This window comes from Dermacoccus sp. PAMC28757 (assembly GCF_014302635.1).
Classification (GTDB): Bacteria; Actinomycetota; Actinomycetes; order Actinomycetales; family Dermatophilaceae; genus Dermacoccus; species Dermacoccus abyssi.
Genome location: NZ_CP060292.1, coordinates 171,193 through 395,574 on the forward strand (window position 1 = coordinate 171,193; position 224,382 = coordinate 395,574).

General features: G+C 69.3%; 218 protein-coding genes, 5 tRNA genes, 4 pseudogenes and 1 riboswitch (1 of these 228 only partly in view). Of the genes and pseudogenes, 116 read left to right on the forward strand and 111 right to left on the reverse strand.

The genetic code is table 11. From position 1 onward, the window contains the following. A riboswitch (TPP riboswitch) is annotated at window positions 1-52 on the reverse strand (it extends 58 nt beyond the left edge of the window). 105 nt (window positions 53-157) lie between these two features. Beyond that, entirely contained in the window at window positions 158-493 is a 336-nt protein-coding gene (locus H7F30_RS00770; RefSeq protein WP_129663999.1) for a DUF4235 domain-containing protein, read from the forward strand. Between the two features lie 206 nt (window positions 494-699). Here the strand turns inward: H7F30_RS00770 and H7F30_RS00775 are convergent, their stop codons facing one another. Next, on the reverse strand, window positions 700-1,842 hold the full coding sequence (locus H7F30_RS00775) for an IS30 family transposase (RefSeq protein WP_187036129.1): 1,143 nt from the start codon (window positions 1,840-1,842) through the stop codon (window positions 700-702). A gap of 102 nt (window positions 1,843-1,944) precedes the next feature. Here H7F30_RS00775 and H7F30_RS00780 point away from each other — a divergent pair, with 102 nt between their 5' ends. Genes H7F30_RS00780 through H7F30_RS00790 form a run of 3 tightly spaced genes read left to right on the forward strand, consistent with a single transcriptional unit; the run spans window position 1,945 to window position 6,604 of the window. Further along, window positions 1,945-3,471 carry a circularly permuted type 2 ATP-grasp protein gene (locus H7F30_RS00780; protein WP_187036131.1) on the forward strand — a complete coding sequence of 509 codons (1,527 nt, stop codon included), beginning with the start codon at window positions 1,945-1,947 and terminating at the stop codon, window positions 3,469-3,471. Further along, on the forward strand, window positions 3,468-5,432 hold the full coding sequence (locus tag H7F30_RS00785) for an alpha/beta fold hydrolase (RefSeq protein ID WP_222617823.1): 1,965 nt from the start codon (window positions 3,468-3,470) through the stop codon (window positions 5,430-5,432). Before H7F30_RS00780 ends, H7F30_RS00785 begins: the two co-directional genes overlap by 4 nt. Then, window positions 5,432-6,604 (forward strand): amidohydrolase, encoded by a 1,173-nt coding sequence (locus tag H7F30_RS00790; protein WP_187036133.1) that lies wholly within the window; start codon window positions 5,432-5,434, stop codon window positions 6,602-6,604. Before H7F30_RS00785 ends, H7F30_RS00790 begins: the two co-directional genes overlap by 1 nt. Before the next feature lie 94 nt (window positions 6,605-6,698). On the opposite strand, the gene H7F30_RS00795 is transcribed toward H7F30_RS00790, so the two are convergent. Then, a complete protein-coding gene (locus H7F30_RS00795; RefSeq protein ID WP_187036135.1) occupies window positions 6,699-7,634 on the reverse strand; it encodes a DUF559 domain-containing protein in 936 nt (311 codons plus the stop codon). 149 nt (window positions 7,635-7,783) lie between these two features. Further along, window positions 7,784-8,218 (reverse strand): nucleoside deaminase, encoded by a 435-nt coding sequence (locus H7F30_RS00800; protein WP_129664367.1) that lies wholly within the window; start codon window positions 8,216-8,218, stop codon window positions 7,784-7,786. 64 nt (window positions 8,219-8,282) lie between these two features. Here H7F30_RS00800 and upp point away from each other — a divergent pair, with 64 nt between their 5' ends. After that, on the forward strand, window positions 8,283-8,933 hold the full coding sequence (upp, locus tag H7F30_RS00805) for a uracil phosphoribosyltransferase (protein ID WP_129663991.1): 651 nt from the start codon (window positions 8,283-8,285) through the stop codon (window positions 8,931-8,933). A 28-nt stretch (window positions 8,934-8,961) separates the two neighbouring features. Here the strand turns inward: upp and H7F30_RS00810 are convergent, their stop codons facing one another. Further along, on the reverse strand, window positions 8,962-10,035 hold the full coding sequence (locus H7F30_RS00810; protein ID WP_255464907.1) for a small ribosomal subunit Rsm22 family protein: 1,074 nt from the start codon (window positions 10,033-10,035) through the stop codon (window positions 8,962-8,964). A 125-nt stretch (window positions 10,036-10,160) separates the two neighbouring features. Between H7F30_RS00810 and H7F30_RS00815 the strand changes: the two genes are divergently transcribed. The 8 genes from H7F30_RS00815 (at window position 10,161) to H7F30_RS00850 (ending at window position 16,166) form a co-directional block, all read left to right on the forward strand. Continuing rightward, window positions 10,161-10,337, forward strand: a complete 177-nt coding sequence (locus H7F30_RS00815) for a hypothetical protein (RefSeq protein ID WP_165357884.1) — start codon at window positions 10,161-10,163, stop codon at window positions 10,335-10,337. A 4-nt stretch (window positions 10,338-10,341) separates the two neighbouring features. Further along, window positions 10,342-11,232 carry a PH domain-containing protein gene (locus tag H7F30_RS00820; protein ID WP_187036137.1) on the forward strand — a complete coding sequence of 297 codons (891 nt, stop codon included), beginning with the start codon at window positions 10,342-10,344 and terminating at the stop codon, window positions 11,230-11,232. 39 nt (window positions 11,233-11,271) lie between these two features. After that, window positions 11,272-12,846, forward strand: a complete 1,575-nt coding sequence (locus H7F30_RS00825; protein ID WP_187036139.1) for an APC family permease — start codon at window positions 11,272-11,274, stop codon at window positions 12,844-12,846. Window positions 12,847-13,001: 155 nt separating this feature from the next. Continuing rightward, window positions 13,002-13,577, forward strand: coding sequence for a peptide deformylase (gene def / locus H7F30_RS00830; protein ID WP_187036141.1), 576 nt, complete (start codon window positions 13,002-13,004; stop codon window positions 13,575-13,577). 52 nt (window positions 13,578-13,629) lie between these two features. After that, the gene (locus H7F30_RS00835) at window positions 13,630-14,505 is read left to right on the forward strand and encodes an SMP-30/gluconolactonase/LRE family protein (protein WP_187036143.1); all 876 of its coding nucleotides are present in this window, start codon (window positions 13,630-13,632) and stop codon (window positions 14,503-14,505) included. 98 nt (window positions 14,506-14,603) lie between these two features. Continuing rightward, a tRNA-Arg gene (locus tag H7F30_RS00840) sits at window positions 14,604-14,676 on the forward strand. Between the two features lie 271 nt (window positions 14,677-14,947). Beyond that, on the forward strand, window positions 14,948-15,427 hold the full coding sequence (locus tag H7F30_RS00845) for a lamin tail domain-containing protein (protein ID WP_187036145.1): 480 nt from the start codon (window positions 14,948-14,950) through the stop codon (window positions 15,425-15,427). Window positions 15,428-15,440: 13 nt separating this feature from the next. Continuing rightward, window positions 15,441-16,166 carry a sulfite exporter TauE/SafE family protein gene (locus tag H7F30_RS00850; RefSeq protein WP_187036147.1) on the forward strand — a complete coding sequence of 242 codons (726 nt, stop codon included), beginning with the start codon at window positions 15,441-15,443 and terminating at the stop codon, window positions 16,164-16,166. A gap of 3 nt (window positions 16,167-16,169) precedes the next feature. Here H7F30_RS00850 and selB read toward each other — a convergent pair whose 3' ends face one another. The 3 genes from selB to H7F30_RS00865 all read right to left on the reverse strand — a co-directional run bounded on the left by selB (window position 16,170) and on the right by H7F30_RS00865 (window position 19,488). Further along, complete coding sequence (gene selB, locus H7F30_RS00855; RefSeq protein WP_187036149.1) at window positions 16,170-17,963, reverse strand: selenocysteine-specific translation elongation factor; 1,794 nt, start codon at window positions 17,961-17,963, stop codon at window positions 16,170-16,172. Window positions 17,964-17,965: 2 nt separating this feature from the next. Next, window positions 17,966-19,255, reverse strand: coding sequence for an L-seryl-tRNA(Sec) selenium transferase (selA, locus tag H7F30_RS00860; protein WP_187036151.1), 1,290 nt, complete (start codon window positions 19,253-19,255; stop codon window positions 17,966-17,968). Window positions 19,256-19,392: 137 nt separating this feature from the next. Continuing rightward, window positions 19,393-19,488: transfer RNA gene (locus H7F30_RS00865), tRNA-Sec, on the reverse strand. A gap of 160 nt (window positions 19,489-19,648) precedes the next feature. Between H7F30_RS00865 and selD the strand changes: the two genes are divergently transcribed. Then, window positions 19,649-20,623: a selenide, water dikinase SelD gene (gene selD, locus H7F30_RS00870; protein ID WP_187036153.1), complete on the forward strand. Its 975-nt coding sequence runs from the start codon at window positions 19,649-19,651 to the stop codon at window positions 20,621-20,623. A gap of 62 nt (window positions 20,624-20,685) precedes the next feature. Here selD and nrfD read toward each other — a convergent pair whose 3' ends face one another. The 5 genes from nrfD to H7F30_RS00895 all read right to left on the reverse strand — a co-directional run bounded on the left by nrfD (window position 20,686) and on the right by H7F30_RS00895 (window position 28,703). Beyond that, window positions 20,686-21,933 carry an NrfD/PsrC family molybdoenzyme membrane anchor subunit gene (nrfD, locus tag H7F30_RS00875; protein WP_187036156.1) on the reverse strand — a complete coding sequence of 416 codons (1,248 nt, stop codon included), beginning with the start codon at window positions 21,931-21,933 and terminating at the stop codon, window positions 20,686-20,688. Continuing rightward, window positions 21,930-23,015: a 4Fe-4S dicluster domain-containing protein gene (locus tag H7F30_RS00880; RefSeq protein ID WP_187036157.1), complete on the reverse strand. Its 1,086-nt coding sequence runs from the start codon at window positions 23,013-23,015 to the stop codon at window positions 21,930-21,932. Before H7F30_RS00880 ends, nrfD begins: the two co-directional genes overlap by 4 nt. Beyond that, window positions 23,012-26,296: a formate dehydrogenase gene (fdh, locus tag H7F30_RS00885; RefSeq protein ID WP_370563159.1), complete on the reverse strand. Its 3,285-nt coding sequence runs from the start codon at window positions 26,294-26,296 to the stop codon at window positions 23,012-23,014. The genes H7F30_RS00880 and fdh overlap by 4 nt, the downstream gene beginning before the upstream one ends. 74 nt (window positions 26,297-26,370) lie before the next feature. Further along, on the reverse strand, window positions 26,371-27,711 hold the full coding sequence (locus H7F30_RS00890) for a cytochrome P450 (RefSeq protein WP_187036161.1): 1,341 nt from the start codon (window positions 27,709-27,711) through the stop codon (window positions 26,371-26,373). An 89-nt stretch (window positions 27,712-27,800) separates the two neighbouring features. Then, on the reverse strand, window positions 27,801-28,703 hold the full coding sequence (locus tag H7F30_RS00895) for a hypothetical protein (RefSeq protein WP_187036163.1): 903 nt from the start codon (window positions 28,701-28,703) through the stop codon (window positions 27,801-27,803). A 93-nt stretch (window positions 28,704-28,796) separates the two neighbouring features. On the opposite strand from H7F30_RS00895, the gene H7F30_RS00900 reads away from it, so the two are divergent. Continuing rightward, window positions 28,797-29,453 carry a histidine phosphatase family protein gene (locus tag H7F30_RS00900; protein ID WP_187036166.1) on the forward strand — a complete coding sequence of 219 codons (657 nt, stop codon included), beginning with the start codon at window positions 28,797-28,799 and terminating at the stop codon, window positions 29,451-29,453. A gap of 73 nt (window positions 29,454-29,526) precedes the next feature. Here H7F30_RS00900 and H7F30_RS00905 read toward each other — a convergent pair whose 3' ends face one another. Next, the gene (locus H7F30_RS00905; RefSeq protein WP_187036167.1) at window positions 29,527-30,264 is read right to left on the reverse strand and encodes a hypothetical protein; all 738 of its coding nucleotides are present in this window, start codon (window positions 30,262-30,264) and stop codon (window positions 29,527-29,529) included. A gap of 148 nt (window positions 30,265-30,412) precedes the next feature. Between H7F30_RS00905 and H7F30_RS00910 the strand changes: the two genes are divergently transcribed. The 7 genes from H7F30_RS00910 to H7F30_RS00935 all read left to right on the forward strand — a co-directional run bounded on the left by H7F30_RS00910 (window position 30,413) and on the right by H7F30_RS00935 (window position 37,241). Beyond that, window positions 30,413-31,237 (forward strand): rhodanese-like domain-containing protein, encoded by an 825-nt coding sequence (locus H7F30_RS00910; RefSeq protein WP_255464909.1) that lies wholly within the window; start codon window positions 30,413-30,415, stop codon window positions 31,235-31,237. An 81-nt stretch (window positions 31,238-31,318) separates the two neighbouring features. Then, complete coding sequence (locus H7F30_RS00915; protein WP_255464910.1) at window positions 31,319-32,632, forward strand: ATP-binding cassette domain-containing protein; 1,314 nt, start codon at window positions 31,319-31,321, stop codon at window positions 32,630-32,632. Continuing rightward, window positions 32,629-33,012: an ATP-binding cassette domain-containing protein gene (locus tag H7F30_RS14820; RefSeq protein WP_255464911.1), complete on the forward strand. Its 384-nt coding sequence runs from the start codon at window positions 32,629-32,631 to the stop codon at window positions 33,010-33,012. The genes H7F30_RS00915 and H7F30_RS14820 overlap by 4 nt, the downstream gene beginning before the upstream one ends. Before the next feature lie 79 nt (window positions 33,013-33,091). Continuing rightward, window positions 33,092-33,265, forward strand: coding sequence for a CsbD family protein (locus H7F30_RS00920; RefSeq protein WP_047310571.1), 174 nt, complete (start codon window positions 33,092-33,094; stop codon window positions 33,263-33,265). Between the two features lie 362 nt (window positions 33,266-33,627). After that, window positions 33,628-35,127 (forward strand): amino acid permease, encoded by a 1,500-nt coding sequence (locus H7F30_RS00925; RefSeq protein ID WP_187036168.1) that lies wholly within the window; start codon window positions 33,628-33,630, stop codon window positions 35,125-35,127. A gap of 84 nt (window positions 35,128-35,211) precedes the next feature. Next, entirely contained in the window at window positions 35,212-36,264 is a 1,053-nt protein-coding gene (locus tag H7F30_RS00930; protein ID WP_255464912.1) for an SAM-dependent methyltransferase, read from the forward strand. Window positions 36,265-36,335: 71 nt separating this feature from the next. Continuing rightward, complete coding sequence (locus H7F30_RS00935; protein ID WP_255464913.1) at window positions 36,336-37,241, forward strand: phosphotransferase; 906 nt, start codon at window positions 36,336-36,338, stop codon at window positions 37,239-37,241. Window positions 37,242-37,313: 72 nt separating this feature from the next. Here the strand turns inward: H7F30_RS00935 and H7F30_RS00940 are convergent, their stop codons facing one another. Beyond that, window positions 37,314-37,703 (reverse strand): endonuclease domain-containing protein, encoded by a 390-nt coding sequence (locus H7F30_RS00940; RefSeq protein ID WP_187036170.1) that lies wholly within the window; start codon window positions 37,701-37,703, stop codon window positions 37,314-37,316. 1,117 nt (window positions 37,704-38,820) lie between these two features. Between H7F30_RS00940 and H7F30_RS00945 the strand changes: the two genes are divergently transcribed. Then, window positions 38,821-40,644, forward strand: coding sequence for a phosphoenolpyruvate carboxykinase (GTP) (locus H7F30_RS00945; RefSeq protein WP_156170128.1), 1,824 nt, complete (start codon window positions 38,821-38,823; stop codon window positions 40,642-40,644). A gap of 91 nt (window positions 40,645-40,735) precedes the next feature. On the opposite strand, the gene H7F30_RS00950 is transcribed toward H7F30_RS00945, so the two are convergent. After that, a complete protein-coding gene (locus H7F30_RS00950; protein WP_165357876.1) occupies window positions 40,736-41,224 on the reverse strand; it encodes a hypothetical protein in 489 nt (162 codons plus the stop codon). Between the two features lie 61 nt (window positions 41,225-41,285). Here H7F30_RS00950 and H7F30_RS00955 point away from each other — a divergent pair, with 61 nt between their 5' ends. From H7F30_RS00955 to H7F30_RS00965, 3 genes are all read left to right on the forward strand, one after another. Then, a complete protein-coding gene (locus tag H7F30_RS00955; RefSeq protein WP_187036172.1) occupies window positions 41,286-41,612 on the forward strand; it encodes a hypothetical protein in 327 nt (108 codons plus the stop codon). A gap of 38 nt (window positions 41,613-41,650) precedes the next feature. Continuing rightward, on the forward strand, window positions 41,651-42,259 hold the full coding sequence (locus H7F30_RS00960; RefSeq protein WP_255464993.1) for a nucleoside/nucleotide kinase family protein: 609 nt from the start codon (window positions 41,651-41,653) through the stop codon (window positions 42,257-42,259). Between the two features lie 112 nt (window positions 42,260-42,371). Further along, window positions 42,372-42,932, forward strand: a complete 561-nt coding sequence (locus tag H7F30_RS00965; protein ID WP_187036174.1) for a hypothetical protein — start codon at window positions 42,372-42,374, stop codon at window positions 42,930-42,932. 375 nt (window positions 42,933-43,307) lie between these two features. Here H7F30_RS00965 and H7F30_RS00970 read toward each other — a convergent pair whose 3' ends face one another. From H7F30_RS00970 to H7F30_RS00985, 4 genes are all read right to left on the reverse strand, one after another. Further along, window positions 43,308-43,949, reverse strand: a complete 642-nt coding sequence (locus tag H7F30_RS00970; RefSeq protein WP_082128628.1) for an RNA polymerase sigma factor — start codon at window positions 43,947-43,949, stop codon at window positions 43,308-43,310. Window positions 43,950-44,181: 232 nt separating this feature from the next. Then, window positions 44,182-44,964: a ParA family protein gene (locus tag H7F30_RS00975; protein WP_187036175.1), complete on the reverse strand. Its 783-nt coding sequence runs from the start codon at window positions 44,962-44,964 to the stop codon at window positions 44,182-44,184. 59 nt (window positions 44,965-45,023) lie between these two features. Beyond that, window positions 45,024-46,532: a glycerol kinase GlpK gene (gene glpK / locus H7F30_RS00980; protein WP_047310579.1), complete on the reverse strand. Its 1,509-nt coding sequence runs from the start codon at window positions 46,530-46,532 to the stop codon at window positions 45,024-45,026. Between the two features lie 61 nt (window positions 46,533-46,593). Next, complete coding sequence (locus tag H7F30_RS00985) at window positions 46,594-47,319, reverse strand: MIP/aquaporin family protein (protein WP_047310580.1); 726 nt, start codon at window positions 47,317-47,319, stop codon at window positions 46,594-46,596. Between the two features lie 251 nt (window positions 47,320-47,570). Here H7F30_RS00985 and H7F30_RS00990 point away from each other — a divergent pair, with 251 nt between their 5' ends. The 7 genes from H7F30_RS00990 (at window position 47,571) to H7F30_RS01020 (ending at window position 55,645) form a co-directional block, all read left to right on the forward strand. After that, window positions 47,571-49,298, forward strand: a complete 1,728-nt coding sequence (locus H7F30_RS00990; protein ID WP_129663942.1) for a glycerol-3-phosphate dehydrogenase/oxidase — start codon at window positions 47,571-47,573, stop codon at window positions 49,296-49,298. 97 nt (window positions 49,299-49,395) lie between these two features. Beyond that, window positions 49,396-50,919, forward strand: coding sequence for a hypothetical protein (locus H7F30_RS00995; RefSeq protein ID WP_129663940.1), 1,524 nt, complete (start codon window positions 49,396-49,398; stop codon window positions 50,917-50,919). 1 nt (window position 50,920) lies between these two features. Further along, window positions 50,921-51,646 (forward strand): response regulator transcription factor, encoded by a 726-nt coding sequence (locus tag H7F30_RS01000; protein WP_129663938.1) that lies wholly within the window; start codon window positions 50,921-50,923, stop codon window positions 51,644-51,646. Window positions 51,647-51,657: 11 nt separating this feature from the next. Continuing rightward, the gene (locus H7F30_RS01005) at window positions 51,658-53,157 is read left to right on the forward strand and encodes a cell wall metabolism sensor histidine kinase WalK (RefSeq protein WP_129663936.1); all 1,500 of its coding nucleotides are present in this window, start codon (window positions 51,658-51,660) and stop codon (window positions 53,155-53,157) included. Window positions 53,158-53,182: 25 nt separating this feature from the next. Continuing rightward, entirely contained in the window at window positions 53,183-53,638 is a 456-nt protein-coding gene (locus H7F30_RS01010) for a GtrA family protein (protein ID WP_129663934.1), read from the forward strand. 89 nt (window positions 53,639-53,727) lie between these two features. Further along, window positions 53,728-53,822 (forward strand) — tRNA-Ser (locus tag H7F30_RS01015). Window positions 53,823-54,145: 323 nt separating this feature from the next. Further along, the gene (locus H7F30_RS01020; protein WP_052946789.1) at window positions 54,146-55,645 is read left to right on the forward strand and encodes an LCP family protein; all 1,500 of its coding nucleotides are present in this window, start codon (window positions 54,146-54,148) and stop codon (window positions 55,643-55,645) included. Between the two features lie 111 nt (window positions 55,646-55,756). Here H7F30_RS01020 and H7F30_RS01025 read toward each other — a convergent pair whose 3' ends face one another. Beyond that, on the reverse strand, window positions 55,757-55,960 hold the full coding sequence (locus tag H7F30_RS01025) for a cold-shock protein (protein WP_047310585.1): 204 nt from the start codon (window positions 55,958-55,960) through the stop codon (window positions 55,757-55,759). Between the two features lie 222 nt (window positions 55,961-56,182). Next, window positions 56,183-57,973, reverse strand: a complete 1,791-nt coding sequence (locus H7F30_RS01030; protein WP_129664358.1) for an ABC transporter ATP-binding protein — start codon at window positions 57,971-57,973, stop codon at window positions 56,183-56,185. Window positions 57,974-58,097: 124 nt separating this feature from the next. On the opposite strand from H7F30_RS01030, the gene H7F30_RS01035 reads away from it, so the two are divergent. Further along, the gene (locus H7F30_RS01035; RefSeq protein WP_129663932.1) at window positions 58,098-58,538 is read left to right on the forward strand and encodes a MarR family winged helix-turn-helix transcriptional regulator; all 441 of its coding nucleotides are present in this window, start codon (window positions 58,098-58,100) and stop codon (window positions 58,536-58,538) included. On the opposite strand, the gene H7F30_RS01040 is transcribed toward H7F30_RS01035, so the two are convergent. Continuing rightward, window positions 58,480-58,806, reverse strand: coding sequence for a hypothetical protein (locus H7F30_RS01040; protein WP_129663930.1), 327 nt, complete (start codon window positions 58,804-58,806; stop codon window positions 58,480-58,482). The genes H7F30_RS01035 and H7F30_RS01040 overlap by 59 nt on opposite strands. 50 nt (window positions 58,807-58,856) lie before the next feature. Between H7F30_RS01040 and H7F30_RS01045 the strand changes: the two genes are divergently transcribed. From H7F30_RS01045 to H7F30_RS01055, 3 genes and pseudogenes are all read left to right on the forward strand, one after another. After that, a complete protein-coding gene (locus H7F30_RS01045) occupies window positions 58,857-59,093 on the forward strand; it encodes an FAD-binding oxidoreductase (RefSeq protein ID WP_129663928.1) in 237 nt (78 codons plus the stop codon). 15 nt (window positions 59,094-59,108) lie between these two features. Next, a pseudogene (locus H7F30_RS01050) lies at window positions 59,109-59,900 on the forward strand (FAD-linked oxidase C-terminal domain-containing protein); the annotation flags it as partial. Next, a complete protein-coding gene (locus H7F30_RS01055) occupies window positions 59,897-60,793 on the forward strand; it encodes a diacylglycerol kinase family protein (RefSeq protein WP_129663924.1) in 897 nt (298 codons plus the stop codon). The pseudogene H7F30_RS01050 and the gene H7F30_RS01055, both read left to right, overlap by 4 nt. Before the next feature lie 20 nt (window positions 60,794-60,813). Here the strand turns inward: H7F30_RS01055 and crtI are convergent, their stop codons facing one another. From crtI to H7F30_RS01095, 8 genes are all read right to left on the reverse strand, one after another. Further along, window positions 60,814-62,295: a phytoene desaturase family protein gene (gene crtI / locus H7F30_RS01060; protein WP_187036177.1), complete on the reverse strand. Its 1,482-nt coding sequence runs from the start codon at window positions 62,293-62,295 to the stop codon at window positions 60,814-60,816. Next, window positions 62,292-63,011, reverse strand: a complete 720-nt coding sequence (gene idi / locus H7F30_RS01065; protein WP_225910977.1) for an isopentenyl-diphosphate Delta-isomerase — start codon at window positions 63,009-63,011, stop codon at window positions 62,292-62,294. The genes crtI and idi overlap by 4 nt, the downstream gene beginning before the upstream one ends. Window positions 63,012-63,066: 55 nt before the next feature. Further along, window positions 63,067-64,275: a polyprenyl synthetase family protein gene (locus H7F30_RS01070; protein ID WP_187036179.1), complete on the reverse strand. Its 1,209-nt coding sequence runs from the start codon at window positions 64,273-64,275 to the stop codon at window positions 63,067-63,069. Further along, window positions 64,272-66,011 carry an FAD-dependent oxidoreductase gene (locus H7F30_RS01075; RefSeq protein ID WP_187036181.1) on the reverse strand — a complete coding sequence of 580 codons (1,740 nt, stop codon included), beginning with the start codon at window positions 66,009-66,011 and terminating at the stop codon, window positions 64,272-64,274. The genes H7F30_RS01070 and H7F30_RS01075 overlap by 4 nt, the downstream gene beginning before the upstream one ends. Then, window positions 66,008-66,325 carry a lycopene cyclase domain-containing protein gene (locus H7F30_RS01080; protein ID WP_006946675.1) on the reverse strand — a complete coding sequence of 106 codons (318 nt, stop codon included), beginning with the start codon at window positions 66,323-66,325 and terminating at the stop codon, window positions 66,008-66,010. Before H7F30_RS01080 ends, H7F30_RS01075 begins: the two co-directional genes overlap by 4 nt. 1 nt (window position 66,326) lies before the next feature. Then, window positions 66,327-66,797, reverse strand: coding sequence for a lycopene cyclase domain-containing protein (locus H7F30_RS01085; protein ID WP_187036183.1), 471 nt, complete (start codon window positions 66,795-66,797; stop codon window positions 66,327-66,329). A gap of 31 nt (window positions 66,798-66,828) precedes the next feature. Further along, complete coding sequence (locus H7F30_RS01090) at window positions 66,829-67,854, reverse strand: DUF5914 domain-containing protein (protein ID WP_187036185.1); 1,026 nt, start codon at window positions 67,852-67,854, stop codon at window positions 66,829-66,831. Window positions 67,855-67,933: 79 nt separating this feature from the next. Continuing rightward, window positions 67,934-68,893, reverse strand: coding sequence for a phytoene/squalene synthase family protein (locus H7F30_RS01095; RefSeq protein ID WP_187036187.1), 960 nt, complete (start codon window positions 68,891-68,893; stop codon window positions 67,934-67,936). Between the two features lie 327 nt (window positions 68,894-69,220). Here H7F30_RS01095 and H7F30_RS01100 point away from each other — a divergent pair, with 327 nt between their 5' ends. Next, a complete protein-coding gene (locus H7F30_RS01100) occupies window positions 69,221-70,435 on the forward strand; it encodes a glycosyltransferase (protein WP_187036189.1) in 1,215 nt (404 codons plus the stop codon). Window positions 70,436-70,472: 37 nt separating this feature from the next. Next, entirely contained in the window at window positions 70,473-72,101 is a 1,629-nt protein-coding gene (locus tag H7F30_RS01105) for a glycosyltransferase family 39 protein (RefSeq protein WP_187036192.1), read from the forward strand. 115 nt (window positions 72,102-72,216) lie between these two features. Here the strand turns inward: H7F30_RS01105 and H7F30_RS01110 are convergent, their stop codons facing one another. Continuing rightward, window positions 72,217-72,939 carry a DUF998 domain-containing protein gene (locus tag H7F30_RS01110; protein ID WP_187036194.1) on the reverse strand — a complete coding sequence of 241 codons (723 nt, stop codon included), beginning with the start codon at window positions 72,937-72,939 and terminating at the stop codon, window positions 72,217-72,219. A gap of 235 nt (window positions 72,940-73,174) precedes the next feature. On the opposite strand from H7F30_RS01110, the gene H7F30_RS01115 reads away from it, so the two are divergent. Together H7F30_RS01115 and H7F30_RS01120 are read left to right on the forward strand one after the other, a co-directional pair. Next, entirely contained in the window at window positions 73,175-74,590 is a 1,416-nt protein-coding gene (locus tag H7F30_RS01115; protein WP_187036196.1) for a tryptophan-rich sensory protein, read from the forward strand. Further along, window positions 74,590-75,312 carry a CPBP family intramembrane glutamic endopeptidase gene (locus H7F30_RS01120; RefSeq protein ID WP_187036197.1) on the forward strand — a complete coding sequence of 241 codons (723 nt, stop codon included), beginning with the start codon at window positions 74,590-74,592 and terminating at the stop codon, window positions 75,310-75,312. Before H7F30_RS01115 ends, H7F30_RS01120 begins: the two co-directional genes overlap by 1 nt. A gap of 205 nt (window positions 75,313-75,517) precedes the next feature. On the opposite strand, the gene H7F30_RS01125 is transcribed toward H7F30_RS01120, so the two are convergent. From H7F30_RS01125 to H7F30_RS01180, 12 genes are all read right to left on the reverse strand, one after another. After that, window positions 75,518-76,159 carry a DUF3253 domain-containing protein gene (locus H7F30_RS01125; RefSeq protein WP_255464914.1) on the reverse strand — a complete coding sequence of 214 codons (642 nt, stop codon included), beginning with the start codon at window positions 76,157-76,159 and terminating at the stop codon, window positions 75,518-75,520. A gap of 496 nt (window positions 76,160-76,655) precedes the next feature. Beyond that, complete coding sequence (locus H7F30_RS01130; RefSeq protein WP_187036199.1) at window positions 76,656-76,907, reverse strand: hypothetical protein; 252 nt, start codon at window positions 76,905-76,907, stop codon at window positions 76,656-76,658. Window positions 76,908-76,925: 18 nt separating this feature from the next. Further along, on the reverse strand, window positions 76,926-77,798 hold the full coding sequence (locus H7F30_RS01135) for a glycosyltransferase family 2 protein (RefSeq protein WP_187036200.1): 873 nt from the start codon (window positions 77,796-77,798) through the stop codon (window positions 76,926-76,928). Then, a complete protein-coding gene (locus H7F30_RS14825) occupies window positions 77,798-79,324 on the reverse strand; it encodes a glycosyltransferase (protein ID WP_255464994.1) in 1,527 nt (508 codons plus the stop codon). The genes H7F30_RS01135 and H7F30_RS14825 overlap by 1 nt, the downstream gene beginning before the upstream one ends. After that, window positions 79,324-80,718 carry a glycosyltransferase gene (locus H7F30_RS01145; RefSeq protein ID WP_187036201.1) on the reverse strand — a complete coding sequence of 465 codons (1,395 nt, stop codon included), beginning with the start codon at window positions 80,716-80,718 and terminating at the stop codon, window positions 79,324-79,326. The genes H7F30_RS14825 and H7F30_RS01145 overlap by 1 nt, the downstream gene beginning before the upstream one ends. Continuing rightward, window positions 80,715-81,518 (reverse strand): glycosyltransferase family 2 protein, encoded by an 804-nt coding sequence (locus tag H7F30_RS01150; protein WP_047311137.1) that lies wholly within the window; start codon window positions 81,516-81,518, stop codon window positions 80,715-80,717. The genes H7F30_RS01145 and H7F30_RS01150 overlap by 4 nt, the downstream gene beginning before the upstream one ends. Beyond that, entirely contained in the window at window positions 81,515-82,777 is a 1,263-nt protein-coding gene (locus H7F30_RS01155; RefSeq protein ID WP_187036202.1) for a glycosyltransferase family 2 protein, read from the reverse strand. Before H7F30_RS01155 ends, H7F30_RS01150 begins: the two co-directional genes overlap by 4 nt. 41 nt (window positions 82,778-82,818) lie before the next feature. Next, complete coding sequence (locus H7F30_RS01160) at window positions 82,819-84,000, reverse strand: hypothetical protein (protein ID WP_187036203.1); 1,182 nt, start codon at window positions 83,998-84,000, stop codon at window positions 82,819-82,821. 83 nt (window positions 84,001-84,083) lie between these two features. Next, window positions 84,084-85,055: a WcbI family polysaccharide biosynthesis putative acetyltransferase gene (locus tag H7F30_RS01165; RefSeq protein ID WP_187036204.1), complete on the reverse strand. Its 972-nt coding sequence runs from the start codon at window positions 85,053-85,055 to the stop codon at window positions 84,084-84,086. Next, complete coding sequence (locus H7F30_RS01170) at window positions 85,052-86,761, reverse strand: PIG-L family deacetylase (RefSeq protein ID WP_187036205.1); 1,710 nt, start codon at window positions 86,759-86,761, stop codon at window positions 85,052-85,054. Before H7F30_RS01170 ends, H7F30_RS01165 begins: the two co-directional genes overlap by 4 nt. Next, window positions 86,761-87,747: an acyl-CoA dehydrogenase family protein gene (locus H7F30_RS01175; RefSeq protein ID WP_255464915.1), complete on the reverse strand. Its 987-nt coding sequence runs from the start codon at window positions 87,745-87,747 to the stop codon at window positions 86,761-86,763. The genes H7F30_RS01170 and H7F30_RS01175 overlap by 1 nt, the downstream gene beginning before the upstream one ends. Then, window positions 87,744-89,825, reverse strand: a complete 2,082-nt coding sequence (locus tag H7F30_RS01180; RefSeq protein WP_187036207.1) for a catalase — start codon at window positions 89,823-89,825, stop codon at window positions 87,744-87,746. The genes H7F30_RS01175 and H7F30_RS01180 overlap by 4 nt, the downstream gene beginning before the upstream one ends. A 244-nt stretch (window positions 89,826-90,069) precedes the next feature. Between H7F30_RS01180 and H7F30_RS01185 the strand changes: the two genes are divergently transcribed. The 4 genes from H7F30_RS01185 to H7F30_RS01200 all read left to right on the forward strand — a co-directional run bounded on the left by H7F30_RS01185 (window position 90,070) and on the right by H7F30_RS01200 (window position 93,813). Beyond that, window positions 90,070-91,080, forward strand: coding sequence for an SDR family oxidoreductase (locus H7F30_RS01185; protein WP_187036208.1), 1,011 nt, complete (start codon window positions 90,070-90,072; stop codon window positions 91,078-91,080). Between the two features lie 78 nt (window positions 91,081-91,158). After that, window positions 91,159-91,653, forward strand: coding sequence for a pyridoxamine 5'-phosphate oxidase family protein (locus H7F30_RS01190; RefSeq protein ID WP_187036209.1), 495 nt, complete (start codon window positions 91,159-91,161; stop codon window positions 91,651-91,653). A gap of 112 nt (window positions 91,654-91,765) precedes the next feature. Then, window positions 91,766-92,962 (forward strand): zinc-dependent alcohol dehydrogenase, encoded by a 1,197-nt coding sequence (locus tag H7F30_RS01195; protein WP_129666514.1) that lies wholly within the window; start codon window positions 91,766-91,768, stop codon window positions 92,960-92,962. A gap of 209 nt (window positions 92,963-93,171) precedes the next feature. Continuing rightward, entirely contained in the window at window positions 93,172-93,813 is a 642-nt protein-coding gene (locus H7F30_RS01200; RefSeq protein WP_255464995.1) for a HEAT repeat domain-containing protein, read from the forward strand. 489 nt (window positions 93,814-94,302) lie between these two features. Here H7F30_RS01200 and H7F30_RS01205 read toward each other — a convergent pair whose 3' ends face one another. Further along, complete coding sequence (locus tag H7F30_RS01205; protein WP_047310604.1) at window positions 94,303-94,785, reverse strand: hypothetical protein; 483 nt, start codon at window positions 94,783-94,785, stop codon at window positions 94,303-94,305. 325 nt (window positions 94,786-95,110) lie between these two features. On the opposite strand from H7F30_RS01205, the gene H7F30_RS01210 reads away from it, so the two are divergent. From H7F30_RS01210 to H7F30_RS01220, 3 genes are all read left to right on the forward strand, one after another. After that, window positions 95,111-95,629, forward strand: coding sequence for a response regulator transcription factor (locus H7F30_RS01210; protein ID WP_187036211.1), 519 nt, complete (start codon window positions 95,111-95,113; stop codon window positions 95,627-95,629). A gap of 163 nt (window positions 95,630-95,792) precedes the next feature. Then, on the forward strand, window positions 95,793-97,223 hold the full coding sequence (gene gntA / locus H7F30_RS01215; protein ID WP_187036213.1) for a guanitoxin biosynthesis heme-dependent pre-guanitoxin N-hydroxylase GntA: 1,431 nt from the start codon (window positions 95,793-95,795) through the stop codon (window positions 97,221-97,223). Beyond that, complete coding sequence (locus H7F30_RS01220) at window positions 97,216-97,884, forward strand: DUF1989 domain-containing protein (RefSeq protein ID WP_129666504.1); 669 nt, start codon at window positions 97,216-97,218, stop codon at window positions 97,882-97,884. The genes gntA and H7F30_RS01220 overlap by 8 nt, the downstream gene beginning before the upstream one ends. A 283-nt stretch (window positions 97,885-98,167) precedes the next feature. Here H7F30_RS01220 and H7F30_RS01225 read toward each other — a convergent pair whose 3' ends face one another. From H7F30_RS01225 to H7F30_RS01240, 5 genes and pseudogenes are all read right to left on the reverse strand, one after another. Continuing rightward, on the reverse strand, window positions 98,168-98,563 hold the full coding sequence (locus H7F30_RS01225) for a hypothetical protein (RefSeq protein ID WP_187036215.1): 396 nt from the start codon (window positions 98,561-98,563) through the stop codon (window positions 98,168-98,170). A 143-nt stretch (window positions 98,564-98,706) separates the two neighbouring features. Then, complete coding sequence (locus tag H7F30_RS15020) at window positions 98,707-99,000, reverse strand: hypothetical protein (protein WP_370562776.1); 294 nt, start codon at window positions 98,998-99,000, stop codon at window positions 98,707-98,709. A 48-nt stretch (window positions 99,001-99,048) separates the two neighbouring features. Next, on the reverse strand, window positions 99,049-99,246 hold the full coding sequence (locus tag H7F30_RS15025; RefSeq protein ID WP_370562778.1) for a hypothetical protein: 198 nt from the start codon (window positions 99,244-99,246) through the stop codon (window positions 99,049-99,051). 109 nt (window positions 99,247-99,355) lie between these two features. Then, window positions 99,356-100,056: pseudogene (locus H7F30_RS01235) on the reverse strand (pirin family protein); the annotation flags it as partial. A 288-nt stretch (window positions 100,057-100,344) separates the two neighbouring features. Further along, window positions 100,345-100,429 (reverse strand) — tRNA-Ser (locus H7F30_RS01240). Between the two features lie 195 nt (window positions 100,430-100,624). On the opposite strand from H7F30_RS01240, the gene H7F30_RS01245 reads away from it, so the two are divergent. Further along, window positions 100,625-100,999: a YtxH domain-containing protein gene (locus H7F30_RS01245; RefSeq protein ID WP_052946805.1), complete on the forward strand. Its 375-nt coding sequence runs from the start codon at window positions 100,625-100,627 to the stop codon at window positions 100,997-100,999. A gap of 182 nt (window positions 101,000-101,181) precedes the next feature. Beyond that, entirely contained in the window at window positions 101,182-101,457 is a 276-nt protein-coding gene (locus H7F30_RS01250) for an HU family DNA-binding protein (RefSeq protein WP_047310606.1), read from the forward strand. An 87-nt stretch (window positions 101,458-101,544) separates the two neighbouring features. Here H7F30_RS01250 and H7F30_RS01255 read toward each other — a convergent pair whose 3' ends face one another. The 3 genes from H7F30_RS01255 to cysK all read right to left on the reverse strand — a co-directional run bounded on the left by H7F30_RS01255 (window position 101,545) and on the right by cysK (window position 104,586). Next, a complete protein-coding gene (locus tag H7F30_RS01255) occupies window positions 101,545-102,906 on the reverse strand; it encodes an FAD-dependent oxidoreductase (RefSeq protein WP_187036217.1) in 1,362 nt (453 codons plus the stop codon). Window positions 102,907-102,969: 63 nt separating this feature from the next. Further along, window positions 102,970-103,521: a serine O-acetyltransferase EpsC gene (epsC, locus tag H7F30_RS01260; RefSeq protein ID WP_187037782.1), complete on the reverse strand. Its 552-nt coding sequence runs from the start codon at window positions 103,519-103,521 to the stop codon at window positions 102,970-102,972. Window positions 103,522-103,656: 135 nt separating this feature from the next. Further along, on the reverse strand, window positions 103,657-104,586 hold the full coding sequence (gene cysK / locus H7F30_RS01265; RefSeq protein WP_047310608.1) for a cysteine synthase A: 930 nt from the start codon (window positions 104,584-104,586) through the stop codon (window positions 103,657-103,659). A 196-nt stretch (window positions 104,587-104,782) separates the two neighbouring features. Here cysK and H7F30_RS01270 point away from each other — a divergent pair, with 196 nt between their 5' ends. The 4 genes from H7F30_RS01270 to H7F30_RS01285 all read left to right on the forward strand — a co-directional run bounded on the left by H7F30_RS01270 (window position 104,783) and on the right by H7F30_RS01285 (window position 109,495). Continuing rightward, window positions 104,783-107,107 carry a (Fe-S)-binding protein gene (locus H7F30_RS01270; RefSeq protein ID WP_187036219.1) on the forward strand — a complete coding sequence of 775 codons (2,325 nt, stop codon included), beginning with the start codon at window positions 104,783-104,785 and terminating at the stop codon, window positions 107,105-107,107. A 188-nt stretch (window positions 107,108-107,295) separates the two neighbouring features. Then, window positions 107,296-107,658, forward strand: coding sequence for a hypothetical protein (locus H7F30_RS01275; RefSeq protein ID WP_047310610.1), 363 nt, complete (start codon window positions 107,296-107,298; stop codon window positions 107,656-107,658). Beyond that, a complete protein-coding gene (locus H7F30_RS01280; RefSeq protein WP_187036220.1) occupies window positions 107,655-108,041 on the forward strand; it encodes a hypothetical protein in 387 nt (128 codons plus the stop codon). The genes H7F30_RS01275 and H7F30_RS01280 overlap by 4 nt, the downstream gene beginning before the upstream one ends. Then, window positions 108,038-109,495, forward strand: coding sequence for a hypothetical protein (locus tag H7F30_RS01285; protein ID WP_187036221.1), 1,458 nt, complete (start codon window positions 108,038-108,040; stop codon window positions 109,493-109,495). Before H7F30_RS01280 ends, H7F30_RS01285 begins: the two co-directional genes overlap by 4 nt. Here H7F30_RS01285 and H7F30_RS01290 read toward each other — a convergent pair. Then, window positions 109,453-110,364: a dienelactone hydrolase family protein gene (locus H7F30_RS01290; protein ID WP_129666494.1), complete on the reverse strand. Its 912-nt coding sequence runs from the start codon at window positions 110,362-110,364 to the stop codon at window positions 109,453-109,455. The genes H7F30_RS01285 and H7F30_RS01290 overlap by 43 nt on opposite strands. 3 nt (window positions 110,365-110,367) lie before the next feature. Continuing rightward, window positions 110,368-110,943 carry a dCTP deaminase gene (gene dcd, locus H7F30_RS01295; RefSeq protein WP_047310613.1) on the reverse strand — a complete coding sequence of 192 codons (576 nt, stop codon included), beginning with the start codon at window positions 110,941-110,943 and terminating at the stop codon, window positions 110,368-110,370. Between the two features lie 150 nt (window positions 110,944-111,093). Here dcd and H7F30_RS01300 point away from each other — a divergent pair. Next, a tRNA-Gly gene (locus tag H7F30_RS01300) sits at window positions 111,094-111,167 on the forward strand. Here the strand turns inward: H7F30_RS01300 and H7F30_RS01305 are convergent. Continuing rightward, window positions 111,168-111,686 carry a Fur family transcriptional regulator gene (locus H7F30_RS01305; protein ID WP_255464916.1) on the reverse strand — a complete coding sequence of 173 codons (519 nt, stop codon included), beginning with the start codon at window positions 111,684-111,686 and terminating at the stop codon, window positions 111,168-111,170. A gap of 110 nt (window positions 111,687-111,796) precedes the next feature. On the opposite strand from H7F30_RS01305, the gene H7F30_RS01310 reads away from it, so the two are divergent. After that, window positions 111,797-113,644: an acyl-CoA dehydrogenase gene (locus tag H7F30_RS01310; RefSeq protein ID WP_187036223.1), complete on the forward strand. Its 1,848-nt coding sequence runs from the start codon at window positions 111,797-111,799 to the stop codon at window positions 113,642-113,644. 68 nt (window positions 113,645-113,712) lie between these two features. Here the strand turns inward: H7F30_RS01310 and H7F30_RS01315 are convergent, their stop codons facing one another. Next, window positions 113,713-114,258: a GNAT family N-acetyltransferase gene (locus tag H7F30_RS01315; protein WP_129666490.1), complete on the reverse strand. Its 546-nt coding sequence runs from the start codon at window positions 114,256-114,258 to the stop codon at window positions 113,713-113,715. Window positions 114,259-114,286: 28 nt separating this feature from the next. After that, the gene (locus H7F30_RS01320; protein WP_187036224.1) at window positions 114,287-114,541 is read right to left on the reverse strand and encodes a D-alanyl-D-alanine carboxypeptidase family protein; all 255 of its coding nucleotides are present in this window, start codon (window positions 114,539-114,541) and stop codon (window positions 114,287-114,289) included. Window positions 114,542-115,265: 724 nt separating this feature from the next. On the opposite strand from H7F30_RS01320, the gene H7F30_RS01325 reads away from it, so the two are divergent. Continuing rightward, a complete protein-coding gene (locus H7F30_RS01325; RefSeq protein ID WP_052946808.1) occupies window positions 115,266-115,643 on the forward strand; it encodes a hypothetical protein in 378 nt (125 codons plus the stop codon). Window positions 115,644-115,713: 70 nt separating this feature from the next. Here the strand turns inward: H7F30_RS01325 and H7F30_RS01330 are convergent, their stop codons facing one another. Genes H7F30_RS01330 through aroQ form a run of 3 tightly spaced genes read right to left on the reverse strand, consistent with a single transcriptional unit; the run spans window position 115,714 to window position 119,477 of the window. Then, on the reverse strand, window positions 115,714-116,913 hold the full coding sequence (locus H7F30_RS01330) for an acetate/propionate family kinase (protein ID WP_187036226.1): 1,200 nt from the start codon (window positions 116,911-116,913) through the stop codon (window positions 115,714-115,716). Beyond that, entirely contained in the window at window positions 116,910-118,985 is a 2,076-nt protein-coding gene (pta, locus tag H7F30_RS01335; RefSeq protein WP_187036227.1) for a phosphate acetyltransferase, read from the reverse strand. Before pta ends, H7F30_RS01330 begins: the two co-directional genes overlap by 4 nt. A 27-nt stretch (window positions 118,986-119,012) precedes the next feature. Further along, the gene (gene aroQ / locus H7F30_RS01340; RefSeq protein ID WP_129666479.1) at window positions 119,013-119,477 is read right to left on the reverse strand and encodes a type II 3-dehydroquinate dehydratase; all 465 of its coding nucleotides are present in this window, start codon (window positions 119,475-119,477) and stop codon (window positions 119,013-119,015) included. 104 nt (window positions 119,478-119,581) lie between these two features. Here aroQ and H7F30_RS14830 point away from each other — a divergent pair, with 104 nt between their 5' ends. After that, entirely contained in the window at window positions 119,582-119,743 is a 162-nt protein-coding gene (locus H7F30_RS14830; protein ID WP_255464917.1) for a hypothetical protein, read from the forward strand. Beyond that, window positions 119,706-119,939, forward strand: a complete 234-nt coding sequence (locus H7F30_RS01345; RefSeq protein ID WP_255464918.1) for a nuclear transport factor 2 family protein — start codon at window positions 119,706-119,708, stop codon at window positions 119,937-119,939. The genes H7F30_RS14830 and H7F30_RS01345 overlap by 38 nt, the downstream gene beginning before the upstream one ends. A gap of 36 nt (window positions 119,940-119,975) precedes the next feature. Here H7F30_RS01345 and H7F30_RS01350 read toward each other — a convergent pair whose 3' ends face one another. Then, the gene (locus H7F30_RS01350; RefSeq protein ID WP_129666475.1) at window positions 119,976-121,802 is read right to left on the reverse strand and encodes an NHL domain-containing thioredoxin family protein; all 1,827 of its coding nucleotides are present in this window, start codon (window positions 121,800-121,802) and stop codon (window positions 119,976-119,978) included. Between the two features lie 215 nt (window positions 121,803-122,017). Here H7F30_RS01350 and H7F30_RS01355 point away from each other — a divergent pair, with 215 nt between their 5' ends. Continuing rightward, complete coding sequence (locus tag H7F30_RS01355; protein WP_165357972.1) at window positions 122,018-122,851, forward strand: DUF559 domain-containing protein; 834 nt, start codon at window positions 122,018-122,020, stop codon at window positions 122,849-122,851. 28 nt (window positions 122,852-122,879) lie between these two features. On the opposite strand, the gene H7F30_RS01360 is transcribed toward H7F30_RS01355, so the two are convergent. Both H7F30_RS01360 and H7F30_RS01365 read right to left on the reverse strand, forming a co-directional pair. Further along, the gene (locus H7F30_RS01360) at window positions 122,880-123,701 is read right to left on the reverse strand and encodes a carbon-nitrogen family hydrolase (protein WP_187036229.1); all 822 of its coding nucleotides are present in this window, start codon (window positions 123,699-123,701) and stop codon (window positions 122,880-122,882) included. Between the two features lie 4 nt (window positions 123,702-123,705). Further along, on the reverse strand, window positions 123,706-125,817 hold the full coding sequence (locus H7F30_RS01365) for a cytochrome c oxidase assembly protein (RefSeq protein WP_187036231.1): 2,112 nt from the start codon (window positions 125,815-125,817) through the stop codon (window positions 123,706-123,708). Window positions 125,818-125,966: 149 nt separating this feature from the next. Here H7F30_RS01365 and H7F30_RS01370 point away from each other — a divergent pair, with 149 nt between their 5' ends. The 4 genes from H7F30_RS01370 to H7F30_RS01385 all read left to right on the forward strand — a co-directional run bounded on the left by H7F30_RS01370 (window position 125,967) and on the right by H7F30_RS01385 (window position 129,488). Next, window positions 125,967-126,464, forward strand: coding sequence for a MarR family winged helix-turn-helix transcriptional regulator (locus tag H7F30_RS01370; protein ID WP_047310625.1), 498 nt, complete (start codon window positions 125,967-125,969; stop codon window positions 126,462-126,464). After that, window positions 126,461-128,434: an MDR family MFS transporter gene (locus tag H7F30_RS01375; RefSeq protein ID WP_304511093.1), complete on the forward strand. Its 1,974-nt coding sequence runs from the start codon at window positions 126,461-126,463 to the stop codon at window positions 128,432-128,434. The genes H7F30_RS01370 and H7F30_RS01375 overlap by 4 nt, the downstream gene beginning before the upstream one ends. Before the next feature lie 105 nt (window positions 128,435-128,539). Next, on the forward strand, window positions 128,540-128,785 hold the full coding sequence (locus tag H7F30_RS01380) for a hypothetical protein (protein ID WP_187036232.1): 246 nt from the start codon (window positions 128,540-128,542) through the stop codon (window positions 128,783-128,785). A 49-nt stretch (window positions 128,786-128,834) separates the two neighbouring features. Continuing rightward, window positions 128,835-129,488, forward strand: coding sequence for a hypothetical protein (locus tag H7F30_RS01385; protein ID WP_187036234.1), 654 nt, complete (start codon window positions 128,835-128,837; stop codon window positions 129,486-129,488). A 19-nt stretch (window positions 129,489-129,507) separates the two neighbouring features. Here H7F30_RS01385 and H7F30_RS01390 read toward each other — a convergent pair whose 3' ends face one another. The 5 genes from H7F30_RS01390 to hisC all read right to left on the reverse strand — a co-directional run bounded on the left by H7F30_RS01390 (window position 129,508) and on the right by hisC (window position 135,965). Further along, window positions 129,508-130,854: a TrkH family potassium uptake protein gene (locus H7F30_RS01390; protein WP_187036237.1), complete on the reverse strand. Its 1,347-nt coding sequence runs from the start codon at window positions 130,852-130,854 to the stop codon at window positions 129,508-129,510. Between the two features lie 80 nt (window positions 130,855-130,934). Beyond that, window positions 130,935-132,416, reverse strand: coding sequence for a dihydrolipoamide acetyltransferase family protein (locus H7F30_RS01395; protein WP_187036239.1), 1,482 nt, complete (start codon window positions 132,414-132,416; stop codon window positions 130,935-130,937). A gap of 11 nt (window positions 132,417-132,427) precedes the next feature. Next, on the reverse strand, window positions 132,428-133,456 hold the full coding sequence (locus tag H7F30_RS01400) for an alpha-ketoacid dehydrogenase subunit beta (protein WP_187036241.1): 1,029 nt from the start codon (window positions 133,454-133,456) through the stop codon (window positions 132,428-132,430). Continuing rightward, entirely contained in the window at window positions 133,453-134,655 is a 1,203-nt protein-coding gene (locus tag H7F30_RS01405; RefSeq protein ID WP_187036242.1) for a thiamine pyrophosphate-dependent dehydrogenase E1 component subunit alpha, read from the reverse strand. The genes H7F30_RS01400 and H7F30_RS01405 overlap by 4 nt, the downstream gene beginning before the upstream one ends. Window positions 134,656-134,870: 215 nt before the next feature. Next, window positions 134,871-135,965 carry a histidinol-phosphate transaminase gene (gene hisC / locus H7F30_RS01410; protein ID WP_187036244.1) on the reverse strand — a complete coding sequence of 365 codons (1,095 nt, stop codon included), beginning with the start codon at window positions 135,963-135,965 and terminating at the stop codon, window positions 134,871-134,873. 747 nt (window positions 135,966-136,712) lie between these two features. Here hisC and H7F30_RS01415 point away from each other — a divergent pair. Further along, on the forward strand, window positions 136,713-137,174 hold the full coding sequence (locus H7F30_RS01415; RefSeq protein WP_129666457.1) for a phage holin family protein: 462 nt from the start codon (window positions 136,713-136,715) through the stop codon (window positions 137,172-137,174). 7 nt (window positions 137,175-137,181) lie between these two features. Here H7F30_RS01415 and H7F30_RS01420 read toward each other — a convergent pair whose 3' ends face one another. Genes H7F30_RS01420 through H7F30_RS01435 form a run of 4 tightly spaced genes read right to left on the reverse strand, consistent with a single transcriptional unit; the run spans window position 137,182 to window position 140,047 of the window. Next, the gene (locus tag H7F30_RS01420) at window positions 137,182-137,781 is read right to left on the reverse strand and encodes an NUDIX hydrolase (protein WP_187036246.1); all 600 of its coding nucleotides are present in this window, start codon (window positions 137,779-137,781) and stop codon (window positions 137,182-137,184) included. Continuing rightward, window positions 137,781-138,362, reverse strand: coding sequence for a DivIVA domain-containing protein (locus tag H7F30_RS01425; protein WP_129666453.1), 582 nt, complete (start codon window positions 138,360-138,362; stop codon window positions 137,781-137,783). Before H7F30_RS01425 ends, H7F30_RS01420 begins: the two co-directional genes overlap by 1 nt. Window positions 138,363-138,399: 37 nt before the next feature. Continuing rightward, window positions 138,400-139,365: an NADPH:quinone oxidoreductase family protein gene (locus tag H7F30_RS01430; RefSeq protein ID WP_129666451.1), complete on the reverse strand. Its 966-nt coding sequence runs from the start codon at window positions 139,363-139,365 to the stop codon at window positions 138,400-138,402. A gap of 40 nt (window positions 139,366-139,405) precedes the next feature. Continuing rightward, the gene (locus tag H7F30_RS01435) at window positions 139,406-140,047 is read right to left on the reverse strand and encodes a TetR/AcrR family transcriptional regulator (protein WP_222617826.1); all 642 of its coding nucleotides are present in this window, start codon (window positions 140,045-140,047) and stop codon (window positions 139,406-139,408) included. A gap of 40 nt (window positions 140,048-140,087) precedes the next feature. On the opposite strand from H7F30_RS01435, the gene H7F30_RS01440 reads away from it, so the two are divergent. From H7F30_RS01440 to H7F30_RS01485, 10 genes are all read left to right on the forward strand, one after another. Next, on the forward strand, window positions 140,088-141,365 hold the full coding sequence (locus tag H7F30_RS01440) for an acyl-CoA dehydrogenase family protein (RefSeq protein WP_187036248.1): 1,278 nt from the start codon (window positions 140,088-140,090) through the stop codon (window positions 141,363-141,365). After that, window positions 141,362-142,495 (forward strand): phosphotransferase family protein, encoded by a 1,134-nt coding sequence (locus H7F30_RS01445; protein ID WP_187036249.1) that lies wholly within the window; start codon window positions 141,362-141,364, stop codon window positions 142,493-142,495. The genes H7F30_RS01440 and H7F30_RS01445 overlap by 4 nt, the downstream gene beginning before the upstream one ends. Then, on the forward strand, window positions 142,492-143,229 hold the full coding sequence (locus H7F30_RS01450; RefSeq protein WP_187036251.1) for a histidine phosphatase family protein: 738 nt from the start codon (window positions 142,492-142,494) through the stop codon (window positions 143,227-143,229). Before H7F30_RS01445 ends, H7F30_RS01450 begins: the two co-directional genes overlap by 4 nt. 99 nt (window positions 143,230-143,328) lie before the next feature. Next, window positions 143,329-144,144: an alpha/beta fold hydrolase gene (locus tag H7F30_RS01455; protein ID WP_187036253.1), complete on the forward strand. Its 816-nt coding sequence runs from the start codon at window positions 143,329-143,331 to the stop codon at window positions 144,142-144,144. A 45-nt stretch (window positions 144,145-144,189) separates the two neighbouring features. Next, the gene (galE, locus tag H7F30_RS01460) at window positions 144,190-145,209 is read left to right on the forward strand and encodes a UDP-glucose 4-epimerase GalE (protein ID WP_187036256.1); all 1,020 of its coding nucleotides are present in this window, start codon (window positions 144,190-144,192) and stop codon (window positions 145,207-145,209) included. Between the two features lie 7 nt (window positions 145,210-145,216). After that, the gene (locus H7F30_RS01465) at window positions 145,217-145,819 is read left to right on the forward strand and encodes a bifunctional 2-polyprenyl-6-hydroxyphenol methylase/3-demethylubiquinol 3-O-methyltransferase UbiG (protein WP_187036258.1); all 603 of its coding nucleotides are present in this window, start codon (window positions 145,217-145,219) and stop codon (window positions 145,817-145,819) included. Further along, window positions 145,819-146,337: a hypothetical protein gene (locus H7F30_RS01470; protein ID WP_187036260.1), complete on the forward strand. Its 519-nt coding sequence runs from the start codon at window positions 145,819-145,821 to the stop codon at window positions 146,335-146,337. Before H7F30_RS01465 ends, H7F30_RS01470 begins: the two co-directional genes overlap by 1 nt. A gap of 43 nt (window positions 146,338-146,380) precedes the next feature. Further along, on the forward strand, window positions 146,381-146,545 hold the full coding sequence (locus H7F30_RS01475; protein ID WP_182434668.1) for a hypothetical protein: 165 nt from the start codon (window positions 146,381-146,383) through the stop codon (window positions 146,543-146,545). After that, on the forward strand, window positions 146,527-146,979 hold the full coding sequence (locus H7F30_RS01480) for a GNAT family N-acetyltransferase (RefSeq protein WP_187036262.1): 453 nt from the start codon (window positions 146,527-146,529) through the stop codon (window positions 146,977-146,979). The genes H7F30_RS01475 and H7F30_RS01480 overlap by 19 nt, the downstream gene beginning before the upstream one ends. Window positions 146,980-147,099: 120 nt before the next feature. Beyond that, window positions 147,100-147,909 carry a class I SAM-dependent methyltransferase gene (locus H7F30_RS01485; protein ID WP_118912944.1) on the forward strand — a complete coding sequence of 270 codons (810 nt, stop codon included), beginning with the start codon at window positions 147,100-147,102 and terminating at the stop codon, window positions 147,907-147,909. Between the two features lie 246 nt (window positions 147,910-148,155). Here H7F30_RS01485 and H7F30_RS01490 read toward each other — a convergent pair whose 3' ends face one another. Beyond that, on the reverse strand, window positions 148,156-149,859 hold the full coding sequence (locus H7F30_RS01490) for an HNH endonuclease signature motif containing protein (protein WP_187036264.1): 1,704 nt from the start codon (window positions 149,857-149,859) through the stop codon (window positions 148,156-148,158). Window positions 149,860-150,058: 199 nt separating this feature from the next. After that, window positions 150,059-151,846, reverse strand: a complete 1,788-nt coding sequence (argS, locus tag H7F30_RS01495; RefSeq protein ID WP_187036266.1) for an arginine--tRNA ligase — start codon at window positions 151,844-151,846, stop codon at window positions 150,059-150,061. Window positions 151,847-152,011: 165 nt separating this feature from the next. On the opposite strand from argS, the gene H7F30_RS01500 reads away from it, so the two are divergent. From H7F30_RS01500 to H7F30_RS01530, 7 genes are all read left to right on the forward strand, one after another. Continuing rightward, window positions 152,012-152,743, forward strand: coding sequence for a hypothetical protein (locus tag H7F30_RS01500; protein WP_187036268.1), 732 nt, complete (start codon window positions 152,012-152,014; stop codon window positions 152,741-152,743). 7 nt (window positions 152,744-152,750) lie between these two features. Continuing rightward, entirely contained in the window at window positions 152,751-153,587 is an 837-nt protein-coding gene (locus H7F30_RS01505; protein ID WP_187036271.1) for a hypothetical protein, read from the forward strand. Between the two features lie 89 nt (window positions 153,588-153,676). Then, on the forward strand, window positions 153,677-154,495 hold the full coding sequence (locus tag H7F30_RS01510; protein ID WP_129666433.1) for a hypothetical protein: 819 nt from the start codon (window positions 153,677-153,679) through the stop codon (window positions 154,493-154,495). Window positions 154,496-154,595: 100 nt separating this feature from the next. Continuing rightward, window positions 154,596-155,336, forward strand: a complete 741-nt coding sequence (locus tag H7F30_RS01515; protein WP_187036273.1) for a hypothetical protein — start codon at window positions 154,596-154,598, stop codon at window positions 155,334-155,336. 114 nt (window positions 155,337-155,450) lie between these two features. Beyond that, window positions 155,451-156,959, forward strand: coding sequence for a cytochrome ubiquinol oxidase subunit I (locus H7F30_RS01520; protein WP_047310644.1), 1,509 nt, complete (start codon window positions 155,451-155,453; stop codon window positions 156,957-156,959). Window positions 156,960-156,974: 15 nt separating this feature from the next. Next, window positions 156,975-158,090, forward strand: coding sequence for a cytochrome d ubiquinol oxidase subunit II (gene cydB / locus H7F30_RS01525; RefSeq protein WP_187036274.1), 1,116 nt, complete (start codon window positions 156,975-156,977; stop codon window positions 158,088-158,090). A gap of 693 nt (window positions 158,091-158,783) precedes the next feature. Further along, window positions 158,784-160,445 carry a dihydroxyacetone kinase family protein gene (locus H7F30_RS01530; protein ID WP_187036276.1) on the forward strand — a complete coding sequence of 554 codons (1,662 nt, stop codon included), beginning with the start codon at window positions 158,784-158,786 and terminating at the stop codon, window positions 160,443-160,445. Between the two features lie 63 nt (window positions 160,446-160,508). Here the strand turns inward: H7F30_RS01530 and H7F30_RS01535 are convergent, their stop codons facing one another. The 5 genes from H7F30_RS01535 to H7F30_RS01555 form a co-directional block, all read right to left on the reverse strand. Beyond that, complete coding sequence (locus tag H7F30_RS01535; protein WP_047310648.1) at window positions 160,509-161,132, reverse strand: hypothetical protein; 624 nt, start codon at window positions 161,130-161,132, stop codon at window positions 160,509-160,511. Window positions 161,133-161,600: 468 nt separating this feature from the next. After that, window positions 161,601-162,284 (reverse strand): type 1 glutamine amidotransferase domain-containing protein, encoded by a 684-nt coding sequence (locus tag H7F30_RS01540; protein ID WP_187036278.1) that lies wholly within the window; start codon window positions 162,282-162,284, stop codon window positions 161,601-161,603. A gap of 107 nt (window positions 162,285-162,391) precedes the next feature. Beyond that, the gene (locus H7F30_RS01545; RefSeq protein ID WP_187036279.1) at window positions 162,392-162,850 is read right to left on the reverse strand and encodes a hypothetical protein; all 459 of its coding nucleotides are present in this window, start codon (window positions 162,848-162,850) and stop codon (window positions 162,392-162,394) included. 39 nt (window positions 162,851-162,889) lie between these two features. Then, window positions 162,890-164,260 (reverse strand): NAD-dependent succinate-semialdehyde dehydrogenase, encoded by a 1,371-nt coding sequence (locus H7F30_RS01550; RefSeq protein ID WP_187036281.1) that lies wholly within the window; start codon window positions 164,258-164,260, stop codon window positions 162,890-162,892. 173 nt (window positions 164,261-164,433) lie between these two features. Next, window positions 164,434-165,756, reverse strand: coding sequence for a sodium:proton antiporter (locus H7F30_RS01555; protein ID WP_222617827.1), 1,323 nt, complete (start codon window positions 165,754-165,756; stop codon window positions 164,434-164,436). Between the two features lie 120 nt (window positions 165,757-165,876). Between H7F30_RS01555 and cydD the strand changes: the two genes are divergently transcribed. Together cydD and cydC are read left to right on the forward strand one after the other, a co-directional pair. After that, window positions 165,877-167,472: a thiol reductant ABC exporter subunit CydD gene (gene cydD, locus H7F30_RS01560; RefSeq protein WP_187036284.1), complete on the forward strand. Its 1,596-nt coding sequence runs from the start codon at window positions 165,877-165,879 to the stop codon at window positions 167,470-167,472. Then, a complete protein-coding gene (cydC, locus tag H7F30_RS01565) occupies window positions 167,469-169,160 on the forward strand; it encodes a thiol reductant ABC exporter subunit CydC (RefSeq protein WP_187036286.1) in 1,692 nt (563 codons plus the stop codon). The genes cydD and cydC overlap by 4 nt, the downstream gene beginning before the upstream one ends. A 91-nt stretch (window positions 169,161-169,251) precedes the next feature. On the opposite strand, the gene H7F30_RS01570 is transcribed toward cydC, so the two are convergent. Together H7F30_RS01570 and H7F30_RS01575 are read right to left on the reverse strand one after the other, a co-directional pair. Further along, the gene (locus H7F30_RS01570) at window positions 169,252-169,653 is read right to left on the reverse strand and encodes a DivIVA domain-containing protein (RefSeq protein ID WP_052946812.1); all 402 of its coding nucleotides are present in this window, start codon (window positions 169,651-169,653) and stop codon (window positions 169,252-169,254) included. A gap of 1 nt (window position 169,654) precedes the next feature. Then, entirely contained in the window at window positions 169,655-172,381 is a 2,727-nt protein-coding gene (locus H7F30_RS01575) for a DivIVA domain-containing protein (RefSeq protein ID WP_222617828.1), read from the reverse strand. Between the two features lie 232 nt (window positions 172,382-172,613). On the opposite strand from H7F30_RS01575, the gene H7F30_RS01580 reads away from it, so the two are divergent. Next, window positions 172,614-173,225, forward strand: a complete 612-nt coding sequence (locus tag H7F30_RS01580) for a TetR/AcrR family transcriptional regulator (protein ID WP_187037787.1) — start codon at window positions 172,614-172,616, stop codon at window positions 173,223-173,225. 46 nt (window positions 173,226-173,271) lie between these two features. After that, window positions 173,272-175,725 (forward strand): MMPL family transporter, encoded by a 2,454-nt coding sequence (locus tag H7F30_RS01585; RefSeq protein ID WP_255464996.1) that lies wholly within the window; start codon window positions 173,272-173,274, stop codon window positions 175,723-175,725. Window positions 175,726-175,788: 63 nt separating this feature from the next. Here H7F30_RS01585 and rpsN read toward each other — a convergent pair whose 3' ends face one another. From rpsN to rpmB, 3 genes are read right to left on the reverse strand one after another with little or no spacing between them, the layout of a single operon-like run. Further along, window positions 175,789-176,088 (reverse strand): 30S ribosomal protein S14, encoded by a 300-nt coding sequence (gene rpsN, locus H7F30_RS01590; RefSeq protein ID WP_187036290.1) that lies wholly within the window; start codon window positions 176,086-176,088, stop codon window positions 175,789-175,791. Continuing rightward, window positions 176,088-176,258, reverse strand: a complete 171-nt coding sequence (rpmG, locus tag H7F30_RS01595) for a 50S ribosomal protein L33 (RefSeq protein ID WP_129666252.1) — start codon at window positions 176,256-176,258, stop codon at window positions 176,088-176,090. The genes rpsN and rpmG overlap by 1 nt, the downstream gene beginning before the upstream one ends. Continuing rightward, on the reverse strand, window positions 176,258-176,494 hold the full coding sequence (gene rpmB, locus H7F30_RS01600) for a 50S ribosomal protein L28 (RefSeq protein ID WP_187036292.1): 237 nt from the start codon (window positions 176,492-176,494) through the stop codon (window positions 176,258-176,260). Before rpmB ends, rpmG begins: the two co-directional genes overlap by 1 nt. Window positions 176,495-176,560: 66 nt before the next feature. Between rpmB and H7F30_RS01605 the strand changes: the two genes are divergently transcribed. The 7 genes and pseudogenes from H7F30_RS01605 to H7F30_RS01635 all read left to right on the forward strand — a co-directional run bounded on the left by H7F30_RS01605 (window position 176,561) and on the right by H7F30_RS01635 (window position 180,819). Next, on the forward strand, window positions 176,561-176,812 hold the full coding sequence (locus H7F30_RS01605) for a type B 50S ribosomal protein L31 (RefSeq protein WP_187036294.1): 252 nt from the start codon (window positions 176,561-176,563) through the stop codon (window positions 176,810-176,812). Continuing rightward, window positions 176,809-177,915, forward strand: coding sequence for a GTP-binding protein (locus H7F30_RS01610; protein WP_187036297.1), 1,107 nt, complete (start codon window positions 176,809-176,811; stop codon window positions 177,913-177,915). Before H7F30_RS01605 ends, H7F30_RS01610 begins: the two co-directional genes overlap by 4 nt. Continuing rightward, window positions 177,915-178,115, forward strand: coding sequence for a 50S ribosomal protein L32 (rpmF, locus tag H7F30_RS01615; RefSeq protein WP_187036299.1), 201 nt, complete (start codon window positions 177,915-177,917; stop codon window positions 178,113-178,115). The genes H7F30_RS01610 and rpmF overlap by 1 nt, the downstream gene beginning before the upstream one ends. After that, a pseudogene (locus H7F30_RS01620) lies at window positions 178,112-178,234 on the forward strand (ribosomal protein bL36). The gene rpmF and the pseudogene H7F30_RS01620 overlap by 4 nt, the downstream one beginning before the upstream one ends. 150 nt (window positions 178,235-178,384) lie before the next feature. Beyond that, window positions 178,385-179,422 (forward strand): biotin synthase BioB, encoded by a 1,038-nt coding sequence (bioB, locus tag H7F30_RS01625; RefSeq protein WP_047310664.1) that lies wholly within the window; start codon window positions 178,385-178,387, stop codon window positions 179,420-179,422. A gap of 85 nt (window positions 179,423-179,507) precedes the next feature. Further along, window positions 179,508-179,741: a hypothetical protein gene (locus tag H7F30_RS01630; RefSeq protein WP_047310665.1), complete on the forward strand. Its 234-nt coding sequence runs from the start codon at window positions 179,508-179,510 to the stop codon at window positions 179,739-179,741. A gap of 178 nt (window positions 179,742-179,919) precedes the next feature. Next, window positions 179,920-180,819, forward strand: coding sequence for a type IV toxin-antitoxin system AbiEi family antitoxin domain-containing protein (locus H7F30_RS01635; RefSeq protein ID WP_187036301.1), 900 nt, complete (start codon window positions 179,920-179,922; stop codon window positions 180,817-180,819). 62 nt (window positions 180,820-180,881) lie between these two features. Here H7F30_RS01635 and H7F30_RS01640 read toward each other — a convergent pair whose 3' ends face one another. Then, complete coding sequence (locus H7F30_RS01640) at window positions 180,882-181,250, reverse strand: hypothetical protein (RefSeq protein ID WP_187036303.1); 369 nt, start codon at window positions 181,248-181,250, stop codon at window positions 180,882-180,884. Window positions 181,251-181,557: 307 nt separating this feature from the next. Here H7F30_RS01640 and H7F30_RS01645 point away from each other — a divergent pair, with 307 nt between their 5' ends. Genes H7F30_RS01645 through galK form a run of 5 tightly spaced genes read left to right on the forward strand, consistent with a single transcriptional unit; the run spans window position 181,558 to window position 187,034 of the window. Then, the gene (locus H7F30_RS01645) at window positions 181,558-182,898 is read left to right on the forward strand and encodes an adenosylmethionine--8-amino-7-oxononanoate transaminase (RefSeq protein WP_129666236.1); all 1,341 of its coding nucleotides are present in this window, start codon (window positions 181,558-181,560) and stop codon (window positions 182,896-182,898) included. Further along, window positions 182,895-184,040: an aminotransferase class I/II-fold pyridoxal phosphate-dependent enzyme gene (locus tag H7F30_RS01650; RefSeq protein WP_255464919.1), complete on the forward strand. Its 1,146-nt coding sequence runs from the start codon at window positions 182,895-182,897 to the stop codon at window positions 184,038-184,040. The genes H7F30_RS01645 and H7F30_RS01650 overlap by 4 nt, the downstream gene beginning before the upstream one ends. After that, on the forward strand, window positions 184,040-184,738 hold the full coding sequence (gene bioD, locus H7F30_RS01655) for a dethiobiotin synthase (RefSeq protein ID WP_129666232.1): 699 nt from the start codon (window positions 184,040-184,042) through the stop codon (window positions 184,736-184,738). Before H7F30_RS01650 ends, bioD begins: the two co-directional genes overlap by 1 nt. Further along, window positions 184,738-185,829, forward strand: a complete 1,092-nt coding sequence (gene galT / locus H7F30_RS01660) for a galactose-1-phosphate uridylyltransferase (RefSeq protein WP_129666230.1) — start codon at window positions 184,738-184,740, stop codon at window positions 185,827-185,829. The genes bioD and galT overlap by 1 nt, the downstream gene beginning before the upstream one ends. Next, on the forward strand, window positions 185,826-187,034 hold the full coding sequence (galK, locus tag H7F30_RS01665; protein ID WP_129666228.1) for a galactokinase: 1,209 nt from the start codon (window positions 185,826-185,828) through the stop codon (window positions 187,032-187,034). Before galT ends, galK begins: the two co-directional genes overlap by 4 nt. A 2-nt stretch (window positions 187,035-187,036) precedes the next feature. Here the strand turns inward: galK and H7F30_RS01670 are convergent, their stop codons facing one another. Then, complete coding sequence (locus tag H7F30_RS01670) at window positions 187,037-187,459, reverse strand: hypothetical protein (RefSeq protein WP_129666226.1); 423 nt, start codon at window positions 187,457-187,459, stop codon at window positions 187,037-187,039. Window positions 187,460-187,635: 176 nt separating this feature from the next. Between H7F30_RS01670 and H7F30_RS01675 the strand changes: the two genes are divergently transcribed. The 8 genes from H7F30_RS01675 to H7F30_RS01710 all read left to right on the forward strand — a co-directional run bounded on the left by H7F30_RS01675 (window position 187,636) and on the right by H7F30_RS01710 (window position 193,967). Beyond that, window positions 187,636-188,436: a VOC family protein gene (locus H7F30_RS01675; protein WP_129666224.1), complete on the forward strand. Its 801-nt coding sequence runs from the start codon at window positions 187,636-187,638 to the stop codon at window positions 188,434-188,436. 139 nt (window positions 188,437-188,575) lie between these two features. Then, on the forward strand, window positions 188,576-189,007 hold the full coding sequence (locus H7F30_RS01680) for a hypothetical protein (protein ID WP_129666223.1): 432 nt from the start codon (window positions 188,576-188,578) through the stop codon (window positions 189,005-189,007). 56 nt (window positions 189,008-189,063) lie between these two features. After that, on the forward strand, window positions 189,064-190,485 hold the full coding sequence (purB, locus tag H7F30_RS01685) for an adenylosuccinate lyase (protein ID WP_129666221.1): 1,422 nt from the start codon (window positions 189,064-189,066) through the stop codon (window positions 190,483-190,485). Between the two features lie 272 nt (window positions 190,486-190,757). After that, entirely contained in the window at window positions 190,758-191,186 is a 429-nt protein-coding gene (locus tag H7F30_RS01690; protein ID WP_129666219.1) for a DUF350 domain-containing protein, read from the forward strand. 11 nt (window positions 191,187-191,197) lie between these two features. Then, complete coding sequence (locus H7F30_RS01695; RefSeq protein ID WP_052946813.1) at window positions 191,198-191,653, forward strand: DUF4178 domain-containing protein; 456 nt, start codon at window positions 191,198-191,200, stop codon at window positions 191,651-191,653. Beyond that, complete coding sequence (locus tag H7F30_RS01700; protein WP_165357963.1) at window positions 191,650-192,150, forward strand: DUF2617 family protein; 501 nt, start codon at window positions 191,650-191,652, stop codon at window positions 192,148-192,150. The genes H7F30_RS01695 and H7F30_RS01700 overlap by 4 nt, the downstream gene beginning before the upstream one ends. Next, entirely contained in the window at window positions 192,147-192,383 is a 237-nt protein-coding gene (locus tag H7F30_RS01705) for a hypothetical protein (RefSeq protein ID WP_187036309.1), read from the forward strand. Before H7F30_RS01700 ends, H7F30_RS01705 begins: the two co-directional genes overlap by 4 nt. A gap of 39 nt (window positions 192,384-192,422) precedes the next feature. Then, window positions 192,423-193,967: a polyamine aminopropyltransferase gene (locus H7F30_RS01710; RefSeq protein ID WP_129666213.1), complete on the forward strand. Its 1,545-nt coding sequence runs from the start codon at window positions 192,423-192,425 to the stop codon at window positions 193,965-193,967. Window positions 193,968-193,977: 10 nt separating this feature from the next. On the opposite strand, the gene H7F30_RS01715 is transcribed toward H7F30_RS01710, so the two are convergent. From H7F30_RS01715 to H7F30_RS01725, 4 genes are all read right to left on the reverse strand, one after another. After that, window positions 193,978-194,724 carry a tryptophan-rich sensory protein gene (locus H7F30_RS01715; protein WP_370563163.1) on the reverse strand — a complete coding sequence of 249 codons (747 nt, stop codon included), beginning with the start codon at window positions 194,722-194,724 and terminating at the stop codon, window positions 193,978-193,980. Continuing rightward, on the reverse strand, window positions 194,721-195,524 hold the full coding sequence (locus H7F30_RS14835) for a CPBP family intramembrane glutamic endopeptidase (protein WP_255464920.1): 804 nt from the start codon (window positions 195,522-195,524) through the stop codon (window positions 194,721-194,723). Before H7F30_RS14835 ends, H7F30_RS01715 begins: the two co-directional genes overlap by 4 nt. Before the next feature lie 118 nt (window positions 195,525-195,642). Continuing rightward, window positions 195,643-196,296, reverse strand: a complete 654-nt coding sequence (locus H7F30_RS01720) for a VOC family protein (protein WP_047311164.1) — start codon at window positions 196,294-196,296, stop codon at window positions 195,643-195,645. Window positions 196,297-196,367: 71 nt separating this feature from the next. Further along, window positions 196,368-197,180, reverse strand: coding sequence for an RNA methyltransferase (locus tag H7F30_RS01725; protein WP_047310679.1), 813 nt, complete (start codon window positions 197,178-197,180; stop codon window positions 196,368-196,370). A gap of 65 nt (window positions 197,181-197,245) precedes the next feature. On the opposite strand from H7F30_RS01725, the gene H7F30_RS01730 reads away from it, so the two are divergent. After that, window positions 197,246-197,806, forward strand: coding sequence for a DUF1990 family protein (locus H7F30_RS01730; RefSeq protein ID WP_222617830.1), 561 nt, complete (start codon window positions 197,246-197,248; stop codon window positions 197,804-197,806). Between the two features lie 12 nt (window positions 197,807-197,818). Here the strand turns inward: H7F30_RS01730 and H7F30_RS01735 are convergent, their stop codons facing one another. From H7F30_RS01735 to H7F30_RS01775, 9 genes are all read right to left on the reverse strand, one after another. Continuing rightward, window positions 197,819-198,085: a DUF2283 domain-containing protein gene (locus tag H7F30_RS01735; protein WP_255464921.1), complete on the reverse strand. Its 267-nt coding sequence runs from the start codon at window positions 198,083-198,085 to the stop codon at window positions 197,819-197,821. Continuing rightward, window positions 198,082-198,960, reverse strand: coding sequence for an HAD family hydrolase (locus H7F30_RS01740; RefSeq protein ID WP_370562810.1), 879 nt, complete (start codon window positions 198,958-198,960; stop codon window positions 198,082-198,084). The genes H7F30_RS01735 and H7F30_RS01740 overlap by 4 nt, the downstream gene beginning before the upstream one ends. Window positions 198,961-199,092: 132 nt before the next feature. After that, window positions 199,093-200,472, reverse strand: a complete 1,380-nt coding sequence (locus H7F30_RS01745; protein ID WP_187036314.1) for a hypothetical protein — start codon at window positions 200,470-200,472, stop codon at window positions 199,093-199,095. A gap of 59 nt (window positions 200,473-200,531) precedes the next feature. After that, window positions 200,532-201,740, reverse strand: coding sequence for an ABC transporter permease (locus H7F30_RS01750; RefSeq protein WP_187036316.1), 1,209 nt, complete (start codon window positions 201,738-201,740; stop codon window positions 200,532-200,534). A 3-nt stretch (window positions 201,741-201,743) separates the two neighbouring features. Further along, entirely contained in the window at window positions 201,744-202,640 is an 897-nt protein-coding gene (locus H7F30_RS01755) for an ABC transporter ATP-binding protein (RefSeq protein ID WP_187036318.1), read from the reverse strand. An 89-nt stretch (window positions 202,641-202,729) separates the two neighbouring features. Further along, window positions 202,730-203,401, reverse strand: a complete 672-nt coding sequence (locus tag H7F30_RS01760; protein WP_187036321.1) for a response regulator transcription factor — start codon at window positions 203,399-203,401, stop codon at window positions 202,730-202,732. Continuing rightward, entirely contained in the window at window positions 203,398-204,744 is a 1,347-nt protein-coding gene (locus tag H7F30_RS01765; protein ID WP_255464922.1) for a sensor histidine kinase, read from the reverse strand. Before H7F30_RS01765 ends, H7F30_RS01760 begins: the two co-directional genes overlap by 4 nt. Before the next feature lie 79 nt (window positions 204,745-204,823). Continuing rightward, the gene (locus H7F30_RS01770; RefSeq protein WP_187036323.1) at window positions 204,824-205,867 is read right to left on the reverse strand and encodes an aldo/keto reductase; all 1,044 of its coding nucleotides are present in this window, start codon (window positions 205,865-205,867) and stop codon (window positions 204,824-204,826) included. After that, window positions 205,864-206,343: a MerR family transcriptional regulator gene (locus H7F30_RS01775; protein ID WP_187036325.1), complete on the reverse strand. Its 480-nt coding sequence runs from the start codon at window positions 206,341-206,343 to the stop codon at window positions 205,864-205,866. The genes H7F30_RS01770 and H7F30_RS01775 overlap by 4 nt, the downstream gene beginning before the upstream one ends. A 404-nt stretch (window positions 206,344-206,747) precedes the next feature. On the opposite strand from H7F30_RS01775, the gene H7F30_RS01780 reads away from it, so the two are divergent. From H7F30_RS01780 to H7F30_RS01790, 3 genes are all read left to right on the forward strand, one after another. After that, entirely contained in the window at window positions 206,748-206,930 is a 183-nt protein-coding gene (locus tag H7F30_RS01780) for a hypothetical protein (protein ID WP_187036327.1), read from the forward strand. A 46-nt stretch (window positions 206,931-206,976) separates the two neighbouring features. Continuing rightward, window positions 206,977-207,231, forward strand: coding sequence for a hypothetical protein (locus H7F30_RS01785; RefSeq protein ID WP_047310684.1), 255 nt, complete (start codon window positions 206,977-206,979; stop codon window positions 207,229-207,231). A gap of 209 nt (window positions 207,232-207,440) precedes the next feature. Next, entirely contained in the window at window positions 207,441-207,599 is a 159-nt protein-coding gene (locus tag H7F30_RS01790; protein WP_187036329.1) for a hypothetical protein, read from the forward strand. Window positions 207,600-207,608: 9 nt separating this feature from the next. Here the strand turns inward: H7F30_RS01790 and H7F30_RS01795 are convergent, their stop codons facing one another. Then, window positions 207,609-208,268 (reverse strand): DUF1345 domain-containing protein, encoded by a 660-nt coding sequence (locus H7F30_RS01795; protein WP_187036331.1) that lies wholly within the window; start codon window positions 208,266-208,268, stop codon window positions 207,609-207,611. A gap of 140 nt (window positions 208,269-208,408) precedes the next feature. Then, window positions 208,409-208,888 carry a hypothetical protein gene (locus H7F30_RS01800; RefSeq protein WP_187036333.1) on the reverse strand — a complete coding sequence of 160 codons (480 nt, stop codon included), beginning with the start codon at window positions 208,886-208,888 and terminating at the stop codon, window positions 208,409-208,411. Window positions 208,889-209,057: 169 nt separating this feature from the next. Here H7F30_RS01800 and H7F30_RS01805 point away from each other — a divergent pair, with 169 nt between their 5' ends. After that, window positions 209,058-209,375 carry a hypothetical protein gene (locus H7F30_RS01805; RefSeq protein WP_187036335.1) on the forward strand — a complete coding sequence of 106 codons (318 nt, stop codon included), beginning with the start codon at window positions 209,058-209,060 and terminating at the stop codon, window positions 209,373-209,375. A gap of 140 nt (window positions 209,376-209,515) precedes the next feature. Here H7F30_RS01805 and serS read toward each other — a convergent pair whose 3' ends face one another. The 5 genes from serS to H7F30_RS01830 all read right to left on the reverse strand — a co-directional run bounded on the left by serS (window position 209,516) and on the right by H7F30_RS01830 (window position 212,812). Further along, complete coding sequence (gene serS, locus H7F30_RS01810) at window positions 209,516-210,832, reverse strand: serine--tRNA ligase (RefSeq protein WP_187036337.1); 1,317 nt, start codon at window positions 210,830-210,832, stop codon at window positions 209,516-209,518. 135 nt (window positions 210,833-210,967) lie between these two features. Beyond that, entirely contained in the window at window positions 210,968-211,825 is an 858-nt protein-coding gene (locus H7F30_RS01815; RefSeq protein ID WP_129666183.1) for a hypothetical protein, read from the reverse strand. Window positions 211,826-211,894: 69 nt separating this feature from the next. Beyond that, window positions 211,895-212,155, reverse strand: a complete 261-nt coding sequence (locus tag H7F30_RS01820) for a hypothetical protein (RefSeq protein WP_047310689.1) — start codon at window positions 212,153-212,155, stop codon at window positions 211,895-211,897. A 94-nt stretch (window positions 212,156-212,249) separates the two neighbouring features. After that, the gene (locus H7F30_RS01825; RefSeq protein WP_052946817.1) at window positions 212,250-212,549 is read right to left on the reverse strand and encodes a ribbon-helix-helix protein, CopG family; all 300 of its coding nucleotides are present in this window, start codon (window positions 212,547-212,549) and stop codon (window positions 212,250-212,252) included. Then, window positions 212,546-212,812: a hypothetical protein gene (locus H7F30_RS01830; RefSeq protein ID WP_047310690.1), complete on the reverse strand. Its 267-nt coding sequence runs from the start codon at window positions 212,810-212,812 to the stop codon at window positions 212,546-212,548. Before H7F30_RS01830 ends, H7F30_RS01825 begins: the two co-directional genes overlap by 4 nt. 171 nt (window positions 212,813-212,983) lie before the next feature. On the opposite strand from H7F30_RS01830, the gene H7F30_RS01835 reads away from it, so the two are divergent. After that, window positions 212,984-214,030: a diacylglycerol kinase family protein gene (locus H7F30_RS01835; protein WP_165357959.1), complete on the forward strand. Its 1,047-nt coding sequence runs from the start codon at window positions 212,984-212,986 to the stop codon at window positions 214,028-214,030. A gap of 11 nt (window positions 214,031-214,041) precedes the next feature. Here the strand turns inward: H7F30_RS01835 and hutI are convergent, their stop codons facing one another. The 5 genes from hutI to hutH are packed head-to-tail and all read right to left on the reverse strand — an operon-like array spanning window position 214,042 to window position 221,121. Next, complete coding sequence (gene hutI / locus H7F30_RS01840) at window positions 214,042-215,220, reverse strand: imidazolonepropionase (RefSeq protein ID WP_129666179.1); 1,179 nt, start codon at window positions 215,218-215,220, stop codon at window positions 214,042-214,044. Then, complete coding sequence (locus tag H7F30_RS01845; RefSeq protein ID WP_129666177.1) at window positions 215,217-216,536, reverse strand: formimidoylglutamate deiminase; 1,320 nt, start codon at window positions 216,534-216,536, stop codon at window positions 215,217-215,219. The genes hutI and H7F30_RS01845 overlap by 4 nt, the downstream gene beginning before the upstream one ends. After that, window positions 216,533-217,762, reverse strand: a complete 1,230-nt coding sequence (locus tag H7F30_RS01850) for an allantoate amidohydrolase (protein ID WP_240730225.1) — start codon at window positions 217,760-217,762, stop codon at window positions 216,533-216,535. Before H7F30_RS01850 ends, H7F30_RS01845 begins: the two co-directional genes overlap by 4 nt. 19 nt (window positions 217,763-217,781) lie before the next feature. Further along, the gene (gene hutU / locus H7F30_RS01855; RefSeq protein ID WP_129666175.1) at window positions 217,782-219,533 is read right to left on the reverse strand and encodes a urocanate hydratase; all 1,752 of its coding nucleotides are present in this window, start codon (window positions 219,531-219,533) and stop codon (window positions 217,782-217,784) included. A 28-nt stretch (window positions 219,534-219,561) separates the two neighbouring features. Then, on the reverse strand, window positions 219,562-221,121 hold the full coding sequence (gene hutH / locus H7F30_RS01860; RefSeq protein WP_129666173.1) for a histidine ammonia-lyase: 1,560 nt from the start codon (window positions 221,119-221,121) through the stop codon (window positions 219,562-219,564). Window positions 221,122-221,220: 99 nt separating this feature from the next. On the opposite strand from hutH, the gene H7F30_RS01865 reads away from it, so the two are divergent. The 4 genes and pseudogenes from H7F30_RS01865 (at window position 221,221) to H7F30_RS01880 (ending at window position 224,352) form a co-directional block, all read left to right on the forward strand. Next, window positions 221,221-221,976: an IclR family transcriptional regulator gene (locus H7F30_RS01865; RefSeq protein WP_129666171.1), complete on the forward strand. Its 756-nt coding sequence runs from the start codon at window positions 221,221-221,223 to the stop codon at window positions 221,974-221,976. A gap of 232 nt (window positions 221,977-222,208) precedes the next feature. Then, window positions 222,209-223,150, forward strand: a pseudogene (locus H7F30_RS01870) (SDR family NAD(P)-dependent oxidoreductase). 118 nt (window positions 223,151-223,268) lie between these two features. Beyond that, the gene (locus tag H7F30_RS01875; protein WP_129666169.1) at window positions 223,269-223,745 is read left to right on the forward strand and encodes a pyridoxamine 5'-phosphate oxidase family protein; all 477 of its coding nucleotides are present in this window, start codon (window positions 223,269-223,271) and stop codon (window positions 223,743-223,745) included. A gap of 271 nt (window positions 223,746-224,016) precedes the next feature. Then, window positions 224,017-224,352 (forward strand): hypothetical protein, encoded by a 336-nt coding sequence (locus H7F30_RS01880; protein WP_187036339.1) that lies wholly within the window; start codon window positions 224,017-224,019, stop codon window positions 224,350-224,352. Window positions 224,353-224,382: the final 30 nt, after the last annotated feature.

Below are 224,382 nucleotides of genomic sequence, written 5' to 3' on the forward strand. Positions count from 1 at the left end.
TGCCCTACCTCGGCACGATCTCAGCGCAACGTGCGCTCCCCTGTCGTTCGCAGGCGACATTACACGTCGACCAATCGGCCCGCACGACTGGCGAACACACAACACCGCCTGCGAATATGGGCACAAGACATTGACCACCCTTGGAAGGGGAGACAACATGGGCAACCTCGTCTGGAAGGTACTCAGCCTCGGCGCCGGAATCGTCGCCAGCAAGGCAGCCACCACCGTCGCGACCAAGGGCTGGAAGGCCGCCACCGGCAAGAGCCCGCGCAGCGCCAAGGACCCGAACGCCGGCATCCTAGAAGCCGCCATCTACGCCGCCATCTCCACCGGCGCCCTCGCCGCCGCCAAGATGTACGCCGAGCGTCGCGCAGCCGACTACTACACCAAGTCCGCCGGCCACCCGCCGCAGGCGCTCGTCAAGCGCGCCGAGGAAGAGGCCAAGGAAGCCAAGAAGGGCAAGAGCCAGGCGCCTGTCGTCGTCATGAAGTGATTCCCTTCGTGCTGTCGCACCGAGCGTGGCGGCCGAGCCTGCGAGGCCGCCACGCTCGGTGCGACAGCACTCGGGGGAGTCCGCTTCCAGCGGGGTCGCGCACTCAAGGAGTGTTGCGGCCCCGTTGCCGTACCCGGCGCTTATGCCGCGGGTCTTTTCTCCCCCTTTGGGGTGAAGTGTTACGACGCGTCATAACGGGGGCGAGTTCAACCGGTCAACGCACCATTGATGGTGTTCAGGCTATCGGTGAAGGCGTCGTGGGATGAGGCCCAGCCGAGGACCTTGCGGGGCCGTTCGTTGATGCGCGTCGCGATGGTGTCGAGGTCGGTCTGGGTGAAGGAGCGTAGGTCGGCGTTCTTCGCGAGGTACTGACGCAGCAGGCGGTTCGTGTTTTCGTTCGTGCCGCGCTGCCATGGCGAACGGGCGTCACAGAAGAACACTTGCATGCCCAGGGCGTGCGTCACCTGGTCGTGGAAGGCCATTTCCCTGCCGCGATCCCACGTCAACGACCGACGAAACTGCGGCGGCATGTCGGCGAGATTCTCGATGAGAGCGTCCCTGACGGCGTCAGCCTTGTACCCGTTTGGCAGGGCGACGACGCGCACCAGGCGGGTGGAGCGTTCGACGAGGGTGGCCACGGCTGATGGGCGCTGGCCCATGATGAGGTCACCTTCCCAATGGCCGACTTCGGCCCGGTCTTCGACGCTGGCGGGTCGATCGTGGATGGAGGTCATGTTCCGCAACACGCCGCGGCGTTGTCGGGGTTTCGCGACGCGCGCATGGCGCAGGGATCGCCCTGATCGCAGGAGGCTTCCCTGTCGTGGCGCACGGATCTGGCCGGTGTACAGGGCGTGGTAGATCGACTCGTGCGACAACGAATCCTGCTGTTCGCGCCGTAGCCAGTGGGCGATCTGGGTGGGTGACCACCCTCGTTCCAGCTTCGCCGCGACTAGGCTCGACAGCGCCGGGTCGCGGTGAAGACGTGAGGGTTTCGGGCGGCGCGCGTTGCGCCACGCGCCCGCGTCAGCGCTGGCCGCGCGATAGGTGCCGGGGCCGCCGTGGCGGGCGACTTCGCGGCTGATGCTCGTGTGATGCCGTCCCAGCCGAGCGGCGATGACACGGCACGACAAGCCGGCGGCGAGGCCGCGGGAGATCTCTTCACGTTCACTCAGCGACAGGTGCCGCCGGTTCCGGGCGCGCGGCGGCGGTTTCACTCCGCCATGGCGGCGCAGCAGCGTCCGGACTGGGGTTTGGCTGACGCCGATCGTGCGGGCGATGAGCCTGATCGACTCACCCTTCGCCCACAACGCCCAGACGTTCTCCTGCTGCTCGTTCGACAACCCGGCCATGACACCCACGATCCCCTATCGGTGGTGGTGCGTTGACCGGTTGAACTCGCCGGAGTTTTCGCGTTCCTTCCGCCGCACCGCGACGCGCTGTAGCGTCATCGCATGACGACGACGTCCGCGGGTGAAAACCCCACCAACAGCGGCCCCCACGAGGGCGTTCCCGGCGCGTTCTCCGCGTACCGCGACTACATCCCCGCCACCGAGGGTGTGCACGATGAATCCGTCACCGACGACGCCAAGATGCGACCCGACTACTGCACCGTCCTCGGCCGCATCGAAGCCCTCGGCTCCGAACGCCTCACCGCGCGCCTCCGGGAAACCGCCGATGACCTCGAAGAACTGGGCGTCACGATCAACTCCAAGGACGGCAACCGCCCCTACCCCATCGACATCGCGCCCCGCATCATCACCGCCGAACGCTGGGCGGAGATCAGCGCAGGCCTCGAACAGCGCGTGCGCGCGCACGAGCTGTTCCTGCGTGACGTCTACGGTCCCGGCGAAATCCTCAAAGCCGGCCGCATCGACCGCGAAGTCCTGCGCCGCGCGCCCGGCTACTCCAAGGACGGCCACAAGGTGCCCGAAGGGTTCGTCCGCGCCGGCCTCTGCGGGCTCGACCTCGTCTCCCCCTCCGCCGGCGAATGGATCGTCCTGGAGGACAACCTGCGGATGCCCGGCGGGCTCGGCATGAGCCACATCAACCGGCGCATCCTCGAAGACCATTTCGCCGAGATCCTGCCCACGCCCGGCAAACTGCGTCACCCCCGCGAGGCCTACCCCATCCTGCGCGAAGCCTTCCTCGCGGCAGCAGCTCTCGTCGAGGGCGCAGACGCCGACGACGAACTCGGCCTGTGCATGGTCTCCCCCGGTGAAACCGACACCACGTGGTACGAGCAGAACCTCGTCAGTGGCGAAATCGGCGCGACCCTCGTCACCGCCGGCAAACTGCTCGTCGACGACGGCATCCTCTACCGCCTCGACGGTGACGATCGCCACCGCGTCCACCTCCTCAACCCGCGGATGGGCGAGGAGGAACTGTTCGGCTCCGAGGGCGCCGACGGGCGCAAGCTCGGCGAGACACTGCGCGACGTCATGGCTGCCGGTGCCGTCACCATCATCAACGCCCCCGGCAACGGTCTCGCCGACGACAAGGCCGTCTACGCACTCGTGCCCGACATGATCGATTTCTACCTCGGCGAGGAACCCCTCATCGGCCAGGTGCCGACGTTGCTGTGCTCCGACGAGAAGCAGCGCGAGGAGGTCCTCGACCGGCTCGACGAGCTCGTCGTCAAGCCCATCGACGGTTACGGCGGCACCGGCATCACCGTCGGTCCCGAGTGCTCCGAGGACGAACTCGAGGAGCGACGCAGCGAAATCCGAGAGACGCCGGAGCGGTTCGTCGCGCAGGACATCATCCCGCTCTCCACACTGCCGACCCTCTCCGACGGAGCATTCGAGCCCAGTCACGTCGATCTTCGAGCCTTCGTCATGCAACGCCCCGACCCGAACGACCCCTCGCGCACGATCGCCCAGACGGCGCCCACCGCGATGACGCGAGTCGCTCCGGTGGGCACGATGATCGTCAACGTCTCCGCGGGTGGAGGCGGGAAGGACACCTGGATCAAGTCGTGAGCTTCAACCCCCGAACGAGCGAGACCTCGCCCGCCCGGCCGTCGGTCCGCCACTCACTTCACCCGTGCCTGTCCCCCGACGGCAAGCTGCTCGCCGCCGTCGTCATCGACGAGGACGGCTACCCGCACGCCGTGCAGCGTCCGCTCGCCACACCCGACGGCGTCGGTGCCGGCCCCGAACGCACCGTGCCCATCCCGACGCCGGGCCCGGTGCGCAACGTCGCGTACTCCCACGACGGTCACTGGATCGCCTGCGAGGTCGGCCCCGACGGTGGTGAGCGCGAGGAGATCTGGCTGTTCACCACCGACCCGGACGACCAGAGCGCGGTCAACCCGTTCGAGTTCACCGACGCGACCGTGCAGATCGTCTGCTGGGACGGCGTCGAACTCGCCCTCACCGCCATCGACGACTCGGGTCTGGCCGAAGGTCGCGTCCTGTCCGCCGTCACCCAGGACGTGCGCGTCGTCGACCGGCGGGTCGGCGGCGAACTCGTCCACGTCCGCGACGGCGTGGCGCTGTTCCGCGTCGGTTCGCGTGGCCACCGCGAGTTGCTGCGCGTCGACGTCGGCGGCGCCTGGTGGCCGCTTCTGCCGCCCGACCCCGGGTCGACGACCGACGCCGGCGTCGTGCTCGACGCAGGGCACGAGAGCGGCGTCATGCGAGCCCTCGTGCGCAGCGACCACCACGGCGAACGCTTCCGCCTGCTCGACGTGCGCGTCGGCCCCGACGGCACCGACGTCCGTGAACTCGCCGCGCGGGCCGACGCCGATCTCGACGAGTTCTCCGTCAGCCGTGACGGGTCCACCGCCACGCTGCTGTGGAACCACGACGGTCGCAGCCGCATCCAGATCCTCGACCTGCGCTACGGCGAACCCCGCGAACTCCCCGCGCCGCGCTTGCCGAAGGTCGTCGTCACCTCGCCGTCCCTCACCGCGGACGGACGGCTGCTCACGTTCTGTGTGCAGGGCCCCGAGTTCCCACCGCGCGTCGTGCTCTGGGACGTCGCGCACGGCACGTGGACCGGCGACGAGCCCGGCGCGAACCTGTCGCCCGAGGATCCTAGGCCACCCATCGGTGCGCCCGGCCCGCTCGCGCGCTACAGCGCGGAGCCGAAGGGCGAAACGGCAGCGCCCGACCCCGAGGCCGACGAGGCTGACTCACGTCCCCTCACCGTGCTCGTCGACGCCGGCAGCGCGACGTTCGTCCCCGAACTCGTGCGCTACCCCGCACGCGACGGCCTCGAGCTCACGGCGTGGGTCTACCGCTGCGGTGACGAGCCCGCGCCGACGATGGTCTACTTCCACGGTGGCCCCGAGGGGCAGTCGCGGCCGAGCTACAACAACGTGCTGCGTCAGGCCGTCGACGCGGGCTACACCGTCGTCGCGCCGAACGTGCGCGGCTCGTCCGGCCAGGGGCGTGCGTTCAGCCACGCCGACGAGCGCTACTCGCGCCTGTCAGCCATCGACGACGTCGCCGACACCGTCGCCTACCTCGTGAAGACAGGCATCTCCGACCCCGAGAAGATGGTGGTCAGCGGACGCTCGTACGGCGGCTACCTCACCCTCGCGACGCTCGTGCGTCACCCCGAGCTGTGGCGTGGCGCCATCGCAGCCTGCGGCATGAGCGACCTCGAAACGTTCTACCGCGACACCGAGCCGTGGATCGCCGTCGCCGCTCTGCCGAAGTACGGCCACCCCCTGCAGGAGCGCGAACTGCTGCAGGAGTTGTCGCCGATCCACGGGCTGGGAGAGGTCATCGTTCCCGTGCTCTTCGTCCACGGCGCGCACGACACCAACGTGCCCGTCAACGAGACACGTCAGGCCATCGCCGTCCTGGAGTCGAACGGGGTGGGCACCGACCTGCTCCTGTTCGAGGACGAAGGCCACGAGTTCGTCAAGAGAGCCAACCGGCACCGCCTCGGTGACCGGGTCGTCGCATTTCTCGAGGAGGTACTGGGCTGATGTTCGGTCGAGGCAAAGGTTCCAAGGCGTCGGAGGGCGACCTCGCCGCGCAGGTCGTCGAGTGGCGGCGGTGGCTTCACGAGAACGCCGAGCGTTCGTACGAGGAGCACGAGACGACGGATTACGTCGCCTCAGTGCTCGAGGACATGGGCCTCAAGGTTCACCGCTTCGACATGGGCACCGGTCTGTGGTGTGACGTTCCCGCCGCCGACGGAGCCTCGTCGAAGGACGTCGTGGGGCTGCGCGCCGACATCGACGCCCTGCCCATGGCGGAGGACACGGGGCTCGACTTCGCGAGCGCCAACGAGGGCGTCAGCCACGCGTGCGGGCACGACGCGCACACGGCCATGCTGCTCGGCGCCGCGTCGCTGCTCGTGGCCGACCCGCCCCCGCAGCCCGTGCGCCTCATCTTCCAGCCGGCCGAGGAGACACAGCCCGGCGGTGCGAAGAAGTGCGTCGAGGAGGGCGTCACCGACGGTCTGACGCAGCTCATGGGGTTGCACTGTGACCCACACCGTCCCACCGGTGAGGTCGGGGTCATCGCCGGCCCCATCACCTCCTCGAACGCCAACTTCGGCATCACCGTGACGTCGTCGGGCGGTCACACGGCCCGTCCGCACGAGACGGGCGACACGATCTTCGCCGCTGCGCAGATCGTCACCGGGCTGACGGCGGCGCTCGACCGCCGCGTCGACCCGCGCGCCGGCGCGGTGCTGACGTTCGGTTCGATCAACGGCGGCAGTGCGGTCAACGTCATCCCCGCGAAGGTGGAGATGTGGGGCACGCTGCGCAGCGCGAAGCGTGACGTGTGGGAGATCGGCGAGGAACTCGTCACGACGTCCGTCGCGTCGATCGCGGCCACGTTCGGTGTGGAGGCTGAGGTCACGTACACCCAGGGGCCTCCGCCGGTCATCAACGACGAGGAGTGCGCCGAGCGGGCGCGCGCGGCCGTCGTCTCGGTGTTCGGTGAGGAGGGTGTCGGCACAGCGGAGCAGTCCTCCGGCGGCGACGACTTCTCCTGGTACCTCGACTCCGTGCCCGGCGTCTACCTACGCTTCGGCGTCCACTCCGGCAAGGGCGAGGAGACCGACCTGCACCACCCGGGGTTCCTGCTCGACGAGGACGCCCTCGCCGACGGCGCCCGCCTCTTCGACGCCTTCGCCCGCGGCTGACACCACGCTCCGGCCCACATGGTGACAGTTGGGGTACTTGGTGACGTTCAACCGTCACCAAGTACCCCAACTGTCACCAACTTCTCCGGGGGCTTCACGCCGCTCGCGTGACAGCCATCGCCTCGCGGATCGTTCGAACCACCCGAACCGGCGCCGACAGGTCGCTCCAGGTGAAGCGCACCACGACGTAGCCAAGTCGCCGCAGTCGCATTTCGCGTCGCTTCTCGGCACGCAGCGCCTCGGGGTGCGTGTACTTCACCATGCCGTCGAACTCGAGGACGACACGAGTCCCTTCGACGAGGAAGTCAACGCGGGCGAACGGGAGCGACTCGTCGTCCCAGATCTCCACCTGCGGAATCACTGCGATTCCGACATCCCGGCAGATCAACCGCAGGAGTGATTCGCCGGCGGATTCGATCGCTCCGTCGGCGAGCTCGACCGCTGCACGAGCCTGCCCGACACCGGCCTTGCGACCGTAGGCGACCAGTGCTGATTCGAGCTCCCCCGGGGTTCCGCCCTCGAACAGGTAGGAGTCGGCACTCACGATACCCGCCCGCAGACCTTCGTGTGCGGCAACCTCGATGGCGGCCTCAGCGGCAGCCTGCACACCCAGCCCATCGACCTGCTCCGGCGCCTCGCCCCAGGCCCGACGGCACACGAAGTCGTCGCGCCTCGATTGCACCCGTGGGTGGCGCGCCACTTCGATGCGATCAGGGAAGCGCAGGACCGCGAGCCGGTGAACCACGAGGGCGGATCCGCCGATGAGGTGCGCCCCCGGGAGCGTCTGCAGGAGGGCCTCACAGCGGCGCACATGGTGAAGTCGACGAGCGGCGAAGTGGTCCATGTCCGCGGCGCACGGATCTACGATGCCGTACGCCCCGTAGCTGTACGGCGTCACGAAGCCTGCGCGACGCCACGCCCTTAGCGTTGAGACGTCGATCCCTGCGGAGGCGAGATCACGTCGGGTGACGTAGGTGAGGCCGTCTGCCAGACGGCGGGCGAGATACGGCGGTAAGGGAGCGGCGGGCATGTCTCAAGGCTGGATCGACTCGGCAACGTTGTCACGCATGGCCATCTCGACCCTGTGGATAACTCGGAGTTGGTGGCAGTTGGGGTACCTGGTGACGGTTGAACGTCACCAGGTACCCCAACTGTCACCAACTTCTGGCGCCTCCTGCGTCAGGCGCGGCGGCGGTGGAAGAAGTCGGTGAGCACCTCGGCACACTCGGCTTCGCGGATGCCGCCGACCACCTCGATGCGGTGCGTGGAGCGGGAGTCACGCACGACGTCCCACAGCCCACCGCACGCGCCGGCCTTGCGGTCCCACGCGCCGAGCACGATGCGCGGCAGCCTCGCCTGGACGGCGGCACCGGCGCACATGAGGCACGGTTCGAGCGTGACGACGAGCGTGCAGCCGTCGAGGCGCCAACTCCCGCGGGACGTCGCGGCCCGCCGCATCGCGACGATCTCCGCGTGCCCGGTCGGATCGCCGTCCGCCTCACGCAAGTTCGCGCCGACACCGGTGACGGCGCCGCCCTCGTCGACGACGAGCGCCCCCACCGGAACGTCCCCCGCAGCCGCCGCCTCGCGCGCTCGGGCGAGGGCGTCCGCCATCCACGTCGCATACGTCGTCTCGACGGCAGGTGCTGCAGGCAGGTCCACGGGTTAAGTTTGTCCCATGCGTGTCATCGTCGCCGACCACCCGCTCATCTCGCACAAGCTCACGACGCTGCGGGACAAGCGCACCGACTCCCCCACGTTCCGCCGTCTCGCGGACGAACTCGTCACGCTGCTCGCGTACGAGGCCACGCGCGACGTGCGCGTCGAAGAGGTCGACGTCGAGACCCCGGTGACGAAGGCGCGCGGCATCAAGCTCGCCACGCCGCGTCCTCTCATCGTGCCGATCCTGCGCGCCGGGCTCGGCATGCTCGACGGCATGGTGCGGCTGTTGCCGACGGCGGAGGTCGGCTTCCTCGGCTTGGTGCGCAACGAGGAGACCCTCGAGGCCACGACGTACGCCAACCGTCTGCCCGACGACCTCTCGAGCCGCCAGGTCTACGTCGTCGACCCGATGCTCGCCACGGGTGGCACGCTGGCCGCGACGATCGACTACCTCGTCGAGCGCGGCGCCGACGACATCACCGCCGTCGTCCTCATCGCGGCGCCCGAAGGCGTCGAGAAGCTGCGCGAGCTCACGGCGCACATCAACGTTCCGATCACCGTCGTCACCGGCGCGATGGACGAAAAACTCAACGAAAACGGCTACATCGTGCCCGGCCTCGGCGACGCGGGTGACCGCCTCTACGGCATCGCGAAGAACGACGCCTGAGATTCGCCGTCACTGGCGGCGCGACGGCTCACCCCAGGTCGATCGTGTCGCCCCAGCCGATGTCGCGTGCCTGCTTGTAGAGCGCGCCCTGCTTCTTGCTCACGACGGCGCGGCGCACCTGTCCACTGGCGTTCGAAGCATCGCTCGACTCGCACACCTGCAGTTCGACGAACCCCTTGTTCTTGCGCGGGTGCCGAATGACGCGCGTCGGCTGCTCACTGGCTGACGCGTCGGCGGTCGGAGCCGCGAAGCCCTGCGCGAGATGCGCCGGTCGTCGCACCATCGCGACGTAGCTGAACTTCTCGTCCTCGTGCGACAATTCGCCGCCCTTGATCTGCCGGTGCACCGACGAGCGATTCACCCGGGCCGCGAAGTGACACCAGTCGGGCTCGTCCCTCGCCAGCAGGGGGCACTCGCCTTGGTGCGGGCACGGCGCCGCCACCTGCCAGGTCTCCGCGAGCAACTGATCGCGTGCTCGCAGGATGCGGCGGTAGCCGTCCGGCGTCCCGGGTTCGACGATGACGATGGCGCGCGTCGCCGCAGCAGCCGCCTCGGCGACGATCTTGTCGGCCTGCTCGCTCGTCAGTTCACTGAGCACGTACGAGACGGTGACGAGGTCAGCCCCACCCGCGGACGGCGACCCGACGGAGACGTTCCACGACCCGACGCGCCCTTCCTGCCATACGGTGCGCGCGAGCGCGGACACCCCGCTGGCCTTCGCCAAGCGCTGCCCCAGGTCGAGTGCTTCGGGCACCTGATCGAGAACGCTCACCTCCTCGAGCGAGTCGAAGACGTCAGCGGCCGCCCAGGCCGCGGCCCCCGTCCCGCCGCCGAGGTCGGCGAGCGAACGCACGGAGCCCGCCTCGAACGCCCCCGATGCCGCGAGCGCCCGCAGCGCGGCGCGCACCGCGCCGAACGTCGCCGGCATCCGGTAGTGGGCATAGGCCAGGACGTCGACCGGCTTGGCGAGGATGGGGTCGGACGCCGCAGCGACCGCGCGGTAACGCGTCGACAGCCGCTCGACGGCCGTCGTCAACTGCTTGAGCGCCGTGCCCGAGGCCTCGCGCTCGAGGGCTTCACGCAACGTCATCGACAGATCCACAGGCGCGAGCCTACTGATCCGTGCCCCGGCGCGCCTTCTTCGCTCATACCCCAGGCGCTGGAAGAATGCACGAGTTGCCCGTCCCTCTTTGGGCGCGTCGCCCACCCGAGAGAGAAGACATCGAAATGGACAAGATCAACTTCAAATCGATCCTGAAGTTCTTGTTGTTCGCGTTCCTCATCTACGCCATCTTCAGCTCGCCCGGTCAGTCGGCGGACGTCGTCCGCTCCATCGGCAACGTCCTGCGCAACGCGGTCACCAACCTGGGCGAGTTCTTCGACGCGTTGCTCGGCAAGAGCTGACGCCATGGGCCCGCTGCGCCCGACCCGCCCGTCCGAGAGCGTCGCCGGGTACCTCGCCAGGAACGAGCACGTCGTTCTCGAGATGAAGCAGCACTGGGCGCAGCTCCTGCCCGCCCTCAGCTCCTGTCTGCTCGGCTTCGTCCTCGTCGTCGTCGCGGGCCTCAGCGCCCCCGCCTGGATGGGCCCGGTGACCAATGCGGCCTGGTGGATCTGGCTCGTCCTCCTCCTTCACTTCGTCTGGCGCCTCTTCGAGTGGTGGGACAAGACCTTCGTCATCACGAACAAGCGCCTCATCCTCCTGCACGGCCTTTTCTTCAAGAAGGTCGCGATGATGCCGCTGTCCAAGGTGACCGACATGTCGTACAACCGCTCCCCTGCGGCGCGCATCCTCGGTTACGGCACGTTCGTCATCGAGTCGGCCGGCCAGGAACAGGCGCTCAACGTCATCGACTACGTGAGCGAGCCCGACTCGAAGTACCGCGAGATCTGCGGTCTCATCTTCGGCGTCGGTGACGACGAGGACCACCCCTCGCGGCATCCGCATCATTCGGACGAGGTGTTCGACCCGTACCGCCACGAAAACAAGACACTCCCGGTCCGCGTTCGCACGCGCGACACGCAATTCGGGACAGACGAACGTCCCGGTCGCACCCGCGGACCGGTTCCGCGCTCCAGCGATGAGACCGATCCTTACGGAATGGTCACATTCAGCCGTCCGCCCTGGGCCGACGAGTGTGACCGTGCTTACGGTGAATTTCGTGACGTGGGCGAGGAATCGGACGACACGGACGATGACTCGGCTTGGTCGGTGAGCCGCGAACACGCGACCGCCCCACAGACCATCCGGCGCTCTCGATATGCGGACACACCCTCCACATGGCGAGACGGCGAGTAATCTCACACGGTTAAAACTCACCTGTGGAAGGTCGCTCCTATGAGCCTTTTGCGTACCAAGTCGATCGAGGCTTCGATCGCTGACTCGGAGGCGTCCGAGTTCCAGCTGAAGAAGAATCTCTCGGCTCTCGACCTCACCGTTTTCGGTATCGGCGTCATCATCGGCGCCGGTATCTTCACGGTGACCGGCAGCGCCGCCGCCACGATGGCTGGCCCCGCCATCGTCCTGTCGTTCCTGCTCGGCGCCGTCTGCTGTGGCCTCGCCGCGCTGTGCTACGCCGAGCTCTCCTCGACCGTGCCTGTCTCGGGTTCGGCCTACACGTTCTCGTACGCGACGATGGGTGAACTCATCGCCTGGATCGTCGGTTGGGATCTGCTCCTCGAGCTGATCCTCGCCGCCGGCGTCGTCGCTCAGGGCTGGAGCGCGTACTTCAACATCCTGTTCGGCGAGTGGGGCCTCAAGCTGCCCGAGAAGCTGCAGGGAGGCACCGGCTGGTTCGACCACTTCGACCTCGCCGCCTTCGGTCTCGTCGCCGCGCTGACCTGCCTCATCGCCGTCGGCATCAAGGAGTCGCTGCGCATCAACTTCGCGCTCGTGGCTGTCAAGGTCTTCATCGTGCTGTTCATCATCGTGATGGGTATCCAGTACATCGACGCGAAGAACTACACCCCTTTCATCCCGCCGGCTCAGCCGCTCGAGGGTGAGTCGCAGACGATGCACCGCCCGCTGTGGGAGATCCTCACCGGCATGGAGCCGCAGGCCTTCGGCGTCATGGGCGTCATCTCAGGTGCCGCCCTCGTGTTCTTCGCCTACATCGGCTTCGACGTCGTCGCGACGACGGCCGAGGAGACCCGCAACCCGAAGCGCGACCTGCCGATCGGCATCATCGGCTCCCTCGTCGTCTGCACCATCCTTTACGTGTCCGTCTGCCTCGTCATCACCGGCATGGTGAAGTACGACAAGATCGACCCGAAGGGAGCGCTCGCAGCAGCCTTCCGAGACGCGGGGCACCCCGGTTATGCGCAGATCATCTCCGCAGGTGCTGTGGCCGGTCTGGCCACCGTCGTCATGACCCTCATGATCGGCGCCACCCGCGTCATGTACGCGATGTCGCGTGACGGCCTCCTGCCGCGCGGCATGGCCAAGACGAACCCCAAGACGGGTACGCCGGTGCCGATGACGCTCGTCATGGGCTTCCTCATCGCGGTGGCCGCGGCCACCATCCCGATCGGCGAGTTCGAAGAGATGGTGAACATCGGTACCCTCTCGGCGTTCTTCCTCGTCTCGCTGGCCGTGCCGATCATGCGTAAGGCCCGCCCCGATCTCGAGCGTCCGTTCAAGGTGCCGGGCAGCCCGGTTCTGCCGTGGCTGTCGGCGGCGATCTGCCTCTACCTCATGCTCAACCTGCCGGTGGAGACGTGGCTGCGATTCGCCGTCTGGCTCCTCATCGGCTTCATCATTTACTTCGCATACGGTCAGCGCCACTCGCGCGTCGGTCGCAACCCGCAGTTGCAGGGCGGCGTCGGTGACGGCGTGTACGCCACCGACCTCGACTCCTCGGTGGGCGAAGGATTCACGAAGGACGAGCGCTACTCGTCCGACGAGCGTCACTGACGCTCACCTTCGGGTCACGAGGGCCTCGCTCCGGCAATCTGCTGGGGCGGGGCCTTCGTCGTGCCCGGCTCGGACACCTGAACGGCCGCGTAAACTTGGCTGGTCGCCCCGAGCCCGGAGCGGCCACCCGCCCACGTCACACCAGAGGTTCGTTCATGGCCATCCGCCCCATCACCATCGTCGGCCACAAGGCTCTGCACTCCCCGACGAAGCGGGTCAAGGAGATCACGGACGACATCCGCACCCTCGTCGACGACATGTTCGAGACGATGGAGGCCTCGAACGGCGTCGGCCTCGCGGCGAACCAGGTGGGCGTCAAGCAGCGCATCTTCGTCTACGACTGCCCCGACGACGACCTCGGCGAGAACCGCAAGGGCGTCGTCATCAACCCGAAGCTCGAGAAGGGCCGCGTGCCCGCCGGCGAGGCCGACGAGGAGAACGACAACGAGGGCTGCCTCTCGGTGCCGGGTGAGCACTTCCCGACGGCGCGCGCCGACTGGGCGAAGGTGACGGGTACCGACCTCGACGGCAACGAGGTCGTCCTCGAGGGGCACGGCTTCTTCGCCCGCATGCTCCAGCACGAGACCGACCACCTGGACGGCTACCTCTACCTCGACCGCCTCACCCCGACGGTGCGCCTCGAGTCGCGTGAGGCCGTCAAGGACCGCGGCTGGCAGTACGACGGCCTGACGAAGTGGGACCCGGCCACCACGAAGGCCGAGGACGTCTGAGCCTAGTCCGGCACTCGAACCCACCATCTTCGCGGGAGGCTAGCCTGGGGCCATGAACGCCGAGGCAGTCTCCACACCGCACACGTACCACGGCGAGGGTGTCATCTGGCACAACGACTGGGGCAACGGGCACGCGGCCCTGCGCTACGTCGACATGCTTGCCGGCGACGTGCTCGAACTGCAGGACGACGGCGACGTGCGTCGCTTCCACGTCGGTGACGTCGCGGCAGCGCTGCGCCCCCGCCTCGGCGGCGGCGCGATCGTCGCCACGGAGCGCGGCTTCGCGCTCACACGCTCCGCCGACTTCGACGACATCGAGCGCATCGACGACCTGTGGCCCGCCGATCACGAGCCGCGCACCCGTTTCAACGACGGCGGATGCTCCCCCGACGGTTCCTTCTACATGGGCTCCATGGCCTACGACCAGAGCGAAGGCGCCGCGTCGATGTGGCGTCTCGACCCCAACCACATGCCGTCGCACGTCTTCGGCGACGTGACGATCTCGAACGGCCTGTGCTGGTCGCCGGACGGCTCCCTCGCCTACTACAACGACACCCCGACGCGCACGATCCAGGTCTTCGACTGGAACCCCGAGGACGGCCTCGTGAACCCGCGCCCCTTCGTCCGCCTCGAGGACGGCATCGGCTACCCCGACGGCCTCACGGTCGACGCCGAGGGCGGCGTGTGGACGGCACTGTTCGGCGGGTCCGCGGTGCGCCGCTACGACGCCGCCGGCGAGCTCTCCGAGATCGTCGAGGTCGGCCCGTCGCAGGTGACCTGCCCCGCCTTCGGGGGCATCAACCTCGACACCCTCTACATCACGACGTCACGCGAGAACCTGCCCGACGACGCGGAACCCGAGGCGGGCGCGCTCTTCGCCTGCACGCCCGGTGTCATCGGTCTGCCGACGCTCCCCTACGGCGGCTGAGCAGGCCGTCAGCCCGTGGCAGGAGCCGATTCGCGTTTCGGCCTGCAGATGTGTAAAGTTCTATCTCGTTGCAACGCGCGATAAGCGCCTCGCAGCCCGCACCCGTAGCTCAACGGATAGAGCATCTGACTACGGATCAGAAGGTTTGGGGTTCGAATCCCTACGGGTGCACTCTGTGTTGAGACAGATGGAAGAGGCCCTCACTTCGGTGAGGGTCTCTTGCTTTGTTCCCGAAACCTCCTACGCCCGGATGTCACACCTCTCCCGGCGAACGGCTCACCTCCGGCGGTAGTTGAACGTAGAATCACCCTGGCTGTCATCGCAGCCACGAAGCGCCTCCCCTCGAGCACCTGCAACGGCCCGCCCCACAAGGCGCGGTCCACGTCAGGATGACGCGTCAGGGTCGGGTGCACGACCACGCCTGATCCTGAAGGACATTTCCATGCGCACGATGCCCGTACTCGCCACTGCCACGATGATGCTCGCCGCCCCGATGCTGGCACCGGCCGCTCAGGCGGCACCCGCCGTGAAGTTCTCGCGCTGGGTCGTCGACCTGCCGGGCAACGACAAGGTGACGGCTGCCAACCTCAACAAGGAGTACATCACCCTCACCAACACGACCGCGAAGACGATCACCATCGGCGGCTACCGCGTTTCGGACAGGGGCTCCAAGCACGTCTACGTCATCCCGACGGGCTTCAAGCTCGGGGCCAAGAAGTCGGTCGTCATTCGCTCCGGCCAGGGCAAGAACTCCTCGACGACGCTCTACTGGGGTCAGGCCGTCAAGGGCCTCAAGCCGGTGAGCCGCAACAGCTTCGTGTGGAACAACAGCGGTGAAACCGCCACCCTGCGCAACGCCGCCGGCAAGGCCGTCCACGTCTGCACGTACAAGAAGAACAAGAGCGGCTCGACATCCTGCTGACCGGAGCTGTGACGTGGGCCTGAGCGGGACGACGTTCGTCCTGCTCGGGTTCCTCGTCTGCGCCGGTGCCTTCGTCCAGCGCATTGCCGGGTTCGGCCTGGCCGTCGTCGCGGCGCCATTCGTCGTGACGTTCGCGCCGCAGGTCATGCCGGCGGCGCTTCTGCTCGTCGTCCTGCCCCTGCCTGTCGTCGAGATCCTGCGCAACGGGCGAGACATCCTGTGGCGCCCGTTCGGCTGGGCCATCGGCTTCCGTGCGCTCACCATGCCGCTCGGCGTCTGGGTCGTGGCGCACGCCTCTGGCGACGCCATATCCCTCGGGGTGGCCTTCATGGTGCTCGTCGCAGTGGCCGGGTCCCTCGCCCGCGTGCGGGTACGCGCCGGGGCCGTGACGTCGTCCGTCGCCGGCGCCCTCACCGGCGTCTCGGCGACGGCTGCGTCGATCGGCGGCCCCTTCTTCAGCCTCGCGCTTCAGGAGGAGCAGCCACAACGCGCACGCTCCACGCTCGCGCCGTTCTTCCTCGTCGGTTCGCTACTGTCACTCACCGGTCTCGTCGTCGGGGGTCAGCTACCTCGCGACGCCTGGACGGCCGGCCTCGGGTGGCTGCCGTTCATGGCCGTCGGCGCGCTGCTGGCCCAGCCGTTGCGTCACCGTATCGATCAGGTTCGCTTCAAGCGGGTCGTTTTCGCCCTCGCGACGACGAGCGCGTTGGGCGTCATCGCCCGCGTTGCACTGACGTAGCGCTCACCGCACAACCGTCCGGGTATTGCCGTCGCGCCGGGTCCAGCCGCGAGCGTCGAGGTGCTCGAGAAGCGGGATGACGACACGGCGGGTCGTGCCGAGAGCCTGACGCGCATCGCTCGTCGTGAACGGCTGCGGGAGCGCCGCGAGCTCACGCATGGCCCGCGCCGGCGCATCCGGCAGCAGGACGATGTCCGCCGGCTGCGCTCGCAGGCGCAGCACGAGTCCCCGCTCGGCCGCGGCAGCGATCTCCCGGGAGCCGAGTTTCCAAGCGGTGAGGTCGTCGGCCTCAGGAGCATCGAAGGGGCTCGCCTGCAGGCGTTCACGGAGCTGGGCCAGGGCGGTGTCCGCTCCGCCCAGGTCACGTCGGTGTTCGGCGCCCCGCACGCGTCCGGCGTCCACGTCGAGGCCGGAGGCCGCGGCCAGCAGATGGACGACGGCGGGGGACGTGTCGAGTTCGCGCGCGAGCGCTGCAACAGCGACACCAGGGCTCAGCGGGTCACGGGCGTCGTTGCCCACGTGTTCGTCGAGTTGCTGCGACCACGCGGTCACCTGCGCGGCCGACACAGCCACGCGGTCGACGATCCCGAAACCGTCTCCGTTCGGCAGAGCCAGTGGCCAGTCGCCCCAACCCGTCGCTCCGGCGCCTTCGAGCCAGGCGACCGAAACGTGCCCCCGGTCGACGACGAGATCGGACGCGCGGCCGCTCTCCCACCCCGCCAACGTCGCGGCGCGGGCGGCTCCAGCACCGCGCCGCTCGAGCGGTGGCGGGTCGAGATCGAGCACGGTGGCGCCTGCGTGGATGCGCGCGGCCGAGTCGTCGCGCACGATGACGCGATCCCCCAGCCGCAGCGGCAGCGGTGATTCGAGCCGCAGTCGGGCGGTCTCGTCGTCGAACGGCCGCACACGGGCAGGCACATCCGCGGTGCCGACGTGCACGGAGACCTCACGCGAGGACTCCGACCACGCGCAACCCGTCTCACGGCGCACGTCGATCGTCGTGGACTCCAGACCCCCGGCGGGACGAAGCAGCGCGCTGCCGCGGGGAGCGGCGTCCCGGGTGATCCCGCGCAACCCCACAGCGCAACGCGAGACGGGGCCGACCTCGTCACGCGATTCTCCGAGCACCTGGATAGAGCGGATCGTCGCGCGCTCGCCCGCGACGCTCACCTCGTCCCCCACGCGCAACGTGCCGTGGGCGAGTGTGCCGGTGACGACGGTGCCCGCACCCTTGACCGAGAAGGAGCGATCGAGCCACATCCGTACCGAGCCTTCACCGTCGAGCGGTGGCATGCCCGCCACGAGGTCGTCGAGGGCCGAACGGAGTTCACCGATGCCGTCGCCCTGCACGGCGTCCGTCTCGACGACGCGCACGGCGCCGAGGGAGGTCTGCGCGATGTGCTCGAGAGCAGAGCGGCGCACTTCGGCGACGCGGTCGGCGTCGGCGAGGCCGCACCGGGTGAGGACGAGCAGACCCGTCTCGAGCCCGAGCGCGTCGATGGCGTCGAGGTGTTCGCTCGACTGCGCCTGCCACCCCTGATCGGCTGCGACCACGAGCATGACGGCGGGAGCGGGCCCGAGACCGGCCAGCATGTTGCCGATGAACCTTCGGTGGCCCGGCACGTCGACGAAGGCGACGTGCTCACCGCTTGGCAACTCCAGACCCGCGAATCCGAGGTCGATCGTGAGGCCGCGGCGCTTCTCCTCGGCCCACCGGTCGGGGTCGGTGCCGGTGAGCGCCTGAACGAGTGTGCTCTTGCCGTGGTCGACGTGCCCGGCCGTGGCGATGACCCGCATGGTCAGTGGCCCACGGCAGCAGCGACGGCGAGAATGGCCTCCCCCACTTCGTCATCGGATTCGCTTGGCACACAGCGAAGGTCGACCAGGGTGCGCCCGCCGTTTGTCCGTGCGACCACGCACGGCTCGCCGAGCCGCAAGGGCTCCGCGAAGCTGTCGGGGAGGGCAACCGCGAGACTCGGCAACGGCACACCGGGGGCCCCACCACCACCGACGCGGGCGTCCACTTCGACGACGTCGCCGCCGACCCGGCGAGCGAGTCGTTCCGTGCGCTCGCGAAGGGTCTCCGGCGTTTCCCGAAGGGCTGTGAGGACCGGCGGGACGGGGCCTCGCAGGGTTGCTTCGAGGGCTGCGAGCGTCAGCTTGTCGGTGCGCACAGCACGAGCGAGAGGATGACGTCGGATGCGCTCGAGCGCGTCGGCGTCGCCGAGCACGAGGCCGGCCTGCGGGCCGCCGAGGAGCTTGTCGCCGCTCGCCGTGACGACGGTGGCCCCCTCGTCGAGCCACGTCGCGGCGTCGGGCTCGTCGGGCAGGACCCGTTCGGGCGCGAGGAGACCGCTGCCGACGTCCGCGACGACGGGCAGGCCCAGTGTCGCGAGTTCAGCAACGCGCGGCACACCGGCGAAACCCTCGACGCGATAGTTGCTCGTGTGCACCTTGAGGATGACCCCTGCGTCCCCCGACGCAGCCTCGTAGTCGCGAAGGTGCGTTCGGTTGGTCGTCCCGACCTCGCGCAGACGGATTCCTGCGGACTGGAGGAGGTCGGGCAGACGGAAACCGTCGCCGATCTCGACGAGTTCGCCGCGGCTGACGATGACCTCGCGCCCCTCGGCGAGTGTCAGGCAGGCCAGGAGCAACGCGGCGGCCCCATTGTTGACGACGAGGGCGCCCCTCGCTGCGGGGACGCGTTCGCGAAGAGCTTCGAGGGCGCCGCGGCCACGCGGTGCCCGACGTGCTGTGGTGGGGTCGAACTCCACATCGACGTGACCTGCCGCGGCGAGCAGCGCCTCGCGGGCAGCATCGCCGAGGGGCGCGCGACCGATGTTGGTGTGCACGACGACTCCGGTTGCGTTGATGACCCGGCGCAACGTCGTCGCCGATCCGGGAAGTGCTTCGAGGGCGACGGTCGCCACGGCGTCGGGCGCGAGTTCGCCTGAGCGAGCGCGGCGTTGGGCTTCGACAACAGACGCCTTGACGACGTCGACGCCGAGTCGGCGGACAGCCGAAGCGAAGCGCGCATCGGCGAGCAGTGCGTCGGTACGCGGGATGCTGCGGCGCGGGTCGTCACTCACCCGGCCATCCTCTCAGGCGAGCCTGCGAGGAAGCTCGCCGTGTCGCACCGAGCCAGAGGCCGAGCCTGCGAGGCCGCTGGCCGGAAGACGCGGCAAAAGACACAGGCCACTTGCTTCTGAGCTTGCGAAGAATCACATGGCGGAGGTGGACAGGAATCGAACCTGCCAAACCGAGATACTCGGTTTCACCGGTTTTGAGGACCGGGGGGCCCACCAGGAACCCTGACACCTCCGTGCTCAACGGTAGTGAATGTTGGTCCATTCACCAAGCGAACACGCTTTCGCGGATGGCGCGATTCGATCGTGCACGACCTGCGGCAGGCGCATCTCAGGCCGCCAGGTTCGCACCGGCCCCGATCACATCCCAGTGAGAGCCGTGCGTAGGGTCGGACCATGGAGCCGATTCGATTGACGCAGTTCGCCTCCGGTGGCGGGTGCGCGTGCAAGATCCCGCCCGGCGAGTTGGAGGAGGCGGTCAAGGGCCTCGTCGGTGAGCCGAACCCGAGCGTCCTCGTCGGGCTCGACGATGGTGATGACGCCGCAGCGGTCCGTGTCGGCAGCCAGGCCGTCCTGTCGACCGCGGATTTCTTCACCCCGGTCGTCGACGACCCGTACGACTTCGGGCGCATCGCCGCCACGAATGCGCTGTCGGACATCTACGCCATGGGCGGCACCCCTGTCGTCGCGATCAACCTCGTCGGGTGGCCGCGTGAACGGATCGGCCTCGACGTCATGGCCGAGGTGCTCCGCGGCGGCGCGGACATCGGTCGCGCCGCGAACTGCCCCGTCATCGGTGGGCATTCGATCGACGACCCGGAGCCCAAGTTCGGCATGGCCGTCACCGGCATTGCCGATCCGGCCAAGCTGCTGCGCAACGACGCCGCCGAGGCGGGCCTGCCGATCTCGCTGACGAAACCGCTCGGCTCGGGCGTGCTCAACAACCGACACAAGCGCACGGGTGAGGTCTTCGCCCAGGCCGTCGACGTGATGACGACGCTCAATCGGGACGCCTCCATCGCCGCGGTCGACGTCGGCGCCAAGGCCGCCACGGACGTCACGGGGTTCGGCCTGCTCGGCCACCTGTGGAAGATGATGCGCGCTTCGGGCGTGGCGGCGGAGATCGACGCCGCAGCCGTTCCCTACATCGACGGCGCCCGCGAGGCGGCACGTGACGGCTACGTCTCCGGCGGCACACGCCGCAACCTCGATTGGGTGGCCCCGCACATCGAGTCCGAGGTCGACGAGAACGAACTGCTTCTGCTCGCCGACGCCCAGACCTCCGGCGGGCTCCTCGTCATCGGCGAGGTGCCGGGCGCGCCGATCATCGGCCGCACCGTGACGGGTGAACCCGGCATTCGGGTGCGCTAGAGATTGAGCGCGAAAGTGCTGGTTGTGCACGAAATATCGTGCACAACCAGCGCTTTTCTCCATCAGTCCCGAAGGACCGGGTGACCGTCCGGCCCTGGCAGCGGACGACGTCCGTCGGCCGTGCGCGGACCTGTCGTGATGTTGCCGGTCCCGCCGCGCTCGTCGAGGCGGCGCCGCTGCGGCGCCATCGTGTACTTCGGGTCCTTCGCCGACTCCATTCCCGCTTCGAACACGGCAAAACGGGTACACACCGAACCGGCGACGAAGCACGCTCCCGAAAGCACCGACGCCACCCGCGAGCGCCGCGCGAACAGCGCCGTCCCGACGAAGCCCGCCACGTTGAGCGCCAGACTCGCCTTGTTAAGCTTTCCGGCCGTTCCGTGGTGCAAGGGTTCGCCGACGCCGTGGGCGTCGAGGTGCTTCTCGAGCCGGTTGAGAGCCACGAGGTCGACGGACGACCCGATGAGCGCGAGTGCACGGGCCGGCCCCGCGTGCGCCACCGGCGTCCACACCATCGCGTTTCCGCTCGCCGCGGCCGACGCCGAGCCGGCGAACACGAACGGCAGGTGGTGACGCGACTCGGCCCACGTCGGCGTTGCCGTGTTCGACAGCAGCACAGCGGTGTACGTCGCGAGCGGGCCGGCAGCCAGCGCACCCAGCGCAGCGCTCGGCGCCTCCACGAGTTCGAGTGCGTCCTCGATGAATCCGAGAACGCCGGCGCGCCGAGGTGCCACCGCCCCGCGGCGCACACCACCGACCCGGGCGGCGGCCTCTTCCGCGCGCCCCATGAGCGAGGCCAACGAACCGCTGTTCTTGCGCGGCAGCAGACGCAGCGTCTCCAACCCGGCGAGCGGTACTGCGCCCCCGGCGAACGCGGAGAAGATCCACGTACCCACCGACATCGGGGAGCTCAGTTTCGCCACCCGCAGCATGTTGTAGAACCGTTCGGGTCGCCCGAGGTCCACGACGAGCGCAGCGCCGCTGACCGCCGTTGCCACTCCGGACGTCAGGCGCGTGACGCGTCGCAAGGGCGCGTTCCCCGTCACGTACGCGCCAGCCGCGAGCAGCTGCGATCCTGCCGCCAGCCCACCGGTGAAGAGGTAGATCGGAATCGGCGCCTCCCACGGCACCGGCTTGACCACGTTGTGCCCGTAGTACGAGTCGAACTCCACGTCCGGCACGAGAGCGCGCTCGCCGCGTCCCTCGCGGCGGTCGTTCAACCAGTCCGTCGGACGGCGACGCTTGTCACCGCCACCACGGCGGCGGCGTGGGCCCTCGGGGTCACGGTAGGAATCGAGCGGGTTGGTCACACGCCACCTCCGACGAATGCGATGGCTGCCGCAGCCGCCATGCCGCCGGCCGCGGCGAGCATCCGCTTGTACGACGACGCGAGGTGTCGCGACGGCGCCACCGGGTCGGGCGGCAACCCGTACACCTCCGGGTCGTCGAGGAGCAGGAACACCGAGCCGGTGCCGCCCACACCGTCGTCACTGCCCGCGCCGTACAGGCGCGCCTCCGTCATGCCGCGGGCGTGAAGCTCGGCCACGCGCTCCTCGGCGAGGCGCGTCATTTCCGACAGCGGCCCGAACTTGATCGATGTCGTGGGGCACGTCTGCGCGCACGCGGGCGTCTGCCCCTCGGTGAGCCGGTCGTAGCAGAGCGTGCACTTCTGTGCGTTGCCGTGGTTGATGACGGCGTCCTTCTCACGACGCTCGACCACGCCGAACGGGCACCCGCCGACGCAGTACCCACAGCCGTTGCACACGTCGGCCTGGATGACGACGGTGCCGAACTCACTGCGGAAGATCGCTCCCGTGGGGCAGTTGTCGAGGCACCCCGCGTGGGTGCAGTGCTTGCAGACGTCCGACGACATGAGCCAGCGGAAATCGGGCACGTCGCTACCGGCGGTCGGCGTCAGGCCCTCCGGCGACGACGCCAGAGCGAACACGTCGACGTCGAGCGAGGATTCAGGCTGCACGCCGACCGCGCCACTGGGCGTCTCGGTCGACTCAGCCCTGCGCACACTCGGCATACCGAGGTCGACCAGCTTGCGCCCCGACTTCCGGGCCGCCGCGATGCGCTCCCCCGACTGCTCGACGAACGCGACGTGACGCCACGTGTCGGAGCCGAGCTCACCCGTGTTGTCGTACGAGTGGCCCGTGAGCCCGTACCCGTCCTCCGGGTTGCGGTTCCACTCCTTGCAGGCCACCTCGCACGCCTTGCAGCCGATGCAGATGGACGTGTCGGTGAAGAAGCCGACCCGCTCCGCGAGCGGCTCGTTCGGGGCCCCGCCCGTGCGTTCCGTCGCCGCACGAGTACCCCACGCGGCCTCCTCGGCCGGGTCGCCCGCGCCGCCGAACTGGCGCGCCACGTAACTCGTCAGTGCGCTCATGCGTCGTCTTCACTCTCCTCGACGTCACCCTGGGCGAGGTCGTTGCCCGTCTGGACGGTCGTGCCCGCGCGGCTCTGGTACTCGGCGACGAACCGTTCCAACGCCTCACCCTCGGGGCGCCGGCCGGCACGGATGTCGCACATGCCGATCTTGCCCTCCTGGATCTGCGTGTTGCGATCGAGGACGACGCCGAACAGGTCGTTCGCGGAATCGCCTGCCACCTGGGCGAACCCACTCGAGCCCCAGTGATACGGCATACCGATCGTGTGCACCGTGCGTCCGCCGATGCGCAGCGGTCGTGCTCGCTCCGTGACGAGGACGCGCGCCTCGATCGCGGCACGGGCCGAGACGACGGTGGCCCATCCGCCGTTCTCGAGCCCACGCTCCTGCGCCAGCTGAGGCGAGACCTCGACGAACATCTCCGGCTGCAGTTCCGCGAGGTACGGCAGCCACCGGCTCATGCCGCCGGCGGTGTGGTGCTCGGTCAACCGGTTCACGGTGAACATGAACGGGTAGACGTCGCCGCCGGGCGTGCCGAAACTCGGCGCGTTGAGGTTGTCCTTGCGTTCGAAGACGACGCGCGTCGGGTTGGCCTGCTGTCGGTACAGCGGGTTCGCCAGGGGTGACTCGGCCGGCTCGTAGTGCGCCGGCAGTGGGCCGTCGACGAGGCCGAGCGGCGCATACAACCAGGCCTTGCCGTCGGCCATCATGATGAACGGGTCGTCGCCGGCGAGGCCGTCAGGCCCGCCGACTCCCTTGTCCGGCCGGTAGGAGGGCGCCGTAGTCGCCGGGAAGTCGGGGATGTCTCGGCCCGTCCAGCGACCGGCCTCCTCGTCCCACCACACGAGCTTCTTGCGCTCGCTCCACGGCTTGCCGTCGCGGTCGGCGGACGCGCGGTTGTAGAGCGTGCGCCTGTTCGCCGGCCACGCCCACGCCCATTCGGCGGCCGTCTCGTCCTGCTCGTCACCGGGCTTGCGTCGCGCTGCTTGGTTGACGCCGTCGGCGTAGACGCCCGCGTACAGCCAGCAGCCGGACGACGTCGAGCCGTCGGCCGCGAGATCGACGTACGTCGAAAGCGGCTTGCCCTCGGCGTCGGTGCCGTTGATCTCCGCAATGACGGATTCCGGCACCACTTCGCCGTGCTCGTCCTTCGCGTAGTCCCACGTCATGGCCTGCAGCGGCAGGTCGCGCGGGTCATCGGAATCAGCCAGGCGGGCCCGGATGCGCACGCCCACCTCGTGGAAGAAGTCGAGTTCGCTCTGCGCGTCACCCGGCGGGTTGACGGCCTTGTGGCGCCACTGCACGAGGCGCTGCGTCTGGGTGAACGAGCCGGCTTTCTCGACGTGCGTGGCTGCCGGAAAGAAGAACACCTCGGTGTCGATGTCCTCGGTCTTCCACTCGCCGGACGCGATCTCCGGCGCGTCCTTCCAGAACGTGGCCGTTTCGATGAGCTGGAAGTCGCGCACGACGAGCCACTTGAGGTGACGCAACCCGTTGCGCTGCAGCTTGCCGTTCGCCGACCCGACGGCCGGGTTCTGGCCGAGGACGAAGAAGCCCTCGACGTCGCCGTCGATCATGCCCATCATCGACTGGTAGGTGCCGTGGGCACCCGTCAGACGCGGCATGAGGTCGAGTCCGAAGTTGTTCTCGGGCGTCGCGTGCTCGCCGAACCAGGCCTTGAACAGCGAGACGGCGTACGCGTCCGCGTTGGCCCAGTAGCCCTTCGCGTCCTTCGACACGATGGAGTCGACGTAGTCCTCAATCGTCTCGTGTTCCGCGACGCGCGGCATCGGCAGGTAACCCGGCAGCAGGTTGAACAGCGTCGGGATGTCGGTGGACCCCTGGATCGTCGCGTGCCCGCGCAGCGCCATGATGCCCGCGCCGGGGCGTCCGACGTTGCCCATGAGCAGCTGCAGGATGGCCGCCGAGCGGATCATCTGCGCGCCCGAGACGTGCTGGGTCCAGCCGACGGCGTAGGCGAACATCGTGGTGCGTTCGCGCCCGGAGTTCGCGACGAGGGCATCGGCGACGTAGCGGAAGTCCTCCGGCGAGACGCCGCAGACCTTCTCGACGAGCTCGGGTGTGTAGCGCGCGTAGTGACGCTTGAGGATCTGGAAGACCGTGCGGGGATCGGTCAGCGTCTCGTCGCGCAGCACCTCGGCGTGGGCGAGCGAGGGCCCGCCGGAACCGTGCGACTCCGCACCACCCGACGCGTGATGCCCGGACGAACCACTCTTCTCGTCGCTCGACGTGCCCTGCTCGCCGGAGGGGTCGGCGTACTGCCATGAGCTCTGGTCGTACTGACCCGTCTCGGGGTCGTAGCCGGAGAACAGCCCGTCGAGGTCTTCGGTGTCGACGAAGTCCTCACTGACGAGCGTCGCGGCGTTCGTGTACGCGACGACGTAGTCGTGGAAGTACGCGTTCGTCGACAGGACGTGGTTGATGAGCGCACCGAGGAAGACGATGTCGGAGCCACCACGGATGGTGACGTGCTTGTCGGCCACCGCCGAGGTGCGCGTGAAGCGCGGGTCGATGTGGATGACCTTGGCGCCGCGCGCCTTGGCTTCGGTCACCCACTGGAAACCGACGGGGTGACACTCGGCCATGTTCGACCCCTCGATGATGATGAGGTCTGCATTCGCCATGTCCTGCAGTGGATTAGTGGCTCCACCACGCCCAAATGAGGCCCCCAGACCGGGAACCGTGGCGCTGTGTCAAATACGCGCCTGGTTCTCGATCTGTATGGCCCCGGCTGCGGTGAACAGCTTCTTGATGAGGTAGTTCTCCTCGTTGTCGAGCGTCGCTCCGCCCAACGAGGCGATACCCATCGTTCGCCTCAGGAAGTTGCCCCTCTCGTCGCGCTCCTGCCAGGTGCGTCGACGCGTGTCGAGGAACCGCTCGACCACCATGTCGATGGCCCTGTCGCGCTCGATCGGCTCGAAGTCGGTGCCGCCGGGCTTGCGGTAGAGCACCTGCTTGATCCGCGAGGGGTTGTTGACGAGCTGCTCGCTCGCCGCACCCTTGGGGCACAGGCGGCCACGCGAGATGGGGCTGTCCTTGTCGCCCTCGATGGCGACGACCTTCTCGTCCTTGACGAAGACGCGCTGGCCGCAGCCGACGGCGCAGTAGGGGCACACCGACTGGACGCTGCGGTCGGCCGTCGTCGTGCGCGGCTCGAGCGTGCGCGTCTTCTCGCTCGTCACAGCCGGGCCGCGGCCGAGGAAGTCGCCCGAGCGCACCTGACGCAGGACAGGCCATTCAAGTGGTGACAGACCCATGATGCCGGCCTCTCTGCGCGTCGGTTACTTCCTCAATTCAACCCTACCCGGCGGCTGCGACAACGCCTCGGAACCACTCAGTTCGAGCGCTGCACGAGGCGGGCGGGAAGCGTCTCGTACCCGCGCAGAATGCGTGTCGGTCGGCGGCCCGCCCCGGGAAGCAACTCGACGTCGAAGCGGTCGAAGAAGGCACGCAGGCCCACCTCCCCCTCCATGCGCGCGAGCGCCGCTCCGAGGCAGAAGTGCCTGCCCGCGGAGAAGGACAGGTGGTCGCGGGCGTTCTCGCGCGCGACGTCGAAGGCGTCGGGGTTGTCGAAGACCTGCGGGTCGCGGTTCGCGCCGGCGAGCACGAGCGTCGTCATCGAGCCCTCACCCACGTGCTGTCCGGCCACCTCGGTGTCTTCGGCCGCCGAGCGGCCGGTGAGCAGTACGGGCGGGTCGTAGCGCAGTGCCTCGTCGACGGCGTTGCCCCAACCGGACGGGTCGGCTCGCAGGCCCGCCAACTGCTCGGGGTGCTCGACGAGCAGCCGGATGGCGTTGCTCAGCAGGTTGACGGTGGTCTCGAACCCGGCGGCGAGCACGAGGCCGGCGGTGGCCTTGAGCTCACGCTCGCTGAGGCGCCCCTCGTCGTCCGTGGCGTGCAGCAGCGTCGAGAACAGGTCGTCACCGGGGTTGGCGCGCAGGTGGTCGAAGTGCTTTCCGAGCCATTCGTCGAACTCGTCGAGGGCGCCGTCGACGGTGCGGAACGTCGACCAGTCGATGCCGAGGTCCAGGCTCGCTGCGGCATGTCCGCCCATGCGCAGGACGTTGGCCCGCTCGCTCTCGGGAACGCCGAGGATCTCCGAGATGACGGCGACCGGCAGCTTCTCGCAGTAGGCGGCGACGAGGTCGACCGGCCCGCCCCTGGCCGCGAGTTCGTCGAGCAGGTCGGCAGCGATTGCCTCCGTCCGCTCGCGCAACCCCTCGACGGCGCGCGCGGTGAACACCCGCGAGACGAGCTTGCGGTAGCGCGTGTGGTCGTCGCCGTCGGTGACGAGCATCGACGGCGGCTCCACGGGGTGCAGGCCCTCGCGCCGTGCCCACTGCACGAGGCGCGAAATCGCCGGGCGGTCGTCACCGGGGAAGCCGGTGCGGAACTGGGTGGAGCTGAGCACCTCCTTGACGACGGCGTAGTCAACGCTGACGTAGGAAAACTTGCTGCGCACGAGCGGACCCTGCGCGCGGATCTGGCTGAACAGCTCGGCGATCTCCTCGGGCGAGAGGTTCTGGGCCTCGACCGTGAGGCGCGCCTGGAGGTCACCCTTGTCGGCTCCGTCCTTGAGGACGCGGCTCGGCACCGCATGCGTCAGGCCCCAGCGCACCAGGGGCTTCACCCTGTTCGTCACCACGCCACTGACGAGCTCCGCAGTCGTCGTCATCACCGTCACCACCAGATCTCGGAAGTTGTGCCGCAGATCACACTACCGACGTAGTGAGTGGCGCGCAGCCAACTCCCCTTTCGGATGGCTCAGGGTTTGCGACCGCTCTCGTACAGCTCGACCGCCTCCTTGTCGCCGGCCCAGAACGCCACGGCGTCCCCCTTGACCGACGGCAGTTTCGGCCGGTTCGCCGGCGACGGCTTCTTGCCCCACGCCGAGCCGACGACGGTGCTCGGGTTCGCCGGGCGCCCCTGGGGGAACGCGACGGCCAGGGCGTTGGCGTACATCGCGGCACGGTAGCGCGAGCCGAGACGGTCGTCGTGGATCCGATCCCCCTCAACCCACTCCTCCTCGCGCTCGGCTCGCCAGTCGTAGAGACGCAGATTGGGGTAGCGTTTCGTCGCGTCGCGCAGTTGAGCATCCATGTCGCGCATGTACGCGTCGTTGTACGACCCGCTCGTCGCGATCGTCGCCGGCAGGGGCCACAACACGGGCCGCCCCTTCGTCGCCTTCATGACGGTGTCGATGCGCTGGCGGATCTTCATGTTGCTGCCGGTGTGGTCGTTCGCCGCGTCGTTCGTGCCGGTGGCGATGACGTAGCAGCCCTTGAACGTCGAGGTGAGCTTCGGCGTCAGCACGTCCATGACGTTGGGCCGGTTCATGAAGCGCTCGAAGACAGACCGGCCGCCGGAGGCGTTGACGTACAGGTTCTTGACGCCGACGTTCGCGAAGCGCGCCTCGAGCCGCTCCGCCCGGTTCGGAATCTGGTCCTTGCTCACCATGCCGACACTCACCGAGTCACCGACGTAGACGACGTCCGTGCACGAGGTCTTTCCGTTGAACGGCTGCGGCGAGGAGTTCGCCGACGTTCCTGAGTTCGATGTCGATGCCTTCGACTCGCCGTTCCTCGAACCGTCCGATCCACCGTCGCCGCTGCAGGCACTCAGCCCGAGGACGGAGACGAGGCACAAGACGGCGGGGGAAGGCTTCATCGCTTCATCATGGCGAAGGTCGGGCGTCACCGCACCTTCTCGACCGCGAGACACGCTCCCGGCGGGTGCCGGCTGCGGTGATTCAATCGGGGCATGACCACGCTGCACCTCATTCGGCACGGACAGACTCCGAACAACGTCGCAGGTGCCCTCGACACCGCACTGCCCGGCGCCGGCCTCACCGATCTCGGCATGCGCCAGGCCGAGGATCTCGTGCGCCGCTTCGACGGCACACCCCTCGATCGCGTCGTCTCCTCAGCGCACCGCCGCGCCGTTCTGACGGCCGCGCCACTCACTCGCGCACGGGCGCTCGAGCCTCTGCAGGACGAGGGCTTCGGCGAAGTGGGGGCCGGCGATCTCGAGATGATGACGACGCACGAGTCACACATGACCTACCTGACGACCGTCTTCGACTGGTCCGAGGGCGAGCTCGACGAGCGGATGCCCGGCGGCCCGGACGGCCACTCGGTTCTCGAACGCTACGAGGCAGCCATCGCGCGCGCCGTCGAAGGGCTCGCGGACGACGCAGCGGTCGCCGTCGTCAGCCACGGCGCCGTCATCCGCCTCTGGGCGACGTCGCAGGCGTCCGGCATCACGCCCAAGGACGCCGAGCACAAGCGCCTGCTCAACACCGCGGTCGTGACGCTCGAGGGACGCCCGGGTGACTGGCGCTTCGTCGGGTGGGACGACCCGAACATCGTCGACGCGGGTGCCTCCGACCCCACGGCGGACGCCGAGGACGACGACTGAGGGCTCCCACGCATTCGGGGCCGAGCCACGCGTGAGGCGCTGCTCGGCCCCGAAGCCGATGGATGCCGCGAAATCAGGAGTTGACGGCGCCCGTCGAGGCCGAGGAGGAAGCCGAACCCTGGCCCGCCGACGGTGACTGCTGCGTCGACCCGCCCTGACCGCGCTCGCCGTGCGGGCTGTGGCCTCCACGCGGACCGTGGGGGTCGAGCGTGACAGTCTTGAAGTCCGCGCTCACCGCGTAGGCAACGCGCTGGCCCGACTTCGTGCCGAGCGCGACGTAGCCACCCTGGGGCGTCTTGAACGCGTGCTCGACGGTGACCGCAGCATCCTTCGCCTTCACGGCGCTCTTGACGCTCGTCAGGGTCGAGCCGGTGACGTCGGCGGGGCGTTGCTTGCCGTCGTGACCACCGGGCCCGCCGCGCCCATCACGCCCACTGGGGCCGCCCGGACCGCCGGTGCGCACCTCGACCGTCTTGAGGTCCTTGCTCACCTCGACCATGACCTTCGCACCGCTCTTCGTGCCCAGCACGTCGTACGAGCCGTCCGGATCAGCCATGACGCGCTCGATCGAGACCGCGGCATCCTTGGCCTTGACGGCGTTGACGACGCTCGTCTTCGTCGCTCCGGTCACCTCGGTGTGCTGGTGACCGCCGGGGCCACCCTTGCCCGCGTCCCCGGACTGAGCCTGCGTGCTCGAGGAACTGGACGGCGTGGGAGCCGGCGACTGCGAGTTCGCCAGCGCGGCTCCGGAAACGGCCAGCGTGCCCGCCGCGCCGAGGCCGGCCACGATCTTCATCGTGTTGTTCAACATTTTCTTCCCTTCTCTCATGAGGAGTTGAGGGGCAGCTCGCACAACGCAGGCTGCCCCCACCGCCCGAGAGAACGGCCCGAGGCTGTGACGAGGCTGTCAAACGTCCCGTCACCGCGCTGTGAGCGCGCCGTACGCGACAATGGTCGACATGAGCAGCACGCGTGATCGCCGTCCCGACCCGACGACGTTGAGCGCCCTGCCCACTCGCGGCGACCACATCGCGTTCTACCGGTTCGCCGCCTTCGACGACGTCGACGCCGCCGTGGCGCGTCTGCGCGAACTCACCCACGGGCTCAGCGGTTCGGTGCTCGTCGCGTCCGAAGGCGTCAACGGGATGCTGGCCGGCACGCCGCAGCAGATCGATGCCTTCCTCGAGACCGCGAGCGCCGACGCGACGGTCGCTCACGCTTTCGACGGCATCGTCGTCAAGCGCACGGCGTTCGAGCGCCCGCCGTTTCGTCGCATGCTCGTCAAGGCGAAGAAGGAGATCGTGTCCCTCGGCGTCGACGGCCTCGACATGCCGAACCGCATGGACGACGTGCACGCGACTGACGTGCCGCCCGAGCAGTGGCGTGAACTCATCCGCCGCGACGACGTCGTCGTCCTCGACAACCGCAACAGCTTCGAATACGGCGTCGGCCGCTTCCGTGACGCCGTCGATCCGGGCGTCGTGAACTTCCGCGACTTCGCCGACTACGTCGAAGACCACGCTGACGAGTGGCGCGAGAACGGCACGAAGATCGCGATGTACTGCACGGGCGGCATCCGCTGTGAGAAGTCGAGCCCCTGGATGCAGGATCTGGGGCTCGAGGTCTTCCAGTTGCAGGGCGGCATCCTCAACTACTTCCAGCAGATGCCGGACGCCGAGCAGGACTGGGACGGTGAGTGTTTCATCTTCGACGAGCGCGTCAGCCTCGACACGAAGCTGCGCGACACCGGCCGCACCCGCGAGGAGATCGACGAGCCGCGCTGACCGGTTGAGCCCGGCGAAAAATCGGGTGCCGACGACGGCGCCCCACCCGTACGGTGGGAGCTTCCGGACCCGAGGGGGCCCATGCATCCGAACCCACCCCGCGGCACACACCTTCGTCTCGACGGCATCTCGAAGAGCTACCCCGACCGCCGCGTCCTGACCGACATCTCGTTCGCCGTCGCCGCGGGCGAACGGGCCGCGCTCATCGGGGAGAACGGCACCGGCAAGTCGACGCTCCTGCGCATCGTCGCGGGCCTCGAGGACGCCGACGTGGGGACGGTGAGCGCGCCCGACGAGGTCGGCCTGTTCCACCAGGAGCCGCCGTTCTCACTCGATCTCACCGCCGATGAGGTGCTCCGGGACGCCGCCGCGCCCCTGCGCGCTCTGGGCGACGAGGTGACGTCGGCCGGTGAGCACCTGGCCGCGCACCCCGACGACCCCGGAGCGGGTACTCGACTCGAGCTCGCCCTCGCCGAGGCCGAACGCCGCGGCGTGTGGGAGCTCGACCACACGATCGACGAGTTGGTCGAGGGCCTCGGCATCGCCGACATCCCCCGCGAGCGCCCTGTACGAGAGGTCTCCGGGGGCCAACTCGCCCGCTTCTCCCTCGCGTGGATGCTCGTGCGCCGACCGGAGACGCTCCTGCTCGACGAGCCGACGAACCACCTCGACGACCGCGGCGCCGAGTTGCTCGCGCGCATGCTCCACACATGGCCGGGGCCGGTGCTCATGGCGAGCCACGACCGCGCCTTCCTCGACGAGTCGGTGAGCCACCTGCTCGACCTCGACCCGCGGCCCATGCCGCACCGTCAGGTCGATCGCGTCGCCGACGCCTCCGACGCAGGCGCCGCCCACGGCGTCACCCGGTTCACCGGCACCTACTCGCAGTACGTCGTCGCCCGGGCCGACGAACTGACGCGCTGGCAGGAGCAGTACGAGCGCGAGCAGGACGAACTGAACCGGCTGCGTGGGCGCCTGCACGACGATCACCGCGTCGGGCACCCCGAGCGCGGGCCGCGCACCGAGGCGCGCGGCGCGAAGAAGTTCTACTCCGACCGCAATGCCACCGTCGTCGCTCGCCGGGTCAACGATGCCCGCACCGCCCTCGAGCGCCTCGAGAACGAGCAGGTGCGCAAACCGCCGAAGCACCTGCGGTTCAACGCGGATCGGTCGTTCGCCGCAGCCCGCCGCGCCGGCGAATTGCCGAGCGGGGCGCTCGTCACGGCGTCGAACGTCGCCGTCCGAGATCGGTTACGACCGACGAGTCTCGCGCTCGCAGCCAGAGAGCGTCTGCTCGTCGAGGGCCCGAACGGATGCGGCAAGTCGACACTGCTCGAGGCTCTTGCGGGCGCATCGCTCCCGACGGCGGCAGCGTCACCGTCGCCCCGCGCGTGAGCGCCGCCCTGCTCGGCCAGGACGCCGAAGTGAGCGGTGACGAAAGCGTCCGCGACACGTACGAGCAACTCGTCGGCGCCGAACTCGTTGCCAGGCGTCCGCTGGCCACCTTCGGTTTGATCGCCGGGCGCGACGAGACCCGGCCGGTGAACAGCCTGAGCGTCGGGCAACGGCGTCGGCTGGACCTCGCCGTCCTGTTGGCGCTGCCGCCCGACGTCCTGCTGCTCGACGAGCCGACCAACCACTTCTCCCTGCTCCTGTCCGAAGACATCGAGCGTGCCCTGGCGGACTACCCCGGGGCGGTCGTCGTCGCGAGCCATGACCGGATATTGCGCCGACGCTGGACCGGTCAGCGCTTGGAGCTCCACCCACCCGGGTGAGCCGGTGAAAACCTCTGGCCAGGGCGAAGGGCCCGGAGTAGGGTCGAAGCAACTGTCATCGAGTGAAAGGAGTTCAGCAATGGGTTTCGACGACAAGCTGGACAACGCCAAGGACGAGAAGTTCGGCCAGGCCAAGGAGGCCTACGGCAAGGCGACCGACAACGAGCAGCTCGAGGCCGAGGGTAAGGGCGACCAGGGCGTCGCCAACCTCAAGCAGGCCGGCGAGAAGATCAAGGACGCTTTCAAGAACTGATCGTTCTCGGTGTCTGACACCGCTTGTACGAGAGGCGCATCTCCCGATTCGGGAGGTGCGCCTCTTGCCGTGTCCGGTTCACGTGATCCGCGAAGGAGCATCGAATTGTGACCTGCACTACCTGACGGTAGTCATCTACCAAGCGCTCAACAGGTCACAGATCGATTTCATCTTGCTGTGAGCCACACCTCTGGTTAGGTCGAATACCGCTGCAGCGCAGTCCGTCTCACAGGTTGGTCGCGGCGACGCAGCATCGTCTCGTTTTTCGGGAGTTGAGCGAGCCCTACAGTGACGCACGGCACTTTTCCGCCCACTCGAGTCACGGGGTCAGCGGGAAGGCCCTTCCCCTTGAAAGGCTCCGCATGTCCTCGACTCTCGACGCGCCGCCGGCCGCACCTCGCGGATCCGGCGACTCCGGTGACGCCGGCTACGCCCAGCACCTGAAGAACCGCCACATCCAGATGATCGGCATCGGTGGCGCCATCGGCTCCGGCCTCTTCATGGGATCGGCCGGGCGTCTGCACTCCGCAGGCCCGTCGCTCATCTTCGCCTACGCCATCTGTGGCGCCGTCGCCATGATCGTGGTGCGCGCGCTCGGTGAGATGGTGCTCTACCGCCCCTCCTCGGGTGCCTTCGTGTCCTACAGCCGCGAGTTCATCGGCGAGAAGGGCGCGTACGCCGCCGGCTGGTTCCACTTCACCAACTGGGCGTTCACGCTCATCGCCGACTCCACAGTCATCGCGAGCTTCCTCATCTTCTGGAGCCCGCTCAAGGACGCCCTTCCGCAGGGAGGCTGGGCCGCCATCGCTCTCGTGACCGCCCTGGCCATCAACCTCATCGGCGTCAAGCTGTTCGGCGAGATGGAGTTCTGGTTCTCGGCCATCAAGGTCGCCACGATCATCCTGTTCATGCTCGCCTCGATCTACTTCATCATCGTGGGCCAGGACCTCTCGGGCGGCGGCAAGCCCGCCAGCGCCGGCGTTCACAACATCACCGACTCGGGCTTCTTCCCCAACGGTGTCTCGCCGATGTTCACACTGCTGACCGGCGTCATCTTCGCCTACGCCGCCATGGAGCTCATCGGCGTCGCCGCCGGTGAGACCGAGAACCCGCGTGAGGTCATGCCGAAGGCCGTCCGCTCGGTGCTGTGGCGCATCCTCATCTTCTACGTGGGCACCATCACGCTTCTGTGCTTCCTCCTGCCGACCGCGCAGTACAAGCAGGGCGAGTCGCCCTTCGTCACTGTGCTCGACCGCGTGGGCTTCCACGTCGGTGGCGTGCGCATGGCAGACATCATGAACGTCGTCCTCATCTCGGCCGTCGCGTCGTCGATGAACTCGGGCCTGTACTCGACCGGCCGCGTGTTGCGCTCGATGGCCGTGGCCGGTACGGCGCCGCGCATCCTCGGCAAGATGAGCCGCACCCAGGTTCCCTACGCCGCCATCCTGGCGACGGCCGCCTTCGGTGCGATCGGCGTCGTCATCAACTTCAAGTGGCCGTCGCACGCCTTCGAGATCGCTCTCGAGGTCGCCACCGTCGGCATCATCGGCGTCTGGTCGATGATCCTCATCTCGCACATGATGATGGTCCGCAAGGCCGCGCGCGGCGAGCTGGAGCGTCCGGACTTCCGCCTCAAGGGTGCGCCGGTGCTCAACATCATCGCGCTCGTGTTCCTCGCTGCGGTTCTCGTGCTCATCGCGATCGACCCGACGGACAGCAGCCCCGAGTCGGCCGCTGCCGTTCGCTTCGGCGGCCCGATCCTCGTACTCCTGCTCGTCGGCGGCTGGTTCCTCGTGCGCAACTGCATCGACGCCGCGGTCTTCGACGACATCGACGACGGTGACGAGTACGTCACGAGCTGATCGCTCACCCGTTCCACGCGCTGCGGCTGCCGTCCCCTTCCCGGGGCGGCGGCCGTACGCGTCCTCACGCCTAGACTGACTGACGTGATCGACCTTCCCGTCCTGTTCTCCACGACCGCCGACTACTACCGCTTCGCCGTCGTCGAACTACGCCGCGAGGCCGACGTGGAGAAGGTGACGCGCGTGGGTGAGGACGCGGGCTTCGTCCAGTTGAAGAACGGCGGCATCGAGCGACTTCACGAACTCGCCTCGTCCGGCTACCTGCGCTTCTGCAAGCACTTCGCCGCCGTCGAGAAGCACGCGACGACGAAGTCCCTTGAGCACGAGGACGCCGAGGAGATCGCCGAGTGGGCCTTCGACGGCATCGCCACGCGCCTCGAGGCACTGGCCGACTCCGGCGAGTACACGCCCGGTTCGGCCATCTCCCTGCACACATGGGATTCGGGGCAGGGCCCGTGGGCGCCCGGCAAGGTGCGTCGGCCCCTCCTCGAGATGCTCATGGACGAGGGCGTCCGGGTCGTGCCCGGCGGCGCCGACCTCGCGTTGTCGGTCTGCCTCGGTGAGGACCGGGTGACGACGGGTGTCACGCCCTCGCGCTACGCCCTGTCCGACTGGGCGGGTGGACGCATCCGTCTTGCCTCGCGCAAGGAGCAGGTCAGCCGCGCGGAGTTCAAGCTCGAGGAGCTGTTCACCCACATCGACCCGCCCGAGGGGGACGTGGCCGTCGACCTCGGCGCCAGCCCTGGCGGGTGGACACGCATCCTGCGTTCGCGCGGGTACGGCCACGTGCACGCCGTCGACCCGGCCGGTCTCGACCAGCGCGTGCTCGACCTGGGCGGCGTGGAACACCACCGGACGACGGCCGGGGAGTTCGTCGCTACCTTCCCGCGTCGGGTCGACCTCATCGTCAACGACATGCGGATGCCCCCGCAGCTGTCGGCCCACACGATGCTCGAGGCGTCCGACATGCTGAACCCGGGCGCAACGGCGATCGTCACGCTGAAGTTGGGCACGAACAACCCGGTCAAGCAGGCCGACGAGGCGATGAACATGCTGAGCGAGGCGTACGACATCACCTTCGCCCGACAGCTGCAGCACAACCGGCACGAGATCACCGTCGTCGCATTGCGCGCCTGACGCTGCGTTTCGCCCGACGCTGGGGAAAATCGGTCGCCGCGCGAGGATCCGGCTGTAAAACTCCCGACACCATGAGTTCTGCACCCGACGCCGCGCTGGCCACTCAGCTCCTGCGCGAGCAGGCACCGCACCTCGCCCAGCTTGCCGTGCGCCCGAGCCCGGCCTCCGGCAGCAGCAACTGGGTGTTTCGCGTTGGAGGTCACCTCGCACTTCGCCTCCCACGCTCCGACGACTACGCCACGGATCTGGGCAACGAGATCACCTGGCTGCCGACGCTCGGAGCCGGCGTGAGGACGCCGATCCCGCGCGTCGAGTTCGTCGGAACGCCGAGCGAGACATTCCCTCGACACTGGGCCGTCGTCACCTGGATCGAGGGTCGAACTCCGACGAACCTCGACGCTTCGGCGCAGCGGTCGCTCGCGTCGTCACTCGGGGAGTTCGTCACCGAGCTTCACGCCGTCGACACGGACGGCGAGATCGGCGGCGCCGAGCGTTGGGGTTACCGGTGCGGCGATCCGGTGACCGACGCCACCGACGCGTGGGTCGACGAGGCCGCCGCCACGCTGAGCGACCTCTTCGACCCGACGCAGGTGCGCCTGGCCTGGGCAAGCCTGCGGGAAGTGGAGGCCGCGACCGGCTCCCGGACCTGGGTGCACACCGACCTTTCGGCTGAGAACGTCCTCGTCAGGGACGGCGGCACCCTGGCCGGCGTCATCGACTTCGGCGCACTCGGCGTGGGCGACCCTGCCGTCGATCTGGTCTACGCGTGGGATCTGTTCGACGCTCCAGCACGCGCCGTGTTCGCCCGTGCCGCCGCAGCCGACGAAGCCACGACGGCGCGCGCCCGCGCGTGGGCCTTCCCGGGCCCGGGCCTCGTGACGCTCGCGGAGTACCGCGATTCGATGCCCGAACGCACGGTCCGCCTCACCCGCATGGTCGAGGCCGTCGCGGCCGACGTCGGGGTCCGCCTGCGCTGAGATCGCCCAACGTTGGGAGTTTTAGGGCCACGCAGCATCCCTTCGGCTGCAAAACCCCCAAGGTCGGGGGTTTTACGCGAGCTGTCGGAAGTGGGGGCGCCAACCGTCCGACAGCCATACCGAACGGCCGCGGCGCTCCAGGGCCGCGGCGACTGCCTTCACCGTTCCGGCCGGGTCGCGGTAGATGCCGTGGGACACAACGCGGATGACCTCCCACCCCTCGGTGCGCAGGGACATTTCGCGCTCGATGTCCGCATGCTTCTGAGCCTCAGTGACGTAGTGGTGGTCCCCGTCGTACTCGATCGCGATCTTGAGATCCGGGTACGCGAGATCCAGCCTTCGACGACGCCCGCAAGCCACCACCTCGAACTGCGCGACCGGCTGGGGTAACCCCGCCAACACGAGCAGGACCCGTAGCCGCGACTCCATGGCCGACTCGGCACCGGCATCCACGAGCCTCACCAGGTCTCGTGCGCGCCCTGGCCCCGCACCACTGGACGACCACGACGCACGCGCCGACTCCGGGTTCCACCCCGGGCAGCCTGAGAACGGCGTCCGCGAGCACGACGACGTCGACGAGCGACAGCCGGGGCAAACACTCACGCACGAGGTCGACCGGCGCCGTAGTCGGCAGCCGCAACCGCACCGAGGGAACCCAAATGCTCGACGTCTTCGAGTTTCGGAGGTGACGGTGCACGACGAGTCCCGCACCGCGCACGTCCCGGCTCGCCGGGATGCTCACCGACACGCCCTCGGACCACGGCACCGGCAGACCCCACAGGAGCGCCGCATCGAGTCGCGAGATCCGCGCGCCCTCACCACACCGTCGGACCGCTGCGACGCAGCGGAGCCCGTGCCCCACCTGCACTCGGGCATCGACGAAGACACCCCGGAACAGACGGCGTACGTCCGCGCTGTCGAGGTCGCTCCGACTCAGCCCTGCTGCGAGAGCCTCGTCCGAGGTGAACGGGAGCGCGCCGAACCTGTCCAGGGCAGCACGTCGACGAGCTGCCACGCTCTGGCGCGAGGGACGCGCCCCGGACGAGGGGAAAGAGGCGGAAGCAGAAGGGGCCATACCTCCAGCGTCGCGATTTCGCGCCGACCACCGCGAAAGTTATCCACAGCCCACGAGGATGCCGACAAGACCGGCTCTCAGGGCGAATCACCCAACGTTGTGAGTTTCGCAGCCAACACCACACCGTTCGGCTGCAAAACCCCCAAGGTCGGGGGTTCGTCGCCCGACCCCATCCCAGGACCCGTCGTCGCGCCTCGGCACCCCGTGCCGCACGTCACGTTGATGGCGGTAAATGTTCGATTCTCGAACCGTTAATGAACATTTCCGACATTGGTGGCAGAAACCCAACAGCGCACCATGCGTTTGTGAGCCACGTCACAACTTGGAACCCTCGGCCACGTATATTTCGACGTCGAGATACCCGTACGTTCGAGGAGTCCCACCGGGCGCTCCCCTTCGACTCCTCGAACTCGGTTGCTCGCCGGGACGACCGACGACAGCGATGACTCGGGTGACGAACGGAGATCCCGTTCGGGCCCGCTCGCACAAAGGATGGCCGATCCAATGACTACGACTGACATCGAGACGATCGGCGGCACGACGCACAAGGGCCTTGCCGCCTGGGTTGCCGAGGTCGCCGAGATGACCACCCCCGACCGCATCCAGTGGGTGACGGGTTCGGACGAGGAGTGGAAGCAGATCACGGACAAGCTCGTCGAGACGGGCACGTTCACGCGCCTCAACGAGGACATCAAGCCGAACTCGTTCTACGCCGCCAGCTCCCCGCAGGACGTCGCGCGTGTCGAGGACCGCACCTACATCTGCAGTGTCGACGAGAAGGACGCCGGGCCCACCAACAACTGGATGGACCCGAACGAGATGAAGGACATCATGCGTGGCCTCTACAAGGGCTGCATGAAGGGTCGCACGATGTACGTGATCCCCTTCGTCATGGGTCACCTGGAGGCCGAGCACCCGATGTTCGGTGTCGAGATCACCGACTCCGAGTACGTCGTCGCGTCGATGCGCGTCATGGCCCGCTGTGGCACGAAGATCCTCGACCGCATCGAGGAGCTCGGTGACGACGCCCGCTACGTCCCGGCCCTGCACTCGGTCGGCGCCCCGCTCGCCGACGGCGAGAAGGACGTCGCGTGGCCGTGCAACGACGAGAAGTACATCGTGCAGTTCCCCGAGGAGCGCACGATCTGGAGCTTCGGCTCCGGCTACGGCGGCAACGCCCTGCTCGGCAAGAAGTGCTACTCGCTGCGCATCGCCTCGGTCATGGCACGTGACGAGGGCTGGCTGGCCGAGCACATGCTCATCCTGAAGCTCATCTCCCCGGAGAACCAGGTCTACTACATCGCTGCGGCCTTCCCGAGCGCCTGCGGCAAGACCAACCTCGCCATGCTCAAGCCGACCGTTCCGGGCTGGAAGGTCGAGACCCTCGGCGACGACATCGCCTGGATGCGCTTCGGCAAGGACGGCCGCCTGTACGCCGTCAACCCGGAGTTCGGCTTCTTCGGCGTCGCGCCGGGCACGAACGAGCACACCAACCCGAACGCCATGAAGACGATCAACAAGGGCAACTCCGTCTTCACGAACGTCGCGCTCACCGAGGACGGCGACGTCTGGTGGGAGGGTCTCGAGAACCCGCCGGCCAAGGCCACGGACTGGAAGGGCAACCCCTGGACGCCCGACAGCGACGAGCTGTCCAGCCACCCGAACAGCCGCTACTGCACTCCGATCGAGCAGTGCGACATCCTGGCCGACGAGTACAACGACCCGCAGGGTGTGCCGATCTCGGCGATCCTCTTCGGTGGCCGCCGCAAGACGACGGTTCCGCTCGTCACCGAGGCTCGCGACTGGCTGCACGGCACCTTCATGGGGGCGACGCTCTCGTCCGAGACGACGGCCGCCGCGACCGGCCAGGTCGGCGTCGTGCGCCGCGACCCGATGGCCATGCTGCCCTTCATCGGCTACAACGCCGGCGACTACTTCCAGCACTGGGTGAACGTCGGCAAGGACGCCGACGCGAGCAAGCTGCCCGCGATCTTCTACGTCAACTGGTTCCGCCGTGACGACAACGGTGACTTCCTGTGGCCCGGCTTCTCCGAGAACAGCCGCGTCCTCAAGTGGATCATCGAGCGCATCGAGGGCAAGGCCGCTGCGGTCGAGACGCCCATCGGTCACGTTCCGACGCCGGAGTCGCTCGACGTCGAGGGCCTCGACATGACGGACGCCGAGCTCGAGGCCGCCCTCGCGGTCGACGTCGAGGAGTGGAAGGCCGAGATCCCGCAGATCGAGGAGTGGTTCGCCAAGTTCGGCGACCAGCTCCCGGTTCAGCTTCAGGTCGAGCTCGACGGCCTCAAGGAGCGCCTCGGCGCCTGAGCCCATCAGACGTGGCGGTCCCGGCCGACCGTCACTTGACCGTCGTCGGTCACGCAACCTCCCGTTCGCTGCTCGCGAGCGGGAGGTTGCGTCATCTCCGCCGTCCGCCCACCGAGCGTCCTACGGACAGTTCGCAGGTACGCCCCGTACGCTCGAAGTCAACCGCACGTCCCCGTTCCCCGAGGAAACCGATGTCACGCTCGTTCGCCCTGACCGCCGCCGCCCTCGCGCTGCCGCTCGCTCTCGCGGCCTGCGGCAATTCCTCACCCGACGCCGAGGGGCAGTCCTCCGCGACCTCGACGTCCGTTTCGACCTCGAGCGCCACCTCGGGGGCCGGGCAGTCGTCCTCGACGAGCAGTTCCACCGGCACGAGCACCAACTCATCGGGCTCGACGCAGTCGTCCGCCGCGGCGAGCTCCACCTCGGGCGAGAGCACGGCCACCCCATCGAGCTCCTCGCAGCCCTCCGCCGTGGGACACGTGTCCGTCTCGCCGTCCACAGCACAGGGGAAGGCGCCCACCCCGACGCAGGTGAAGAAGTCCGCACTGGAGAACACCCCCGTGTCGTCTGTACACGTCACCACTCCTGACGGGGGCCCTCAGACGGGCGCAGCCGTCGCCACCCAGAGTCTCGTGACGTCGGTGAACGGTCGTACCCTCTCCTACACGTACAGCGCGTCGGGCAAGCAGCACCTCTACCGTTCGCAGCTCAACAACGCGGTCATCGCGGCGCCGAACAGCCGTGGCGTCACGATCGACTTCGGTGACGGCAGCGACATGGACGGCGCCGACCTCGGCGCGCTCCAGTGCGCACCGAAGTCGCCCCTCGCTGCATTCGCCGACAAGTTGCCGACGCAGAGCCACACCTACGCGACCGCGGGGACGTACACCGTCACGACCACCACGTACTTCTGCGGCGACTCGGGCCCGGTGAGCAAGTCCTCGACGCAGAAGGTGACGATCAACTGATCCCGTTCGCCGAGGCCCGCGAAGGGCTCTTCTCGGCGCTGCACACGTCACCGCACGACCGGGTCGTCCTCGCTGTGGCAGGCGCACCCGGCGCAGGCAAGTCCACCGTCTGCGAGCTCCTGCTCGCGGAAGCGCAGAACCGCGACGTGTCGGCGATCGTCGTCCCGATGGACGGCTGGCATCTCGCGCACCGAACACTGGAACGACTCGGCCTCGCGCAGGTCAAGGGAGCACCCCAGACGTTCGACGCCGAAGGCTTCGTCGCCCTGGTGGCCCGTATCGCGGGGCAGCGGCCCGGGGATCCGTCCGTTTGGGCGCCCGAGTTCAGGCGCGAGATCGAGGACGCCGTCACCGGCGCCGTCGAGATTCGCCCCGAACACCGTCTCGTCGTCGTCGAGGGCAACTACCTGCTGCTCGACGAGCACCCGTGGCGCAACCTCGCCGACTTCTTCGACACCGCATGGGTCCTGACGCCCGACGAATCGACTCGCCGTACCCGACTCGTGGAACGTCACGAGCGCTACGGGCGCAGCACGGAGGACGCTCGAGCGCACGCTCTCGGCTCGGACGAGACGAACGCCCGCCGCATCGAGCACAACATGGTCGCGCGGGCGGGGCTCACCGTCCTGGAGGTCGACCCGGGCTGATCACCCCTTGGAACACCACAGGTGCCAGCGGATCCCGAGCAGATCCGTCCACCACACCGAGTGCCCGTTCTTCGGGTCACCCAGCAGGTCACGCAAGCCAAAGGGCACGCATGTGCTGGGCCAGGACGTCGTCGGCGGGGTCGGTGTGGTCGTCGGCGACGTGGGTGACGGTGTCGGCTGCGTCGGCTCACTCGTCGGAGTCGACGGCGAGGGGCTCGTCGGTTCCGACGGACGCGTCGGCTCGGTGGTCGGCGTGGTCGGGTTCGACGTCGTCGGCTGCGACGGTTCGCTCGTCGGGTTCGACGTGGGTTCGGTGGTCGGCGACGTCGGTTGCGTCGTGCTCGGTCCGCTCCTCGACGAATCCGAGGGTGCGGGAGCGGTCGACGTGGGAGCCTGCGACGTCGAAGTGCCCGGTGCGGGAGCCGTCGCCGAACCGGACGGCACCGGCGGCAGCGCGGACGTCGGCACGGTGGCCGAACCCGTCGGCGTTGCGGCGCCCGGCATCGTTGTGCGCAACGGGGATCCGCCTGCCGACGGCAAGCCTGGCAGGCGCGGCAGGGTGACCGCGGAGGAGCCCGACGGAACGACTGGGCCGTTGTTCCCTCGCTCGGAGGCGGCGCGCTCGTTCGCGCGGGGGGCGCTCGTCGCCCAGGTGGACGTCGAGGTCGGCTGACTCGTCGCGGACGCCGTCGACGACGCGGTGGGAGTGTCCGTGGAGGACGACGACGGATCGGCCGGCGCACTCGAGGAGGAGTTCGGTCCACGGGAACTCGAGGCGGCACCGTCGTCCAGCAGGACGACGCCGGCCGCCACGGTCGCGGCAAGGCCCACGAGCGCGGCGCCGGCGGCCCAAGTGCTCACCGTTCCGCCGGCGCCCGGCGCTCCGGCCGCACCGGATCCGGCGGCGGCCCCGGACGGGTCGTTCAGCGCCTCGCGCAAAGCCTCGGCCTTACCGGCGTCGAGGGCGGACGGAGTGACGGTTGCGGCCCGAGCGGACAGCGCATCACGCAACTGTTGCTCGAGGGCGGCGAACTCGTCGGGTCGAAGATCAGCCATCGGCGTCTCGCATCGCTTGGGCGAGCTTGGCCATGGCGCGTGAGGCTTGCGACTTCACCGTGCCCTGGCTGATCCCGAGGGTCGACGCGATCTCGACCTCGCTCAGCCCCTCCCAGTACCGCAGCACGAGAACCTCGCGCATGCGGGTGGGCAACGCGTCGAGGTGGCCGAGCACCTGCTGGTGCTCGTCGGCCAGAAGAACGGGCTCGTCGGAGCCGGGCCCGGCCTCGGGTTCGGCAGCAGCGGCGTACTCGCGGGCGGTGCGGCGACGCCGTAGCGCCGAGCGGGCGTGGTTGAGCACGGACGCACGCAGGTACGCGCGGGCGTTCGCGGGCGATTCGAGGGAGTCGACGTTGCGGTGCAGACCGAGGAAGGCGTCGTGCACGACGTCCTGCGCCGACTCGATGTCGTCGACCAGCTGACGAGCCAGACGCACCATGTCGTGGTACGAACTGACGTACAGGGCGTCGAGGTCGACCTCGTCCGGGGGAGAGCCCTGCGAGGACGTGTTCGCCCCCGAGGTCGCGTCGTCACCGGTCGACGCAGCGCGCTCCGAACGAGCGCTTCGCGCCCCTTCCGAGATGGCCCACCAGGGCGCCGGGGGAATCGGAAGCGCTGCATGGACGAAAGTCATGCACCCGCTCCCCTCATCACACGGCAGATGCCGACGCCGATGTTCTGCAGGGCGATTCGGACGATGCCCCATCATCCAGTGTCGGCGAGGAACGCGGGCCGGGGCAAGCCGATCGACCCAAGTGTCCGCGCAAGCGGGTGCCTGGCCCGCGCGGTCGATCGTCCTCATGACAGAAAGACGCACACCCGACCGACAGGTTGCATGTCACCTGACGAAATGCGCCCGAGGTGGCTCAGGACGTGCGCCGGCGAAGGGCCTTGGCCGTGCGTCCGATGCGTGACAGCAGCGCAGCGTAAGCGTCCGTCATCGGAGCCGATCCGGCGATGGCGCTGAGAGGCTGGCGTGCTCCCTGAGCCCGCTGAACCACAGCCCGATCCGCCAGGACAGGTGAGAGGACGAGTGGCCCGAAGGTCCGCTCCAGTACCTTCACCTGTTCGGCGTGTTCGCGGACCGATGGACGGAACCGGTTGACGACGATGCCGAGCGGTTGCAGCCCGCCCGCCTCACGTCGACGCAGGTCGTCGATCGCGGCGAAGAGTCGGTTCGCAGCATTGACGGCGAACGCCCCCGGTTCGGCGACAACGATGGCGCGGTCGCTCGCGACGAGCGCGCTGCGCGTCAGGCCGGACAGCGACGGCGGTGCATCGATGAGGACGAGATCGTAGTCGAGCTTGCCGAGCGCCTTGCGCAGCGTGTGGAGGCTCTCCCCTTGGGCGTCCGGGCGATCGAGCGCTGCGGTCGACGGGGCACCGGGCAGGACGTGAAGCTCCCCCGCACCCTCCCAGCCCGAGGCGACGATCGTCTGCTCGAGCACCTTGCGCTTCGGGCTTTCCAGCACGTCACCACTCGCACTGCCGGTGGCCTTGGCACCGAGGGCATAGGTGGCGTCACCCTGCGGGTCGAGGTCGACGACGAGCGTCGCGAGCCCCTTGCGCATCGCGGCGTCGGCGAGCCCGAGGACGACGGAGGTCTTACCCACCCCGCCCTTGAGGCTGCACACGCTGATGACGACCATGGCTCAACCCTAGGCGGGCGCGGCGCAGCGGTGCCCCGACACGCCGCGCCGCCGACAGGTCACTCCGCCCAGTCGAGGGTGCGCTCGACGGCCTGGCTCCAGCGCCCCAGCAGGCGCTGACGCTCGTCGTCCTCCATCGAGGGCTTCCAACGCTTGTCCTCGGCCCACTGACGACGCAGGTCGTCGAGGTCCTTCCAGAACCCTACGGCGAGGCCGGCCGCGTAGGCGGCACCGAGGGCCGTCGTCTCGTTGACCTTCGGGCGGATGACCTCGACGTCGAGGATGTCGCTCTGGAACTGCATGAGCGTCTCGTTGACGACCATGCCGCCGTCGACCTTGAGCTCGGTCATCTCGACGTCGGAGTCGGCGTTCATCGCCTTGACGACCTCCTGGCTCTGGTACGCCACGGCCTCGAGGGCCGCGCGGCACAGGTGCCCGCGGTTGGCGAAGCGGGTGAGGCCGACCACGACGCCGCGAGCGTCGCTGCGCCAGTGCGGCGCGAAGAGGCCGGAGAAGGCCGGGACGACGTAGACGTCACCGTTGTCGTCGACCTCCTTGGCGTACTTCTCGACCTCCTTCGCGTCCTTGATGAGCTTGAGGTTGTCGCGCAGCCACTGCACGAGCGAACCGGTGACGGCGATCGAGCCCTCGAGCGCGTAGACCGGCTTCTGGTCACCGATGCGGTAGCAGACGGTGGTGAGCAGTCCGTTCTTGCTCATCACCTTCTCCTCACCGGTGTTGAGGATGAGGAAGTTGCCGGTGCCGTAGGTGTTCTTGGCCGTACCCGGCTCGAAGCAGACCTGACCGAACGTGGCGGCCTGCTGGTCGCCGAGCGCGCCCGCGATCGGCACACCGCGCAGGACGCCGCGGTGACGCACCTTGCCGTACTCCTCGGACGAACTGCGGATCTCCGGGAGCATCGACATCGGGATGCCCATGTCCTTCGCGATGGACTCGTCCCACTCGAGCGTGTCGAGGTTCATGAGCATGGTGCGGGAGGCGTTCGTGACGTCGGTGACGTGGACGCCGCCGTTCGTGCCACCCGTCATGTTCCAGATGACCCACGTGTCCATCGTGCCGAACAGCAGGTCACCGGCCTCGGCCTTCTCGCGAGCGCCGTCGACGTTCTCGAGGATCCACATGACCTTCGGGCCGGCGAAGTACGTGGCGAGCGGCAGGCCGACGACGTCCTTGTACTTGTCGGCGCCGTCGTCACCGGCGAGCTTCTTGCAGATCGCGTCGGTGCGCGTGTCCTGCCAGACGATGGCGTTGTAGACCGGCTTGCCCGTCTTCTTGTCCCACACGACGGCCGTCTCGCGCTGGTTGGTGATACCCACGGCGGCGATGTCGTCGGAGTCGAGGTCCTTCTTGGCGAGCGCCTCGGCACAGACCTTGCGCGTGTTGTCCCAGATCTCGGCCGCGTCGTGTTCGACCCAGCCGGCCTTGGGGAAGATCTGCTCGTGTTCCATCTGGCCGACGGCGACGACGTTGCCGTCGTGGTCGAAGATCATGCAGCGCGTGCTCGTCGTGCCCTGGTCGATGGATGCGACGTACTTCTTCTCAGCCATGTTCTGCTCCTCGTGCGTCGAGTTGGCGTTGGCGGTTGATGTCGAGTCTGCCCCGAACGGGTCAGCCGATGTAGAGATTGGCGGCGAAGCCTGCGATGAGGCCTCCGATGACGGGGCCGACGACCGGCACCCATGCGTAACTCCAGTTGGAGTCGTCCTTGTTGGGGATGGGAAGGAGGAAGTGCGCAAGGCGCGGCGCCAGGTCGCGTGCCGGGTTGATGGCGTAGCCCGTCGGACCACCGAGCGAGACGCCGATGGCGACGACGAGGAAAGCAACGTTGAGCGGTCCGGCCTGGCTCGGCGTCTTGGCGAACACGAGGATCGTGAAGACGAGGACGAACGTTCCGACGACCTCCGTCATGACGTTCCAGAACGGCGATCGGACGGTGGCCGAGGTGGAGAAGACGTTCGTCGGCGCGTCCTCGTGCTCGTCGAACTGCTTCTTGTAGGCCATCCACACGACGACGGCGCCGATGAAGCCGCCGACGAACTGGGCGGCGACGTAGGTGAGTGTCGAGGCGGCCGTGATGTCGACGCCCTTGGCGTAGGTGTCGGCGCCACTCGCCCACATGCCGAGGGTCACCGCGGGGTTGAGGTGGGCACCTGACTTGTAGGCGGCGAACACTCCGGAGAAGACGGCGAAGCCCCACCCGATGTTGATCATGAGAGGGCCGCCGCCGAAGCCGCCGTTCTTCGGCAGCAGGACGTTGGCCACGACACCCACACCGAGGACGATGAGGATCGCCGTTCCGAGGACTTCGCTCAAGAAGACTTGTCCGAGTGACATGCGTTCTCCGTTCCTGAAGGATCCCGTGACGGGCGCGCCCCGGGGATGCTCGTTTCGTACCCTACGCGGTGGGCTGAGGTCGCCGGGGGTTCCGCAGCGGGCGCGACGAAGGCTTCGCTCTCCGTTCGTCGTGTGACGAAAGGCCCACGCTCCGGATTCGGGAAACGTCCATTCGAGCGGTCTAAGGTGGAGGGGAAGCCGCGTTCCGCGCGGCGCCCGTGAGACCCGTCGCTCCCCTTTCGGAGGTACCCATGACGATGCACCCCTACAGCGCGAAGATGAGCCCGCAGGCCCGCGAGGAATCGTGGCGCGAGCTCGGCGAGCGCGAACTCGACGTCCTCGTCATCGGCGGTGGTGTCACGGGCGCGGGCGTCGCGCTGGACGCCGTCACGCGCGGCCTGCGTACCGGCCTCGTCGAGGCCCGCGACTTCGCGAGCGGCACCTCGAGCCGCTCGTCGAAGCTCTTCCACGGCGGCCTGCGCTACCTCGAGCAGCTCAACTTCGCTCTCGTTGCCGAGGCGCTCAAGGAACGCGAGCTCATGCTGACGCGCATCGCTCCGCACCTCGTGCACCCGGTGGCGTTCCTCTACCCGCTGAGCCACCGCGCCTGGGAGCGCCCGTACGTCGCGAGCGGTATCGCGATGTACGACCAGATGGGCGGCGCCCGCTCGGTGCCGCGCCAGAAGCACCTCACCCGCGGCGGCACGATGAAGCTGTTCCCGGGTCTCAAGCCGGACGCGATGGTCGGCTCGATCCGCTACTTCGACGCGCAGGCCGACGACGCGCGTCACACGATGACAGTGGCGCGCACCGCCGCGCAGTACGGCGCCATCGTGCGCAACTCCACCGAGGTCGTCGAACTCGTCACCGAGGCCGACCGTGTCGTCGGTGCCGTCGTGCGTGACGTCGAGACGGGCGAGAAGCTCGAGGTCCGCGCCAAGGTCGTCATCAACTGCACCGGTGTGTGGACCGACGACATCCAGAAGATGACGGGTGGGCGTGGCCGTTTCCGCGTGCGCGCGTCGAAGGGCGTGCACATCCTCGTGCCGCGCGACCGTATCGCCGGCGAGGTGGGCCTCATCCTGCGCACCGAGAAGTCGGTGCTGTTCGTCATCCCGTGGGGTCAGCAGTGGCTCATCGGCACCACCGACACCGACTGGGCCCTCGACGTCGCCCACCCCGCGGCGACGAGCAAGGACATCGACTACATCCTCGAGCACGTCAACACGGTGCTCGCCTCGCCGCTCACGCGTGACGACATCCTCGGCGTGTACGCCGGCCTGCGTCCGCTGCTCGCGGGCGAGAGCGAGGACACCTCGGCGCTCTCGCGTGAGCACGCCGTCGCGCGCCCGCAGCCGGGCCTCATCTCGATCGCCGGCGGCAAGTACACGACCTACCGTGTCATGGCGGAGGACGCCGTCAACGCGACCGCCGAGGACCTGGGCCCGATCAAAAACTCGGTCACGGAGGTGACGCCGCTCGTCGGCGCCGACGGGTACGCCGCGATGCTCAACCTCAAGCACGAGCTGGCCGCCGAGTCCGGCCTGCCGGAGTGGCGCATCGAGCACCTGCTCGGCCGCTACGGCTCGCGTCTGTACGAGGTGCTCGAGCTGGCACAGGACGACGCGTCGCTGCTCAAGCCCGTCGGGGCCGCCGACGAGTACCTGCGCTGCGAGATCGCGTACGCCGTGACGAACGAGGGCGCGCTGCACCTCGAGGACGTCCTCGCCCGCCGCACGCGCATGTCGATCGAGACCAAGCACCGCGGCGCCGACGCGGCGCAGGAGGTCGCCGACATCATCGCGCCGCTGCTCGGCTGGTCGGACGAGACGAAGAACGCCGAGATCACGTCGTACGTCGAGCGCGTCGAGGCCGAGCGCAAGTCGCAGGAGCTCGAGACCGACGAGGCCTCCGACGCCGCGCGCCTCGAGGCTCCCGACCCGCGCCCGAGTCTGCGCAAGGTGCTCGCCACCCGCTGACCCGCGCTGGTCCTCGCCGCCCCCTCCCGCCTGCCGCGGGTGGGGGCGGTGGCGTGTAGAGGCCGGTCTCCGGGGCGAGTCGGCCGTACAATGCATCGTGCCCCTCGATGTCATCGCTTTCCTGGCCGGGTTCCTCGCAGCTCTCATCGTCACGCTGCTCCTGGGACGCGCGGCCCTGCGTCGGTACGACATCGACTTCTCCGGCTGCGAAAGTGGCGGGTGCAGCGCGTTGGTCAGCCGGCTCGACGGTTATCCCCCGAGGGCTGTGCGGGCGATCGCCCACAAGGGAGGAGTCGTCCTGTGGCAGCCCCGACGGCGACTCGTCATCGCCACACCACCTGCCGCCACCGACACGGCCACACGTCGCGCAACTGCACAACCGGACGATGCCCCGTGGGGCTGGAACCTCGAAGGCCGTGACGACGGTCCGGAACTGTTCGGCGGCGAGGGCCTCGCCACGGTCGTTCGACGAGCCTCACGAACGGCGCAGCGAGCTCCCCTCACGACCTGGGCGTGGCTGCTGTTCCCCCGATTCTGGGGTGCACTAGCCGGCGCCTTCGTGCTGACTGCGCTGGGGATGGCAGGCGTTGTCGCTCTCGGTCACACAGAAACCGTGACGGTGACCAAGACCGTCGCCGACCCGGAGATCGACGAAACCTTGTGCACCTTCGTTCTCAGCGACGCGGCCGGCAAGGCGGCCGGCGAGCAGGTGTCGTCGTGCGTCATGGTCGACGAGCCTCGAGTGGGCGCGCGGGTGGAAGCCGTCGCGCTGCTGGCGAGCGACTACGCCATCGTCCTCGACGACTTGGGCTTGTCGGAGCCGACACTCGGCAGTCTCTTCATGGCAGCCGGAGCCGGCGGTGTCGCAGTGGTCTCCGGCCTCTGGCGCGCCGTCCTACCGCGCCGTCGAACGAGCCTCATCCCCTTCCCGATCGCCTCGGACGACGCCGAGGGCGCGGACATCGCGGCCATGGAGCACTTGACGCTGGCCGAACTCGCCGACCTCGAGGAGAGCATCGCCCCGCAGCCCTCGACGACCCCCTCGCACGCCGGTACTGGGGTTCGGGGGCTGATCAACCGGATGAGGCTCTATCCGATTCCTGCGGGATCTTTCGCGACGTTGGCCCTGTGCTGGCACCACTACGACGAGCATCGAAACATCGCCCTCGTGGTCGGGCTCGTGGCGCTCATGGTGTTCGTTCGAGGACTCGTGCTGAGCCTGACGCAGTTCGTCGAGGTGCGCTCCCTCACGCACCAGGCCTGGCAGGGTCCGCTCGCGTACTCACGCGTGCCGGGCGTTGCCAACGCTGTGCTGCTCTTCCTGCGCCCCGGCCGTGCGCTGTGGCTCGATCTCGATGGCAGCGTGCCGCCCCGCGGCACCGCGCAATACCGCGGTGATCTCACCGAGGACCCCTCATCGGTCCAACTGCTCGTGGACGGAGTCCTCCTGCGCGCCGATCGTCGCCACCCCGAGTTGGGCCCAGCGGAACTGGACCAGCTTCGCGAGGACGTTCTCGACGACCTCACCATGCTCATCGCCCGGGCCGACCCACCGTCCACGCACAGGAACGTCACAGAAACGACCTTGGAACTGCATAGCCGCCGGGGCGACACTGAGTGACATGAGCCCCGCTGCCCCCGCTTTGAAGCGCCCCGACGGCACGAACGTCCGGGTCCTCGTCGTCGACGACGAGTCGAACCTCACCGAACTGCTGTCGATGGCCCTTCGCTACGAGGGCTGGGACATCAAGAGCGCCGCCACCGGCAACGCGGCCGTCAAGACGGCCAAGGAGTTCAAGCCCGACGCCGTCGTGCTCGACATGATGCTGCCCGACTTCGACGGCCTCGAGGTGCTCCGGCGTATGCGCGACGAGGACCCGACGCTGCCGGTCCTTTTCCTCACCGCGCGCGATGCCGTTGAGGACAGGGTGGCCGGTCTGACGGCCGGAGGCGACGACTACGTCACGAAGCCCTTCAGTCTCGAGGAGGTCGTGGCCCGCGTGCGCGCGTTGCTGCGCCGCTCGGTCCAGTTGCAGGAGGAGGAGAGCTCGCTGCTGCGCGTCGGCGACCTCACCCTCGACGAGGACAGCCACGAAGTGATGCGCGGCGGCGACGAGATCACCCTCACCGCAACGGAGTTCGAACTCCTGCGCTTCCTCATGCGCAACCCCAAGCGCGTACTGAGCAAGGCTCAGATCCTCGACCGGGTGTGGCACTACGACTTCGGCGGCCAGGCCAACGTCGTCGAGCTCTACATCAGCTACCTGCGCAAGAAGATCGACGCCGGCCGCGCACCGATGATCCACACGATGCGCGGCGCCGGCTACGTGCTCAAGCCCGCTTCCTGAGCCGCCGCCCCGTGTTCAATCCCGCCCGGTGGCCGCTGCGCACGAAGCTGCTCACCTCGATCGTCACCCTCTTCGTCGTCATCATCGCGATCATCGGCGCGGCGACCGTCCTCACCACCCGCAACTCGCTCATGACGCAGGTGGACGCCCAACTCGCCGACGCACAGCGCTCCCTCGACGGCCCCGGTGAGGGCGACGCCCCCGGTCACACCGACGGCTACCACCGCGCCGCGCCCGGGCTCGGCGGCAGCATGCTGCGCCTGACGATCGACGCCTCCTCCACCGCGAACACGATCCGCACGAGCGAGAACGTCGTCCTGACGCCCGGCTCGATCTCGACGCTGTCGAAGGCCCAGGTTCTGACGCTGTGGAACAGTTCGCTCGGCACCGCCCCTCAGACCGTCGACGTCGGCGGCGGCCTCGACACCTACCGCCTCGTCGCCGTCTCGCGCTCGAACGGCGACGTCACCATCGTCGGCATGCCGCTCGAACCCATCGACCGGAACGTCGGTGAACTCGCCCGGAACATCGCGCTCATGGGTCTGCTCGGCCTCGTCGCCGTGGGCGGCGCGAGCTTCCTGCTCGTGCGCAGCAACCTGCGTCCGTTGCGCCGGGTCGCGGCCACCGCCGAACGAGTCTCGGAGATGCCCCTCGGACGCGGCGACGCACGCACCGACGAGCGCGTGCCGACGGTCGACACCGACCCGCGCACCGAGGTCGGCACCGTCGGCCTGGCGCTCAACAACCTGCTCGACCACGTCGACTCCGCCCTCGACGCTCGCGAGGGGAGCGAGATGCAGGTGCGCCAGTTCGTGGCCGACGCGAGCCATGAGCTGCGCACTCCCCTCGCCTCGATCTGTGGCTACGCCGAGTTGTCGCGCCGCGAGACCGAGCCTGTCCCGCCGTCCGTGACCCACGCTCTCGGGCGCATCGAATCCGAAGCCGGGCGGATGACGACGCTCGTCGAGGACCTGCTCCTGCTGGCCCGTCTCGACGCCGGCCGCGAACTCGAGCGCGAACCTGTCGACCTCACCCGCATCGTCGTCGAGAGCCTGAGCGACCTCCACGCGGCCGGGCCCGACCACGTCTGGCACCTCGACCTCCCGGAGGACCTCGACGAGGTGCCCGAAGTCGTCGGCGACGAGGCGCGTCTGCGTCAGGTCGTCATCAACCTGCTCGCCAACGCGCGCCGTCACACGCCGCCGGGGACGGTCGTGACGGCCGGGCTCGCGCGCGAGGGCGACGACGTGATCGTCAGCGTCACCGACAACGGCCCCGGAATCCCCGCCGAGTTCACGCCGCACCTCTTCGAACGCTTCACCCGCGGGGACGTCGCGCGCACGCGCACCGAGGGCTCGACTGGTCTGGGCCTGTCGATCGTGCACGCCGTCGTCACCGCGCACCACGGCACGGTGAGCGTCGAGAGCGAACCCGGGAACACCCGGTTCACCGTGCGTCTGCCCATCGAACCGAGGGGCCGACTCGCGTCACCCGAGGCAGCCGGAGCATGATGTCGGACGACACCCGGAGGTGACGATGAACGAGAACGAGGCGCTCGCCGCCGCGACGAACCCGTCTGCGGCGCCGGAAACCCAAGCCGGCGAACGGGGCACCGTGTCGCACGCCATGCGCTTCGCGCTCGTCGGCGTGGGCTCGACGGTTCTCTACACGCTGCTCTTCATGCTCCTCGACATGCGCATGAACCACCACCTCGCGAACGTGACGGCGCTGCTCGTGTGCACGGTCCTCAACACGTGGGTGAACCAGCGATTCACGTTCGACGCGGCGGGGCACTCGGGCGGCAAGGCCGCCCACGTCCAGAGCCTCGCGATCCTCGCGGTCACGCTCGCGGTGACAACGGGCGCGCTCGCGCTGGAGCACCACCTGTGGCCGAACGCGGGCACCTTCTGGGACACGGTGACGGTGACGATCGGCAACGCGATCGCGACGGTCGTGCGCTTCGTCGTCTTCCGCCGAATCTTCACGCGCTGAGCGACCGAAGCCCCCTGTGACGGCGCGGTTTGGTGTGCGCCGGGCTGTCCGATACCCTTTCAGGGCTTGCAGTGCTTACTGCTCGTGGAGGAGGCGTCGCCTAGTCCGGTCTATGGCGCCCGCCTGCTAAGCGGGTTTGGGGTTTATAGCCCCATCGAGGGTTCAAATCCCTCCGCCTCCGCCAGCGAATGTGAAGGGCCCCTCCCCAGGGCGACGAAGTCGCCCTGGGGAGGGGCCCTTCACATTCGCTGATGAAAGCACGGGGATTTGGGAGGAGTCCGGGCGCCCGCGAGCGAAGCGAGCCCGCGCCCGGACGATGGCTCCCTCCGCCTCAGGGAACGAGACCGAGGCGCGACACACCAGCGCAGCACCTCCAGCGAACTCTCAGAACCTGATCGTCACCGGATTGAGACTTTCCCAGGTTCGTCCTTCATCATGGTGAGCAGCACTTTTCAAGTTCGCCGGGCCGGTGGCTCCGACGGGCGGTCAGCTATTGGGGATCTTCACATGACGCACGACTCGTACGCGAGCCATTCGGGGCCGGAGGGGCTCCGTGAGGCAACTCGCTCGGGTGAGCGTCAGCGCCGTCGGGCGTCGTTGCGCCGCAGCTTGTCGTTGACCTTCCTGAGCACGCTGTTGCCGGGGCTGGGGCTGGTGTGGACGCGCCGCCGCCGCCTGGGCATTCTGCTGGCGGCGTTCACGTTGCTCGCACTCCTCACGTTGGCCGTCGTGCTCGTCGGTGGTGGGCTCATCACCGGTGCGGCGAACGTGCTCACGGCGAAGGGCCTCAAGATCGCCCTCGCCGTCACGATCGGCGCGATCCTGCTGTGGCTGTTCTCGATCGTGCTCACGGCGCGCACGACACACATGACGGCGTGGTCGCGCCGCGGCGAGACCGTCTTCAAGGGCTTCACCGCGCTCATGTGCCTCGCGGTCACGCTCCCTGCCGCTGAGGCAGTCCGGTACGTCACGGTGACGCAGGACGCCTTCGGTTCGATCTTCATCAAGAACGGCGGCGGCCAGAGCGCGAAGGAGAACGCGTTCAAGCGGCACGAACGTGTCAATTTCCTCCTCGTCGGTTCGGATGCGGGCAAGGATCGCTTCGAGGTGCGTACCGACTCCGTCATGGTCGCCTCCGTCGACACGAAGACCGGCGACACGACCCTCATCAGCATCCCGCGCAACTGGCAGAAGGTGCCGTTCCCCACGTCCAACCCGCTGCACGACCTCTACCCGGACGGATTCACCTGCCCGGACCGTGGCGCGAGCGAGCAGTGCATCATGGATGCCGTGTGGACCGAGGCCACCGTGCAGCACCCCGAGCTGTTCAAGGGTCAGCAGTACGCCGGCCTCAACTCGACACGCGATGTCGTCACGGAGATCACCGGCCTCGAGATCGACTACTCCACCGTCATCAACCTCGAGGGTTTCCAGGATCTCGTCGATGCCATGGGCGGCGTGGACATGACGATTCCGCCCGGCGGGATCGCCATCGGCGGCAAGATCGTCAACGGCGTGAAGACGGGGATCACCGGGCGCATCCCCGAGGGTGAGCAGCACCTCGACGGTCAGCAGGCCCTCTGGTACGCGCGCAGCCGGGTCGAGACGGGCGACGGTGACCGCATGCGCCGTCAGCGCTGCATGGTCAACGCTCTGGTCAGCCAGACCAACCCGTTCCAGATGGTCCAGCGCTTCCCCGACATCATGAAGGTGGCCAAGGAGAACATCCTCCTCGACCTCCCCCAGGACCAGCTCCCCGACCTCGCTGATCTGGCCAACACGATGAAGAAGGGCCAGATGAAGAGCGTCAATCTGGCCTACCCGATCATCAGCGACAGCAACCCGGACTACGACAAGGTGCGCTCGCTCGTGAAGAAGGGCTTGGAGCGTCCGAAGGCCACGAAGAAGCCCGCACCGAAGAAGACGTCGACGTCCAGCTCGACCACGCCCTCGACGAGCACCTCGACCACCGAGGAGCCTGTGAGCGACACGACCTCCACCTGCTGATCGCACGACCTCGACGAGGACGCTCCACAGCTGATCCCGAAGTGACGAGATATCCGGCACGACGAAGGCCCCAGCCGAACCGGCTGGGGCCTTCGTGAGGTCTACCTGATATCAGGCAGAGGTGACGTTCGAGGCCTGCGGGCCCTTGTCGCCCTGCGTGATCTCGAACTCGACGCGCTGACCCTCGTCGAGCGAGCGGTAGCCGTTGGTCTGGATGGCCGAGTAGTGAACGAAGACGTCAGCGCCGCCGCCGTCCTGCTCGATGAAGCCGAAGCCCTTTTCAGCGTTGAACCACTTCACAGTGCCCTGTGCCATGGGAAATCCCTCTATCTATCGTGTTGCGTTGAGCTTCAACTTTTGAAACTCAGGCTGATGTGCATGCCATAGGCGCCTGAGGTTGAAACAACAGGAAAAACCGAGGTACTGCAAAGCAACCACCATCACGCTAACACGCGCCGCCTCCCCGAGGCTCATGCGCGACGCCCGCAAACGTGAACAGTGCATGACCGCACAGCGACGGGCGGCACCCGTTCGGCCTCAGGCTGCCAGCTCCTCGTGGTCGGCTGCCGCAACGAGTTCCGCGTAGCGCCCACCACGGGCGAGAAGTTCGGCATGCGTGCCGGCCTCGACGATCCGTCCCGCGTCCATGACGACGATGCGGTCGGCATCGCGGACGGTGGAGAGACGGTGGGCGATCGTCAGGGTCGTGCGGCCCGCGCTCAGGCGCTCCAGAGCGTCCTGGACGGAGCGTTCCGTACGGGTGTCGAGCGCACTCGTCGCCTCGTCGAGGACGAGGATCGGCGGGTTGCGCAGCAGAGTGCGCGCCAGCGCCAGGCGTTGCTTCTCGCCGCCGGAGAAACGGTGTCCGCGAGCGCCGACGACGGTGTCGTACCCGCCGGGCAGACCGGCGACGACGTCGTGGATGGCGGCGGCTTTCGCGGCGGCGACGATCTCGTCGTCCGTGGCGTCGGGCTTGGCGTAGTGCAGGTTCTCGGCGATGGTCGCGTGGAGCAGGTAGGGCTCCTGGACGACGACACCGACGAGGTCGCTCACGTCGGCGAGCGTCATGTCGCGCAGGTCGACGCCGTCGATCCGCACGCTGCCCGCGTCGGGGTCGTGCAACCGGCTGACGAGTGCCGCCAGCGTGGACTTGCCCGAGCCGGTGGCGCCGACGACGGCCACGTTGGAGCCGGCAGGCACGGTGAGGTCGACGTCGTCGAGCGCGGGTCGGTCAGCGCCGGGGTAGCGCAGAGTGACGTGGTCGAAGCGCACCTCGCCGCGCACGGCGTCAGGCTCGAGGCGAACCGGCTCGGCCGGGTCGGCGATGGCCACGGGCATGTCGAGGTACTCGAAGATGCGGCTGAACAGCGCCTTGCTCGTCGTCAGCTGGATGCCGACGTTGAGCACGCCCATGAGCGGGCGGAAGAGCGCGGACTGCAGACCGGTGAAGGCCACGAGCGTTCCGATCGTCATGCCACCACCCGTGGCGGGGAGGCCGGCCGCGAGGTAGATGAGTGCAGGGATGACGGCGAAGATGATCGACATCGTGCCCATGCGCCAGCGTCCGGCCATCTGGGCCTGGAGTTCGAGTTCGGTGAGCGTCGCGGACGAGCGCGTGAAGCGGGTGCTGAGCTGCGGGCCCGCGCCCATCGTCTTGGCGAGCACGACACCGCTGATGGACAGGCCCTCCTCGATCTGGGTCTGCATGTCGGCGAGCGTTCCCTGCGCCTTCGACTGAACCGCGCGTCGCAGACGCGCGACGCGGCGCGTCAGCCAGATGGCCGGCGGCAGGACGACGAGGCTGATGAGCGAAAACCTCCAGCTGAGCACGGCCATCGCGATCGCGGTGCCGATGACGGTCGTCACGTTGCTCGCGATCGACGTGGCGGCGTCCGTGACGACGCCCTGCATGCCGTTGATGTCGTTGGTCAGGCGGCTCTGCAGCTCGCCGCCGCGCGTGCGGGTGAAGAACCCGAGGGGCTGGCGCTGCAGGTGGGAGAACAGGTCGGTGCGCAGCGTGTGCATGACGCGCTGGCCGGTGCGCGTGGCGAGCCAGGTCTGCACGACGCCGAGAAGCTGCGTGACGATCGTGACGGCCAGGATGCCGCCGACGAGCGTGAGCAACAGCGGCACGTCCTGGTGCGGAATGGCGTCGTCGATGAGGTGCTTGGTGAGGAACGGCGGCGCGAGCGCGATGACGGCGCTGACGACGATGATCGCGAGCACGACGGCCATGGACACGCGGTGCGGCGCGAAGAGCCGCGTGATGCGGCGCATGGAGACGGGGTGGGCGTCGAGCTGGGCGATGTCAGCCTTGCTCACGCGCATGCCGGAGCGGCCGGCGCCGTGGCCGGGGCCCGGGCCGTGGGGGTTCGGTTGGCTGGTCGTGGTGATCACGTCCTTTCGGCTTTAGTGAGGTTGCCTCACTATCCGGGGATGTAACAATCGTGCCATGGCGATTCATTCCCGGCCGACGCACGAGTCGGACCTCGCGAGCCTTCTGGCTCTCACGGCCCGCCGGATGCGCCGAGCCCATCTCGACTCGCTCGAGCCGTATGGCATCACGCCCCAGCTGTCGCGAGCGCTCGCCATGATCGAGCGGCTTTCCGGCGACGGCGAGGTGCGCCCCTCGTCGATCGCGGCACGACTCGACATCTCGGCACGCTCGGCGACGGAGGTCGTCGACGCCCTCGAGGAGCGCGGGCTCGTCGAACGTCACCCCTCCCCCAGCGACCGGCGCGCCACGGCGTTGACGCTGACGGACGCCGGGCGCGCGCTACGCCAGGAGATCGGCGCGGTCCGCGCGGAGCAGACCCACGAGCTCACTCGCCACCTCACGGGTGATGAGCAGGAACTCCTGCGTGCTCTGCTGACGAAGATGCTCGACGCCTGACGTCGCTCTCCAGGCCGACGGCGGTGGCCATCGCGCCCAGCAGGACCGAGCCGACACACCACCACATGGCGGTGCCGAACGCCTCGGCCACGCTTTCGCCGTCCTGATAGGCGCTGCCGACGAGACCGACGAGCATCGGCAGGGCCGCGACGGCGACGAGGCCGGCCGTACGCGAGACGGCGTTGTTGATGCCGCTCGCCAGGCCGGAGCGTCCGGACGGCGCGGCGGCGAGGACGGTGCCCGTCAGGGGCGAGACGAGCATCGACATGCCGACACTTCCCGCAGAGCTACGAGCAGGCAACGCTCGGCGGATATCTCGTGACGCGCAGCTCCGGGCAAGCGTCCTCCGGGTACGGACGGTTCGAGCAGAACGTCGTCGCCGTCACCCTCGCCACGCCCGAGGGCGAGCTGACGCTCGGCGGGCGCACTCCCAGCTCGGCGACGGCCGCCGGGCCGAAGCTCATCGACGTACTCATCGGCAGCGAGGGCACGCTCGGCGTCATCACCGAGATGACGCTGCAGCTGCACGAGGGACCGACCGAGTTCGCTTACTAGACCTGGGCGTTCGACTCGTTCACCGACGGGTTCGACGCGTTCCGGGCGCTCGCGCAGGATCTCGGCCACGGCGTCATGCCGGACGTCAGCCGCCTCTCCGACGGTGAGGAATCACGCACGATCCTGGCCCAGTCGGCGCAAGGGCTCGCGGCGATGGCGACCTTCGCCGCGCGCGGCGCCCGCGAGCCGTCGTTCGGGGTGCTGCGCTGGGAGGACACCGACCGCACCACCCTGCGTCGGCGCCGGCGACAGGCGCACCGCGTGCTGCGCGCGTCGGGTGCGCGACGTGCGCCCGCGGCGATCGCCGAGCACTGGATCAGCCACCGCTTCCGCGGGCCCTACCAGCGCGACCACCTCATGGATCGCGGCATCTTCGTCGAGACGCTCGAGACGGCGACGACGTGGGCGAACCTGCCGACGCTCTACCGCGCGGTGCGCGATGCGATCAGTAGTGCCGAGGTCGGCCCGCACGCCGTCGTCCAGTGCCACGTCTCGCACCTCTACGACGGCGGCGCCTCGCTCTACTACACGTTCTTCTGCCGCGAGGAGAGCGACCCGCTCGCCCAGTGGCGCCGCGTCAAGACGGCCGCGAGCGACGTCATCGCGGCGCACGGTGGCACGATCACGCACCATCACGCCGTCGGCACCGACCACCGCGCCTGGGCCGCTGACGAGATGGGCGAGCTCGGCGCGCGCATCCTGCGCGCGGTGAAGAACAAGCTCGACCCGGTCGGAATCCTCAACCCCGGCAAGCTCGTTCCGCCGGTCGACGACGCCCCCGACGCGTGCGAGGCCGGGGCCTCATGACGCGGCCCGTCACCTTGGTCGTCAACCCGGCTGCGCGCAAGGGTGCAACTCTGCGCATGATCGATCCGGTGACGGACATCCTGCGCGCGCACGGTTGGCGCGTCGACGTCGTGGTCACGCGGTCGGCGGACCACGCGTCGCAGGTCGCCGCCGACGCGAGCGTCGACGACCTGCTCGTCACGCTCGGCGGCGACGGGCTCTACGGGCGGGTGGCCGCGGGCGCCGTCGTCAGCGGCTGCCTCATGGCGCCGTTGCCCGCGGGGCGTGGGCACGACCTCGTCCGCGCGCTCGCGGGCCCGGGCGACGTGCGACGCGTCGCGCAGCTGCTCGCCGTCGCGCGCGAACGCCGCCTCGACGTCGGACTGGCCGGCGACGGCGGCCCGTCGACCGCCACGGTCTTCCTCGGCGTGGCGACGCTCGGCTACGACTCGATGGCGAACACGTACGCCAACGACGCTCCGCGCGCGGTGCCGAGTTCGCTCGTCTACGCCTACGGCGGCGCTCGAACGCTCGTGCACGCGCTGCCGCGACCGTTGACGCTCGTCGTCGACGGGGTGACGCACGAGTTCACCGGGTGGAACGTCGCGATCGGCAACTCGGGGCGATTCGGCGCCGGGATGCGCGTCAACCCCGACGCGTCGATGAGCGACGGGTTGCTCGACGTCACCGTCGTCACCGACATCCCACGCTGGCGCTACCCGGCGATGCTGCCGCGCCTGTTTCGCGGCACCCATGTCGACGGGGTACGTGTTCGAGCGCTGCGCGGACGCGACATCCGCGTCATCACGCCCCACGTCGGGGATGTCTATGCCGACGGCGACCTGCTCGAGGCGTCGCCGACGACGTTCCTTGCGCTGCCCGACGCCCTGCGCGTCATCGTGCCAGCGCCCTGAGACGCCTGAGCGTCGAACCGTCAGCGCCCGACGTAGGCCTCGACGCGCGCCGCGGCGAGTTTGCCGCTGACGAGCACCATCGGCACGCCGACACCCGGCACGGTGCCGGAACCGGCGAAGAATACGCCGGGGCGGCGGCGTTCGACGTTCGGCGGGCGGAACGGGCCGGTCTGCAGGAACGTGTGGCTGAGCGCGAACGGCGTTCCCGCGGCCATACCCTGCGCCTGCCAGCCGGTGGGATCGACGAACTCGTCGGTGACGATCGTCGTCGGGTAGCCGGCGTCATCGAGGAAAGCGAGCAGCTCCTCCTTCATGCGCGGCCGCTCGGCCGCCCAGTCGACACGCCCGACGGCGAGGTTGGGTGCGGGCTCGAGGACGTACAACGTCGAACAACCCTCCGGCGCGGCGGTGGCGTCGTCACGAGACGGAATGGTGACGAGCCGCGACGGATCCTGCATCCGCGTGCCGCGCACGAGCAGATCGTCGAACGACTCCTCCCACGCCGTGCCGAAGTGGATGTTGTGGTGCGCGACGTCGCTCGGCACACCCTCGACCCCGAGGTGCCAGACGACCGCGGACGGCGAGTACGTCGCACGCTTCAGGACGGCCGGCGGTTCGAGGTCGTCGAGCAGCGTCCGGTAGGCGATGGGCAGGTCGGTCGTGCAGACGATCGCGTCACACGGCAGGCGCTCGTCACCACTCGGGCCGGACATCTCGACCCCGGCGACGGCGCCGTCAGCGCGGGTGAGGATGCGCGTCACCGTCGTGTCGTAGCGCTGTTCGACGCCTGTGCGCCCGAGCGCACGCGCCATCGCCTCGGGCACCTCGCGCATGCCGCCGGCCGGGAACCAGACACCCTCGATCGAGTCCATGTACGTGATGACGGCGTACAGCGCGAGCGCCTTCTCCGGCGCGAGACCTGCATACATCGCCTGGAACGAGAAGATGCGGTGCAGGCGTTCGTCGTCGAAGCGCTCGCGGATGACGGGCCCGAGGTGACGGAACCCGCCGAGCCTCACGAGCCGCGCGGCTGCAGCCGGGTTGCGCAGCAGGTCGAGCGGTGAGTCGAAGTTCGCGTCGATGAAGTGCGGCATCTCGACCTCGTACAGCCGCCGCAGCCACGCGACGAAGTCGTCGAACGCCGCCGCGTCCTTCGCGCCGCACTCGCGCGCGATCTCCTCGCGCATCGCCTCGTGGCCGTGGCGGACGAAGATCGTCGAACCGTCCGCGTAGCAGGCGCGGTAGGCGGGGTCGAGCAGCGTCAGGTCGAGCACATCGTGCACGCCCACGCCGATCTGCGCGAGGGCTTCGTCGACGAGGTCGATCATCGTCAGGACGGTCGGGCCGGTGTCGAACGTGAACCCGTCCCGCTCGAGGCGGATACCGCGCCCACCCGCCTGCGTCTGCTTCTCGACGATGACGACGTCGTGCCCGGCGCCGCGCAGATGACAGGCTGCGGCCAGGCCGGCGAGGCCGGCTCCGATGACGACGACGCGACTCATGCGAGATCCTTCTCATCGAGGGGTTCGTGTTCTTCATGCTGCGTGTGCTCGTGCGCGGTCTCATCGTGCGGGAGCGCGAGCGGCGAGAGTCCGTTCTCCCCCAGCTGCTCGGCGAGCAGCACGATCTGCTCGGCCGCCCACGGGCTGAGCAGCGCCGGAGTGCGACGCGCGAGGTGGACCGCGTCGGGCCAGGCGATCCAGGCCCACTCGCATACCTCGTCGGGGTGCGGTTCGAGCTGCGCCGGGTCGATGCGCCCGACGAGCACCGGGCAGATCTCGTGCTCGACGATGCCGGACGCGTCGACCGCGCGGTAACGGTAGCTCGGCAGGACGACACGCAACTGCGTCACATCCAGCCCGAGCTCTTCACGCACGCGCCGGCTCACCGCGTCCTGCGTGGGTTCGTCGGGGCGCGGATGCCCGCAACAGGTGTTCGTCCACACACCCGGCCACGCGACCTTCGTCAGCGCGCGACGGGTGAGCAGCAGGCGACCCGCGTCGTCGAGCAGGTAGCTCGAGAAGGCGCGATGCAGCGGCGTGTCACGGGTGTGCACCTCGGCGCGCGGGCACGTGCCGATCGCGGCGCCGTCATCGTCGAGCAGGACGACGACGTCGTCGGTCGCGGCCGGCACACCCGTAGTAGGAGCGGCGGGCGCGGCACCGAACGTCGCTTCCGCTGGCTTGTCGGGTGCGTCGATCATCGGCGTCTCGCGCATCGGGGGTGCTTCTTTCGAGTCGTCGGCGTGAGGTGCTGGATGATCCTGATGACGTTCACGCATCGCGCACCGCCAGTTCGTCCGCGAAACGCGTGAGTTCGTCACGCACCGCGCCCTGCGGCAGCGCCGCGAGAGCATCGAGGGCGTCAGCGTGGCGCTCGGCAATGCGGGCGACGGCCTGCGCGCGCACGCCCGCCGCGTCGAGGCGCTGCAACCAGGCGTGTGTCTCGGCCTCGTCGAGTGGTTCGCGACCCGGCGCCAGGCGTCGCGTCAGCTCGCCGTCGAGGGCCGAGTCGGCGAGGCCGAGGACGGTCGTCGGCTTGCGTTCGCGCAGATCCTCGCCCGCCGGTTTGCCCGTGACGGCGGGTTCGCCCCACAGGCCGATGATGTCGTCGGCGAGCGCGAACGCCTCACCGAGCGCGGCGCCGAATCGGCTCAGCCACGCCGGTGGCGCGCTCTCGCCGGCGAGCAACGCGCCGATCTCGAGGGGGCGCTGCACCGTGTACGCGCCCGACTTTGCGTGCGCGACGCGGCGTGTGCTCACCTCGTCGAGGCGTGCCTCGGCGGCGAAGACGAGGTCGAGCCGCTGCCCGGTGACGAGCTCGACGACCGCTGCGTCCCACGCGTCGGCCACGTGCTCCGGCAGAGCGCGGACGAGGCGGTTCGCGAGCGCGAACGCGAGATCACCGGCGAGGACGGCGACGCTGTCGCCGAGGCGCGCAGCGTCGGGGCCGTCGGGCTGAGCTGCGGCGGCTCTCACCTGGCGGTGCGCGGTCGGAGCGCCGCGTCGCGTGTCGGAGGCATCCATGACGTCGTCCTGCAGCAACCCGAACAGGTGCAACAACTCGAACGCCGCAGCGACGCGAACGACAGCGTCGGTGGTCGCGGGGTCGTCGTCGGGGTTGGTGCACTCGCGCGCCGCGAGGTACCCGAGGCGGACGAGCCGGGGCCGCACGAGTTTGCCGCCGGCTGCGAGAAGATCACGCACGAGCGTCTCGAGCGACGATGCCTCGACCAGCGCTGACGAGGGCAGTCCGGCCGTCACCACACCGCCGGCGTCGGCCGCGAAGGCAAGGCTCTCGGCCACGCGTGCCTGCACGGCGTCGAGAAAGCTGGCGGCATCGGTGAGACGGCACGCGTCGCTGCGGCGTCCTCCATCTCGGCTCTCGGTGTCGCAGCGTCCCGCGGCGCGCCGCTCACGCCCGAGTCCTTCGAGCCCGGAACGTCCGGCGTCGAGGGCGACGTCGTTCTGCCGTCCGCTCATCGGCCACGCCCTGACGAATCGCGACCTACCGTCGCGAGGCCACGCTCGCGCAGGCGCAGCGCCGCACGGGCGGCGCGCAGCGAGCGCGGGAACCGCGCCCGCGTCGGCACGCTCCACAGCTCGTGCCCGGGCAGCCCCCAGTGGCGCAGCAACGCGTTCGCGGCCTGGAAACCGGTCGTCGCCGCCCGCTCCATGAGCGCGACGGGCAGCTCGCAGCGCACGCCGTCACCGGCGAGGACGAGCTTCGGCTGCGGCGTGACGACGCCCGGGCGCGCGGCCCACTCGTCCGTACCGGCGAGGGGGCAGTCGGCCTCGACGAGCACCTCCTCGTGCACCGGCTCGCACCCGGTGAGCTCAGGGTGCAGGCGGTCGATCTGATGTCGTAGGTCGGCGAGCACTTCGTCATCGGTGACGTCGTTGGGCACCGCGTAAGCATGCAGTTCGACGACGCTGCCGCCGCACCGCTTGGCCCACTGCGCGGCGCCGTCCTCGAGGTCGTGGACGAGCGAGACATTGTCGAGATGGCCGTACGCGGCCGTGCCGACGAACGGCGCGCTGCCCGCCGCGACGGGGCGGTCGAACCACAGTCGCTGCACGATGAAACGAGGCGCCATCTCCCCGGTCAGCACGGACGCACGCCAGGCCTCGTCGCCGAGGTCGGTGCCGTCGACGAGACGCTGCAGCACGTCACGACTCGTCGCGATGACGACGGCGTCGGCGCGGAGCGAGCCATGGGCATCGTCACGGTCAATGGCGAAGTCAATGCGGCCGCGACTCGCGTCGTCGGCACCCGCAGCAGCCGCGCCGGCGCTGACACGGAAACCCTCGCCGTCGCGCTCGATCGACTCGACGCGACAACCCGTCACGGCGTGCGCGCCGAGGCCTTCGAGGTAGGAGCGCAGCGGTCGCCACATCGTCGTGTCGAAGTCGTCGCGGCTGACGTCGAACAGCAGCCCCTCGCCGGAACCGAGGAAGTACATGTGGAACATGGCGACGAGTTCGCCGGCGGAGAAGTCGCGCGGGTCGGCGAAGAAGCTGCGTGCGAACACCTCGAGCGCGAGCGAGCGCATGCGTTCGGGGAATCGCAGCGCGTCGAGGGCGTCGGCGGCGCTCACCCCGTCGTAGCGCGAATACGTGGCGGGGAAATCGACGTCGAGCAGGTCGAGGGCGCGGTCGGCGTCGACGCGCGTGAGGTCGCGCAGACCGAACGAGGGGCTGCGGGCGACGAATGACAGGAAGTTGAGCGGCGGCCGCGTCGCGATCTGCGTGAACGAATCCTGCGTACCGTCCGCGTGACGTAGCGGGTAGTCCGCGACGGGCCGCAGACATTCGAGGCTCGGGTCGACGCGGCGCAGCAGCGCGCGCAGGTTGTAGTACTGGCGGAAGAACGCGTGAAACCCGCGGCTCATCGTCGCTCGATCGTCCGGGGCGCCCGACGCGTCAGCGCCCGGGGTCGGCACGTCGACGGGCCAGCTGCGCACTCGGCCTCCCAGGCTGCTCTCCGCCTCGAGCAGCGTGACGCGCACGCCGCGCTCAGCCAGCCCGACGGCGGCGCTGATGCCGGCGATCCCACCACCCACGACGACGACGTGGGGCGCCGCGGCGTGCGGCACCCTCGACGCAGCAGGGCCGCCCCGACCGTCAGGCTCATGCCGTTCGGCCGCCGCATCACGTCCGGGGCGCCACTGCGGCACTCGTCGCAGCCCTGCCGTGAAGGCCTCGATCGTCGCGCTCATCGTGCGTTCTCCTTCCGGCGGGCGCCGTGGTGTTCCCACAGCAGGATCGTCAGCGTCACCATCGAGAAGCCGAAGCCGAAGTCCTCGATCGGAATGTCCCACGGAAAGCGGATGCCGAGGAACTGATCGCGCCCGTAGAGGACGATCGGGTCGCTCAGCTTCGTCAGCCAGCCGTCGACGAGGATCTGGAACGCGAACACGATGACCATCGAGCACCAGTAGCGCGCCGAGGTGAAGATGCCGGTGCGCCAACGCCCTTCGAGAGCGACGACGCCAATCATCGACGCGACGGTCAGCACGGTGTACTCGGGCACGTCACACCTCCCTCGACGGGCGATGATCGCCTCGCGCGGACGAGCCATCAGCCGCCACATGGCGCCCCTCGCCTGCCCGCCCGTCCGAATCGACCCGGGCGAGAGCACTTCTCGCGCTCCCGCTCGAGCGCCACGCGGCGAGCAGGCGCAGGCAGAACCCGACGGCTCCGTACGTCAGCAACCCGCAGATCGGGATGACGACGAAGAACACGAGCTCCTCGATCGGCATCGGGGTGAGCGGCACATCCCATCCCGACGTGAACCGCGGCGAGTACGACCAGTGATCACGCACGATGCCGACGATGTCCCACACGCTGAACAGCACGACGACGGGCAGCAGCGCCGCGAGCAATCGTCGCGGGCGCGAGTACACGCGGGCGCGCAGGACGAGTTCGAGCGGCAGCGTGATGAGCAGGCATCCACCCATGAGCAGCAGGTACTGATAGGGATCCCAGGACGCAGGCAGGCTCATGTCACCCACCCCACCACGACGTCGGCCGCCGTCACGACTGCCCGTCCCGCGCGAAACCCGAACGCAGTTCGTAGCGACGCTCCGCGTACTCGAGGTCGTCGACCCACAACTGGCCCTGCGTGCGCAGCACGAGCGGGCGGATGAGCGGCGCGAACGCCCGCGCCGCACGGAAACCGGGGCGCTCGGAGTGCGCGATCGTCGCCTCGTGAATGACGCTGCGAGCCGGCTGCTCGGCGCTCGCCGGCTGCACGCACGTCGCGTGGGTCTCGACGGTGCTGCCGACGCCCTCGCCGTCGATGATCGTCATCGTGATCGTGCGGCTGTCGGCGCACGTGAACGCCGCGCGCACCGGAACGCCGTAGGTGTGGTTGAGGCGGAACGTCACGTCGGTGACCAGGCAATCGTCGTCGCTCGCGTCCTCGTCGACGACGAGGTGGCTGAACGCGTAAGGGTGGAACCAGGCCCCGTGCCACGGGTCGAGACGGTTCGCGATGACGTCGGACGTCTCGCAGCGCGCTTCACGCGTGTAGACCGCGACGAGCGCCTCGTCGAGTGGAGCGCGCGCGGGCAACACCGGCGCATCGCTCGGCGTCTCGCCGTCGCTGGGCAACCGCACCCAGAACAGGACGCCGTCGTCGTGCGCGGGGTAGGTGAGCCATTCGCCCGGCCACTCGCTCGGCAGCCGCAGCCCGTGCCAGCGGCACAGCACGTCGCCGTCATCGGTGTGGCAGTTCTCCAGCAGCGCACCCATGTGCGGGCACGCGCCCGGCCCCGCGAGCGCCGAGCCGTCGGTGCCGCGCCACAACGCGATCTCGCGTCCGAGGATCGTGCGCACCGTCGAACGCCCCGCGACGACGTCCGTGCTCGCCGCCGCGACGTGCCAGCCACCCGCGTCCTGGGCGAGGGCGCGCGCCAGCATCCGCTCGATGCGGGGCACCGCGGCCTGACGCCACGTCGAGCGGATCTGCTCCTCTGGCGGCTGCGGGACGCGTCGGATCGGGTTGCGCCGCGCGATCTCGGCACGCAGCTCGGCGCGGTTGCGGGGCGGGCGTCTCATCCGCGGCTCCTTCGGCGAGTTTCGGTAGGCGAGGGGGTGCGGTGGGTCGAGCCGGTCTCCATCGTCGGGTGCGCCTCGCTCATGACGCGGACGACGTCACGGCCGGCTGGTCCGCCGCGGCCGATGACGAGGGCGCGACCGGCGCCGCAGTTCGGGCGCGTCCGGTGACGACGACGGCTCCCGCGATGGCGCTCTTGCGTGCTGCGGAGACGCGGTGGCGCGTGCTGAACACGTCGTAGTCGGCCGCCTCGATGAGGCACAGGATGCGTGAGTACATCGCGAGCGCCGCGCCGACGCACCGTCGCGACGAGGCCGGCAGGTGCGGCAGACCGGCTTCGGCGTCGTGGAACAGCGCGCGGTTTCGGGCGATCTGCTCGGCCATGAACGCGCGCCACTGCGGGGTGACGCGGCGCAGCCACGGGTCGGCGCCGTGCGCGGCGAGTTCGTCGGCGGGCAGGTAGACGCGACCGCGTTCGAGGTCTTCGCCGACATCGCGCAGGAAGTTCGTCAGCTGGAACGCGAGCCCCAGCGCGCGGGCCGGAGCGAACGCGGCCTCCCGCGAGCGCGGGCGCAGCACAGGCAGCATCATCTCGCCGATGACGGCGGCCGAGCCCTCCATGTACTCGTCGCGCAGCTGAGGCCACGACGCCCACGACGTGCGGACGAGATCGAGCTGCATGGCGCCGAAGAAGCGGTCGTAGCAACCGGAATCGAGGTCGAGACGCCGGGCGGTGTCGACGATGGCGGCGAACAACGGGTCGTCGCTGCGCCCGGCGGCGAGGTCGGCCTGGAAGCGCTGTTCGAACTGCGCGAGACGCTCCCCCGGCGGCAACGATGCGTCGAGGCCGTGCCCGGTGGCCTTCTCGGGCTCGTCGACGATGTCGTCGGCCAGGCGGCACAGGGCGTACAGGCCGTAGACGTCGCGGCGCTGCTGCGGCGGCAGGAACAGCGTCCCCCAGTAGTACGTCGTGCCGTGCATGCGGGTGATGTCGCGCGCCTGGCGGTAGCCATGCGTGAGGAGGGCCTCGGGGTCTGTCACGAGTGCCTCCACGGGTGGCGGGGTGTGAACGTCCACCGGCCGGTCGCAGGTGAGGGGGACCTGCTCGCGCGTCCGAACCACGAGCATAGCCGCCGACGCGCCGATGCGAGCGCCCCGGAGGCGTTGGAAAATCACGGAATTCGACCATGGGGGTTGGCGTTTGCGACCGTGCCGCGGCGACTCTGCGGGCCCGTTCGTGCCGTTGTGGCGGCACTACGATGAGGGCACCCGTCCGGCTATTCGAAGGTGTGCCATGCGAATCCGACGCCCGCGCGAACGCGACGCGAGCACCGAAACCCCGTGCGTTCACCCGTCGGAGCGGGCTGCATGAGGATCGTCATCGCCGCCGCCGGCAGCCGCGGCGACGCCGTCCCGTTCGGGGTGCTCGCCGCGCGTCTCGTCGCCCGTGGGCACGACGTCACCGTCGTCACCCACGCGTCGCTCGCGCACGTCATGCCGGACGGCCCGCGCGTCGTGACGGTGGCGAGCGATCCGGGTGCCCTCCTCGCCGGCCCGGCGGGCACCGCACTGCGGCGTGGTGATCTGCGCGCGCTCAACCGCACGCGCAACGTGTTCGCCGAGTTCCTGCAGTCGTTCGGGCCGACCACGCGTGAGGCGCTCGCGGGCGCCGACGTCCTCGTCGCCTCCAGCTTCGCGATCGCCGCCGTCGACGAGGCGATGCGCGCCGACGTCCCCGTCGTCCGCGCGCACCTGTGGCCCGAGTTCGACACGCTCGACGGGCCGATGCCGCTGCTGCCGTACGCGTGGACGCTGCCCACCGGTGTGCGGCGTCGCGCGCGTGGAGCGCTGCGGCGCGTCGAACCGTACTTCGCGGGCGTCGACGGCGGATGGGCCGACGGCCGACTCGACCTGCGCGCCGCCCACCCCACGGGCCTGACGACGGCGACTCTTGGCTCGCTGCACGCGTACAGCCCGCTGCTCGCCGAGCCAGTGGACGACTCCCGCACTGTCGTCACGGGGTGGTGGCGCGAGGCGCCGCACGAGGACTTGTCGGAGCGCACCCGGGCGCTGCTCGCCACCGGCGACGAGTGGATCGCCGTCGGATTCGGCTCGATGCACCAGAACTCACCGGGCCGCGTCGTCGACGTCGTCACCGAGGCGTGCCGGCGACTCGGCGTGCGCGCTCTCGTTCAGCTCGACGGTGCGCCGCGCGAGGCGGATGGCGTCGTCGTCGGCATCGATGACGAGCCGCACCACGCGCTGTTCGCACAGGTGCGCGCCGTCGTCCACCACGGCGGATCGGGGACGACGGGTACCGCGCTCGCCGCGGGCGCGCCCAGCGTCGTCGTCCCGCACTTCGCCGACCAGTACCACTGGGCGCACCGCCTCCACACGCTCGACCTCGCACCCGCGCCGCTGCCGCGCCGACTGCTCACCGCGGGGTTGCTGACGCGTCGGCTGCGCGGGGCGATGAGTGCTGGAATGCGCGAGCGTGCAGCGGATCTCGGACGTCAGGTGGCGACCGAGGACGGCGCGGGCGTGGCCGTCGCCGCCATCGAACAGTTCGTCGGCGGGGCATGACGTGACGCTGTCCGCGTCGAGTTCATCGAGGTGGCGTGTGTCGGCGCGGTTCGTCGAGGCGCAACCGTGGTGTCGCCCCGGTGCTCCGGCAGCGCTGGCCGTCATGATCGTGCTGCTCGCGACGGCTTCGCGCCACGGTTTTCACGGCGACGAGCTGTACTTTCGCATGTTGCCGCCCGCGTGGTGGTACGACGATCAGCCGCCGCTCACCGTCTGGCTCGCGCACGCAGCTGCGTCGGTGAGTGACGCGGTGTGGGTGCAACGGCTGCCGGCCGCGCTCGCGGCGGGGGCGGGCGCGCTCGTCGCGGGGCTGTTTCCGCGGCTTCTCGGCGCTGATGTGAGGGTGCAGCGCATCGCCGCGTGGGCGCATGCGTTCACCGTCTATCCGCTGCTCATGGGGCACGTCATGCTGACGGCGAGCCTCGATCTGCTCGCGTGGCAGCTCGTCGTGCTCGGTGTCGTCGCTGCGCTGACGGGGCGTCGCCATGCGCTGACGTGGGCCGGCGCGGTGGCTGGGGTGGCATGTTGGAACAAGCTGCTCGTCCTCGTGCTCGTCGCCGCGGCCTTCGTCGCGCTCGCCGCGTGCGCCCGGTGGGTGCTGCGCACCCGTGACGCCTGGTGCGGCGCCGCGTTGCTCGTCGCGGTCGGCGGGTTCCAGGTGGGGGCGCAGATCGTTCACGGCGTGCCGATGCTCGACGTCTCGGCCGACCTCGTCGCCCGCCATGGCGCGCTCAACCGGTGGCTCGTCGTGCCGCTGCTCGTCGTGTTCGTCGGACCGCCGTTCGTCCAGGTCGCGTGGCGGGGGTTGTGGTGGCGCCCGGGAAGTCGTCGCGCCGCCCACCCCGGAGCTGACGACGGCCACGACGACGGTCGGCACGTCGAGGCGGACGGCTGGCGCAGCGCTCCCGCTGACGACGCCCGCGTCAAGGCGTTCGGCGGCGTCACGAACGCTCCATTCTCCATCGACGACGGTCACGCCGGACGCATCGCCCCGGACCCACCACAACAGCGCACCGGGCCGGTGCTCGCCGTCATGGCCGCGATCGTCCTTGTGTTCGCGCTCGTCTCCCCAGCGCAGCCCTACTACGCGGTCGCGGTGTTCTTGCCGCTTGTCGCGGTCGGCTGGGCGCGGGCGGCTGCGGACGAGGAGCACGTGTGGCGACGCGCGCCCATCGTCGTGACGGCGAACGCCGTCGTCGCAGCCCTCATCTGCCTACCGATCGCGCCCGTTTCGTCACCGGCGTTCTCCATCGTCTCCGCCCTCGACCCCATGCAGCGCGACCAGACCGACTGGCCGTCACTCGCCGCTCAGATGGCGACAGCCCGTCCGACGGGTGCGGCCATCGTCACCGATTCGTATGCCCTCGCCGGAGCTGCACATCAGTACGGCCCTGCGCTCGGGGTGCCGCGTGCCGACGTCGCCTCGTGGCACAACGCGCTCTGGAGCCTCGGGCCGCCACGCAGCGGCGGGGGCACGCGTGACGTCCTCGCCGTCGGCGGGGACGAGCACCGTATCCGTGCGGCGTTCACGCGCTGCGACCCCGCCGGGCGGCTCATCGCGCCGCACGACTCGTTCGGCCTCGACGGCACGACGATGCTGCGATGTTCCGACCCTCGAGGAGGATGGGGCGCCGTCTGGCCGACGTTGCGCCGCCTCGGCGGTTGAGGCGCAGTCCCCTGCTCCTCGTGTCGCGCGGCGCGCGTCCAAGGCCGCGATGTTGCCCGATTCTTGGGGCGCGAGCGCCGTGACACCCGGGCAACATCGAGGGAGGCGGGGTGTGTCAGGGTGCGGTGATGTCGCGCGGGCGTCGCAGCAGGTCGAACGCCACGACGACGAGGGCAACCGCGAGCGCCAGCAACGAGATGCCCTCCGCCACCCCGCGCGGGATGGGCGCCGGCGCCGGCATGACGTGGTCGAGACTCATGAGCGACGACACGGCACCCAGCGCCCCGAGCACGCGCGTCAGCGTGTGACGGGGCTCGCGCTCGCTCGCGAACCGCTCGTGATCCCCTCGTGAGCCGGCCGACCGCACCCCCACCAGCCCATGTGCGAGCAACAGGACGGACGGCGCAGGCAGCGCGAGCACGCCGCCCACCATGTGCACCCCGATGGCTCCGTCAGCGGGAAAGACCGCGACCCACACGAGTCCGACACCGAGGCAGACGAGCGCCGCCGTCACGAATCGTCCGAGTCGATCGCGCGTCAGAACGCCCGCCGCCAGGATGCAGGCTCCTGCGACGCCGACGGCGACGTTGAAGAGGTCGGCGCGCGGCGAGCAGACCCAGAATCCGTGCCAGTCGCGGCAGATCGTGCGTCCGAGGTCGCTGATCATCGCGCGCCGCCAGGAGAACGACGCGCCCCGAGCATGCACCGCCGCGACGTACGCGCCCACGCACAGCACGAGCCCGAGGACGAGCAACCCAGCCGCGACACGCTCGAGCCGAGCGCAACGGCGCTCGACTCGGAGCGGCTGGTGCGAGGGCTCGCCCTGAGGTTCGGACACGTCGAGGAGTCTAGGCCGCAGCCGCCCAGCCCCCTCTGGGCGCCGGCAGGCTGGAATGACGGCGAGCCGTTCCCCACGCACCGCGGCGCTCAGGTGCGCCCGCATGAGCGGCGCAGCTGACGCCCGCGCTGAGCGACCCCGCTGTGACCGGCGCCGCTGACGCCGACGTCAGGTACGACTATCCTGAAATTCCAACGTGATCCACGCGCATTGCTCGATTAAACGGATGGACTTCATGACCTCTCGCCTCGCCCTCGTCACCGGGGCCACCGGATACGTCGGCGGCCAGGTGGCCGCTGAACTCGTCGAGCGGGGATGGCGCGTGCGCGTGCTCAGCCGCAGCGAGAAGAAGGTGCGTGCGCTGCCGTGGGGCGAGCACGTCGAGGTCGTCGAGGGTGACGCGTCCGAGGCCTCCGACGTCGCGCGCGCCATGGAGGACGTCGACGTCGCCTGGTACCTGCTGCACTCGATGAGCACGTCCGACGACTTCGTCTCCGAGGAGAAGGAGATGGCCTCGACGTTCGCCGACGCCGCCCGCGACGCCGGCGTCTCGCGCATCGTCTACCTCGGTGGCCTGCACCCGGACGACGAGGACGTCGAGCAGTTGTCCGACCACCTGCGCTCGCGCGTCGAGGTGGGCCACGTGCTCATCGACTCCGGCGTTCCGACGGCGGCGCTGCAGGCGGGCGTCGTCATCGGCGACGAGTCGTCGTCATTCATCATGCTGCGCAACCTCAGCGAGCGGCTGCCCGGCGCGATCGCGCCGAAGTGGATCAAGAACCGCATCCAGCCGATCGCCGTCGCCGACGCCGTGCACTATCTCGTCGGTGCCGCCGACCTGCCCGCCGACGTCAGCCGCACCTTCGACATCGGCGGCCCCGAACCGATGCCGTACGGCGACATGATGAAGCGCTACGCGAAGGCGACGAAGCGCTGGCTGCCGCGCATCGTGGGCACGGCGCCGGTGACGACTGCCGGACTCGCCGGGCACTGGATCGGCCTCGTGACGCCCGTCTCCAGCAGCCTGGCGGCGCCGCTCATCGGCAGCCTGCAGCACGACACCGTCGTCCACGAACGCGACCTCGACGACCTCGTCGGCGCACCTCCGGGCGGTCACACGTCGTTCGAGGATGCCGTGCGCGCGGCCGTGAAGGACCTCGACACCTCGCGCTGGGTACGCACGCTCGGGCTGACGTCCGCCGCCGTCGCCGCGACCGCCGTCGCCGGCTCGCTGCTGACCGACCCGAAGTCGGCGTGGTACCGCACGCTGCGCAAGCCGGCGATCCAGCCGCCGCCCGCCGCGTTCCCGATCGTGTGGAGCGCGCTCTACACCGATCTCGCGCTCATCTCGAGCCTGACGATCGCCGACCTCGCCGAGACGGGCCGCACCAAGGAACAGCGCGCGTACATCGCGGCGCTCGCCGCGAACCTGGCCCTCAACGTCGGCTGGAACGGCACGTTCTTCGCCGCGAAGAAGCTGCGTCCGGCGGTGCTGGAGGCTGCGGTGCTCGCCGCCAGTTCGGCCGACCTCGTGCGCCGCGCGCACAAGGCGTCGCCGGAGAAGGGCGTCGTGCTCGCGCCGTACGCGGCGTGGACGGGGTTCGCCACCGTCCTCAGCGCCGTCATCGCCCGTCGTAACCCGGGACGCTGATGGCGACATCGCACCGCTCACCTCGCCACGTCCTCGGCGCCGCGCTCGCAGGGGCACGCGACGTCGAACTACGTGACGCCGGGGCCGATCCCGTGCCCGAGCATCGTCTCGGGGCGACGCGGGTCATCATCGGCGCGACGGGCGTCGCGGCCGCCGTCGCCCTCTCGTGGTCGCTCAATCTCGAGCCGGGGCAGGCCCTGTTCTACCCGGCGACGTTCCTCGTCTCCGTCATCTACGGAGCGGGGATCTTCGCGGCCGGCCGGGTCGGCGCGACCAGGCTGCGCTGGCGCGCTGACGGACGCGAACTGCTCGAGGCGTTCGGCATCGGCATCGCGCTGGCGCTGTTGTTCGTCGTCGGCGCGTTTCTCGTGCGCTTCATCCCGGCGCTGCGCGACCCCGTCTCGCACCTGCTCGACCATGCCCGCAAGGGCAGCCTGCCGATCGTCGCACTGACGACGGCCGTCAACGGCATCGCCGAGGAGGCGTTCTACCGAGGCGGGCTCTGGCGCGTGCTGTCGCCGAGGAAGCGCGTGCTGTGGACGACGGTCGCCTACACGGCCGTCACGGCCCTGACCGGCATTCCGCTGCTCGCACTCGCCGCGGCGATGCTCGGCTTCGTCGTCGCCGTGCTGCGTCAGCAGTCGGGCTCGCTCGCGGGGCCGATCGTCACGCACCTGACGTGGTCGATGCTCATGCTGTTCGTCCTGCCGCACGTCGTGTAGTGAGATCGGCAGCCCGACGCCCTTGACGTGGGGTGTCCCCCCGCTGCGATCTACGGTGGAAATCAACCTGTGGTGCCAGGCTGGCACTCAGGGCGGCGTCGGGGGACGGTCGCGGCGGATCTCGAGCGATACGCCCCGTCGTCAGACTGAGCGTCAGCGATTTTCGCCCGACATCGCGTCGGCAGCGACGCGATGTCGGGGAACATCACGACGAGGGGCGCTCCCCAGCGTCAGCACGAATGTCATCGTCAGCGCCACCGTCGGCGAAGATGATCCTGACGGGCCCGCGAGCTGTCTCGTCGACGGCCTTGCCCTCCTGGGTGACGAGCACCTCGCCGGCCGCTCGCATTCGATGCGCCACGGCGCGGACGGCGGGCATGAGGTCGCGCCACCCGTCATCGCCGTTCGTCGCATCGCTGCCCCCGGTGGTGGTCGACTCGCCTCCGACTCGGGTCGCCGTCTCGTGGCCACGCGCCTGCGAAATACCGTCGCCATGGACGTCAGCGTGCGCGCCGTTGCCGACCACGCGCGCGACGTCGCTGGGGCAGATGCTCTTGCCGGCGCGATGACGCAGCAGCGCGCGGATCGTCGCTTCGATGCGGACGTCGCGTTCGTCGTCGGACGGAGTAGTCCACCATTCGTAGCCCCGCTCGCCGAGAGCGATCTTGGCCTCCTGCACGCGCGGTCGGGCGTGCTCGGCGTCCGTGCGCACGAGGCGACGGGCGGCCATCAGTTCGTCGACGAGTTCTTGCCGTAGCTTCGGCGGGATGCCGGGGTCGGACGCGCGCCAGCGTCGACCGTTCACCACGATGTAGCGACCGTCCGGGGTGCGCTCGGGTTCACTCACCCACCCACTGTGACGGCCCACGCCGCCGCGTGTCCACCGGAGCACGTCTGACATGCCCGAGCCGACGAAGACGGGTCTGCCTCGCTCCGCCTCCCCGGGGCCTGGCTTCTGTCGGCGGCACCGTCTGACTGCACATGCGCGATGCACTTGTCAGGCCGAGGGACGATCGTTGCCCGGATTCGCGTCGAACATGACGCGAATCCGGGCAACGACGATCCGTCAACGGGCGAGCCGGCGGGTAGGGTGACGGCGCCCGCCCTCGGTCGCGTTCACTGTGTCGTGCTCAGTGTCGTAGCCGATGAGATCGCGTCCAGGAGAAGCAATGCTTCGTGTCGCGTCGGTTCCGGCCGATCACCCCTACGTCGCGCATCTCTCCCCGACCGGCGAGACACCAGGCGACGGGTGCGACGAGGTGATCCGCCTGCCCGACCCGCCCGTCATCGCTGACGACGGCTCGACGCGCTGGTGGCCGCCGCGCATCCTCGATCCGGCCTGGCTACGCGAGCATGCCGGCGAGTTCGACGTGCTGCACGTCCTCTTCGGGTTCGAGTCGTTCAGCCCTGAGCACCTGCGCGAGGTCGTCGACGTGGCGCACGAGCTGGGCAAGGGCGTCGTCGTCACGGTGCACGACCTGCGCAACCCGCACATCGAGGACCCGGCGGCGCAGCGCAGCCGACTCGACGCGCTCGTGCCGGCGGCTGACACCGTCATCACGCTGACCCAGGGCGCGGCTGAATCCTGTCCACATTCGGGCACACCGCAAGGCTCAATGCGGCGACGCCAGGGACAACGACGTAGGGGTCCACTCGACGAGGCCTTCGTCGGTGAACGCCTGCAACCAGCCCTCCATCGGCCAGGTGCCCCACCGCTCGCGGTAGAGGTTCGCGTTGCGCACGATGTCGACGACGTGATGGCGCGGCGGGTTCGCGCTCGGATGCCACTGATGCAACGCGTGCGCGCCGCCGACCCACGCCATCCGCAGGCCCGCGTCACGGGCCCGCATGCCGAAGTCGGTGTCCTCCGCGCCGTACCCGACGTACCGCTCGTCGAAACCGCCGCACGCGCGCCAGGCGTCGGCATCGAGCGCAAACGCGAGCGACCACAGGAGACGATGGTCGTCGTCGACCTCGACCGCACCCGACGACGGCGCGGGGCGCGCAGCATGCGGAGCGACGAAACGTCTCGCAGCCGCCGGGAATTCACCGTCGAGACGATCGTCCTCCCCCAGATACGTGACGATGCCGTTGAGCACGGCACGCTCGCCGCGAGCATCGAGCTGACACTGCGCGTCACGCGACGCATCGACGAAACCGGGCAGGGGGACGCAGTCGACATCGAGGAAGACGATGAGTTCCGCGCCATCATCGAGTGCCGCCGTCGCGCCGACGTTGCGGGCCCGCGCGGTCGGCATGCCCAGCGGGTGATCGTCGAGGGGCACGATGCTGACGCTCTCACCCATGACGCCCGCCGCGCGCAGGTCGTCACCCAGATCAGGCATGTCGACGGCGACGATGACGTGTCGTACGTCGGGCGCCACCTCGTCGAGGAACCGTCGCTGATTGACGAGGTGCTCGAGACGCCCCCGCACCGGAGTGACGACGGCGACGGGCAGCGTCCGGCCCGACCCCATGTCGGTCATCACTGCAGCGTCCCATCTCCGAGTGCGGGCGCCTCGGCGCCGGTAGCGGCTGGCCAGCCGGAGCCGCCCTCGACGACTCCACGCGCCGCGCCGCCGGCTTCGCGGACGCCTCGCTCTGCGACACCTGCGCGCGCAACATCGTCGATGCCGTGCCTGCTCCCACGCACAGCACCTTCCAGATCGTCGGCGTCAGTTCCAGCAGCTAGGTCAGCGACGCCCCCGCGCGCTGCGGCTTCGATGACGTCAGCCGCGCGGTCAACAGCGCCGTCGACGCACCAGCGCGCCCACGCACGTCCTGTCGATCGCTCGTCGTCCCCGGCGAGGAGTTCACGGATGCCGGCAGCGACCTCGTCAGCGGTCGCACCCAGAGTCAGCCCGCGCGCGATGCCGGCGTCGTCAAGAGCACGAGCCATGTCGGCCTGCTCGTCGAACGGACGCTCCTGCGGCACGACGACGGCAGGAACACCGAAGGCAGCGACGTCCGCAAGAGCGTTCTGCCCCGCGTGGGTGACGACGACGTCAGCCGTCGCGAGCAGAACCTCGACGGGGTGGTCGGCGTCGGGCGTCCGCCAATGGACCTGCGGCACAGCGCGTTCGACGGCGCCCGGAAGCTCAGCGTCGTCCCAGCCCTCGCCGCCGACGAGGAGCACGCCACGCAACCTTGGTATCTCTTGCGCGACCCGCGATCTCGCGTCCGAGAAGGCCCCTCTCGGCATGCCCGCCGAAAGGCCATCCGGAACGTTCACCGCAGCACCGTCAGAATCGCTGCCCGCCAAGGCATCTGACGAGGCCCCTCGCCGTGCGCCCAGGGAAGGGCCTCCCGCAGCGTCTATTGCTGCACCGCCGGATCCGGCGCCCGGTGCAGTGCTCTGCGAGACGTCCGCCGCGACGCCGCAGCCGCCGGCATCGCGGGAACCGGCCGCCCGCGGGCCTGACGCAACACTTTCCGAGGAGTTCGGGGAGGGACATGCCGACGAACCACCGCCCGCAGCGTTCGGCCCCGCAGCATGACCCGCGAAGCGCGACAGGCCACCGACTTCGACCGTCTTGTCGCGATGGCGTTCGAGGTGCGGCGCGACGTCGAGCCGCGCCGGCCAGGGCGCCAGCACAGCCGCCGCCAGGTCGAACGCCAGCGCATGCGGTGCGTCGTCGCGTCGCCCGGGCTGAGCCACGACGACGACGACGGGGACGCCGAGCAGCCGCACGAGAGCGGTCACCTCGACGGAGACGTCGACGACGACGACGTCCGGGCGCGCCTGCGTCACCCACGCCGCGATCTGCGCCGAACGCTCGGCGTAGCCACCGCCGAGCGGAGCCCAGTGCAGACGCCCACCCGCATCGGGGTCGACGAACGGTGCATCCGCTTCATCGGCATCCGACGCGAGCGCGACCTGATCCCCGTCGGGCAGTGCGCCGCTGCCGAGATAGGTGATGACGTGCCCGCGCCGCGTCAGTTCGGCGCCGATGACGCCCGCCCGCGTCGCGTGCCCCCGCCCGTGATGGTGCACGTAGTAACCGATGCGCATCACGACATCGCCCCTGTCGCGTCCGGTTGGGCGCCGCCTGAGACGCTGTCGCCCGAAAGGCTCCCCGGGAGCAACGGACGGTCCGCAACGTCACTGCCCGTGCCGTTCTGCGCGCTCACGCCCGGACGAACCCCGGCTGAAGGCTTCATGTCCTCACGGATGACGAGCCGCCGCGCGTCGGCGTCGCTCGGGAGCGGGTCCAGCGGTGTGTAACGTTCGACGGGTCGCGCGCCCGACGCAGGCTGCGAACGGCGCGCCGCGTCAGCCGCCTCCGTCAGCACCGCGAGATGCCCGTCGATGCAGGCATCGAGAGAGAAATGGCGGACGGCGCACTCGCGCACCGCCGCGCGGTCGAGAGCGTCGAGTTCGGTGACGGCAGAGGCCAGTCGGGCGACGAGCACGTCGTCGGGCGCCGCCGTCACGGCTCCTGCCGGGATCTCAGACGAATCCACGACCGGATTCGTCGCCGCGTCGACGAGGACACCCATGTCCGGTCGCACCACCTCGACGAGACCACCTCGTGCGAGGGCGATGACGGGCGTCCCGCACATCGCGCCCTCGACGGCGACGAGGCCGAACGGCTCATCCCATGCCGGTGTGACGAACAACGCGTCGCTCCGCCCGACGACCTTCGCGACCTCATCTGGCCGCACCGCGCCGAGATGCTCGACGTCACCCCCGAGCCGCGGCGCGATCTGCGCCTCGAAGTACGCCGCATCGCTGACCGGCCCGATGAGAGCCAGCCGTCGCCCGGCCATCCGCGCCGCATCGATCGCGAGATGCGGCGCCTTCTCCGGCGTGATCCGACCGACCCAGGCGAGACGGCCGTCGTCAGCGCCCGGCCCGAGGACGAAACGCGACTCGTCGACACCGTTCGCCACGACCTGCCGCGTCACCGTCGACCATTGCGCCGCGAGGGCTATCGACACCGCGACGAACCGCGACGCCGGCGAGGCGAGGGCAGCGCCGAGCTCCATCCACGGAAACGGCGGCGTGTGCAACGTCGTGACGACCGGCGCGTCGTAGGCGCGCGACAGCGACATCGGCAGGTGGTGCAGGCTGTGGTTGGCGACGACGTCGAGCTCACCGGCACGATCCCGACGCGCCAGTTCGGCGGCCGCGAACGTGAACGCGTGATGGTCGTCGAGAAACGGCTTCTCCGGCAGCTGCGGGTCGAGCGCGGCAACCGCCGAGAACCGCGGCAGCGCCGGGTACGCCACGACCTCGTCGGCCACATCGGCCGGCGTCCCCTCGGCCGCGAACACCACGACGTGGTGGCCGCGCCGACGGAACCCGGCGACGAGCGCCGCCGTCAGCGATTCCTGGCCGCCGGCGAACGGCTCGCTCAACGGGTTGCGGTTCGTGGCGAGCACGGCGATGCGCAGCGACGTCATGCGACTCCTCCTCGCAGGTTGGCCAGATACGTCGCGAACCCGCCGACAGCTCGCCCGTCGAGACGGCTCGACGTGACGACGCGCGCGTCATCGGCCGCCCGCACGAGGCGCTCGTCCTCGGCGCGCAGCCGCTCGACGAGGTCTACGTCCTCGTGCAGCGACAGCGGCGCGAACCCGCCGACCCGCAGGTACGCAGAAGCGCGCACACCGAGATTCGCGCCGTGCACGTGAGGATGCCCCTCCCGCAGATGGTGTCGTTCCATCCACTCTGCGCGCCGCGCGCCGGTGAGAGCCGCGTCCGGTTCGACGGTGCCGACGTACGCGTCGGCGCCGGCGTTGGCCGTCGCGATGTGGGCGCTCAGCCAGTGCGGCGGGACGTGCGTGTCGGCGTCGGTCGACGCGAGCCACAGCGCGTCGGCATCGATTCCGTCACGTTCCGCCCATTCGAGCGCGCAGCGCACTCCCGCGGCACGCGCTCGCCCGACGCTCCCCGCCGTGACGACGAGCGGCTCCACGCTGAACTGCCCGCGGTGCGCCGCCGCGCCCGCGAAGGCACGCACGATGGCCTCGCTGTCGTCGGTGCACGTGTCGAGGACGATGCACGCACGCAACGTCATCGCCGGCGCGAGATGAGCAACCTCGACGAGCGCTCGTTCGAGCGCCGTGAGGCAGTGCGGAAGCGCCTGCTCTTCGTCACGCGCAGGCACGATGACGGTGGCGCCGGCGAGAGCAGGGCGAGGCGAACCGTCACGGCTGCGAGTGAGCGCACGTGTCACGCACGGATAGGTGCGCTCGCTCATGACCACCTCCGTCGGCCCCAGGCCTCGAGGTCGAGGGGCCCGTCTGCGGGCACGGTTTCGACGATCGGTGACGCATCCGCGGGCGATTCGACCGGCCCAGCGACCCTGTCACTTCTGCGATTTTCGTCCACATTCGTCCGATGACGGGTGCGCGCCGCCGTCACGCCGCCGCCCACCCATGGCGCGCCGTCGCACGCTGCGAGCAGACCCTCGGCATCGCGCAGAACGCACGGCTGCATGACGTCGACGATGAACTCAGCGCGCTGCAGAACGTCGTCGGACGGTTCGCCGGCGCACACGCGAGGGTCATCGGCGAGCACGTCGGGTCGGCGTTCACCGCACCAGATCCCGACGTCCGCGAGCGCGAGCCACGACTCGAGGGCGGCGTACTCGCCGCTCGGTGCCACCGTTCGCGCCGGCCGCCAGAACACGACGACGCGCGGGGCGCGCCAGATACCGTGGCGCCCCCGCACGTCTGGCTGTGGAATGCGGGCAGCGAGCGCGAGTTGCTCGCCCTCCTTGAGCTGCGCGAGATCGGCTCGCTCCCCCGCGTCGGGGCCGTCGTGCCAGGCCACCGCGGCCGACGCATGACGCAGGGCGACGCCGGTGTTCCAGGCGCGATAGGCGAGATCCCAGTCTTCGCCGCCGTACCCGACGAGGCTCTCGTCGAACCCGTCGAGACGTTCGAACGCGTCGCGCGTCATGCCCATGACGGCGCTGATGACCAGTCGCCAGTCGCCGTCGCCGGCGTCACGCAGGTCGTTCGTGCGCGCGTAGCCGTCGCGCAGCCACTGGGGTGCGGCGAGGACGTCACCGTCGGCCGGCGCCTCAGGATCGGTTGCCGCACACCAGGACACGACGTCGTCACCCCGCGCAGCGACGGCACTGAGATCGGCATGCCGACGGGCTCCGACGACGAGGGCGCCGGCGCCCGGCGCCTCGCGCAAGGCGTCGACCATCGCGGCACAGTAGCCGGGCGTCGGCACGGTGTCGCCGTCGAGGAAGAGGACGACCGGTGACGACCCGGCGCGCGCGCCGAGATTGCGCACCGCCGCGGCGCGGAAGCCCTCGTTCGCCTGTCGCAGGAGCGTGACGCCGTCGGGGACGCTCGGCGGGGTGGCCGAACCGTCATCCGCGACGACGATGTGGAGGCGCAGCGACGAATCATCCTGCGCCGCCAGGGAATCCAGAACCCATCGCAGACGCTGTGGGTCCTCGAAATGCGTGACGACGACGTCGACGTCGTGTCCGTCACCCACGCTCAGGTCAGCCCCTTGCTCGCCCGCGCGAGCGTTCGCGTTCACCCGACACCACCCAGGGGCGTCAGGTGCGCGGCGAGCAGTTCGCTCTGGCGACGCGCGGCGTCCGGCGTCGTGAGCAAGCCGGGATGCGACGGGTTCGTCACGGTCACCATCGGGTCGCTCAGCGCCGCCCGGGCGGCATCGACGAGCACATCGATCACACCATCACGATCGCCCGATTCGCCTGCACCAGTAGAAGCTTCGACGACCGCCACCGACCCGGGTGCCGTCGTCGACAGTTCGGCGACCCACGGCGTGGCCAGCGTGATCGGCCGGCGACCGGCGGCGATCCATCGGCCGATCGAACCCGACGCGGAGATGTGACGGTAGGCCGCGAGCGGCACGGCGATCGTCGCGATCGCGGCGTCCATCTCGTCCTCGCTCAGGTGCCCGAGAACGCGCAGTTCGATTCCGCGCGCGTTCGCGGCGCGGCGCAAGTCATCCACGAAGTCCTCGTGCCCCTCGACCACCGCGCCGAGCATGACGAGGTCGCGACCCAGCGCCGCGGCAACATCGAGCGCCAACTGCGGATCCTTGCCCGGATGGACGAACCCGAGGACGCCGACGGGCGCGTCATCGCCCAGGGCGAGCACCGCGTCACCCGCCGCGGTTGCACTCGGTCGTGCATCGACCGGCAACGTGGCGACACCGACGCCAGCGACATCGGCGTCGCCGAAACCCCGAGCGGCGCTGTCAGCGTCACCGGCAGGCGCCGCGACGACGTCACCCAGCATCGCGCGCTCGGCCTCGCTGCACACCTGAACAGACGCGGCGGCCGCGACGATGCGCGCATACAGCGCAGCGCGACGTTCGTAGCGCGCCTGCCCCTCGGCGGGCTGCGGAATGTCGTGAAGCGTGACGTGCACGGGCCGTGCGGCGCCCTCGATCGCGCGCACCCCGGCTTCGATCGCCCGGTGGTCGGCGCCGAGCAGCGCGTCGGTGAGGTGAACATGCACGGGCCCGGCATCGTCCGCGAGGTACGCCGCGAGGTCACGCGCGCCGGTCCCCACGTCGAGCATCGACGTGCGGCGCGCACCGGCGAGAGCCGCCCCGTGGCGCGTCACCCCGTGCTCGGGCGGGCCGAGCAGGAGGTGGTCGACGGTTGCAGCCGCATCACCCGATGCAACGTGCGCGCTGCGGGGGTCCTCAGCGGCAGTGCTCGCCGGGCGCGTCGTCGTCATCCTCGTATTGTCATGTGCGACGGGGCTTCTCGTCATCTTGACGTCTGTCGGATGTTCGAACGCATCGCCGCTCGGTGCGGCGCTCACACGTCACCGTCCACGATCTCGAGCAACGTCGCATGTCGACGCACCGCGTCCGCGAGTGCCTGCGGGTGCTCGGCGTACCACGCGGCGTGGGCGGCGACGAGCTCGTCCTCGCCCACCGCCTGACCGCGCACCTGCCACACGCGGGCGACGTCGTAATCGCTCATCGGCACCTGCGCGAGCGCGGCGGCGCGCTCGTCCATCGGCGCGACGAGGGCGCCGAGCAGCGACCGGCCAGGGTCGTACTCGCGGGGTGCGCCGAGGTCGAGGGCGGCCGCGATGCGGTCGGCGACCTCGACGAGGACGTCGTTCGTCGGGTGGTTGATGACGTGGACGCTGCGCCGTCCAGGGCGCGTGAGGGCATCACGAATGTCGACGGCGCCGTGCGCCTCGATGCGCCGCGTCAGCTCGGCGAGGGATGCGTCGCGCAGGGCACCGACGGCGCGCTCGTCGAGCTGCGGCAGGTCGGCGCTCGTCACACGAGCCGCGTGGTCACCCGCTCGGCGGCACGCCGCGATGACGCGCAGATCGTGAAACGGCACGATCGGCGGCTCGCCCGCGGGCGTGCGGACGATGACCTGCGCCGGGTGCAGCCCCGCCCACCGCATGACGGGCACGATCGTCGACCTGACGTGCGGCGCCGCCGTGAGCAGTTCTTCCGTGCCGACGGGCAGGCCGCGATACCCGGGGGCGACGGGTTGTGTGACGAGGTACTGGGCCTGCGCGAGGGTGCGATGCAGGTGCGGCACGTCATCGGCGACCAGTTCGTGCGCCGGGACGAGGCGGATCGTGCGGATGCGATCGCCGTACCGACCGTCGAGAAGTACGCGCAGCGACTCCGCCTGGCAGTTGCCGTGGACGACGAGCACCGGGCGGCCGTCAGGATCGGCCGTCGGCACGGGGTCGTTGAGACCGTAGAACTCGCCGTAGTGCAGGTTGCGAGGCGTCGCCTCGACGGCAGGCACTGTCATGAGGCCTCTCCTTCGACGCCATCTCTGGCACTTTCGCCGCTGACGGCGCCAATGCCGCGCTCGCCGTCAGTCGACGAATGTGGACGAAAATCGCCGGTGTAGACAGGATTCGCCGATGTGGACGGGATTCGCAGGACGGCGCGGGTGTCGCGCGACACGGGGGCCGTTGCGGCGGTCGGGGCATCGCCGTTGCTCGGGCGAGCGACCACGATGGCGACGTCGTCGTCTTCGTAACGCGCGAGCGTCGGCCACACGAGGCGCACCTGCTCATCGACGAGACGCCCGTCGAGGGGGATGTCACGCGTCGGGTGCAGCCAGTTCGCCACGACGACGACACCGTCATCGCGCAGCAGTGCGTCGATGCCGGCGAGGGTCGCCAGCAGCGTCGCGCCGTCGAGGAAGTAGCCGATCTCGCTCAGCACGACGGTGTCGAACCGCTGCCCTTCGTCGGCGAGTTCATCGAGCACAGAAGGCAGTTCGGCGTGGCGCCAGTCGACGCCGTCGACGTCACGTCGACGAGCGCGCGCCAGCGCCTGGGCGCTCCCGTCGACCGCGACCACGCCGTCGGCGCGCTCGGCGAGCACCTGCGTCAGGACGCCCGTGGAGCATCCGAGATCGAGCACGCGCCCGAGATGCTCGTCAGGCAGCATCGCCTCGATGAGGGCACGGCGACGCCGCTCGTACCAGCGCGTCTCGACACCCCACGGGTCGTCGCTGCCCTCGAACATCGCGTCGAAGGATGCCGCCGGCGTGCGTCCATCATCGGACGAGGCGACGCGGGGCAGCGCGCCGTCGGGGTCGAAGAGTGTCTCGACGAGACGTTCGAAGTGGGCGAGGACGCCGGCGTCGAGCATCGCAGGCTCGGCTGCGGGGCGCGCGAACGTCCCGATCTGTGACGAGTACGCCGCGATGGCTGCGCGTTTGCGCTGGAGCGAGGCGACGTCGGGGACAGCGAGAACGCTTCTCTCCCAGACTGTTTCGGCAACCGACGATGGGTCGCCCCAGTGCCACCACCACAACGGATAGCTGACGCACGCCGCCCCGAGCTGCGCCGCGACGTCCCGCGCCACGGCTCCGCACGTGTCGTGGTCGATGTGCGCATCGGCCTCCGCCGGGGCGACGACGAGCACCCGCTCAGTTCCCGACCCACGCACCGGCGTCATCGACGGCGCCACCGTCGAGGTCACATCGGTGGCTGCGTCATCGCAGCCGACCGCTCTCGAGGGCGACTGGTCCGACACCGTGGATGCCTCCGCCGCAGTTACCCGCACGACGCGCTCCAGCGCAGCGGCCAGCTTGGCACGGTGGTCAGCGACGCGGCCGTCAGGTAGCGCAAGGCGCTCAACCCGCCCGAGCGCGCCGCCGAGCAGCACACCGAGAGCGTCGTCGAACTCGCGACGACGGACTTCGCGGACGACCTCGAATGTCAATCCCGTTGCCGCAGAGTGCGATCCCTCGCCGTCGGTGACGAGGGCGACGTCTACGGCCAACCCCGCGTCCGCGAGCATCGCCAAGAATGCGCCGACGGCGAGGGTCTCGTCGTCGGGGTGAGCCGCGACGACGACGACGCGGCTGTACCGGGCAGCGAGGGCTTCGACGTCGAGGTGCCCGAGCGACGCCCATGGCGTCCCTCGCAACCACGTGCGTTCGCTCGTGCCGGGCTCCCGCGACGACCACGAGGCCGGCGCGGCGGGCATCCCGCGCATCAGTGACGCTCCAGTGTGGCGGCGCCGATGGCGGCGAGGTCGCGTTCGGCGTGGTGCTGACGCACATAGACGCCGAGGTCGGCAACGCGCCGCGCGTGGGTCTCGTCGCTCGTCAACGGGCCGGGGCCGAGCGCGTGGCCACAGGTCGTCAGCGCCTGCTCCACCGCATCGGCGACGACTGCTCGCACGCGCGACGACAACGCGAGACCCGCCGCACCGCAGGCGTTTCCACCGTCGATCGCGCGGGCTGCGTCGGCGAGCACCGCGTCGAACAGATACGCGATGACCTCGAACCGGCCCAGATGCATGAGCGCGATCTGATCGGGTTCACGCCGCCCCGCAGCCGCACGAACCGCTGTGACGAGGCCGTCCACGCCGCCCGCCCAGACGGCGGCGACACCGATGCCACCCCACGCGAAACCGTCACGGCCGAGATAAAAACCTGGCTCCCCGACGGGCGTCGCGGGCATCGCGTCGAATGTCAGCGACGTCGAACGGATCGCGACGAGCCCACGCGACACCCAAGGCTCCTCGGCGCCACGCACCCGCGCATCCGTGAGGTCGACGGCGAACAACCGCTGTCCATCAGGCGTACCGGCCGTCACGAGCGCATGCGACAACTGCTCACCGAGCGAGCACCACGGCTTCACCCCGTCGAGCACCCAGCCGTCACCCTCGCGACGCGCGGCGAGGCCCGGCGCCCGCGCCGCGAACACACCCCAGGCGCCGTCCTCACCGCCGGGCAGCACGTCACCCGGCGCAACCCCCGCCTCGGCGAGGATCGCAAGCGCGTCGAGGTGCGGTTCGATGACGCGCGCCGTCGTCAGGTCGAAGGCGCCGAGCGATCGGAGCGTGTCGAGATACACCGCGCTGTCGCGGCCCAACGCCGCTGCGGCGGAAGCGAACTCACCGGCAGCGGCAAGCGCCGCCCCGACGTCCCCAGCAGGGATATCGGGGCGGCACAGCACGCGAGAGGGTTCGCTCAAGCGGAGAGCTCCCGCTTCCAGAAGCGCAGCGCACGGCACGTCTCCACGAAGCCCTTTGCGCCGGCCGCGTCGCTGACGTCGACGAACCCGTCGTCCTTCTTCGACGCCACACCCGCGGCTTCGATGAGACCCGACGCGTCCGGGCCGAGGGCCAGGAACTTGTTGTGCGCGACGGCGTCCGTCACGAAGTCACGAGCCTCGGCGACCTTGCCGAGCGTCGCCGCACCGTCAGCCGACGGCAGCAGCGCGACGGCGTCGAACAGCACCGACGGCGCACCGGCGATGGCGTGATCGGCGGCGAGCTTCTCACCGTTCGACAGCGTGACGCCACCGACGGCCTTCGCGACGATCTCGACGACCGTGCCCTCGGCCTCGGCGGCCGAACGCACCGCGGCGAGCAGGTCGGCGTCGGTTCCGTCGCTGACGACGACGCCGATCTTGCGGCCGGCGAAGCTGTCGGGTCCGTTCTTCACGATGCTCAGCGCGTCGGAGACGGGCAGGTCGTGACGCGGCGCCACCTTCGCGGGCGAGGCCTCCGGCAGCTCCATCGCGAGCTCGTCGGCGACGCGCTGCGCGAGCGACTCGTCGACGTTGCGCAGGTTGCCGAGCATGCGCGTGCGGATCTCGGGGATCTCGCACTTGCCGAGCTCGAACGCGAATGCGTCGACGATGTGCTTCTGCTCGACCTCCGTCTGGCTCTTCCAGAACTGGTTGGCCTGGCTGTAGTGGTCGGCGAACGACTCCGCACGCAGACGGCGCGCCTCACCCTCGACCTTCGTCGGGTACGTGTCCGGCTGGAACGTCGTCAGCGCACGCGGGCCACGGTCGTCACCCGAGAAACCGTTCGGCTCATAGTTGGCGCGGCCCCTCTGGTGCGCGAACTGCATGTGACCGTCACGCTGGAAGTGCGCGACGGGGCACTTCGGCGCGTTGACGGGCAGCTGCGTGTGGTTGGTCGAGCCGAGGCGCGACAGCTGCGTGTCGAGGTAGCTGAAGTTGCGGCCCTGCAGCAGCGGGTCGTTCGTGAAGTCGATGCCGGGCACGACGTTCTGCGTCATGAACGCGACCTGCTCCGTCTCGGAGAAGACGTTGTCGACGACGCGGTTGAGCGTCATCTTGCCGAGCGGGCGGATCGGGACGATCTCCTCGGGGATGATCTTCGTCGAGTCGAGCACGTCGAAGTCGAAGCTGTCGGCGAACGCGTCGTTGAACACCTGGACACCGAGCTCGTACTCGGGGAAGTCGCCGCTCTGGATCGCGTTCCACAGGTCACGACGGTGGAAGTCGGCGTCGGCGCCGTTGATCTTGACGGCCTCGTTCCAGACCACCGACTGCATGCCCTGTGCGGGCTTCCAATGGAACTTGACGAACGAGCTCTTGCCGTCGGCCGTCACGAAGCGGAAGGTGTGGACACCGAAGCCCTCCATGAAGCGGAAGCTGCGCGGAATCGCGCGGTCGCTCATCGCCCACAGGGCCATGTGCGTCGACTCGGGCATGAGGGAGATGAAGTCCCAGAACGTGTCGTGCGCGCTCGCCGCCTGCGGCCAACCGCGGTCCTGCTCCTCCTTGACCGAGTGCACGAGGTCGGGGAACTTGATCGCGTCCTGGATGAAGAAGACGGGGATGTTGTTGCCGACGAGGTCCCAGTTGCCCTCCTCGGTGTAGAACTTCGTCGCGAAGCCACGGACGTCGCGCGCGAGGTCGGCGGAGCCCATGTTGCCGGCGACCGTCGAGAAACGAACGAACGTCTCCGTCTGACGGCCCTTCTTGCCGAACAGGTAGGCGGCCGTGAGGTCGCTGTGGTCGTCGTAGCTCTCGAACACGCCGTGCGCGCCGTAGCCGCGGGCATGGACGACACGCTCCGGGATGCGCTCGTGGTCGAAGTGCATGATCTTGTCGCGGAACGCGGCGTCCTGCAGCAGCGACGGGCCGCGGTCGCCCGCACGCAGCTGGTTCTGGTCGTCGGTCATCGGAATACCCTGCGACGTCGTCATGGCGTTGCCACCGCTCACCCCCTGGTGCAGCTCGTCCCCGGTGCCGCGCGTGTCGGGGCTCGTGGTGCGCTCGTTGTCGCTCATGGCTCTCCTCATGCTGGTGGTCGTTCGATCATGGCCTCTCGACCCTATGTCGGAGAGTAAGGCCACCGCCCCCCTCTCACCACGCCCCTACGGATGTGGACGAAAATCGCCGATGTGGAAAATAATCGCAGGGAGCCCAGGGCGCTGACGGGACATGAGCCGCCGGGCACCCGTGTGGGTGACGACTCGGTGTGAGAGGCGAAACCCATGGGAAAAATTAGGGATCGACTCTAGGGTGAAACTCATGGAGACGTCGCGCAGCCAGTCGGATCACCCGGTCAGTTTGCCGAACCAGAATGCATCGGCTTCGTCAGAGAAGCCCTTGGCACTCGTCGCGGGAGCCTCGCGCGGGCTGGGTTTTCTCGTCGCCACCGCCCTCGCCGACGCCGGGCACCGCGTCGTCCTCGCATCTCGCTCCGCGGACGCCCTGACGAAGGCCGCCGACACGCTTGTCTCCCACGGCCACGCGCGCAGTGCCGTCTCGACGATCGTCATGGACGTGAGCGATCGCGACGGGGTGGCTCGAGCCGTCGCCCAGGTCGAGGGCGAGCACGGCCCGATCGACGTCGCCATCCACGTCGCCGGTGTCATAGAGGTCGGCCCGGCCGAGAACACGACGCACGAGCACATCGAAGGCGCGATGAGCATCATGGCGTGGGGGCCGATCAACCTCTCCGACGCCGTCATCCCCGGCATGCGCGAACGCGGGCGCGGGCGCTTCGGCGTCGTCACCTCCATCGGCGGCCTGCTGAGCGCACCGCACCTGCTCGCGTACTCGACGGCGAAGTTCGCGGCCATCGGCTACACCGAGGGCCTCGCCGCGTCGCTCGCCGGCACGGGTGTGAGCGCCACCGTCATCGCCCCGGGGTTGATGCGCACCGGCTCGCACACGGCCGCACAGTTCTACGGCAACGCGCAGGCCGAATACGCGTGGTTTGCGCCCGCCGCGTCGCTGCCGTTCGTCAGCATGGACGCCACGAAGGCCGCGCGACGCATGGTCGACGGCGTCCTCGCCGGCAAGCCGTACGTCATCCTCACGCCCGCCGCGAAGCTCGGCGCGCGCGTCCACGGCGTCATGCCGGGTGTGACGACGCGCGTCATGGGCCTCGTCGGGCGTGCGCTGCCCGGGCCCGTTCCCGGTGCGACGACGCCTGTCCCCGGATCCAAGCTCGCACCTAGGGCCGGACGATTCGTCAAGCTCCTCACGACCCTCGGTGATCGCGCGTCGCGCAGCAACCTCGAACCCGAGGGTTGAGCGGCCCCGGGTCGCGCCACCCGAAGATTTGAACCCAACCACCCGACCATCCGAGGCCCCCGACGAAAGGTACGCACCATGTCTGCTGGAACCCCGAAGTCCGACATCTCGCAGGAGCAGGTCGTCGAGATCATGCGTGGTGAGCGCTTCGTCATGCTCACCTCGATCGCAGTAGACGGGGCCCTGCACAGCCACCCGATGACGCCGCAGGAGGTGACGGACGACGCCGACGTGTGGTTCTTCGTCGGCCTCGGCACCGAGCAGGCGCAGGCGCTGCAGAGCAACCCGCAGGTCAACCTGTCGTTCGCGCACCTCGGTTCGTGGCTGTCCGTCGCGGGACTCGTCGAGTTCGTCGACGACGGCGCTAAGATCGACGAGCTGTGGGGCGACGACGTCGCCGCTTGGTACGACGGCGGCAAGGACGACCCGGACCTCGGTCTCGTCCGCGTCGTCAGCGAGTCCGCGCAGTTCTGGGGCCAGCCCGGAGGCAAGGCCTCCGCGCTCGCGAGCATTGTCAAGGCGCGCGTCAGCGGCGAGCGTCCGAAGGGCCAGAGCGCCACGACCGAGCTGTGACGAACTCGGGAGCCGAACCGACGCGCGGCGGCTCCCGGCGCCACGCTCCCCACCACCCCATCCCCACCACCCGGTCGCCGCACGTCGCGGTGATCCTCTCGAGGAGAAACTGATGCGAGCACTCACCTGGCAGGGCCAGGGCAAGGTCTCGGTCGAGCAGGTCGCCGACCCGAGCATCCAGGAGCCCACCGACGCGATCGTGCGCGTCACCTCGACCGCGATCTGCGGTTCGGACATGCACCTCTACACCGTCCTCGCGCCGTTCCTGACGAAGGGCGACATCCTCGGCCACGAGTTCATGGGCATCGTCGAGGAGGTCGGCTCGGGCGTCACGAACCTCAAGCCCGGCGACCGCGTCGTCGTGCCGTTCAACATCTCCTGCGGCCACTGCTGGATGTGCAGCCGAGGCTTGTTCGCGCAGTGCGAGACGACGCAGAACGTCGACCAGGGTACCGGCGCGAGCCTGTTCGGCTTCACGAGCCTGTATGGTGCGGTGCCCGGCGGCCAGGCGGACTACGTCCGCGTGCCGCACGCCGATTTCGGCCCCATCAAGGTGCCTGAGGCCGGCGAGGACGAGCGCTACCTCTACCTGTCCGACATCCTGCCGACCGCGTGGCAGGGCGTGCAATGGGCGAACGTGCGCCCCGGCGACACGCTCGCCGTCATGGGTGCCGGCCCCGTCGGTCAGCTCGCCGTCGCGAGCGCGCAGTACCTGGGGATCGAGGACGTCATCGTCGTTGACCGCGTGCCGGAGCGCCTCGAGCGCATGAAGGCCCGCGGCGCCCGCACAATCAACCTCGACGACCTCGACGGCTCGCAGGTCAGCGCCGTCGGCGACGCGGTGCGCGACCTGACGGACGGGCGCGGTGCGGACGGCGTCGTCGAGGCCGTCGGCATGGAGGCACACGGCAACCCGGTTGCCGCTGCGGGCCTGTCGGCCGTGAGCAAGCTGCCGTCGGCGATCTCGGAGCCGCTCGCGAAGAATGCCGGCATAGACCGTCTCGCCGCGCTGCACGCCGCGATCGACAGCGTCCGCCGCGGCGGCACCGTCTCCGTCTCCGGTGTCTACGGCGGCGCGCTCGACCCGATGCCGATGATGCAGATGTTCGACAAGGGCATCGCGATGCGCATGGGCCAGTGCCACGTCAAGCAGTGGACCGGCGAGCTGCGCGACGTGCTCGTCGACGCCGACCCGTTCGGCGTCGAGCAACTCGCGACTCACCGCGTCGGGCTCGACGAGGCGGCGACGATGTACGACGTGTTCCAGAAGAAGCAGGACGGCTGCCAGAAGGTCGTCCTCAAGCCCTGACGCACGGACGGCCTGGGATCGGGTCGGCGTCCACCGAGACGCTGGGCCACCCGGCCGCCCGGCCACCACAGGATGGCGGGTAACTCACGGGTAGGCGCGCGGTTGGGCGCCGACCTGTGAGTTACCCGCCATCGTGCGTTCTACGTCCAGGCGGCGCCGCCTGGAGTGCTGCGCGGAATAGTGCGGGCGCGACGGGCGCTGCAGTGAGCATGACGCCCGAGCAGTACGCCGCGAACATCGCCCGCGCCCTCGACGTGCAGGATCAGTCGGTGCGGTTGCAGGCCGCGATGGCGGCGGGCACCCATCCGCATCCCGATCTGTTGGAGACGCTAGTGCGTCGCTGCGGCGTCGAGCCCGACTTCTTCGTCCGAGAGACCCTCGCCTGGGCGCTGACGCGCCTGCGGGCTGACGACGTCCTGCCGCGCGTTCAGCGCGAGCTGGCGTCGAAGAACATCCAGGCGCGCACGCAGGCGTTGCACGTGCTGTCGAAGGTCGGCGACGAGCGCGCATGGCCCTGGATCACGCCCGAGTTCCTGCACGACGCCGACGACGATCTCGCCCGCACCGCCTGGCGCGCGGCCGCCGCGCTGGCCCCGGAGAGTCAACATGGCTCTCTCGCTGACGAATTGGTCAAGGAGTTCGGCCGTGGTGACGCCGGCACGCAGACGGCGTTGAGCGTCGCATTGCTTGGTCTCGGCGACGCCGCCGTCCCAGCGGTCACGTCGGCAATGCGGAGCCAAGACGCGGCCGTCACCGAACATGCTCGCGCGACCGACCTGCTGCGCACCCGCCCCGAGCTCGCGTTCGACGGCGCCGTCGAGGAAGCCAAGCGCATCGTCGCGATGGGTTGAGCGCGTCGGCCCCGCCCCCGGCCATACGACGGGAGAGCGGGCAACTCACGGGTAGGCACGCAACGACGCGCCGACCCGTGAGTCACCCGCCATCCCATCGACGAAGGTGACGCAGCGGCCGCCCCATCCCCCAGAGCTTGCAATCACAACGCCTGGGGCCGCTCAGCACCAGGCCGGCCTGTCGCCGTCGGTGCGGTGCCTCGCCGTCGATGACATTGCACAGCAGGGTGCTGATGAACTTCACCTCGAATGTCGCGGCGGCATGCAGTGTAGTGAGCGCCACACGTGAATGATCCTTGTTCATTTTGGCCCGTAGGTGGCGCCCCTGAAGGCGCCTCGGGAGGGACGCCACACATGGCGGTCACCACCGACCAACCTGGACAGCTGGGGTCAGGCCGCGTCAGGGCGATCAGGCAAGGCGAGGCGCCCGAGCGGTCCAGCGGGGCGACTCGTCCGACGGCTCACCAGCGGAGCGTAGCGAATGTCAGTTCAGCGCAGCGTCGCGGCCGCTTCGGCGTGGGCGGCGACGAGGCGTTCGAGCTGGCTGTCAGCGCGCACGATGAGGTCGTCGAGTTCGGCGACGTCGATGCGCGCATCGTCGGTCGCGAGCACGCGCAGGCCCTCCCAGCCGGCCCGCTTGCCACGAACGGCCGACAGCAGCGCCTCGAGTTCGAGCACGTCGCTCAGCGGGGAGCGGCGCACGAAGCGGCCGTTGAGTTTCACGCGGCTGACGGTCTCGCCGACGCTCAGCGCGAGCTGCGCGAGCCGCGCCTCACCCACCCCGAGCGCGTCGGCCATGACGCGCAGGCGTGCGCGGTCCTCGGCGATCTCCCGCGTCAGCGTCGCGAGCACCTTCCGCGTGCGCGCCGAACTCTGCGAGCGCGACGCGCGCTCGAACAGGTCGAGCCCACCCTTCGATGCGGCCCAGTGATGAGCGACGTAGCTGGTGACGAACTTGTCGCGCGATTCCATGATCGACCTCCTGCAGGTCTGCGAGAACGGGTGCCAGCGTCAGCCTAGGAGGTCACCGTGCGCGCGACCAGCCCCACGCAACACGGTCGATGTCGGAATTTCGTCATGGTTAATTTCCTTGTGTCGCAACATGTTGGCAAGGTATCCGCATGTCGTCCCACCCGAGCACCGATGGAGCCGCACACCTCCGTCTGGCGACGGGTGAGGAGTCGAGGGGCGCGCCCGCACCCCGCGCATTGCGCGTCACCCTCGTCGACGACGACGCCCTCGTCATGGCCGGTTTTCAGGCACTCCTCTCGCCCTACACTGCACGCGTCGAGGCGACGTGCAGCCGCGGCGTACCCACCGAACTCACCGACGTCGCGCTCTCGACTGCTTCGCCGCCCCCGAGCCGGGGTGGGCGACGCTGGCGCGCCTGCGCGACACAGCCACCGTCACGCGCCTCGTCGTCTACACCAACGACCCTCCGCAGGCGCACGTCGGCGCGCTCACCGACTTCGGCGTCGCGGGCATACTGACGAAGCACGCGACGGCCGACGAGCTCGTCACCGCACTCGAACGCGTCGCCCGCGGCGAGCGCGTCGTCGACCCCGCGTTCCCCGTCGAGCTGGGTGACGACTGGTGGCCCGGGCGCGCCGAGGGGCTCACCGAGCGAGAGGCGCAGGCCGTCACGCTCATCTGCCGCGGCCTGCCCAACGGCGCGATCGCGAACGAACTCAACGTCTCCCTCAACACGCTCAAGAGCTACATCCGCTCCGCCTACCGCACCATGGGCGTCGCCTCCCGCAGCGAGGCGGTGCTGTGGGGCGTCGCGCGCGGACTGCACGTCGACGGCCGGTCCTGACGCGCTCACCACTTTCCAGCATGGCGCCGCGCACCGGCGGTCCATCAGGCAGCCGACGCTTCACCTCCTTGCGGGTGTGGCGCGAAACACGGTGAGCGACAACATTTTTCATCACCACCGACACCTCACGACCCTTGATCGTCGGATCGCTCGAAGGAGAGCTGTGCCCCGCCTCACGGTCGCCGTCGTCGCACGTAGCGAGCTGTTCGGATGCGGCGCGATGGCGGCTCTCGACGCGTTCGGCGTCGCGACACGCCTCGTGCTCGTGCGTGGCCCGGGCCTGCGCGCCGATTTCGCGCTCGATGCCGACGTCGCCGTGCTCGAGTGGAACGAACCCAACCGCAACGCCTGGGATCAACTGCGCGCGCTGCACGCCGCGAACCCGACGACGAAGCTGCTCGTGTCGTCGCTGCACACCGACGATGCCGCCATCAGCCGGCTCCTCGCGCGCGGCGCGTCGGGAGTCGTCGGACGGTCGGCGAGCGCCGCCGATCTGCGCGCCGGGGTCGATGACGTGGTCGCGGGTCGAATCGTCCGCCCCGCGGTGCTTCGACCCTCCCCCACGGACGCGCGGCAGACCGTCCCCTCCGACGGGCTGACCGCACGTCAGGCGCAGATCGTCGATCTCATCTGCTCGGGCATGCCGAACGCGCAGATCGCCGAGCGCCTGCACCTGAGCGTCAACAGCATCGAGTCGCACATCAGAGGCGCCTACCGCGCGATGGACGTGCAGACGCGCCCTCAAGCCGTGTTGTGGGGTCTGGCGCGCGGCTACGGTGGTCATGTGTCTGACGATCACTGGCCGCCAGCCGCGGCCCCCACCTCATCATCCGGCTCGTCGACGCACCCAACCGATGACGACGAGTCGCAGGCCCGTGACCTCGCCGAGTGGCTCGCCGAACAAGCCGACGCGGGCCTCGAGGGCGCGGACGAGGCAACCATCCGCGACGTCATCGGCGCGATGATCGAGCACCCTCGGTTTCCGTGCCTCGGAGCGCGTTCGGCGCTGAAACGCGACGGCGCGCTCGTCCGCGTCTTCGACGACATGACCGATGACGCGTGTCTCTCAACGCTCAGCGCTGAGCTGGCTGACTTCGCCGCGATCGAGCGTGGCCCGCGCGAGTTCGGCTCGTTCATCGCCGTCTTCCGTCGCCCGCGGGCGGGTGACGAGCGGGAGTTCGAGAACCTCCTGTGGGGCATGCTGCAGCGATTGCACGATCGTGACGACGCGCCGTGGGCCGAGCGCGTGTCGCCCGACACGACGTCACCGCACTTCAGTTTCAGCCTCGGCGGCGTGCCGTTCTTCCTCGTCGGGTTGCATCCGCAGGCCTCGCGCATCGCGCGCCGTGCTCCGCTGACGACGGTCGTGTTCAACCTGCACGATCAGTTCGAGCAGCTGCGAGCTGACGGCGGCTTCGACCGGATGCGCGACGCGATCCGCCGCCGCGATGCTGCGTTGCAGGGTTCGATCAATCCGGTCGTCACCGATCATGGACGCTCGTCGGAGGCGCGTCAGTACTCTGGGCGGCACGTGGAGGACGACTGGCGTGCCCCGTTCACCGCGCGCCCTTCGAAGGAGAATTCTGATGACTGACCCGCGACGCCCGCGATCCCCCCACCCGCCGACGCCGCGGCCGCCGTACGCGGGCGGCCCCGAAGCTCCCGCCGACGGTTGGTCGCGCATCGCCCCGCAGACGGGGGTGCTCGTGCCGCTGGCGGCCGGCCAGGTGCTCGAGGTCGTCGACCCGTGCGGTGAGCAGGTGAGCGACTTCTACGCCGTCATGCAGGGCGACATCGCCGAGTGCTTCTCGGCGGGGCGCACCGTCGACTACAACAACACGTTGTACCCATCGACGGGGCACCGGTTGTGGAGCAACCGCAGCAGCGTCATGGCGACGATCGTCGCGGACTCGGTGGGCATCCACGACATGACGGTGACGCCGTGCAGCCAGCAGACGTTCGACATCCTCTACCCCGAGTTCGACGGCGCCCCGCACCCGAGTTGCTTCGCGAACCTGTGCGGCGCGCTCGAACCCGTCGGCGTCGCGCCCGACCACATCGGCACGACGCTCAACATCTTCATGGACGTGTGGACGAGCCCCGACGGTGAACTGCACATCGACCCGCCGCCGACGCAGGCGGGTGACGTCTTCGCCATCCGCGCCGAAGCCGACCTGTTCGTCGGGCTGACGGCCTGCTCGGCCGAGAAATCGAACGCCGGCGTCTGCAAACCCATCGACTACCGGGTGCGCTGAGGCGCTGACGTCGCACCGGCCCGGTCAGCGAAAGTGGTGAAACAGGCGGCCGTTCAGGCCCCGTCGGGGCTCAGGCGCTCCGAGCAGAATGAGCATCGAGATGGCCCATGGTGTGTCACGACCACGCGAAATAGCGCGCGTTCATGACGCAACATCCTTGGGTGGGGAGGCGTTGTGCGCCGACACTGCGCTCCGATGGTCAGGAGAACGTGACGCCCGACCCCGCCCATTTGGTGCCGTCCTTGATAAAGGACGCGACGTTGAGCGTCACGGTTGTCGTGCCCTAGCCGTCGACAGTCACGAGGTCACTGAGCGACACGGGGGCCGGGTTGGCGCTGCTCGTGCCGGAGGAGTTCGTGAGTGAGATGCCGATGTACGTGTTGCAGTCCTGGGCTGTTGAACTGGCAGGACCACTACAGCCGCCGTTCGGCGTGCCGGCTGTACCGGAGCCCGCGACGCCGGTGCCGCCCGTCAACGCGTAGCTCTTGCCGTTCGTCAGGTTCATCGTGCCACCGGCGCTCGTGTTGAACGCGAAGAACGCCGACGCAGGCAGCGGACGGCCCTTGATGATCTGCGAACACGGGTCCGCCGCCATTGCCGGAGCCGCGCTAGCGACGGCAATGGCGGGGATGCTCCAGGCGGCGCCCCGAGCGACGGCGCGGCGGGTGGAATGCGACATGTGTCCTCCAGCGGGCGGTCGAGGCGTTTTTTTGAGTCAACTCAAGATGACGCAATTCTGTCTCGCCCCCTGCGCAACGGAGTGCCACGCCCCTGTGATGTACGACGCAACCGCCCCTTCGAGCGTACTCGACAGGGCGTGCGTCATGCCCCCGAGCGCCCCGTCGTCACGCGCCAGCGCAGGTTCGTCGGCAGCTCCTCGAGCAGGCGCAGCCAGAGCTCCGACGACGTCGGGTAGCTCGGCACCGCGTGCCGAAGGACGCCGATCGGCACCTGGCCGACGATGGCGACCGTCGCCGCGTGGACGAGTTCGGCCGTCTCGTGGCCGACGAACGTCGCGCCGAGCAGGCACCCGGTCGCACGGTCGACGACGATCTTGGCGCTCCCCACACCGTCGTCACGCAGCAGAGCCGTGCCCGCGGCGCTCGCGAACGGCACCGCGACGGTGACGACGTCATGCCCCGCTTCGCGCGCCTGAGCCTCGCTCTAGCCGACCGCCGCGACCTGCGGGTCCGTGAACACGACCTGAGGGACGGGAACGTCACGCGGCGGCGGCGTCTCGTGCGCGCCGGCGAGTCGGGCGCCGAGCACGCGCGCCTCGTACTTGCCCATGTGTGTCAGCGGCGCGCCGCCGCCGGCGTCACCGATGGCGTGCAGCCAGGTCGGCAGGCGCCCGGCGCGCAAATCGTCCGCGTTGACGCCGACCGCGTCGAGACCGATGTCGTCGAGGCGCGGGCGACGGCCGGTGGCGCGCAGGAGTTCGTCGGCGACGATCCGCTCGCTGCCCGATTCATCCGCTCGCTAGCGGCACGCACTCGGGCGCGTGATGCTCGAACGCGCGGGCGCCGTCGCGGGTCACGTCGGGCAGTGCCACCCAGAGCTGGACGCCGTGCAGCGTCTCGGTGCCGGGCGTCGAGACCTCGGAGTGGACGATGCCGCGGCCGCTCGTCATGAGGTTGACCTCGCCGGGCGGATGACGGCGTGCGCGCCACCAGAATCATGGTGTTCGATGGCGCCCTCGAACAACCTCGAGACCGTCTGCAGCCCGGTGTGGGGGTGCGGCGGCACGTCCATGCCGACGCCGCGTTCCGGGCCGTAGTGGTCGACGAAGCACCACGCCCCGACGAACGAGCGGTCGCGGTGCGGCAGGGTGCGTCGCACCTCGAGGGCACGCAGCCCGCCGAGCGGAACCTGGCGGGGTGAGAGAACCTGAACGACGCCCTCGACGGGGCGTTCTGCGGTGGGCGCCTCGTTCGCCTGGGCGACGATCACACCTGCAGGGTCGAGTCCACCGGCGGCCCTGACGTCGGCGTCGGCGCCTGACGTGCGGGCACCGGCGTCGCGGGTAGTGGTCCGACGAGCGCCGTCGCGTGGGTATGGCGGGTGGGTGTTGTCGTGAACACCGTCGCCCTGGATGCCGGACGGGTAGGCGCCGGCGCCGGCGTGATGCGTGGTGTTGGTGCGGGCGCCTGTGTCCTGGGTGTCGTCGAGCATTTCAGCGCTCCCTGATGTGGACCGTCAGCCCCGACGAATGGGGCCCTCATGCCACCCAAGCACCCACGGTGTGCAGGAGCAACAGTCGGCCGATCGTTGTGGACGAAAATCGCAGTTGGGTCGCTCTGCACCGTTAGGAGGGAGGGCGTGGGAACCGTCGCGCCGCGCGGGCTCGCTACCGCTCACTCGCGCGTCGCCCCTCCCAAATCCCCAACCTGTCATGCCGCAGAGAAGTAGGACCCCCGCCGGGCGACTTCATCGCCGATCCGGCGGGGTCCTACTCATCTGCGGAGGGCGTGGGATTTGAACCCACGGTTGGTTTCCCAACTCCGGTTTTCAAGACCGGTGCACTCGGCCACTATGCGAGCCCTCCTCGTCGCTGCACCAACCGCGAACACCACGGGCAACGACCCGTCGAGCGCATCGTCGTCGACGCTCCCAGCAGGGCCGAACCCAGGCGTCGCACGGCAACCGCGCAACGAGAAACCATCGTAAGGCACTGGCGCGCCAACGCAGATTGGGTAGGCTCGACGGGAAGTTGTCCGTTCACATGACATGGAGCCACATCATGGGCAAGATCTCCTTCCTCGCCGGCGGCGTCGTCGGCTACGTCCTCGGTACGCGCGCCGGGGAGAAGCGCTACGAGCAGATCAAGAAGCAGGCCGACAAGGCCTGGCAGAACCCGGCGGTCCAGGAGAAGGTCACCGCCGCAACCGAGCAGGTCAAGACGAAGGCCCCCGCCGTCGCTGCTGCCGTCGGCCAAAAGGCTGCCGACGCGGGCAAGAACGCGGGCCAGGCTGCTGCCGCCAAGGCGGGCGACGCCAAGGACGCCGTCGCGAACCGCGGCGACAAGGACCTGCCGGAGACCATCCACCGCGGCGAGGACGGCGAACTCCACGCCGACACGAGCGGTTTCGGCCCGGGCGGCGAGAAGCTTCCCTGACCTTTCGGGTCGTACGCCCAAATTCCGACTGCGACGCGTCGTGAAGCACTCCGAGCCGGTCTTTCACCCCTTCGGGCGCGACATTTCGCGGCGCATCGCGTAGATTCGCAGACAACGCGGCCTAACGCGGCGCCTTCGGGGCACCGTTCTGGCTGCGACAGGTTAGAGAAGAGGATTCATCCATGAACCGCAGTGATCTTGCCAGCACCATCGCCCAGCGCACCGGCGTCAGCGTCAAGGACGCCTCCGCCGTCATCGCCGGCCTGAATGACGTCATCATCGAGGCCGTCGGCCGCGGCGAGAAGATCCAGCTCCCGGGTCTGCTCACGATCGAGCGCGTCGAGCGCGCCGCCCGCACGGGCCGCAACCCGCAGACGGGCGCCGAGATCGAGATCCCGGCCGGCTACGCCGCCAAGGTCACGGCAGGCTCCAAGCTCAAGGCTGCTGCCAAGGGCTGACCCAACGCCTGACACACGAAGGGCCCGCGCCGACACGGCGCGGGCCCTTCGTCATGCTCGAACGTCGGACCTGACGATGAACTCGGGTCAGGAAGCCACCTGCTCCGCGTGCGCGCGACCGGCCGCGATCATGTCCTCGCGCGAAACGATCTTCACGCGCTCGCGGCCCGCGCCCGCGCCGAGGGCGATCTCCTGCGCGTCCAAGCGCTCCCAGTCGTCCCACAGCGTCACGTCGACACCGCTGTCGAGCAGGTGACGCAACAGCGCGTCCTCGTCGTCGACGGCCGGCGCCACGAGCGACGGCAGGTCCTCGAGCAGGCAACGGATCGTCTCCGACGCGTCCGACTTCGTGTGGCCGATGAGGCCCACAGGGCCGCGCTTGATCCAGCCCGTCACGTACGTCGCTGCAATCGGCTCTCCGGACTGGTCGAGCACGCGGCCGGCCTCGTTCGGCACGACGCCGCGGGCGTCGTCGAAGGGCAGGTTCTGCAGCGGCGACGAGTAGTACCCGACGGCGCGGTACACGGCCTGCACGTCCCAGTCGATCGTCTCCCCCGTGCCGCGCACGTTGCCGTCGCCGACGAACTCGGTGCGCTCGGTGCGCAACCCCGTCACGGCATCCTCACCGAGCACCTCGACCGGCGCCTGGCAGAGGTGGATGTGGATGCGGTGCGGCGCCCCGGTGGGCTCGGTGTCGAGGTACTTGAGCAATGTGTTGACGACGAGCTTCGTCGACTTGCTCGCGTTGATCGCCGCCTGGCCGGCCTCGTCGATCTCGAAGCCCTCCGGCTCGACGATGACGTCGACGCTCGGCGAGTGCGACAGCTCGCGGAACTCCATCGGCGTGAACTTCAGCTGCGCCGGGCCACGGCGAGCGAACACGTGGACGTCCGTCGCCTCGTTGAGCGCGAGGCCCTGGTAGACGTTGTCCGGGATCTCCGTGGTGAGCTGCTCGTCCGCGGGCTTGGCGAGCATGCGGGCCACGTCGAGGGCCACGTTGCCGGCACCGATGACGGCGACGCTCTTCGCCGTGAGCGGCCAATCGCGCGGGGCGTCCGGGTGACCGTCGTACCAACTGACGAAGTCCGCGGCGCCGTAGCTGCCCGGAAGGTCGATTCCCGGGATCTCGAGCGGGCGGTCCGAGGACGCACCGGTGGAGAAGATCACCGCGTCGTAGTGCTGCTGCAGACGCTCGAGGTCGACGTCCGTGCCGTAGTCGACGTTGCCGATGAAGCGGATGCGATCCCCCGAGAGCACCCGCCGCAGCGCCTTGACGATCTCCTTGATCCGCGGGTGATCGGGCGCCACCCCGTAGCGCACGAGCCCGTACGGAGCCGGAAGTCGGTCGAAGATGTCGACCGTCGCACTCTCGTGCTCCTTGGTGAGGATGTCGGCCGCGTAGATTCCTGCGGGGCCGGCACCGATGATCGCTACGCGTGGTGCGCGCACATGACCTCCTTGGTCGGGAGGTTCACCCCAAGGTGACGGGGTGAACCGTCGGATGGGGTGCGTTCAGATGTAGAGCGCGGGGTCCGTGAACGGGTCGACGGCAGGCGCCTGGGGCACCCGAACCTTCGCCGGAACACCCACCGCGACGCCCGTGGCCGGGACGTCCTTGACGACGACGGCGTTGGCGCCCACCTGAGCGCCGTTGCCGACGACGACGGGCCCGAGGATGCGGGCACCCGCGCCGACCGTGACGCCGTCACCGAGCGTGGGATGACGCTTGACCTTGGCCAGCGTGCGCCCACCGAGGTTGACCCCGTTGTAGAGCATGCAGTCGTCGCCGACCTCGCTCGTCTCACCGATGACGACGCCCATGCCGTGATCGATGAAGAAGCGGCGACCGATCGTCGCGCCCGGGTGGATCTCGACGCCGGTGACGGCGCGCGTCACCTGCGAGCCGAGGCGCGCGGGCAGCTTCCATCGCCCCCCGCGCTGCCACATGGCGTGTGTGACGCGGTGGCTCCACACGGCGTGCAGACCGGGCGACGCGAGCGCCATCTCGAGGCGCGAGCCGCCCGCGGGGTCGCGCGCCAGCGCAGCGTCGACGTCCTCGGCCATGGTTCGGGCCACGGCCTTGCCTGCGTCACGCACGCGCGTGAGTGGGTTCTTCGCCACCGTTCCTCCTCGTCAGGTCACCAGTGAAGCGACCGGCCTTGAGGGTCAACCCCTCCAAGGCCGGTCGTCTTCCCCACATCAGTCGTCGAGCACGCCCTCGAACAGGATGGTCGACAGGTAGCGCTCACCGAAGCTCGGGATGATGACGACGATCGTCTTGCCCTCGTTCTCGGGACGAGCGGCGACCTGCGAGGCGGCGTAGAGCGCGGCGCCCGAGGAGATACCCGTGAGGAGGCCTTCCTCGGTGGCGGCCTTGCGCGCCCATTCGACGGAGGTGGCGGCGTCGACGTCGATGACCTCGTCGTAGATCTCACGGTTGAGGATCTCGGGCACGAAGTTGGCGCCGAGGCCCTGGATCTTGTGCGGGCCGGCCTGACCACCGTTGAGGATGGCCGACTCGGCCGGCTCGACGGCGATCATCTGCACCTCGGGCTTGCGCTCCTTGAGCACCTCACCGACGCCCGTGATCGTGCCGCCCGTGCCGATGCCCGCGACGACGATGTCGACGGCTCCGTCGGTGTCGCGCCAGATCTCCTCGGCCGTCGTGCGGCGGTGCACCTCGGGGTTGGCCGTGTTGGCGAACTGACGGGCGAGGACGGCGCCCCGCTCCTCGGCGATGGCCTCGGCCTTCGCGACGGCACCCTTCATGCCCTCCGAGCCCGGGGTGAGCACGAGCTCGGCGCCGAAGCCCTTGAGCAGCGCGCGGCGCTCCTTCGACATCGTCTCCGGCATCGCGAGGACGACGTCGTAGCCCTTCGCAGCGCCGACCATGGCGAGCGCGATACCCGTGTTGCCCGAGGTGGCCTCGACGATCGTGCCGCCCGGCTTCAGCTCACCGGAGGCCTCCGCGGCCTCGATGATCGCCTTGCCGATGCGGTCCTTGACGGACGCGCCGGGGTTGTTGAACTCGAGCTTCGCGGCCACCGTGGCGCCCGAGTCGATGATGCGGTTGATCCGCACGAGCGGCGTGTTGCCGATGGCCTGGGTGACGTCGTCGAGGATGGGCATGGGCTGACCTCCGTGTGATCCGAGTGAGCGGGATGATTAGAACTGCTTATGAGCATACCAACGTGTGGTTATCGCGAAACCTTCCCCCGAGAGCTTCACTTCCTTTAGCACACGAGGGCGTTGACTAATTCCCGGGTGACATGTGATGGTGCATCCCAGCAGTTACGCGCCGGTAACGCCGTTTAGACTGAGGCGCATGTCAGCCCTTCAGATCGTCGCCGCAGTGATCTGCGTCGTCATCACCGTCGTGGGCGTCGCGCTGCTGGTGCGAGCGGTCATGCGGATGGCGTCGCTGTTCCGACTCGGCGCCCCCGAAAAGCGCACCGATTCACCGGGTGCCCGCACCGCCACGCTCCTTCGCGAATTCCTCGGCCACACGCGCATGGCGCGCCTGCCGATCGTCGCGATCGCCCACTGGTTCACGATGATCAGCTTCGGCGTGCTGTTCTTCACGCTGGTCAACGCCTACGGCCAGATCTTCGACCCGGCCTACGCCCTGCCGCTCATCGGCCACTTCCCGCCGTACGAGTGGCTCACCGAGTTCATGGCGTGGACGGGCTTCGCCGGCATCCTGTGGCTCATCTGGAACCGCCGCAAGCACCACCCGGCGCGTTCGGCGGGTAAGGACGGACGCAAGTCGCGCTTCTTCGGTTCGACGTTCTGGCAGGCCTACTACGTCGAGTTCACGATCTTCGGCGTCGGCGCCTGCATCCTGACGCTGCGTGCCCTCGAGTACGCCCTCGCCGCAGTCACGGACAACGACCACGCGAGCGCCCTGCACTTCCCGCTCACCTTCTTCCTCGGCATGCCGCTGGAATCGATGGGCCGTGAGGGCATCGAGCAGTTCATCGTCGCCGTCGCCGCCATCAAGATCCTCATCTCGATGGCCTGGATGATCACGATCTCCCTCAACACGACGATGGGTGTCGCCTGGCACCGCTTCCTCGCCTTCTTCAACATCTGGTTCAAGCGCAACGCCGACGGCCGCACGTCGCTCGGCGCGCTGCAGCCGATGAAGGTCGACGGCGAGCCGGTGACGAACGTCGAGGAGCTCGACTTCGACGAGGACACGAGCTTCGGCGTCGGCAAGGTCGAGGACTTCACCTGGAAGGGCCTGCTCGACTTCTCCACCTGCACCGAGTGCGGCCGCTGCCAGAGCCAGTGCCCCGCCTGGAACACCGAGAAGCCGCTGTCGCCCAAGCTGCTCATGATGACGCTGCGCGACCACTCGTCGGCCAAGGCGCCGTTCCTGCAGGCCGCTGCGGCCGGCAAGAGCGCCCCCGCGACGACGGACGGCGAGGCACCCAAGGGTGACTACAGCAACGTCAACCTCCTCGAGACGGCCCTCATCGGCGACACGGGTTACGACATCGAGAACCCGCTGACGGCGTACAACCCGCACGGCCCCGACGCCGTCATCGATCAGGACGTCCTGTGGTCGTGCACCACCTGTGGCGCCTGCGTCGAGCAGTGCCCCGTCGACATCGAGCACGTCGATCACATCGTCGACATGCGTCGCTACCAGACCCTCATCGAGTCCGCGTTCCCGCAGGAGCTCGCCGGTCTGTTCAAGAACCTCGAGAACAAGCAGAACCCCTGGGGCATGTCGGCGCGTGCGCGCCTCGACTGGGCCAAGGGTCTGCCGTTCGACGTCAAGGTCATCGGCTCCGACGTCGAGTCGGCCGACGACGTCGAGTGGCTGTTCTGGGTCGGCTGCGCCGGCGCCTACGAGGACCGCGCGAAGAAGACGACGCGTGCCGTCGCCGAGTTGCTGCACACCGCGGGCGTTGACTTCGCCGTCCTCGGTGACGGCGAGAGCTGCACCGGTGACCCGGCTCGTCGCGCCGGTAACGAGATCCTGTTCCAGATGCTCGCGGGCCAGAACGTCGAGACGCTCAACGACGCGAACGTCAAGAAGATCGTCGTCACCTGCGCACACTGCTTCAACACGATCAAGAACGAGTACCCGCAGATCGGCGGCGAGTTCGAGGTCGTCCACCACACGCAGCTGCTCAACCGCCTCGTGCGCGAGAAGAAGCTGACGCCGGTGGCTGCTCCGGAGGAGTTCGCGAAGCAGCCGAAGGACAAGTCGGGTGCTGCCTCCACGGGCAAGAGCGTCACGTACCACGACCCGTGCTACCTCGGCCGTCACAACAACGTGTACGCGCCGCCGCGTGAGCTCATCGGGGCTCTGCCGGGTGTGGAGTACAAGGAGATGGAACGTTCGGGCATGACCTCGTTCTGCTGCGGCGCCGGTGGCGCGCGCATGTGGATGGAGGAGAAGCTCGGCCAGCGCATCAACGTCAACCGCACGAAGGAAGCCGTCGCAACCGGCGCCGACCGCATCGCCATCGGCTGCCCGTTCTGCCGCGTCATGATGACGGACGGTCTCACCGCCGAGCAGAGCAACGGCGACGCCCGCGAAGAGGTCGAGGTCGTCGACGTCGCCAACATGCTCCTTGCGGCTGTGCGCCGCGGCGAGGAGCAGAAGGAGAACGACGAGGCGGAGCAGACCGTCTGATCGCTCCAGCACGGCTGACATGAGGCGTGGCACCCACCGATTCGGTGGGTGCCACGCCTCGTTGTTGCCGGTGTTCGTTCACAGGAGGTGACGGCTGTGGGCTCCATCACTCGGGCCGGGCGGGCCCTTCCACAGGCCGCTCGAGGCGGCACATGACGAGGCGGTGAGCGCTTCGTAACGTCGCGGGCATGAGCAGCCTCGCAGACGACATCAGGGCCCAGGCGCGGGTGGCCCGTACGGTCGGCACCTCTTTGTCGACGACCGCATCGAACACCCGCACGAAGATCACGACGATGCACTGGAAGTCGACGTCGGCCGACTTCTGCCGTCAGAAGCTGACGGAGTTCACGCGGATCATGGATCAGCGCAGCGCTGACGCACATGCCCTCGCCATCACGATCGATAAGCACGCCGCGAGCGTCGAATCCCGCGTCGACACGCTCGAGACGATCGTCGGGTTGCCCGGCCGTGCGGTGGACGCCGTCACTGGCCCGCCCACGCATTCGCGCCCCATCCCCACCGAGGCCATCCGGGGTGGTGCGGCCCGATGAACGTCGAGACGAGCACCCGCCCGCAGTTGTCGGTGAGGGTGGATGTCGGTGACGAGTCGACGACGCGCACGTGTCACGTCGCAGAGGGAACGTTTGACGTCGGCACGGCGCGCGGAACCTACGAGAGCGTCGCGGTCGAGGAGATCATCGCGCACCTGACGTACGACATCACGGCGGCTGGGCCGGACGCGACGTGCGCCGTGGCGGCCGTCGTCACCGCGGGCGAGGACCTGCACGTCTACGCCCTCGCCGAGCGGTGCGAGGGCACCTGGACCGACCGGCGTCAGCCGCTGGAGCCCGTCCCCACCACCTGGGAGGACGTGCGCAGCGGCATCGTCATGGCCGCCCTCGATCTCCTCGCAGCCGCGGGGGTGTCGTCATGAGAGCGCCCGACGGGTCGTCGTCCGTTTCGTTCAAGGTCCACGGCCCGAGCGCCTCGCACGTCGACGCGAAGCTGTCCGACCTGCGGCTCACCGCCGCAACCTTCCGCACGGTCGCCGACGAGTGTGACGGTCATTTCTCCACCGTCTTCACCATCGAGTGGAACCTGCCCTTCCGCGGCGATGTCCTGTCGCCGGGCACGAGCGCGGCGTGTGCGAAGGCCATCCTCGGCCTGACCATCGGCAAGCAGGGCCTGATGGCCGCGCAGGTGCGCGCCAGCATCATGGCGGCGTTCCTCGACTACTCGGTCAAGACCTACGAGGACGCAGAGCTGATCGCGGGTCAGTTCGTCGACCGGCTAGCCCTCCCCGCCGACCTCGTCATGACCGGCCTGAAGCTCAACCACGTCATCGCGGATGCCATCTCGGGCAAAGACGTCGATCTGGCCACGATCCAACGCGAGGCACCCGATGCCATCGACATGGTTGTCCAGGTCGTCTCCGATGTGCTGCCCGGCCCCTACGCCCAGGACATCACGGCCCTGCACGCCGCCACGATCGTTCTCACAGGCGTCCCGAAACGCGTGGGCACCCGACTGACGTCCGACCCGAACTCGGCGACTAAGGCACCGGAGGTGCGGAGCGTGAGCGAGGCGGCCGGGCGTATCCCGGAGCTCTACAAGAACCCCGAGAACGCCGGGCACATCCAGGTGCAACGCGTCGTCGATCCGACAACGGGTCAGGGGGCGTGGACGCTCATCCTGCCGGGCACCTCGACGTTCGCGCCGAACGGCAAGAACGGTTTCAACGGCAACGGCAACCTCTACGCCGCAGCCGGCCGCCAGAGTCCGGTCGAAGCTGCGGCGCTGACGGCCCTGCGTCAGGCCATGGCGAAGGAAGGCGTGGCAGGCAAGGGCGAGCCGGTCATCGTCCTCGGCCACTCTCAGGGTGGCATGGTGGCCACGAACATGGCGCGCCACCAGGTGAAGGGTGACATCAACATCACGCACGTCGTCACGTACGGCTCGCCGGTGGGACACCTCAAGGTGCCGCACAAGACCTCCGTGCTCAACGTCGAGAACTCGGCCGACCCCGTGCACCGGATCGACGGGCGCGCCAACGGAACCGGTGAACCGAACCGCACCCGGGTCGTGTTCACGGATCCAGGCTCGCTCACCGCGCCGGACGGCTCGACGGACAACTTCGAGGCGCACAGCATGGCGCGCTACAAGGACAACTACCAGGCCATCTCGGAACAGGTCAGGAGCCATCCCGAATCGCAGGTGGCGCAGTACGAGCAATCCACCGAGAAGTTCTTCACCGGCAACGCCCGCACCTACACATTCGATCTCGCAACGGTGGATCCGTCCTCCGAGACGAAGCCCTCACAACCGCCCCAGGGAAAGTCGGAGCCCTACCGTCCGTCGGGCGCGCCGCTCCCGTTGCGCAGTAGGTGATCGATGAGGAACTGCGACGACTCCTTGTGCCAACGCATCGGCCGCCACAGCATGGCGTGCCAGCCCGGCAGATCGACGAACCGTGCGTCGCCACCGGCGGCGGTGATGCGCTCGACGAGATCGGCGGTCGCCGCCGGATCGGTGACGGTGTCCTGGCGTCCGTGGATACCGAGGAACGGCGTCGTGCCGAACGGCTCGGCCTCGTATTCGTCACTCGCCCAGGGCGCGAGACCGACGACGGCCGCGAGGTCATCGCCCTCGTCGCTCGTGGCGAGGTCGAGGGCCACGCGTCCGCCCATCGAGTGGCCGACGACGGCGAGGGGCAGCCCCGGGTATTGGCGGCGCAGCTCACGCAGCGCCCACCGGGCGTCCTGAACGGCCGGCTTCTCGGGCTCGTTCCAACCGCGCACCGCGAGGCGCAGCACGGCTCCCCCGATCCGTCCGTGACTGCGGCGCTCCACGTCGCGGGCGAAGGGGATGACGCGTAGGTAGGCCGGGTCGCCGCGGTACATGGCGATGCTGGCGTTGACCTCCCCGCCGTGGATGAACAGGGCGACGGCCTCGGGATGCTTGGCTCGCGGCAACGACAGCACCGGACTCGCGGTGACCGGCTTGCCGGAGCGCTTCGTCGTCGCGGGCCGATTGGGCGCCTCGACGGTGACGGCTTCGTCGTCGAGGGAGGCAACGTCGTCGTCCACGACCGAGCCGTCGGTGAGCAGGGAGTCGGCCACGTCGTCGAGGGTGTCGGCCACGCGGTCGCCGAACTCACTCTCGTCGACCGTTCGGGCCGGCGCGTCGGGCACCGGTTCGGAGCGCGGCGCTTCCGCAGCGCCCGACGACTTCGCGCTACTCGCCTCGGCGCCCGTCACGGCTCAGACCGTGGTGTGGTGGAAGTTGGCGAAGCTGCGGCTGGCGGTGGGGCCACGCTGGCCCTGATAGTGCGAGCCGTACTGCGCGCTGCCGTAGGGGTGCTCGGCGGGCGAGGTGAGCTGGAAGAAGCACAGCTGGCCGATCTTCATGCCCGGCCACAGCTTGATCGGCAAGGTGGCGACGTTGCTCAACTCGAGGGTCACGTGCCCCGAGAAACCCGGGTCGACGAAGCCGGCGGTCGCGTGCGTGAGCAGACCGAGGCGGCCCAGCGACGACTTTCCTTCGACTCGCGCCGCGACGTCGTCCGGCAGCGTGATCGTCTCGTACGTGGAGCCGAGCACGAACTCGCCGGGGTGAAGGATGAACGGCTCGTCGGGCTCGACCTCGACGAGGCGCGTGAGCTCGGGCTGCTCCTCGGCCGGGTCGATGAAGGGGTACTTGTGGTTGTCGAACAGGCGGAACAACCGGTCGAGACGAACGTCGATGCTCGACGGCTGGATCATCGACGGGTCGAAGGGGTCGAGCACGACCCGCTCGTCGTCGATCTGTCGCTTGATGTCCCGGTCAGAAAGCAGCACGTCTCACACAGTAGTCGACCGTCGTTCCGGGAGCAGGCGCCCGAGGCAGTCTGCTCGAAGAACGGCAACGGATCACTGCGCGGAGGGTCGGCGTGCACGCGTCCCCGCGACCCGCTAAAGTAGCGAAACGCCCCGGAAATCCGGGGCCGTGCGGGCGTAGCTCAATGGTAGAGTGCCAGCTTCCCAAGCTGGACACGCGGGTTCGATTCCCGTCGCCCGCTCCATCACACGTCGTCCTCGTCCGCCTTTCGAGCGGCACATTCGGCGCACACCCCGAGCAATGCCGCGTGTTGCGCGTCCACCGAGAAGCCGGTGAGCTCCCGAATCCGCGCCACGAGTGGCGTGAACTCCTCCACGGCGACATCCGTGAAGCGCTCGCAGCGCACACACTGCAGATGCGCGTGACCGTGCCCGGCGTGACCCGAATGGGCATCTTCAGCGGCATCATCGCCCGCCGCGCACAGCTGCTCGAGGCTCGCGAGGTGGTAGATCGTGGCTCCGCCGGGCACGTGCGTGTGCCGCACGATTCCTCCGTCGACGAGAGCCTGGAGCGAGCGGTAGATCGTCGCCCGGTGCACCCCCGGCTCGAGATCGGCCACCGCCGTCGCGATCGCCTCCGCGTCGAGGTGGCGCGAATCGGCGTCCAACACCTCGATGACGGCACGGCGCCCCGGCGTCAACCGCTCCCCCGCAGCGCGCAGACGCTCCACCGCAGCTTCGACCCGACTCTTCGCTTCGCCCACGCCTCCATCGTCACCCGAGGCCCCGGGACGGGCAAGCGCACCCCGTGTTGCGAGCATTACTCGCGAGTAGCACAATGCAGGAGACCCATTTTTCACGCTGCGGAGGATCCGTGACTCACTACAAGAGCAACGTTCGCGACATCGAGTTCAACCTCTTCGAGGTGTTCAACCGCCAGGACGTCCTGGGCACCGGCATCTACGAAGACGTCGACGAGGACGTGGCCCGCGACATCGTCCACCAGGTGGCGAAGCTCGCCGAGGGCGATCTGAGCGCCAGCCTCGTCGACTCCGACCGCAACCCGCCGGTCTACGACCCGTCGACGAAGTCGGTCACGATGCCCGAGTCGTTCAAGAAGTCCTACTCCGCATACATCGACGCAGGCTGGGGCATGCTCGACGCCCCCGTCGAGCTCGAGGGCATGAAGGTTCCGCCGTCGGTGCGTTGGTCGCTCGCCGAGCTCGTCTGCGGCGCCAACCCGGCCGTCCACATGTTCTCCGCCAGCTACGCGTTCGCCTCCCTCCTGTACTACATGGGTAACGACGAGCAGAAGAAGCTCGCCAAGCACATCGTCGACGGCGCCTGGCACTGCACCATGGTGCTCACCGAGCCCGACGCCGGTTCGGACGTCGGCGCCGGCCGCACCAAGGCCACGCAGAACGACGACGGCACGTGGAACATCACGGGCGTCAAGCGCTTCATCACCTCGGCCGAGTCGGACATGGTCGACAACGTCGTCCACTTCGTCCTGGCCCGCCCCGAGGGCGCAGGCCCCGGCACGAAGGGCCTGTCGCTCTTCATCGTCCCGAAGTACCACGTCGACCTCGAGACCGGTGAGCTCGGCGAGCGCAACGGCGCCTACGTGACGAACGTCGAGGACAAGATGGGCCTCAAGGTCTCCACGACCTGCGAGGTCACCTTCGGTGACGAGCACCCGGCCGTGGGCACGCTGCTCGGCGATGTCCACGACGGCATCGCGCAGATGTTCAAGGTCATCGAGAACGCCCGCATGTTCGTCGGCACGAAGGCCATCGCGACGCTCTCGACCGGTTACCTCAACGCGCTCGAGTACGCCAAGGAGCGCGTCCAGGGTGCCGACATGACGACGCCGGCCAAGGACGCCCCGCGCGTCACGATCACCCACCACCCGGACGTTCGTCGCAGCCTCATGCTGCAGAAGGCGTACGCGGAGGGTCTGCGCTCGCTCGTCGTCTACACGGCGTGCCAGCAGGACATCGTCGACCAGGCGCAGAAGGGCAACCCGGCCGTCGAGCTCGAAGAGGGCACCGAGGCAGAGCTGGCAGCTCGCCTCAACGACCTGCTGCTGCCCATCGTCAAGGGCGTCGGCTCGGAGCGCGCCTGGGTGCTGCTGGGCACCGAGTCGCTGCAGACGTACGGCGGTTCGGGCTTCCTCAAGGAGTACCCCGTCGAGCAGTACGTGCGTGACGCGAAGATCGACACGCTGTACGAAGGCACAACCGCCATTCAGGGCCTCGACTTCTTCTTCCGCAAGATCGTCAAGGACCAGGGCGTCGCACTCGGTGAGCTGCAGAAGCAGATCATGGCCACGATCTCCGAGGCTCCGGCCTCGCTGCAGCGTGAGGCCGGCCTGCTCGGCCAGGCCGCGACCGACCTCAAGGACATGGGCGAGTTCATGTTCGGCGCTGCGATCAACTCGCTCGAGAAGCCGACGGACGCCTACAAGGTCGGCCTGACGTCGACGCGCCTGCTGCTGGCTGCGGGCGACGTCGTCATCGGCTGGCTGCTGCTCAAGGCCGCCGTCGTCGCGCAGGCCCGTCTCGACGCGGGTGACGCCGGCAAGGACGAGGACTTCTACACCGGCAAGGTGGCCGCCGCGCAGTTCTTCGCGCGCACGGTGCTGCCGCGCATGGCGTCGGAGAAGGCCATCACCCTCGCCGAGGACGGCGCCCTCATGGACGTCCCCGAAGCTGCGTTCTGATCCGAACGCTCCACGCGAGTGGCCCGACACCCCCACCCCGGGTGCCGGGCCACTCGGCTTTTCTGCGGCTACTTCGTCCGGTCGGAGGCGAGTAATCCGTACTTGATCGTGTCGGTCCATTCGCCCTTCGACCAGAAGTCCTCGCGCAGGTACGCCTCCCGCGTCATCCCGAGGCGCTCACACAGGCGCGCGGAGGCATCGTTGCGACCGTCCATCTGCGCTTCGAGGCGGTGCAGCGGGAAGTGTGCGAAGACGGCGTCGATGAAGGCCGCCACAGCCTCGGTCGCCAACCCCTTCCCTGCCACCTCCGGGGAGAACACCCACCCGATCTCGGCCCGTTCGTTCGTCTCGTCAAGAAGCCAGATGCCGACGTCACCGACGACGGAGCCTTCGTACTCGACGGCGACGGCCACGGCTCGGGCGTCCGTGTCGAGCCCGATCTGAGTCTTGTGCCGCTCGATCTTCGCGATCACGCCGGCACGGTCGAGCGGCCCCTTGAGCAGATAGCGGGCCACGCCGGGGCGCGCGTGATAGTCGAGCAGGTCGTCGACGTCGTTGTCGGTGAACGGACGAAGGGTCGTGCGCGCGGTAGCGATCGGCAGGGGAAGCGGCATGGAGCCCAGGCTAGCGAGCGTTTCGAACTCAGCCGATCCAGTTGTAGTGCCAGTACTCGGGGTTCGTTCCGTTCTTGTCCAGGTGCTCGGGGCGGTCCCACCCGTAGGCCTTGCCGTTCAGGGTGAGCCATGTATCGGCCGTGCTCCCGAACTCGAACGGAGACTTACTGCGCCCTTCAGCCAGCGCGCTCGTGTTACCGAGGAGATCCATCGCTCGCCCGTAGCCGTGGTTGGACGTGCCCGGGTTGGCCGCGCGTGGGAAACCGTAGACCTTCGCGTACATGTTCTGCCTGGGCGTATTTCGCACTCGGGCACCACCGGGTGTCGCCCATCGCGTATCCCGTGCCCTTCTCCGTCAGGATCGCCGCACCACCGCACCGCGTGGTCGGCAGCCCCTTGGGCCACCCGTGGGCATACATGCCGTCCCAGGCGAACTTCGTCGTGCCGGGCACCCGCGTGTTCGGCTTGAACGACGCCGGCACCACGGCCTTCGCACCTGAGTTGGCCACCGTCACCCAGCCGCCGGCGAAGGGATGAACGGTGCCTCCGCCGACTCGCGTCCAGGCCTTCACCGCGGACGACGACGCCGTCGCGCTCCCAACCATCTGTCGAACGGCGGGATTCGAGACGTAGTAGTCGTAGACCCGTGACTCGACCCCGTGGATCGGGGCGGAGGCCGAGGCGCGCATGAGCGCGCCCCGGTACGCGTGGTTCGGCGAGTCGAACCGCTGCCAGAGACCCTTCGCGTCCGACATCTGAGGGCTCACCGGCCAGCCGGTGTTCGGATGCGCCTTGCAGTACTCCGCAAAGCCGCGAGCACCACACCACCCATCGTCGGAATCGGCCGTCCCGAAGCGTCCACGGCGATCAGGGCGAGGCCCCTCTCGAAGTGTTGCGCATAACCACCACCGGCTCGGTACCACCGTTGCTCGGTGCTCGTCGGCTTGCCCAGGGCTTCGATGTCGGTGACGGTGGCGACGTGCGGACCCACGGGGATCGGCGCCGGGGTGGGCGAGGTGCTCGTCGGCTCCGTAGGCGTCGGCGTGGGCGGTGACGAAGTCGTGCTGCTGCTCGTCGCCGGGGAGGACGCCGAGGGTTCGGACGACGACGGTGTGGGCGTCGGCGGTGTGCTCGAAGCGTTACCGGGCACCGTCGTGGTGGGCTCGGCGCCGGGTACCACCTGCGGTGCCGAGGGCGACGTGGATGCGACGGTTCCGGCTCCCGGCGACGGATGGGGTTCCGCACCCGCCGCGCCGACTCCCCACGCGGCGAACGGCGCCGCGACCGCGCCCGACAGAACGGTCGAGAAGATCGATCGAATCTTCATGTGCGCCCCTGGTACTGCGTTCCCTTGTGCGACGTCAAGGCTAGGAGAGGCGGGGTGACGTCGGGGCGGAGGATAGGTGAAAATTCGCTGACATCGCTGTGCACGACTCCGGTCGGGCACTACGGTGCTCAGTCGATGACGGCCACGGTGTGCTGAGCGATGGCGAGTTCCTCGTTCGTCGGCACGACGCAGACGGCCACCTTCGAGGCGGGAGTCGAGACGACGCGCGGGTTGTCGCTGCGCACCTCGTTCGCGGCCTCGCCGAGCTCGACGCCGAGCCATGCGAGACGCTCGCAGACGGCGGCCCGGACCGCGGCGTTGTTCTCGCCGACGCCGGCGGTGAACGTCACGGCGTCGACGCCACCGAGAACCGATGTGTAGGCGCCGATGTACTTGACGAGGCGGTGCACGTAAACGTCGAACGCGAGCGTCGCCGTCTCGTCACCCGCCTCGACGCGCTCCATGAGGTCGCGGAAGTCGGTCGCACCGGCCATGCCGAGGATGCCCGAGCCCCTGTTGAGGAGGGTGTCGATCTCGTCGACGCCGAGCCCCGCGACGCGGTTGAGGTGCAACACGGCACCGGGGTCGATGTCGCCGCCGCGCGTGCCCATGACGAGGCCCTCCAGCGGCGTCACACCCATCGACGTCTCCACGGCACGACCGCCGTCGATGGCCGACATCGAGGCACCGTTGCCGAGGTGGCAGACGATCTGCTTGAGGGAGGCCGGATCGGCGCCGAGCAGTTCCGGCACCCGCGCCGACACGTACTCGTGTGACGTGCCGTGGAAGCCGTACCGACGCAGGGCGTGCTCCTTGGCGAGCGCGGCGTCGATGGCGTAGGTGTACGCCGCGGGCGGTAGCGTCGCGAAGAAGCCGGTGTCGAACACGGCGACGTGGGCGTGGTCGGGAAGGATGCGCTGTGCCGCCTCGATTCCCGTCGCGTTCGCGGGGTTGTGCAGCGGCGCGAGGGTGCCGAGGCGCTTGATCTCGGCGAGCACCCGCTCGTCGACGAGCACGGGGTCGGAGAAGTTTCGCCCGCCGTGGACGACGCGGTGACCGACGGCGACGACGCCCGCGTCCGCCAGTGCGAGACCGGTCTCGCTCATGACGTCCGTCATCTGCTCGAGCGCGACGGCGTGGTCGGCGATCGCCACCTCGCGGTGGGTCTTCTCTCCGTCGTACTCGTGCGTGATCGTCGCGTTGTCGTGCCCGATCCGCTCGATCAGACCCTTGACGAGGTGCTCGCCGGTGGTGGGGTCGACGATCTGGTACTTGAGCGAACTGGATCCGGCGTTGAGAACGAGGACGTTGCCGTCGCGCTGGGTCATCGTGCTTCCTTCTGCGCCTGGACGGCGGTGATGGCGATCGTGTTGACGATGTCCTCGACGAGCGCACCACGCGACAGGTCGTTGACCGGCTTGTTGAGCCCCTGCAACACCGGTCCGATGGCAACGGCGCCCGCGGAGCGCTGCACGGCCTTGTACGTGTTGTTGCCCGTGTTGAGGTCGGGGAAGACGAGCACCGTCGCGCGTCCGGCCACCGGCGAGTCGGGCATCTTCGAGCGCGCGACGCTCGGTTCGACGGCCGCGTCGTACTGGATCGGCCCGTCGACGAGCAGCTTAGGCGCCCGCTCGCGCACGAGTTCTGTTGCGCTGCGTACCTTCTCGACGTCGGCACCGCTGCCGGACGTGCCGGTGGAGTAGGACAGCATCGCAACGCGCGGATCGACGCCGAACGCCTCGGCGGTACGCGCCGAACTGATGGCGATGTCGGCGAGTTCCTCGGCGCTCGGGTCGGGGTTGACCGCGCAGTCGCCGTAGACGAGCACGCGATCGGCGAGCGCCATAAGGAAGACGCTCGAGACGATCTTCGCGTCCGGAGCCGTCTTGATGATCTCGAAGCTCGGCTTGATCGTGTGCGCCGTCGTGTGCGCGGCACCCGAGACCATGCCGTCGGCGAGCCCGAGGTGCACCATCATGGTGCCGAAGTACGACACGTCCTGAACGATCTCGCGGGCCTTCTCGAGCTCCAGCCCCTTGTGCTTGCGAAGCTCCGCGTACTCGGTGGCGAACTTCTCGACGAGTTCCTCGTCCTGCGGCGAAACGATGCGCGCCCCGCGGATGTCCAGGCCCTTGCTGCTCGCGAGGCCGCGCACCCGGTTCTCGTCGCCGAGGATCGTGAGGTCGGCGATGCCGGCGCGCAGCACCTCGTCGGCGGCCTGCAGGATGCGGATGTCGTCACCCTCGGGCAGCACGATGTGCTTGCGGTCGCCGCGCGCGCGGTCGAGCAGGCGGTGGCCGAACATGAGCGGCGTGACGACGGCCGCCTCGTCGACCTCGATCGCGGTGAGCAGTCGCTCGGCGTCGATCGACTCGCTGAACACGCGCAGCGCCGTCTGCTTCTTCGCGAGGCTCCCCGAGGACAGGGCACTGCGCGTGCCCGCGAGCGCCGCCGTCGTCTCGAAGGTACCGTCGTTCGTCACGAGGATCGGCACGTCGAGCTCGGTGCCGTCGAGCAGTTGCTGGACGCTCTCGGGCGGGCGGTAGCCGCCGGTCAGGACGACCGAGGCGAGGCCCGGGAAGGTGCCCGACTGGTGGGCGAGCACGAGGCCGGGCAACACGTCGTAGCGGTCACCGGGAGCGATGACGGTGACGTCCTCGACGAGGCGCGTCAGCACGTTGGGCAGCGACATGGCGGCGACGACGAACCCACGCGACTCGCGCTGCAGCCACTCGGGGTTGCCGCGCCACAGCGTCGCGTCGCACGCGTCCGCGAGCGCCTGGATCGTCGGCGCGACGAGCAGGGGCACCTCGGGCACGACGCCGGCGACGGGCACGCTCTCGGTCTCGGGGTCCTGCGCCAGCGCGGCGCGGATGGCGTCGGTGTCACCGCTCGTGGCGCGGTTGACGACGAGCGCCACGGGCACCGCGTGCTGGGCGCGAAGCTGCGCGCAACCCATGACGGCGACCTGCTCGATCTCCTCGGGCGTGCGCTCGCGCCCGTGGACGACGAGAACGACCGGTGCACCGAGGTTCGCGGCGATCTTCGCGTTGAACTCGGCCTCCCGGCCGGTGGAGACGTCGGCGAAGTCGCTGCCGAGGGCGAGCACGACGTCGGCGTTCTGGGCGACGGCGTCCCGACGCTGCAGGATCGTGCCGAGTGCGGCCTGCTCGTCGTCGTGCAGGGCGTCGTACGTGACGCCGATGGCGTCCTCGTAGCTCTGGTCGACGGCCGGGTGCGACAGGAGGAGGTCGACGACCTTGTCCCTGCGCGCGGCCGTGACCGGCCGGAAGACGGCGATGCGACCCGCTTGGCGGGAGAGGAGGTCGAGGAGGCCGTAGGCGACGGTCGACTTACCCGTCTCGCCTTCGGCCGAGGTCACAAAGACGGTGCGCGACATGCCTCCACCCTAGCGAGGGCATTCGTCTCAGACCGCGATCTCCCCACCCGGAACGAGGGCATCGAGGCGACGTACCGCGAACTCGTACCCCTGCACACCGCAACCGACGATGACGGCGGCGGCCTTGTCGCTCAGGTACGAGTGGTGGCGGAACGGCTCGCGCGCGTGGACGTTCGAGATGTGCACCTCGACGAACGGTGCCTCCAGGTTCGCGAGGGCGTCTCGGATGGCCACGCTCGTGTGCGTGTACGCGCCTGCGTTGATGACGACGCCGACGCTCGTGCGGCGGATGCGCTGGATCTCGTCGACGAGGGCACCCTCGTGGTTGCTCTGGAAGCACTCGACGTCGAACCCGAGCTCGCCGCCCGTGCGGCGAGCCAGCTCCTCGACGTCACCGAGGGTGTCGGCCCCGTAGATGTGGGGCTCACGCTCGCCGAGCAGGTTGAGGTTCGGGCCGTTGAGGACGTGAAGGGTGCCGCGCGCCGAAGTCATGCGCCCATCTTGCCGTTCGCGCGGCGCGTGCGAAACCCACGGCTCACGGACTCGGCCCCTATCGTGTGTCGCACCGAACCCGACAGCGCACGGAGGCACCGGCCATGAGTGAAGCCAAGAAGGCCCACATCCACCGCTACTACGAGGCCGTCGACGCCGCCGACGTCGAGGGAGTGCTCGACATCTTCACGCCGGATGCCACCTACCGCCCCCGGCTACCCCGACATGGTGGGCGCCGACGCGCTGCGTGCCTTCTACGAGGGTGAGCGCGTCATCGAGAGCGGGCGCCACAGCGTCCACACGCTCGTGCTCGAGGGCGACGAGGGCTTCGTCGGCGGCTCGTTCGAGGGCGTGCTGAAGAACGGCGATCAGGCGTCGCTCGAGTTCGCCGACCTCTTCCGGTTCGTGCCCGACGGCAAGGTCTCCTTCCGCCAGAGCTACTTCTACGCCCCTCTGGTCTGAGCCCGGCGCACGCCCGAGGGCGCTACGGGTCCGCGCTCAGACTCCGCGCAGGTCGAGTGTCAGCGTCGACGGCGCTCCGTCGACGACGATGACGGGGATGCCCCAGTCCTGCTGGTAGAGGTGACACGCGGCGTGCTCGGGCACCTCACCGGTGACCGGATCGCCGTCACAGGCCGCCGCGCGCACACTGACGTGAAGGATCGCCGAGCCGGCGCTCTCGTCGATGACGAGCGACCGCGTGAGTCCCTGACCCTTGCCGGCACCTTCGCGCAGGAACGCCTCCGGCGAACTGCTCACCTGCAGCATCGTCGGGTCACCCCAGCGCATGTCGAGCTTCTGCCCCGCAGGCGGTTCGAACGTGACGACGAGTTCCGCTGCGCCACTCGCGATCTCGGTGACGGGTCGTTGCGTCTGGTGCGCATCGCCGCGCACGTGCTGTGCTTCCTGCGTCAGCGCGACGGGCGTCAGGCGGTGGGCGTTCGCCTCGACGACGAGCAGATGGGCGCGGTCGTCGCCTGTCGCCGGAACGACGATGACGTCGCTCGGCTCCGCGAGGCCGGTCGTGAGCGATGAGACCTCGCCCTTCGCAGGGTCGAAGCGGCGTAGTGCGCCGTTGTAGGTGTCGGCGACGACGACGGAGCCGTCCGGCAGTTCCGCGACGCCGAGCGGGTGCTGGAGGAGCGCTTCGTCGGCCGGTCCGTCGACGTGCCCGAAGTCGAACAAGCCCTGCCCGACGTGGGTCGTCACCTCGAAACCGTCGTCGGTGACGGCAATGCTGCGCAGCGCGGATGTCTCCGAATCGGCGATCCACACGCGCGAACCGTCGGCCGAAGTGGCGAGGCCGCTCGGCTGGGCGAACCAGGCGTCGTGGGCAGCACCGTCGCGGATGCCCTCGTTCGACGTTCCGGCGAGGACGGCAACCGTGTTGTCCGCCGGGTCCTCGGCGAGGTGAAGCACCCACAGCTGATGTGTGCCCGCCATGGCGACGACGACACGGTCGTACCACCACGCGAGGTCCCACGGCGTCGACAACGCCTGCCTGAGCGCCGGCCCGGAGCCTTCGCGCTCGCGCAGCTGTTCCCCCGTTCCGGCGAGGGTGCGCACGCGCCCGTCGCTCAGGCGGATGCCCTTGATCTCGTGGTTGACGCTGTCGGCGACGAGCACGTCGTCACCGGTGCGCTCGGCCGCCTCCGGCGGGAGGACGAGCAGGCCCTGGGGTTCGTTGAAGACGCCCTCACCACCGAAGCGTGCAAGCTCGATCTCGTCGTCGGCCGCGAGGTGGACGACCTCGTGATGCGCGGTGTCGCTCACGACGACGGTGCCGTCGGCGAGGCGCGCCACCTTGCCGGGGAAACGCAGCGCCGTGCTCGGCGCGGGCGGCGGAACGTACGGGCCGCTGCCGGAGCGCAGGGTGCCCTTGGCCTCGTGCTCGACGAGCAGTTCCTCGACGAGCGTCGTGAGGCCGTGGCCGTGACCTTCGCCGGACATCGACGCGACGATGTAGCCCTCCGGGTCGATGACGACGAGCGTCGGCCACGCGCGGGCGGCGTACGCCTGCCACGTCACGAGGTCCGGGTCGTCGAGCACCGGGTGGTGCACGGCGTACCGCTCGACGGCGGCCGCGAGCGCCTCCGGGTCGGCCTCGTGCTCGAACTTCGGCGAGTGCACCCCGACGATGACGAGCTTGTCGCCGAACCTCTCCTCGAGGGGGCGCAGCTCGTCCAGGACGTGGAGGCAGTTGACGCAGCAAAAAGTCCAGAAGTCGAGAACGACGACCTTGCCGCGCAGGTCCGCCAGGCGCACGTCGTCGCCTCCGGTGTTGAGCCAGCCGCGTCCGGTCAGTTCGGGGGCGCGAAGTTTCATGCGAGACACCCTAACGGTCGATGTTTGGGTATCAGCGAGACTGCCCGGTCACGCTGATACTCGAACATTCGCGTTGTCCACAGGGCTCCTGCAGCACTCCACCGGTTTCTTCGACAGTGGGGCGTATGACTCACAGACATCGGGACGTCTCCGCCCTGGGCCGAGAGCTCGCTTCGTCCTCCTACGGCGTCCTGTCGAGGCGACGTCTCGCCCTCGTGGGTGTCGACCGCTTCGATGTGCGCACCCAGATCCGCCTCGGCCGGTGGGAACCCCTCGGGCACCACTCGCTGCGCGTCGTCGACGTGGCATGGAACGACGTCCGCTCGCCCATCGTCGCCGCAGCCTTCGACGCCGCTCCAACAGCCTGGGCAGACGGGGTGAGTGCACTTCTCCTCGCCGGCTTGAGCGGGTGGCGGTCGAACTGCATCGACCTGGCCATGCCCGCCACCGCCTCGGCTCGCTCCACGCCAGAGGTTCGACACCACCGCGTCACCGTCACGCCGTTGCGCTGGCCCCACCCCATACCGCGCGCCCACGAAGCCATCGCAGCCGTGCGCGCGGCGGCGTGGGCCGAGACAGACCGTCAGGCCGCGGCACTTCTGTCCATGAGCGTCCAGCAACGGCTGGTTCACGCACCCCGGATGACGCAGGCGCTGGACCTGCTTCCCAAACTTCGACGCCGCGCTTTCATCCGCGACGTGATTGCGGATATCAGCGGAGGTAGCGAATCGATGGGTGAACTGGACTTTGTCGCCGAATGTCGGCGCCGCGGCCTTCCGATACCTGATCGGCAAGTGCTGGGGCCCGGCCCCCGCGGGCGGATGTACCTCGATGTCGTGTGGGAAGCGGCACGTTTGTGTGTCGAGATAGACGGCGCGCACCACTACGTCGGCGACGTACCCATGGCCGACGCGCTGCGTCAGAACGAGATAGCGATGGGCGGACTCACCGTGATGCGTATCCCTCGGTTGGCCCTACGTGTCAGCCCGGAGCCCTTCTTCGCGCAGATCCAGCGCTATCTCTCCGCTCATGGTTGTGTACGAGCGTGACTCAGGCGTCCCGCTCGTACACAACCATTCACAGGCGTCGGTCGGACAGAACGGGGAAGCTCTCGCGGGCCGCGCGCACCTCGTCCACGTCGATGTCGAGCGTGAGCACGCGCTCACCGCGGCCCGCCTCGGCGAGCACCTCACCGCTCGGGGAGATGACGGCCGAGTTGCCACCCATCTCCGTCTTCGCGTGCGTGCCCGCAGTGTTGCAGGCGATGACGAAGACCTGGTTCTCGATGGCCCGTGCCTGCAGGAGCGTGCGCCAGGCTGCGACGCGGGCCGCCGGCCACGCGGCGGGGATGACGAAGATCTCGGCGCCCTCGTCGACCTGCTTGCGGAACAGCTCCGGGAAGCGCAGGTCGTAACAGGTGGCGAGGCCCACCTTGACGCTGTTGCTGCCGCTTTCGTCCTCCGACGCCGGCTCGTCGAGGTCGAGCACGACGACATCCTCGCCCGCCTCGAGAAGCTTGGGCTCGCCGTTGCCGAACCCGAAGCGGTGGATCTTGCGGTAAGTGCCGACGAGTTCACCGTCGGGGTCGAACACCATCGACGTGTTCCACAGTCCACGCCCCTCGGGGCCGGGTTCGCCCGACTTCTCGATGATCGAACCGGCGTGCACGTACGCCCCGAGGTTCGCAGCGGCCTCGGAGAGCGCCTGCGCGACCGGACCCTCGACGTCCTGGGCCTTGTCGGGCCACGCCGGGTAGTCGAAACCTCCGGCGCTCCACAGCTCGGGCAGCACGACGAGGTCGGCGCCCTCCTGCGACTCGACGAGCGAGGCAACGCGGTGGATGCGCTCGGCCATCGGCTCCGAGTCGGTGTAGGCGAGCTGAATGACGGCGACGCGCATGTTCTCAGTCCTTCGTGGTCGACGAGTTCGAACGGGCCTCTTCGTTCTCGACGGTAGCCGACGAGGCGCCGTCACGCTCCACCCCCGAAGCGGGGCGTCCACCGCGCGCCGCGAGGTACTCGTTGTAGGCGCGAAGTTCGGCGTCGTCGTCCCTTTCGGCCTGACGCTCGGCACGCTCACCCTCGATGCGGTCGGAGCGGTACCACTGGGACGCCACGATCATGGCCAGCAGGAACGTCGGGCCCTCACCCGAACCCCACGTGATGGTTCCCGCGGCCTGCTGGTCGCGTAGCGGGTTGTCGACGAAGCCGAGCTGCTCGAAGAACCCCGGGGCGAGCAGCGTGTCGCCGGTCATCATCGCGACACCGAAGAACGCGTGGAACGTGATGGTGATGAGGAGCACGAGCAGGCGCAGCGGTGCGGGCCACTTCTTGGGGCCCGGGTCGATGCCGATGAGCGACCACGCGAAGAGGTAACCGCTCACGAGGAAGTGGACGTTCATGAGGATGTGGCCGGTGTGCGTCGTGAGCGCCAGTTCGAACAGCGGCGTGTAGTAGAACGCCAACAGGCTCACGAAGAACAGCGCCGCCGCGACGGCCGGGTTCGCCACCACGTTGAGGTAGCGGCTGTGGACGACCGAAAGCAGCACCTCACGCGGGCCACGCGTGCCGTCCTTGCGCTTCGCCCAGGCGCGCAGCATGAGCGTCACGGGAGCAGCCATGACGAGGAGGACGGGCACCGTCATCGAGATGACCATGTGGCCGGCCATGTGGACGCTCATCATGACGCGCCCGTAGACGCCGGCTCCGCCGTTGACCGTGACGAGGAAGACGAGCCAGGCGACCACCCACAGGATGGTGCGGTGGATCGGCCAGGCGTCACCGCGGCGGCGCAGCCGCTCGGCCCACCGCACGTACTGGACGATGGCGACGACCGCGACGACCGTGAACAGCCACTCGATGCGCCACTGGCCGAAGAAGTTCTCGACCGAGAGCGGCGGCGGTGCCGCGTAGCCCGTGAGGTTGACGATGCGGTCGGAGCTCTCCGTCACCTCACCGACCGGCGGGGCGGAGCGGGCCAGGGCGGCGGCGAGGCCCATCGCGCCACCCATGACGAGAGCCTCGACGAACGCGAGGCGTGCGAACAGGGCCTTGCTCGGCTTGTCCGAGGCGTCACGTTCGAGGACGGCGACGACGCGGCGGCGCTGCTGCCAACCGATGATGCCGAGCACGAGAAGACACACGGCCTTGGCCACGATGACGAGGCCGTAGCGCGTCGAGAAGTACTCGCCGATCTCGTGCACGCGCAGGGTCGAAGCGAGAACACCCGACAGACCGACGAGGCCGATGCACCACGTGGCGACGGCCGAGAAACGGCGCACCGACGCCGCGGCTCCCTTGCCGAGGCGCGGCCACATCACGCCGAGCGCGATGATGCCGCCGACCCACGCGGCGACCGGCGCGATGTGCAGGATGAGCGAGTCGACGGCCGTCTCGTGATCGGTCGATCCGGCCGCGTGCCCGCTGAGCGCAATGGGCCACAGTGCGAGGAAACCGAGCCCCGTCATCCAGGCGAGCGTGACGCGGGTGGCGCTCCACCAACACACGAGCGCGATGACGAGGGCCGCGAGCGCTGTCAGGGCGGGGTTGCGTAGCAGCTCGATCTGCCAGGTGTTGCTCCACCACTGCCCCACGTACCCGGGGCTGCTCACGGGCAAACCGGCGAGGTCGCCGTAGGAGAGGAAGCTGACGACGACGAGCGATGCGAACCACAGCGTGGCGCTGATGGCGGCCCAGCGTCCGGCCCGAGCAACACGAGCGGTCTTGCTGCCCTCGGGCACGACGAAGGCACCGAGCGCGGCGAGTCCGATCGTGGCCGCCATCGCGACGTCCGCGACCGGCTTGAACACGGCGATGCCCCAGCGCACGAGCGCACCCGAGTCGAGAAGCTGCTGGGCCTTGCTCGCGCCGGTGAAGACGATGGTGGCCGCAGCCACGACGACCGCGACGCAGAGGACGACGAGGAGAACCTGAGGGCCGCTGACCCCCGAAGCCGACCCCCGCGACGTGGACGCAGCAGAGCCGGCACGGGGCGTTTCGGGGGCGTTCGTCGACATGGTTCCAAGCCTACAGTCCGGCCCCGACAAGCCGGTCACGGCCACGCGGGCGCCACGGTTTGCTTGTATGGCACAACCAAACATATAGTTGTTCGCGCCAAGGAACGCCCGTCGTCCGACGCGGCACCACCCACCCCGCGAAGGACACCATGACCGTCGACCGAGCCGTGGCGCGCGAAATCGCCACGTCGCTCGTGGGCACGTTCAAAGCGCTCAGCGCGCACAAGCGTCGCCTCCCACGCCCCCACCCCCACGCCGAACAAGGGTCGATCCCGCTGCTCTACGCCCTCGCGGCCGAGCCGCTGCGCGTCTCCGCACTCGCCGAGGTCATCCACTCGGATGTCTCGACCGTCAGCCGTCAGGTGAGCGCCCTCTCCGGAGGCGGCCTCGTGGCCAAGATCCAGGATCCCGAGGACGGGCGAGCCCAGCTCGTCAGCCTCACCGACGAAGGCACCGCCCTCATCGAGGACATGCGAGAGCGCCGCGCCCGCTGGGTGCAGTCGCTCCTGTCCGACTGGAGCAGCGACGAAGCGCTCGAGTTCGAACGGCTCCTCACCAAGTTCTCGGACTCGCTCGACGCCTACGTGGCGCCCGCGGCCGACACCGCCTCCCCCACCACCGACTCCTCACGAAGGAACGACACGTGACGTCACCCGCAGCGCCGCCGGCCCCCGCGCCCGCAGCCGGCGAATTCACCCACGCGCAGATCATGCGCATCCTCTACGGGCTGCTCATGGGCATGTTCCTCGCCGCCCTCGACCAGACCATCGTCTCCACCGCGATCCGCACCATCGGTGACGACCTGCACGGGCTGTCCGCGCAGGCGTGGGTGACGACGGCCTACCTCATCACCTCGACGATCGCGACGCCGCTGTACGGCAAGCTGTCGGACATGTTCGGGCGTCGCCCGTTCTACCTGTTCGCCATCGTCACGTTCATCATCGGCTCGCTCGCCTGTTCGTTCGCGGACACGATGTACCAGCTCGCCGCGTTCCGTGCGATCCAGGGCATCGGCGCCGGCGGCCTCATGTCGCTGGCTCTCGCCATCATCGGCGACATCCTGCCGCCGCGTGAGCGCGCCAAGTACCAGGGCTACTTCCTCGCCGTCTTCGGTACGACGTCGGTGCTCGGCCCGGTCATCGGCGGCTTCTTCGCCGAGCAGAGCTCCATCCTCGGCCTGACGGGCTGGCGCTGGGTCTTCCTCATCAACGTGCCGCTCGGCGTCGTCGCGTTCTTGCTCGTGGCGCGCACGCTGCACCTGCACCACGAGCGCCGCGAGGCTCGCGTCGACTACCTGGGCGCGGCTGCGCTCGTCATCGGCCTCGTGCCGCTCCTGACGGTGGCCGAGCAGGGCCGCACGTGGGGCTGGGACTCGACGAAGTCGATCGCCTGCTTCGTCATCGGCATCATCGGCATCCTGCTGTTCATCGCCGTCGAGGCGCGCATGAAGGACGACGCGCTCATCCCGCTGCGCATCTTCAAGAGCCGCGCCATCTCGGTGACGATCGTCGGTTCGATCATCATCGGCATGGCGATGTTCGGCGCCATGATGATGCTGCCGCTCTACATGCAGATCGTGCACGGCGCGTCGCCGATGAAGTCCGGCCTCATGATGCTTCCGCTCGTGCTCGGCATGATGTCGGCCTCGATCATTTCGGGTCAGATCACGGCGCGCACCGGCGTCATCCGCATCTTCCCGATCATCGGTACGGCCCTGCTGTCGATCGGCATGTTCGCGCTGTCGCACATCACCGCCGACTCCGAGCTGTGGGTCGTCATGGCGTTCATGCTCCTCGTCGGCCTCGGCCTCGGTAACTGCATGCAGGCGCTGACGCTCATCGTGCAGAACGCCGTGTCGCCGCGCGAGATCGGTATGGCCACGTCGTCCGCGACGTTCTTCCGCCAGATGGGTGGAACCATCGGTGTCGCCGTCTTCCTGTCGATGCTGTTCTCGACGGTCGGCGACCGCATCAAGGAGAACATGACGGCGGCCGCCGCGACGCCGGAGTTCAAGCAGGCTCTGCAGACCGCGCTCGGCGACAAGACGCTCATGGCCGACAAGGAGGCCTACGGCATCGTCCAGGGTCTCGCGAACCCGAAGGGCGGTGGCGGCGCGCTCAACTCGGTGAGTGAGGACTCGTCCGTCATCTCGCGTCTGCCGAAGGCCATCGCGCACCCGTTCGAGGCGGGCTTCGCGGACGCCATGGACCACGTCTTCCTCACGGCGATGGGCATTTCCGTCCTCGGCTTCCTCGTGCTGCTGCTCCTGCCGAAGATCGAGCTGCGCACGCAGTCCGGCATGGCGGCCGCTGCTGCGGCCAAGTCGAAGGCCGAGGGCGAGGCCGCCGCTGCTGCTGCGAGCGTGGGCGGCGTCGACGATAGCGAGGCTCCCGCCACCACTCGCGCTGCCGACGGTCACGTCAGTGGCACCTCGCCGGCCGAGGAGGTCGTCGGTACGGGCTCCGCGTGGTGCGCAGCGCCGACGATGGAGGAGATCGCCGCGGACGGTCAGCCCGTCCCGGAGGCCGTCCGCGACGCCGAGGTTCGTGTGGAACTTCGCGAGCAGGGCGAGGACGTCGCGCACAAGACCCCGCGTCACCGTCGATCGGACGACTGAACGACGTCACCTGAAATGCCCGCTCCGGCTCTGCCGGGGCGGGCGTTTGCGTGTGATGGAATGTCGGCGCACGCCGACCACTCGTGAGCGCGATGAGGATCGAAGATGGAGAACTGGAGCCTGGACCATCCGGGCCTCGGCCGCTTCGAGGCGTACGTCGGATGGCATGACGAACTGCGCCAGATCGACCCGAGTTACCCCGAACCCGACGAGGACGATTCGCCCGGAGCGCTCGCGCAGACTGCGGCGGCGAAGAAGGCCGACGGACGGCTGGGGCGCCTTGCCGGTCGGGTGCGCCCGATGCTCGGCATGAACGAGCAGGCAGCGCCAGGGGCTCGTCATCACCCGTGACGGGCGCACGATCTCGCGCCACCAGAGCATCGGTTCGCGCAAGGCACCGATGGCGCGCTCGCTGCCGGACGGCAAGTTCACCTCGAGTTCGTCCGCGACGAAGCCGTACTTCGACCTCACGGCCGACCCGCTGGGGCGTCACCTCACCGACATCCACCTCAAGACCGAGGACGAGGTCGTCGCCTTCGAGCCGCCCGAGGACTCCCCGGCTGCCCGTCGTCAGGACGCGATGGACGCGTCCCCCTGGAAGCGCGTCGTGTACCCGCTGCTCGGCGGGCTCGGCAAAAGCGGATGGGCCATCGTGATGCTCCTGCTCGCGCCGGTCATCACGGAGATCATCGCCACCGTCATTGCGTGGATCGTCGAGTTGCTCGCGCCGCTCGTGCCCGACATCGACTGGCCCAACATCTCGCTGCCGAGCATCCCGTGGCCCGATCTGCCCAACATCAACTGGCCCGACATTCCGTGGCCGAGTCTGCCGAGCATCCCGTGGCCGGACTGGACTCCGCCCGGCTGGGTGGTGTGGCTGCTCGACCATCCGAAGGTCTGGTTCCCCATCGTCCTGGCCGTCGTCTGGGGTGTGGGGGCGCGCCGCAATGCGAAGAAGTCGCAGGCCAACAGGGCCGAGTGGGCCAAGCGCCACGAGTACGCCCGCCTGGCCGGAGCGATGCGCGAGCTGGCCGCCCGGGAGACCGACGACTGACGTCCGGCGCGTGGGTCGCTCAGCCGATGAGCGGGCGCCCCTCCGGGTAGGTGTAGCGGCGTGTGCTCTCGCGCAGCGCCAACGCAGAGACGAGGGTGATCGGCCCGAGGCGCCCCAAGAACATGAGCGCGACGAGCAGCAGCTGACCGGCATCCGGCAGCTTGGCCGTGACACCGGTCGACAACCCGACCGTCGCGAACGCTGACGTCGACTCGAACAGCAACTCGGCGAGGCGAATGTCGGATATCTGCGTGAGGATCAGGGTCGAGGCGACGACGGCCGCGATGCCGATGAGGGCGACGTTGAGCGCCTGACGCATCGTGCGATCGGCGATGCGCCGCTCGAAGATCGTCGCATGCGTCTCCCCGCGCATCTCGGCGACGATGCCGACGAACAGGAGGAAGAACGTCGTCACCTTGATGCCGCCCGCAGTGCCGGCGGATCCTCCACCGATGAACATCAGGATGATCGTCGACAAGAGGGTGCCCTCGTCGACCTGGCCGTAATCCCACGCGTTGAATCCCGCGGTGCGCGGCGAGACGCTGTGGAACGTGCCCACGAGGAGCTTCTCGCCGAGGCCCATCTGGCCGAGCGTTTTCGGGTTACTCCACTCCACTGCGGTGATCACGACGGCGCCGATGAGCAGCAACGACGTCGACATCAGGAGGGTGATCTTCGTGTGCAGGCTCCAACGGCGCCGCCTGCGGACCCGGATCACCTCCATAATGACCGGGAACCCGAGCCCACCGAGGATTATCGCGGCGCTGATGGGCGCAATGATCCACACGTCACGCGCGTAACTCATGAGATTGTCGCTGAACAGCGCGAAACCGGCGTTGTTGAACGCCGAAACGGCGTGGAAGACACCGAGGTACGCGGCACGGCCGAACGAATGGCCGTAGCCGAGCCACCATCGCAGAGTCAGGGCTGTCGCGACGAGGATCTCGACGGTGCACGTCACGCGCACGACGCCGAACAGCACGCTGCGGATGTCGCCCAGACCCTCGGCCTTCGTCTCGCTGGCAGCTGTGAGGCGGCTGCGCAGCCCGAGCTTCTTCGTCAGCACGATGGCGAGCAGCGACGCGAGCGTCATGACGCCGAAGCCGCCGATCTGGATGAGGACGAGGATGACGACCTGGCCGAACGGCGTCCAGTAGTTCGGCGTGTCAACGGTCGACAGGCCGGTGACGCATACGGCGCTCGTCGCGTGGAACACAGCGGTGACGACGGGCGCAGAGCCTGGCGCCGTGGTGGCGATCGGCAGCATGAGCAACGCCGTGCCGACCGCGACCGCTGCCGCGAATGCGGCGACAACGACCTGCCCCGCGTGCCGGAACCTCAGCTGCTTGACCCACTGATCACGCATCGGCTTCCCATCTCCGCCCTGCGGGCCGCCTGACTGCGGCCCGCCCCGAGCGTAGTCCCCGCCCTGCCACACGGGCGGCGTCAGGCCCAGGCAATGCCCTTCGCGGGGTTCTCGAGGATTTGGCCGACCGTCGAGAGGAAGCGCGAGCCGACGTCGCCGTCGATGAGGCGGTGGTCGAAGCTCAGCGAGAGCTGGGCCACCTGGCGGATCGCGATGTCCTGCTCACCGGCGTCGTTCGTGACGACCCACGGCATCGGACGCACCGCGCCGATGGCCAGGATGCCGCTCTCACCGGGCTTGATGATCGGCGTTCCGGCGTCGACTCCGAAGACGCCGATGTTGCTGATCGTGAACGTGCCGCCGTTGAGGATGGCCGGGCTCGGCTTGCCGTGACGGGCAATGTCGATGAGCTTCGCCATCTCCCGCGCCAGGTCGAGCAGCCCGAAGCGTCCGGCGTCCTTGATGTTCGGCACGAGCAGGCCACGGTCCGTGGCCGCCGCGATGCCGAGGTTCACCTCGGAGCGCATGACGATCTCGGCGTTCGCCTCGTCCCACAGCGCGTTCATCATCGGCTCGCGCTTCATCGCGATGAGGCACGCCTTCGCGACGATGAGGTTCGGCGTCACCTTGACGTCGCGGAACTCGCGGTCGCGCTGCAACTCCTTGACGAACTCCATCGTGCGCGTCATGTCGACGGTGTAGAACTCGCTGACGTGCGGCGCGGTGAACGCGCTGCTCACCATCGCCTGGGCCGTCACCTTGCGCACACCCTTGATCGGCAGACGCTCGTCCGTCAGGCCACCCGAAGCAGCCGGGGCCGCTGCCGGAACGACCGGACGCTCGGGGGCCGTCGAGCGAGCCGCCGCAGCGGCGTCGACCGCGCTCGGGGCAGCCGGCGCCGTAGGCGCGTCGGGACGCATGTAGCGGGGAGTCGACGCTCCTGCCGCAGCCGACACATCGTCACGGCTGACGACGCCGTCGTCGCGCGAGGCCTTCACCTCGTCGATGTCGACGCCCTGCGCCTTCGCGAAACCGCGCGTCGCCGGGGCGGCGAGCGCACGCTCACCTGCGTCCGGGCGGTTGCGACGGGCGCGGCGGCTCGTGCTGGACGCCGTCGGGCCGTACCCGACGAGGGTCTTCTGCTGCGGCTCCTCGTCGCCCTCGGCTGCCGTGGCCGCCGGAGCGTCGTCGGCCGGGGGCGCGACCTCGGCGGAGGCCTGCATGTCGCCAGCCGCTTCTTCGGCCGGCGACTCGGACGTCGAGGCGTCGACCTCGGCAGCACCGTCGACGGCGGCCTCGGCTTCGGCAACGTCGACGTCGCCGCCGACCTCGATCGTCACGATCGGCGTACCGACCTCGACGGTCTCACCCTCGGGAACGAGGATCTCGACGACCTTGCCCTCCCACGGGATGGGCAGCTCGACGAGCGACTTGGCCGTCTCGATCTCGAGGACGGGCTGGTTGACCTCCACGGTGTCGCCCGCGGCGACGTGCCACGTGACGATCTCGGCCTCGACGAGGCCCTCACCGGGATCGGGCAGGGGGAACTGCAGAACAGGCACTGGCGTGTCTCCTAGAAGCTGAAGGCTGCGTCGACGGCATCGAGGATGCGGTCGAGGCCGGGAAGGTACTCGCGCTCGTGGCGGCTCGGCGGGTACGGGATGTCGTATCCCGTGACGCGCTGCACCGGTGCTTCGAGCGAGTAGAAGCACTTCTCCTGGATGATGGCGGCGATCTCGGCGCCCATACCGAGCGTGCGGGCGGCCTCGTGGACGACGACGGCGCGACCGGTCTTGCGAACCGACTCGCAGATCGTCTCCTCGTCGAGCGGCGAGAGCGTGCGCAGGTCGATGACCTCCAGGGATCGTCCCTCCTCCTCGGCGGCCTTGGCCACGTCGAGGCAGGTGCGCACCATCGGGCCGTAGGCCAGGAGCGTGAGGTCGGTGCCCTCGCGCAGAACCTCGGCCTCGTACAGGTCGCGCTGCGGGCCGGCTGCGAGATCGAGCTGGTCGGGGCTCGGCTCGTGGTAGCGACGCTTGGGCTCGTAGAACACGACCGGGTCGTCGGAGTCGATGGCCTGGCGCATCATCCAGTACGCGTCGACGGGCCGCGAGCAGACGACGACGCGCAGGCCGGCGGTGTGCACGAAGTACGACTCGTTCGACTCGCTGTGGTGCTCGACGGCGCCGATGCCGCCACCGAACGGGATGCGGATGACCATCGGCAGCTTCACCGCGCCACCGGTGCGGTTGTGCAGCTTGCTCACCTGACTGACGATCTGGTCGAAGGCCGGGTAGACGAAGCCGTCGAACTGGATCTCGACGATCGGGCGGTAGCCGCGCATCGCGAGACCGACGGCCGAACCGACGATGCCGGACTCGGCCAGCGGTGGGTCGATGACGCGCTCGCCGAACTCGCGCTTGAGGCCGTCGGTGAGGCGGAAGACGCCGCCGAGGTCACCGACGTCCTCACCGATGACGACGACCTTGTCGTCGGCCACCATCGCGTCGTGCATCGCCGCGTTGAGAGCGCGGGCGAGCGAGAGCTTCGGCGGCTTCTTGGCGCGAACGGGAGCCTTCTCCGCGGTCTCCGACGTTCTCACGCGCTCGCCTCCTCGAAGGACGCGAGGTACTCGGCGAACTCCTCGCGCTGCGCGCGCAGCTGCGGGTCGAGGTCGATGTAGGCGTGGTCGAACATCGCCGTCATCTCCGGGTCGGCCATCTCGACGCAGGAGCGGCGCCAACCGGCGGCCAGATCCTTCGCCTCGGCGTCGACATCGTCGAAGAACGACGCGTCGGCGTGGTTCTCACGCTCGAGCAGGGCGCGCAGACGCGCGATCGGGTCCTTGGCCTTCCACGCCTCGACGTGCGCGTCCTCGCGGTAGCGCGTCGGGTCGTCGGACGTCGTGTGGGCGCCCATGCGATAGGTGAAGGCCTCGATGAGCGTCGGGCCGAGCCCGCTGCGTGCGTTGTCGAGGCTGCGGCGCGTGACGGCCCAGGTGGCGAGCACGTCGTTGCCGTCGGTGCGCACACCGGGGAAGCCGAAGCCGTCCGCGCGCTTGTACGGCGGAATGATGAACTGGCGCGTGTTGGGCTCGCTGATCGCCCAACCGTTGTTCTGGATGAAGAAGACCATCGGCGAGTGGTTGACGGCCGCGTAGACCATGGCCTCGTTGAAGTCACCCTGGCTCGTGCCACCGTCACCCGTGAACGCGATGACGGCCGTGTCCTTCGTGTCGTCTCCGGTGCCCACGAGGCCGTCGAGGCGCACGCCCATGGCGTAGCCGGCGGCGTTGAGCATCTGGTTGCCGATGACGATGGTGAACGTGGCGAAGTTGTGGTCGGCCGGGTTCCAGCCACCGTGGCTCACACCGCGGTAGGTGGCGAAGACCTGCGCGGGCGTGATGCCGCGGCAGAACGCGACGCCGTGCTCGCGGTAGCCCGGGTAGGCGAAGTCCTGCTCACGCATGGCGTGGCCGGCGGCGACCTGCGCGGCCTCCTGGCCGAGGAGCTGCGGCCACAGACCCAGCTCACCCTGGCGCTGGAGGCTGTAGCCCTCGATGTCGAACCGGCGCACGAGCACCATGTCGCGGTACATGGCGCGCACCTCTTCGGCCGTGATGGCCTTGAGCGCTTCCATGTACGGCTCGTTGACGCTCGACATCGGCGTGCGCGAACCGTCGGGTGCAATGAGCTGCACCATGTCCGGGCCGCCGTCCGTGATGTCGGGCAAACCGTCGAGCTTGTGGCCTGCGACGTGCGTGACGCCGTCGATGCCTTCCGATGCTCCGGAGATCGTCATCGTTCCTCCTCGGCGGAGGCGAACGATGCGTCACCCCCGCGTTCGGTGGTGGACGGTTGATGCGCCGTACCACCTCGTCGGGATCTTGTGACGCAGGTCACGCCACAGATGATGACGGTACCCGACCAAACGACCTGCGAAGCACTACCCGCGCGTCACTTTTTCCTTGCGCCGCCGCGGATTTCGAGGGGTGAGCGGCGAGTCTCACCATGTGGTCATCGAGGGCCGACGAAACCCTTCACAACGTCGACAAGGCGGTCGTTGGCCTCCGGCTCCGCGATGGTGGCGCGCACGCCCTCCCCCGCGAACGGACGCACGACGAGTCCGGCGTCCTTCGCGACGCCGGCGAACTCCTCCGTGCGCTCGCCGAGCGGCAGCCAGACGAAGTTGGCCTGCGTGTCGGGGATGTTGAGGTCGGCGTCGGCGAGCGCCTCGACGACGCGTCGGCGCTCGGCGACGAGGGCCTGCACGCGCTCCTCGAGTTCGTCGTACGCAGCGAGGCTGGCGACAGCCGCCTTCTGTGCCATGTCGTTGACGCCGAACGGCGTGGCCGCCTTGCGCAGGGCCTCGGTGATGCGCGGGCGCGCCACGGCGTAGCCGACGCGCAGCCCCGCCAGGCCGTAGGCCTTGGAGAACGTGCGCAGCACGACGACGTTGGGGAACTCCCGGTAGAACGCGAGCGCGTCCGGAGCGTCGTCGGCCTCGACGAACTCGAGGTAGGCCTCGTCGAGAACGACGAGCAGATCCTTCGGAAGCTTCTCGATGAAGGCCCGAAGTTCGTCGGTACGAACGCTGGGGCCGGTGGGGTTGTTCGGGGTGCACACGATGAGCAGGCGGGTGCGGTCGGTGACGGCGGCTGCCATGGCGTCGAGGTCGTGGCGGGAGTCGGCGTCGAGGGGCACCTGAACCGAGCGTGCACCGGTCAGCGCGGTGACGATGGGGTAGGCCTCGAACGAGCGCCACGCGTAGACGACCTCGTCACCCGGCTCGCACGTGATGGCGATGAGCGCGGCGAGGATGCCGACCGATCCGGTGCCGAAGCTGACCTCGTCGTCACTGACACCGAGCTTTTGCGCGAGAGCGTGCGTGAGCTCCGAGGAGGCCATGTCGGGGTAGCGGTTCATCGTCGCGACGGCCTCGTGGACGGCCTCGACGACGGACGGCAGCGGCGGGTACGGGTTCTCGTTGCTCGAGATCTTGTAGACGACCGTGTCCCCCTCAGCTGCGGCCGGTTTGCCGGGCTTGTAGCCGGGCACCGAGTCGAGCGTCGTACGCAGTCGGACGGGGGTGGCGAGGGCATCGTCGGTCATACCCACCACCTTAGATCTGCCCCGGCGTTCTCCCAGCCGGGCGCGGGCTCGGACCCAATCGGCCAGTTCGACCCGGCGGGTCGCGACCACGTGTCAGTCGGTATTGAGTTTGCTACTGGGCGTATGAGTGGGTCCGTCAACTTCGGCGACGGAGACATCAACTATTCTGCCGGGACAGGCATTGGAACCCCAGGCGTAGGCATTAACGCTCAGCGAAAAACTGGAGATCTTCCGAGTGGTCCGCAGACTCAGCTCCTCCTCTCTGGTCTGGGCTACACGGATTCAGATTCGGCAGGAGACTATGGCGGTTTCGGTGCCGATGCGCACGTCGCCATTGTCAGCCAAGCTGAGAATTAGGGTGACCCCTTCGTGGTCTTTTGGGTGAATGGAGCACACATGTTTGTATCCCTCGGAGGCTCGTCCGTGACTCCCCTCGGCGTTCTCTTCTTCGTCATTCTTATGGTTGGAGCTGTGCTCTAAATCCTTTTTGAGTTTGGATCCTGGGGGAGCGATAACTGGAAAGCCAGCAAGGGTTCTGGCCCTCTTTGGAAGCGGAGAATTCCGCATGATGATGAGAGCGACGAGTGACCTTTGAGTGACCTTGGAACCCGGACCTCCACCTGTATCTGACGCGGCCCGACCGCGCCTTCGGTGGCCACAACTACGCCACCTACCAGCCGCACCTCGACGAGATGACGCTCTGGGCCCTCACGGCTCCGCCACAGGCTTGAGGGTCACACTGGAGACATGCGCACTCTGCTCAAGATCGCCATCAACGGCCTCGCACTCTGGGCCGCCGCAGCGCTCGTCGACGGCATCACGCTGGCCGACGGCGCGAGCACCACGACCTCCAAGGTGCTCACCATCGCCGTCGTCGCGGCGGTGTTCGGCCTCGTCAACGCCGTCGTCCGGCCCGTCGCGAAGTTCTTCGGTTTCCCGTTCCTCATCGTGACGCTCGGGCTGTTCATCTTCGTCATCAACGCGGCCATGCTGGCCTTGACGTCGTGGCTCTCGGGAGTGTTCGGTCTCGACTTCCACGTCGACCAGTTCTGGCCGACGGCAGTGCTCGGCGCCCTCGTCGTGACGTTCGTGTCGTGGGTGCTGGGCCTCTTCTTCGACACCGACGACGACACCCGCCGTCCTGCGCCGCGCGGCTACGACCGCCGCGGCCCCGGTCGCCCGGGCGGGCCGACGATGTCGCGCTACTGAGCCTCGATCACGCCCAGTCGGGCGCTTCGCCGTTCTCGAGGTAGACGCCGAAGCGTCCGGCGTCGGCGGCCGCGATCGCCTGGCGGATCACCTTGGCCGTGTACGCCGCGACGTGGTCGTCGAGGTCGCCGGGCGCCACGTGGTGGATGCCGGCGATCTCCTTGCGCTGCAGGGTGAAGTCGTCACTCGAGCGGTCGAGCGTGGCCTCGAAGACGTAGAGCATCGCGTCGTCCCAGCCGCGCCACGGCGGCAGCCACGACACGACGCGCAGCCCGGTGAGGGCGGCCTTGACGCCGAGTTCCTCGTCGAGTTCGCGCACCACCGCGTGTGCGGGCGACTCGTGGGGGTCGACGACGCCGCCGGGCAGATCCCAGAAGCGCTTGTACGAGAGCTCGCACAGCATGACGCCGCCCGCTTCGTCGCGCACGAGTGCCTGCGCGATGGTGCGGGTCTTGGGCAGCTTCGTGTTGAGGTAGACGGCCGCCTTGGAGACGGTGTTCTCGTCGGGCAACTCCTCGGCCGAGGCCTCGGCCACCGTCGCCTCGCGCAGTTCGGCGGCCACCTTGGCCTTGATCTCGCGCTCCTGCTCGTGCGTCTGGTCGCTCATCAGCCCTCCGGTTGCATGTGGGCGATCTCGTCGAGGAAGTCGTCGACCTCCTTGGGGTCGTACCCTCGGCGCAGCCCCGCCGAGTCGAACCGCGCGTACTGCGGATCGGGCAGTTCGATGCCACGGCGCATCGCGATGACGACCGAGTCGAGGTAGTCGTCGACGTCGTGTTCGTCGTAGCTCGTCGAGGCGCGCCCGATGAGGGTGAACTTCTTCTCCCGCACGAGGTCCATCTGCTCGTGCGTCCAGCGCAGCGTCGTGTCGTCGTCCCGTGTCGTCAGCGCGGCGATCTCGGCGTCGCGCTCGCGGCGCGCCACCTCGTCGGGGTGCTCGACGACGGTGGTGGCCGACCACACCGACATGAGGGTGAGGAAGCCCGCGACCTGCGTCCGCGACACGCCTCCGCGCGGCGTACGGCGCAGCGCCATGGCGTCGAGGTCGGGCAGGGGCTTCGCCTTGCGCATCGCCGTCAGGGCGCGCACGCGCAGGCGTTCGACGTCGTCCGCGTGGTACCCGCCGGCGGCGACCGACGCGAACCTCGCGGACTCGACGACGGCGATCTGCTCAGGACTCCACGACATGACTCCACCTTTTCACGAGGCGGCGGCCGCTCGCGCGTCAGAGCGTCAGGACGAGCTTGCCCTCGGCGCGGCGCTCCTCCATCTCGGCGATGGCCTCGCCGGCCTTCTCGAGCGGACGCACGGGGCCGAGCACCGGCTTGAGCGCGCCGCTCGCGACGAGGGGCTCGATGGCCTTCCACTGCTCGGGCACCGTCTCGGGCCGGGGCATCCAGAACGCGCCCCAGCCGACGCCGACGACGTCGATGTTGTTGAGGAGCAGGCGGTTGACCTTGACCTCGGGGATCGAGCCGCCGGTGAAGCCGAGCACGAGCATGCGGCCCTCGACGCCGAGGCTGCGCAGGGAGTCGGTGAAGCGGTCGCCGCCGACCGGGTCGACGACGATGTCGACGCCGCGGCCCTCGGTGATTTCCATGACGGCGTCCTTGAAACCCTCCGGCGCGATGGCGTGGTCGGCGCCTGCAGCCGTCGCGATCTCGCGCTTGGCTTCGCTCGACGCGACGGCGACGACCTTGGCCCCGCGCGCCTTCGCGTGCTGGATCGCCGCGATGCCGATGCCGCCGGCGGCTCCGTGGACGAGCACGGTCTCCCCCTCGGCGAGGCGGCCGCGTCGGTCGAGCGCGAACTGCACGGTGAGGTAGTTCATCGGCAGGGCCGCGCCCTCCTCGAAGGAGACGCCGTCGGGCAGCGCGAAGACGAACGGCGCGGGCACGGCCACGCGCTCGGCGAGGCCACCGAAGCCGGGGAACGCGACCACGCGGTCGCCCTCACTGAACCCCGAACCTTCCGGGGCACTGACGACGACGCCCGCCACCTCGGAACCGAGGACGAAGGGCGGCTCGGGCTTCATCTGGTAGAGCCCGCGCGTCAGCAGCGAGTCGGGGTAGCACAGGCCCGCGGCCCGCACCTCGACGAGAACGTCGCCCTTGCCCGGCGTGGGCTCGGCGATGTCGTTGATCTCGACGGCCGACGGGCCGTCGAGCGTGGTGACCTGTACTGCGCGCATCGTTGTTCTCCTTGGTGCGGTTCGTCGGGTGTCGAGTGGTTCAGGCGGTGGGGTTCTCGCCCCACGGCAAGGGGGTGGTGCGGTTCACCGCGAGCAGGGCGTCGAGGGCGGCTTCGCAGTGGTCGACGAGTTCCTCACGACCGGGCCGCTCGCCGTCGACCTCGCCGCTCGTCCACGACAGGGCCAGGTCTTCAACGTAGGCGAGCCAGCCGCGGATCGCGACGGGACTGGCGTTCACGCCGTCGTCGGCAAGGGCGTCGAGGACGAAGTCGGTGACGCGACCGCGCCACGTGTCCGCGGCCTCCGCGCCGCCGAAGTCGCTGAGGTTGCCGCGCACGAGGGCGATGTAGATCTCGCGTCGTCGCGCAATGCGTGCGATGTAGCGGGTGATGACCTGGCGCAGCGCTTCACGCCCGGTGGCGTCGGCGTCCGGTTGTACCGTGTGAACAACCCGGCGCCCGGCGGCGTGCACGACGGCCTCGTAGTACGCGGCCTTCGTCGGGAAGTAGTGGAAGAGCAGGGCGCGCGAGATGCCGGCCTCGGCGGCGACCTCGTCGAGCGAGACCTCCTGGATGGGGCGGTACGCCAGCTTCTTGAGGCCGATGATGACGAGTTGCCGGCTGCGCTCGTCCTTCGTCAACCGCACCCTCTTGGCGGGTACTGGAGAAATCTGCTCGTTCACACTATTGAGCATTGCTCAATAGTGTGACTACAGTCAAGACATGGACCTCACACTCTCACCCCTCGCCCAGGAACTCGCCGATGAAGTGGACGCCTTCGTCCGCGAGAAGATCGAGCCCGCCGAAGTCGAGATTCAACACTTCTACGCCGACCTCAAGGCCAAGGGCGAGAACTCGTTCGTCGTCCACCCGAAGATCGAGGAGCTCAAGGCCGAGGCCCGAGCCGCCGGTCTGTGGAACATGTTCTTGCCCGTGGGCGAGGGCGACGAGTGGGCCGAGCGCTTCGGCACCCGGGGCGGCAAGGGCTTCTCCAACGTCGACTACGCAGCCATCGCCGAGAAGACAGGGCGCACGGCACTGTCGCCGATGATCTTCAACTGCAACGCACCGGACACGGGCAACATGGAGGTGCTGCTCAAGTACGGCACCAGGGAGCAGCAGGAGGAGTGGCTCGTGCCGCTGCTCGAGGGCAAGATCCGCTCGGCGTTCCTCATGACGGAGCCGGCGGTCGCCTCCTCGGACGCCACGAACATGGACGCGCGGGCCGTCATCGACGGCGACGAGGTCGTCATCAACGGTCGCAAGTGGTGGAGCTCGGGCGCCGCGCACCCCGACTGCAAGGTCTTCGTCTTCATGGGCCTGAGTGACCCCGACGCCGACCGTCACGCGCGTCACTCGATGATCCTCGTTCCGGCCGACGCTCCGGGCGTCACGATCAAGCGCGCCCTGCCCGTCATGGGTCAGCTCGACGAGCCGTTCGGCCACTGCGAGGTCGAACTCAAGGACGTTCGCGTTCCCCTCTCCAACGTCCTCGCAGGGCCGGGCAAGGCCTTCGCCATCGCACAGGGCCGTCTCGGCCCGGGCCGCATCCACCACTGCATGCGTCTCATCGGCCTGTCGGAGATGGCCCTCGAACTTGCGTGCAAGCGCGGCACCGAGCGTGTCGCGTTCGGCAAGCCGCTCATGCTGCTCGGCGGCAACCGCGAGCGCCTCGCGAAGGCGCGCATCGAGCTCGACATGGCGCGCCTGCTCGTGCAGCAGGCCGCGTGGAAGCTCGACGACGGCGGCACCCAGGCGGCGCGCGTCGACGTCAGCGCCATCAAGGCGATCGTGCCGTCGATCGCGTGCGACATCATCGACTTCGCCATCCAGATCCACGGCGGCGGCGGCATGTCGGACGACTTCCCGCTCACGGCCGCCTACGCGAACGCCCGCTCGCTGCGCCTGGCCGATGGCCCGGACGAGGTGCACCTCGGCATGGTGGCCCGTGAGGAGCTCAAGTCCTACCTCGCGGCGCAGGGTGCCGGAGCGGCCAAGTGACGACGCCCGCCGACAAGACGCTCGACGACGTCGAGGCCAACGCGGGAGCGATACGCGAGGAGGACGCGTTCGACGTGGCCGCCGTCGCGCAGTGGCTGCGCGAGAACGCACACCCCGAGGCCGACACGAGCGGTCTCGACGGCACGCCCGAGGTGCGACAGTTCACGGGCGGGGCGAGCAACCTCACCTACCTCCTGCGCTACCCGGAGCGCGACCTCATCCTGCGCCGCCCGCCCTCGGGCACGAAGGCCAAGGGCGCGCACGACATGCGCCGCGAGCACGACATCCAGCGCGCACTCGCGCCGCACTTTCCCGCCGTCGCGCCGATGGTGGCCTTCTGTGACGACGAGTCGGTCATCGGCAGCGAGTTCTACGTCATGGAGCGCCTCGACGGCATCATCCTGCGTCAGGAGATCCCGCCGGAGATGGGCCTCGACGAGGACGGCGTGCGCAAGCTGTGCGAGACGGCGATCGACGAGCTCATCGCGTTGCACTCGGTCGACATCCAGCCCGCGGGGCTGGAGTCGTTCGGCAAGGGCGAGGGCTACGTGCGTCGTCAGGTCGAGGGGTGGTCCGCTCGCTACCGCAAGGCCCGCACGCACGGCGAGGAGCACGGCACCGGCTCGTTCGAGACGGTCATGGCGTGGCTCGACGAGCACCAGCCGCAGGACGTCGCGAACTGCCTCATCCACAACGACTACCGCTTCGACAACTTCGTGCTCGACAAGGACGACCCGACGCGCATCCTGGGCATCCTCGACTGGGAGATGGCAACCCTCGGCGATCCGCTCATGGATCTCGGCGGGGCCCTCGCCTACTGGGTGCAGGCCGACGACGACGAATTCATGCGCGGCTCACGCCGTCAGCCGACGCACACGCCGGGCATGATGACGCGCGACGAGGTGTGGAGCTACTACGCCGAGAAGTCCGGGCGCACGATCGACCCGAAGGATCAGCTGTTCTACGAGGTGTTCGGGCTGTTCCGCCTGGCCGTCATCGCGCAGCAGATCTACTACCGCTACGCGAACGGGCAGACGCACAACCCCGTCTTCAAGCAGTTCCGACCGATGGTCAACTACCTCGAGTGGCGCTGCGAGAAGCTCATCGGCGCGAACGGGGACGGGGCGTGAGCATTGTCTACCTCGTGCGTCACGGCCAGGCCAGCTTCGGGCGCAGCGACTACGACAAGCTGTCGCCGCTCGGTGAGGAGCAGGCGCGCATGACGGGCGCCGCCCTCGCCGGGTGCGGCGTGAAGCCCGCCCTGCTGGTCACGGGTTCGCTTCAGCGCCAGCGCGTCACGGGTTCGCGCATGTGGGAGGAGGCCGGCTGGGAGGCTCCCGTCGACATCGACGAGGGGTGGAACGAGTACGACCACGACGCCATCGTCTACACGCACAAACCGGCGTACACGAACCAGGCCGTCATGCAGGCCGACCTCGCGCGCCGCGGCAACCCACGCCGGGCGTTCCAGGAGATGTTCGTCGAGGCCACCGGTCGGTGGACGTCGGGTGAGCACGACGACTACGACGAGACGTTCGCCCAGTTCGCCGACCGCATCATGCTCGCGCTGGGGCGCGTGACGTCGCGGCTTTCCTCGGGGCAGGACGCCGTCGTCGTGTCGTCCGGCGGACCGATCTCGTGGGTGGCTTCGCACCTGCTCACGAGCTCGGCGAAGGAACGCGCCGTCTCGAGTGAGGGCGCCGCGGGCGTCAGCGACGCCTCAGTGGCCGTCTGGCACAACCTCAGCGCCACGACGGTCAACGCGTCCGTGACGAAGATCCTCGTCGGGCGCACACTCACGGCACTCACGGTGAACGACCACAGCCATCTCCAAGGTCGCGAGGGGTACGTCACCTACCGTTGAGTCGCCCGTCCCCAGCCGACCTCTCACCCTCTCGGGCAGGGTTCCGAGTCGCCCGTCCGACTAGCGACCGGCGATTCACCCCGTGAGGAAGGAGTGCCCGTGGCCGAGTTGAAGCGCCCTGGTGCGGCCCTCCACTTCATCGAGTCCGGCCCGCGGAACGCCCCCGTGGTCGTGCTGGGGCACGGGTTGTTCTTCACGGGGTCTCTCTTCCACCATCAACTCGACGCACTCGGACAGCAGTTCCGTTGTGTGAGTTTCGACTGGCGCGGGCACGGGCTGACGTCGGCCCGCGGCCCGTTCGCGATGAACGACCTCGTCGACGACCTCGAGGCGCTTCTTTCGACGATCAACCGGCCAGTGCACTACGTCGGGCACGGCTTGGGCGGTTCGGCGGCCTTGCCGCTCGCGGCCCGGCGCGGTGAACTCTTCCGTTCCCTCACCTTGCTCGGGGCGTCGGCGAACGCGGAGGATCCCGACGACGCGTACTGGTACCTGCGCCTGGCCAATCGCTATCGGCGCCTCGGCGGGTGGGCGGTTCGCCCGAAACTCAGGCAGGCGCTCTTCTGCGGGACGAGCCTGCGCAGCGGGCAGGTGCGGCGAGAGGTCGACCACTGGGCCGAGGAGTTCGGGCAGCCGTCGCGAGCCGAGTTGCGCCACGCGATCCGCGCGTTCGCGAACCGCCGCGGCACACAGCCAGAGGCCCACAGCCTCCGAGTTCCGACACAGCTCATCGTCGGCGAGGACGACGCCGTCAATCCGCCGTATCGCAGCAGGCGGCTCGAGGAGCTCATTTCGGGCGCCGAGGTGCACACGGTCGAAGGCGCCGGACACGCGGTACCGCTCGAATCGCCGCAGACGGTGACTCATCTGGTGCGCTCGTTCGTCGAACGCGTGGAGCACCTCCCCCGCCACTGACGCCGCCTCCCCCGACCTGTCACGTCGGGGCCGTATCCTGGCGGCATGCGCGTTCTCGTCACCGGCGGTGCCGGTTTCATCGGCTCCCACACCGTGCTCGCCCTGCTCGAGGCGGGCCACGAACCCGTCATCGGCGACAACTTCGCGAACTCGAGCCCCAAGGTGCTTGAGCGCTTGGAGCAGATCGCCGGGCAGCCGGTGACGTGTCACGAGGTCGACCTCACCGACGTCGCAGCCACGGACGCCCTCGTCGCGGACGTGAAGCCCGACGCCGTCATCCACTTCGCCGGCTACAAAGCCGTCGGCGAGAGCGTCGAAAAGCCGCTCATGTACTACACGAACAACCTCGACTCGACGTTCGCGGTGCTCGCGGCGATGACCGAACACGGCGTGGAGAAGTTCGTGTTCTCGTCGTCGGCGACGGTGTACGGCCCGGATGCGCCGCTGCCGTACCACGAGGAGTACGAGCCGCTTCGGGCGACGAACCCGTACGGCTGGACGAAGGCGATGATCGAGCAGATCGTCACGGACGTCGCGGCCGCGAGCCCCGGTTTCAAGGCGGCGCTCCTGCGTTACTTCAACCCCATCGGCGCGCACGAGAGCGGGCTCATCGGTGAGGACCCGAGCGGCACCCCGAACAACCTCATGCCGTACATCGCGCAGGTGGCCGTGGGGCGGCGCGAGAAGCTGGGCGTCTTCGGTGACGACTACGACACGAAGGACGGCACGGGTGAGCGCGACTACATCCACGTCGTCGACCTCGCGGCCGGACACGTTGCGGCGCTCGACCACCTCGACACGATGAGCGAGTCGGCGCGCGCCTTCAACCTCGGCACCGGGCAGGGCACGAGCGTTTTCGAGCTGCTCCACGCGTTCGAGCGGGCGTGCGGCAAGGAGTTGCCGTACGAGGTGGGTCCGCGGCGTGCGGGCGATCTGCCGGTGACGTACGCCGACCCGACGCGCGCGCGTGAGGAGCTCGGCTGGAAGGCCGAGAAGACGATCGACGACATGTGCGTCGACACGTGGCGTTGGCAGTCGGCCAACCCGAACGGGTTCGGCGGCTGAAGCGCCGATGACGAGTTGGGCGCGCACGATCGCGGACGACCCGAACCACTCGACCTGGTACGTCGAGCGGATGCGTGGGCTGGCCGCCGACGGTGAGGATCTCGCGGGCGAGGCGCGCTTCGTCGCGGCGCTCGTCGGGCCCGGTTCGCGGGTGCTCGACGCCGGGTGCGGGCCGGGACGCGTCAGCGGCGCGATGAAGGCGCTGGGGCTCTCGCCGGTCGGCGTGGACCTCGACCCCGTGCTGCTCGACGCGGCGCGTGAGGACTGGCCGGACATCCGCTTCGAGCAGGGCGACCTCGGCGCGTTGCCGTCTGGGCTGCTCGAGTCGCTCGGGGCGCCGTTCGACGCCGTCGTGTGCGCGGGCAACGTGTTGCCGTTCATGGAGGACGGCGCGCAGGCGCGGGCGCTTGCCGCGTTGTTCGGGGCCGTGCGCGACGGCGGGCGTCTGGCCGTCGGGTTCGGCACGAACCGCGGGTACGCGCTGGAACAGTTCGTGGCCGATGCGGAAGGCGCCGGGTGGCGCCGCGACGCGCTGTTCGCGACGTGGGAGATGCACGCGCGTGACGACGAGTCCGACTTCGTCGTCGGGGTGTTCACACGGGCGTCGTAGTGCTCGCCGTCGTCGATACTGCGGTCGTCGCGCTCGACGACACGTTCCTGCGCGTCGACGCGGTGGTGTTTCGAACAAGGTCGGAGATCGCTGACGACACCGAGCTGCTGGGCGCGCTCGTGCGACATCGCGCGTATGGGCACGACTACGCCTCACCATTCGACCCGGACTCACCGTCGCTGTCCCGGATTCGGCACGGCCGGTGGTGGCTGTGGGGCCTCGGCCCGGATCAGTTCGTTCCGTGCACCGCTGACGAGGCCCGCACAACTCTGACGAGGTGGGCCACGGAGCAGGACTGGAGCGACTCCGGCTCCGTCGTGAGCGACACCGCCTGGGGCGGTCTCGCCGAAGTGTTCGGCTGGTTCGAGTCTGCGACCTCGTTGTACCGGTTGGTCGACCCGGGCACCGCGCACGAGCACAACTACGGTTTCGTCATCGGAGCATGCGGCTTCCACGAGTTCGTCGCCATCGACCGCGCGAACCACCTCGTGCGGCTCGTCGTGGCGACCGACGATTGAACCGCTCCGGCGCGCGGGCCGAAACCTGAGGCACCCTCGCCCCATGAGCGACGACAACGCGCGATACACCCACGGCCACGAAGAGCCGGTCCTGGACGCTCACGCCGACCTGGTAGCGCTCGATGCCGTCGATGCGGTCACGACGGCTCGCTCCATCGCACAACCGACATCGTTGGTTATCCTCGCGGCATGCGTGCACCCAGCGTGACCATCACCGAGGTAGGTTCCAATGCGCGCGACCTCTTGGCCCTGCGTTACGAATGGCATGACGTGTCGGCCACCGATACCCAGTTCGACGAGCGTTTCCACGAGTGGTGGCGGTCGGAGCGTCACCACCGCCGCGCCACCGTCGCACTGACGAGCGAGGAACGCCCAGTGGGTATGGCGAACGCGCTCATCTACTCGCGGATGCCGAGCCCGGGCCGCCCTCCCGCGCGCAGGGTGCACGCCGCGAACGTTTTCCTCAGCCCCGAGTTCCGGCGGCAGGGCATCGCGGCCGCACTCATGTCGGAACGGGTCGAGCACGCCCGCGCTGAGGGCATGGTGCGGGTGGTTCTCGCGCCGTCGGAGATGTCGAAACCGCTGTATCGCTTCCTCGGTTTTCGGGTGGCTGACGACCTCCTGCGCCTCGATCTCACCTGAGTCCGTGGCGCGAGGCGATGATTTGCTGACCCTCGCATGAGGCCATCTCGTACACCGCCGTAGCGACCGACGACTGAACCGCCCCAGCGCGAAGGTCGGATCCTGGGGCACCCTCGAGCCATGACCGACGAAAAGAACCCGCGATACACCCACGGCCATGACGAGCCTGTCTTGCGCTCCCACACCTGGCGCACCGTTGAGAACTCCGCCGCGTACCTCATGCCCCACCTCACGCCCGAGGTCCATCTGCTCGACGTCGGCGCAGGGCCGGGCACGATCAGTGTCGACTTCGCGCGGCGCGTCGGCTCCGTCACCGTCGCGGAGACGAGCGAAGACATCCTGTCGTTGTCACGACGCGCCGCGCAGGACGCCGGTGTGACGAACATGGAGTTCGCCGTCGAGGACGTTCACGGCATGTCCTTCGCGGACGACACCTTCGACGTCGTTCACGCCCATCAGGTTCTTCAACACGTCGCAGACCCGGTGGCGGCGCTGCGCGAGATGGCTCGCGTGACGAAGCCGGGCGGTGTCGTCGCGGTTCGTGATGCCGATTACGGTGCCATGACGTGGTGGCCGGAGACACCTGGAATCGAACGATGGCGGCAGAGCTACTCGCGCGCCGCGCGGGCCAACGGCGGCGAGCCCGACGCCGGACGACGCCTGCTGGCCTGGGCTCACGCGGCCGAGTTGGTAGATGCTCGGGCATCCAGTTCGACCTGGACGTACGCGACACCGGATGAGCGCCGTTGGTGGGCCGATTTGTGGGCCGACCGTGTGAGCCGGACCGCCCTCACCGAACAGCTCGCGGAGGGGTCTGTCGCGGGATCGAACGACGTGGACGTCATGGCGGCGGCGTGGCGATCGTGGGGCGAGCACCCCGACGGCTGGTTCTGTGTTCCTCACGGTGAGGTGCTCTGGCGCAAACCCTGACGGGACACTCTCCCGGAACGGGGCACGCGGTGTAGGGCGTCAGTGCGCCAGACGCGTGGATCGTGTGGTGCCCGTCGGTTGTCCGCCGGTCGTCGATCGTGAAGCCCGCGTGCTCCAACTGCTCTTCCCACCAGGTTTCGCTGCGCTTGTTCACCATGACGTTCATCGACTGGCCATAGCCCTCGGTCTTGATGCGTGAACCGGAGCCCACATCCCCGCCCTCACGTCGCCATTCTCGCGGCCCACTCAGGCGATGAGTGCGTAACCCTCGCGCGAGGTGATTTCGTACGCCGTCGGGTCGGCGGGGTCGGTGCGGTACCAGGCGCCGGTCGGCGAGTTCCAGACGCACACTCCATCGGTGCGCATGGCCACGGCCCACCCGCCGAACGTCTTGGCACGGTGGTGGTGGCGGCACAGCAGCTGCAGGTTCTCACCCGACGTGGCGCCGCCGTCGGCGTACGGCACGACGTGGTCGGCATCGCAGAACTCGCCCGGGCGCATGCAACCGGGGAAGCGGCAGTGCTCGTCGCGCTGCTCGACGAACCGGCGCGTGGTGATCGACGGGCGGTAGGTGAATCGCGACGTCCACCGCGTCACGCCGCGCTTCTCGTCGACGAGGGCGACGGTGAAGGCGGCACCGACCGCCGAGGCGAGGCGCTCCCCGCAGGCCGCCGACACAACACCGACGCCGGGCACGTGAAGGTCGGCGACTCGCGTCGTCGAGCGCGGGGCGGTTGCGGCGCGTCGCTGACCTGCCGTTCCTATCCCGACGCCATCACCAACCTGCCCTGCGGCAAGTGGCGCGACGCCGTCCTCGGCTTCCCGGTAGAGCGCACCCCACGGGGCCTGCTCAGCGGCGGGCCGCGCAACGCCACGGCCCGAGCCACCCTGTGCAGAACAGCCTCGACTGCGATCGACCGCACCGAATGAAACGGGCACACCGCTCCCCTGACCGGCGAAGGGCATGGTTGTGCCTGGGGTGGTGCCGTCCTCGAAACAGCGCACGGGCACGGTGAGCCGCACGATGGGGTCGAACCTCACGGAGCCGAGGAGCAGGTCGACGAAGGCATCGACCCGCGCCCGGTTCATCCGGTACCGCGTCGCGCCGCCGTGCAGACGCTCGTGTTCCTGCGCCAGCTGGCGCGCACGCGCATCGATGGCGACCTGGACCTGCCACGCCTGGTCGGCGTCCATGACAACGGTCATCTGCGTGAGCCTGGGCTGATCGGGGTGCTCGCGGAACGAGACCTCGACGAGCGCCTCCGACGCGTCCTCATCCGCCGGCGCCGATAATCCGAGCGAGGCAAGGAGCCGCCGCACACGACGCTTCACTGCGGCCGAACCGCCCAACAGCGCCCGGCCGGACACGAGCATCCCCTCGACGCTCTCCCGCTCGGCCAGCGCGAGGTGTTCGAGTTCGCGAAGCACCGTCTCGCAAGTCGTCATGCGCATCTCGCCCGCGCCGGCCATGACGAACATGCGAGGCAACGAGGCTCGCACGGCATCACCCGCTTCAGCCCACGCCTCCGCCGTACCGACACGGACTCCGAGCCGGGCCGCCAGATCGTCGGCAGCGAACTCGCCGGGCACGAACTGACGCGGGTCGCTCTCCCACTGGTCGACCTCGAGAACGTCGTGTCGCGTGACGACGCGAGCGTGGGCCGCCGCGAAGGCGTGCATCGTGGCGTCGGCGCTGCGCGAGACGTACGCGGCCGTGACGGTGAGCTCTTCGAGGGCGCGTCGCTCGGCGTCGAGTTGGGCGAGTTCCTCATCAACGGTTACCGCGTCCACCGCGAGCGCCGAAGGCTCACCCCAGTCGATCGTCGGACGCGATGCGACCTCGAAGAGTTCGACGCCCACCGCGTGCCACGCCTCGACCCGCGCTTCGAGAGGCAGCGCACGAACAGCGGCCAGCACCTCGGCCACGTCGTCACGCTGTGTTGTCTCCACGCCTCATTTTATCGAACTTATGTTCGATTATCGAGCGAAAAGCCCGCCCAAATTTACCGGAGAGAAGCGGTCAGACACCGCCGCCAGCAGCTGACGCAGTTGGGTGCACCTGACGCACTCTGAGCCTGCTCAAACCGCATCAGCTGCACCGAAGTGCGTCAGCTGCACCAAGGCCCCCAACGCAAACGCCGCTGGGGCGTCACATCTTCTCGGGCGTCTCGATGCCGAGGAGGCCGAGGCCGTCGCTGAGCACCTGCAGCGTCAGTGCGCACAGGGCGAGGCGCGAGTCGCGCACGGCGTCGTCGTCGGCCTTGAGCACCGGGCACTTCTCGTAGAAGGCCGTGAACGCCGTCGCGAGTTCGAAGAGGTACGCGGCGAGCCGGTGCGGTTCGAGCGTCTCGCCGACAAGCGCGACGACGGCGCCGTAGTCGAGCAGCTTCAGCGCGAGCGCGCGCTCGGCGTCCTCACCGATCGTGATGGCGGACGCAGGCGTCGCACCCGCGTCGGCGGCCTTGGCGAGGATCGAGCGGATACGCGTGGCGGCGTACTGCAGGTACGGGCCCGTGTTGCCGGTGAGCGCGAGCATGCGGTCGAAGTCGAACGTGTACTCGCTGTCGTGGGAGACCGACAGGTCCGAGTACTTCACCGCGCCGATGCCGACCTGGCGCGCGACGACGGCGCGCTCGGCGTCCGTCATGTCGGCCTTCGACTCCGCGACGACCTTCTCGGCGCGCTCGATGGCCTCGTCGAGCAGCTCCATGAGCCGCACCGAGTCACCCGAACGCGTCTTGAGCATCTTGCCGTCCGCGCCGAGCACCGAACCGATCTGCACGTGGATCGGCGTCGACTCCGGCCGGATGTAGCCCGCCTTGTCCGCCGCCGACCACGTCATGCGGAAGTGCAGGTTCTGCGGCGCGCCGACGACGTAGACGAGCCGGTCGCCGAGCAGATCCTGCGAGCGGTGCCGGACGGTGGCGAGGTCGGTCGTCGCGTAGCCGTAGCCGCCGTCGCTCTTGCGGATGATGAGCGGCACGGGAGCGTCGTCACGGCCGGTGAACTCGTCCTGGAAGATGCACAGCGCGCCGTCGGAGATCCGCGCGATACCGCGCGACTCGAGGTCCTCACAAATGCCCGCGAGTTCGTCGTTGTACGTCGACTCACCCGCGAGGTCGGCGTCCGTCAGCGTCACGCCGAGCGTCGAGTACACCCGGTTGAAGTACGCCTTGGAGCGGTCCATGAGCTTGTTCCAGTGCGCCAGCGTCTCCGGGTCGCCGCCCTGCAGCAGCGTCACCCGCTTGCGGGCCCGCATGTTGAAGTCGCCCTTCGAGCCGGCCGGCTCCGCCTTCTCCGCCGTGTCGAACTTGACGCGCGCGGCCTGGTAGAACGCGTTGGGGTCGGTCTCGAGAAGCTCCGCCTCCGGGCTGTTCTCGCCGACCTCGAGCAAGTGCTCGATGAGCATGCCGAACGGCGTGCCCCAGTCGCCGACGTGGTTCTGGCGCACGACGGTGTGCCCGAGGCGCTCGAGCACGCGCGCGAGCGAGTCACCGACGACCGTCGTGCGCAGGTGACCGACGTGCATCTCCTTCGCGACGTTCGGCGAGGAGTAGTCGAGCGGAATGACCTCGAGCTTGCTCGGGGGCAGGACGCCGAGGGTGCCGTCGGCCAGGATCGTGGAAGCCTCCGCGGCCACCCAGTCCGTCGACAGCGTGATGTTGAGGAAGCCCGGGCCGGCGATCGCGACGTCCGAGATGAGCTGCATCGCAGCGGAGTCCGCCTTGAGGGCCTCGACGATGGCCGTCGCCACCTCGCGCGGGTTCTTGCCCACCTTCTTCGCGAGCGCCATCGCCGCGTTGACCTGGACGTCGGCGCTCGTCTGCTTCTTGTTGGCAGGTCGGATGACCGGGTCCGCGTCTCGCCACTCCTCGCCGAACGACGTGGCGATGGCGTTCTGAACGAAACCGGTCAACGAAGCGATTGGATCTGCCATACGTCAAGGTTAGAGCGGCGGCGCAAATCAGTTCTGCTACGTCGCACGGCCCCGCCGGCCCAGTGCGTGAGAACTCGGGCGGAACCTCAGCGAGGCCGGCGGCGTCGGACTCCCCGAGTCTGTAAGACTGACAACGAAGAATTGCACCCCACGGGAGGAAACACCATGAAGCTCCGCAGCACGGCTGCCGCCGTCGCAATCGCCGCCACCGCCACGATGGGCCTGACGGCCTGCGGCGGCGAAGAAGCCCCCAAGGCCAAGGACGCCTGGAACGCCTCCCAGGAGTCGGCCGGCAAGTACAAGAGCATGGAGGTCAAGGCCTCGGGCAAGAGCAACGGCAAGCCGGCGAGCTTCACGATCAAGGGTGACGTCGACGGCGACCCGCAGACGCTCTCGGGCGAGATGGAGGGCGGCAAGATGGAGGCCGTCATCGTGGGCAGCAAGTCCTACATCAAGGCCGACTCCGCCTACTGGAAGTCCGCGATGGGCAACAGCGGCGCATCGAGCGCGATGACGTCGATGATGGCCGACAAGTGGGTCGAGTCCCCCGAGAGCAACAGCGAGGACGCGAGCGACACGCTCAAGGACCTCGTCAAGGAGCTCAAGGACGACAACAACGCGTCCAACAAGAAGCTGCTGTCGGACAAGGCCACCGTCACCGACGAGAAGGTCGACGGCAAGGACGCGTGGAAGATCGAGAGCGAGGACAAGAAGGTCAAGGCCTGGGTCTCGAAGGAGGACTCGCGCGACGTCCTCAAGGTCGAGGGCTGGGAGGCCAAGACCTCGTCCTCCTCCAACGACGAGATGACGACCGTCAACTTCCTCTCGCACGACAAGGACTACGGCATCAAGGCGCCGAGCGGCGCCAAGAAGATGACCGACCTCATCAAGGGCTGACGCTCCGATGACGACGACGGCGCCGCTGCGTCCCCTCAGCGTGGCCTCGGCCGTCTCCGCGCTTCTCGCGGTGACGCTTTCGGGGTGCACGATGGGCTCGGACGCGGCGGCGCCGTCGCGTTCGGGCGCGGCGACGCCGGCGTCGTCCTCGAGTTCGTCCAGCTCATCGAGCACGACACTGCCCTCCGCCACGGCTGCGTGGAGCAAGACGCAGGACCGCATCGACGCCTACACCTCGCTGCGGGTCGACGGTCGTGACGCGATGGACGAGGAGTCGCCGCGGGCGATCATCACCGGAGACCTCGACACCGACCCGAGCGACATCGTTTTCACGAGCGACGAGATCGGCAACTTCACGTTGCGGCGCATCGGCTCCGACATCTACCTCAAGGGCGACGACGCCTACTGGAACGCCGTCGCGGAGGACGACCCCACGCTCCCGGACGCGTCGTCGTTCGCCGACCGCTGGGTCAAGGCACCTGCGTCGACCTGGGACGACAACGATCTCGACGACATGTCGATCAAGCCGATCTTCGACGCGATGACCGACGACAGCGACCCGAAGTGGAAGACGCTCGCCTCCGACGACGCCGAGCTCACCCGAGACACCGTCGACGGGGTGGAGGCGTACAAGATCACTGGCGCCGACGGTGACACCGTCGTCTGGGCGAGCGCCGACGGCAAGTACAACCTGCTCAAGATCGAGGACGCCTCACCCGGTGAGGACGAGTTCTCGCTGGCCTCCTTCTCGCGCTGGAACGAGAAGTTCGAGGTCACCGCCCCCAAGGGCGCGCTCGACCTGGGTTCTGCCGACCCCGAGTCCGGCACCGAGAAGACGACCTGACGCTCTGGTGGCGCGCCGAACCCGCGTGCCATGATGAGCGCGCAGTCGAGCGCTCGCTCCGATTGACGACCCCTCGGAGACGAACCGCCTTGACAACCACCCCTCGCGCTCGCCGCGTGCAGGCTCTCGTCAGCGCGCCGCTCGCCCTCGCCGTTCTCGGTGGATGCAGCGTCGCCGGCAAGAGCGTCGCGCCGGCGAAGACCACCTTGAACTCGAGCACCACGTCGACCACCCCGGCCGCCACACCGAGCACGGACAATCTGCCGAGCACCGACAACCTGCCGACCGCGTCCGTCCTCATCTCGCGAGCCCAGGACGTGCTCGTCCGGACGAAGACTCTCACCATCCGCACGACGATCACCGTGCCCGGCGGCGAAATGTCCACCACGACGAGACGGGGCCGAATCATCGGTACGCCCCAAGCACTGACCTACACGCAACTCGACTACGGCACAGAAGAACTGCGCCTCATCGGCGCGACGCTCTACGTCAAGGGAGATGCGACGTACTGGGGCGAGTACGCCACTGACTACGCGAACCGTTGGACGCGTTCGCCCGACGACGAATGGACACGCACCGCCATCGAGGACATGACAATCGTGCCTCACGTCGACGAACTCCTCGAGGAGGACAGCGAGATCGTCCAGGCGCTCACCGGCAAGGCCGCCTCGGTCACCATGGAGACACTGGACGGGCAGCGGATGTACTGCGTGGAGAACGAAAACGGTGTGCTGAGGGCCTGGATCGATCCCAAGAGCAATCAGATCCGCAAGGTCGAGGGGTACGGGACCGACGGCGATGGCACCGGCATCGACGAGCTCTCCGGTTACGACGGTGACTACTCCGACATCGTGGCCCCGAAGACCACCCTGACGCGTCCGCCCGTCGAAGCCTCCTCCACGACCTGATCCCACCCACCCGACACGCCGGGCACTTTGGGCGCGCCACGCGCGTTTGGCACAGTGGCTCACCGCCGAGCCTCCCCGACGCGATACGGAGTCACCCCTCATGACGCTGCGCACCACGGCTGCCGCCACGCTGACGACGGGCGCCGCCCTCCTCGCCCTGAGCGCCTGCGGCGGAACCCCGAGCGCCGCTGACCTCACGAAGGACGCCAAGTCCTCGTCGACGTCCGCCAAGTCGACCTCCGTCGACATCGTCGGCTCCGTCAACGGCACGCGCACGACGTTCAGCGCCTACGGCGCGACGAACGGCTCCAACCAGAAGCAGATCCAGACGCAGGGCAAGGCCTCCTCCGAGGGGCTCGTCATCGGCAAGCAGGCCTACCTCAAGGCCAACACCGACTTCTGGCAGCAGATCGGCGCCAACGCCACCGACGCGAAGAAGCTCAACGGCAAGTGGTGGAAGGGCGCGGCCAACGATCCCGCCTCCAACCCGGCGCTCGACGTCAAGCAGATGCTCACCGAGTTCTTCGACTCCGAGGACGGTAAGAAGCTTGCGTCGAAGGACGCCAAGGTCGCCGAGACGAAGACCGCGGGCAAGGACACGTACACCGTCAGCGCCTCCGACGCAAAGGACGCGGTCAAGCTCGTCGTCACCCGTGACGACAAGCCGCAGGTCGTCAAGATCGAGAACTACAGCTCGAAGCTGACGAACACGAAGGCGAACTACACGTTCTCGAAGTGGAACTCCGTCGAGACGTACAGGGCCCCCTCGGGAGCGAAGCCGATCACGTCCGTGCTGGGCGGCCAGTCCGGTTCCGGCGCATCGGGTTCCACGGGCAAGTGAGGCCCGTGACACATCCCACCCGCAAGTGAGGACCTAGGTCCTCTGGAGATCGGAAACTCCTGAGTAGCCTTTCTTGTGAAAGTCTTCACAAGTCTCGTCGAGGGGTCACAACCGATGGATGTCCTGGAACTGGCGCGGTGGCAGTTCGCCATCACGACCGTTTACCACTTCCTGTTCGTGCCGATCACGATCGGCCTTTCGGCCCTGGTCGCCGGCTACCACACCGCATGGCTGCGCACGGGTAACACCCAGCACCTGCGCCTCGCCAAGTTCCTCGGCAAGTTGTTCACCATCAACTTTGCCCTGGGCCTCGTCACCGGCATCGTGCAGGAGTTTCAGTTCGGCATGAACTGGAGCGACTACTCGCGCTTCGTCGGTGACATCTTCGGTGCGCCGCTCGCGATCGAGGCGCTGCTCGCGTTCTTCCTCGAGTCGACGTTCCTCGGCCTGTGGATCTTCGGCTGGGGCCGCCTGCCGCGCAAGATTCACGCCGCCTGCATCTGGCTCGTGCACATCGGCACGTTGCTGTCGGCGTACTTCATCCTCGCCGCCAACTCGTTCATGCAGAACCCGGTCGGCTACCGCTTCAACCCGGAGACCCAGCGCGCCGAGCTCGTCGACTTCGGCGCCGTGCTGCTCAACAAGGTGCAGCTCGTCACCTTCCCCCACGTCGCGTTCAGCTCGTACATGGTCGGCGGCGCCGTCGCCATGGGCGTCATGCTCTGGAACCTGCGCAAGCGCACCCTCGAGGCCCGCGCGGCCGCTGACGCCGTCGAGACGGGCGGCGCGACGAAGGTCGCCCCCACCGCCGACGACCTCACGATGTACCGCAAGGCCTCGCGCGTCGGCGCCATCGTCATGCTCGTCGCGAGCCTCGGCGTCGTCGTCACCGGAGACCTCCAGGGCAAGGTGATGACCGAGGTGCAGCCGATGAAGATGGCCGCCGCGGAAGCCCTCTACGACACATACGAGAAGGACGCCCCGTTCTCGATCTTCACCGTCGGCACCCGCGACGGCAAGGAGGAGAAGTTCGCCGTCACCGTGCCGAACCTGCTCAGCTTCCTCGCTACGGGCGACTTCCACGGCAAGGTCGAGGGCGTCAACGACCTCGAACCGGAACTGCAGAAGAAGTTCAACGAGGGCAAGCTCACCTCCGCGGACAGCTACACGCCCAACATGATGTGGTCGTACTGGAGCTTCCGCTGGATGATGGGCTGGGGCGGCATCTGCATGGCCATCGGCGTGTGGGTCCTGTGGATCACCCGTAAGGGTCGCAACCCCGTCAACCGCTGGATGGGCCCCGCCGCCCTCGTCGGCGCCCTGTCCCCCGTCTTCGCCATGAGCATCGGTTGGATCTTCACCGAGATCGGCCGCCAGCCGTGGGTCGTCTACGGCGTCATGACGACGAAGCAGGGCGTCAGCCCGAGCGTCTCCGCCGGCGAGGTGCTCACCTCGATGATCGTCTACACGCTCCTCTACGGAGCACTCGCCGTGGTCGAGGTGAAGCTCTTCATGGACTACATGAGGAAGGGCGCCGAACCCGTCGCCGACGACGGGGAAGACCTGCCCGGTGGGCACTCCGACGGTTCGAAGAACGACGACGAACTCTCGTTCGCGTACTGACAGGGAAGTTGAACGATGGAACTCACCACTTTCTGGTTCATCATCATCGGCGTCCTGTGGACGGGCTACTTCGTCCTCGAGGGCTTCGACTTCGGCGTCGGCATGCTCCTGCCGGTGCTCGGCAAGGGCAAGGCTGACTCGACGACTGACGCTGCTGCAGGTCAGGCCGGGGAGGTGACGGACCCCGTCACCGACCACATCGGCGAGAACGAGAAGCGCCGCCGCGTGCTGCTCAACACGATCGGCCCGGTGTGGGACGGCAACGAGGTGTGGCTGCTCACCGCCGGTGGCGCGACGTTCGCGGCGTTCCCGAACTGGTACGCGACGCTGTTCTCCGCGGCCTATCTGCCGCTGCTCATCATCCTCGTCGGCCTCATCGTGCGGAACATGGGCTTCGAGTACCGCCACAAGCGCGACTCGGTGGCGTGGCGCAAGGGCTGGGACACGGCAATCATCGTCGGCTCGTTCATCCCCGCGATCCTGTGGGGTGTCGCCCTGACGAACATGGTGCGCGGCCTGCCGATCAACGCCGACATGGAGTTCACCGGCAACCTCTTCACGCTGCTCAACCCGCTGTCGCTGCTCGGCGGTGTCGTGACGATGCTCGTCTTCATGACGCACGGCTGCTTCTTCGTCGCGCTCAAGACGGACGGCGCCGTCCGTCACGACGCGCGGGCGCTCGCGACGAAGACGGGGCTTGCCGCTGCCGTGCTCGCCGTCGTGCTGCTCGTGTGGCTCGGCATCGAGGTCGGAACTGTGACCTCGTGGGTGACGTCGGTGCTCGTGGCTCTGTTCTTCCTCGCGGCTCTCGCGTTCAACCTGCGCGGCAAGGAGGGCGCAGCCTTCGCGGGCACGTTCGTGGCCATCGCGCTGTTCGTGCTGACGTATTTCGTCATGCTGTTCCCGAACGTCATGCCGAGCACGACGAACGCGGCCTGGTCGCTCACCACGGAGAACGCGTCGAGCTCGCACCACACGCTCGTCATCATGACGTGGGTGGCGCTCATCTTCACGCCGCTCGTGGTGCTCTACCAGAGCTGGACGTACTGGGTCTTCCGCAAGCGCATCACGACCAAGCACATTCCGGAGGCCGTCGACCCGAGCAGGCCCGACCCGATCAAGGTGCACTGAGTTTCGCTTGTCGCACGAGGACGCCGCCGCCCGATTCGGGCGGCGGCGTTCGGCGTCTTTGCGACTCATCTCGCCTGGTCAACGAACCAGTCACAGGCCCGCTGGGTGTCGACGTCTAGGCGCTCATTCAGGATGCTCGAAGAGCCATTCTGCAGCCCGTCGGTTCGCCCATGCTCGCCCTCGTACGCGTGCACGAGGGACGCGAAGACGGCCTCGCGACCGCATCGCTTGACGAGTCCACTCACCACAGGACGGAACGCATGATTTCGCGCGAGGGTCGCCAATTCCCCTTCGCTGTCGGCACGGTCACCGCTTGGGAACAGGCCGTTCGCTCCGCAGTAGAGACCCAAATCGAGTGGTGGCACGAGACCGCTCAGACCTGCGTCGTCCTCGGTGGGGTCGAGCCCACTCAAGATCTCAAAGATTGAGCGCGAGAGGTCGCACAGAGCCGCAAGCCCGACGACTTCCTCCGTGACACTGGGCTGCTCGGCTCACACGGCTCTGTGGGTCGACCTGCCTCAGCGGCGTATTCGCGATATGCCCGGTCGACCCAGCGCTCCGCATCCTCGTAGCCGGCCCAAGAGCGAACCGCTTCTCGAAGAGTCTTGCTTTCCCAGGTGTTCACATCATTCACCCACCGCACAGGCGATCTCATCCCGACCGTTCGGGCCCTGTTCGTGCTTGCATGAACGTATGAAGAAACTCATCAACGACGCGGACGCCGTGGTTCGGGAATCGCTCGAGGGACGCGTGCTGCTTCAGCCGAACGTCAGCCTGCTCGGCTCGAGCCAGACGGTCGTTCGCACCGACCGGGTCGTGAACGATGACAACCGCGCGACGGTGCCGGTGGCGTTGATCTCCGGCGGCGGCGCGGGTCACGAGCCGGCGCACGCCGGATACGTGGCACACGGCATGCTGACGGCCGCCGTCAGTGGCGGCGTGTTCGCCTCGCCCAGCGTCGACGCGGTGCTCGACGCCATCCGCGCCGTCACCGGTGACGCCGGCTGCCTGTTGATCGTCAAGAGCTATACCGGCGACCGCCTCAACTTCGGAATGGCCGCCGAACTCGCCCGCCATGACGGCCTCGACGTCGAAATGGTCGTCGTCGGAGACGACGTGGCGCTCAGCGACGACGACACACACGCAGGACGGCGCGGTCTCGCGGGTACCGTCCTCGTCCACAAGGTAGCGGGAGCCGCTGCGGAATCCGGGAGCACACTGCGAGAGGTGCACGACGTGGCCACACGGGTGACCGGACACCTCGGCACCATGGGCGTCGCCCTCGCCCCCTGCACCACCCCCGGCGCGGACGCACCGAGCTTCGAACTCGGTGACGACGAGATCGAGCTCGGCCTCGGCATCCACGGTGAACCCGGCGTCGAGCGCACGCGCCTCACCAGCGCCGACGACATCGCACAGACGCTCGTCGGGCGGATCCTCGACGACCGCGAGATCGTCGACGGTGACCGCGTCGTCGCCCTCGTCGGCACCGCCGGCGCCACCCCGCCGAGCGAACTCGACATCGTCGCGCGGGGTGCGCACACCGCCCTGACGAATCGGGGCGTCGTCGTCGAGCGTCTCTGGGCCGGCCCGGTACTCACCTCCCTCGACATGTCCGGTGCGCACGTGTCACTCCTGCCCGTTGACGACGGTCTTCTCGACCTGCTCGACACACCCACCGCGTCGCCCGCGTGGCCGGGGTTCCCGGACGCTCGGCGCCCGGCCCTCAGCGTCGTGACGACCCCTGAATCCGCCGACCGCGCTGGGGGCCCGGCGGGCGAGGCCGACCCGTTCGTGCGCCAGGTCATCGACGCTGCCTGCGAGCGCCTTCTGCGCGCACGCACCGAACTCGATGCGGCCGACCAGCACGTCGGCGACGGCGACCTCGGATCGGCGCTCGCTCGCGGCGCCCGGGCCTGGCTCGACGACCCCGGCGAAGGCGACGCGGCCTCGTTGCTCCAGGAACTCTCCGCGCGATGCCGACGGGCGATCGGCGGCACGTCGGGCCCGCTGTACGGGATGCTTCTTCTGCGCGCCGCGCAGGCACTCGCGGACGGGGCGTCGTGGGGTGACGCTTTACGCGCTGGCGTCACGGGCGTCCGGGAACTCGGCGGCGCCCAGCCCGGTGACGGCACGATGGTCGACGCCCTGCAGCCTGCCGCGGACGCGGCCGATTCGGGCATCGACGCCGTCGTGACGGCCGCCCGGGAGGGTGCCGCCCGAACTTCGGACGCCGTCGCCACCAAGGGGCGCGCCAGCTATCTCGGTGAGCGCGCGAAGGGGTACGAAGACCCGGGCGCCACTGCCGTCGTCATGTGGCTGGAGGCCGTGCGAGAGGCAATGTCACAGCAGTGACACGCGGTTCATTCGTCTGAGCACGGTCGCGGAGCGGCCGCACGCGCCGGCGCCGTTCACCGACTACCGGGGCACCTCGACGAACGTCGTCACGCGGGTGACGGCGGGGCGGCGCGGGGTAGAACTGAACCCGAAGTTCGGCTCGGGCGCGACGTCGGCCAGCGCTCCCACCGGCTCGCCCGCCCACGTGCCCTCGATGTGCTCGACGGCATGCAGATCCTGGGCGAGATAGTGCTCGCGCCGCCCGTTGCCCGCCGTACCCGAGGTGCGCACGCCCGTCATCACCCGGCGCGCCACGGGGTCGATGAGGCGGGCCGTGAGCGGGTGGACGAGCGGCCCGCGCACCGGCAGCAACGGCGCAGCCAGGAGCAGTCGCCCTCCCACTGCGAGCGACAGCTGCAGCTCACCTGCCTGGACCACCCATCGCTCGCCCCCGTCACGAACCGAGCGATCCACCACGACATCGACGAGCGTCACCCCATCGAACTGGTAGGTGCCCGACACGTACTCGGCCACCTGCTCGCTCGGGGCCAGCAACTCCCGGCACCCGTCGGGGTGCGCCACCATGACGTCGGCGAACGCACCGAGGGGCGAACGCTCCCACACCCCGACGACGAAGCGCCGCCCGGACGTCGAGCCTGCGCCCGCGATGTAGCCGTCGAAGCGGTCGCGTCGGTACGTCGTCATGCCGTTCCTCCCTCAGCGAGAGCCGTGGCGCCTTCGCGCTCAGGCGCCGAGGGACCCTCCCGGTCTCGCTCGAGCCATCCCATCACGGATGTCACGGCGATGCCGTGCACGACGACGCAAGTCGACGCTGCTCAAGCTGCCCGCCGGCGCTCGTCGGCCGACGTCCGGGCGCATCGAGGTGCCGAGCACACACCTCGTCTCGCAGCGGGGTTGCTCACGACACGCCTGTCCATCGGCGCGAGCCCGGCTCTCTTCTGCGCGCTCACCTCGCTGGTCGTCCTCGTCGCGAGAATCCCCATGATGCGCGGGGCAGCGGACTGAGCCCGTTCATCTCGCACGACGAGGCGCCACGCCACGTGAGAGCCGAACCCAATCGGCCGTTCGCCGGCCGCCCGTGAAAACCGAAGGCGCCTGGACCCCACGGGGATCCAGGCGCCTTCGGCATGTTCGCGCGTCGCGCAGCCAGGCTCAGCTCAGGCGCTCGAGCAGCTTCTTGGCGAGCGCCTCGGACGATGCCGGGTTCTGACCCGTCAGCAGGTCACCGTCGACGACGGTGAACGGCTGCCAGGCGGGGCCGGTCGAGACGTCAGCGCCGAGTTCGCGCAGCCGGTCCTCCAGCAACCACTTGGCCTTGTCAGCCTTGCCGGCGGCCTTCTCCTCCTCATTCGAGAAGCCGGTGATCTTGCGTCCGGCGACGACGGGCTCGCCCGCCGCCGTCCGCGCCGGAAGCAGCGCTGCCGGGCCGTGGCACACGATCGCGACAGGCTTGCTGCCCTCGAGCGCGTCAGCGATGAGCTTGCCGGACGTGGCGTCCTGCGCAAGGTCTTCCATCGGGCCGTGCCCACCCGGGTAGAACACCGCGTCATAGTCGCCGAGGACGGCGTCCTCGAGCTTCATGGGGTGCTGCAGGCCGTCGATCGCGTCGAGGTCAGGACGCACGTCAGCGCCGCCGTTCGCGTCGGGGGCGAGGCTGACCTCATCGGCCACCGGCGTCACACCACCGGGCGTGGCGAACGTGACCGAGTGACCTGCCCCGGTGATCAGACGGTAGGGGGTGAGAAGTTCTTCCGCCCAGTAACCCGTCGGGACGCTCGAGCCGTCGGCCAGGGTCCAGGAGCGGGCGCCGGTGACGACGAAGAGAACGTTGGACATGTCAATCTCCTTGCTGATTCAGTGCGCAGCAGCGCGTGGCGTTCGCGTCGGGGCGAGTCGTCACTTGTTGTTGGTGAGGCACTTCTCTTGGGTGCGAAACGGTGAGATCAGCGACGCGAACCGCGTCGGGGGAACCCAGCCGCCGACAGCGCCGCAGCGATGAGGGCGGGCTGGCCGAACAGGCGGACGAGGCGCTTGGTGTCGGTGTCGAGGCCGAAGGCGTCGTGCCGCTCGGCGTACTGGCTGATGTTGCCGGGGAAGATCGCGGCGTAGAAGGCGGCGAGCGCCACCCCCACCGCGGCGCGACGCTGCGGCAGGGTGAGCATCGCCGCACCGAGCGCGACCTCGACGACACCGGAGGCGAGGACGACGACGTCCTTGTCCATCGGAAACCAGTCCGGCACCTGCGCCTGGAAGTCCTTGCGGGCGAACGTGAGGTGCGAGACACCGGCGAACGACATGAAGGTTCCGAGGCCGAGACGGGCCACCTCCTGCCCACGGGTCGCCGGCGGGGCCGGCTCGGCAAGTGACCGGACGGATTCGATCAGTCGGGTGAAACGAGTCATGGTTGTTCCCTCCTCGCGTCGCGGGTCACGACGCATCGATCACTTGGCGACGCGGACGAGCTTCGTGTTGGCGAATTCGCCGAAGCCCCAGCGTCCGAGCTCACGCCCATAACCGGAGCGGCGCACACCACCGAATGGCAGGCCGGCCTTCGTCGTGCCGTGCTCGTTGACATAGGTCATGCCCACCTCGAGGCGTCGGGCGATCTGCTCCGCCTTGTCGGTGTCCTTGCCCCAGACGGAGCCGGACAGGCCGAAGGAGGAGTCGTTGGCGAGCTCGACGGCTTCGTCGATCGAGTCGTAGGAGTAGACGACGGCGACGGGCCCGAAGATCTCCTCCTTGAAGGCGTCCATCTCACGCGTGACACCGGTGAGCACGGCGGGGGCCATCCAGGCGCCGTCCTGCTCGAGCGCCGTGCCACCCGTGCGCAGGGTCGCACCCTGCTCGACGGCGCGCTCGACCTGGGCGATCGCGTCGTCGCGAGCCTCGACCGACGAAAGCGGGCCCATGTCCGTGCCCTCGTCGTCCGGGTTGCCGACCTTCATGCCCTCGACGGTGGCGACAACGCCGTTGACGAAGTCGTCGAACATCGTCGACGGAACTAAGATGCGCTTCGGGGAGTTGCAGGCCTGCCCAGCGTTGCTCATGCGCGCGGTGGCGACGGCCTTCGCCGTCTCGGCGACGTCGACGTCGTCGAGGACGATGAGCGCGTCCGAGCCACCGAGTTCGAGGACGCTCTTCTTGAGGTTCTGCGACGCGGTCTCGGCGACGGCCTTGCCGGCGCCCTCGCTACCGGTCAGCGAGACGCCGCGCACGCGCGGGTCCTCGATGATCGACGTGATCTGCTCGTTGCTGACGAACAGGTTGATGTAGGCATCCTGCGGCACACCCGCGGCGTGGAGGATCTCCTCGATCAGTTCGGCCGTGCGCGCGCAGATCGAGGCGTGCTTCAGCAGGATCGTGTTGCCGAGCATGAGGTTCGGCGCGACGAACCGCGCGACCTGGTAGTGCGGGAAGTTCCAGGGCATGACGCCCATGAGCACACCGATCGGGTCGGTGACGACGAGCGACTTCGCGTCGTCACCGATGTTCAGCTGCTCCTCCACGAGCAGCTCCTCACCGTGCTCGCCGTACCAGCGGAAGATCGACGACGCGAGCGCGACCTCACCCTGAGCCTGCGCGAGCGGCTTGCCCATCTCAGCGCCGATGACGCGGGCGAGCTCGTCGGCGCGCTCGTCGTAGATGTCGGCGACCTTGGCGAGGACGGCGGCGCGCTCGGACGCGTCCGTCGTGCGCCACGTGCCGAACGCGGCGTCGGCGCGCTCGATGGCGCGGGTGACGTCAGCATCCGTCGCGGAGGTGAACTCCTTCTCGACGACGCCGGTGGCGGGGTTCTCGGTGCGGTAGGCCATGAGGTCTCTCCTTCAGATCGATGAGCTCTCTCATCGATCACAACACCACCGGCCCCCAGAAGCATTCCTGCACGCAGTTTTTCACCTCGAGGGGTGAAAAAACGCGCCCGCGTGTGCGGACCGGCCAGCCCGGCGCCGGGGTGCAGCGCAGGCGCCCCCGGGGCGCAGGTGGATCAAGCGTCCGCGAGCGCCCGACGGTGGTTCGTGCGGTGACGTTCGAGCCAGTTCATCGCGGGCGTGACGGCGATGCCGTGGACGACGACACTCGCGATCATGACGACGGCGACCGTCGACCAGAGCCACTCCGCGCCGTCGAAGGACGCCTTCCCCGTCGCGTAGGCGACGTAGAAGACCGTGCCGATGCCGCGGACGCCGAAGAACGCCGTCACCCACCGCTCCTGCGACGTGAGGCCGACGGCGCGGTCGGTGTCGTCACGGCGACCTGCGAGGCTGATCCAGCCCGAAGCCGGGCGGATGAGGAAGATCAGCACGAGTGCGATGACGACGCTGCGCCAATCCGCGTGTGCCAGAAGCCCGTTCGTCGCCGACGCGCCGAGCAACAGCAGCATGAGCAGCGTGAGGATCTGCTCGAGCCGCTCGATGAACGAGTGCATCTCGGCGTGGTAGCTGTGGCCGCGCTCGCTGGCGCGCAGTACGAGACCACAGACGAACACTGCGAGGAAGCCGTACCCGCCCACCACCTCCGTCAGGCCGTACGCCGACATGATGGCCGCGAGCGCCGCAAGCGGCTCCCCCGCGTCGGCGAGCCGGTACTGTTTGTGGGGCAGACGGAAGAACAGCTTGCCGAGCACCCACCCGACGAGCGCACCCGCGACGGCGCCGATGGCGACCTTGCCGATGAGATCCCAGCCGATCCATTTCAGGGCCCAGTGCGAGGGTGCGCCCTCCATCGTCCACGCGATCGCGGCGTAAATGAAGGGGAACGCGAGGCCGTCGTTGAGGCCGGCCTCGGAGGTGAGGGCGAAGCGCACCTCGTCGGACTCGTCGATCTCCTCGTCGCCGACACCCATCTCCTGCGTCTCGGGGCCGGCGACCTGGACGTCGGAGGCGAGCACCGGATCGGTCGGTGCAAGTGCAGCGCCGAGGAGCAGCGCCGTCGGCGCCGCAATGCCCATGCCCCACCCGAGCAGCGCCACCGCCGCGATGCACAGCGGCATCGCGACGCCGAGCAGACGCCACGTCGCTGCCCACGCGCGCCAGGACGAGCCGTGACGCAGGCGCAGCGGGCGGTCGAGCGCGAGCCCGACGCCCATGAGCGCGACGAGGACGGTGGCCTCGGCGGCGTGGACGAGGAACGTGTTGTGCATGGCCGGGTCGAGCGAGAAGCCCTCCGGCAGCGGCATGAGACCGAACAGCACACCGACGCCGAGCAGCACAAGCGGTGTCGAGATCGGCACGCTGCGCACGAGCGTCGGGAGGAAGACGGCGAGCAGCAGCGCCACTCCGCCGAGCAGCCAGGTCATGTCGACAGCCACGCCGCCACCTCTCGTTGTTCGTCCGTGCCTCCCTGAGATTAAGGCGTGCCACATGACGACGGCCACCGTTCGCCCCATCCCGTGCCCGCGAACGCCGGCGGGTGCGGGACAATGAGACCCATGCGCCCGTTCGACCCCGCCCTGCTGCGCGCCGTGCCCGCCACCCGGCTGCCGGTCGCGCTGCTCGCCCTCATCGGAGGGCTCAGCGGAGCCGTCGCGATCGCCCAGGCCGTCGCCGTGGCGCACCTCGTCGTCGCCGTCGTCGAGGGCCACTCGTTCTGGACGCCCGGCCTGTGGGTCCTGGGCCTCTTCACCCTGCGCGGGGTGCTCAACGCATCGACCGAGACGGTGGCCGCGCACGCGGGCGCGCGCATCTCAGGGGCTCTTCGCGAGGGCGCGATGCGCCGCTGGATGACGCAGACGGCGGACGAACGCCCCGGCCCCAGCGCCATGCTCACCATGGCCACGAAGGGCGCGGCCGCCGTCGAACCGTACGTCGCGCGCTACCTTCCGGCTCTCGTCACAGCTGGCGTCGTGCCGGTGTTCGCCATCGCCGCGATGCTCGTCGTGGACTGGCCGAGCGCCCTCATCGTCATCGTCACGCTGCCGCTCCTGCCGGTCTTCGCAGCGCTCATCGGCCGCTACACGCAGCGCGCCACGGCGGAACGATGGGTCGAGACGACGATGCTCGCCGGACACTTCTCCGACGTCGTCGCGGGCCTTCCGACGCTCGTGGCCTACGGACGGGGCGAGCACCAGGTCGAGCAGATCCACCGCGTCGGCGAACGTCACCGCTCGGCCACGATGCGCACGCTGCGCATCGCCTTCCTCTCCTCCGCAGCGCTCGACCTGCTCGCGACGATCTCCGTCGCCATGGTCGCCGTCGCCGTCGGCCTGCGCATGGCCCACGGCGACGTCTCGCTGCTCACCGGCCTCATGGCCATCCTCATCGCGCCCGAGGCGTACTGGCCGATCCGCCGCGTCGGGCAGGAGTTCCACGCGGCGGCCGACGGCGTCGAGGCCATCGACTCGCTCCTCGCGGGCAACGACGCCCGGCCGTGGCACGCGCCCGCCCCCGAGCAGGCCGGCGGCCTCGCGCGCGCCATGCTGAGCGGCGTCTCCTACACCTACCCCGGTCAACAGAGCCCGGCCGTCAGCGGTGTCACCTCCGTCGTGCGCGACGGCCTCACCGCCCTCACCGGCCCGAGTGGATGCGGCAAGTCGACGCTCCTCGAAGTGCTCGCCGGCGCGCGCCGCCCGACGGCGGGGCGCCTCGAGGTGCCGAGCACGCACCTCGTCTCGCAGCGTCCGTTCATCGCGCCGATGTCGGTGCGCGCCAACCTGACGCTCGGCAACGACGCGAGCGTCGACGAGATCCGCGAGGCCATGGCCGCCACCGGCTTCGACGACGTCGTCCTCGGCATGCCCGACGGCGTCAACACCTCCCTCGGCGACGAAGGGTTCGGCCTCTCCGCGGGCCAGCGCGCCCGCCTCGTCCTGACGCGCGCGTGGCTCTCCGACGCCGCCATCGTCCTGCTCGACGAGCCCACCGCTCACCTCGACCCGGCGAGTGCTGCGGTCATCCGTGAGGCGATCGTCGCGCTCGCCGCGCGCAAGCCCGTCGTCGTCGTGACGCACGACGAGGAACTCGCGGCCCGCGCCGACAACCAGTGGCGTCTCACGGCCCGCCCGATCCGCGAAGAGGTGACGGCATGACCTCCGAAACGCAGGAGCGACGCCCGCTGTTCAAGCCGGTGCGCGGCGTGACGCTCGCCGGGCTCATCGGTGCGCTCGCGTTCGCGTGTGGCGTTGCGCTGACGGCTACGTCGGGCTGGCTCATCGTGCGCGCCAGCGAGCGCCCCGTCGTCCTCACCCTGCTCACCGCCATCGTCGCCGTGCGCGCGTTCGGTATCGGGCGCCCGGTTTTCCGCTACGTCGAGCGACTCGTCTCCCACAACGCCGCGCTGGCCGATCTCACGGATCGTCGAACCGCGGCCTACCGCCAGCTCGTGCCGCTCACCCCGGCGCGCCTGGGCACGAAGCGCCGCGCCGACCTTCTCTCCGGCGTCGTGCGCGACCTGGACGACGAGGTCGACATCCAGGTGCGTGTCGTCGTGCCACTCATCACGACGGTCGGTGCCGCGCTCGTTGCCGTCGTCACGACGTTCGTCGTCCATCCGCCCGCGGGCTTCGTCGTGCTCGGCTCGGTCGTCGCGGCGGCCCTCGTGGGGTGGATCGACCTCGCGCTCGAACGCCGCGGCCAGGCGGCGTCGCTCGCGGCGCGCGGCCAGGTCGACCGGGTGGCGCACCTCGTGGCGTCCGGAGCGAACGAGCTCGGCGCCATCCGCGCCACCGACGAGCCGATGACGTGGCTCGCGTACGCGCAGAAGAACGTCGAGAAGGCCGCGTTCGCCCAGTCGCGCGGCCGCGCCGTCGGAGTGGCTCTCGCGCTCGCCGTCACGGGAGTGGCAACCCTCGCCATGGCGTGGGTTCTCGACGGCGAGGTCGAGGCCGGAACGATCAACGGACCCTTCGCTGCGCTGCTGCTCCTCACCCCGCTCGCCCTCGGCGATGTCGTCGGCCTCATCCCCGACGCCGTGGGCTCGCTCGCCCGCTCGTCCGCCGCCCGCGACCGTCTCGAAGCGCTGCTCACGCAGGAGCCGGCGGTGCGGGATTCGGGCTCGGAGGCTGCGCCGGACGAGACGGTGCCGCACCTGCGCGTGCGTGACCTGACGGCTTCGTGGACCGGCGAGAAGACCGACCTCGGGCCTGTCACCCTCGATGTCGCACCCGGTGAGCACATCGCCGTCACCGGCCCCAACGGGTGCGGCAAGTCGACACTTCTCGCCGTCCTCGCGCGCCACCTCGACCCGACCGGCGGAACGTACGCCTGGGGCGAGCGTGACGTCCGCGACCTCCCGCTGGACGCCGTGCGCGACGGCATCGCCTTCGTCGATGACGACCCGCACCTGTTCGCCGGCTCGCTGCGCGCCAACCTCCTGCTCGCCCGCCCTGACGCGGACGACACGGACGTGCTTCGCGCGCTCGAGCGCGCCGGCCTCGGGCCGTGGCTCGCGGAACTCGGCGAGGGTCTCGACACGCACCTCGGCGAATACCTCGTGAGCGCCGGACGTTCGGGGGCCGAGTCGGTGGCCACCGCCACCGAGCGCTCGATCAGCGGCGGCGAGAGGGCGCGGCTCGGCATTGCGCGGGCACTGCTCTCCGAGCGCCCCGTCATCCTGCTCGACGAGCCCGTCGCCCACCTCGACGGACCGACCGCCGACGCCGTCGTCCGCGACCTGCTCACCGCGAGCACCGGACGCACCGTCGTCATGGTGAGCCACCACCCCATCGCGTTCGACGCGCTCGACCGCGTGATCGACCTGCCCGCCGTCACGAGCTGAGCTTCGACGGTTCCTGCGCACGAACCGCATGGCCGTACGCCACGAGCCCCACACCGCGTTGGTGTGGGGCTCGTTGGTCGTTCAGTTCGGTTCAGCCACCGAAGAGCTTGCCGAAGATGCCTTTCTTCGGCTCGCTCACGGCCGAGCGTTGCGCCGTCGAGGGCGCCTGTCGCGGGGCGGACACGACCTCAGGTGCCTGCGTCGAAACGCCCCCGCGCGATTCGTACGCGCGCAGCGTCTCGCGGGCCTTGACGAGGAAAGCATCGACGCTCGCGGCGTCGTACCCTCTGCGCCCGAAACCGCGAGCCCGCGTGAACGCCACGTCGTCGATCGAACGAGACGTGACCACGCCCTGACGCGGCGCGCCCTGCTCGTAGCCGCGAAGGGTGATCACAAGGGAATCGAGGAAGTCATCGACCTCGATCTCGTCGTAACCAGCCCCGCCGCGCCCTTGCTCGAACTCGACCTTGACGACGTCGTCCGACGCCAGCACGTCAGCCCTTGAAAATGCGACGCAGCAGGCCCTTGCGCGATGTGTCGTCACGCTCCGGCAGCGGCTCGGCCTTGTCGATGGGCTGCGGACGGTCGATCGACTCCGGGCGTTCCACGTCGGACGCCCGACGGTCGTCGGCGACCGGGCTCGACGCCTCGAACGACTGCTGCTCGCGCACGTCGTCGCCACCACCGGCAACGTCGAACGAACCGTCACGACGGGCGTCGTCGGCGAACGGGTCACGGTTGCCGACGCCGGGCTGCTCGAAGCCACCCTCGCGCGGCTCACGCACGCGAGCGGTCTCCTCGTTCATCGGCGCCACACGCTGCGGGCCGTCCGTGCCGCGCCCACCGAACGTTTCGGCCCGGGCCGGCTGCTCGGGGCGCTCGAAGGAGTCCCGACCAGCGTCGTCCGCGAACGGGTCACGCTCGAAGCCACCGGTCTGCGGCGGGGCAGCCTGCGGCGCCTCGCCCCCTTCGTTCGGCTGCGTCGGCAGCGGACGCTCGGTCACAGCGCTCGGCTCGGAGAACGGGTCGAACTCCCCATCGCGACGGGCGTCCTGTGCCACGGGGGCCTCGGGCGCCACCGGGCGGTCATCGACGAGCGGCGCCTGCTCGGTCGGCAGAACGCCGGCGTCCGGCCCACGATCGAGATCGCTCGCCGGCCTGCTCGCGCTCTCGTCGTAGGCGCCGCCCGTGCTGCGACGCGGGGAGTCACCGGCCCCGTCCTCGGGCGAGGAGTATGCGCTGTACTCGGGGTGGTACTGAGCCTCCGCCTCGCGGTCCTCATCGCTCATCGAACGGCGAGCCTCACTGCGGGGCAGCGGAACTCGACGGTCGGTGGCGCGGTAGGAGACGATCTCGGGCTGCGTGGCGATCGGGCGCTCGTCGGCGACGGCGTCACCGCCGGCCACTGCGTCGCCTTCGTACGCGTTGCTGCCCTGGAAGCGCTCGTCGGCGCGGGGGCCCTCATCCTCACCCTGGAGAAGGATCGCGCCTTCGTCGGGGTCGCGGGGGGCGCGGTCGCGGCGAAGACCGTTGTCCTCGAAGGCCCAGTTGTCACCCTGCTCGGCTGCGGCGACCGGGCGGGCCTCCTCGGCACTCACCTGCTGCGGCGGCACCGGCTCGGCGAACGTCTCGCTGTGGGCTGCAGCCGGGTCGTGGTAGTCGGCGGCGTCGTGCTCACGACGCACCGGGTCGCCGGCAGAGTCACCGACGGGCTCGCCGTCGATACGCACGGCGTCGCGCTCGTCACGCGGGGCCCACTCGTTGCGCTCAACCTGCTCGCCCTGATCGCTGTGGCGGTGAGCGGCGTAACCTCCGGCGGCAGCACCGCCGGCAGCGGCGGGGCCGAAGCCCGAGGAACGCTCCTCGCGCTCGCCCTCGAAGCCACGCTCGTCACGCAGGTCTGCGTCACGGCGCTCGTCCGCGAAGGGCTCGTTGCGCAGCTGCTCGTCACGTACGACGTCATCGCGGCGCTCGGCGTCGAAGCGCTCCTCAGGCGTGACCGCGGAGTCGTTCGCCAACGTGTCGCGCTCGGCCGGCGGCGCGTACGCGGCGTCGTGGGAGGTGTTCACGTCGGAACGGTCGTCCGAGCGCAGCTCACGGTTGCGGCCCGACTCGTCCGGGGCCATGATCGGCGCCTCGTCGACCGGGTCGGATCCGACCATGTTGACACCGCCCTGACGGCCGGCCCCTGCATCACCGGCGCGGTCGTCACGCACGTCATCACGCGTGTCGGAAGCGAAGGCGTCGTCACGGCGCTCGTCGCGCTGACCGTGCGCAGCCGCGGCACCTCCGGCGGCGACAGCGCCGCCACCTGCCACCAGGCCCGCGTCGCGACCGTCGAAGCCACGCTCGTCTCGGCGCTCACGACCGTCGAAAGCGCGCTCATCGGCGACGTTCTCGTCGCGGCGGCCGTCGAACGCTGCGGCGTCCGAGACCTCGTCGACACGGACGCCGGGCTCACCGAAGCCACCCCGACGCTCGTCGGCGGGCTCGAAGCCGCGCTCGTCGTCGAAGCGCTCCTCACGCCGCGGCGCACCGCCGGCGACCGCGAGGGCCTCACCGTCACGCACGCCCCCGTCGTCGGCGAAGGCGCTGCGCGGCGAGTCCTGAAGCTCAGGCGCCGCAGGCTCTGCGTAGGCCTCCGGGCGACGCTCGTCGCGCAGGTCACGCTCGTCGACGAAACCGCGCTCGTCGTAGCGATCGTCGCGGACGTCGCCGCGCGGATCGACGTCCGCACGGTCCTCGCGGCGCTCGTATGCAGCAGCACCCGCGACACCGGCGCCGGCGGCACCTGCCGCAGCGACACCGTGACCGCCGTGTGCGCCGTGTTCACGCTCGTCTGCGCCGTCCGTTCGCTCGTCGCGGACGTCACCACGGTCGTCGGCCTCGACGTCACTGGGGAGTCCTGCGTCGACCGGCGCGGACGCCCGACGCACGCCGTCCTCGTAGGCACGGATGCGCTGGGCGACCCGGTCGAGCAGGTCGTCGACGTCGTCGAGGTCGTATCCACCGGCAGACTGCGGGCCGCGCTCGGAGAACACCACCTCGACGACGTCGTTGGCGCTCACGGCGTGCGACGGCATCTGGCCGCCGCGCTCGATGGCTTCGAGCGTGTCGGCGACGCGGTCGAGGTAGTCGTCGACACCGACCTCGTCATAGCCGACCTTGCCGGCGTCGGCGCGGTGGAACTGCGCCGTCCTGACCTCATGCGCGGTGATCATCTTCATATCCCCTCGGTTATGGATGCGCTGCGGGGGCAGCGGTTCTTGATTGAGCCTAACCACGGGCGCACCTGGCCGATACCCCCTTGTTCGGAGTCTCGTCTCCCGGTGACGCGCCGAAGCGGCCAGAGCCCCGAAGCGGCGGCGCCACAGGTGTAGTTGCACTTCATAGCTCATTCGTGCAAAATTGCACTCGCGTATTTGACAGTGCAAAGGAGTGGCCGTGGGTTTCATGTGGGATTGCAGCACTGACGACCCCCGAGCCCAGCGCGCCCACAAGCGGCTCCAGGAGATCCGCTCGGCGGCGTGCACCCTCGTCATCGAGCGCGGGTACGACGGCTTCACCATGGACGACCTCGCCGAGGCCGCCGGCGTCAGCCGCCGCACCCTGTTCAACTACGTGCCCGACAAGGCGTCGGCCGTCGTCGGCCCCGACGGCGTCGGGGACAACCCGCAGGTCGCGCTCTTCCGTGACGGCGGCCCCACCGGTGTCCTCATGCCCGACCTCATCCAGGCGCTCGACAGCGTCATGAGCGAGGTTGAGGACCCCTCCATGGCCAGCGATCAGCACGCCCTTGTCGAACGGGCCATCGCGAGCGACGGCAAGGTGGCCCACCTCGCGTTCGAGCGGTTCACGCACCTGTCCGACACCCTGGCCACCCTCATCTGCGAGCGCGAGAAGTGGGACGCGGGCGACCTGCGCGCCCGCACGATCACTGCAACCTTCCTCGCCATCGTCAAGGTCAGCCTCGAGGAGTTCTCCCTCCGCAAGGCCGACTCCGACTTCATGACCGTCTTCCACGACGTGCTCGACGCGGATGCCGCCGTCCGCTCGATGCGCTGACACCCCACAGCCCCCCCTTTCACAAAGGAGTTCCCCAGTGGCAAACATGCTCTACCGCCTCGGAAGGACGGCCTACCGCAAGTGGCCGTTCTTCCTCGTGGGGTGGCTCATCGCCCTCCTCGCGCTCGGCGGATTCGCCGCCGCGAAGTCGCGGCCGATGACGTCGCAGTTCACGATTCCCGGCATCCCCTCGCTGCAGGCCGCCGAGACGCAGAAGGAACTGTTCCCGGATCAGCCCGCCGCCGACAAGCAGGTCAACGGCCAGCTCGTCATCAAGGCACCGGCCGGGCACACCCTCGCCGAACAGCCCTACAAGGGCCAGGTCGACGAACTGATCAAGAAGGTCAGCGGCGTCCAGCAGATGCCAAAGACGAAGCTCGCCAACCCCGCCGAAGCCGGCCCCGCGATGAAGCAGCAGATCGTCGCGCAGGCCACGAAGCAGGGCACGCCCAAGGCTGTCGCGGAGAAGAACGCCGAGGCGCTCTCCCCGCTGAGCAAGGACGGCCGCATCGGCACGGTGTCGTGGAACTTCGCCGTCGACAACATCATGGACATCAAGCCCGAGACGCAGCAGAGCATCCTCGACGCGGCCAAGGCCGCCGAGAAGAACGGGCTCACCATCGCGGCCGGCGGCCAGGGCATGCAGGAGATGATGCAGCCGGGCGCCACCTCCGAGCTCATCGGCATCGGCATCGCGCTGCTCGTCCTCGTCCTGACCTTCGGCTCGTTCGTCGCCGCGGGCATGCCGATCCTCAACGCCGTCATGGGCCTCATGCTCGGCATGACGGGCATCACCGGCGCCACCGCGTTCTTCGACCTGCCCGAGACGACGACCGCGCTGGCCTCGATGATCGGCCTCGCCGTCGGTATCGACTACGCGCTGTTCATCCTGTCGCGCTACCGCGCGGAGCTGCGCCACGTCGACATCAAGAGCCAGGCCGACCGTGAGCACGCCATGGGCCGCGCACTCGGCACGGCCGGTTCGGCGGTCGTCTTCGCCGGCCTCACCGTCATCATCGCGCTGTCCGCGTTCGGCGTTCTCGGTATCAGCATGCTGACGGCGATGGGTCTCGGCGCGGCCGGCACCGTCACGCTCGCCGTCATCACGTCGCTGACGCTGCTGCCCGCCCTCATGGGCATGCTCAAGACGAAGGCGTTCGCCGGTCGGGTCCGCGAGGACAAGGCCGCCGACGAGTTCGACCACGACTCGACCAACGGCTCGGTGCGCCTCGCGCGCGGCATCCGCAAGGCCCCGTGGGCGGTCGCACTCGCTGTCGTCGCGCTGCTCGCCGCCCTGGCCTCGCCGGTGCAGCACCTCCACCTCGGCCTGCCGTCCGACGCGACGGCGCAGAAGGGTACGGAGGCTCGACAGAGCGCCGACCTGCTCGCCGAGGGCTGGGGCGCGGGCAAGAATGCGCCGATGATCGCCATCATCGACGGCCGTGAGATCGACGGCGGCCAGAAGGCCCAGATGGGTGCCTACGCCAAGGTCGTCGAATGGGCGGCCAAGGACGAGAACGTGGCCAACGCACAGATCGTGCAGATGGCGAAGAAGGGCGACGGCGCCGTCGTCATGGTGACGCCGAAGACGGGCCCGGCCGACAAGGCCACCGACGAGATGCTGGAGCGTCTGCGCGACCAGCAGGCCGCCACCGAGAAGGCCACGGGCACGAAGCTCGGCATCACCGGCCAGACGGCGATCGCGGCGGACGTGTCGGAGAAGCTCGCCGACGCCCTGCCGAAGTACCTCGCCATCGTCGTCGGCCTCGCGTTCCTGCTCCTCGTGCTCGTGTTCCGTTCGATCGTCGTGCCGCTGCTCGCCACGCTGGGCTTCCTGCTCTCCGTGCTCGCGACGCTCGGTTTCACGACGAAGCTCGTCACCGACGGCACGTTCGGCATCTTCGAGCCGCAGCCGATCATGAGCTTCATGCCGACGCTGCTCATCGGCATCGTGTTCGGGCTCGCGATGGACTACCAGGTGTTCCTCACGACCCGCATGCGCGAGGCCTACGTGCACGGCACGGAAGCGCGTGACGCCGTCATCGACGGTTTCCGCCACTCGGGCCGCGTCGTCGTGGCCGCTGCTCTCATCATGATCTCGGTGTTCGCCGCCTTCGCGGCACAGGACAACGCGCTCATCCGTGAGATCGGTATCGCGCTCGCGGCAGCGATCGTGTTCGACGCCTTCCTCGTGCGCATGATCCTCGTGCCCGCCGTCATGCTCATGCTCGGCGACAAGGCCTGGTGGATGCCGAAGTGGCTCGACAAGATCCTGCCGAACGTCGACGTCGAGGGCGAGAGCCTCGCCCAGCACGGCGCTCGCCCGGGGACGCCGGCCGTGGCCGGCGCAGCTGCTGTGTCGGGCTCGGTGACCGCTGGTGGCGCCACCCCGGCGTCCACGGTGGCGAAGGTCTTCGAAGGCGAGAGCCACAGCGAGCCGAAGCACCTGGCCGACGACAACGACACGGTGCGTGACGACGGCTACAAGCCGAAGCACTGACGCATCGAAGAACTGCGGCGGGCGCGAACCTTCTCTGGGGATGGTTCGCGCCCGCCGTTCGTCTCACCAGCTCGACTTCGTGATTCCCGGTAACTGCCCGTCATGGGCCATCGCGCGAAAGCGCACGCGCGAGAGGCCGAAGCGGGTGAGGTGGCCGCGCGGCCGCCCGTCGACGACATCACGGTTGCGCAGCCGGGTCGGGCTGGCGTCACGCGGCAACGCAGCGAGCTCACGGACGGCGAGGGCCACCTCGTCGGGGCTGCCCGTGCGGATGCGCTCCTTGAGTTCGGCTCGCCGGTCGGCGTACCGGGCCACGGTCTTTCGCCGCTCGGCGTCCTTCGCGATCTTCGACTTCTTGGCCATCAGCGGATCTCCTTGAACACGACGTGCCGGCGCACGATCGGGTCGTACTTGCGCAGTTCGAGCCGGCCGGGGGTGTTTCGACGGTTCTTCTGCGTGATGTAGCGATAGCCGGTGCCGGCGCTCGACTGGACGCTGACCTTCGGGCGTACGTCGCTCCTCTTGGAGGCCATCAGAGCTTCACTCCCCTCGCCCGCAACTCGGCGACGACGACGTCGATACCGCGCTTGTCGATGGTGCGAATGCCGCGTGGGCTGACGGTGAGGCGCACGGTGCGCCCGAGGCTCGGCACCCAGTAGCGCCTCTTCTGGACGTTGACGTCGAACCGCCTCTTGCTGCGCACGTGGCTGTGCGAGATCGAATGGCCTAAGCCCGGCACAGCGCCGCTGACCATGCATTTGCGTGACATGCTGCTCCTCGGATACAAAATGAGAACGGTTTTCATTTCTAACACGAGGAAAGAGGGGTAGCAACCGTGAAGAAGGGCATCCACCCCGCCTACGAGCGCGTGGCGTTCCGGGATTCCACCACCGGCGCCGTGTTCGTCACGCGATCGACGCTGCGCCCGAGCGAGACCATCGACATCGACGGTGACGCGGTGCCGGTCGTCAACGTCGAGGTCTCCAGCGACTCGCACCCGTTCTGGACGGGCAAGGCGCGCGTGCACGACAGCGAAGGGCGCGTGGCACAGTTCAACCGCCGTTACGGACGAGGACGCACGGCGTGAGCGGGCAGGGGAACAGCGCAACGCCCACCGTCGTCATCACCGGCGTCGAACAGAGCGCAGCCGACACCACGGCCATGAGTTTGCTGTTCGACCTGCCGAAGCCTGTCGTCGTCACGCACTCGTTCGGGGCTGACGGGACGAGCCTCGTGCGCACGGTGAGCGACGTGACCGGCCTGCTGGATCGCACGACGATCGACCTCGAACACGCCTGCGTGCCGTGCGCGATCCGCGAGGACGTGCTGCCGACGATTGCCGGCCTCGCGAGCAGCGGCCACTGGTCGAGCATCATCGCGAGACTGCCGATCGGAGCTGAGGCGACGCAGCTGTGCCGGGTTGCCTCCTATGAGCCGAACACGCTCGGCGGAGCACGGATCGCAGCCGTCGTGAACGCGATCGACGGATGTGACGCCGTCCGACACCTCACCGGGCCCGAGCTGCTTGTCGAACGGGAGTTGCCCACGTTCGAAGGTGACGTGCGCGGCACCGCCGAGGTGGCGACGACCCTGCTCGAGTACGCGGATGTCATCGCCGTCGACGGCGAACTCATGCCCGAATGCTCGACGCTCGTCCGCACGCTGGCGCGCCCGGGCGCGCAGGTGGTCGAGAACTGGTCGCAGTGGGACGCGACAGCGCTTCTGCCCGGCGTGCACGACGTCGAAGCCATCGAGAAGTGGGTCGCCGAGACGCCACCCGCCCAGATCGGGGACTCGTGCGAGGACGGTGTGTGGCGCGTGCGGCTTCGCCCCGAACGTGCCGTACACCCCGAGCGCATCCAGGAGAACCTGCCGGAACTCGGCGGCGGCGCGTTCCGGACGCGCGGCTGCTTCTGGGTGCCGACCCGGCCGGAGACGCTGTGCGTGTGGGACGGCGCAGCGGGTCAGCTCAACATCGGCACGGCGGGGCGCTGGCGCCGACCGGCCGCGCGGCGCACGGACTTCGTCGTCACCGGGCTCCTCGCGCACGGCGACCCTCGCGACGAATTGCGTCGAGCCTTCGAAGCGGCCCTGTGCACACCCGCCGAACTCGACACGCTCGCAGCCGTGTGGAGCACCGACGAAGACGGACTCGAGCCCTGGCTCGGCGACATGAAGGAGTACCACTGATGGCCGTTCCGAAACGAAAAGTCTCACGCGCCAACACCCGCTCGCGACGAGCGAACTGGAAGGCGGTGCCCGCGGCGCGCGTCCCCGTCGCCGTGGACGGGACGTTCTACCGGGTTCCACGGCGTCTCGCCCGGGCCGTCGAACGAGGGCTCATCGACCCGCCCACAGAATTACGCATCGACGAAGGAGGACGACGATGAAGGTGCGCAAGTCCCTGCGCTCACTCAAGGACCAGCCCGGCTCGTAGGTGGTTCGCCGCTGCGGCAAGACCTACGTCATCAACAAACAGAACCCGCGCATCAAGGCTCGTCAGGGCTGAGTCGGCCACGTCGACGCTGGGCGGTGCACGCACGTGATCGGTGTGTGCGTCGCCCAGCGCACACGGCGTCGACGTCTGCGTGGCCGAGCCCGGGCAATCGGGCTGCGAGTTACTCGCCCGTCTCGGTTAATCGTCGTTAGCCTAGGCGGCATGACCGCGACGACTGAGGCACCCAACACGCACACCGACGACAGCACCGATATCCTGGCGCGCGCCCGGACGCAGGTGCTCGAGAACGGGCAGCCGCTCGGCTACGACGACCTCGTCGAGGTGCTGCGCACCGGCGACGACCGACTCGAGGAGTTGCTGCAACTGGCCCACGACGTGCGCCTTCGCTACAACGGTGACGAGGTCGAGGTCGAGGGCATCGTCAGCCTCAAGACGGGCGGGTGCCCGGAGGACTGCCACTTCTGTTCCCAGTCGGGCCAGTTCACCTCGCCGGTGCGCTCGGTGTGGCTCAACATCCCGCAGCTGGTGCGCGCCGCGAAGCAGACGCGCGAGACGGGCGCGTCGGAGTTCTGCATCGTCGCCGCCGTGCGCGGGCCCGACGAGAAGCTCATGACGCAGATGCGTGAGGCCGTGAAGGCCATCCACGCCGAGGTCGACATCCAGGTCGCGGCGTCGCTCGGCATGCTCACCCAGGAGCAGGTCGACGACCTGCGCGACATGGGCGTGCACCGCTACAACCACAACCTCGAAGCGGCGAAGTCGTACTTTCCCGACGTCGTCACGACGCACTCGTACGAGGAGCGTTTCGAGACGTGCCAGATGATCCGCGAGTCGGGCATGGAGCTGTGCTGCGGTGGGCTCGTCGGCATGGGCGAGACGCTTGAGCAGCGCGCCGAACTCGCGTCGCAGCTGGCTGAGCTCGACCCGCACGAGGTGCCGCTCAACTTCCTCAACCCGCGCCCGGGAACGCCGTTCGAGAACATCGAGCCGATGGAGTCGAACGACGCCCTGCGCACCATCGCCGCGTTCCGCCTCGCGCTGCCGCGCACCATCCTGCGCTACGCGGGCGGCCGTGAGCTCACGCTCGGCGACCTCGGCACGCGCGACGGCCTCATGGGTGGCATCAACGCCGTCATCGTGGGCAACTACCTCACGACGCTCGGGCGCGACCCGAAGGAAGACCTGTCACTCCTGTCGGACCTCAACATGCCGATCAAGGCGCTCAACGCCACGCTCTGAGCGCCGCCCCGCACCGACTCTTCGTCCGCTCCCGATCGCCTCGCGTTCGGGAGCGGACGTCTCACCCTCCGAGGAGACCTTCCTGATGAGCGCTAAGAGCGACACGGGCGTCGCGGACGTCACCGCGACGTACTGCACCCGGTGCGGCAAGCTGCCCGACGAGGCCGACCACACCGCCTGCGCGCGCTGGCTCGCCGCCGAGGAACCGCCCCGCTTCTGCGCCCAGTGCGCCCGCCGGATGAAGGTGCAGGTCGTCCCGACGGGGTGGTCGGCCGAGTGCTCCCGCCACGGCGCATTGAGCGGCGGCGCAGGAGTCTGACCCGCTGGGGCGGGGGGCTAGCTGGTGACGTTTGCTGCGGTTGGCTGCGTTGCAACGTCACCAAGCGCAGCAAACGTCACCACCCACCGTGTCCACAGCAGTGACGGCCGAGGCTTCTGTCCACAGGCCCCGTCCGAGGCTTCTTGTCACCCCGGCCCAGGCTCCTGATGCTGGCTCCATGAGCACCCATCAACCGCCCGTGCGGAGCGTGACGACGGCGCAACTGACGCGCGCAGGTCTCACCTCACGTCAGATCGATGCCTTCGTGCGCTCGGGCAAGCTCGAGCGAATCGGCCGAGGCGTCTACGTCGAAAGCCTCGACGTAGACGCGGCAAGCCCGGAGTCACGGGTACGGGAGCATCTCGTCCGAGCTGTCGCCCTGTGCCGATCCTCCTCCGGGGCTTACCTCGTGGGACCGAGCGCGTGCCTTGCGCTCGGACTTCCCCTCCTCGTTCTTCCCCGCGACGTTCACATCGCGCGCGCCTCGTCCCGTGTCCAAACCCGCAGGCTCGGGCTGCGCGCACACCGCCCGTGGTCGCATGACATCCGAACACTCGACGACCTCGGGGTGGACGTGCAGTGCCCCGAGGCGGCCATCGTCGAACTGGCAGCGCGCGAGGGTGCGCTCCACGGACTCGTGCCTGCCGATGTCGCGGCCCGGCACGAGGACGTGCGGTTCGAACGTGTCCTGGCTTCCTGGGGCAAGCGCCACGGCATCGCCCAGGCCCGGCTCGTCGCCGAACTCGCCGACGGCCGTCGCGAATCGCCCTTGGAAACGCAAACCGCGTGGCAGGCGCACGGGGAAGGGATCCGTCTTGAGCCGCAGACCGTCATCCGCGACAGGGCGGGCGAGTGGGTGGCCACGGTCGACTTCACCGTTGCGGGATACAAGGTCGTCGTCGAGGTCGACGGTTTGGGCAAGTACCGACGCCCGGACGACCTGAAGAAGGAACGGGTGCGTCACAACCAGATCGAGGAGCTCGGGTGGCTCGTTGTCCGTGTCATCGCAGACGACCTGCGGTTCGGTCGGTTCGTGCCGCGCCTTCAGGCGGCAATGGCGCGCGCCGAGCGCCGCTAGCTGGTGACGATTGCTGCGCTTGGCTGCGTTGCAACGTCACCAACCGCAGGAAACGTCACCAGTTAAGCGTCGGTTGGGGCTGCTGCCGCATTCGCTTTCCGAATGCAGACCATCACGGCCAGGACGAGGGCCACCACGGCGAGGAGGTGCACGGCGAGGGCCGCGATGTCGCTGACGAAGCTCAGCAGGAGCACGAGGGCCGCGAGTACCGCGAGGATGACGGCGTAGCGGCGCAGGAACGGGGCTGCAGCGCGGTTGCCGACGAGAAGGGCTTCCGGCGAACGACGGGTCGTCGCCGTCCGGATCGACACGCGGCCACCGAACGGGAGGCGTCCGTCGTCGGCACCGCGCGCCACCCACGTCATGACACCGGCAATGACGAGAAGCGCGACAGCACCGACCATGGCGGCCACCGAGAGGTCCGAAAGCATGCCTCCCAGGGTAGCGAGGAACACCGGCTCCAGAGGCTGAGAACCCGGACGGCGCGCCCGCGGGCAGCCTGCCACCCTGCCGGCGCAATCGTGCCCCGCGGAGTCAACGGCGTACCGCCAGCGCCGACCCGCGCGACGAAGCGCGGCCTCACCATCCCCGGGATCCAGACGACCCTGCGCGCCAAGAGCGGCCACCGCGACTGGAGCGACCCCGCCTTCCGCCTCCACTCGCCGACGCGCAGAGTCGGGTCGAGTCGATCGATGCCACAGGTGCCTCACCCCTTCCCCAGGTGAGAGGATGAGGGCCATGCCCACCCCCGACGTCGCACGCCTGCTCGCCTCGGATCGTGACCACCTGTGGCACCCCTACTCGAGCGCCACGAACCCTGCGACGACGCGGTTCGTCGAGTCCGCGCACGGGCCGCGCCTCACCCTGCGTGACGACGACGGCGCATCGCGCGAGGTGCTCGACGCCATGAGCTCTTGGTGGTGCGCCATCCACGGCTACAACGTTCCCGAGCTCAACGCCGCCGCCGAGGCGCAGCTGCAGCGGATGAGTCACGTCATGTTCGGCGGCTTGACGCACGAACCCGCCGTCCGCCTCGGTGAGAAGCTCGTCGAGATCGCGCCCGCACCAGAGGCCGACCGACCGAAGCTGACGCGCGCGTTCCTCGCCGACTCCGGCTCCGTCAGCGTCGAGGTGGCCCTCAAGATGGCCCTCCAGGTCTTCGCCGCCGACGAACGTCCGCGACGCACCGTCCTCACGATCCGCGGCGGTTACCATGGCGACACCCTGCACCCCATGAGCGTCTGCGACCCCGACGGCGGCATGCACTCCCTCTGGCGCGGCACGCTGCCGCAACAGCTCTTCGCCCCGCTCCCACCTGCAGGCCTTGAAGCCGACCCTGACGAACTCGAGGCATGGAAGCGCGAAACCGCTTCCCTCTACAGGGAACACGCCGACGAGATCGCGGCCGTCATCGTCGAGCCACTCCTGCAGGGCGCCGGCGGTATGCGCATCTACGACCCCGAATGCGTGCGATTCCTCACCACCCTCGCCCGCGAGCACGGCGCGCTCGTCATCGTCGACGAGATCGCCACCGGCTTCGGGCGCACCGGCACCTACTGGGCTGCCGACCGCATCGGCATCACGCCCGACATCCTCTGCCTCGGCAAGGCCCTCACCGGCGGCTACCTCACGATGGCGGCCGTGCTCTGCACCGACGAACTCGCCCGCACCATCAGCGAGCGCACCGGCGCGATGATGCACGGCCCCACCTTCATGGGCAACCCGCTCTCGTGCGCCGTCGCGCTCGCCAGCATCGACCTCCTCGACACCGAACGTCTCACCCGCGCAGCCGGATTCGCCGACACACTCGACACTCACCTCGCTCCCCTGCGCGAACTCCCCCACGTCGCGGATGTTCGCACGCTGGGTGCGGTCGGCGTCGTCGAGCTGACCCACGACGTCGACGTCGACGCGGCCACGGCAGCCGCCCTCGACGCGGGCGCATGGATCCGCCCCTTCCGCCGCCTCATCTACACGATGCCGCCGTTCGTCTGCACCGACGACGACCTGGGCACGATCTGCGAGGCTGTCACCGCCGCGGTCCACGCATGCGCCCCGGCGAGCGAGCAGGCGCCGTGAACCAGTACCTCGACGCCCTCGACGCCGCCGCGAAACGGCGCACCGAGCGCGACCTCACCCGCACGGCCGAGGCCGACCAGCTCGACGGTGTCCGCATCGATCTCGCGGGCAACGACTACCTCGGCCTGCGGCGCCACCCCGCGGTGCTCGACGGCGCGCAGCGAGCCCTCGACGAAGCCGGCGGCGGCGCGGGCGCGAGCCGCCTCGTCACCGGAACGCACGCCGTCCACACGACGCTCGAAGCCGAGCTCGCCGCGCACATGGGGCACGAGTCCGCGCTCGTGTTCTCCACCGGGTACCACGCGAACCTCTCCGCCATGACGGTGCTCGGCACCGCCGACACCCTCGTCATCAGCGACGCTCACAACCACGCGAGCCTCATCGACGGCATACGCCTGGCCAAAGCTCGCGTCGCCGTCACACCGCACCTCGACGTCGACGCCGTGCGTCGCGCCCTCTCCGAACGCACCGAGCCGCGCGCCGTCATCGTCGTCGAGTCGATCTTCTCCGTGCTCGGCGACGCCGCCGACCTGCCCGCGCTCCTCGCGCTCGCCGTCGAGCACGACGCGCTGCTCGTCGTCGACGAGGCGCACGGCCTCGGTGTCGCGGGTAAGGGCGGCGAGGGGCTCGTCAGGGCTGGCGGCCTCCTCGACGGCGAGGGCGCCGACCGCGTCGTCGTCACGGTCACCCTGTCGAAGTCGCTTGCGAGTCAGGGCGGCGCGGTTCTCGGGCCGCGATCGCTGCGGGAACACCTGCTCAACACGGCACGCCCGTTCATCTTCGACACGGGCCTCGCGCCCGCGTCCGCTGGGGCCGCGCTCGGAGCCCTTCGTCATCTCGTCGCGCATCCCGAGCTCCCTGGTCGAACTCTCGCTGCAGCAGCCGCCATCGCCGACGCCCTCGGCGTCGAGCCGTCGGCCGGGGCCGTGCTGTCCAAGCCCATGCCGTCACCCGCCGAAGCACTGGCCGCCGTCGACGCGGCCCGCGCGCAGGGTCTGCGTATCGGGTGCTTCCGGCCGCCGAGCACGCCGGACGGCATCAGCCGCCTGCGCGTCACCGCCACGGCGGGACTCACGGATGCGGAGCTCGACGACGCCAGGCGTATCCTCGGCGCCGTCGCCAGCACGTTCGAAGGAGCATAATGAGCGCCCCCGTCATCCTCGTCACCGGCACCGACACCGAGGTCGGCAAGACGGTGACGACGGCCGCCGTCGCCGCGGCACTTGCCGCGCAGGGCATGCGGATCGCCGTCGTCAAACCTGTCCAGACGGGCCTGGCCCCGGGTGAGCCGGGTGACGTCGACGAGGTCGCCCGCCTGGCCGGCACCGAGGGCGTGACGACACACGAGTTCACCCGCCTGCGCGACCCCCTCGCGCCCGACGCCGCCGCGCGCCTCGCCGGCACGAGCATCCCGACCGTCGCGGAGCACGCCGAGCGCGTCCTCGAGATCGCCGACCGCGACGACGTCGACACCGTCATCGTCGAGGGCGCGGGCGGCCTGCTCGTCCACCTCGACGGCGGGGGCGCCACCCTGGCCGACCTCGCTGTTCACCTGCGCGACAAGGGCGTTCGCGCGGGCTTCGTGCTCGTCGTCGCGCCCCGTCTCGGCACGCTCAACGTCACGGCCCTCACCGCCGAGGCGCTGCGCCACCGGGGCCTCGACCTCATCGGCTACGTCGTCGGCAGCTACCCCGACGAGCCCGGCCTCGCCGAGCGCACGAACCTCGACGACCTGCCGAACGCCGCCGGCGCGCAGCCGCTCGGGCGCCTGCCGGAACGTGCGGCCCAACTCGACCCGAACACCTTCCGAAACAACGCAAGCAAGTGGGTGCACCTGTGATGTTCCGAACCGACGGCCGTCTCGCCGATGGCCGCACGATCCGCTGGTACGACCGCGAGGAGGGCCGCGAAGCCGTGCCCGACCGGCGCGATCTGCCCGAGACGACGCCCATGTCGCAATTGCGCTACGACGTCCTCACCGACGAGTACATCGTGCTCGCCGCGCACCGTCAGAACCGCACCTTCATGCCGCCGGCGAACGAGTGCCCGCTGTGTCCGAGCCGCCCGGACTACGCGAGCGAAGTGCCCTCGGAGGACTACGAGGTCGCTGTCTTCGACAACCGTTTCCCGGCGCTCTCGGACGCCGTCACGGGCGTAGAGGAGATCGACGACCCGCTGTTCGCCTCGGCGCCCGCGTACGGCGCGTGCGAGGTGGTCTGCTTCAGCTCGAACCACAAAGCCTCGTTCAAGGACCTGTCGCTCGAGCAGGCCCGCCTCGTCGTCGACACGTGGGCCGACCGGACGCGCGAACTCTCCGCGCGCGAGAGCGTCGAGTACGTCTACCCGTTCGAGAACCGCGGCGCCGAGATCGGCGTCACCCTGCCGCACCCGCACGGCCAGATCTACGCCTACGACATGGTTCCGCCGCGGGCGCGCAAGGAACTCGACGCCGCCCGTCGCCACCACTCGCGCACCGGCTGCAACCTCTTCGGCGACATTCTGAGCCGCGAGCTGGCGGAGGGGTCGCGCATCGTCGCACAGAACGCGACGTGGGTGGCGTTCGTGCCGTTCGCGGCGCGCTGGCCCGTCGAGGTGCACCTCTACCCGCGCCGTCAGACGCCCGACCTCGCGGCCCTCGACGAGGCGCAGCGCGACGGCCTCGCGGAGCTCTACCGCGACGTCCTTGGCCGTTTCGACGCGATGTACGACGCCCCGCTGCCCTACATCTCGGCGTGGCAGCAAGCTCCTGCGAAGGGTGACCACCCGGACCGTCGCCTCGCGTGGCTGCACGTCGAGCTGTTCTCGATCCGGCGCAGCGCGGACAAGCTCAAGTACCTCGCAGGTACCGAGTCCGGCCAGGGCGCGTTCAGCAACGACGTGGCGCCCGAGGCGGTGGCCGAGCGCCTGCGCGAGCTGGGAACGTCGCGATGACGCAGGAGATCACCTCGAGCGACTCGCAGAGCCGCCTGCTCGCCGAAGCGGAAGCGCTGTTCGCGCGCGAGTTCGGCGACGTCACGCCGGACGGCGCGTGGTGGGCGCCCGGGCGCGTCAACATCGTCGGCGAGCACACGGACTACAACGGCGGCTACGTCCTGCCCATCGCTCTGCCGACCGGCACCGTCGCCGTCGCGCGGCGTCGTGACGACGACCTCGTCCGGCTCGTCTCCGAGGGCAAGCGCGTCGAGGTGCGCCTGGGCGACATCTCGCGCGAGGCGTCGCTCGGCTGGGCTTCGTACGCGGCCGGCGTCGGCTGGGCGGCCGCGCGTGACGGCCTCGACGTGCCCGGCCTCGACATCGCGTTCGCGGCCGACGTGCCGCGCGGTGCCGGGCTGTCGTCGTCCGCCTCGCTGAGCTGCTCGGCCGCGAGCGCCTGGAACGACCTGGCCGGATGGGGCCTCGAGCGTCCGGACATCGCCCGCCTCGGGCGTCTCGCGGAGAACGAGATCGCCGGCGCGCCGACGGGAACGATGGACCAGATGGCCTCGGTGCTGTGTGAAGCCGGTTCCGCACTACGCCTCGACACGCTGACGAACGACACCGAGCAGGTGCCGTTCGATCTCGACTCGGCCGGGATCGTCCTGCTCGTCGTCAACTCCCACGCGCCGCACGAGCTCGTCGACGGGGCCTACGGCGAGCGCCGTCGCTCCTGCGAGGAGGCCGCTGATCTGCTCGGCATTGAGCGAGGTCACCTGTGCAGTGAGGTCGACGGACGCGACGTCAGTGCGGTCGATGCGCGCCTCGAGGAGTTGCCCGACGTTCCGCGCCGCCGCGCGCGCCACGTCATCACCGACTCGGCGCGGGTGCTTGCCGTGCACGAGGCGCTGGGGGCCGGCGTCACGCGCGAGAGCGCTCCCGCCGTCGGCCGGGTGCTCAGCGCGTCGCACGCCAGCATGCGCGACGACTTCGAGATCACCGTCCCGGCCGTCGACACGCTCGCCGCGGCCCTCGAGGACGGCGGCGCGTACGGCGCACGGATGACGGGCGGCGGCTTCGGCGGCTGCGTCATCGCCCTCATCGATTCGGGCCGTGTCGACGACGCCGTGGAGCTTGCGAAGCAGCGTGCCGCGAAGGGTGGCTTCGCCGAGCCGGAGCCGTTCGTCGCTCTCGCGAGTGAAGGTGCCAAACGTCTGAAGTGACCTCAGACGGCGGGCAGTTCGGCGCGCGCCATGCGTGACGCCCAGCGCAGGAGGACGACGTCGTCGGTGAGGCCGTTGGGCCGCGAGTCCGGGATGACGTCCTCCACGTCGACGAGGTAGACGAGCGCTGCCACGACGAGGCGCAGACGTGCCTTGCCGGTGATGCTGGTGGTGTGTGGGTCGTCGTGGCCGTCCACGGTGAGCATGCCCTCGTCGACGTAGGCGTCGACGACCGAGCAGATGATGTCGAGGTCAAGCCCTTGCGCGCCCTCGTACAGGCGCGGGTTGCTCTTGCGCTTCGACTCGACGCTGGCGAGCAGCCTGTGCAACTCCGTGCGGGAGGCGATGAGTGACGCCGCCCGGAGCCGCGCGCGCCGGAACGCTGCCGACGTGAGAATGCGCGCTTCGGCGGAGGGCTGGGTCACGGCGACAAGAGTAGGCCTCGTCGGGTCTTCGTGGGCACGTATTGGACGCCTTATCCCGAACGTGCGACCTGATCACCGGGATCTGCGCAGGAGCCAGACACCCTGGCGGTTGTCGGTGGCCCGTGGTTGGCTGATGTCGAGCCGTTGAACTCGGCACTTCGAACGAAGGAGCTCCCATGCCCACCCGTGACACGAACTGGCCTGCAGGCACCCCGAACTGGGTCGACTGCTGCTTCGACGACGTGAAGAAGGCCGGCGACTTCTACGCCAAGCTCTTCGGCTGGGACGTGCAGGAGGGCCCGGCCGAGATGGGCGGCTACGCACTGTGCTTCAAGCACGGACGATCCGCCGCTGCCATCACGCCGCGTATGGCGCCAGAGGTTCCCACGGCGTGGTCGACGTTCTTCGCCTCCGACGACGTCGATGCCACCGCCGAGGCGGTGCGCGCCGCGGGAGGCAGCGTCATCGCCGAGCCGATGGGCGTCGCTGGTGCAGGCCGCATGGCGTTCTTCACCGACGCCGAGGGTGCCGCGTTCGGCGCCTGGCAGGGCGGTGAGCACCACGGTTTCGGCATCTTCAACGAGTCTGGCTCCGTGGGTTGGAACGACCTCATGACGCGAGACCTCGAGGGCGCGAAGGCGTTCTACGGCAAGGTCTTCGGGTTCAGCTACGACGAGATGGGCGCCGACTACGTCACGTGCAAGCGCGCCTCCGACGGTGAGGTCGTCGCCGGAATCCATCTCGCGGGGCACCTGCCGGACGAGGTCCCGGCGAACTGGCTCACGCACTTCGTCGTGGCCGACCGCGACTCGAGCGTCGCCATCGTCGAGGAGCTCGACGGCGAGGTGCTCATGAGCTTCGACACCCCGTTCGGCCCCGAGGCCACCATCCGCGGCCCCGAGGGCGAGGTCTTCAACGTCATCTCCTACACCGCGGAAGCCGAGGAGGAAGCGGAGCACGATCGCGACGCCGAGTGACGAGCAGGTGAGGTGAGCCGGCCCTGACCCAGGAAAATCCCGGGTACTTGTCAGGTCTGCCGGTTCCGGACGAGAGCGTTCTCCTAGGTGGACGCGGTTGGCTGTGGGGACACTGCTTCATTCCACGCGAAGGACCATCATGACGAGCTCCACGCCCGCGAATTCCTCAGCCGCGACGGCACCCACTCGTACGTTCGCAGCACTCGTCGGCGTCGCGTCGCTCGCCGTGCTGCTGCAGGGCCTGTGGGCCGGATTGTTCATGTCGACGCCCGACACCGCCCCTGAGAAGACGCCCTGGCTCGAGGTCCATTCGTGGTGCGGGAAGGCCGCCATCGGGTTCGCGCTCCTCGCCACGGTGTGGGCGTTCCTGAAGCTGCGTGAACGCACCGACCTGACCTTCGGTGCGCTCGCGTTGACGGTGCTGTTGATCCTCGAGGCCTATCTCGGGGGGGCTCATCGTGGACGAGGGCAAGGACGTCATGGCCGCCGTCCATGTCCCGCTGGCGATGGCGCTCATGGGCCTGGCGGTGTGGCTCCCGCTGCGGGCCCGAAAGCGCTGACTCCACCGTGAGGACGAGCCTCGGATGCGACACGCGTCCGGGGCTCGTCGTTTGGAACAATGGGTGCATGCACAGCCTCGCCGACACCCAGCCCGCCATCGCCCTCGGAGCCCTCGACGGCCGCTACCGCGGCGCCGTCGCCCCGCTTGTCGACCACCTGTCGGAGGCCGCGCTCAACCGGATGCGCGTCCACGTCGAGGTCGAGTGGCTCATCCACCTCACCGACGCCGGCATCCTCGACGGCGTGCGCGCGCTGGACGACGGCGAGAAGGAGGCGCTGCGCGACGTCGTGGAGCAGTTCGACGGTGACGACATCGCCGAACTCGCCGAGATCGAGCGCGAGACGGTGCACGACGTCAAGGCCGTCGAGTACTACCTCAAGCGCCGCCTCACGCAGATCGTGGCCGACGCGGGCCACGACGACGCCGAGCAGCTCTCGGAACTCATCCACTTCTGCTGCACGAGCGAGGACATCAACAACCTCAGCTACGCCCTCATGGTGCAGCGTGCGACGCAGCAGGTGTGGCTGCCGAAGGCGACGACGCTCGTCGAGCAGGTCGCGACGATGGCCCGTGACATGCGTGACGTGCCGCTCCTGTCGCACACCCACGGCCAGCCCGCGACGCCGACGACGATGGGCAAGGAGTTCGCGGTGCTCGCCCACCGCCTGGGCCGTCAGGTGCGCCGCATCGGCGGGCAGGAGTACCTCGGCAAGATCAACGGAGCCACCGGCACGTTCGGTGCGCACACGGCTGCGGTGCCGAGCGCCGACTGGCCGGCACTGAGCAAGTCGTTCGTCGAGGGCCTCGGCCTCACGTGGAACCCGTTGACGACGCAGATCGAGAGCCACGACTGGCAGGCCGAGCTCTACGCCGACATCGCGCGGTTCAACCGCATCCTGCACAACCTGTGCACCGACGTGTGGACCTACATCTCGATGGGCTACTTCGCGCAGGTGCGCGGCCAGGGCACCGTCGGCTCGTCGACGATGCCGCACAAGGTGAACCCGATCCGCTTCGAGAACGCCGAGGCGAACCTCGAGGTCTCGAGCGCTCTGCTCGACGTTCTCGGCTCGACCCTCGTCACGTCGCGCCTGCAGCGCGACCTCACGGATTCCTCGATGCAGCGCAATATCGGCACCGCATTCGGGCACTCGGTGCTGGCCATGGACAACGTCGCGCGGGGCCTCGGCGGTCTCGACCCCGTGCCGGGCGCCATGGCCAAGGACCTCGAAGCCAACTGGGAGGTGCTCGGCGAGCCCATCCAGACGGCGATGCGCGCGCTCGGCGCCCAGGGCGTGCCCGGGATGGAGCAGCCCTACGAGCGCCTGAAGGAACTGACGCGCGGACGCCGCATCACCGGCGACGACCTGCGCGAGTTCGTGCGCGGCCTCGACCTTCCCTCCGACGTCGAGGCGCGTTTCCTCGAGATGACGCCTGCCACCTACATCGGCATCGCACCTCAGCTCGTCGATTACCTCGAGGTCTGACGAACCTGCGCTCACGCGACGCCCTGCCCGCAGCTGTGCTCCGCGGGCAGGGCGTCGTGCTGCGCGACGACAGGCGGCGTCAGGACACAACGTACGACCGCGCCACCACCGCACCCGAGCGACCCGCGGCTCTCACCCCCTAATCACCCCTTGGGGCGGAGTGATTCGCCTATAGTTCTTGCATGTTCCGGGGGCATCGCTGGGGCATCGCGCAGTCACTGCGCGTGGGGAACGGCCCCAGCCCTGCGTCGGCCGGGAAGGCAATGAATTCGATGACCGCATCCGATCTGCTCTACGACGTCGGGGCCATCGCGGCCTTCGCCATCGTCGGCTGCGCGCTCCAGGCGCTCGGCTACTTCATGACCGATCTGCTGACGCCGGGTCGCCTCGCCGACATCATCTGGCGTGAGCGCAACCAGAACGCGGCGATCCTCGTGTCGGCGAACCTCATCGCCGTCGGCCTCATCGTCTTCACCGCCATCCGCTCGTCGCACGACGGCCTCGCGGCGGGTCTCCTGAGCACTGCCGTTTACGGCATCCTCGGCCTCGTCTTCATGGCCCTGAGCTTCTTCGCCCTCGACGCACTGACGCCGGGCAAGCTGGGCGCGTTGCTGCTGCAGGAGGACAGGCACCCGGCGGTCTGGGTGTCGGCGGCGGCTCACATCGCGGTCGCGCTCATGATCTGCGCCGCCATCTCCTGATCGGCGCTCCCATGACCCACGACGCGCTGACCATCCGCCCCGGCTCGCACCTCTCGCTCGCGGGCGCTCCCGCGCGCGTCGAGGAGACCCTCGAACTCACCGTCGACGACTTCACCTGGCACTCGCACCGCCTCAGCGGGCATCCGGACGCCGATTGGCTCACTGTCGAGGACGACGAGGGCACGCTCAGCCTCACCCTGTGGAAGGACCGCCCGGCCCTGCCCGAGCGCGGCGAGCCTGGCGATCGCAACGTCGTCTGCGACGGCACGAAGCTGCGCCGCAACGAGGACGGCACGGGCACCTACCGCAGCCTTCCGTCGGGGCGCTCGGGCCGTTACGCCTACGCCGACTACCGCCTCGGCGGCACGCTCGTCGCCTTCGAGCGCTTCGACGACGGCGCGTGGGAGCCGTCGACCGGCCGTCACATCCCGGCGTTCGGCGTGCAGGTCACCGGGGGTTCGTCGTGACCCTTCACGCCATCGCGTCGCCGTTCGTCGACACCTGCGCCGCCGACCTGCGCCTGGGGCTCGGCTTGGCCCCTGTGGAGCCTCTCGCCACCTGCTTCGTGGCGGGTGCCGACCTGCGCGTGCTCGGGGCCTCGCACCAGGTCGTCATCGAGACGGAGGACGAGCCGTTCACCGAGACGATCGCCTACCTCCCCCACGTCCCGATGCCTCTGCCGGAACGCCACACCGCGCCCGGCTACTCGCTGCGCACGAGCGTCACGCACCTGGCTCCGGACGCCCTGCGCGACGCGGTCAACGCGTTCGTCCCTGCGCTCGGCGAGCGTGACGACGCCGTCGTCGCGCGCTTTCCCGGGCATGACCTCGCGTTGACGGCCCTCGTCGCCGAGCGCCGCGACGACGTCCTCACGTGGCGCACCTGGCACGTCTACCCGCAGCACGGAGAACTGGTCGAGACCGCGTCCTCGCTCGACCTGCAGCGACGGAGGGATCCGGCATGAAGCGCACCGTCAACGTACTGCTCGTCGCGGCCCTCGGCCTCGGGTTGGGCGGCTGCGGCACGAGCAAGGAAGAGGAAGCCTGCCGCGAGCAGCAGCGTCAGATGGCGCGAGCGCAGGGCTTCACGCCCAACGAGCGGGCCGTCAAGGAGGCCTGCGACAACGATCACCGCAGCTCGACGACGCGCCGTCACGGTAGTTCCTTCCGCGGTGGCGGTTCGGGCAGCGGAAAGTGAGCGACGCTGTTCGCAGCGTTCGCGCGATCGAGGTGAGCCGTGCGCTCACCGTCTGAGGCTCCCCGCTTCGCCCGCGCCCTCGTCTTCGGCGCCGTCCTGCTGTGCGCCGCATGCGGTCTCGTCTACGAGCTCGCGCTCGTCGCGCTCGGCTCGTACCTGCTCGGCAACTCGATCACGCAGACGTCGATCGTCCTGTCGGTCATGGTGTTCGCCATGGGCATCGGCTCGCTCGCCGCGAAGCGCCTCGGCGGCCAGGCGGCCCGCAACTTCGCCCTGATCGAGCTGGCCCTCGCCGTCATCGGCGGCACGAGCGTCATCGTGCTGTACGCCGCCTTCGCGTGGTGGTCGCTCTACGGGCCAGCGCTCGTCGCTCTCGCCTTCACGATCGGCGCGCTCATCGGTGCCGAGATCCCCCTGCTCATGACGTTGCTGCAGCGCATCCGCAAGCAGGATGCGTCGGACGCCGTCGCTGATCTCTTCGCCGCCGATTACGTCGGCGCCCTCGTGGGTGGCCTGGCGTTCCCGTTCCTCCTGCTGCCCCTCTTCGGCCTGCTCCGCGGCACACTCGCCGTCGGCGCCGTCAACGCCCTCGTCGGTGTTGCCTTGTGCCTGTGGGTGTTTCGTGACTCGTTCACGACGTGGGGGCGGCGCCTCGTCGGCGGCGCGCTCGCCGTGACGCTGGTCGGGCTCGCGGGGCTTGCCTGGTTCTCGGGGAAGTTCGAGCTGTCCGCGCAGCAGCGCATCTACCGCGATCCGATCGTCGTGAGCGAGCGTTCGGCCTACCAGGACATCGTCGTCACGTCCGGCCTCGACGGACGCGACGTGCGGCTGTTCCTCAACGGTGACCTGCAGTTCTCGACGCTCGACGAGTACCGCTACCACGAGGCGCTCGTCGCTCCTGCGATGAACGGGCCGCGCACGAAGGTCCTCGTGCTCGGCGGGGGCGACGGACTCGCGGCACGGCGGGTGCTCGAGTATCCCGGCGTCGAGAAGGTGACGCTCGTCGACCTCGACCCGGCGGTGGTCGATCTCGCGCGCACGCGGCCCGAATTCCTCGCGGCCAACGCCGATGCGATGGACGACCCGCGCCTGACCTATCGCGCCGCCGATGCGTTCACGTGGCTGCGCACCCAGAACGAGACGTTCGACGCCATCGTCGTCGACTTCCCCGACGCCGACGACGTGGCCACCGCGAAGCTGTACTCGCAGGAGATCTACGGGCTGATGAACAGGGCCCTCGCCCCCGGCGGCCGCATGGTCGTCCAGAGCGGCTCGCCGTTCTTCGCCCGCGAGGCTTACTGGACGACGGAGGCGACCCTGCGCCGCGCCGGGTTCGCGACAACGCCGTACCACGTCGACGTGCCGAGCTTCGGCGACTGGGGCTTCCACCTCGCGACGCGCTCGTCGACGCCGCCGTCGCTCACGCTGCCCGATGACGCCCCGGCGCAGCGCTTCGTCACGCAGGACGTGCTGCGCGCCGCTGCCGTCTTCCCGCCCGACCGTGGCCGGATGCCCGTGAAACCGTCCACCCTGCTGTCGCCCACGATCCTCGACGCGCAGAAGGGCGCCTACCGGGGCTACTGAGCCCGAGGTGTCAGCGACGCGGGTTCAAGCGCGCGATGGCACCGGTGAGCACGGCTGCGAAACCGGTCCACGCGGCGTACGGCGCGAGCGCGACGCCGCGCTCCGGGGTGTGAGCACCGGCTCGGCGCACGAGGTCGGCGCTGCTCACGGCGAGTGCAATGGCCTCGAGGCAGGCGGGACGCAACTTCTTTCGGTCGAAGAACAGCACGCTCCATCCCGCGTTGAGCACGAGGTTGCCGGCCAGAGCCGCTGCATAGGCCTTCTGCTCGCGCGTGCGCCCCTGCTCGCCGAGGTCCGCGAGCACGAGTGAACTCGTGAGCGCGATGTCGGCGTACAGCGCCGTCCACGCGACGGGGAAGGCCCACGCGGGCGGCTGGAAGGCGGGCTTGCGCAGGGTGCGGTACCAGAGCGAGTCGGGGTCGGTCGCGAGACTGCCGACCACCGCGGTCGCCGCGACGGCGGCGCTCGTGCGCGCGAGCGTCCGACCCCATCGGCGGGTGTCGGCGCTGCGCGAGGCGGTCCGGACGGCGTCACGGAAGGTGGTGTGCCCGCCCGGCGGCGGCCCCACGAGGTTGTCGAGGTCGCGTTCGTGGACGACGGTGTCGTGCTGCAGGCTGCCGATGAGCGGTGTGGCGAGCTGTGTCGTCACGGGTGTCACGAGGCCGACCCAGTAAGCCGCCAGCCCCGGAGTCCTCACGGGCGCCTTGAGCACGATGCGCGGTCGCAACCCCACCCTCGTGGCGTACTCGCTCATCATGTCGGCGTACTGGATGGCCTCGGGGCCCCCGATGTCGAAGGTGCGGTTGATGTCGGTCGGCAGGTCCGCCGCGGCCACGAGGTAGTGCACCGCGTCGGCCACGGCGATGGGCTGGATCGTGTTGCGCACCCACCGCGGCGCGAGCGCCCCCGGCAGCCGCTCGGCGAGGTGACGCAACATCTGGAACGACGACGACCCTTCACCGATGACGACGCCCGCCTCGGGGCGTGAAGGGTGCCGGTGCGGCGGCGCAGGAGCGCGCACACCCCGCCGAGCACGAGGCCGGCGAAGGCGAGCATCCAAATGCCCGAGGCAGCCGTGACGACGGTGTAGACGAGGGTGCTCGTGACGACAGGAGCATGGCCGCGCAACGCGTCGTAGAGCGCGCCACGGAAGAAGGTCTCCTCCGCCACGCCGTTGACGAGGGTGAGGACGAGAACCACGACGAAGACGCCGCGGTCGGCGTGATCGAGGAGTTGCTGGACGGGGTCGCGTAACGCGGGAATCTGCGTGAGAACAAGCGCACCGACGAGAAAAGCCCCTGCGAGTGCGGCCCCGACGCCGGCGCCGAGAGCCACGTCGGCTGCGGGCCGACGCGCTTCGGTCGGCTTCGGCGCTTCACGCCCACCCGGACGTCGGGCCAGGAACGCGCCGACGAACCACACCGCGGCCAGCAGCGCCGTCGCGGGGTAGAAGAGTGCATCAGCGGGCTCGATCGACAGGCTCCACGCCAGCACGAGCGTGCCGACGACGAGCGTCAGCCCGCAGGCGAGACGTTGCCGTGCCACCGAGTCGCCCATATGTTCATCCGACCACCCGCGCCAGGTGAGGTGAAGCCTCCCCAGGGGTGCACGACGGCAACGCAACGGGCCGGCATCCGAACGTGGATGCCGACCCGTGATGAGCGTGATGCGTGCGTCAGATCGTGACGTCGCCGCGGGGCGTCGTGAACGTCACCGACAGCACCGACGGGGTGCCGTGCGGGGCGACGAAGGAGAAGTCGATGCTCGGCTCCCACTCCTCGCGGTCGACGCCCGGTTCACCGGAGAGGCCGATCCACTCGCGCACGCGCTCGGGCGCGCCGGCGAGCGTGATGCCCTTGAGGCCCGAGTCGCTGGGGCCGTCCGACGACGGGTGGGTCGCGTCGTCGTCCCACTTGATGAAGTAGGGCAGCTGCGGGTCGAGGACGAGGTCGCTGATGCCGATCTGCTGCCAGGTGACCTCGGTGCCGTCGGGGCGGTGACGGCGGCCTTCGGTGGTGCCGCGACCGAGCTTCTCGACGGGGCGGGTCATGTCGTCGAGTTCGACGACCCAACCGATCCAGCCGCCACCGTTGGCGGAGCGAGCCTTGACGGCCTGGCCGTACGGCATCTTGTCGACGCTGGGGTGCTCGAGGGCTTCGACGACCTCGAGGAACCGGTGCTCGGTGAGCGGCAGGATGACGTTGCGGGTACCGAACCGCGGGTGAACGCCGCCGTCGAGTGCTTCCACGCCGAGCTGCTGCGCGAGTCGCTCGGCCGTCGCCTGCAGACCGTCGGACTCGGCCGCATACATCACGTGGTCAATACGCATGTGCACACTGTGCCACGCCCATCGGTGTGGACTGTAATCCGGGTCACTCCCCTTCGACGCGGCGCGCTCCGTCAACCGCGGACGCCACGCTGACGCATCGCTTCGTAGAGCAGAACGGCGGCGCTCGTCGCGACGTTGAGGGAGTTGACCTGGCCCACCATGGGGATGCGCACGCGGGTCGTGGCGGCGGCGAGCGCCTCGTCGGTGAGGCCGTACTTCTCGGTGCCGACGGCGATCGCGACGGGGCCGCGGTAGTCGACGTCGGTGTGCATGACGTCGGTGTCCGGCGTCGCCGCGACGAGCGGAATGCCGCGCTCTTCGAGCCAGCTCAGGGTCTCGGAGGTGGACGCGGCGGCCACCGGCACGCTGAAGACGGTGCCCTTCGAGCCGCGCACGACGTTGGGGTTGCCCCAGTCGGTGACCGGGTCGGCGGCGATGACGCCGTCGACGCCGACCGCGTCGGCGGTGCGGAGCATGGCCCCGAGATTGCCGGGCTTCTCGACGCCCTCGGCGACGAGAAGGAGCGGACTCTCGGGCAGGTCGAGTTCGCGCGGGTGGGCCTGGACGCTCGGCACGACGGCGAGGAAGCCGTCCGGCCCCTCGCGGTAGGCGACCTTCTCGAACGCGGCGCGCGCCACCGTCACGATCTCGGCCCCGGCGGCGCGGGCGGCGTCGACGACGTCCTGCTGGCGGTCGGCGTCGAGCATGAGGTCGTCGCACGTGTAGAGGGCCCGGGGGCGCACCCCTGCATCGAGCGCGAGCGACAGTTCCTCGTACCCCTCGAGCAGGGTGACGCCCTCGTTCTCGCGGGTACGGCGCTTACGCAGACCGACGAGCCCCTTGAGGCGCGGGTTGGTCGCGGAGGTGAGGTGAAGATCAGCCACCCGCCCATTCTCCCCCACTCAACCCCCACCGCCGAAGCCCCGATCTGCACGTGCAGGATGGTGCTGTGGTGAGGAGTGAGGCGGGGGTCGGGCTGTTGTCCGAGGCGACGGTTCGGACGCTGGCCGGAGCACAGATCACCGCTCCGTCGGAGCTTCTCGCCTTCGACTTCGACGACACGGCAGCGCCGGCACCTCAGGGCTTCGAGCGGCTCGCGGAGTCGGCACTGCTGCGCCGTTCGGATCTCGACGCCGTCGGCGACGAGTTGCTTTCGTGGGGTCTCCAACTGGGCTCGGGGATGACGGTGCGGGCGAACGACGTGCCGCTGCGCGCGGGCACCGTCGTCGTGCTCGGCCTCGGCTTCGGGCTGGTGCGCCTGCCGATTCCGTGCCGCGTCACGGAGGTGATCGACGAGCCGCACCGCCGCGGATTCGTCTACGCGACGCTGCCCGGTCACCCCGAGTGCGGCGTCGAACGCTTTCTCGTCGAACGTCGCGGCGACGACGTGTGGGTCCACATCGACGCCCTCAGCCGGCCCGGCTGGCTCCTCAGCCGCATCGGCGCCCCCGTCATGCGGTGGGCGCAGCGCTGGATGACGCGCCGCTACCTGCGGGCTCTGGCCCGCTGAAGCGACGGGCGATCAGTCGTCCAACCGGTGCGCGGCGGCCAGCACCTCCGGCGCGAGCAAACGGCTCGCGCCGAGCACCTCCACGCCGACCAGGCGGCCGTTCGCGTCCACGTCCAACGCGACGTCGATACCCAGCTCGCCGCCGAGGTCGACCGGGACGGTGCGCGTCACACCGCCCGCTCCCGGGTCCGGGCCGAGCGCGACGTACGCCGCGTCGGCCTCGCCGTCGAACGTCAGCCGCACCGCGTCAGCAGGCACCCCGCCGTCGGGCGGATTCACAAGAGCGAGCGAAGGACGTCGGCGGCGCCGTCGTTCTCGATCGGGCCGGTCACCTCGTCCGCGGCGTCCTTCACCTCGTCGGGCGCCTGGCCCATCGCGACGCCGCGCGCAGCCCACTCGAGCATCTCGAGGTCGTTGCGCTGATCGCCCACGGCCACCGTGTTCGACGGCTCGATGGCGAGCTTGCGGCGCACCAGCTCGAGCGCCGACGCCTTCGAGACGCCCTCGGGGTTGATGTCCATCCAGGCCGTGTACCCGACGGCGTAGTTGACGTGGTGCAGGCCGATGCGGTCGGCGAGCTCGAGGAAGTCCTCGCTCGTGCCCGACGGCGAGCGGAACGTCACGCGCGTCACGGGCTCCGACATGAGCTCCTCCCACTCCACGACGGTCTGCTCGCCGTCGAGTTCCCCGTCGGGGAAGGGCGCGGTGACCTTGAACCCGTCCGGCCCCTCGACCGCGATGACGGCGTCCTCCCACTGTCCGCGCAGCATCGACAGCGCCGGCGCGGGGTCGAACGTCACCCGGTCGACGATCTCGTAGCCCGCGTCGAGCGAGCTGTCGAGACGCAGGGTGATGGCGCCGTTCGAGCACACGACGTAGCCGTGGTCGAGGTCGAGCATGCGCAGGATCGGCGTCGTCGCGACAACGGCGCGCCCCGTCGACAGGACGACGTGGTGGCCGGCGGCGACGGTGTTGCGCACGGCGTCACGCGTCGCGTCGTGCATCGTGCCGTCGTACTGCAGGAGAGTGCCGTCGATGTCGAGGCAGACCATGAGCGGTGGCCATTCGTGCGAGCCGGCACCTGCGCCGGGTCGGACGCTGTTCGCGGCCGCAGCCTCGGGAATGACGGGCGTCGTGTCGTCGGACGGAGTCACACGCACACCCTACGCGTCGCGCCTTCCCGCGAAGGTCACGGCGCGAGCTGCACGGGCGGCAGGAGGAAGGACGAACAGACGCCCAGGGCCCCTTCCGATCGCTCGGAAGGGGCCCTCGTCAGGTAAGGCAGATCAGTGGTTCTGGCCGAACCCGCCCTGCGGGGCCGAGCCGTACTGCTGGCCGTTGCCCTGGCCGAACTGCTGCTGGCCCTGCTGGTAGCCACCGTTCCACTGCTGGCCGCCGTTCGTCGCCGAGGCGCTCGAGCCCTTGCGGCTCTGCAGGAACGCGACGACACCGACCGCGAGCGCCGCGAGCCCCGCGAGGAGCGTCAACCACACGCCGGCGCCGATCGTCGCCGAGTAACCGGATGCGGCGCCACCGTCACCGACGGCACTGGCCGTGCTCGGGAACTGCAGGATGCCGATGATGAGCAGCACGACGCCGAGGGCGGCCGTGACGATGCCCGTCACCTTCGCGTTGAGCTTGCCCAGAGCGGCGAGCACGCCGGCCACGGCGAGACCGATGGCGAGGATGAGGACGAAGATGCCGCCCGTGTTGCTCGACTCACCGAGCGTCGGGTTGGCCGAGTTGCTGTTGCCGCCGATGCCGTTGAGCGCGACGGTCTCACTGCCCGACTTGAACGTCACCCACGCGACGAACGGAGCGATGAGTGCCAGGAGGGCTGGCAGGAACGGGCCGAACTTCGCCACGGGGGACGCGCTCGAGGTCTTCGTCGGCTGGGCCGACTGCGACTGACCGTACGCGGCCGACGTGTACTGGCCCTGCTGGCCGCCGTGCGCCGGGGTCGTGTGCTGGCCCGAGCCGTACGTCTGGCCGCCCTGGGGCGACGAGCTGTACTGACCGGGCTGAGCGTAGCCACCCTGCGGAGCGGAGTTGTACTGCCCACCCTGCGGCGCCGAACCGTACTGCTGGCCGCCCTGGGGCGAGGAGTTGTACTGACCCGGCTGCGCATGACCACCCTGCGGCGCGGAGCCGTACTGCTGGCCTCCCTGGGGCGACGAGTTGTACTGCTGACCCGCGCCGTACTGACCCTGCGGAGCGGAGTTGTACTGCCCACCCTGCGGCGCCGAACCGTACTGCTGACCCGCGCCGTACTGACCCTGCGGAGCGGAGTTGTACTGCCCACCCTGCGGCGCCGAACCGTACTGCTGACCCGCGCCGTACTGACCCTGCTGGCCGGCAGCACCCGGGTAACCCTGCGCGTAGGGAGCCGACTGCTGCTGGGCGATGGGCGCGCTCGGGTAGGCCTGCGAATGCGCGGACGACGCCTGCGTCGGCGACTCCGTACGCGCGGGGGACTGCCCCGGCTGAGCTGCAGCCTGCGGCTGGTCACGGTAGGCCACCTGCGTGGCATCGTTCTCGAACCGCTGGGTGTGGTCGTGCACCGGGTTCGGCTCAGCCGCCGGCGTCGAACCGCCCGCAATGCGGGTCTGTGCCTCGGAGTCGCCGTCGCCCCAGGTGGAGGCGGGCTTCTCGTTGTTGTCGCTCATGCGACCCTCCCGTTTCGTGGTGGTGAAATCTGATCTGCGCCCAATCTACCGGTGGCCCATCACGCCTGCAGCTTGAAGGCCTCCTTGTAGCTGAGGCGTCCACCCGTCTGCATGACGCTGCGGCTGTAGAGGCGCGTCGCGACCCGAGTGATGGCGATCGCAGCGACACCCGCGATGACGAGCGCGACGAGCGGCTCCCACCAGGCTGCATCGCCGGTGATGACGCGCGCGGGCATCGCCACCGTCGAGACGACCGGCACGAACGAGGCCACCTTGAGGGCCGTTCCGGTGAGCATCATGCCGAGCATGAGCACGACGACGACGAGCATTGTCACCGGCTGGGCGGTCGTTTGGACGTCCTCGCTGCGTGACGCGAGCGCGCCGGCCACCGCGAACATGCAGGCGACGACGAGGAAGCCCGCGAGGAAGAACACGACGAACCACCCCGAGGCACTCGCCACGGTGCCGATGAGCGTGCTCCACCGTGTCTGCGACAGCCCGATGAGCGCTACGCCGACGAGCAGCGTCACCTGGGCCAACGCGAGGACGGCGTTGCCGATGACCTTACCGGCGAGCAGGTGCTTGAGCGGCACCGCGCTGGCCAGGATTTCGACGATGCGTGACTGCTTCTCCTCGACGACGCTCTGCGCGATCGGCATGCCGAAGATGAAGGCGACGAAGTAGAACAGGAACGCGAAGACGAAGGTGACGAGCTTGCCCAGCCCGGCGTTGACGGATCCGGGGTCGAGTCGTTCGTCCGTCACGTTCGCTCCGCTCGAGAGCTTGGCGAGATCGATGCCCTGAGCCTTCGCGTTCGCGGCGAGCGTCTGCTCCGCGGCGGCGCTCGTGACGAACTTCTTCACGTCGGCGTCGACGTCCTTGTCACCGACGAGCGTCCAGCCGCCGGAGGTGGGCAGGAGCGCCAGATCGGCGCGACCGCTCTTGACCGCGTCGCGGGCGTCGGCGGGCGACGACGCGGAGACGCTCGTGTACTCGACCTTGTCGTGGTCGGCCTTCGCCGCCTTCTCGGCGGCGTCGACGAGGGAGCTTCCCGAGAGCCCGGCCGCGTTCTTCTGCGTCACGACGGCGATGGACGACGTAGGCGTCTTGCCCGAGAGCCAGATCTGGACGCCGAACGTGCCTGCGACGAGCAGGAGCGTCACGACGAGCGACATGAGGAAGTTCTTGTCCCGCGCCTTCACGGAAAGTTCGCGCAGGGCGACGATCTGCCAGGCGGGGCGGGTCTGGGTTTCTGCGGCGGCGTTCATTCCTCAGGCCACCTCTCGGTAGATGTCGGCGAGTTGGGGCACGAGTTCGTGGAACTCACGCACGCGGCCGCGCTCCATGGCGCTGCGCAGGAGCTCGTGGGCGGCTGCGTCGCCGTTCGTGTGCGGCAGTTCGAGCAGGGCAACCGGGCCGTCGACGTCGGCGACGAAGATGCCGAGCGAGCCGGCGACATCGCGCACCCACCCGGCGTCGGTGTCGAGGACGAGGCGGTGGCGGATGCGTCCGCGGCGGCGCAGGTCCTCCGCCCGCCCTTCGGCCACGACCTCACCGCGGGCCAGGATGACTAGCCCGTCGCACAACCGCTCGACGAGGTCGAGCTGGTGGCTGCTGAACAGCACCGGCACGCCACGCGCCGTGTACTCGCGCAGGAGATCGGCCATCGCGTCGACGGCCTGCGGGTCGAGGCCGCTGAACGGCTCGTCGAGGATGAGCGCGGACGGTTCCGCGATGACGGCGGCCGCGATCTGCACGCGCTGCTGGTTACCGAGCGAGAGCGCTTCGAGCTTGTCCTTCGAGCGCTCGGCGAGGCCGAACCGGTCGAGCAGCTCGAGTCCGCGGGTGCGCGCCACGGACGCCTTCACGCCGCGCAGTTGCGCGAGGTAGACGAGCTGGTCGATGAGCGGCTGCTTCGGGTAGAGGCCTCGCTCCTCCGGCATGTAGCCGATCGAGCGACGGTTGGCCGCCGTGATCGGCTGCCCGTTCCACAGCGCTTCGCCGGCGCTGGGCTCGAGCACGCCCATGATCATGCGCATCGTCGTCGTCTTGCCGGCGCCGTTACCGCCGACGAAGCCGGTCATCCGGCCGTCCGGCACGCTGAACGACACGTCGCGCACGGCGACCTTGTCGCCGAACGTGCGGCTCAGCCCTTTCGCTTCGAACATCGTCCGTTCCTCTCGGTTTCCCCTTTGGGAGGTACGGGAACCATCCTGGCGAAACGGCGGGGTTCTCACCTCCGCCGGGAGGATGAACTTCAGGTGCCGGGCTGCTCCCCCACGCGCACGAGGCCGGTTTCGTAGGCGGCGACGGCGGCCTGCACGCGATCGCGCAGGTCGAGCTTCATGAGGACGTTCGACACGTGCGTCTTGACGGTGGCCTCACCGACGAAGAGTTCGTCGGCGATCTCCGCGTTCGAGCGCCCGCGCCCGAGCAGCGCGAGAACGTCGCGTTCGCGCGGGGTGAGCGCGGCGAGGCGGGCATCCGCTTCGGGTGCGGCCTGCTGCGCGGTACGTCGTTCGATGACGCGGCGCGTCACCTCGGGGGCGAGCAGCGCGTGACCGTGACCGACGGTGCGCACCGCCTCGGCGAGTTCGTCGGCCTCGGCGTTCTTGAGCAGGAATCCGCTCGCGCCGGCGTCGAGCGCGCTGAAGAGGTAGTCGTCGCGATCGAAGGTCGTGAGGATGACGACGCGGCTCAGCCCCTCTTCGACGAAGCGGCGCGTGGCCTCGATGCCGTCCATGACGGGCATCTGTACATCCATGAGCGTGACGTCGGGGTGCAGCTCGCGCGCGACCGCGAGCGCCTCCTCACCGTTCGCGGCGGTGGCGACGACCTCGAGGTCGTCCTCCACCGACAGGATGAGGGAGAACCCGCCGCTCACCATCCGCTGGTCGTCGACGATGAGGACCCTGAGCGATTCGGTCACGGCGTCTCCTTGTTCCTGGTCGAGGCTGCGAGAGGCAGGCGCACGCGCACACGGTATCCACCGGTGAGGCGCGGCCCGATCTCGGCCGAGCCGTGGTGGGCGCGCACCCGTTCACGCATGCCGAGCAGGCCCAGCCCGCTGCCGGACGTACCCGCGCGGGGGCGGCCGTCGTCGAGCACCTCGACCTCGACGTAGCGGCCGTTGCCCTCGCCGCCCGCGCGCAGCGTGACGGTGGCTGCCGTGGCCGTCGAGTGACGCTGGACGTTGGCGAGCGCCTCCTGCACGGTGCGGTAGATGCTGTGCCCGACGTTGGCGGGCACGTCGACGTCGACGAGGTCGTCGAGGCGCACGTCGAAGGTGGGGGTGCGTACGCCCGCCACGAGGGCGGCGACGTCGTTCAGGCCCGGTTCGGGTGCGCGTGCGGCGCTGTTCGTGGGCTCGCCCGAGCCGTTCGCAGTGTGTTGTCCGTCGGCGCGCAGAGTGCCGAGCAGGGCGCGCATCTGCGTGACGGCCTCACGCGACGAGGCCTCGACGTTGCTCAGCGAGTCCGTCGCGCGCTCAGGGTCTTTCACCATCACCTTGCGGGCCGCTGCGGCCTGGATGCCGATGGCCGCTACGTGGTGGGCGACGACGTCGTGCAGTTCGCGTGCGATGCGCAGCCGCTCCTCGACGACGGCCTGCTCGGTGAGTTGGCCGGCCTGACGGGTGATCGTCTGGGCCTGCTGGTGGGCGAACGCGCGGGCACGGGCGCCACGCCACGAGTTCGCCCCGGCCCCGACCGCCGTCGCGAAGTAGAGCACGTTGATCATCAGCCCCTGCAGGACGGCTGCGGCCGTCGCGCCGAACCACGGGTCGCGCGCCTTGGCGGGCTGGGCGTTGTAGGAGTCGAGGAGGTCATCGTTCATCGCCGCCACGGACCACTGCACGCTCAGCCAGCCGAACATGAACAGCACGAGGCCCGCTGCCGCGAGGGTGACCAGCTTGCGGTCGGGCGCCCAGGCGAGCGCGGTGAAGATGGCGAAGAAGTACACGCCCTGCATGGCGATGGACGACATCACCGGCACCTGCGTCAGCCCCATGACGAACATGTGCGCGGCCGTGACGAGCATGACGGTGACGGGGAAACGTCGGCGCAGCACGAGCGGGCCGGCTCCGATGGCGGCGCTCAGATACAGCGCCCAACGCGGCCACAGGGAATCGGCCGAGAAGCCGAGTGCGCGCCACACCTCGAGACCCAGCAGCGCGCCGAGGAAGAACAGGATGGCGATGAGAACATCTCGCCTCAGCCAGGCGTCAGGTCGCCTGCGCACCCATTCGTCGTCGAGGCCGAAGAACTGTTTCACCCGACCGAGGGTAGAGCGCAGTCGCCGGGCGCACCTCCCTCGCGCGGCGGAGTCGGCAGAACGTCAGGCCCCACCTCGGTTACTCGCGGCCGGAACTGATCCATGCCGGGTCGTCGACGATGTTGCGTCCTCCTTCGACGAGCGCCGCCACCCCGTCGAGCCGCTGCATCTGCGCGGAGGTGAGCGTCAGCTCGAGACACCCGAGGTTCTCCCGCATGCGCTCCACGCGTCGCGAACCCGGGATCGGCACTGCACTCACACCCGTCTGACGTGCCTTCTCGAGCAACCAGGCGAGCGCCACCTGCGCGTTGGTGGCACCGACCTCGTTCGCCACTTCGGTGACGAGATCCAGCGCTCTCGCGTTGGCGTCCCACGCGTCGTCACCCATGCGCTGCGTGCTGGAGCGGAAGTCAGCTGCCACGCTCTCGCGCGTCAAGGTGCCGGTGAGGAACCCTCGACCGAGAGGGCTGTAGGGCACGAAACCGACGCCGAGTTCGGCGCAGGCGGGCACCACGCGTGCTTCGACGTCACGTGACCACAGGCTCCACTCCGACTGGACGGCAGTGATGGGGTGGACGCCGTGCGCGCGGCCCAGTTCGTCGGCAGTCACCTCCGACAGACCCAGGTGGCGCACCTTCCCCTCCTGCACGAGGTCGGCCATGGCGCCGACGGTGTCCTCGATCGGCGTCAACGGGTCCGGGCGGTGCAGGTAGTACAGATCGATGACGTCGACCCCCAGCCGCCGCAGCGAGGCTTCCGCCTGCTCACGTACGTACGACGGTTCGCCGTTCGTGGGACGAGCGTTCGTGCCGACCTCTCCCCGCACCAGGCTCAAGCCGGTGATGCCGAACTTCGTGGCGATCTGCACCTCCTCGCGGCGGCGGGCGAGCAGCGGGGCGATCATCTCCTCGTTCGTGCCCGCGGGGCCATCGGTTCCTGGGCGTGGTTCGCCGTAGACGTTCGCGGTGTCGAGAAAGGTGATGCCCGCGTCGATGGCGCCGTCCAGCGTGGCCCGCGCGGCGCCGTCATCGAGACCGCCGCCGTACACGTGCGACAGGGCCATGCACCCGAAGCCCAGGGACGAAACCTCGAGGTCGGCGAGACGGGTGGTGGGTGTGGTCATGTGAGGTCTCCTTCGTCATGAGTGGTGTCGAACAGGGCGCCGCACTCACCGTCGAGGCGGCCGCCGTAGGTCGCGATCTTGTACTCGGTGGCCGCCAGGGCCAGACGCAGCTCGCGGATCTGCGCGCGAATCGTGTCGCGGTGTTCGAGCAGGACGTCCAGGCGTTGCGGCACCGTCTCGGCGCCCTGGGCGACGAGATCGAGATATCGCTCGAGATCGGCCATGCTCATGCCCGACTGGCGCATGCGTCGAATGAACTCGAGGCGACGCACAGCGTGGGCGTCGTAGCAGCGTCGCCCACCGTGGTCACGCCCTACGGTGACGAGACCGATGCGCTCGTAGTACCGAATCGTGTGCGCGCTGAGGTGCAGGCGCTCGCTGACGGCGGAGATGCTCAGCGGTCGATCCGGAGGGATGTCGAAGGCCTCGTCCGGGGTCCGTGCCGCGAGCGCCTCTGCGAGAAGTTCGTCGCTCATGCCTTCGACCGTAGAACTTCGAGTGCGCTCGAAGACAAGAACGCTTCGCGGACGGCGGCGCGAGCGGAAGAACGCTGAGGCTGCCTGGGTGTCGGTGGCGCACCGGGCCTCCGGCGTCAGCGGGTGGGGCAATGGGCATGGCGTGCATGAATATCGCGTACATCCGGGCTCTCGGTGTCACACCGCGGGGGCTGTCCGGGGCGCGGCGGCCGATGGCCCACCCCTGGGGTCGGGTGACAGACGACGTACCCCCTGATTGGCTGAGTGGGTGCCTGCTCGCGGCGGCGCCTGAGCGTAAGCCGCACGCGGACAAACAGTTTCGGCAATCATGGCCGGGGCGGCACTCCCACGCGGTGGGCCGGCCGTCCACTGCCTTGCACGAGACGCGATGTGGAGGAACTGACATGACGGTAGCGACTGACGCTGTCTTCGAGATGCCCGATGACGGTGACAACGAGGGCAAGCGCCCGAGCGAGCGCGACGAGCGCAACATCACCGACCCGGAGGCCGGCGGCGAAGCAGACCGCGTCGACGAGGACAACGTGCCCCAGTCGGGCCTCGACGAGGACCGCCTCCAGGGCGACTGACGGCACCCGCCACACCCCGCCGGAACACACGAAAGGGACATCACCCATGAGCCACACCCCCGAAGAACTCGAAGCTGCGCGCGAGGCCGCCCAGGCCGCCGTCGACACCGCGACGTCGTGGGACTACAGCGCCGGCGACGCCAAGATCGACAGCAAGCTGCGGGAGGGCCTCGATGCAGCGGGCGTCACCATCGACGATGACGAGTTCGAGCGCATCGTCCGCGAGATCGACGCGCTCACCGGTGACGAGGACGCGGGCACGCCCCAGGTGAGCGCCGCTCGCCCGACGACCGGCGCCTGAGCGCTCCCCGATCGGGCGGCCGCCGGCTGCGCGGGCGCGCTTGCGAGACATCGCGACGAAGCGTCGCAAGTGCGCCCCTGCAGCGTCCTCGTGACGCGCTCACCGGCGGCCGCCCGACTGCCTGCCCCTGATGTGCCCGAGCCGGCCGGGCACGGGCACGCCAGAACCACGCACACCAGAAGAAGTCGCACCGAACAAAGGGAGATCCCATGGGCATCGACAAGCTTACCGACGCGTTCTCGAACGACGAGAACAACGACGAGAGCGGCGAAGACGCGCGCAACGAGGCTCGCGCGATCGACGAGGGCTCGCCCGAGCGTGAGATCGTCAGCGACGACCCCGGCACGCCCACCGAGACCACCGACTGACGGCGCGGCCTAGCTCGACGCGAGCGACACGACGAGGTTGAGCGTGGTCGCGACGACCCCGACGCCCAACAAGTAGCTCAACAGCGTGTGGGCGAGCACGAGGCGGCGCATCTGGCGGTTCTTCAGCGTGGTGTCGGAGATCTGGTACGTCATGCCAAGGTCGAAGGCCACGTAGGCGAAGTCGTAGTAGTCGGGTTCGCCACCCTCGAAGTCGATGCCTCGCGCGCCCGGCTCGTCGCCGTAGTACAGGCGCGCATAGCGCGCCATGTACGTGAGGTGCACGAGGAACCACGACGCGACGACGCTGCCCGCGCCGAGCAGCGCTTCCGGGGTGCCCGAACTCTTGTGTTGCCCCGCCGCGAGCAACAGGCCCACCCCGGCGAGGCTCGCCACGGTTCCACCGATGACGGTCGCCTCGGACAGCGCGACGCTCGGGTCTTCCTCGCGCGCGTGCTCGGCGGCCTCGTGCTCGTTCATGGGTCGAACCGTGAGCCACGTCCACAGCCCGTAGATCGTGGCCGCCGCTGTCCAACCCGCCATGACGTGGAAGGCCAGGCTGCGCTCGAGGTACGTCATCGAGGCCAGGGCGACGAGGGCACCCAGTGCCATGCATGCGGCAAGCCGGACGCCGATGCGCTGCGTCAGCGCGCGACGATTGTCTGAAGCCATGGCGGAACGTTATCGCTCGCCCGGGGCGGACGCCGTCGGTCGGCCGTGCACGGACGATGTGAGGTACGGCCCGAGATGTGAGCTGCGCCGGTCACAGACCGGGCCAGAGCTCACACCGTCCGGCCTGCAGCTGCCTCGGGTCAGATGCGCGCGGCAGCCTCACGGTGCAAGCCCGCGAGTACGTCGAGCTGCTGATCGGCGCGTCGGAGCAGTTCTTCGAGTTGCGCCGCGTCGAGACGCGGTTCGTTCTCGGCTTGGGTGAGCAATGTGAGCCAGCACCGCTTCTTGCCTTCGACGCCGAGGCTGAGGGCCTCGAGCTCGACCAGATCGCTGAGCGGCGAGCGACCCTTCAGCGCCCCGTTCGGCTTGAAGCGGCCGAGGTATTCGCCGATGCGCGCGGCTGCCTGCTGCACCCGCGCCTCGCGCACCCCGAACCTGTTGGCGATGTCGCGCAGGGCCTGACGATCCTCGGTGACCTCGCGGGCGAGTGTCGCGAGTTGCTCACGCGCGCGAACGTCGGAGTGGGAGGAGGCGGCGCGGTCGAAGAGGTCGCGGCCCCCGGTCGAGCCCACCCAGTGATGCTGAAGGTAGATCTGCAGAAATTGGTCGTCGCGCGGCAAGGGTCCTCCAAGGTCGTCGGGTTCGTTCCCGACGCTGCGGGCTGGCGGACTCCCCGCGGACCACCTCCCGGGGCGGGGGCGCCGACGAGCACACTTCGCGAACACGTGAGTTCGCGACAAGCGTTCGTGCCCGGCGGACAACAACCGGAACATTTACAGGTGGTCACCTGTGCACTCCAAGCTCATCGTCGACAGTTGGCGCGAAGCATCCTTCGTGGCGGGAAAGAACCCGGTCGGAGCGCGTATTACCCACGAGACCACCACAGCGATAGCCCGGTCACTCGACAAGAAGGCAGCTAGCGGAATGCCGAGCCTTGGCCAGCTCACCGATTGCGATGACACCCGAACCCTCGTGACGGTTCCCGTCCTCACCGATGACTGGCGACGCTGGGCCGACAGCTGGCGAGGCACCGCCTTCGTGCAGGTTCAGGGCTTCGTCACGCCGGTAGGTGAGCAGCGGCGTTACCCGGAAGATGCTCCGCACTGAAGCCGGCACGAATCGACGCGGTCAGGGTGGCGTAGATCGGGGGCTGAATCAACGGGGTGCGCAAAGAACGCGCGAGTGCCCGCACCGTCCTCATGACGATGCGGGCACTCGCGCGCGGATCGGCGCGTCAGGCAACCAGGTCAGGCGATGACGGGCAGCACCTCGAGGCCACCCATGTACTTGCGCAGAGCCTCGGGAACGCGGACGGAGCCGTCGGCCTGCTGGTGCGTCTCGAGGATGGCGACGAGCCAGCGCGTCGTCGCGAGCGTGCCGTTGAGGGTGGCGACGGAGCGGGTGGCGCCGTCGGTGCGCTCACGGATGTTGAGGCGGCGCGCCTGGAAGGTCGTGCAGTTCGACGTCGACGTCAGTTCGCGGTAGGTGCCCTGCGTGGGAACCCAGGCCTCGCAGTCGAACTTGCGCGCGGCGCTCGTGCCGAGGTCGCCGGCGGCCGTGTCGATGACGCGGTAGGAGAGTTCGCACTTGGCGAGCATCTCCTCTTCCCAGGCGAGCATCTTGGCGTGCTCGGCCTCGGCGTCCTCGACCTTGCAGTAGGTGAACATCTCGACCTTGTTGAATTGGTGCACGCGAATGATGCCGCGCGTGTCCTTGCCGTACGAGCCGGCCTCGCGGCGGTAGCAGCTCGACCATCCGGCGTAGCGCACGGGCGCGGCGACGTCGATGATCTCGTTCGCGTGGTAGCCGGCGAGGGCCACCTCGGAGGTGCCGACGAGGTAGAGGTCGTCCTCCTCCTGCACGCGGTAGATCTCGGCGTCGTGCTTGACGTCGAAGCCGGTGCCCTGCATGGTCTCGGGGCGCACGAGCGTCGGCGTGATCATGGGCGTGAAGTCGTTCGCGATGGCCTGGTCGAGCGCCATCTGCAGCAGCGCCAGCTCGAGGCGAGCGCCGACGCCCTTGAGGAAGTAGAAGCGCGAGCCCGACACCTTCGTGCCGCGCTCCATGTCGATGGCGCCGACCTTCTCGCCGATCTCGAGGTGGTCCTTCGGCTCGAAGTCGAACTGCACCGGCTCGCCGACCGTCTTGACGGTGACGAAGTCGTCCTCGCCGCCGGCGGGCACCCCGTCGAGGACGACGTTGGGGACAGTGCGCATGAGCTCGTCGAACTTGGCTCCGGCCTCGTCGGCGGTGGCCTCGAGCTCCTTGACGCGGGTGCTCAGCGCGGTGGCGTCCTCGCGGGCCTTGTCGGCGTCGGCCTGCAGACGCGCGACCTCGGCGTCGTCACCCGACTTCTTCGCCTTGTTGAGCGCGCCCATCGCGGCACCGACGCTCTTGGAGACCTGCTTCTGCTCGGCACGCACCTTCTCGAACTCGCCGAGGGACGAACGACGCGTCGCGTCGAGTTCGAGAATCTGGTCGACGACGCTCTCGTCGGCGCCGCGAGCCCGCTGGCTCGCGCGGACGGCGTCAGGGTTTTCGCGCAGAAGCTTGATGTCGATCACGAGGTAAGGCTATCGGGTAGGGGCAACCGGGTTGCCCGGAGACGCCCCGACGAGCGCAGAACCCGCCTAAGGGGAGAGCGTTGAACAACTCGTACCGTCCCAACGCACTCGTCACGGGCCTGTGAGGCCCTCCATTCATGGCCTCGACCACACGCGCGAGTCCTCCGCAAACCAGTCCGCAGCATCCAGCAGCATCTCGGCGGCCGGTTCGTTCGGCATGCGCTCACGTGGCGCATCGACGCGTCGGCCGTTCACGAGAAGGTGGACCGAGGTAGACGTCACCAATGCATCGACGCGGATGCCCGCGCGCTCCACTGTCACGGTCGCTTCGGTCGCGCTCGCGGTAACACCTCGCAGCAGGAGAAGGTTCCGCAGATGGGCCGCAGCCGCCTCATCGCTGATCCCCTGGTCAACCGCAAACCGTTCGACGAATCGCTCCACTTCAGTTGCCGGATACCACTCGACGTCCTCCGGCAATCTCGCGTCGTACAGTTCCGACCACGCGCCGGCGAAGCCCGGGCCCCAGCTCACGTTGGGCTCGCGCCCGGGTATCGGCCAGAGATACACGTACGCCAAGCCGAACTCTCCGCACCGTTCCCGCGACCGCCGGACAGCATCACAGAGTCGGCGCATAAGTCCGCGTCGCGGCTGGATGAGCAGGACGGTGACTTCCGTGTCCGCTAGGTCGCCGGAACGCACCCGCCCGGCGAAGAGCGTTTCGCCCCGATTCACCTTGTCGCGCGCCGGTCGACCCTCGCCGCACCGAATCACCCACCCGAAGGCAAGGCGATCGAGCAGATCATCGAACGACCGCAGCTGCATCTCCTCGCGAGAACCGCCCGGGTCCACCACCACCTCATCGCCTTCGGGGGCGACAAGCGCGTGAACGTCGCGTCCTGGCCGCGAAAGGAAGACCTCGTCGAAGGTGCCCGCCACCGCGTATTCGATCTCGACCTGCCATCCGCGAGCCTGCCACCGCTCGACGGATGCCACGCTGCTATCCCTCGATGCCACGTCGGCACCTTATCGATGAGGCACCGACGCGACCTCGTTTCGGTCGGCTCACGGGGGCCATTCCCACAGCGGCCTGGTCCAGGTGATGCGCTGCGTCGGATCGTTCGAGTCCAAGAGTGTGCAGATCAGTCGGAAACGGGCGTAGTCGTGGTCGATCTCCCAACTGACCATCGACGGCGAATCGACCGTCGGCGCGCTCGTCATGCACCGGTCGAGCTCGCGGTGACCCTGCCGCGAGGCCTCGACGAGAAGCGGCGCTGCGAGAACCATCAGCGTCAGGATGACGAAGACAACACGGCGAGGGTTCACGCCCTGACCTTAGGGCGCCTCACGACGGGAGCAGAACCCGCGACGGGCGCGGATTGTGGCGACGGGAGCGCTGCAACACTCCCATCGGCACTGCTCAACCGGCGAGATACTCGTCCAGGGCTCGACGCAGGATGTCACTGGCACTCGTGTGCTCCCGACGCGCCCGCGCGCGGACAGCATCGATGCGCTCAGGGTCCAGCCGTACTGTCACGGTTTCGGCCGGACGCTTCCCCACGGTGCGCGGACGCCCGACCGGAGCCACCCGAGCCTTGGAAAATCCCGCCTCGGCGTCAGCGACGAGGGCCTCGATCGTTTCCTCTGTGATCGGCTGCCCATTCACCGTGCCCCATGAGCCACCGTCGGGTCGGGTTGCCGTGTCGAACTTCTCGTTCATCGCTTTCTCCCCTCTAGTAAGTCGAGCGTGGCCTTGCGTACCGGCATCGCGTGAATGATGAGCGTCCGCTTCTGGTCGAACACCAAGGCGACGACCTCCACGGGCCGCCCTTTCGTGTCGACTCCGATGCGTAGATACCGCTCGGGCTGATCGTCTTCAAGGCGAGCTTGTCGTGCGAAACCAGTCATCCACGCCTGCGTCACGTCCTCGGCGGACAATCCGTGCTTGAAGGCCGAGGGATGGAGTGTGACGGCGTCATCCACAACAATATTGTGTCACGAAACTCGCCCGAAAGACAGAGCCCGCGACGGGCGCCGAAGACGGGGCCCGCAACGCTCCCATCGAGGGTGTTTCGCTCCCACAGCGAGGCATGCTCACGTCGGCAACCAACCGTCGCCCGGGCGCCGACGCTCGCTGACCGATACAGTCGTGAGGTGCCGAACTCCTCACCCTCGCAGGGCGCCCGCAAGCGCGCCGGCATCGTCGTCAACCCCACCAAGGTCGACGACCAGGACAAGCTGCGCCGCGAGTGCACCAAGGCCGCTAAGGAGGCCGGCTGGGACGAACCGCTCTGGCTCGAGACGACGCTCGAGGATCCCGGCGTCGGCCAGGCTCATCAGGCCGTCAGCGCGGGCTGCGACATCGTTTTCGCCGCGGGCGGCGACGGCACGGTCCGTCTGGTCGGCTCCGCGCTCACCGGCACGGACATCCCGCTCGGCCTCATGCCGCAGGGCACGGGCAACCTCCTCGCGCGCAACCTCGGCGTCTCCGTCGACGGCTCGGCCGCGCAGAACTTCGCGCGCTCCCTCGTCGGTCACGACACGCGTATCGACGTCGGCCGCGTGCACGCCACGTTCGACGACGGCTCGGCCAAGAACGACACGTTCCTCATCATGGCCGGGTTCGGTCTCGACGGCGACATCATGGATTCGACGAGCGAAGGCCTCAAGAAGCGCGTCGGTTGGATGGCCTACCCCCTCGCCGGCATCAAGTACTTCACCGAGCGCCCCGAGCGCATGCTCGCCAGCTTCGACGACGGCGCCCCGCGGACGAAGAAGACGACGACGCTGCTCGTCGGCAACTTCGGCCGCCTCACCGGCGGGGTCAAGCTCATGCCCGACGCCACGGGCAACGACGGATGGTTCGACGCCGTCTGGCTTTCGGCCGACGGCCCGCTGCAGTGGGGCGCGCTGACGCGCCAGATCCTCACCAAGTCGCGCCGCAACACGAACCGCGTGGAGCGGGTGCGTGCGCGCCGCGTCGAGGCCCGCGCCATGGGCCGCGAACGCGCCGTCGAGCTCGACGGAGACGTGATCGGCCAGGCCCGCGACGTCAGCATGTGGATCGACTCCGACGCGCTCGTCGTGCGCATCGCCGACCCGAAGGACTCCAAGCTCTCCGACCTGCGCAGCCGCCTGCCCGGGCCGTTCGGTCAGGACTTCAAGGGCCTGCCCGCGAAGGCGAAGAAGTCGAGCACGTAGTCGGGTGAACCTCAGGCCGCGAGCGAGCTGACGATCGGCACACCCGGGCGGTAGGCGATGTGCAGGTAGCTCGGGGCGTCGAGCATCGCCAAATCGGCGCGCGCGCCGACGCGGATGACGCCGACGTCGTCGCGCCGCAGCGCTGCAGCGCCCCCGGCCGTCGCGGCCCACAACGCCTCCGCGGGCGTCATGCCCATCTCGCGCACGGCGAGCGCGATCATGAACGGCATCGAGTTCGAGAAGCACGTGCCCGGGTTGCAGTCGGTCGCGAGCGCCACCTCGACTCCGGCGTCGAGGAGGTCGCGCCCGCTCGGGAACGGCTGACGGGTGGAGAACTCGACACCCGGCAAGAGGGTCGCAACGGTCGACGAACCGGCCAGTGCCGCAACGTCCTCCGTCGACAAGAACGTGCAGTGGTCGACGCTGGCCGCGTCGAACTCGACGGCCAGCTGCACACCGGGTCCCTCCCCGAGCTGCCCCGCGTGAAGGCGCGGCATGAGGCCCGCAGCTACGCCGGCGCCAAGGATCTCGCGCGTCTCGTCGCCGTCGAACGCGTGCGCGCTGTGCGGTTCGCAGAACACGTCGATCCAACGCGCGAGGGGCGCGCACGCTTCGAGCATCGCGCCGGTGACGAGGTCGACGTACTCGCGCCGATCCGTGTCGCTCGGCACGACGTGGGCGCCGAGGTAGGTCACTTCGTCGGTGAACTCCCCCGCGATGCGCAGCGCCCGCGCCTCGTCGTCGACCGACAGCCCGTAGCCCGACTTGATCTCCACGAGCCCAGTGCCCTGCGCCCGTGCCTGCTCTACGCGGGCGGCGACGAGTTCGCGCAGACGCTCGTCGGACGCCTGGCGTGTGGGGCGCACCGTGTTCGCAATGCCGCCGCCGTCGTAGGCCTCCCCCGTCATGCGCGCTGCGAACTCGGCCGAGCGGTCGCCGTCGAAGACGAGGTGGTTGTGCGAGTCGACGAACGCGGGGATGACGGCGGCCCCCTCCATGTCGAGGCAGCGGTCGGCGTCCGGGGCGTCGGAGGCAGCGCCCACCCACACGATGTGTTCACCGTCGATGACGAGCGCGGCGTCACGCAGGAGCGCGATGCGCTCCTCTCCCCGAAGCGCCGCGCCACCCCCGCCCCGCGCCGGATCGTTCGTGACGAGTTCCCCGATGTTCGTGACGAGCGTCGTGCTCATGCGTCCTCCCAGAGTGTGGTGATGGCTTCGGTGAGCAGGGCCCCGACGTCACCGAGGCGGTGACGACCTGCTGTGACGACGTGGGCGCCGTCCGCGACGACGTCCGTGACGTCCTCCGCCGTGGCCGCGAGCAGCACCTGCTCGGGCAGACACCCTGCGGTGCGGCGCGAATCGAGGCGCACGGCAACGGCGTCCGCGCGCATGCCGACCTCGAGGCGTCCGGCGTCCGGCCACCCGATCGTGTCGTGACGCGTGGCCGCGTCGAGCAACTGCTCGGGGCTGAAGCGGCCGCGGTCGTTCGTCACGAGGCGCTCGTGCATCTCGAGCGCGCGGGCGTCCTCGAACGTGTCGACGACCGCGTGCTGGTCGCTGCCGAGGCTGACGCGCACCCCGGCGTCGGCGAGCGCGCGAGCGGGACCGATGCCGTCGGCGAGGTCACGCTCGGTCGTCGGGCAGAAGCACGCGACGGCGTTCGCGGCGGCGAGCAGCGCGATGTCGTCATCGCTCAGGTGCGTGGCGTGGACGGCCGAGAACCGGGAGGTCAACGCGCCTGCGTCGTCCAGAAGCGCCACCGGCGAGCGGCCGTAGAACGCCTCGCACGCCTCGTTCTCCGCGGGCTGCTCGGACAGGTGCGCGTGCACGGGCTGACCATCGCTCGCGGCGAGCACCTCACCGATCTCGTCACGGGCGACGGCCCGGACGGAGTGGACGGCAGCGCCGATCCGCGTCGTTTCGTCGTCGGCGAGCAGGGCGTGGCGTGCAACCCAGGCGGCCGCGGAACCGTCGCTGAAGCGCTGCTGGTCGTCGCCCAGCGGCGCGTGACCGTCGGCGGTGAGCCCGCCGTGGAGGTAACAGGTGTCGAGGAGCGTGAGGCGGATCCCGGCCTCCCGGGCGGCCTCGCGGAGTGCTTCGCCCATCGCGTTCGGGTCGTCGTACGCCGCGCCGCCGGGGCGATGGTGGACGTAGTGGAACTCGCCCACGCTCGTCATGCCGGCCATGACCATCTCGGCGAAGACGGCGCGCGCGAGCGTGCGGTAGTTCTCTGGCGTGAGGCGCCTCGAGACGGCGTACATGCGCTCGCGCCACGTCCAGAAGGTGCCGCCGTCGCCGTGGGTACGTCCGCGCAGCGCGCGGTGGAACGCGTGCGAGTGACAGTTCGCGAAACCGGGCAGGACAACCCCACCCAACGAGACGTCACCGTCGCCACGCTGGACGCCGGGTTCGATTGCGCTCCAGCGCCCTTCGAATTCCGTCAGGCGAACGTTGTGCGCCACGCCCTCCGGCAGAAGTGCGTGTTCGGCCCAGTAGGTCGTCATCCGGCGAGGTCCTCCAGAACGCGGACGAGGGCCTCCACGCCGCGCACGCAGTCGTCGGTCTCGGCGAACTCCTCGGGCGAGTGCGATGTGCCGGTCGGGTTGCGCACGAACAGCATCGCCGTGGGCACGCCGTGGTTGGCGAGGATGCCTGCGTCGTGGCCGGCGCCCGTGCCGAGCAAGGGCACGCCGCCGAGCGTCGCGTCGAGCCGCTCGACCAGGCCCGCGTCGAAGGGCGTCGTCGGCGTCCACGACTCGGCGCGCCAGGACCCCCCAAGTGCCCTGGCGCGCTCCTCGAGCTCGTCGACGACGGCCCGCACGTCCTCCTCTCGGGAGCCTCGTGCGTCCACCCACGCCGTGACGTGCGACGCGATGGCGTTGATACCTCCCGGCACGACGTCGAGCTTGCCGACGGTGGCGACGACGCGGTCGCCGCCCTCGCCCGAGCGGTCACGCGAGGCCGCCGCGCCCCGCGTCGCCTCGATGAACTGCGCCGCCTTGAGCAGCGCGTCGTCGCGGTTGCCGAGGGCCGTCGTGCCGGCGTGGTCGGCGCGTCCGGGCAGGTCGGCGCGGAAGCGGCCGTGCGGCCAGATGTCGGTGCCGATGGCAACCGGGGCGTCGTCGAGATCGATGAGCGCGCGGCCCTGTTCGACGTGCAGCTCCACGAAGGTCCCGACCCGCGCGAGGGTCTCGTCGTCGCGCCCGAGCGTGCCCGGGTCGCGCCCGGCGCGCTGCCATGCCTCGGCCATCGTGACGCCGTCGGCGTCGGTGAGCGAGCGGGCGCGGTCGGCGTCGAGCGCACCGGTGATGATGCGCGAACCGGCGCAGGCGACGCCGAAGCGAGCGCCTTCCTCGTCGACGAAGTTGACGACCCCGATCGGCTTGCACGGAGCGAATCCTTTCTCCTGCAACGCCTTCACGGCCAGGAGCGAGGAGACGACACCGAGGGGCCCGTCGAACGCGCCGCCGTCGGGCACCGAGTCGAGGTGCGAGCCGGTGACGACGCCCTCGCCGGGCGCGTCGTCCGGGTTGCCCCACCACGCCCACTGGTTGCCGGCGCGATCTTCGGTGACGTCGAGCCCCAGCGCGGCGCACTCGCCGACGAACCACTCGCGCAGTGTCGCGTCCTCACGCGTCCACGCGAAGCGCCGGTAGCCGCCGGAGCCGCCGTCACGGCCCACGGGGTGCAGGTCGTTCCACAGCGACTCGAATCGGCGGGTCTCGCTCACGTCAGTACCTCGCACTCGCTCAGTTGCCGGCCTTGGGCGCCGTGCGCTCGGCGGCGGCCCGCGTGGCGGCAGCCTGCGCGGCATCGGCGCCGTCGGCGTCACGAACGGTGGGCGTCATCGGAATGCGCGCGCCACGCTCGTCGGCGACCTCGACGGCGCGGGAGTACCCGGCGTCGACGTGGCGGAAGACGCCCATGGCGGGGTCGTTCGTCAGCAGCGCGGTGAGCTTCGCGGCCGCGAGGTCGGTGCCGTCCGCGACGCCGACCTGGCCGGCGTGGATCGAGCGGCCGATACCTACGCCGCCGCCGTGGTGCAGCGACACCCACGTGGCGCCCGAACTCGTGGCGGTGAGGGCGTTGAGCAGCGGCCAGTCGGCGATGGCGTCGGAGCCGTCGAGCATGCCCTCGGTCTCGCGGTACGGCGAGGCGACGGAGCCGGAGTCGAGGTGGTCGCGGCCGATGACGATGGGTGCGGAGACCTTGCCCTCGGCGACGAGTCGGTTGAACAGCTGCCCGGCCTTGTGACGGTCGCCGTAGCCGAGCCAACAGATGCGCGCGGGCAGGCCCTCGAACTCGACGAGCTCACCGGCGGCGTCGAGCCAGCGGTGCAGGTGCTCGTTCTCGGGGAACAGTTCCTTGAGCGCGGCGTCGGTGACGGCGATGTCCTGCGGGTCGCCTGAGAGCGCCGCCCAGCGGAACGGGCCGAGGCCCTCGCAGAAGAGCGGGCGGATGTAGGCGGGCACGAAGCCCGGGAACTCGAAGGCGCGCGTGTAACCAGCGGTGCGGGCCTCGTCGCGGATGGAGTTGCCGTAGTCGAAGACCTCGGCGCCCTCGTCCTGGAACTCGACCATGGCCTGCACGTGGGCCGCCATCGACTCGCGTGACTTCTTCGTGAAGCCCACCGGGTCGCCCTCGGCCTCGCGCTGCCACTCCTCGACGGCGACCTCGGACGGCAGGTAGCTCAGCGGGTCGTGCGCCGATGTCTGGTCGGTGACGACGTCGATCGTGATGTCGCCTGCGCGGTGGCGCGCGAGCATCTGCGGGAAGACGTCGGCGGCGTTTCCGACGATGCCGATGGAGACGCCGCGCTTCTCGGCCTTCGCGGCGTTGGCGCGGGCGATGGCGTCGTCGAGGTCGTCGGCGATCTCGGTGAGGTAGCGCTTGGCGACGCGGCGCTCGAGGCGCGTGCGGTCGACGTCGGCGATGAGGCACACGCCGTCGTTGAGCGTGACGGCGAGGGGCTGCGCCCCGCCCATGCCGCCGCAGCCGCCCGTCAGCGTGATGGTGCCGGCGAGCGTCCCACCGAACCGCTTGCGGGCGACGGCGGCGAACGTCTCGTAGGTGCCCTGGAGGATGCCCTGCGTCGCGATGTAGATCCACGAACCGGCCGTCATCTGGCCGTACATCATGAGGCCCTCGGCCTCGAGGCGGCGGAACTCGGGCCACGTGGCCCAGTCCGGCACGAGGTGGGAGTTGGCGATGAGCACGCGCGGCGCCCACTCGTTCGTCGTCACGACACCGACGGGCTTACCCGACTGCACGAGGAGCGTCTCGTTCGGCTCGAGGTCCTTGAGCGTCTCGACGATGGCGTCGAACGCCTCCCAGGAGCGGGCTGCGCGGCCGGTGCCGCCGTAGACGACGAGGTCGTCGGGGCGCTCGGCGACCTCGGGGTCGAGGTTGTTCATGAGCATGCGCAGCGGGGCTTCGGTCTGCCAGCACTTCGCGTTGAGTTCGGTTCCGCGCGGTGCGCGGACGGGGCGGGCGCCCTCCATGGCGGTCTCCTTCGGTTCGTGCTGGGGGTCAGTTGAAGTCGCCGGCTGCGCGCGTGGCGGCGGCGAGGACGTCGCCGTCGGCGACACGGGCGACGACGGATTCGATCTCGGGCGACAGGTAGCGGTCGGGGCCGGGGCGGCCCGCGCCGTCGAGCGTTTCGATGACGGCGGCGCCGACCGGGCCCGGCGTGAGCGGGGCGCGCATCTGGATGCCGCGCGTGGCGGTGAGCAGTTCGATGGCGAGCACGCGCGTCAGGCCGTCGACGGAGCGGCGCAGCTTACGCGCACCGGCCCAGCCCATGGAGACGTGGTCTTCCTGCATGGCGCTGCTGGGGATCGAGTCGGCGCTGGCCGGGTTCGCGAGGCGCTTGAGTTCGCTGACGATGCCCGCCGCCGTGTACTGGGCGATCATGAGGCCCGAGTCGGTGCCGGGGTCGTCGGCGAGGAACGGCGGGAGGCCGTTGTTGCGGGCGCGGTCGAGGAAGCGATCGGTGCGGCGTTCGCTCATCGAGGCGACGTCGGCGATGACGATGGCGAGGAAGTCGAGCGCGTACGCGACGGGGGCGCCGTGGAAGTTGCCGTTCGACTCCACGCGGCCGTCGAGCGTGACGACGGGGTTGTCGACGGCGGCGGCGAGCTCGCGCTCGGCGACGGTGGTGACGTAATCGAGGGTGTCGCGGGCGGCGCCGATGACCTGCGGCGAGCAGCGCAGCGAGTACGCGTCCTGCACGCGGGTGCAGGCGTGCGGGTCACGGTGCGAATCGCGGATGCCGCTGGCGTCGAGCACCTTGCGCAGGTTGGCGGCCGACTTGGCCTGGCCCGGGTGGGGACGCAGCTTCTGCAGGTCGTCGGCGAACACGTCGTCGGTGCCAAGCAGGCCCTCGACCGAGAGGCCCGAGGCGATGTCGGCTGTTGACAGGAGCATCCGCAGGTCGGCGATGGCGAGGCACAGGGTGCCGAGCATGCCGTCGGTGCCGTTGATGAGGGCCAGGCCCTCCTTCTCCTGCAGGACGACCGGCTTGATGCCCGCGGCCTTGAGCGCGTCGGCGGCGTGGACGACGTCGCCGCCGGCGGTGGCCACCTCACCGTCGCCCGTGAGCGCGAGCGCGCAGTGCGCGAGCGGCGCGAGGTCGCCGGAGCAGCCGAGGGAGCCGTACTCGCGCACGAGCGGCGTGATGCCGGCGTTGAGCATCGCGATGTACGCGTCGAGGGTTTCGGGGCGGATGCCGGTGCGGCCGGTGGCGAGGGTGGAGATGCGCAGCAGCATGAGGGCGCGCACGATCTCGCGCTCGACGGGTTCGCCGGAGCCCGCGGCGTGGGAGGCGACGAGGCTGCGCTGGAGCTTCTGCCGCTTCTCGGGCGGGATGCTCGTGTTCGCGAGCGCGCCGAAGCCCGTCGAGATGCCGTAGTGCGGGATGGTGTCGCTCGCGAGGGCGTCGATGATAGCGCGGGATTTCGCGACTTCGGCGACGGAGTCGGCGCTCAGCTCGATGGTGGCGCCGTGGCGGGCGACGGCGACGACGTCGTCGATCGTGAGTGGGCCGACGCCGACGGTGACGCTGCCGGTGGGCTGTGCTGCAGAAGTCATGCGCCCATTGCATCGTGCGAGCCCGGGCGCGGCGTGACACGGGCGACGCGAACTGTCCCAGGATTGAGACAGTTGCCCTCGAATGGCTACCGTTGGTGCGTGAGTTCTGCCCCCGCCGCCGCCCAGGTCATCGCCCTGTTGCAGCTGCTCGCGGGGCGACCGTCGCCGCAGCCTGCCGCGACGTTGGCGCGCGAGTTGGGGCTTCCACGGTCGACGACGTACCGGCTGCTCGGGGTGCTCAAGGACGCGGGGTTCGTCACGCACTCGGAGGAGACGCGGCGCTGGGGGCTGGGCATCGCGGCGTACGAGTTGGGCTCGGCCTACTCGCGGCAGCAGCCGTTGCAGCGCATGGCCCGCGCGGTGATGACGCGCCTGGCGGAGAGCACGGGGCAGGCAGCGCACCTCGGGGTGCTGCACGGCTCGGACGTGCTGTACGTCATCGAGGAGCGGCCGCTCGGGATTTCACCGCTCGTGACGGACGTCGGCGTGCGCCTGCCTGCGAACGTGACGGCGAGCGGGATGGCGATGCTCGCGCACCTGCCGGCCGCGCAGGTGCGGGCGCTGTTCCCCTCCGGCGCGGAGCTCGTGCAGCGCAACTCCGGGGCGGATCAGCCGGAGACGGTGGCGGGCCTGCGTTCGGAGCTCGCGCAGGTGCGTCAGCGCGGGTACGCGCGGGAGGTCGGGCGCGTGACGCCGGGCTTCCAGACGGTGGCAGCGGCAGCCCTCGACCTCAACGGCCTGCCTGCCGCGAGCCTCGCCGTCACGTGGCCTCAGGACGCGGGCGACCGCGAGACCGAGTACGCCACAGCGGTCAAGGATGCCGCTAGAGAACTGACGTCTCGTCTGGCTCGATAAGCCAACGGGGTCTCGGATTGGCGGCTGTGCCCGCTGACCCGCACCTTCGGGTGGCACATGCCACGACCCATTGGCGTGGTCACGACGGCCTGTGATGATCGAACGTGGGCGCCGATGAGGTCGGTGACTGCCGCTGACCACTGCGCCCCCGCCGTCACCCGATGGTCTTGGGCTGGGCCGCCCGGCCCCGTCCTGACACCCCGCCCGCTCTCACAGCATCGGAGATGCAACCATGAACGACCGACCGATCGCTCTCGTCGTGGGAGCCTCCCGCGGCTTGGGACTGCTCGTCGCCGCCGACCTCGCGAAGCGCGGGCACCAGGTCGTGCTCGCTGCCCGCTCTCAGGAAACGCTCGACGCGGCGGCCCGCTGGATCACCCGCTAAGGGGTACCAGAAACGTTCGTCCACACGGCCGTGATGGACGCCTCCGATGCGCGCAGTGTTGCCGACGCGGTCGAAGACGTCGAGACCACCGTCGGCCCGGTCGACGTGGCAATCCATGTGGCAGGCATCATCGAGGTGGGCCCGGCCGAGAACACGACGCGTGGGCACATGGAACACGCGATGAACATCATGGCGTGGGGGCCCGTCAACCTCGCGGACGCCGTGGTCGCGCGTATGCGCGAGCGGCAACGCGGCCGCTTCGCAGTCGTCACCTCGATCGGCGGCATGCTGAGCGCGCCACACCTGCTGGCCTACTCGACGGCCAAGTTCGCCGCGGTCGGTTTCACGGAGGGCTTGGCGGCCTCGCTCGCCGGCAGCGGCGTCACGGCCAGCGTCGTCGCGCCGGGTCTGATGCGCACCGGTTCGCACGCCGCCGCCGAGTTCTACGGTGACCGTCAGCGCGAGTACGCCTGGTTCGCGCCCGCCGCATCGCTGCCCCTCGTGAGCATGGATGCCCAACGCGCCGCGCAGGCCATCGTCGGCGGGGTCCTCGCCGGCAAGCCCTACGTCATCCTCACCCCCGCGGCAAAGGTGGGCGCGCGCGTCCATGGCCTCGCGCCGGGGCTGACGACCCGCCTCCTCGGCGTCGTCAACCGGTTGCTTCCCGGCCCGGTGGACGGGGCCACGAAGCCGATACCGGGTGCCGAACTCGCGCCGTCCGCCGGGCGACTCGTCAAGGTGCTGACCTCACTCGGCGACCGATCCCGCCGGCGCAACCTGGAGCCGTGAAGCGGCCACCCCACCGGAGGTAGTGACACCCGACGGCGCCTCGTTAGCGTTGCAAGAGAGCAACGTAACGCCCCGACGGAGGTTCGCACCCGCCGAGACAGCGATAGAAAGGTTCAACATGTCCGAGATCACGCAAGAACAGGTCGTCGAGATCATGCGCGGTGAGCGCTTCGTCATGATGACCTCTATCGCCGACGACGGAACGCTGCTCAGCCACCCGATGACCCCGAAGCAGGTCACCGATGACGCCGACGTCTGGTTCTTCATCGGTCTTCAGGGCGAGCAGGCCCAGGCGCTGCGCACCCAGCCGGAGGTCAACCTCGCCTTCGCCGAAACCGGCTCCTGGCTCTCCGTCGCTGGTCGCGTCGAGTTCGTCGAGGACCGACAGAAGATCGACGAGCTGTGGGACGACGGGGTCTCCGCTTGGTTCGACGGTGGCAAGGAAGACCCGAACCTTGGTCTCATCCGATTCGAGAGCGACTCCGCGCAGTTCTGGGGGCAGCCCGGCGGCAAGGTCTCAGCGCTCGCGAGCATCATGAAGGCCCGCGTCACCGGTGAGCGCCCGTCCGCCATCAGCGCGACGACCGAGATGTAGATCCCGAACGAGCACGCGTCAGAGCTATCGCTCGACGAATGCTCGGGTGTCGGCCGGGTGCGCGTGGCCCCCGGCCGACGGCTCGTTCGAACCGAGCACTCCGACGCTGACGGCACTTGCCGTCACACCTCGAACCGCGAAAGGTGCTATGAGACATCCGCCCAGCTTTCGCATCACACGGAGTTCGGCCCACGCTCGGTCGGCCGTGTGGGACGCACTGTGGGATCTCGAGATTCACTCACGCGTGATCCCGTTCACCACCGTGACCCTCGTGCCCACCGAAGTCGGACACGAGAGCGGCCTGCGAGAAGGGTCACGGTTCGACGCCCGCACGCATCTCGGGCCCCTGACGATCGACGACGTCATGCGCGTCGACCGCTGGGATCCGCCGGCGGAGGCTCGAATCGTGAAGGTCGGGCGAGTGTTCGGTGGCACAATCACCGTGCGCCTGAGTGACGTCGATGGCGGGAGCCGTCTCGACTGGCATCAGACGTACAGCGTTCACGGGCTGCCCGACATCGTCGCGTGGTTGGCGGTGCCTCTCGTTCGTGCCGGATACGTGAGAACTCTGAGCCGCATCATCGGATCTCAGGAACCGGCTGGGTGAGCGTGGCCTGCGCGGCCGCTACCGGCATCG

What these genes read in the sequence shown, in the direction of transcription:
- H7F30_RS01100 (WP_187036189.1), top strand. Translation starts at nt 69,221, where the DNA reads ATGAGGATCGTCATCGCCGCCGCCGGCAGCCGCGGCGACGCCGTCCCG.
- H7F30_RS01360 (WP_187036229.1), bottom strand. Translation starts at nt 123,701, where the DNA reads ATGCGCGTCGCCGTCATTCAGCTCGCCTACACCGACTCGGAGCCGATG.
- H7F30_RS01330 (WP_187036226.1), bottom strand. Translation starts at nt 116,913, where the DNA reads ATGACCCAGCGCGACGGCAACGTCCTCGTTCTCAACGCCGGATCCAGT.
- H7F30_RS00975 (WP_187036175.1), bottom strand. Translation starts at nt 44,964, where the DNA reads ATGGTCGTCATCAGCGTGTGCAGCCTCAAGGGCGGGGTGGGTAAGACC.
- H7F30_RS01250 (WP_047310606.1), top strand. Translation starts at nt 101,182, where the DNA reads ATGAACCGCAGTGATCTTGCCAGCACCATCGCCCAGCGCACCGGCGTC.
- H7F30_RS00990 (WP_129663942.1), top strand. Translation starts at nt 47,571, where the DNA reads ATGACGATGCACCCCTACAGCGCGAAGATGAGCCCGCAGGCCCGCGAG.
- H7F30_RS01635 (WP_187036301.1), top strand. Translation starts at nt 179,920, where the DNA reads ATGAGCACCCATCAACCGCCCGTGCGGAGCGTGACGACGGCGCAACTG.
- H7F30_RS01270 (WP_187036219.1), top strand. Translation starts at nt 104,783, where the DNA reads ATGTCAGCCCTTCAGATCGTCGCCGCAGTGATCTGCGTCGTCATCACC.
- H7F30_RS01845 (WP_129666177.1), bottom strand. Translation starts at nt 216,536, where the DNA reads ATGACGACCTACTGGGCCGAACACGCACTTCTGCCGGAGGGCGTGGCG.
- H7F30_RS01520 (WP_047310644.1), top strand. Translation starts at nt 155,451, where the DNA reads ATGGATGTCCTGGAACTGGCGCGGTGGCAGTTCGCCATCACGACCGTT.
- H7F30_RS01275 (WP_047310610.1), top strand. Translation starts at nt 107,296, where the DNA reads ATGAGCAGCCTCGCAGACGACATCAGGGCCCAGGCGCGGGTGGCCCGT.
- H7F30_RS01180 (WP_187036207.1), bottom strand. Translation starts at nt 89,825, where the DNA reads ATGAGCGACAACGAGCGCACCACGAGCCCCGACACGCGCGGCACCGGG.
- H7F30_RS01780 (WP_187036327.1), top strand. Translation starts at nt 206,748, where the DNA reads ATGACGGTAGCGACTGACGCTGTCTTCGAGATGCCCGATGACGGTGAC.
- purB (WP_129666221.1), top strand. Translation starts at nt 189,064, where the DNA reads ATGCACAGCCTCGCCGACACCCAGCCCGCCATCGCCCTCGGAGCCCTC.
- hutH (WP_129666173.1), bottom strand. Translation starts at nt 221,121, where the DNA reads ATGACTTCTGCAGCACAGCCCACCGGCAGCGTCACCGTCGGCGTCGGC.
- H7F30_RS00900 (WP_187036166.1), top strand. Translation starts at nt 28,797, where the DNA reads ATGACCACGCTGCACCTCATTCGGCACGGACAGACTCCGAACAACGTC.
- rpmF (WP_187036299.1), top strand. Translation starts at nt 177,915, where the DNA reads ATGGCCGTTCCGAAACGAAAAGTCTCACGCGCCAACACCCGCTCGCGA.
- H7F30_RS00925 (WP_187036168.1), top strand. Translation starts at nt 33,628, where the DNA reads ATGTCCTCGACTCTCGACGCGCCGCCGGCCGCACCTCGCGGATCCGGC.
- H7F30_RS01515 (WP_187036273.1), top strand. Translation starts at nt 154,596, where the DNA reads ATGACGCTGCGCACCACGGCTGCCGCCACGCTGACGACGGGCGCCGCC.
- H7F30_RS01645 (WP_129666236.1), top strand. Translation starts at nt 181,558, where the DNA reads ATGCCCACCCCCGACGTCGCACGCCTGCTCGCCTCGGATCGTGACCAC.
- H7F30_RS01385 (WP_187036234.1), top strand. Translation starts at nt 128,835, where the DNA reads ATGGCGCGCTCGCTGCCGGACGGCAAGTTCACCTCGAGTTCGTCCGCG.
- H7F30_RS01500 (WP_187036268.1), top strand. Translation starts at nt 152,012, where the DNA reads ATGAAGCTCCGCAGCACGGCTGCCGCCGTCGCAATCGCCGCCACCGCC.
- epsC (WP_187037782.1), bottom strand. Translation starts at nt 103,521, where the DNA reads ATGGCCGAGGACGTCGACGCTGCGCTGGCGCGCGACCCCGCGGGCGGC.
- cydC (WP_187036286.1), top strand. Translation starts at nt 167,469, where the DNA reads ATGACCTCCGAAACGCAGGAGCGACGCCCGCTGTTCAAGCCGGTGCGC.
- H7F30_RS01745 (WP_187036314.1), bottom strand. Translation starts at nt 200,472, where the DNA reads ATGAGCGACAACAACGAGAAGCCCGCCTCCACCTGGGGCGACGGCGAC.
- selB (WP_187036149.1), bottom strand. Translation starts at nt 17,963, where the DNA reads ATGCGGGTCATCGCCACGGCCGGGCACGTCGACCACGGCAAGAGCACA.
- H7F30_RS00935 (WP_255464913.1), top strand. Translation starts at nt 36,336, where the DNA reads ATGAGTTCTGCACCCGACGCCGCGCTGGCCACTCAGCTCCTGCGCGAG.
- H7F30_RS01480 (WP_187036262.1), top strand. Translation starts at nt 146,527, where the DNA reads ATGCGTGCACCCAGCGTGACCATCACCGAGGTAGGTTCCAATGCGCGC.
- H7F30_RS01150 (WP_047311137.1), bottom strand. Translation starts at nt 81,518, where the DNA reads ATGAGCGAGCGCACCTATCCGTGCGTGACACGTGCGCTCACTCGCAGC.
- argS (WP_187036266.1), bottom strand. Translation starts at nt 151,846, where the DNA reads ATGGCAGATCCAATCGCTTCGTTGACCGGTTTCGTTCAGAACGCCATC.
- H7F30_RS01030 (WP_129664358.1), bottom strand. Translation starts at nt 57,973, where the DNA reads ATGCGCGTGAGCAAGGCTGACATCGCCCAGCTCGACGCCCACCCCGTC.
- hutU (WP_129666175.1), bottom strand. Translation starts at nt 219,533, where the DNA reads ATGGAGGGCGCCCGCCCCGTCCGCGCACCGCGCGGAACCGAACTCAAC.
- H7F30_RS01485 (WP_118912944.1), top strand. Translation starts at nt 147,100, where the DNA reads ATGACCGACGAAAAGAACCCGCGATACACCCACGGCCATGACGAGCCT.
- H7F30_RS00815 (WP_165357884.1), top strand. Translation starts at nt 10,161, where the DNA reads ATGGACAAGATCAACTTCAAATCGATCCTGAAGTTCTTGTTGTTCGCG.
- H7F30_RS01170 (WP_187036205.1), bottom strand. Translation starts at nt 86,761, where the DNA reads ATGCGCGGGATGCCCGCCGCGCCGGCCTCGTGGTCGTCGCGGGAGCCC.
- H7F30_RS01205 (WP_047310604.1), bottom strand. Translation starts at nt 94,785, where the DNA reads ATGGAATCGCGCGACAAGTTCGTCACCAGCTACGTCGCTCATCACTGG.
- H7F30_RS01505 (WP_187036271.1), top strand. Translation starts at nt 152,751, where the DNA reads ATGACGACGACGGCGCCGCTGCGTCCCCTCAGCGTGGCCTCGGCCGTC.
- H7F30_RS01415 (WP_129666457.1), top strand. Translation starts at nt 136,713, where the DNA reads ATGCGCACTCTGCTCAAGATCGCCATCAACGGCCTCGCACTCTGGGCC.
- rpmG (WP_129666252.1), bottom strand. Translation starts at nt 176,258, where the DNA reads ATGGCCTCCAAGAGGAGCGACGTACGCCCGAAGGTCAGCGTCCAGTCG.
- H7F30_RS00790 (WP_187036133.1), top strand. Translation starts at nt 5,432, where the DNA reads ATGTTCGGTCGAGGCAAAGGTTCCAAGGCGTCGGAGGGCGACCTCGCC.
- H7F30_RS00775 (WP_187036129.1), bottom strand. Translation starts at nt 1,842, where the DNA reads ATGGCCGGGTTGTCGAACGAGCAGCAGGAGAACGTCTGGGCGTTGTGG.
- H7F30_RS01145 (WP_187036201.1), bottom strand. Translation starts at nt 80,718, where the DNA reads ATGACGTCGCTGCGCATCGCCGTGCTCGCCACGAACCGCAACCCGTTG.
- hutI (WP_129666179.1), bottom strand. Translation starts at nt 215,220, where the DNA reads ATGAGCACGACGCTCGTCACGAACATCGGGGAACTCGTCACGAACGAT.
- H7F30_RS01680 (WP_129666223.1), top strand. Translation starts at nt 188,576, where the DNA reads ATGACGAGCTCCACGCCCGCGAATTCCTCAGCCGCGACGGCACCCACT.
- H7F30_RS01530 (WP_187036276.1), top strand. Translation starts at nt 158,784, where the DNA reads ATGAAGAAACTCATCAACGACGCGGACGCCGTGGTTCGGGAATCGCTC.
- H7F30_RS01010 (WP_129663934.1), top strand. Translation starts at nt 53,183, where the DNA reads ATGAACGAGAACGAGGCGCTCGCCGCCGCGACGAACCCGTCTGCGGCG.
- H7F30_RS01575 (WP_222617828.1), bottom strand. Translation starts at nt 172,381, where the DNA reads ATGATCACCGCGCATGAGGTCAGGACGGCGCAGTTCCACCGCGCCGAC.
- H7F30_RS01770 (WP_187036323.1), bottom strand. Translation starts at nt 205,867, where the DNA reads ATGACCACACCCACCACCCGTCTCGCCGACCTCGAGGTTTCGTCCCTG.
- H7F30_RS00845 (WP_187036145.1), top strand. Translation starts at nt 14,948, where the DNA reads ATGCGCACGATGCCCGTACTCGCCACTGCCACGATGATGCTCGCCGCC.
- def (WP_187036141.1), top strand. Translation starts at nt 13,002, where the DNA reads ATGGCCATCCGCCCCATCACCATCGTCGGCCACAAGGCTCTGCACTCC.
- H7F30_RS00780 (WP_187036131.1), top strand. Translation starts at nt 1,945, where the DNA reads ATGACGACGACGTCCGCGGGTGAAAACCCCACCAACAGCGGCCCCCAC.
- H7F30_RS00915 (WP_255464910.1), top strand. Translation starts at nt 31,319, where the DNA reads ATGCATCCGAACCCACCCCGCGGCACACACCTTCGTCTCGACGGCATC.
- H7F30_RS00820 (WP_187036137.1), top strand. Translation starts at nt 10,342, where the DNA reads ATGGGCCCGCTGCGCCCGACCCGCCCGTCCGAGAGCGTCGCCGGGTAC.
- H7F30_RS01705 (WP_187036309.1), top strand. Translation starts at nt 192,147, where the DNA reads ATGAAGCGCACCGTCAACGTACTGCTCGTCGCGGCCCTCGGCCTCGGG.
- H7F30_RS01875 (WP_129666169.1), top strand. Translation starts at nt 223,269, where the DNA reads ATGTCCGAGATCACGCAAGAACAGGTCGTCGAGATCATGCGCGGTGAG.
- H7F30_RS01755 (WP_187036318.1), bottom strand. Translation starts at nt 202,640, where the DNA reads ATGTTCGAAGCGAAAGGGCTGAGCCGCACGTTCGGCGACAAGGTCGCC.
- H7F30_RS01280 (WP_187036220.1), top strand. Translation starts at nt 107,655, where the DNA reads ATGAACGTCGAGACGAGCACCCGCCCGCAGTTGTCGGTGAGGGTGGAT.
- crtI (WP_187036177.1), bottom strand. Translation starts at nt 62,295, where the DNA reads ATGAGTCGCGTCGTCGTCATCGGAGCCGGCCTCGCCGGCCTGGCCGCA.
- H7F30_RS01130 (WP_187036199.1), bottom strand. Translation starts at nt 76,907, where the DNA reads ATGTGGACAGGATTCAGCCGCGCCCTGGGTCAGCGTGATGACGGTGTC.
- H7F30_RS01545 (WP_187036279.1), bottom strand. Translation starts at nt 162,850, where the DNA reads ATGACTCGTTTCACCCGACTGATCGAATCCGTCCGGTCACTTGCCGAG.
- H7F30_RS01285 (WP_187036221.1), top strand. Translation starts at nt 108,038, where the DNA reads ATGAGAGCGCCCGACGGGTCGTCGTCCGTTTCGTTCAAGGTCCACGGC.
- H7F30_RS01535 (WP_047310648.1), bottom strand. Translation starts at nt 161,132, where the DNA reads ATGACGACGTACCGACGCGACCGCTTCGACGGCTACATCGCGGGCGCA.
- H7F30_RS01025 (WP_047310585.1), bottom strand. Translation starts at nt 55,960, where the DNA reads ATGGCACAGGGCACTGTGAAGTGGTTCAACGCTGAAAAGGGCTTCGGC.
- H7F30_RS01320 (WP_187036224.1), bottom strand. Translation starts at nt 114,541, where the DNA reads ATGTACGCGAAGGTCTACGGTTTCCCACGCGCGGCCAACCCGGGCACG.
- H7F30_RS01405 (WP_187036242.1), bottom strand. Translation starts at nt 134,655, where the DNA reads ATGACGATCTCCGGAGCATCGGAAGGCATCGACGGCGTCACGCACGTC.
- H7F30_RS01035 (WP_129663932.1), top strand. Translation starts at nt 58,098, where the DNA reads ATGGCGATTCATTCCCGGCCGACGCACGAGTCGGACCTCGCGAGCCTT.
- H7F30_RS01115 (WP_187036196.1), top strand. Translation starts at nt 73,175, where the DNA reads ATGACCTCTCGCCTCGCCCTCGTCACCGGGGCCACCGGATACGTCGGC.
- H7F30_RS01695 (WP_052946813.1), top strand. Translation starts at nt 191,198, where the DNA reads ATGACCCACGACGCGCTGACCATCCGCCCCGGCTCGCACCTCTCGCTC.
- H7F30_RS01690 (WP_129666219.1), top strand. Translation starts at nt 190,758, where the DNA reads ATGACCGCATCCGATCTGCTCTACGACGTCGGGGCCATCGCGGCCTTC.
- H7F30_RS01550 (WP_187036281.1), bottom strand. Translation starts at nt 164,260, where the DNA reads ATGGCCTACCGCACCGAGAACCCCGCCACCGGCGTCGTCGAGAAGGAG.
- H7F30_RS01200 (WP_255464995.1), top strand. Translation starts at nt 93,172, where the DNA reads ATGACGCCCGAGCAGTACGCCGCGAACATCGCCCGCGCCCTCGACGTG.
- cydD (WP_187036284.1), top strand. Translation starts at nt 165,877, where the DNA reads ATGCGCCCGTTCGACCCCGCCCTGCTGCGCGCCGTGCCCGCCACCCGG.
- H7F30_RS01195 (WP_129666514.1), top strand. Translation starts at nt 91,766, where the DNA reads ATGCGAGCACTCACCTGGCAGGGCCAGGGCAAGGTCTCGGTCGAGCAG.
- H7F30_RS14835 (WP_255464920.1), bottom strand. Translation starts at nt 195,524, where the DNA reads ATGGGCGACTCGGTGGCACGGCAACGTCTCGCCTGCGGGCTGACGCTC.
- H7F30_RS00795 (WP_187036135.1), bottom strand. Translation starts at nt 7,634, where the DNA reads ATGCCCGCCGCTCCCTTACCGCCGTATCTCGCCCGCCGTCTGGCAGAC.
- H7F30_RS00880 (WP_187036157.1), bottom strand. Translation starts at nt 23,015, where the DNA reads ATGAGCGCACTGACGAGTTACGTGGCGCGCCAGTTCGGCGGCGCGGGC.
- H7F30_RS00835 (WP_187036143.1), top strand. Translation starts at nt 13,630, where the DNA reads ATGAACGCCGAGGCAGTCTCCACACCGCACACGTACCACGGCGAGGGT.
- pta (WP_187036227.1), bottom strand. Translation starts at nt 118,985, where the DNA reads ATGTCGCGCACCGTCTTTGTGACCTCGGCCGAAGGCGAGACGGGTAAG.
- H7F30_RS01380 (WP_187036232.1), top strand. Translation starts at nt 128,540, where the DNA reads ATGGAGAACTGGAGCCTGGACCATCCGGGCCTCGGCCGCTTCGAGGCG.
- H7F30_RS14830 (WP_255464917.1), top strand. Translation starts at nt 119,582, where the DNA reads ATGAGTGAAGCCAAGAAGGCCCACATCCACCGCTACTACGAGGCCGTC.
- H7F30_RS01720 (WP_047311164.1), bottom strand. Translation starts at nt 196,296, where the DNA reads ATGCGTATTGACCACGTGATGTATGCGGCCGAGTCCGACGGTCTGCAG.
- H7F30_RS01640 (WP_187036303.1), bottom strand. Translation starts at nt 181,250, where the DNA reads ATGCTTTCGGACCTCTCGGTGGCCGCCATGGTCGGTGCTGTCGCGCTT.
- H7F30_RS01475 (WP_182434668.1), top strand. Translation starts at nt 146,381, where the DNA reads ATGAGCGACGACAACGCGCGATACACCCACGGCCACGAAGAGCCGGTC.
- H7F30_RS01190 (WP_187036209.1), top strand. Translation starts at nt 91,159, where the DNA reads ATGTCTGCTGGAACCCCGAAGTCCGACATCTCGCAGGAGCAGGTCGTC.
- selD (WP_187036153.1), top strand. Translation starts at nt 19,649, where the DNA reads ATGGAGCCGATTCGATTGACGCAGTTCGCCTCCGGTGGCGGGTGCGCG.
- H7F30_RS00825 (WP_187036139.1), top strand. Translation starts at nt 11,272, where the DNA reads ATGAGCCTTTTGCGTACCAAGTCGATCGAGGCTTCGATCGCTGACTCG.
- H7F30_RS01365 (WP_187036231.1), bottom strand. Translation starts at nt 125,817, where the DNA reads ATGTCGACGAACGCCCCCGAAACGCCCCGTGCCGGCTCTGCTGCGTCC.
- H7F30_RS01580 (WP_187037787.1), top strand. Translation starts at nt 172,614, where the DNA reads ATGTGGGATTGCAGCACTGACGACCCCCGAGCCCAGCGCGCCCACAAG.
- H7F30_RS01085 (WP_187036183.1), bottom strand. Translation starts at nt 66,797, where the DNA reads ATGAGCCTGCCTGCGTCCTGGGATCCCTATCAGTACCTGCTGCTCATG.
- hisC (WP_187036244.1), bottom strand. Translation starts at nt 135,965, where the DNA reads ATGACCGACGATGCCCTCGCCACCCCCGTCCGACTGCGTACGACGCTC.
- H7F30_RS01540 (WP_187036278.1), bottom strand. Translation starts at nt 162,284, where the DNA reads ATGTCCAACGTTCTCTTCGTCGTCACCGGCGCCCGCTCCTGGACCCTG.
- H7F30_RS01630 (WP_047310665.1), top strand. Translation starts at nt 179,508, where the DNA reads ATGAGCGCTAAGAGCGACACGGGCGTCGCGGACGTCACCGCGACGTAC.
- H7F30_RS01350 (WP_129666475.1), bottom strand. Translation starts at nt 121,802, where the DNA reads ATGAAACTTCGCGCCCCCGAACTGACCGGACGCGGCTGGCTCAACACC.
- galE (WP_187036256.1), top strand. Translation starts at nt 144,190, where the DNA reads ATGCGCGTTCTCGTCACCGGCGGTGCCGGTTTCATCGGCTCCCACACC.
- idi (WP_225910977.1), bottom strand. Translation starts at nt 63,011, where the DNA reads ATGCGCGAGACGCCGATGATCGACGCACCCGACAAGCCAGCGGAAGCG.
- H7F30_RS01440 (WP_187036248.1), top strand. Translation starts at nt 140,088, where the DNA reads ATGGACCTCACACTCTCACCCCTCGCCCAGGAACTCGCCGATGAAGTG.
- H7F30_RS00890 (WP_187036161.1), bottom strand. Translation starts at nt 27,711, where the DNA reads ATGACGACGACTGCGGAGCTCGTCAGTGGCGTGGTGACGAACAGGGTG.
- H7F30_RS01225 (WP_187036215.1), bottom strand. Translation starts at nt 98,563, where the DNA reads ATGTCGCATTCCACCCGCCGCGCCGTCGCTCGGGGCGCCGCCTGGAGC.
- H7F30_RS00905 (WP_187036167.1), bottom strand. Translation starts at nt 30,264, where the DNA reads ATGTTGAACAACACGATGAAGATCGTGGCCGGCCTCGGCGCGGCGGGC.
- galK (WP_129666228.1), top strand. Translation starts at nt 185,826, where the DNA reads ATGACGCAGGAGATCACCTCGAGCGACTCGCAGAGCCGCCTGCTCGCC.
- H7F30_RS01750 (WP_187036316.1), bottom strand. Translation starts at nt 201,740, where the DNA reads ATGAACGCCGCCGCAGAAACCCAGACCCGCCCCGCCTGGCAGATCGTC.
- galT (WP_129666230.1), top strand. Translation starts at nt 184,738, where the DNA reads ATGTTCCGAACCGACGGCCGTCTCGCCGATGGCCGCACGATCCGCTGG.
- H7F30_RS00800 (WP_129664367.1), bottom strand. Translation starts at nt 8,218, where the DNA reads ATGGCGGACGCCCTCGCCCGAGCGCGCGAGGCGGCGGCTGCGGGGGAC.
- H7F30_RS01135 (WP_187036200.1), bottom strand. Translation starts at nt 77,798, where the DNA reads ATGACCGACATGGGGTCGGGCCGGACGCTGCCCGTCGCCGTCGTCACT.
- H7F30_RS01370 (WP_047310625.1), top strand. Translation starts at nt 125,967, where the DNA reads ATGACCGTCGACCGAGCCGTGGCGCGCGAAATCGCCACGTCGCTCGTG.
- H7F30_RS01160 (WP_187036203.1), bottom strand. Translation starts at nt 84,000, where the DNA reads ATGACGACGACGCGCCCGGCGAGCACTGCCGCTGAGGACCCCCGCAGC.
- H7F30_RS00945 (WP_156170128.1), top strand. Translation starts at nt 38,821, where the DNA reads ATGACTACGACTGACATCGAGACGATCGGCGGCACGACGCACAAGGGC.
- H7F30_RS01795 (WP_187036331.1), bottom strand. Translation starts at nt 208,268, where the DNA reads ATGGCTTCAGACAATCGTCGCGCGCTGACGCAGCGCATCGGCGTCCGG.
- H7F30_RS01120 (WP_187036197.1), top strand. Translation starts at nt 74,590, where the DNA reads ATGGCGACATCGCACCGCTCACCTCGCCACGTCCTCGGCGCCGCGCTC.
- H7F30_RS01715 (WP_370563163.1), bottom strand. Translation starts at nt 194,724, where the DNA reads ATGATGAGCGAGTACGCCACGAGGGTGGGGTTGCGACCGCGCATCGTG.
- H7F30_RS00910 (WP_255464909.1), top strand. Translation starts at nt 30,413, where the DNA reads ATGAGCAGCACGCGTGATCGCCGTCCCGACCCGACGACGTTGAGCGCC.
- H7F30_RS00770 (WP_129663999.1), top strand. Translation starts at nt 158, where the DNA reads ATGGGCAACCTCGTCTGGAAGGTACTCAGCCTCGGCGCCGGAATCGTC.
- H7F30_RS01585 (WP_255464996.1), top strand. Translation starts at nt 173,272, where the DNA reads ATGCTCTACCGCCTCGGAAGGACGGCCTACCGCAAGTGGCCGTTCTTC.
- H7F30_RS01000 (WP_129663938.1), top strand. Translation starts at nt 50,921, where the DNA reads ATGAGCCCCGCTGCCCCCGCTTTGAAGCGCCCCGACGGCACGAACGTC.
- bioB (WP_047310664.1), top strand. Translation starts at nt 178,385, where the DNA reads ATGACCGCGACGACTGAGGCACCCAACACGCACACCGACGACAGCACC.
- H7F30_RS01220 (WP_129666504.1), top strand. Translation starts at nt 97,216, where the DNA reads ATGACTGACCCGCGACGCCCGCGATCCCCCCACCCGCCGACGCCGCGG.
- H7F30_RS01070 (WP_187036179.1), bottom strand. Translation starts at nt 64,275, where the DNA reads ATGAGCGGACGGCAGAACGACGTCGCCCTCGACGCCGGACGTTCCGGG.
- cydB (WP_187036274.1), top strand. Translation starts at nt 156,975, where the DNA reads ATGGAACTCACCACTTTCTGGTTCATCATCATCGGCGTCCTGTGGACG.
- H7F30_RS01185 (WP_187036208.1), top strand. Translation starts at nt 90,070, where the DNA reads ATGGAGACGTCGCGCAGCCAGTCGGATCACCCGGTCAGTTTGCCGAAC.
- H7F30_RS00920 (WP_047310571.1), top strand. Translation starts at nt 33,092, where the DNA reads ATGGGTTTCGACGACAAGCTGGACAACGCCAAGGACGAGAAGTTCGGC.
- H7F30_RS01785 (WP_047310684.1), top strand. Translation starts at nt 206,977, where the DNA reads ATGAGCCACACCCCCGAAGAACTCGAAGCTGCGCGCGAGGCCGCCCAG.
- H7F30_RS01430 (WP_129666451.1), bottom strand. Translation starts at nt 139,365, where the DNA reads ATGCGCGCAGTACAGGTCACCACGCTCGACGGCCCGTCGGCCGTCGAG.
- rpsN (WP_187036290.1), bottom strand. Translation starts at nt 176,088, where the DNA reads ATGGCCAAGAAGTCGAAGATCGCGAAGGACGCCGAGCGGCGAAAGACC.
- cysK (WP_047310608.1), bottom strand. Translation starts at nt 104,586, where the DNA reads ATGCCCATCCTCGACGACGTCACCCAGGCCATCGGCAACACGCCGCTC.
- H7F30_RS01675 (WP_129666224.1), top strand. Translation starts at nt 187,636, where the DNA reads ATGCCCACCCGTGACACGAACTGGCCTGCAGGCACCCCGAACTGGGTC.
- H7F30_RS00985 (WP_047310580.1), bottom strand. Translation starts at nt 47,319, where the DNA reads ATGTCACTCGGACAAGTCTTCTTGAGCGAAGTCCTCGGAACGGCGATC.
- H7F30_RS01425 (WP_129666453.1), bottom strand. Translation starts at nt 138,362, where the DNA reads ATGTCGTGGAGTCCTGAGCAGATCGCCGTCGTCGAGTCCGCGAGGTTC.
- aroQ (WP_129666479.1), bottom strand. Translation starts at nt 119,477, where the DNA reads ATGACTTCGGCGCGCGGCACCCTTCACGTCCTCAACGGCCCGAACCTC.
- H7F30_RS01075 (WP_187036181.1), bottom strand. Translation starts at nt 66,011, where the DNA reads ATGAGCGCGACGATCGAGGCCTTCACGGCAGGGCTGCGACGAGTGCCG.
- H7F30_RS01315 (WP_129666490.1), bottom strand. Translation starts at nt 114,258, where the DNA reads ATGCCGCTTCCCCTGCCGATCGCTACCGCGCGCACGACCCTTCGTCCG.
- H7F30_RS01055 (WP_129663924.1), top strand. Translation starts at nt 59,897, where the DNA reads ATGACGCGGCCCGTCACCTTGGTCGTCAACCCGGCTGCGCGCAAGGGT.
- H7F30_RS01775 (WP_187036325.1), bottom strand. Translation starts at nt 206,343, where the DNA reads ATGAGCGACGAACTTCTCGCAGAGGCGCTCGCGGCACGGACCCCGGAC.
- H7F30_RS01390 (WP_187036237.1), bottom strand. Translation starts at nt 130,854, where the DNA reads ATGCGTGATCAGTGGGTCAAGCAGCTGAGGTTCCGGCACGCGGGGCAG.
- glpK (WP_047310579.1), bottom strand. Translation starts at nt 46,532, where the DNA reads ATGGCTGAGAAGAAGTACGTCGCATCCATCGACCAGGGCACGACGAGC.
- H7F30_RS01040 (WP_129663930.1), bottom strand. Translation starts at nt 58,806, where the DNA reads ATGTCGATGCTCGTCTCGCCCCTGACGGGCACCGTCCTCGCCGCCGCG.
- H7F30_RS01020 (WP_052946789.1), top strand. Translation starts at nt 54,146, where the DNA reads ATGACGCACGACTCGTACGCGAGCCATTCGGGGCCGGAGGGGCTCCGT.
- H7F30_RS14825 (WP_255464994.1), bottom strand. Translation starts at nt 79,324, where the DNA reads ATGCGCATCGGTTACTACGTGCACCATCACGGGCGGGGGCACGCGACG.
- H7F30_RS01090 (WP_187036185.1), bottom strand. Translation starts at nt 67,854, where the DNA reads ATGAGACGCCCGCCCCGCAACCGCGCCGAGCTGCGTGCCGAGATCGCG.
- rpmB (WP_187036292.1), bottom strand. Translation starts at nt 176,494, where the DNA reads ATGTCACGCAAATGCATGGTCAGCGGCGCTGTGCCGGGCTTAGGCCAT.
- H7F30_RS00970 (WP_082128628.1), bottom strand. Translation starts at nt 43,949, where the DNA reads ATGACTTTCGTCCATGCAGCGCTTCCGATTCCCCCGGCGCCCTGGTGG.
- bioD (WP_129666232.1), top strand. Translation starts at nt 184,040, where the DNA reads ATGAGCGCCCCCGTCATCCTCGTCACCGGCACCGACACCGAGGTCGGC.
- H7F30_RS01420 (WP_187036246.1), bottom strand. Translation starts at nt 137,781, where the DNA reads ATGAGCGACCAGACGCACGAGCAGGAGCGCGAGATCAAGGCCAAGGTG.
- H7F30_RS01825 (WP_052946817.1), bottom strand. Translation starts at nt 212,549, where the DNA reads ATGAACGAGAAGTTCGACACGGCAACCCGACCCGACGGTGGCTCATGG.
- upp (WP_129663991.1), top strand. Translation starts at nt 8,283, where the DNA reads ATGCGTGTCATCGTCGCCGACCACCCGCTCATCTCGCACAAGCTCACG.
- H7F30_RS01165 (WP_187036204.1), bottom strand. Translation starts at nt 85,055, where the DNA reads ATGACAGTGCCTGCCGTCGAGGCGACGCCTCGCAACCTGCACTACGGC.
- H7F30_RS01245 (WP_052946805.1), top strand. Translation starts at nt 100,625, where the DNA reads ATGGGCAAGATCTCCTTCCTCGCCGGCGGCGTCGTCGGCTACGTCCTC.
- H7F30_RS01790 (WP_187036329.1), top strand. Translation starts at nt 207,441, where the DNA reads ATGGGCATCGACAAGCTTACCGACGCGTTCTCGAACGACGAGAACAAC.
- H7F30_RS00895 (WP_187036163.1), bottom strand. Translation starts at nt 28,703, where the DNA reads ATGAAGCCTTCCCCCGCCGTCTTGTGCCTCGTCTCCGTCCTCGGGCTG.
- H7F30_RS01465 (WP_187036258.1), top strand. Translation starts at nt 145,217, where the DNA reads ATGACGAGTTGGGCGCGCACGATCGCGGACGACCCGAACCACTCGACC.